Origin of the sequence: Streptomyces sp. NPDC050121 (genome assembly GCF_044460385.1) — a bacterium.
Lineage (GTDB): Bacteria > Actinomycetota > Actinomycetes > Streptomycetales > Streptomycetaceae > Streptomyces > Streptomyces soliscabiei.
In genome coordinates this window covers 170,986-397,778 of the sequence record NZ_JBITJV010000001.1, presented here as the reverse complement: position 1 = coordinate 397,778, position 226,793 = coordinate 170,986, and the positions used below count along the sequence as shown (strand labels likewise).

202 protein-coding genes, 8 tRNA genes and 4 pseudogenes (1 of these 214 running past the window's edge) are annotated in these 226,793 nt (G+C 71.0%); 62 read left to right on the top strand and 152 right to left on the bottom strand.

Going from position 1 to position 226,793, the window contains the following annotated elements; genetic code table 11:
- Positions 1-255: 255 nt before the first annotated feature.
- Both ACIBTS_RS01830 and ACIBTS_RS01825 read left to right on the top strand, forming a co-directional pair.
- Positions 256-1,215, top strand: a complete 960-nt coding sequence (locus ACIBTS_RS01830) for an ABC transporter substrate-binding protein (RefSeq protein ID WP_399315838.1) — start codon at positions 256-258, stop codon at positions 1,213-1,215.
- 50 nt (positions 1,216-1,265) lie between these two features.
- Positions 1,266-2,306 carry an aromatic amino acid lyase gene (locus tag ACIBTS_RS01825; protein ID WP_399315837.1) on the top strand — a complete coding sequence of 347 codons (1,041 nt, stop codon included), beginning with the start codon at positions 1,266-1,268 and terminating at the stop codon, positions 2,304-2,306.
- A gap of 13 nt (positions 2,307-2,319) precedes the next feature.
- Here ACIBTS_RS01825 and ACIBTS_RS01820 read toward each other — a convergent pair whose 3' ends face one another.
- The 19 genes from ACIBTS_RS01820 to ACIBTS_RS01730 all read right to left on the bottom strand — a co-directional run bounded on the left by ACIBTS_RS01820 (position 2,320) and on the right by ACIBTS_RS01730 (position 22,462).
- Entirely contained in the window at positions 2,320-3,690 is a 1,371-nt protein-coding gene (locus tag ACIBTS_RS01820) for a glycoside hydrolase family 43 protein (RefSeq protein WP_399315836.1), read from the bottom strand.
- Between the two features lie 417 nt (positions 3,691-4,107).
- On the bottom strand, positions 4,108-4,542 hold the full coding sequence (nusB, locus tag ACIBTS_RS01815) for a transcription antitermination factor NusB (protein WP_079663522.1): 435 nt from the start codon (positions 4,540-4,542) through the stop codon (positions 4,108-4,110).
- A gap of 2 nt (positions 4,543-4,544) precedes the next feature.
- Entirely contained in the window at positions 4,545-5,111 is a 567-nt protein-coding gene (gene efp / locus ACIBTS_RS01810; RefSeq protein ID WP_020117452.1) for an elongation factor P, read from the bottom strand.
- Between the two features lie 51 nt (positions 5,112-5,162).
- Positions 5,163-6,269 carry an aminopeptidase P family protein gene (locus ACIBTS_RS01805; RefSeq protein ID WP_319675062.1) on the bottom strand — a complete coding sequence of 369 codons (1,107 nt, stop codon included), beginning with the start codon at positions 6,267-6,269 and terminating at the stop codon, positions 5,163-5,165.
- A gap of 61 nt (positions 6,270-6,330) precedes the next feature.
- Positions 6,331-7,212 (bottom strand): Pro-rich N-terminal domain-containing protein, encoded by an 882-nt coding sequence (locus tag ACIBTS_RS01800; RefSeq protein WP_334583229.1) that lies wholly within the window; start codon positions 7,210-7,212, stop codon positions 6,331-6,333.
- A 208-nt stretch (positions 7,213-7,420) separates the two neighbouring features.
- Entirely contained in the window at positions 7,421-8,515 is a 1,095-nt protein-coding gene (aroB, locus tag ACIBTS_RS01795; protein WP_399315835.1) for a 3-dehydroquinate synthase, read from the bottom strand.
- The gene (locus ACIBTS_RS01790) at positions 8,512-9,027 is read right to left on the bottom strand and encodes a shikimate kinase (RefSeq protein ID WP_319334812.1); all 516 of its coding nucleotides are present in this window, start codon (positions 9,025-9,027) and stop codon (positions 8,512-8,514) included. The genes aroB and ACIBTS_RS01790 overlap by 4 nt, the downstream gene beginning before the upstream one ends.
- The gene (gene aroC / locus ACIBTS_RS01785; RefSeq protein ID WP_399315834.1) at positions 9,024-10,208 is read right to left on the bottom strand and encodes a chorismate synthase; all 1,185 of its coding nucleotides are present in this window, start codon (positions 10,206-10,208) and stop codon (positions 9,024-9,026) included. Before aroC ends, ACIBTS_RS01790 begins: the two co-directional genes overlap by 4 nt.
- A 171-nt stretch (positions 10,209-10,379) precedes the next feature.
- Positions 10,380-11,237: a shikimate dehydrogenase gene (locus ACIBTS_RS01780; protein ID WP_399315832.1), complete on the bottom strand. Its 858-nt coding sequence runs from the start codon at positions 11,235-11,237 to the stop codon at positions 10,380-10,382.
- Positions 11,218-13,002: an endolytic transglycosylase MltG gene (gene mltG / locus ACIBTS_RS01775; protein WP_399315831.1), complete on the bottom strand. Its 1,785-nt coding sequence runs from the start codon at positions 13,000-13,002 to the stop codon at positions 11,218-11,220. The genes ACIBTS_RS01780 and mltG overlap by 20 nt, the downstream gene beginning before the upstream one ends.
- Before the next feature lie 123 nt (positions 13,003-13,125).
- A complete protein-coding gene (ruvX, locus tag ACIBTS_RS01770) occupies positions 13,126-13,590 on the bottom strand; it encodes a Holliday junction resolvase RuvX (protein WP_079665190.1) in 465 nt (154 codons plus the stop codon).
- An 8-nt stretch (positions 13,591-13,598) separates the two neighbouring features.
- A complete protein-coding gene (alaS, locus tag ACIBTS_RS01765) occupies positions 13,599-16,271 on the bottom strand; it encodes an alanine--tRNA ligase (protein WP_399315830.1) in 2,673 nt (890 codons plus the stop codon).
- Complete coding sequence (locus tag ACIBTS_RS01760) at positions 16,271-16,624, bottom strand: hypothetical protein (RefSeq protein WP_319671195.1); 354 nt, start codon at positions 16,622-16,624, stop codon at positions 16,271-16,273. The genes alaS and ACIBTS_RS01760 overlap by 1 nt, the downstream gene beginning before the upstream one ends.
- A 9-nt stretch (positions 16,625-16,633) precedes the next feature.
- Entirely contained in the window at positions 16,634-17,074 is a 441-nt protein-coding gene (locus ACIBTS_RS01755) for a DUF948 domain-containing protein (protein ID WP_399315829.1), read from the bottom strand.
- Positions 17,075-17,255: 181 nt separating this feature from the next.
- Positions 17,256-17,870: a 30S ribosomal protein S4 gene (rpsD, locus tag ACIBTS_RS01750; protein WP_079663510.1), complete on the bottom strand. Its 615-nt coding sequence runs from the start codon at positions 17,868-17,870 to the stop codon at positions 17,256-17,258.
- A 311-nt stretch (positions 17,871-18,181) separates the two neighbouring features.
- Entirely contained in the window at positions 18,182-19,537 is a 1,356-nt protein-coding gene (locus tag ACIBTS_RS01745) for a replication-associated recombination protein A (protein WP_399315828.1), read from the bottom strand.
- 71 nt (positions 19,538-19,608) lie between these two features.
- The gene (locus ACIBTS_RS01740; RefSeq protein ID WP_319671193.1) at positions 19,609-20,268 is read right to left on the bottom strand and encodes a vitamin K epoxide reductase family protein; all 660 of its coding nucleotides are present in this window, start codon (positions 20,266-20,268) and stop codon (positions 19,609-19,611) included.
- A 202-nt stretch (positions 20,269-20,470) separates the two neighbouring features.
- The gene (gene hisS, locus ACIBTS_RS01735; RefSeq protein WP_399315827.1) at positions 20,471-21,733 is read right to left on the bottom strand and encodes a histidine--tRNA ligase; all 1,263 of its coding nucleotides are present in this window, start codon (positions 21,731-21,733) and stop codon (positions 20,471-20,473) included.
- A gap of 12 nt (positions 21,734-21,745) precedes the next feature.
- Positions 21,746-22,462 (bottom strand): MBL fold metallo-hydrolase, encoded by a 717-nt coding sequence (locus ACIBTS_RS01730; RefSeq protein ID WP_399315826.1) that lies wholly within the window; start codon positions 22,460-22,462, stop codon positions 21,746-21,748.
- A 179-nt stretch (positions 22,463-22,641) separates the two neighbouring features.
- On the opposite strand from ACIBTS_RS01730, the gene ACIBTS_RS01725 reads away from it, so the two are divergent.
- Both ACIBTS_RS01725 and ACIBTS_RS01720 read left to right on the top strand, forming a co-directional pair.
- Positions 22,642-23,457 carry a peptidylprolyl isomerase gene (locus tag ACIBTS_RS01725; RefSeq protein WP_399315825.1) on the top strand — a complete coding sequence of 272 codons (816 nt, stop codon included), beginning with the start codon at positions 22,642-22,644 and terminating at the stop codon, positions 23,455-23,457.
- Between the two features lie 179 nt (positions 23,458-23,636).
- Positions 23,637-24,866 (top strand): DUF349 domain-containing protein, encoded by a 1,230-nt coding sequence (locus ACIBTS_RS01720; protein ID WP_319671189.1) that lies wholly within the window; start codon positions 23,637-23,639, stop codon positions 24,864-24,866.
- A gap of 101 nt (positions 24,867-24,967) precedes the next feature.
- On the opposite strand, the gene ACIBTS_RS01715 is transcribed toward ACIBTS_RS01720, so the two are convergent.
- The 15 genes from ACIBTS_RS01715 to pgsA form a co-directional block, all read right to left on the bottom strand.
- Positions 24,968-27,484 carry a RelA/SpoT family protein gene (locus ACIBTS_RS01715; RefSeq protein WP_399315824.1) on the bottom strand — a complete coding sequence of 839 codons (2,517 nt, stop codon included), beginning with the start codon at positions 27,482-27,484 and terminating at the stop codon, positions 24,968-24,970.
- Positions 27,485-27,755: 271 nt separating this feature from the next.
- Complete coding sequence (locus ACIBTS_RS01710; RefSeq protein WP_319671187.1) at positions 27,756-28,304, bottom strand: adenine phosphoribosyltransferase; 549 nt, start codon at positions 28,302-28,304, stop codon at positions 27,756-27,758.
- On the bottom strand, positions 28,301-29,413 hold the full coding sequence (gene secF / locus ACIBTS_RS01705; RefSeq protein ID WP_319671202.1) for a protein translocase subunit SecF: 1,113 nt from the start codon (positions 29,411-29,413) through the stop codon (positions 28,301-28,303). The genes ACIBTS_RS01710 and secF overlap by 4 nt, the downstream gene beginning before the upstream one ends.
- Before the next feature lie 2 nt (positions 29,414-29,415).
- A complete protein-coding gene (gene secD, locus ACIBTS_RS01700; protein ID WP_399315823.1) occupies positions 29,416-31,218 on the bottom strand; it encodes a protein translocase subunit SecD in 1,803 nt (600 codons plus the stop codon).
- A gap of 137 nt (positions 31,219-31,355) precedes the next feature.
- The gene (gene yajC / locus ACIBTS_RS01695; RefSeq protein ID WP_399315822.1) at positions 31,356-31,850 is read right to left on the bottom strand and encodes a preprotein translocase subunit YajC; all 495 of its coding nucleotides are present in this window, start codon (positions 31,848-31,850) and stop codon (positions 31,356-31,358) included.
- Between the two features lie 177 nt (positions 31,851-32,027).
- Positions 32,028-33,122 (bottom strand): Holliday junction branch migration DNA helicase RuvB, encoded by a 1,095-nt coding sequence (ruvB, locus tag ACIBTS_RS01690; protein ID WP_399315821.1) that lies wholly within the window; start codon positions 33,120-33,122, stop codon positions 32,028-32,030.
- Positions 33,123-33,132: 10 nt separating this feature from the next.
- Entirely contained in the window at positions 33,133-33,738 is a 606-nt protein-coding gene (gene ruvA, locus ACIBTS_RS01685) for a Holliday junction branch migration protein RuvA (RefSeq protein ID WP_399315820.1), read from the bottom strand.
- The gene (gene ruvC / locus ACIBTS_RS01680; RefSeq protein ID WP_399315819.1) at positions 33,735-34,283 is read right to left on the bottom strand and encodes a crossover junction endodeoxyribonuclease RuvC; all 549 of its coding nucleotides are present in this window, start codon (positions 34,281-34,283) and stop codon (positions 33,735-33,737) included. Before ruvC ends, ruvA begins: the two co-directional genes overlap by 4 nt.
- Before the next feature lie 126 nt (positions 34,284-34,409).
- The gene (locus ACIBTS_RS01675) at positions 34,410-35,162 is read right to left on the bottom strand and encodes a YebC/PmpR family DNA-binding transcriptional regulator (protein ID WP_079663496.1); all 753 of its coding nucleotides are present in this window, start codon (positions 35,160-35,162) and stop codon (positions 34,410-34,412) included.
- Positions 35,163-35,210: 48 nt separating this feature from the next.
- Positions 35,211-35,822 (bottom strand): pyridoxal 5'-phosphate synthase glutaminase subunit PdxT, encoded by a 612-nt coding sequence (gene pdxT, locus ACIBTS_RS01670; RefSeq protein ID WP_399315818.1) that lies wholly within the window; start codon positions 35,820-35,822, stop codon positions 35,211-35,213.
- A gap of 8 nt (positions 35,823-35,830) precedes the next feature.
- Positions 35,831-36,742: a pyridoxal 5'-phosphate synthase lyase subunit PdxS gene (pdxS, locus tag ACIBTS_RS01665; RefSeq protein ID WP_079663494.1), complete on the bottom strand. Its 912-nt coding sequence runs from the start codon at positions 36,740-36,742 to the stop codon at positions 35,831-35,833.
- Between the two features lie 160 nt (positions 36,743-36,902).
- On the bottom strand, positions 36,903-37,445 hold the full coding sequence (locus ACIBTS_RS01660) for a hypothetical protein (protein ID WP_319671181.1): 543 nt from the start codon (positions 37,443-37,445) through the stop codon (positions 36,903-36,905).
- A gap of 44 nt (positions 37,446-37,489) precedes the next feature.
- A complete protein-coding gene (locus ACIBTS_RS01655) occupies positions 37,490-38,668 on the bottom strand; it encodes a glycosyltransferase family 4 protein (protein ID WP_399315817.1) in 1,179 nt (392 codons plus the stop codon).
- Positions 38,665-39,582 carry a phosphatidylinositol mannoside acyltransferase gene (locus ACIBTS_RS01650; RefSeq protein WP_399315816.1) on the bottom strand — a complete coding sequence of 306 codons (918 nt, stop codon included), beginning with the start codon at positions 39,580-39,582 and terminating at the stop codon, positions 38,665-38,667. Before ACIBTS_RS01650 ends, ACIBTS_RS01655 begins: the two co-directional genes overlap by 4 nt.
- A complete protein-coding gene (gene pgsA / locus ACIBTS_RS01645; RefSeq protein WP_399315814.1) occupies positions 39,579-40,310 on the bottom strand; it encodes a phosphatidylinositol phosphate synthase in 732 nt (243 codons plus the stop codon). The genes ACIBTS_RS01650 and pgsA overlap by 4 nt, the downstream gene beginning before the upstream one ends.
- Positions 40,311-40,600: 290 nt before the next feature.
- Between pgsA and ACIBTS_RS01640 the strand changes: the two genes are divergently transcribed.
- Together ACIBTS_RS01640 and ACIBTS_RS01635 are read left to right on the top strand one after the other, a co-directional pair.
- The gene (locus ACIBTS_RS01640) at positions 40,601-42,796 is read left to right on the top strand and encodes an elongation factor G-like protein EF-G2 (RefSeq protein WP_399315812.1); all 2,196 of its coding nucleotides are present in this window, start codon (positions 40,601-40,603) and stop codon (positions 42,794-42,796) included.
- Positions 42,797-42,982: 186 nt separating this feature from the next.
- Positions 42,983-44,635: a hypothetical protein gene (locus ACIBTS_RS01635; protein ID WP_399315811.1), complete on the top strand. Its 1,653-nt coding sequence runs from the start codon at positions 42,983-42,985 to the stop codon at positions 44,633-44,635.
- 152 nt (positions 44,636-44,787) lie between these two features.
- Here ACIBTS_RS01635 and ACIBTS_RS01630 read toward each other — a convergent pair whose 3' ends face one another.
- Positions 44,788-45,351, bottom strand: coding sequence for an HIT domain-containing protein (locus ACIBTS_RS01630; protein WP_319671177.1), 564 nt, complete (start codon positions 45,349-45,351; stop codon positions 44,788-44,790).
- Between the two features lie 67 nt (positions 45,352-45,418).
- Between ACIBTS_RS01630 and ACIBTS_RS01625 the strand changes: the two genes are divergently transcribed.
- Entirely contained in the window at positions 45,419-46,081 is a 663-nt protein-coding gene (locus tag ACIBTS_RS01625; RefSeq protein ID WP_399315810.1) for a potassium channel family protein, read from the top strand.
- Between the two features lie 29 nt (positions 46,082-46,110).
- On the opposite strand, the gene thrS is transcribed toward ACIBTS_RS01625, so the two are convergent.
- From thrS to ACIBTS_RS01610, 3 genes are all read right to left on the bottom strand, one after another.
- Complete coding sequence (gene thrS / locus ACIBTS_RS01620) at positions 46,111-48,090, bottom strand: threonine--tRNA ligase (RefSeq protein WP_319671175.1); 1,980 nt, start codon at positions 48,088-48,090, stop codon at positions 46,111-46,113.
- 99 nt (positions 48,091-48,189) lie between these two features.
- Entirely contained in the window at positions 48,190-49,407 is a 1,218-nt protein-coding gene (locus tag ACIBTS_RS01615; RefSeq protein WP_399315809.1) for a hypothetical protein, read from the bottom strand.
- Positions 49,404-49,970, bottom strand: coding sequence for a DUF4365 domain-containing protein (locus ACIBTS_RS01610; protein WP_319334893.1), 567 nt, complete (start codon positions 49,968-49,970; stop codon positions 49,404-49,406). Before ACIBTS_RS01610 ends, ACIBTS_RS01615 begins: the two co-directional genes overlap by 4 nt.
- A 168-nt stretch (positions 49,971-50,138) precedes the next feature.
- Here ACIBTS_RS01610 and ACIBTS_RS01605 point away from each other — a divergent pair, with 168 nt between their 5' ends.
- Complete coding sequence (locus ACIBTS_RS01605; protein ID WP_079663482.1) at positions 50,139-50,864, top strand: 3'-5' exonuclease; 726 nt, start codon at positions 50,139-50,141, stop codon at positions 50,862-50,864.
- Between the two features lie 55 nt (positions 50,865-50,919).
- On the opposite strand, the gene ACIBTS_RS01600 is transcribed toward ACIBTS_RS01605, so the two are convergent.
- Both ACIBTS_RS01600 and ACIBTS_RS01595 read right to left on the bottom strand, forming a co-directional pair.
- Positions 50,920-50,991: transfer RNA gene (locus ACIBTS_RS01600), tRNA-Val, on the bottom strand.
- A 39-nt stretch (positions 50,992-51,030) separates the two neighbouring features.
- Positions 51,031-51,477 carry an SRPBCC family protein gene (locus ACIBTS_RS01595; RefSeq protein WP_399315808.1) on the bottom strand — a complete coding sequence of 149 codons (447 nt, stop codon included), beginning with the start codon at positions 51,475-51,477 and terminating at the stop codon, positions 51,031-51,033.
- 66 nt (positions 51,478-51,543) lie between these two features.
- On the opposite strand from ACIBTS_RS01595, the gene ACIBTS_RS01590 reads away from it, so the two are divergent.
- On the top strand, positions 51,544-53,949 hold the full coding sequence (locus tag ACIBTS_RS01590; RefSeq protein WP_399315806.1) for an SCO7613 C-terminal domain-containing membrane protein: 2,406 nt from the start codon (positions 51,544-51,546) through the stop codon (positions 53,947-53,949).
- A gap of 7 nt (positions 53,950-53,956) precedes the next feature.
- Here the strand turns inward: ACIBTS_RS01590 and ACIBTS_RS01585 are convergent, their stop codons facing one another.
- The 7 genes from ACIBTS_RS01585 to ACIBTS_RS01555 all read right to left on the bottom strand — a co-directional run bounded on the left by ACIBTS_RS01585 (position 53,957) and on the right by ACIBTS_RS01555 (position 61,900).
- A complete protein-coding gene (locus ACIBTS_RS01585) occupies positions 53,957-56,692 on the bottom strand; it encodes a Tat pathway signal sequence domain protein (protein ID WP_399315805.1) in 2,736 nt (911 codons plus the stop codon).
- A gap of 105 nt (positions 56,693-56,797) precedes the next feature.
- On the bottom strand, positions 56,798-57,397 hold the full coding sequence (locus ACIBTS_RS01580) for a hypothetical protein (protein ID WP_399315804.1): 600 nt from the start codon (positions 57,395-57,397) through the stop codon (positions 56,798-56,800).
- A 10-nt stretch (positions 57,398-57,407) separates the two neighbouring features.
- Entirely contained in the window at positions 57,408-58,283 is an 876-nt protein-coding gene (locus ACIBTS_RS01575; protein ID WP_079663477.1) for a carbohydrate ABC transporter permease, read from the bottom strand.
- Positions 58,280-59,236 (bottom strand): sugar ABC transporter permease, encoded by a 957-nt coding sequence (locus ACIBTS_RS01570; RefSeq protein ID WP_334583265.1) that lies wholly within the window; start codon positions 59,234-59,236, stop codon positions 58,280-58,282. Before ACIBTS_RS01570 ends, ACIBTS_RS01575 begins: the two co-directional genes overlap by 4 nt.
- 14 nt (positions 59,237-59,250) lie before the next feature.
- Entirely contained in the window at positions 59,251-60,540 is a 1,290-nt protein-coding gene (locus ACIBTS_RS01565; RefSeq protein WP_399315803.1) for an ABC transporter substrate-binding protein, read from the bottom strand.
- Positions 60,541-61,230: 690 nt separating this feature from the next.
- Positions 61,231-61,302, bottom strand: a tRNA-Val gene (locus ACIBTS_RS01560).
- A 136-nt stretch (positions 61,303-61,438) separates the two neighbouring features.
- Positions 61,439-61,900 carry a TIGR02611 family protein gene (locus tag ACIBTS_RS01555; protein WP_399315801.1) on the bottom strand — a complete coding sequence of 154 codons (462 nt, stop codon included), beginning with the start codon at positions 61,898-61,900 and terminating at the stop codon, positions 61,439-61,441.
- A gap of 191 nt (positions 61,901-62,091) precedes the next feature.
- Here ACIBTS_RS01555 and ACIBTS_RS01550 point away from each other — a divergent pair, with 191 nt between their 5' ends.
- Both ACIBTS_RS01550 and ACIBTS_RS01545 read left to right on the top strand, forming a co-directional pair.
- Entirely contained in the window at positions 62,092-62,505 is a 414-nt protein-coding gene (locus tag ACIBTS_RS01550) for an SsgA family sporulation/cell division regulator (RefSeq protein ID WP_004002642.1), read from the top strand.
- Between the two features lie 332 nt (positions 62,506-62,837).
- On the top strand, positions 62,838-63,398 hold the full coding sequence (locus ACIBTS_RS01545; protein WP_319670813.1) for a CGNR zinc finger domain-containing protein: 561 nt from the start codon (positions 62,838-62,840) through the stop codon (positions 63,396-63,398).
- Positions 63,399-63,499: 101 nt separating this feature from the next.
- On the opposite strand, the gene ACIBTS_RS01540 is transcribed toward ACIBTS_RS01545, so the two are convergent.
- Together ACIBTS_RS01540 and ACIBTS_RS01535 are read right to left on the bottom strand one after the other, a co-directional pair.
- The gene (locus ACIBTS_RS01540) at positions 63,500-63,652 is read right to left on the bottom strand and encodes a hypothetical protein (RefSeq protein ID WP_173877776.1); all 153 of its coding nucleotides are present in this window, start codon (positions 63,650-63,652) and stop codon (positions 63,500-63,502) included.
- A 224-nt stretch (positions 63,653-63,876) separates the two neighbouring features.
- Complete coding sequence (locus ACIBTS_RS01535) at positions 63,877-64,323, bottom strand: hypothetical protein (RefSeq protein ID WP_399315800.1); 447 nt, start codon at positions 64,321-64,323, stop codon at positions 63,877-63,879.
- Positions 64,324-64,626: 303 nt separating this feature from the next.
- Between ACIBTS_RS01535 and ACIBTS_RS01530 the strand changes: the two genes are divergently transcribed.
- On the top strand, positions 64,627-65,154 hold the full coding sequence (locus tag ACIBTS_RS01530) for a DsbA family protein (protein ID WP_399315799.1): 528 nt from the start codon (positions 64,627-64,629) through the stop codon (positions 65,152-65,154).
- 67 nt (positions 65,155-65,221) lie between these two features.
- On the opposite strand, the gene ACIBTS_RS01525 is transcribed toward ACIBTS_RS01530, so the two are convergent.
- The 3 genes from ACIBTS_RS01525 to ACIBTS_RS01515 form a co-directional block, all read right to left on the bottom strand.
- On the bottom strand, positions 65,222-66,046 hold the full coding sequence (locus ACIBTS_RS01525) for a GNAT family N-acetyltransferase (RefSeq protein WP_399315798.1): 825 nt from the start codon (positions 66,044-66,046) through the stop codon (positions 65,222-65,224).
- 84 nt (positions 66,047-66,130) lie between these two features.
- Positions 66,131-66,952, bottom strand: a complete 822-nt coding sequence (locus ACIBTS_RS01520; protein WP_319670810.1) for an aminodeoxychorismate lyase — start codon at positions 66,950-66,952, stop codon at positions 66,131-66,133.
- On the bottom strand, positions 66,949-68,001 hold the full coding sequence (locus ACIBTS_RS01515) for a chorismate-binding protein (RefSeq protein ID WP_399315797.1): 1,053 nt from the start codon (positions 67,999-68,001) through the stop codon (positions 66,949-66,951). The genes ACIBTS_RS01520 and ACIBTS_RS01515 overlap by 4 nt, the downstream gene beginning before the upstream one ends.
- A 188-nt stretch (positions 68,002-68,189) precedes the next feature.
- Here ACIBTS_RS01515 and ACIBTS_RS01510 point away from each other — a divergent pair.
- The 5 genes from ACIBTS_RS01510 to ACIBTS_RS01490 all read left to right on the top strand — a co-directional run bounded on the left by ACIBTS_RS01510 (position 68,190) and on the right by ACIBTS_RS01490 (position 68,644).
- A tRNA-Gly gene (locus ACIBTS_RS01510) sits at positions 68,190-68,262 on the top strand.
- A gap of 38 nt (positions 68,263-68,300) precedes the next feature.
- Positions 68,301-68,374 (top strand) — tRNA-Cys (locus tag ACIBTS_RS01505).
- A gap of 1 nt (position 68,375) precedes the next feature.
- Positions 68,376-68,447: transfer RNA gene (locus tag ACIBTS_RS01500), tRNA-Val, on the top strand.
- 34 nt (positions 68,448-68,481) lie between these two features.
- Positions 68,482-68,553 (top strand) — tRNA-Val (locus ACIBTS_RS01495).
- A gap of 19 nt (positions 68,554-68,572) precedes the next feature.
- Positions 68,573-68,644, top strand: a tRNA-Val gene (locus ACIBTS_RS01490).
- 54 nt (positions 68,645-68,698) lie between these two features.
- Here ACIBTS_RS01490 and ACIBTS_RS01485 read toward each other — a convergent pair.
- From ACIBTS_RS01485 to ACIBTS_RS01475, 3 genes are all read right to left on the bottom strand, one after another.
- The gene (locus ACIBTS_RS01485) at positions 68,699-69,007 is read right to left on the bottom strand and encodes a zf-TFIIB domain-containing protein (RefSeq protein WP_079663466.1); all 309 of its coding nucleotides are present in this window, start codon (positions 69,005-69,007) and stop codon (positions 68,699-68,701) included.
- Positions 69,008-69,088: 81 nt separating this feature from the next.
- Positions 69,089-70,024, bottom strand: coding sequence for a phosphotransferase family protein (locus ACIBTS_RS01480; RefSeq protein ID WP_399315796.1), 936 nt, complete (start codon positions 70,022-70,024; stop codon positions 69,089-69,091).
- A 204-nt stretch (positions 70,025-70,228) separates the two neighbouring features.
- Entirely contained in the window at positions 70,229-70,423 is a 195-nt protein-coding gene (locus ACIBTS_RS01475) for a hypothetical protein (protein ID WP_079663464.1), read from the bottom strand.
- Between the two features lie 568 nt (positions 70,424-70,991).
- On the opposite strand from ACIBTS_RS01475, the gene ACIBTS_RS01470 reads away from it, so the two are divergent.
- Positions 70,992-72,395 (top strand): protein kinase, encoded by a 1,404-nt coding sequence (locus tag ACIBTS_RS01470; protein WP_399315939.1) that lies wholly within the window; start codon positions 70,992-70,994, stop codon positions 72,393-72,395.
- Between the two features lie 11 nt (positions 72,396-72,406).
- On the opposite strand, the gene ACIBTS_RS01465 is transcribed toward ACIBTS_RS01470, so the two are convergent.
- The 8 genes from ACIBTS_RS01465 to ACIBTS_RS01430 all read right to left on the bottom strand — a co-directional run bounded on the left by ACIBTS_RS01465 (position 72,407) and on the right by ACIBTS_RS01430 (position 84,045).
- Entirely contained in the window at positions 72,407-73,225 is an 819-nt protein-coding gene (locus tag ACIBTS_RS01465; RefSeq protein ID WP_079663462.1) for an RNA methyltransferase, read from the bottom strand.
- A gap of 63 nt (positions 73,226-73,288) precedes the next feature.
- Entirely contained in the window at positions 73,289-74,521 is a 1,233-nt protein-coding gene (gene cobA / locus ACIBTS_RS01460; protein WP_399315795.1) for a uroporphyrinogen-III C-methyltransferase, read from the bottom strand.
- Between the two features lie 168 nt (positions 74,522-74,689).
- Positions 74,690-78,766, bottom strand: a complete 4,077-nt coding sequence (gene cobT, locus ACIBTS_RS01455; protein WP_399315794.1) for a nicotinate-nucleotide--dimethylbenzimidazole phosphoribosyltransferase — start codon at positions 78,764-78,766, stop codon at positions 74,690-74,692.
- 415 nt (positions 78,767-79,181) lie between these two features.
- On the bottom strand, positions 79,182-80,405 hold the full coding sequence (cbiE, locus tag ACIBTS_RS01450; RefSeq protein WP_399315793.1) for a precorrin-6y C5,15-methyltransferase (decarboxylating) subunit CbiE: 1,224 nt from the start codon (positions 80,403-80,405) through the stop codon (positions 79,182-79,184).
- A gap of 96 nt (positions 80,406-80,501) precedes the next feature.
- Positions 80,502-81,140 carry a GNAT family N-acetyltransferase gene (locus tag ACIBTS_RS01445; protein WP_319670804.1) on the bottom strand — a complete coding sequence of 213 codons (639 nt, stop codon included), beginning with the start codon at positions 81,138-81,140 and terminating at the stop codon, positions 80,502-80,504.
- Between the two features lie 187 nt (positions 81,141-81,327).
- On the bottom strand, positions 81,328-82,170 hold the full coding sequence (locus tag ACIBTS_RS01440) for a MetQ/NlpA family ABC transporter substrate-binding protein (RefSeq protein WP_399315792.1): 843 nt from the start codon (positions 82,168-82,170) through the stop codon (positions 81,328-81,330).
- 79 nt (positions 82,171-82,249) lie between these two features.
- A complete protein-coding gene (locus ACIBTS_RS01435; RefSeq protein WP_319670802.1) occupies positions 82,250-83,008 on the bottom strand; it encodes a methionine ABC transporter permease in 759 nt (252 codons plus the stop codon).
- Positions 83,005-84,045 (bottom strand): methionine ABC transporter ATP-binding protein, encoded by a 1,041-nt coding sequence (locus ACIBTS_RS01430; protein ID WP_399315791.1) that lies wholly within the window; start codon positions 84,043-84,045, stop codon positions 83,005-83,007. The genes ACIBTS_RS01435 and ACIBTS_RS01430 overlap by 4 nt, the downstream gene beginning before the upstream one ends.
- Positions 84,046-84,532: 487 nt before the next feature.
- Between ACIBTS_RS01430 and ACIBTS_RS01425 the strand changes: the two genes are divergently transcribed.
- Together ACIBTS_RS01425 and ACIBTS_RS01420 are read left to right on the top strand one after the other, a co-directional pair.
- Complete coding sequence (locus ACIBTS_RS01425) at positions 84,533-84,892, top strand: hypothetical protein (protein ID WP_319670800.1); 360 nt, start codon at positions 84,533-84,535, stop codon at positions 84,890-84,892.
- 1 nt (position 84,893) lies between these two features.
- Entirely contained in the window at positions 84,894-85,334 is a 441-nt protein-coding gene (locus tag ACIBTS_RS01420) for a hypothetical protein (RefSeq protein ID WP_319670799.1), read from the top strand.
- Here the strand turns inward: ACIBTS_RS01420 and ACIBTS_RS01415 are convergent.
- The 4 genes from ACIBTS_RS01415 to ACIBTS_RS01400 all read right to left on the bottom strand — a co-directional run bounded on the left by ACIBTS_RS01415 (position 85,324) and on the right by ACIBTS_RS01400 (position 88,052).
- Entirely contained in the window at positions 85,324-85,821 is a 498-nt protein-coding gene (locus ACIBTS_RS01415; protein WP_319670798.1) for a GNAT family N-acetyltransferase, read from the bottom strand. The genes ACIBTS_RS01420 and ACIBTS_RS01415 overlap by 11 nt on opposite strands.
- 45 nt (positions 85,822-85,866) lie before the next feature.
- Positions 85,867-86,373 carry an RNA polymerase sigma factor gene (locus ACIBTS_RS01410; RefSeq protein ID WP_399315790.1) on the bottom strand — a complete coding sequence of 169 codons (507 nt, stop codon included), beginning with the start codon at positions 86,371-86,373 and terminating at the stop codon, positions 85,867-85,869.
- A 67-nt stretch (positions 86,374-86,440) separates the two neighbouring features.
- Entirely contained in the window at positions 86,441-87,631 is a 1,191-nt protein-coding gene (locus ACIBTS_RS01405) for a glycerophosphodiester phosphodiesterase (RefSeq protein WP_399315789.1), read from the bottom strand.
- A 184-nt stretch (positions 87,632-87,815) separates the two neighbouring features.
- The gene (locus ACIBTS_RS01400; protein WP_399315788.1) at positions 87,816-88,052 is read right to left on the bottom strand and encodes a hypothetical protein; all 237 of its coding nucleotides are present in this window, start codon (positions 88,050-88,052) and stop codon (positions 87,816-87,818) included.
- A gap of 193 nt (positions 88,053-88,245) precedes the next feature.
- On the opposite strand from ACIBTS_RS01400, the gene ACIBTS_RS01395 reads away from it, so the two are divergent.
- Positions 88,246-88,920 carry a 1-acyl-sn-glycerol-3-phosphate acyltransferase gene (locus tag ACIBTS_RS01395; protein WP_079663449.1) on the top strand — a complete coding sequence of 225 codons (675 nt, stop codon included), beginning with the start codon at positions 88,246-88,248 and terminating at the stop codon, positions 88,918-88,920.
- A gap of 54 nt (positions 88,921-88,974) precedes the next feature.
- On the opposite strand, the gene ACIBTS_RS01390 is transcribed toward ACIBTS_RS01395, so the two are convergent.
- From ACIBTS_RS01390 to argH, 4 genes are all read right to left on the bottom strand, one after another.
- The gene (locus ACIBTS_RS01390) at positions 88,975-90,522 is read right to left on the bottom strand and encodes an MFS transporter (RefSeq protein ID WP_399315787.1); all 1,548 of its coding nucleotides are present in this window, start codon (positions 90,520-90,522) and stop codon (positions 88,975-88,977) included.
- A complete protein-coding gene (locus ACIBTS_RS01385; protein WP_399315786.1) occupies positions 90,519-91,115 on the bottom strand; it encodes a TetR/AcrR family transcriptional regulator in 597 nt (198 codons plus the stop codon). The genes ACIBTS_RS01390 and ACIBTS_RS01385 overlap by 4 nt, the downstream gene beginning before the upstream one ends.
- A gap of 80 nt (positions 91,116-91,195) precedes the next feature.
- On the bottom strand, positions 91,196-92,167 hold the full coding sequence (locus tag ACIBTS_RS01380) for an aldo/keto reductase (protein ID WP_399315785.1): 972 nt from the start codon (positions 92,165-92,167) through the stop codon (positions 91,196-91,198).
- A 184-nt stretch (positions 92,168-92,351) separates the two neighbouring features.
- Positions 92,352-93,779 carry an argininosuccinate lyase gene (argH, locus tag ACIBTS_RS01375; protein WP_319670792.1) on the bottom strand — a complete coding sequence of 476 codons (1,428 nt, stop codon included), beginning with the start codon at positions 93,777-93,779 and terminating at the stop codon, positions 92,352-92,354.
- Between the two features lie 201 nt (positions 93,780-93,980).
- Here argH and ACIBTS_RS01370 point away from each other — a divergent pair, with 201 nt between their 5' ends.
- The 6 genes and pseudogenes from ACIBTS_RS01370 to ACIBTS_RS01345 all read left to right on the top strand — a co-directional run bounded on the left by ACIBTS_RS01370 (position 93,981) and on the right by ACIBTS_RS01345 (position 100,453).
- Entirely contained in the window at positions 93,981-94,910 is a 930-nt protein-coding gene (locus ACIBTS_RS01370; protein WP_399315784.1) for a hypothetical protein, read from the top strand.
- A 120-nt stretch (positions 94,911-95,030) separates the two neighbouring features.
- Positions 95,031-95,516, top strand: a pseudogene (locus tag ACIBTS_RS01365) (pyridoxamine 5'-phosphate oxidase family protein); the annotation flags it as partial.
- A gap of 699 nt (positions 95,517-96,215) precedes the next feature.
- Positions 96,216-96,920 carry a L,D-transpeptidase gene (locus tag ACIBTS_RS01360; protein ID WP_399315783.1) on the top strand — a complete coding sequence of 235 codons (705 nt, stop codon included), beginning with the start codon at positions 96,216-96,218 and terminating at the stop codon, positions 96,918-96,920.
- Positions 96,921-97,089: 169 nt separating this feature from the next.
- Positions 97,090-98,472 carry a ferredoxin reductase family protein gene (locus tag ACIBTS_RS01355; protein WP_319670785.1) on the top strand — a complete coding sequence of 461 codons (1,383 nt, stop codon included), beginning with the start codon at positions 97,090-97,092 and terminating at the stop codon, positions 98,470-98,472.
- A 56-nt stretch (positions 98,473-98,528) separates the two neighbouring features.
- Positions 98,529-99,656 carry an FMN-binding protein gene (locus tag ACIBTS_RS01350; protein ID WP_399315782.1) on the top strand — a complete coding sequence of 376 codons (1,128 nt, stop codon included), beginning with the start codon at positions 98,529-98,531 and terminating at the stop codon, positions 99,654-99,656.
- Entirely contained in the window at positions 99,653-100,453 is an 801-nt protein-coding gene (locus tag ACIBTS_RS01345) for an FAD:protein FMN transferase (RefSeq protein WP_399315781.1), read from the top strand. Before ACIBTS_RS01350 ends, ACIBTS_RS01345 begins: the two co-directional genes overlap by 4 nt.
- Before the next feature lie 233 nt (positions 100,454-100,686).
- Here the strand turns inward: ACIBTS_RS01345 and ACIBTS_RS01340 are convergent, their stop codons facing one another.
- The 5 genes from ACIBTS_RS01340 to argC are packed head-to-tail and all read right to left on the bottom strand — an operon-like array spanning position 100,687 to position 105,559.
- Positions 100,687-101,232: an arginine repressor gene (locus tag ACIBTS_RS01340; RefSeq protein WP_319334998.1), complete on the bottom strand. Its 546-nt coding sequence runs from the start codon at positions 101,230-101,232 to the stop codon at positions 100,687-100,689.
- Positions 101,233-101,239: 7 nt separating this feature from the next.
- Complete coding sequence (locus ACIBTS_RS01335) at positions 101,240-102,433, bottom strand: acetylornithine transaminase (RefSeq protein WP_399315780.1); 1,194 nt, start codon at positions 102,431-102,433, stop codon at positions 101,240-101,242.
- Positions 102,430-103,386 carry an acetylglutamate kinase gene (gene argB / locus ACIBTS_RS01330; RefSeq protein ID WP_399315779.1) on the bottom strand — a complete coding sequence of 319 codons (957 nt, stop codon included), beginning with the start codon at positions 103,384-103,386 and terminating at the stop codon, positions 102,430-102,432. Before argB ends, ACIBTS_RS01335 begins: the two co-directional genes overlap by 4 nt.
- Positions 103,383-104,534, bottom strand: a complete 1,152-nt coding sequence (gene argJ / locus ACIBTS_RS01325) for a bifunctional glutamate N-acetyltransferase/amino-acid acetyltransferase ArgJ (RefSeq protein WP_399315778.1) — start codon at positions 104,532-104,534, stop codon at positions 103,383-103,385. The genes argB and argJ overlap by 4 nt, the downstream gene beginning before the upstream one ends.
- Positions 104,531-105,559, bottom strand: coding sequence for an N-acetyl-gamma-glutamyl-phosphate reductase (gene argC / locus ACIBTS_RS01320; RefSeq protein ID WP_399315777.1), 1,029 nt, complete (start codon positions 105,557-105,559; stop codon positions 104,531-104,533). The genes argJ and argC overlap by 4 nt, the downstream gene beginning before the upstream one ends.
- A gap of 81 nt (positions 105,560-105,640) precedes the next feature.
- On the opposite strand from argC, the gene ACIBTS_RS01315 reads away from it, so the two are divergent.
- Positions 105,641-106,381 (top strand): VOC family protein, encoded by a 741-nt coding sequence (locus ACIBTS_RS01315; RefSeq protein ID WP_399315776.1) that lies wholly within the window; start codon positions 105,641-105,643, stop codon positions 106,379-106,381.
- 194 nt (positions 106,382-106,575) lie between these two features.
- On the opposite strand, the gene ACIBTS_RS01310 is transcribed toward ACIBTS_RS01315, so the two are convergent.
- From ACIBTS_RS01310 to ACIBTS_RS01300, 3 genes and pseudogenes are all read right to left on the bottom strand, one after another.
- Positions 106,576-106,929, bottom strand: a complete 354-nt coding sequence (locus ACIBTS_RS01310; RefSeq protein ID WP_399315775.1) for a hypothetical protein — start codon at positions 106,927-106,929, stop codon at positions 106,576-106,578.
- Positions 106,930-107,147: 218 nt separating this feature from the next.
- Positions 107,148-107,426 (bottom strand): annotated as a pseudogene (locus tag ACIBTS_RS01305) (YfhO family protein); the annotation flags it as partial.
- Between the two features lie 254 nt (positions 107,427-107,680).
- The gene (locus ACIBTS_RS01300; RefSeq protein ID WP_399315774.1) at positions 107,681-110,176 is read right to left on the bottom strand and encodes an alpha-L-arabinofuranosidase C-terminal domain-containing protein; all 2,496 of its coding nucleotides are present in this window, start codon (positions 110,174-110,176) and stop codon (positions 107,681-107,683) included.
- 148 nt (positions 110,177-110,324) lie between these two features.
- Here ACIBTS_RS01300 and ACIBTS_RS01295 point away from each other — a divergent pair, with 148 nt between their 5' ends.
- Positions 110,325-110,798, top strand: coding sequence for a DUF6314 family protein (locus tag ACIBTS_RS01295; protein WP_399315773.1), 474 nt, complete (start codon positions 110,325-110,327; stop codon positions 110,796-110,798).
- On the opposite strand, the gene ACIBTS_RS01290 is transcribed toward ACIBTS_RS01295, so the two are convergent.
- From ACIBTS_RS01290 to ACIBTS_RS01280, 3 genes are all read right to left on the bottom strand, one after another.
- On the bottom strand, positions 110,780-111,373 hold the full coding sequence (locus ACIBTS_RS01290; RefSeq protein WP_079663428.1) for a histidine phosphatase family protein: 594 nt from the start codon (positions 111,371-111,373) through the stop codon (positions 110,780-110,782). The two genes, ACIBTS_RS01295 and ACIBTS_RS01290, sit on opposite strands and share 19 nt — an antisense overlap.
- Before the next feature lie 94 nt (positions 111,374-111,467).
- Entirely contained in the window at positions 111,468-111,905 is a 438-nt protein-coding gene (locus tag ACIBTS_RS01285) for a GNAT family N-acetyltransferase (RefSeq protein WP_399315772.1), read from the bottom strand.
- An 18-nt stretch (positions 111,906-111,923) separates the two neighbouring features.
- Positions 111,924-113,387, bottom strand: coding sequence for a PLP-dependent aminotransferase family protein (locus tag ACIBTS_RS01280; RefSeq protein WP_399315771.1), 1,464 nt, complete (start codon positions 113,385-113,387; stop codon positions 111,924-111,926).
- On the opposite strand from ACIBTS_RS01280, the gene ACIBTS_RS01275 reads away from it, so the two are divergent.
- Both ACIBTS_RS01275 and ACIBTS_RS01270 read left to right on the top strand, forming a co-directional pair.
- Positions 113,386-114,333: a DMT family transporter gene (locus tag ACIBTS_RS01275; protein ID WP_399315770.1), complete on the top strand. Its 948-nt coding sequence runs from the start codon at positions 113,386-113,388 to the stop codon at positions 114,331-114,333. The two genes, ACIBTS_RS01280 and ACIBTS_RS01275, sit on opposite strands and share 2 nt — an antisense overlap.
- Before the next feature lie 73 nt (positions 114,334-114,406).
- Complete coding sequence (locus ACIBTS_RS01270) at positions 114,407-114,610, top strand: DUF1918 domain-containing protein (RefSeq protein WP_319335025.1); 204 nt, start codon at positions 114,407-114,409, stop codon at positions 114,608-114,610.
- A 26-nt stretch (positions 114,611-114,636) separates the two neighbouring features.
- Here ACIBTS_RS01270 and ACIBTS_RS01265 read toward each other — a convergent pair whose 3' ends face one another.
- Positions 114,637-115,875, bottom strand: a complete 1,239-nt coding sequence (locus ACIBTS_RS01265; RefSeq protein ID WP_399315769.1) for a glycoside hydrolase family 10 protein — start codon at positions 115,873-115,875, stop codon at positions 114,637-114,639.
- Positions 115,876-116,056: 181 nt separating this feature from the next.
- Here ACIBTS_RS01265 and ACIBTS_RS01260 point away from each other — a divergent pair, with 181 nt between their 5' ends.
- A complete protein-coding gene (locus ACIBTS_RS01260) occupies positions 116,057-116,929 on the top strand; it encodes a 3-hydroxybutyryl-CoA dehydrogenase (RefSeq protein ID WP_399315768.1) in 873 nt (290 codons plus the stop codon).
- 183 nt (positions 116,930-117,112) lie between these two features.
- Positions 117,113-117,370 carry a hypothetical protein gene (locus ACIBTS_RS01255; RefSeq protein ID WP_319670768.1) on the top strand — a complete coding sequence of 86 codons (258 nt, stop codon included), beginning with the start codon at positions 117,113-117,115 and terminating at the stop codon, positions 117,368-117,370.
- Between the two features lie 13 nt (positions 117,371-117,383).
- On the opposite strand, the gene ACIBTS_RS01250 is transcribed toward ACIBTS_RS01255, so the two are convergent.
- The 9 genes from ACIBTS_RS01250 to infC form a co-directional block, all read right to left on the bottom strand.
- The gene (locus ACIBTS_RS01250; protein WP_319676034.1) at positions 117,384-117,923 is read right to left on the bottom strand and encodes an NUDIX hydrolase; all 540 of its coding nucleotides are present in this window, start codon (positions 117,921-117,923) and stop codon (positions 117,384-117,386) included.
- 109 nt (positions 117,924-118,032) lie between these two features.
- Positions 118,033-119,373 carry a transcriptional regulator gene (locus tag ACIBTS_RS01245; RefSeq protein ID WP_399315767.1) on the bottom strand — a complete coding sequence of 447 codons (1,341 nt, stop codon included), beginning with the start codon at positions 119,371-119,373 and terminating at the stop codon, positions 118,033-118,035.
- Positions 119,374-119,675: 302 nt separating this feature from the next.
- On the bottom strand, positions 119,676-122,198 hold the full coding sequence (gene pheT / locus ACIBTS_RS01240; protein WP_399315766.1) for a phenylalanine--tRNA ligase subunit beta: 2,523 nt from the start codon (positions 122,196-122,198) through the stop codon (positions 119,676-119,678).
- Positions 122,198-123,319 carry a phenylalanine--tRNA ligase subunit alpha gene (gene pheS / locus ACIBTS_RS01235; protein ID WP_319676031.1) on the bottom strand — a complete coding sequence of 374 codons (1,122 nt, stop codon included), beginning with the start codon at positions 123,317-123,319 and terminating at the stop codon, positions 122,198-122,200. The genes pheT and pheS overlap by 1 nt, the downstream gene beginning before the upstream one ends.
- A gap of 151 nt (positions 123,320-123,470) precedes the next feature.
- Positions 123,471-124,604, bottom strand: a complete 1,134-nt coding sequence (locus tag ACIBTS_RS01230) for an ATP-binding protein (RefSeq protein ID WP_399315765.1) — start codon at positions 124,602-124,604, stop codon at positions 123,471-123,473.
- A 53-nt stretch (positions 124,605-124,657) separates the two neighbouring features.
- The gene (locus ACIBTS_RS01225; protein ID WP_399315764.1) at positions 124,658-125,518 is read right to left on the bottom strand and encodes a TrmH family RNA methyltransferase; all 861 of its coding nucleotides are present in this window, start codon (positions 125,516-125,518) and stop codon (positions 124,658-124,660) included.
- A gap of 250 nt (positions 125,519-125,768) precedes the next feature.
- Positions 125,769-126,152 carry a 50S ribosomal protein L20 gene (gene rplT / locus ACIBTS_RS01220; protein WP_057580434.1) on the bottom strand — a complete coding sequence of 128 codons (384 nt, stop codon included), beginning with the start codon at positions 126,150-126,152 and terminating at the stop codon, positions 125,769-125,771.
- Between the two features lie 112 nt (positions 126,153-126,264).
- A complete protein-coding gene (rpmI, locus tag ACIBTS_RS01215) occupies positions 126,265-126,459 on the bottom strand; it encodes a 50S ribosomal protein L35 (protein ID WP_003977225.1) in 195 nt (64 codons plus the stop codon).
- Positions 126,460-126,566: 107 nt separating this feature from the next.
- A complete protein-coding gene (gene infC, locus ACIBTS_RS01210; protein ID WP_079665186.1) occupies positions 126,567-127,238 on the bottom strand; it encodes a translation initiation factor IF-3 in 672 nt (223 codons plus the stop codon).
- A 396-nt stretch (positions 127,239-127,634) separates the two neighbouring features.
- Here infC and ACIBTS_RS01205 point away from each other — a divergent pair, with 396 nt between their 5' ends.
- Entirely contained in the window at positions 127,635-128,021 is a 387-nt protein-coding gene (locus ACIBTS_RS01205; protein ID WP_079663415.1) for a DUF1844 domain-containing protein, read from the top strand.
- Positions 128,022-128,081: 60 nt separating this feature from the next.
- Here the strand turns inward: ACIBTS_RS01205 and ACIBTS_RS01200 are convergent, their stop codons facing one another.
- Entirely contained in the window at positions 128,082-128,813 is a 732-nt protein-coding gene (locus ACIBTS_RS01200) for an SseB family protein (RefSeq protein WP_399315763.1), read from the bottom strand.
- Positions 128,814-128,963: 150 nt separating this feature from the next.
- Between ACIBTS_RS01200 and ACIBTS_RS01195 the strand changes: the two genes are divergently transcribed.
- Entirely contained in the window at positions 128,964-129,989 is a 1,026-nt protein-coding gene (locus ACIBTS_RS01195) for a serine hydrolase (RefSeq protein WP_399315762.1), read from the top strand.
- Positions 129,990-130,002: 13 nt separating this feature from the next.
- Here ACIBTS_RS01195 and mycP read toward each other — a convergent pair whose 3' ends face one another.
- Together mycP and ACIBTS_RS01185 are read right to left on the bottom strand one after the other, a co-directional pair.
- Positions 130,003-131,208: a type VII secretion-associated serine protease mycosin gene (gene mycP, locus ACIBTS_RS01190; protein ID WP_399315761.1), complete on the bottom strand. Its 1,206-nt coding sequence runs from the start codon at positions 131,206-131,208 to the stop codon at positions 130,003-130,005.
- Positions 131,205-132,485, bottom strand: coding sequence for a hypothetical protein (locus tag ACIBTS_RS01185; protein WP_399315760.1), 1,281 nt, complete (start codon positions 132,483-132,485; stop codon positions 131,205-131,207). Before ACIBTS_RS01185 ends, mycP begins: the two co-directional genes overlap by 4 nt.
- A 1,476-nt stretch (positions 132,486-133,961) precedes the next feature.
- Between ACIBTS_RS01185 and ACIBTS_RS01180 the strand changes: the two genes are divergently transcribed.
- Entirely contained in the window at positions 133,962-135,164 is a 1,203-nt protein-coding gene (locus tag ACIBTS_RS01180; RefSeq protein ID WP_399315759.1) for an amino acid deaminase/aldolase, read from the top strand.
- Positions 135,165-135,207: 43 nt separating this feature from the next.
- Here ACIBTS_RS01180 and ACIBTS_RS01175 read toward each other — a convergent pair whose 3' ends face one another.
- The 3 genes from ACIBTS_RS01175 to ACIBTS_RS01165 are packed head-to-tail and all read right to left on the bottom strand — an operon-like array spanning position 135,208 to position 138,765.
- The gene (locus ACIBTS_RS01175) at positions 135,208-135,978 is read right to left on the bottom strand and encodes a 3-oxoacyl-ACP reductase (protein ID WP_399315938.1); all 771 of its coding nucleotides are present in this window, start codon (positions 135,976-135,978) and stop codon (positions 135,208-135,210) included.
- A gap of 17 nt (positions 135,979-135,995) precedes the next feature.
- Entirely contained in the window at positions 135,996-137,375 is a 1,380-nt protein-coding gene (locus tag ACIBTS_RS01170) for an aldehyde dehydrogenase family protein (protein ID WP_399315758.1), read from the bottom strand.
- Between the two features lie 19 nt (positions 137,376-137,394).
- A complete protein-coding gene (locus ACIBTS_RS01165; RefSeq protein ID WP_399315757.1) occupies positions 137,395-138,765 on the bottom strand; it encodes a glutamine synthetase family protein in 1,371 nt (456 codons plus the stop codon).
- 75 nt (positions 138,766-138,840) lie between these two features.
- On the opposite strand from ACIBTS_RS01165, the gene ACIBTS_RS01160 reads away from it, so the two are divergent.
- Positions 138,841-139,575, top strand: a complete 735-nt coding sequence (locus tag ACIBTS_RS01160; protein ID WP_399315756.1) for a FadR/GntR family transcriptional regulator — start codon at positions 138,841-138,843, stop codon at positions 139,573-139,575.
- A 59-nt stretch (positions 139,576-139,634) separates the two neighbouring features.
- Positions 139,635-140,357 (top strand): gamma-glutamyl-gamma-aminobutyrate hydrolase family protein, encoded by a 723-nt coding sequence (locus tag ACIBTS_RS01155; protein WP_319677023.1) that lies wholly within the window; start codon positions 139,635-139,637, stop codon positions 140,355-140,357.
- Positions 140,358-140,462: 105 nt separating this feature from the next.
- On the opposite strand, the gene ACIBTS_RS01150 is transcribed toward ACIBTS_RS01155, so the two are convergent.
- Entirely contained in the window at positions 140,463-141,392 is a 930-nt protein-coding gene (locus tag ACIBTS_RS01150; protein WP_399315755.1) for a LysR family transcriptional regulator, read from the bottom strand.
- Positions 141,393-141,463: 71 nt separating this feature from the next.
- Here ACIBTS_RS01150 and ACIBTS_RS01145 point away from each other — a divergent pair, with 71 nt between their 5' ends.
- Positions 141,464-142,648, top strand: a complete 1,185-nt coding sequence (locus tag ACIBTS_RS01145) for a TDT family transporter (RefSeq protein WP_399315754.1) — start codon at positions 141,464-141,466, stop codon at positions 142,646-142,648.
- Here the strand turns inward: ACIBTS_RS01145 and ACIBTS_RS01140 are convergent.
- The 4 genes from ACIBTS_RS01140 to ACIBTS_RS01125 all read right to left on the bottom strand — a co-directional run bounded on the left by ACIBTS_RS01140 (position 142,560) and on the right by ACIBTS_RS01125 (position 147,266).
- Positions 142,560-143,282: a helical backbone metal receptor gene (locus ACIBTS_RS01140; protein ID WP_399315753.1), complete on the bottom strand. Its 723-nt coding sequence runs from the start codon at positions 143,280-143,282 to the stop codon at positions 142,560-142,562. The genes ACIBTS_RS01145 and ACIBTS_RS01140 overlap by 89 nt on opposite strands.
- Positions 143,282-143,923, bottom strand: a complete 642-nt coding sequence (locus ACIBTS_RS01135) for a helix-turn-helix domain-containing protein (protein ID WP_399315752.1) — start codon at positions 143,921-143,923, stop codon at positions 143,282-143,284. Before ACIBTS_RS01135 ends, ACIBTS_RS01140 begins: the two co-directional genes overlap by 1 nt.
- Positions 143,924-144,373: 450 nt before the next feature.
- On the bottom strand, positions 144,374-146,188 hold the full coding sequence (locus ACIBTS_RS01130) for an ABC transporter permease/substrate binding protein (RefSeq protein ID WP_399315751.1): 1,815 nt from the start codon (positions 146,186-146,188) through the stop codon (positions 144,374-144,376).
- Complete coding sequence (locus ACIBTS_RS01125) at positions 146,181-147,266, bottom strand: glycine betaine/L-proline ABC transporter ATP-binding protein (protein ID WP_399315750.1); 1,086 nt, start codon at positions 147,264-147,266, stop codon at positions 146,181-146,183. Before ACIBTS_RS01125 ends, ACIBTS_RS01130 begins: the two co-directional genes overlap by 8 nt.
- Before the next feature lie 229 nt (positions 147,267-147,495).
- Here ACIBTS_RS01125 and ACIBTS_RS01120 point away from each other — a divergent pair, with 229 nt between their 5' ends.
- Both ACIBTS_RS01120 and ACIBTS_RS01115 read left to right on the top strand, forming a co-directional pair.
- Positions 147,496-148,434 (top strand): 5'-3' exonuclease H3TH domain-containing protein, encoded by a 939-nt coding sequence (locus ACIBTS_RS01120; RefSeq protein WP_399315937.1) that lies wholly within the window; start codon positions 147,496-147,498, stop codon positions 148,432-148,434.
- Positions 148,435-148,519: 85 nt separating this feature from the next.
- A complete protein-coding gene (locus tag ACIBTS_RS01115) occupies positions 148,520-149,365 on the top strand; it encodes a siderophore-interacting protein (protein WP_399315749.1) in 846 nt (281 codons plus the stop codon).
- Between the two features lie 97 nt (positions 149,366-149,462).
- Here ACIBTS_RS01115 and ACIBTS_RS01110 read toward each other — a convergent pair whose 3' ends face one another.
- The 3 genes and pseudogenes from ACIBTS_RS01110 to ACIBTS_RS01100 form a co-directional block, all read right to left on the bottom strand.
- Positions 149,463-150,239 (bottom strand): ABC transporter permease, encoded by a 777-nt coding sequence (locus ACIBTS_RS01110; RefSeq protein ID WP_399315747.1) that lies wholly within the window; start codon positions 150,237-150,239, stop codon positions 149,463-149,465.
- Positions 150,236-151,257, bottom strand: a pseudogene (locus tag ACIBTS_RS01105) (ATP-binding cassette domain-containing protein). The gene ACIBTS_RS01110 and the pseudogene ACIBTS_RS01105 overlap by 4 nt, the downstream one beginning before the upstream one ends.
- Positions 151,258-151,495: 238 nt before the next feature.
- The gene (locus ACIBTS_RS01100) at positions 151,496-152,119 is read right to left on the bottom strand and encodes a PadR family transcriptional regulator (protein ID WP_319673931.1); all 624 of its coding nucleotides are present in this window, start codon (positions 152,117-152,119) and stop codon (positions 151,496-151,498) included.
- A 218-nt stretch (positions 152,120-152,337) separates the two neighbouring features.
- Between ACIBTS_RS01100 and ACIBTS_RS01095 the strand changes: the two genes are divergently transcribed.
- The gene (locus tag ACIBTS_RS01095) at positions 152,338-153,861 is read left to right on the top strand and encodes an amino acid permease (protein WP_399315746.1); all 1,524 of its coding nucleotides are present in this window, start codon (positions 152,338-152,340) and stop codon (positions 153,859-153,861) included.
- A gap of 39 nt (positions 153,862-153,900) precedes the next feature.
- Here the strand turns inward: ACIBTS_RS01095 and ACIBTS_RS01090 are convergent, their stop codons facing one another.
- On the bottom strand, positions 153,901-154,482 hold the full coding sequence (locus tag ACIBTS_RS01090; protein ID WP_319673933.1) for a GNAT family N-acetyltransferase: 582 nt from the start codon (positions 154,480-154,482) through the stop codon (positions 153,901-153,903).
- A gap of 66 nt (positions 154,483-154,548) precedes the next feature.
- On the opposite strand from ACIBTS_RS01090, the gene ACIBTS_RS01085 reads away from it, so the two are divergent.
- Positions 154,549-155,532: an RluA family pseudouridine synthase gene (locus tag ACIBTS_RS01085; protein WP_399315745.1), complete on the top strand. Its 984-nt coding sequence runs from the start codon at positions 154,549-154,551 to the stop codon at positions 155,530-155,532.
- On the opposite strand, the gene ACIBTS_RS01080 is transcribed toward ACIBTS_RS01085, so the two are convergent.
- The 6 genes from ACIBTS_RS01080 to ACIBTS_RS01055 form a co-directional block, all read right to left on the bottom strand.
- Positions 155,526-157,010 (bottom strand): cytochrome P450, encoded by a 1,485-nt coding sequence (locus ACIBTS_RS01080; protein WP_399315744.1) that lies wholly within the window; start codon positions 157,008-157,010, stop codon positions 155,526-155,528. The two genes, ACIBTS_RS01085 and ACIBTS_RS01080, sit on opposite strands and share 7 nt — an antisense overlap.
- A gap of 57 nt (positions 157,011-157,067) precedes the next feature.
- Complete coding sequence (locus ACIBTS_RS01075; RefSeq protein WP_399315743.1) at positions 157,068-157,688, bottom strand: GTP-binding protein; 621 nt, start codon at positions 157,686-157,688, stop codon at positions 157,068-157,070.
- A complete protein-coding gene (locus ACIBTS_RS01070; protein WP_399315742.1) occupies positions 157,669-158,097 on the bottom strand; it encodes a DUF742 domain-containing protein in 429 nt (142 codons plus the stop codon). The genes ACIBTS_RS01075 and ACIBTS_RS01070 overlap by 20 nt, the downstream gene beginning before the upstream one ends.
- Positions 158,094-158,501: a roadblock/LC7 domain-containing protein gene (locus ACIBTS_RS01065; protein ID WP_319673938.1), complete on the bottom strand. Its 408-nt coding sequence runs from the start codon at positions 158,499-158,501 to the stop codon at positions 158,094-158,096. Before ACIBTS_RS01065 ends, ACIBTS_RS01070 begins: the two co-directional genes overlap by 4 nt.
- On the bottom strand, positions 158,498-160,123 hold the full coding sequence (locus ACIBTS_RS01060; RefSeq protein WP_319673939.1) for an ATP-binding protein: 1,626 nt from the start codon (positions 160,121-160,123) through the stop codon (positions 158,498-158,500). Before ACIBTS_RS01060 ends, ACIBTS_RS01065 begins: the two co-directional genes overlap by 4 nt.
- 301 nt (positions 160,124-160,424) lie before the next feature.
- Positions 160,425-161,051: a TetR/AcrR family transcriptional regulator gene (locus ACIBTS_RS01055; RefSeq protein ID WP_399315741.1), complete on the bottom strand. Its 627-nt coding sequence runs from the start codon at positions 161,049-161,051 to the stop codon at positions 160,425-160,427.
- A gap of 153 nt (positions 161,052-161,204) precedes the next feature.
- Here ACIBTS_RS01055 and ACIBTS_RS01050 point away from each other — a divergent pair, with 153 nt between their 5' ends.
- The 4 genes from ACIBTS_RS01050 to atzF are packed head-to-tail and all read left to right on the top strand — an operon-like array spanning position 161,205 to position 167,817.
- Positions 161,205-162,029, top strand: a complete 825-nt coding sequence (locus ACIBTS_RS01050; protein WP_319673941.1) for an urea amidolyase associated protein UAAP1 — start codon at positions 161,205-161,207, stop codon at positions 162,027-162,029.
- Positions 162,026-162,628: an urea amidolyase associated protein UAAP2 gene (locus tag ACIBTS_RS01045; RefSeq protein WP_319673942.1), complete on the top strand. Its 603-nt coding sequence runs from the start codon at positions 162,026-162,028 to the stop codon at positions 162,626-162,628. Before ACIBTS_RS01050 ends, ACIBTS_RS01045 begins: the two co-directional genes overlap by 4 nt.
- Positions 162,625-166,143, top strand: coding sequence for a 5-oxoprolinase/urea amidolyase family protein (locus ACIBTS_RS01040; protein ID WP_399315740.1), 3,519 nt, complete (start codon positions 162,625-162,627; stop codon positions 166,141-166,143). Before ACIBTS_RS01045 ends, ACIBTS_RS01040 begins: the two co-directional genes overlap by 4 nt.
- A gap of 18 nt (positions 166,144-166,161) precedes the next feature.
- Complete coding sequence (gene atzF / locus ACIBTS_RS01035; protein WP_399315738.1) at positions 166,162-167,817, top strand: allophanate hydrolase; 1,656 nt, start codon at positions 166,162-166,164, stop codon at positions 167,815-167,817.
- A gap of 6 nt (positions 167,818-167,823) precedes the next feature.
- Here atzF and ACIBTS_RS01030 read toward each other — a convergent pair whose 3' ends face one another.
- The 11 genes from ACIBTS_RS01030 to ACIBTS_RS00980 all read right to left on the bottom strand — a co-directional run bounded on the left by ACIBTS_RS01030 (position 167,824) and on the right by ACIBTS_RS00980 (position 179,295).
- A complete protein-coding gene (locus ACIBTS_RS01030) occupies positions 167,824-170,676 on the bottom strand; it encodes a DEAD/DEAH box helicase (protein ID WP_319676271.1) in 2,853 nt (950 codons plus the stop codon).
- 145 nt (positions 170,677-170,821) lie between these two features.
- Positions 170,822-171,781: a twin-arginine translocase subunit TatC gene (tatC, locus tag ACIBTS_RS01025; RefSeq protein ID WP_319676270.1), complete on the bottom strand. Its 960-nt coding sequence runs from the start codon at positions 171,779-171,781 to the stop codon at positions 170,822-170,824.
- A 47-nt stretch (positions 171,782-171,828) separates the two neighbouring features.
- Positions 171,829-172,116: a Sec-independent protein translocase subunit TatA gene (gene tatA, locus ACIBTS_RS01020; protein ID WP_079663382.1), complete on the bottom strand. Its 288-nt coding sequence runs from the start codon at positions 172,114-172,116 to the stop codon at positions 171,829-171,831.
- Positions 172,117-172,399: 283 nt separating this feature from the next.
- On the bottom strand, positions 172,400-172,594 hold the full coding sequence (locus ACIBTS_RS01015; protein ID WP_079663381.1) for a hypothetical protein: 195 nt from the start codon (positions 172,592-172,594) through the stop codon (positions 172,400-172,402).
- 20 nt (positions 172,595-172,614) lie between these two features.
- On the bottom strand, positions 172,615-172,905 hold the full coding sequence (locus ACIBTS_RS01010) for a hypothetical protein (protein WP_399315737.1): 291 nt from the start codon (positions 172,903-172,905) through the stop codon (positions 172,615-172,617).
- A complete protein-coding gene (locus ACIBTS_RS01005; RefSeq protein ID WP_399315736.1) occupies positions 172,902-173,975 on the bottom strand; it encodes a helix-turn-helix transcriptional regulator in 1,074 nt (357 codons plus the stop codon). The genes ACIBTS_RS01010 and ACIBTS_RS01005 overlap by 4 nt, the downstream gene beginning before the upstream one ends.
- An 18-nt stretch (positions 173,976-173,993) precedes the next feature.
- The gene (locus ACIBTS_RS01000; protein ID WP_079663378.1) at positions 173,994-174,971 is read right to left on the bottom strand and encodes a YafY family protein; all 978 of its coding nucleotides are present in this window, start codon (positions 174,969-174,971) and stop codon (positions 173,994-173,996) included.
- Positions 174,972-175,101: 130 nt separating this feature from the next.
- Positions 175,102-175,473 carry an FKBP-type peptidyl-prolyl cis-trans isomerase gene (locus tag ACIBTS_RS00995; protein WP_399315735.1) on the bottom strand — a complete coding sequence of 124 codons (372 nt, stop codon included), beginning with the start codon at positions 175,471-175,473 and terminating at the stop codon, positions 175,102-175,104.
- A gap of 61 nt (positions 175,474-175,534) precedes the next feature.
- Positions 175,535-176,539: an FKBP-type peptidyl-prolyl cis-trans isomerase gene (locus tag ACIBTS_RS00990; RefSeq protein ID WP_399315936.1), complete on the bottom strand. Its 1,005-nt coding sequence runs from the start codon at positions 176,537-176,539 to the stop codon at positions 175,535-175,537.
- 125 nt (positions 176,540-176,664) lie between these two features.
- Entirely contained in the window at positions 176,665-178,026 is a 1,362-nt protein-coding gene (gene pafA / locus ACIBTS_RS00985) for a Pup--protein ligase (RefSeq protein WP_399315734.1), read from the bottom strand.
- 9 nt (positions 178,027-178,035) lie between these two features.
- Positions 178,036-179,295, bottom strand: coding sequence for an MFS transporter (locus ACIBTS_RS00980; RefSeq protein WP_399315733.1), 1,260 nt, complete (start codon positions 179,293-179,295; stop codon positions 178,036-178,038).
- Positions 179,296-179,415: 120 nt separating this feature from the next.
- Between ACIBTS_RS00980 and ACIBTS_RS00975 the strand changes: the two genes are divergently transcribed.
- On the top strand, positions 179,416-180,432 hold the full coding sequence (locus ACIBTS_RS00975; RefSeq protein ID WP_399315732.1) for a LacI family DNA-binding transcriptional regulator: 1,017 nt from the start codon (positions 179,416-179,418) through the stop codon (positions 180,430-180,432).
- An 80-nt stretch (positions 180,433-180,512) separates the two neighbouring features.
- On the opposite strand, the gene prcA is transcribed toward ACIBTS_RS00975, so the two are convergent.
- The 6 genes from prcA to arc form a co-directional block, all read right to left on the bottom strand.
- On the bottom strand, positions 180,513-181,256 hold the full coding sequence (gene prcA, locus ACIBTS_RS00970) for a proteasome subunit alpha (protein WP_079663372.1): 744 nt from the start codon (positions 181,254-181,256) through the stop codon (positions 180,513-180,515).
- Between the two features lie 62 nt (positions 181,257-181,318).
- Entirely contained in the window at positions 181,319-182,164 is an 846-nt protein-coding gene (prcB, locus tag ACIBTS_RS00965; protein WP_399315731.1) for a proteasome subunit beta, read from the bottom strand.
- Positions 182,116-182,709 (bottom strand): endonuclease VII domain-containing protein, encoded by a 594-nt coding sequence (locus ACIBTS_RS00960; protein WP_399315730.1) that lies wholly within the window; start codon positions 182,707-182,709, stop codon positions 182,116-182,118. Before ACIBTS_RS00960 ends, prcB begins: the two co-directional genes overlap by 49 nt.
- Positions 182,710-182,751: 42 nt before the next feature.
- Positions 182,752-182,967 (bottom strand): ubiquitin-like protein Pup, encoded by a 216-nt coding sequence (locus ACIBTS_RS00955; RefSeq protein ID WP_079663370.1) that lies wholly within the window; start codon positions 182,965-182,967, stop codon positions 182,752-182,754.
- 188 nt (positions 182,968-183,155) lie between these two features.
- A complete protein-coding gene (gene dop / locus ACIBTS_RS00950; RefSeq protein WP_399315729.1) occupies positions 183,156-184,667 on the bottom strand; it encodes a depupylase/deamidase Dop in 1,512 nt (503 codons plus the stop codon).
- 233 nt (positions 184,668-184,900) lie between these two features.
- Positions 184,901-186,667 carry a proteasome ATPase gene (gene arc / locus ACIBTS_RS00945; RefSeq protein WP_079663368.1) on the bottom strand — a complete coding sequence of 589 codons (1,767 nt, stop codon included), beginning with the start codon at positions 186,665-186,667 and terminating at the stop codon, positions 184,901-184,903.
- A 243-nt stretch (positions 186,668-186,910) separates the two neighbouring features.
- Between arc and ACIBTS_RS00940 the strand changes: the two genes are divergently transcribed.
- Positions 186,911-187,216 (top strand): ferredoxin, encoded by a 306-nt coding sequence (locus ACIBTS_RS00940; protein WP_399315728.1) that lies wholly within the window; start codon positions 186,911-186,913, stop codon positions 187,214-187,216.
- A gap of 57 nt (positions 187,217-187,273) precedes the next feature.
- Here ACIBTS_RS00940 and ACIBTS_RS00935 read toward each other — a convergent pair whose 3' ends face one another.
- From ACIBTS_RS00935 to ACIBTS_RS00925, 3 genes are all read right to left on the bottom strand, one after another.
- Complete coding sequence (locus ACIBTS_RS00935) at positions 187,274-187,846, bottom strand: hypothetical protein (protein WP_399315727.1); 573 nt, start codon at positions 187,844-187,846, stop codon at positions 187,274-187,276.
- Between the two features lie 218 nt (positions 187,847-188,064).
- On the bottom strand, positions 188,065-188,967 hold the full coding sequence (locus ACIBTS_RS00930) for a tRNA (adenine-N1)-methyltransferase (RefSeq protein ID WP_079663364.1): 903 nt from the start codon (positions 188,965-188,967) through the stop codon (positions 188,065-188,067).
- Between the two features lie 52 nt (positions 188,968-189,019).
- Positions 189,020-190,540: a site-2 protease family protein gene (locus ACIBTS_RS00925; RefSeq protein ID WP_399315726.1), complete on the bottom strand. Its 1,521-nt coding sequence runs from the start codon at positions 190,538-190,540 to the stop codon at positions 189,020-189,022.
- A gap of 186 nt (positions 190,541-190,726) precedes the next feature.
- On the opposite strand from ACIBTS_RS00925, the gene ACIBTS_RS00920 reads away from it, so the two are divergent.
- Together ACIBTS_RS00920 and ACIBTS_RS00915 are read left to right on the top strand one after the other, a co-directional pair.
- A complete protein-coding gene (locus tag ACIBTS_RS00920) occupies positions 190,727-191,710 on the top strand; it encodes a RecB family exonuclease (protein WP_399315725.1) in 984 nt (327 codons plus the stop codon).
- 14 nt (positions 191,711-191,724) lie between these two features.
- Positions 191,725-192,396 carry a response regulator transcription factor gene (locus ACIBTS_RS00915; RefSeq protein WP_208031337.1) on the top strand — a complete coding sequence of 224 codons (672 nt, stop codon included), beginning with the start codon at positions 191,725-191,727 and terminating at the stop codon, positions 192,394-192,396.
- Between the two features lie 96 nt (positions 192,397-192,492).
- Here ACIBTS_RS00915 and ACIBTS_RS00910 read toward each other — a convergent pair whose 3' ends face one another.
- From ACIBTS_RS00910 to metH, 4 genes are all read right to left on the bottom strand, one after another.
- Positions 192,493-194,076, bottom strand: a complete 1,584-nt coding sequence (locus ACIBTS_RS00910) for an ABC transporter substrate-binding protein (protein ID WP_319676591.1) — start codon at positions 194,074-194,076, stop codon at positions 192,493-192,495.
- Between the two features lie 72 nt (positions 194,077-194,148).
- Positions 194,149-195,756: an ABC transporter substrate-binding protein gene (locus ACIBTS_RS00905; protein ID WP_399315724.1), complete on the bottom strand. Its 1,608-nt coding sequence runs from the start codon at positions 195,754-195,756 to the stop codon at positions 194,149-194,151.
- Positions 195,757-196,234: 478 nt separating this feature from the next.
- Positions 196,235-196,933 (bottom strand): HAD family hydrolase, encoded by a 699-nt coding sequence (locus tag ACIBTS_RS00900; protein WP_399315723.1) that lies wholly within the window; start codon positions 196,931-196,933, stop codon positions 196,235-196,237.
- A gap of 112 nt (positions 196,934-197,045) precedes the next feature.
- Entirely contained in the window at positions 197,046-200,564 is a 3,519-nt protein-coding gene (gene metH, locus ACIBTS_RS00895; protein WP_399315722.1) for a methionine synthase, read from the bottom strand.
- 362 nt (positions 200,565-200,926) lie between these two features.
- Here metH and ACIBTS_RS00890 point away from each other — a divergent pair, with 362 nt between their 5' ends.
- The 4 genes from ACIBTS_RS00890 (at position 200,927) to ACIBTS_RS00875 (ending at position 206,136) form a co-directional block, all read left to right on the top strand.
- A complete protein-coding gene (locus tag ACIBTS_RS00890; RefSeq protein WP_319674011.1) occupies positions 200,927-201,691 on the top strand; it encodes an IclR family transcriptional regulator in 765 nt (254 codons plus the stop codon).
- Positions 201,692-202,093: 402 nt separating this feature from the next.
- Positions 202,094-202,888 (top strand): MIP/aquaporin family protein, encoded by a 795-nt coding sequence (locus ACIBTS_RS00885; RefSeq protein ID WP_079663356.1) that lies wholly within the window; start codon positions 202,094-202,096, stop codon positions 202,886-202,888.
- Positions 202,889-202,961: 73 nt separating this feature from the next.
- A complete protein-coding gene (gene glpK, locus ACIBTS_RS00880) occupies positions 202,962-204,500 on the top strand; it encodes a glycerol kinase GlpK (RefSeq protein ID WP_319335220.1) in 1,539 nt (512 codons plus the stop codon).
- Positions 204,501-204,519: 19 nt separating this feature from the next.
- Entirely contained in the window at positions 204,520-206,136 is a 1,617-nt protein-coding gene (locus ACIBTS_RS00875; protein WP_399315721.1) for an FAD-dependent oxidoreductase, read from the top strand.
- A gap of 144 nt (positions 206,137-206,280) precedes the next feature.
- On the opposite strand, the gene ACIBTS_RS00870 is transcribed toward ACIBTS_RS00875, so the two are convergent.
- Both ACIBTS_RS00870 and ACIBTS_RS00865 read right to left on the bottom strand, forming a co-directional pair.
- Positions 206,281-206,943, bottom strand: coding sequence for a hypothetical protein (locus ACIBTS_RS00870; RefSeq protein WP_399315720.1), 663 nt, complete (start codon positions 206,941-206,943; stop codon positions 206,281-206,283).
- 10 nt (positions 206,944-206,953) lie between these two features.
- Positions 206,954-207,193 (bottom strand): annotated as a pseudogene (locus tag ACIBTS_RS00865) (sugar ABC transporter ATP-binding protein); the annotation flags it as partial.
- 120 nt (positions 207,194-207,313) lie between these two features.
- On the opposite strand from ACIBTS_RS00865, the gene ACIBTS_RS00860 reads away from it, so the two are divergent.
- Positions 207,314-207,985, top strand: coding sequence for a FadR/GntR family transcriptional regulator (locus ACIBTS_RS00860; RefSeq protein ID WP_079663339.1), 672 nt, complete (start codon positions 207,314-207,316; stop codon positions 207,983-207,985).
- A 141-nt stretch (positions 207,986-208,126) separates the two neighbouring features.
- Positions 208,127-209,098 carry a PAC2 family protein gene (locus ACIBTS_RS00855; protein WP_399315719.1) on the top strand — a complete coding sequence of 324 codons (972 nt, stop codon included), beginning with the start codon at positions 208,127-208,129 and terminating at the stop codon, positions 209,096-209,098.
- A gap of 64 nt (positions 209,099-209,162) precedes the next feature.
- Here ACIBTS_RS00855 and mshC read toward each other — a convergent pair whose 3' ends face one another.
- The 4 genes from mshC to ACIBTS_RS00835 all read right to left on the bottom strand — a co-directional run bounded on the left by mshC (position 209,163) and on the right by ACIBTS_RS00835 (position 212,722).
- Positions 209,163-210,392 (bottom strand): cysteine--1-D-myo-inosityl 2-amino-2-deoxy-alpha-D-glucopyranoside ligase, encoded by a 1,230-nt coding sequence (gene mshC / locus ACIBTS_RS00850; protein WP_399315718.1) that lies wholly within the window; start codon positions 210,390-210,392, stop codon positions 209,163-209,165.
- A gap of 125 nt (positions 210,393-210,517) precedes the next feature.
- Positions 210,518-211,360, bottom strand: a complete 843-nt coding sequence (locus tag ACIBTS_RS00845) for an SCO1664 family protein (RefSeq protein ID WP_399315717.1) — start codon at positions 211,358-211,360, stop codon at positions 210,518-210,520.
- Positions 211,324-211,914, bottom strand: a complete 591-nt coding sequence (locus ACIBTS_RS00840) for a DUF3090 domain-containing protein (protein WP_079663335.1) — start codon at positions 211,912-211,914, stop codon at positions 211,324-211,326. Before ACIBTS_RS00840 ends, ACIBTS_RS00845 begins: the two co-directional genes overlap by 37 nt.
- Positions 211,915-212,035: 121 nt before the next feature.
- Positions 212,036-212,722: a histidine phosphatase family protein gene (locus tag ACIBTS_RS00835; RefSeq protein WP_319335235.1), complete on the bottom strand. Its 687-nt coding sequence runs from the start codon at positions 212,720-212,722 to the stop codon at positions 212,036-212,038.
- A gap of 62 nt (positions 212,723-212,784) precedes the next feature.
- On the opposite strand from ACIBTS_RS00835, the gene corA reads away from it, so the two are divergent.
- Positions 212,785-213,783, top strand: coding sequence for a magnesium/cobalt transporter CorA (corA, locus tag ACIBTS_RS00830; RefSeq protein ID WP_319674019.1), 999 nt, complete (start codon positions 212,785-212,787; stop codon positions 213,781-213,783).
- Between the two features lie 50 nt (positions 213,784-213,833).
- Here the strand turns inward: corA and ACIBTS_RS00825 are convergent, their stop codons facing one another.
- Positions 213,834-214,622, bottom strand: coding sequence for a ferritin-like domain-containing protein (locus ACIBTS_RS00825; RefSeq protein ID WP_399315716.1), 789 nt, complete (start codon positions 214,620-214,622; stop codon positions 213,834-213,836).
- Positions 214,623-214,806: 184 nt separating this feature from the next.
- Positions 214,807-215,862 carry an LLM class F420-dependent oxidoreductase gene (locus ACIBTS_RS00820; RefSeq protein ID WP_399315715.1) on the bottom strand — a complete coding sequence of 352 codons (1,056 nt, stop codon included), beginning with the start codon at positions 215,860-215,862 and terminating at the stop codon, positions 214,807-214,809.
- Positions 215,863-216,025: 163 nt separating this feature from the next.
- On the opposite strand from ACIBTS_RS00820, the gene ACIBTS_RS00815 reads away from it, so the two are divergent.
- Both ACIBTS_RS00815 and ACIBTS_RS00810 read left to right on the top strand, forming a co-directional pair.
- The gene (locus tag ACIBTS_RS00815) at positions 216,026-217,012 is read left to right on the top strand and encodes an aldo/keto reductase (protein ID WP_099937671.1); all 987 of its coding nucleotides are present in this window, start codon (positions 216,026-216,028) and stop codon (positions 217,010-217,012) included.
- Positions 217,009-219,264: a helix-hairpin-helix domain-containing protein gene (locus ACIBTS_RS00810; protein ID WP_399315714.1), complete on the top strand. Its 2,256-nt coding sequence runs from the start codon at positions 217,009-217,011 to the stop codon at positions 219,262-219,264. The genes ACIBTS_RS00815 and ACIBTS_RS00810 overlap by 4 nt, the downstream gene beginning before the upstream one ends.
- A 130-nt stretch (positions 219,265-219,394) precedes the next feature.
- Here ACIBTS_RS00810 and ACIBTS_RS00805 read toward each other — a convergent pair whose 3' ends face one another.
- On the bottom strand, positions 219,395-220,081 hold the full coding sequence (locus tag ACIBTS_RS00805; RefSeq protein WP_399315713.1) for a hypothetical protein: 687 nt from the start codon (positions 220,079-220,081) through the stop codon (positions 219,395-219,397).
- A 47-nt stretch (positions 220,082-220,128) separates the two neighbouring features.
- Between ACIBTS_RS00805 and ACIBTS_RS00800 the strand changes: the two genes are divergently transcribed.
- Entirely contained in the window at positions 220,129-220,317 is a 189-nt protein-coding gene (locus ACIBTS_RS00800) for a DUF5703 family protein (RefSeq protein ID WP_014671721.1), read from the top strand.
- A 72-nt stretch (positions 220,318-220,389) separates the two neighbouring features.
- On the opposite strand, the gene ACIBTS_RS00795 is transcribed toward ACIBTS_RS00800, so the two are convergent.
- The 3 genes from ACIBTS_RS00795 to ACIBTS_RS00785 form a co-directional block, all read right to left on the bottom strand.
- Positions 220,390-221,232, bottom strand: a complete 843-nt coding sequence (locus ACIBTS_RS00795) for a chaplin (protein WP_399315712.1) — start codon at positions 221,230-221,232, stop codon at positions 220,390-220,392.
- A 183-nt stretch (positions 221,233-221,415) separates the two neighbouring features.
- Entirely contained in the window at positions 221,416-221,649 is a 234-nt protein-coding gene (gene chpH / locus ACIBTS_RS00790; protein WP_319674025.1) for a chaplin ChpH, read from the bottom strand.
- Positions 221,650-221,816: 167 nt separating this feature from the next.
- Entirely contained in the window at positions 221,817-223,145 is a 1,329-nt protein-coding gene (locus ACIBTS_RS00785; RefSeq protein ID WP_319674026.1) for a M20/M25/M40 family metallo-hydrolase, read from the bottom strand.
- 207 nt (positions 223,146-223,352) lie between these two features.
- Between ACIBTS_RS00785 and ACIBTS_RS00780 the strand changes: the two genes are divergently transcribed.
- A tRNA-Leu gene (locus ACIBTS_RS00780) sits at positions 223,353-223,437 on the top strand.
- 72 nt (positions 223,438-223,509) lie between these two features.
- On the opposite strand, the gene ACIBTS_RS00775 is transcribed toward ACIBTS_RS00780, so the two are convergent.
- The 3 genes in view from ACIBTS_RS00775 to ACIBTS_RS00765 are tightly spaced (each overlapping or abutting the next) and all read right to left on the bottom strand, a layout consistent with a single transcriptional unit that may run on beyond the window.
- Entirely contained in the window at positions 223,510-225,525 is a 2,016-nt protein-coding gene (locus ACIBTS_RS00775; RefSeq protein ID WP_399315711.1) for a hypothetical protein, read from the bottom strand.
- Positions 225,522-226,616 (bottom strand): hypothetical protein, encoded by a 1,095-nt coding sequence (locus ACIBTS_RS00770; RefSeq protein ID WP_399315710.1) that lies wholly within the window; start codon positions 226,614-226,616, stop codon positions 225,522-225,524. Before ACIBTS_RS00770 ends, ACIBTS_RS00775 begins: the two co-directional genes overlap by 4 nt.
- On the bottom strand, positions 226,613-226,793 hold the 3' portion of the coding sequence (locus tag ACIBTS_RS00765) for a hypothetical protein (RefSeq protein ID WP_399315709.1). It continues 872 nt past the right edge of the window; only the last 181 of its 1,053 coding nucleotides appear in the window; the start codon falls outside the window, past its right edge; it ends in the stop codon at positions 226,613-226,615. Before ACIBTS_RS00765 ends, ACIBTS_RS00770 begins: the two co-directional genes overlap by 4 nt.

Below are 226,793 nucleotides of genomic sequence, written 5' to 3'. Positions count from 1 at the left end.
CCAACTTCGGCGACACTACCGCCTCTTCGAACGGTCGAGCGCGTGGCTCTACGTCAAGAATCCATTACGAAGCCGTGTGCAACAGCCTTTCCGGGGCCTCGGGAGGGGTAGACAGGTCTCCCGATCCGTACGCAAGTGATCACGGATCGAAGCCAATCGGTAACCCGGCTGCTCTTGACTGATCAAGAAGCCGGTGGATTGGATCAGGCCAGAGTGTTTGAGTTTTCATCAACCCCCCAGTTCGGAACGGGAACCGTGACTTCCAACGCCCACAGCAGCAGGTCCCTCAGGAACCACCCCGGTGCGGCGGCCGTCGCCCTCGCCGCCATGACGGCCCTGCTGGCGGGATGCTCCTCCTCCGACAACAGCTCCGACAACCCGCTCGCAGGCGACAAGGCGGCCGGCGACACGGTGGTCGTCGGATCCAACAACTTCGCCGAGAGCATCCTGATCGCCGACATCTACGGCGAGGCCCTGAAGGCCAAGGGCATCAAGGTGTCCTACAAGCCCAACATCGGCAGTCGTGAGACCACGTACGGCCTGCTCAAGAACGGTTCCATCACCGTCCTGCCGGAGTACAACGGCTCCCTGCTGGCCTACCTGGACGCGAAGGCCCCGCAGACCTCGCTCGCGACCGTGAACGCCGCGGCGAAGGCCAAGCTCGACTCCAAGCTGACGCTGCTGGAGTCGTCGCCGGCCGAGGACAAGGACTCCGTCACGGTCAACGCGGACACCGCGAAGAAGTACAACCTCACCGCGGCGTCCACCCTCGCCGACCTCAAGGACGTCGCACCCGACCTGGTTCTCGGCGGCTCGCCCGAGTTCCAGACCCGTCAGCAGGGCATGCTCGGTCTGGAGTCGGTGTACGGGCTGAAGTTCAAGTCCTTCAAGGCCCTCGACGCGGGCGGCCCGCTGACCCAGGCCGCGCTGAAGAAGAACACCGTGCAGGCCGCGGATATCTTCACCACGGACCCGACCATCACCAAGGAGAAGTTCGTCGTCCTCCAGGACCCGAAGAACCTCTTCGGATTCGCGAACGTGACGCCGCTGGTCTACAAGAGCGGACTCTCCCAGGAGGGCGTCGACGCGCTCAACGCCGTCTCCGCCAAGCTCGACACGAAGACCCTGCTCGACCTGGACTCCCAGGTGCAGCTGGAGAGCAAGGACCCGCTGGACGTCGCCAAGGCCTGGCTGAAGTCGGCCGGCCTGGGCTGACGTTCCCTCGCCACCCTGTTGAACCGTTGCATCGTTGAACGATTGAGTCGTTGGACACAACAGCAAACGGCGCCCGGGTCGTCCTGAACGGAACCACCCTCACCGTCGGCGAGCTGATCGCGCTCGCCGACGGTGAGGCGGTACCCACGGTGGCCCCCGAGGCGCGCGAACGGGCCGTGCGCTCCTGGCGGACCGCGCGACGGCTCGCCGCCACCGGCCGGCTGTACGGCCGCGGCACCGGCGTCGGCGCCCAGCGACTCGCCGCGGTGTCCGGATCGCCGGAGGCGTACGCCGCACCCGTGCACGCCCTACGGCCCTATCCCGGTGCCGCCCGCGCGGCCGGTGAGATGCGGCGGCTGCTCGGTTGGCCCGACCGGCCGACGCACCACCCGGGCGACCGTGTCCAGAACCCGTTCGGGTTCCGCGCCTTCCCCCAGGCGCACGGCTGTGCCCTGGACGCCTGTGAGCGGCTGCGCGAGATTCTGGAGGTGGAGGTCAACTGCCCCTCGGAGAACCCCCTCATGGATCCCGGAAGCACCGCCGCCTACCACCACGGCGGCTTCTTCGCCGCACCCCTGGGGCTCGCCCTGGACGCCGCCAACCTCGCGCTGTTGCAGACCGCGCAGCTCTCCGCCGCCCGTCTGGCCGCGTTCGGCGACCCCGGGCTCACCGGCCTGCCCGCGTTCCTCGGGGCGGGGCCCGCGAGCAGTTCGGGCACGATGATCCTGGAATACACGGCCAACTCCGCGCTGGCGGAACTGCGTTCCTGCACGACCCCCGCCTCGGCCGGCCACGCAGTCCTCTCGCGGGGCCTGGAGGAGGCCGCCAGCTTCGCCGGACAGGCCGCCCGTCAGACCCTGCGCGCCACGGACGCCTACACCACCGTCCTGGCCTGCGAACTCGTAGCCGCAGTAAGGGCGTTGAGGATGCACCCGCACCCGCCCCCGCATCCTCACGCGCCCTCGATGCCGCCGCCGACGGAGGTCTTCGCAGTGGCTGCGGCCGCCCTGCCCGCCGGCACGGAGGACCGCCCGCTGACCGGCGATGTGACGACAGCGGCCCGACTACTGCCGATCCTCGCCGAGTTGTGAGCGGGAGCGGAACTCAGTAGCCCACGTAGAACGTCGCGTCCTGCTTCTCCGTGGTCGTCGAGATCGGGTCGATGCGCAGCACGTAGTTCGAGTGCCGGATGTAGCGGGTCGGGTAGTTGTACGAGCGGAACGAAGACCACCCGGCGTCCGCCAGGCCGGCCGTACGGTAGAACGTCGCGTCCCCGGCGAACGTCGACGTGCCGTCGTTGACGTCGAGTTGGAGTTGGTAGTTGTAGTGCCGCAGGTAGCGGGTCGGGTAGTTCACCGACTGGAAGGAGACCCCGGAGCTGTCGGCCAGGCCGGGTACCAGCTTCCACAGCGAGTCGGTGTACGGAACGAACGGGTACGTGTCGATGCGGCCGACGTAGTCGGAGTGGCGGACGTAACGGTCGGGGAAGTTGTAGGACTTGAGCCGGTTCCACGTGGGCGCGCCCCACTTGGCGACCAGGTTGTTGTACTGGGTGCTGGTGATCGTCGTGATGCCGCAGTGCTTGGAGTTGAGCGGCTGGGTGTACGTTCTCTGGTCCAGCGCGGTCCAGGTGCCCGCCGAAAGGTCGGTGGACTGCCAGGCGTAGAAGACGCCGTTGGGGGTGTACGTGTCGCCCCAGAGCCACCAGGTGTTGGACGTCAGGGACTTGACCAGGGTCGGCGCCTCGGTTCCGCCGTGTGCGACCCCCGTGTTGAAGACCGTGAAGCTCCCCGGATCGAGGGAGGTGGACCGCGCGCCCACGAGCGTCTGGTCCTTCTTGAAGTAGAGGTAGTTCACGCCGTTCACGCCGACGGCCATGTCACCGTCGATCACGTCGTAGCCGGGGTCGAAGAAGACCTGGGGGGCTGAGGCCGTGACGAAGTCGGTCGTGTAGTTCACCATGATCACGTTGTGGCCGCTGGAGTTGACCGCGGAGTAGATGAGCGCGTACTGCCCCCGGCCCGCGTCCCAGAACGCCTCCGGCGCCCAGCTGTGGGTGTTCATGTCGTGCAGCTTCAGCCGGTGGTAGCCGGTGAAGGTGCGCAGGTCGGTCGAGTTCCACACGTGGACGTACTGGCTGACGTAATTCCAGTCGGTGCCCTTGAGGTCGGTGGCGAGCACCACGAAGGTGCCGTCCTGCTTGCGCAGGATGAACGGGTCGCGCAGCCCACCGGCGCCCTCGGTAGGTGTGACCACGGGGTTGTTCTGGTTCAGCGGCATCCAGCGCAACCCGTCGGTGCTGACGGCGAGATGGAGACCGTAGTCGGTGCCGGCCCCGAGGTCGTTCGCCTCGGTGAAGTAGCCCATCACGTACGCCGAGTCGGCCGCGTGGGCGGCGGGGACGCCCACGGTGAGGGCCAGGGGGACGGAGGCGGCCGCGCCGAGGAAGAGGCGGCGGGACGGGTTGGGGGTCATGTGCGCTCCAGGGGGTGCGGGGGTGCCCTTTGCTGCGGACTGACACCGATCCATCATTCGATATATCGAACCAAGTTCGGCGAGTCGGTCAGAAGGTAGGGGCGCGAGAGGAGCAGGTCAATCACTGGGACAGGCTTGGCGGTTTCCCGCCTTGTTTCTGTGTGCGGCCGATGGAAAATCCGACGATCCCACCGACGGCCAGGTCCTAGGTCGTGTTTCAAAAGTCCCGTCTGCCCGGCGACGCCTGGCACGCCCGCTCGCCGCGTTGTCGGATCGCCCCGATACAACCAGTATCGGGGCGACCCTCCGCCTTGCGATCGCACGCTCCCCCACTCTCGGCCTCGCTCGAGCGGGGGGACCCCCATGACGCCGCCGGGCCTGCCCTTCGGGCAGACGACGCTACTTTCGAAACACGCCCTAGGCGTCGTCCCTGCGCAGGGTCGGCTTGAGCTCCTTGAGGCGGCCGAGCAGGCCGTTCACGAACGAGGGCGACTCGTCCGTGGAGAACTCCTTCGCCAGCTGCACCATCTCGTCGAGGACGACCGCGTCCGGCGTCTCGTCGGCCCAGATCAGCTCGTAGGCGCCGAGACGAAGGATGTTGCGGTCGACGACCGGCATCCGGTCCAGCGTCCAGCCGACCGAGTACTGGGAGATCAGCTCGTCGATGCGCCGCGCGTGCTGCGCGTAGCCCTCCACCAGCTGCATCGTGTACTCGCTCACCGGCGGCTGCCGGGTGTCGGCTCTGGAGAGCCGGACCCAGTCCGCGAGGACGGTCAGGACGTCGGCTCCGCGCTGGTCGCCCTCGAAGAGGATCTGGAAGGCGCGCTTGCGGGCCGTGTTGCGGGCAGCCACGGTTAGCTGTTCACCCGGCCGAGGTAGTCGCTGGTGCGGGTGTCGACCTTGATCTTCTCACCGGTGGTGATGAAGAGCGGGACCTGGATCTGGTGGCCGGTCTCCAGGGTCGCGGGCTTGGTGCCACCGGTGGAGCGGTCGCCCTGCAGGCCCGGCTCGGTCTCCTGGACGACGAGCTCGACGGCGGCCGGCAGCTCGACGAAGAGCACCTCGCCCTCGTGCTGCGCGACGGTGGCGGTGAAGCCCTCGATCAGGAAGTTGGCGGCGTCGCCGACGGCCTTGCGGTCGACCATGAGCTGGTCGTAGGTCTCCATGTCCATGAAGACGAAGTACTCGCCGTCCATGTAGGAGAACTGCATGTCGCGCTTGTCGACAGTGGCCGTCTCGACCTTGACGCCGGCGTTGAACGTCTTGTCGACGACCTTGCCGGAAAGCACGTTCTTGAGCTTGGTGCGCACGAAGGCCGGGCCCTTGCCGGGCTTGACGTGCTGGAACTCGACGACGGACCAGAGCTGGCCGCCTTCGAGCTTGAGCACCAGGCCGTTCTTGAGGTCGTTCGTGGAAGCCACGGTTGCGGAATCTCCTGGACTGACGTGGACGACCCCGGGGCACGCACCTGCCTAGAGGGCGAGCAGCTCCTTGGTCGTGATGGTGAGTAGCTCGGGTCCGCCGTCCGCCTCGGGGCGCACGACGAGCGTGTCATCGATCCGGACACCGCCCCGGCCCGGGAGGTGGACCCCCGGTTCGACGGTGACCGGCACGCAAGCGTCCAGTTTACCCATGGCCGCGGGAGTCAACTGCGGGTCCTCTTCGTTTTCGAGTCCGACGCCGTGCCCGATGATCGCCGGGAGGCCCTCGGAGTACCCCGCGGAGTCCAGCACCTGGCGTGCCGCGCGGTCCACGTCACGGTAGGCGGCGCCGGGCGTCAGGGCCTCGCGTCCGGCCCGCTGAGCGGCGAAGACGAGGTCGTACAGCTCTACCTGCCAGTCCGCCGGGGACGTGCCGATCACGAAGGTTCGGCCGATCTCACAGCGGTAGCCGCGGTAGGCCGCGCCCAGGCAGACGGTGAGGAAGTCGCCCTCCTCGACGCGTCGGTCGGACGGCCGGTGTCCTCGCCGGCCGGAATTCGGTCCGGTGGCGACGGACGTGGCGAAGGCGGGGCCGTCGGCGCCGTGGTCGACGAGGCGCCGCTCCAGTTCGAGGGCGAGATGCCGTTCCGTCCGCCCGACCAGGATGGACTCCAGCAGCTCCCCAAGGGCCTGGTCGGCGATCTCGGCGCCGATGCGGAGACAGGAGATCTCCTCCTCGTCCTTCACGACGCGGAGCTGTTCCACCGCGCCGCCCAGGTCCGCCAGGCGCAGGCGCGGGGCGACCGAGCGGAGTTCCCGGTGCCGGGCCACCGTGAGGTGGTGTTCCTCGACCGCGAGGGAGTCTCCGCCCTGGGCCATGAGGAGGTCGGCGGCGGCGACCGCCGGATCGCCTCCGGCGTGGGAGAGGGAGTGGACCCGCAGGGCGTCGTCCGGTCGCCCCTCGCCCGGACGGTCGTCGAGCGGGCCGACGCACACGAGGAGGTCCTCGCGTCTGCCCAGCAACAGGACGGCGCCGTGCGGGGCCGCGCCCGCGAGGTATCTCACGTTGGCGGGGCGAGAGACCAGCGCTGCCACGCTGCCGGCCGCGTTGCAGCGCTCCCGTAGGCGGGATCGGCGAACCTCGTGCACCTCTGACATGAGACGAGCGTAGGAGGGGTGGCCGGATTGTGCTGGTTGGAGAAGCGTTCGGGGGACGCCGTTACCACTTCGGGGGGCTGGCGATGGCGCGGGCCAGTACGTCGTTCAGGACCCGTGCCGTTGTGGGGACGTCCAGTTGGGAGTTGTCGATGATGGGGAGGCCCGAGCCGTACCAGCCGGCCATGCGGCCGTGGATGCGGGCGACCTCCTCGTCGGTGAGGCGGCGGTTGCCGGAGCGTTCGGCGTTGCGTTCCAGGACGACTTCCAGGCCGGGGAGGAGGACGACGGGCAGGAGGCCCGGGCCCACATGCCGTTTCCAGCCACCCAGGCCCACGGCCGGGCGATCGGGGAAGATCGCGTCGTCCAGGATGCACGAGATGCCGTTGGCGAGGAAGTTGCGCGCGGCGAAGCCGCAGGTGCGGCGGGCGAGGCGGTACTGGGCCTCGGAGTGGTCGTTCCATCCGGACTGCGGGTCGGCGAAGCCCGAGCGGACCCATTCGCGTACGTCGTCGAGGCTGACGTGGGCGGTGGGCACCCGGCGGTGGTCGGCCCAGTACTTGGCGACGCTGGTCTTGCCGGCGCCCGCGGGACCGATCAGCAGGACCGCGAGCGTCGTGGCCGTCGGGTCCGGGACCGTCGGGGCGGGCGGCGCGCTGGGCATGGCGACGGGGCCGCCGGGCGGCAGTGGGACGTGCCCCGTCGCGTCGACGCCCTGCGGAACGGGGGCGTGCTGCGGGGCGGGGGGAGGCGGCACGGGCGGCACCGGCGGCTGGGGCGCGGGCGGGACCGGGCCCGAGGGGGCGCCGAGGTATCCGGGCTGCGGCTGGGGGGCGCTGCCGGGCTGGTGCGGGCCCGGGTGTCCCGCGCCCGGCGACCAGCCGGGGGCCGGACCGTGCCCCGGCTGGTGGGGCGGCGGCAGCGGAGAACCCACTGCGTGCTGCATCCGGTGCCACTCCGTCTCGTACAGGCAATGGGCGCTGGTTGTGGGGGTGCGGACCCCTCTTCGCCACTGAACGGTACCGCCCCCGGCCGTCGATTGGTGAACGGCCGGGGGCGGTCCGAAGTGCCCGGTGTGGAAGGCGAATCGGGCGGAAGGGGAGCGGGCGGACTTACTCGGCCATCCTGCGGTCCGCCTGGCTCGTCCCGCGGTCCTACTCGCCCACCTCGCCGTACGCGGCGAGCAGGACGGCCGGGTCCGGGCCTTCCAGCACGGTGGGCTTGGCCAGACCGTCCAGGACGATGAAGCGCAGCAGGTCGCCGCGGGACTTCTTGTCGACCTTCATCGTCTCCAGCAGCTTGGGCCACTGGTCGTACCGGTAGTGCAGCGGCAGGCCCACCGACTCCAGAACCGTGCGGTGGCGGTCGGCCGTGGCGTCGTCCAACCGGCCCGCAAGGCGGCCCAGTTCGGCGGCGAAGTGCATGCCCACAGACACGGCCGCGCCATGCCGCCACTTGTAGCGCTCGTTCTTCTCGATGGCGTGCGCGAGGGTGTGACCGTAGTTGAGGATCTCCCGCAGCCCCGACTCCTTCAGGTCGGACGACACCACGTCCGCCTTGACCCTGATGGAGCGCTCGATCAGCTCGGCGGTGTGCGGGCCCGCCGGGGTGCGGGCGGACTCGGGGTCGGACTCGATCAGGTCCAGGATCACCGGGTCGGCGATGAAACCGGCCTTGATGATCTCCGCCAGACCCGACACGTAGTCGTTGACCGGGAGGGAGTCCAGCGCCGCCAGGTCGCACAGCACGCCGGCCGGCGGGTGGAAGGAACCGACGAGGTTCTTGCCCTCGGCGGTGTTGATGCCGGTCTTGCCGCCGACGGCCGCGTCGACCATGGCCAGCACGGTGGTCGGCACGGCGATCCAGCGCACGCCGCGCAGCCAGGTCGCCGCGACGAACCCCGCGAGGTCGGTGGTCGCACCGCCGCCCACGCCCACCACGACGTCCGTGCGCGTGAACCCGGACTGGCCCAGCGCCTTCCAGCAGTAGGCGGCGACCTCCGCGGTCTTGGCCTCCTCCGCGTTGGGCACCTGGATGGCGACGGCCTCGAAGCCCTGCCCGGCCAGGTCGGCGCGGAGCGCGTCCCCGGTCTCCGCCAGCGCCTCGGGATGGATCACCGCGACCCGCTTGACGCGGTCACCGATCAGCCCGCCGAGCTCCCCCAACAGCTGACGGCCGACCAGAACCTCGTAGGGTTCGGATCCCGCGCTGCCGCCGACCCGGATCCGCGTCACGGACTCGCTGCTCATGCTTCCTTCAACTCCAAAGCGTCCAGGGCTGCTTGGGCGACCTCTTCAGGCGTGCGACCGTCCGTCGCGACCACCGCCGTGGCAACACCCTCGTACAGGTGACGGCGGGCCTCCATCAGCTCCCGCCACTGCTTGCGCGGGTTGACGGCGAGCAGCGGGCGGGCCGCGTTGAGGCCGGTGCGCTTGACGGCTTCCTCGACGTCCATCGCGAGGTAGACCACGCGCTGCCCGGCCAGCAGGCCGCGCGTGTCGGCGTCCAGGATCGAGCCGCCGCCGAGCGCGAGGATGCCGTCGTGCTCGGCGAGCGCGCGGTGCACTGCCTGCTTCTCGATGGCGCGGAAGGCCTCCTCGCCTTCGTCGACGAAGATCTCCGCGATGCTGCGGCCCTGCTCGGCGACGATGTCGTCGTCGGTGTCCCGGTAGCCGGCGCCCAGCCGTTCGGCCAGCAGCTGTCCGACGGTGGACTTGCCGACGCCCATCGGCCCGACCAGGACGACCAGCGGCCCGCTCATCGGATGTGCAGGTGGTCGAGGTACGACCGGACGTTGCGGCGGGTCTCGGGCACCGAGTCGCCGCCGAACTTCTCGGCCACCGCGTCCGCCAGGACGAGGGCGACCATCGCCTCGGCCACGATCCCGGCCGCCGGCACCGCGCACACGTCCGAGCGCTGGTGGTGCGCCTGCGTCGCCTCACCCGTGACCACGTCCACCGTGCGCAGCGCCCGCGGCACGGTCGCGATCGGCTTCATCGCCGCCCGCACCCGCAGCACCTCACCCGTGGTCAGACCGCCCTCGGTGCCGCCGGAGCGGCCGGTGGAGCGGCGGATGCCCTCGGGCGTGGTGACGATCTCGTCGTGCGCCTTCGAACCCGGCACGCGCGCGAGGCCGAAGCCGTCGCCGACCTCGACGCCCTTGATCGCCTGGATGCCCATCAGGGCCGCGGCCAGCCTGGCGTCCAGGCGGCGGTCCCAGTGCACGTGCGAGCCCAGCCCGACCGGGACGTCGTAGGCCAGCACCTCGACGACGCCGCCGAGGGTGTCGCCGTCCTTGTGGGCCTGGTCGATCTCCGCGACCATCGCCTTCGACGCGTCCGCGTCCAGGCAGCGCACCGGGTCGGCGTCCAGCTTCTCGACGTCGGCCGGGGTCGGCACGACGCCGTAGGGCGCCTTGGCCGCGGCCAGCTCCACGACGTGGGAGACGATCTCGATGCCGGCCGTCTCCTTCAGGTACGACCGGGCCACCGCGCCGAGCGCGACCCGGGCGGCCGTCTCCCGCGCGGAGGCGCGTTCCAGGATCGGCCGGGCCTCGTCGAAGCCGTACTTCTGCATCCCGGCGAGGTCCGCGTGGCCGGGCCGCGGGCGGGTCAGCGGGGCGTTGCGGGCGAGGCCCGCGAGGATCTCCGGGTCGACCGGGTCGGCCGCCATGACCTGCTCCCACTTCGGCCACTCGGTGTTGCCCACCATGACCGCCACCGGGGAACCCAGGGTGAGACCGTGCCGGACGCCGCCGAGGAAGGTGACCTCGTCGCGCTCGAACTTCATCCGCGCGCCACGCCCGTAGCCGAGCCGCCGTCGCACCAGGTGGTCGGCCACCATGTCCGTGGTGATCGGCACGCCGGCGGGAAGTCCCTCCAGCGTGGCGACAAGTGCGGGACCGTGGGACTCCCCCGCGGTCAGCCAACGCAGCCTGCTCAACGATGCTCCTCAAGTCTCGCGCCCCGTTATGCCGTGCCGCACGCGCGTCCTTGCGTACGTCGTCGGCGTGACCGGGTGCGCGGCCCGGGCCCGCCACCTCCGATCCTCCCACGTCCGGGCCCCGGACACGGTCGCCGGTCCATCCAGCGGACGGAGCGGCGGACGGGCGGGTCAGCGATCGTGCGATGCCCGACGTGCGGCGAGAGCGTGTTCGCCCGCCTTGCGCATGGCCTCCACGGGAGCCGGGGCGCGGCCGGTCATCTGCTCCACCTGGAACACCGCCTGGTGCACGAGCAGGTCGAGGCCGCTGACGACGGCGCCGCCGAACATGGACCACCGGGCGGCCAGTTCCGTCGGCCAGGGGTCGTAGAGCACGTCGAAGAGGGTGGCGGGGCGCTCCGGCACCGAGACGGCGAGGGCGTCCGTGGCACCGGCCGGGGTGGTCGCGACGACCAGCGGGAAGTGCAGGGCGTCGGCGGCGTCCGCCCAGTCGGCGATCCGGACCCCGACGTCGAGCCGCTCGCCCCACTGCCGCATCTCTGCGGCGCGGGCCGGCTTGCGGACGTAGGCGACGATCTCGCCGGTGCAGACCCGGGCCAGGGCCGCCAGCGCGGAGGACGCGGTGGCGCCGGCGCCGAGGATCGCGGCCGAGTCGACCTGTTCGACGCCGTGCTCGCGCAGGGCGGCGACCATGCCGGGGATGTCGGTGTTGTCGCCGACACGGCGGCCGTCCTCGGTGAACACCAGGGTGTTGACCGCGTCGACGGAGGCCGCCGTCTCGCTGATCTCGTCGAGCAACGGGATGACCGCACGCTTCAGCGGCATGGTCAGCGACAGCCCGGCCCACTCGGCGCCGAGCCCGTCGACGAAAGCGGGCAGGGCCGCCTCGTCGACCTCGAAGCGGTCGTACGTCCAGCCGGTGAGCTCCAGCGCCTCGTACGCGGCGCGGTGCAGCGCCGGGGAGAGGGAGTGGGCGATCGGGCTGCCGAGTACCGCGGCCCGGCGGGCGTCAGTTGCCCGTGCTGGCATCGAACTTGTCCTTGAGTTTCTGGAATTCCGCGAAGGTCTTGGCGAATTCGGTGTTGCTCTCACCGTCGGTGGCCACGAAATAGATCCAGCCGTCGACGGTCGGATTCAGCGTGGCCTTCAGCGCGTCGTCGCCGGGATTGCCGATCGGACCGGGCGGCAGACCCTTGTTGGTGTAGGTGTTGTAGGGGTCCTTGTTGCTGTTGATCTCGGACGCGCTGATATGGATCTTGCTCTCGCCCTTCAGGTAATTGAAGGTCGAGTCGAACTGGAGCAGTCGGTTGGTCTGGTCGTTCGTGGGCTTGAGCCGGTTGTAGACGACCTCCGCCATCTTGCGGTAGTCCTCGTGCGTCTTGCCCTCGGCCTGGACGAGACTGGCGACCGTGATGACCTGCAGCGGACTCTCCAGCTTGAGCGCCTTGGCCTTGGCGTCGAGGTTGTAGCCGCCGTACACCTCATTGGCGTGGGCGACCATCGCCTTCAGGATGGCCTCCGGCTTCATGCCCTTGGCCGCGGGATAGGTACCCGGGAAAAGGAAGCCTTCCAGCGGGTCCTTGATGTTGCTGTTGTCGTTCGCCCAGCTGGGCAGCCCGAGCTTCTTGTACTGGGTTTCCGCCACCTTCCGGGTGGCTCCGGAGGCAAGACCGAGCTTTGTGTCGATGCTCTTGTAAACGCCCACGTTCCGCTGGCCCGGCGCGACCACCACATTGGCCTGGCTCTTCGGATCGAGCATCATCGCGACGGCGCTTTTCGCGGACATCTCCTTCTTGAGGATGTACGCGCCCGCCTGGATGCTGTCCGCCTGGGGATTGCTCGTGAACGCGGAGACGAACGCGTCCACGCTCTTGACGACGCCGGCTTCCTTCAGCAGTCGGCCGATGGCCGCTCCGCCGGATCCCCTGGGAACCTCGACGCTCACACTCTGGGCGGTGCCGGCGCCCGTGTAGTCCGGAGCCGCGCCGTAACGATTCTTGTAGTAGTGGTAGCCGAAGTAGCCGACGCCGCCGATGCCACCGGCGAACACCAATACGACGACCAGGCAGGCGCAGCCGTTGCGGCTCTTCTTGCTCTTCGCCCCCTTGGCGCCCTTGCCGCCTCGGCCCCGGCGATTCCCGCGGCCCTCGGGCTCGTCGTCGTCCTCGTCGTCCTCGGCACCGCCCCCTGCGAAGAAGGCGTGCTCGCCCTGGTCGGGGCCGGGATCCCAGTCGGGGTTCTGGTCGGGCTCCGGTTCCGGCTCCGTCTGGGCCGGTTCGGGCTCGGGGCGTCGCCGGGCGGGCGGCTCCGGCGGCGGATACGCGTCCGGAGTGCCGTAGAAGTCGGGCTGCTCCGCGCCGTAGGCCGCGGCCTGCTGGCCGTAGGGGTCACCGGGGTCGGCCGCGTACGGGACATGGGCATGCGTGCCCGTGCCGTCCCAGCCGCCCTCCTGATAACCCTCTTGGTAGCCCTGCTGGTTCTGATGGTTCTGGTGGTTCTGGTGGTTCTGGTGGTTCTGGTGGGCGTACTGCTGCGGGCCCTGTTCGGCGTACTGCTGCTGGTCGTAGCCCTGGTACTGCGGGTCGTACTGCTGCTGGTCGTACTGCTGCGCCTGTCCTTGGCCCCAGTCGCCGTACTCCTGCTGCGGCTGCTGCGGGTAGTGGTGCTGCTGCTGGCCGCCGTAGACAGGCTGATGACCCACGTGGGCCTGCTGCCCTTCCCATCCGCCGTCCCCGTACAACGGGTCCTCCGGATGCCACGGTTCGGAGCCTGGGCCCCGGCCATACTCAGTCATCGATCCCCTAGAGCCGCGAGGCGGCGATCACGCGGCTTTTGCAGGCCCGTCACCGTTCCGCCTCTCTCTGTGCGGCAGCTGTTCGAACACCGCCGCATCGCGCGGAACGTTACCGTATCGCGATCAGATGACCACTTCGACGCCCTCGCCCGGTGCTTTACCTGACACCCGTTCGGATTCCAGCGCCTGCTGAAGGATGATCACAGCGGCTGCCTGGTCGATCACCGACCGGCCTTTCTTCGACTTCACCCCTGAGGCGCGCAGTCCCTGACTGGCCGTCACCGTCGTCATCCGCTCGTCGACGAGCCGGACCGGGACGGGGGCGATGCCCTTGGCCAGCTCCTGGGCGAAGCCGCGAACCTTTACCGCGGCCGGGCCCTCGCCCCCCTTGAGGGAGCGAGGGAGACCGACGACGACCTCGATCGGCTCGTACTCCTCGACCAGCTGTCCGAGGCGGCGGTGAGCCGCCGGGAGGTCCCGGCCGGGGACCGTCTCGACCGGGGTGGCGAGGATCCCGTCGGGGTCGCACGAGGCGACCCCGATCCGGGCGTCCCCGACGTCGATCGCGAGTCGACGGCCCTTCCGCATCGGATGGCTCACTTGGACGTTTCCACCACGAGCCGCTCGACGGCGTCGACGGCCTCGCCGATCGCGGCCGGGTTCTGGCCGCCGCCCTGGGCGACGTCCGGCTTGCCGCCACCGCCCCCGCCGAGCGTCCCCGCGGCCGTACGGACCAGCTCGCCGGCCTTGAGGCCGCGCTCGCGGGCGGCCTCGTTGGTGGCGATGACCGTCAGCGGCTTGCCGTTGTTGACCGTGAACAGGGCGACCACGGCGGCGCGTCCGCCCTGGATCCGGCCGCGCACGTCGAGGACCAGCTTGCGCAGGTCGTCCGGGGTCGTGCCGTCCGGCACCTGACCGGTGACGACGGCGACACCGCGCACGTCCTTGGCCGACTCGACGAGACCGGCGGCGGCCTGGAGCACCTTCTCCGCACGGAACTTCTCGATCTCCTTCTCGGCGTCCTTCAGCTTGCCGAGCATGGCGGAGACCTTCTCCGGGAGCTCCTCCGGACGGCCCTTGATCAGCTCCTGGAGCTGGGCGACGACCGTGTGCTCGCGGGCCAGGAAGTTGTAGGCGTCGACGCCTACAAGGGCCTCGATCCGGCGCACACCCGAGCCGATCGACGACTCGCCGAGCAGCTTCACCAGGCCCAGCTGGGAGGTGTTGTGCACATGGGTGCCACCGCACAGCTCCTTGGAGAAGTCGCCGATGGTCACGACGCGGACCCGCTCGCCGTACTTCTCGCCGAACTCGGCGATGGCACCCTGCTTCTTGGCCTCGTCGATGCCCATGATGTCGGCGCGCACGTCGAGGTCACGGGCGAGCACCTCGTTGATCTGCTGCTCGACGTCGGTCATCACGGCCGTGGGGACGGCGGACGGGGAGCCGAAGTCGAAGCGGAACCGGCCGGGCTGGTTCTCGGAACCGGCCTGGGCGGCCGTCGGGCCGAGGGCGTCGCGCAGCGCCTGGTGGGTGAGGTGGGTGGCCGAGTGGGCGCGGGCGATGGCCGTACGACGACGGTTGTCGATGGCGGCGTGGGCCTTGGCGCCGACCGTCACCTCGCCGAACTGGACCACGCCCTTGTGGACGTAGACGCCCGGAACCGGCTTCTGGCAGTCGCGGATCTCGATGACGGCGCCGGTGTCGACCTTGATCCGGCCGGTGTCGCCGATCTGGCCGCCGCCCTCGGCGTAGAACGGGGTTCGATCCAGGACGATCTCGACCTCGTCGCCCTCGGTGGCGGCCGGGGAGGAGGCGCCGTCGACGAGGATGCCGACGATCGTGGACTCGCCCTCGGTGTCGGAGTAGCCGATGAACTCGGTCTCGCCGGCCTGGTCGGCGATCTCGCGGTAGGCGCCGGCGCCGGCGTGACCGGTCTTCTTGGCCTGGGCGTCGGCCTTGGCGCGCTCCCGCTGTTCCTTCATCAGACGGCGGAAGCCGTCCTCGTCCACGGAGAGGCCCTGTTCGGCGGCCATCTCCAGGGTGAGGTCGATCGGGAAGCCCCAGGTGTCGTGGAGCAGGAACGCCTTGTCGCCGGCGAGGACCGTGCCGCCGGACTGCTTGGTCTCGGTGACGGCCGTGTCGAGGATGTTGGTGCCGGCCTTCAGCGTCTTGAGGAAGGCGTTCTCCTCGGCGAGGGCGACCTTCTCGATGCGCTCGCGGTCGGTGACGAGCTCCGGGTACTGCTGTCCCATCATCTCGATGACCGTGTCGATGAGGTCCTTGACGACCGGACCCGTGGCGCCGAGCAGGCGCATGTTGCGGATGGCGCGGCGCATGATGCGGCGCAGCACGTAACCGCGGCCCTCGTTGCCGGGGGTCACGCCGTCGCCGATGAGCATCACCGAGGTGCGCATGTGGTCGGTGACCACGCGCAGGGAGACGTCCGAGTCGTGGGCGTCGCCGTACTGGACGCCGGTCAGCTCGGTGGCCTTCTTGATGACGGCCATGGAGGTGTCGATCTCGTACATGTTCTGCACGCCCTGCAGAATCATGGCGAGGCGCTCCATGCCGAGGCCCGTGTCGATGTTCTTGCTCGGCAGGTCGCCGAGGATCTCGAAGTTGTCCTTGCCGATGCCCTCGCCGCGCTCGTACTGCATGAAGACGAGGTTCCAGATCTCCACGTACCGCTCGTCGTTGACGGCGGGGCCGCCCTCGACGCCGAACTCGGGGCCACGGTCGTAGTTGATCTCGGAACACGGTCCGCAGGGGCCGGGGACGCCCATGGACCAGTAGTTGTCCTTCATGCCGAGGCGCTGGATGCGCTCCTTGGGCACGCCGACGACCTCGTGCCAGATGCGCTCGGCCTCGTCGTCGTCCTTGTAGACGGTGATCCAGAGCTTCTCCGGCTCCAGGCCGTAACCGCCCTTGTCCTGGGGCGTGGTGAGCAGCTCCCAGGCGTAGCTGATGGCGCCTTCCTTGAAGTAGTCGCCGAAGGAGAAGTTGCCGCACATCTGGAAGAAAGTGCCGTGGCGGGTGGTCTTGCCGACCTCTTCGATGTCGGGCGTGCGCACGCACTTCTGCACGCTGGTGGCGCGCGCGAAGGGCGGCTTGACCTCACCCAGGAAGTAGGGCTTGAAGGGCACCATGCCGGCCGGGACGAGGAGCAGAGTCGGGTCGTCCGCGATGAGCGACGCCGAAGGGACGACGGTGTGCCCGCGCTCCTCGAAGAAGCTCAGCCAGCGGCGGCGAATCTCGGCCGACTCCATCAGTGGTCCTCATTCCGGTTGTACGAGTACGTCGTGTTCTCGATGTACTTGGCGTTCTTCGGTGTGCTGCTGTTCTCGATGGCGGCGTACCGCCTGGGTGCGGGGAGTTCGGGGTCCTCGTGGATCCCCAGCGCCTCCCCCAGCTCGGCCTCCCGCTGGGCCATGTTGTCGCGGACGTCGAGGGCGAAGCCCACCGCGCGGTCCTTCAGGCGCGCTCCCGTCTCGAGCGCCTTGTTGGCCGCGGTCGCGGCGAGGCTCTCGGGGGTCAGCTGCCTCAGCTTGCGGTTGACCTTGGTGGTGGCCCAGACACCGGCGGCTACGCCCGTGGTGAACCAGAAGGTACGGCGGAACATGGCTGGCTCTCAGTCCCTCTTTCCACGGGCGTTCCGCTTCTCCCGCCGGGAGACCGTGCGGCCCGCGATCACGGTACGCCGGGGCTTGCCGGCGGGCGCGGCTTCCTTGCGGCCGCCGAGGGCCCGGCGCACCCCGTACCCGAAGGCGGCGACCTTGACCAGGGGGCCGCCGAAGGTGGAGGCGACGGTCGTCGAGAGCGCGGAGGCATTCGACGTGACTTCCTGGACGTCGGTGGCGATCGCGTCGACCCGGTCGATCTGGGTCTGCGCGGAGCGCACCGCCGCGGAGGCGTCGGCCAGCAGCGGGACGGCCTGTTCGGTCACGTCCGCGACCAGCCGGGTGGTCGCCCTGAGCGTCTGGGCCAGCCTTGCCAGCGCGACGGCGAGGAAGGAGACCAGGATCGCCCAGAAGACGGCCACCAGGATTCCGGCCACCTCACCACCGGACACCGTGCACCTGCTTCCCGCTCTTCGGCGAAATCGATTGGGTTCCGAGCCTATCGCGCCGTCGCTGCCGTTCCGTACCGGATTAGGGGTGTGCGAAGGCCCGCCGCCCCGCCTGCCGGGGAGGCAGGGAGACGACGGGCCTGGGCGCAGAAGTCCTACGACCGCAGCACGATCCGGGAAAGGATCAGCGGGCGTAGTACTCGACGACGAGCTGCTCGTCGCAGATCACCGGGATCTCCTTGCGGTTCGGCTCACGGTCCAGGCGGAACGCCAGGGAGCGGAGGTTCACCTGGAGGTAGCGCGGGGTCTCGCCGTCGGGGGCGAAGCCGCCCTCACGGGCGATCGCGAAGAGGGTCTTCTCGCGGCTGCGCTCGCGGACCATCACGACGTCGTCGGGACGGACGCGGAAGGACGGCTTGTCGACCTTCTGGCCGTTGACCTCGATGTGGCCGTGGACGACCATCTGGCGGGCCTGGTAGATCGTGCGGGCGATGCCCGAACGCAGGACCAGCGCGTCGAGGCGGCGCTCGAGCTCGATGATCAGGGCCTCACCGGTCTTGCCCTGGACCTTGGAGGCACGCTCGTAGGCGCGGACGAGCTGACGCTCGGACACGTCGTACTGCGCGCGCAGACGCTGCTTCTCGAGCAGACGGACCTTGTAGTCCGAGTTCTGCTTGCGGCCACGGCCGTGCTCGCCCGGCGGGTAGGGGCGGGCCTCGAAGTACTTGACGGCCTTCGGGGTCAGCGCGATGCCGAGGGCACGCGACTTCTTGACCTTGGGGCGGGACTGATTCGCCACTGTCTGTGTCTCTTTCCTAGTTTTCCGGCTTGTCAGAGTTGAGGGAGGTCGCATCCGCAGCCGGGGAAACCCGCCGGGTCCGCTCGGAACCTGCCGGGCAGCCGCTCCCCTGGTCTGGGCACATACGTGCAGCACGCGAGTGGCCCACCGACCGTTCCCGGAACTTCGGGTGGTGGTGGGCTGCCCGCGACACCGTTCAACGGTGCGCGACGCTCCTGGAGCCGATCCGATCCCAGAAGGACCGGGGCTCCGGCTGACTGTCCCGTTCTGACTGCACGGGACGCAGCACTTCGGGCGAGTCTACAGGGTGCTCACGACCCCTTGCGACCGAGGTGCTGTCTGGTCCACTCGACCGCGTCCGCGTAGCGGGCCTCGGCGCCGTGCCGGGTGGGCGCGTAGTACTCCCGGCCGTGGATCGCGTCCGGGGCGTACTGCTGGGCGGCGATGCCCTCCGGCAGGTCGTGCGGATACACGTACCCCTGCGCGTGCCCCAGCTTGGCCGCGCCCTTGTAGTGCCCGTCACGCAGATGCGGCGGGACCGGTCCCGCCAGTCCCTTGCGTACGTCCTCCAGGGCGGCGCCGATCGCTGTCGTCGCGGCGTTGGACTTGGGAGCCAGGGCCAGGGCGATGGTGGCGTGACTGAGGGTGAGGGCGGCCTCGGGGAAGCCGATCATGGCGACGGCCTGGGCGGCGGCGACCGCGATCGGCAGCGCGCCCGGATCGGCGAGGCCGATGTCCTCGCTGGCGGAGATCATCAGGCGGCGGGCGATGAAGCGGGGGTCCTCGCCGGCCTCGATCATGCGGGCCAGGTAGTGCAGGGCGGCGTCGACGTCCGAGCCCCGGATGGACTTGATCAGCGCACTGGCGACGTCGTAGTGCTGGTCGCCGTCGCGGTCGTACTTCACGGCCGCGCGGTCGACCGTCTGCTCCAGGGTCTGCAGGCTGATCTCGGTCTCGTCCTGGTCGAGGGCGGCGCCGGCGGCGGCCTCCAGCGCGGTCAGGGCGCGGCGGGCGTCGCCGCCGGCGATGCGCAGGAGATGGGCCTTGGTGTCCTCGGGGAGGGTGACGGCGCCCTTGAGGCCGCGGTCGTCGGCCAGTGCGCGCTTGACGAGATCGCGGAGGTCGTCGTCGGTGAGGGGTTCGAGGGTCAGCAGCAGGGAGCGGGACAGGAGCGGGGAGATGACCGAGAAGTACGGGTTCTCCGTCGTCGCCGCGATCAGCGTCACCCAGCGGTTCTCGACGGCCGGGAGGAGGGAGTCCTGCTGGGCCTTGCTGAAGCGGTGGATCTCGTCGAGGAAGAGGACGGTCTCCTTGCCGTAGCCGCCGATGGCGCGGCGGGCGCCGTCGATGACCGAGCGGACCTCCTTGACGCCCGCGGTGATGGCCGACAGCTCCACGAACCGCTTGTTGGTGGCCTTGGAGACGACGTACGCCAGAGTCGTCTTCCCCGTGCCGGGCGGTCCCCAGAGGATCACGGACGACGGGCCCGCCGGGCCCTTGGCGCCGTCGCCGACCAGGCGGCGCAGGGGTGAGCCCGGCTTCAGCAGGTGCTGCTGGCCCACCACCTCGTCGAGCGTGCGCGGACGCATCCGGACCGCCAGGGGGCTCCCTGCGGGGTCCTTCTCCTGGCGGTCTTCTGCTGCGGCGGTGAACAGGTCGGGCTCCACACATCGGAGCCTACGTCAGGGGTCCGACAGTCCTGTCCGGGGCCGGGTCCGGGGCCGGTCCGCGGCCGGGCTCAGGCCCAGAGGTCGGTGCCCCAGCGGGTCAGGATCAGCATGGCGATGATGCCGACATGAGTGGCCGGCAGGACCCAGGTGAACTCGCCGAAGAACCGCTTCAGCCAGCCCGGTGCGGGCAGCAGGCCGTTGCGCACGTTGAACGAGGTGACGTACCAGAACATGGTGATCGTCGCGACCCAGGCCAGTGAGCACCACAGGCACAGGGCGTTGATCTCGTACAGGGACTGGTACTGCAGCCAGGTGCAGAAGGACACGCCGAAGAGCGTGCCGAAGTTGAAGGTCAGCCAGTACCAGCGGGGGAAGCTCGCCCGGGCCAGCAGGCTCATGCCGACACAGATGACGATGCCGTAGGCGACGAGGCCGAGCATCGGGTTGGGGAAGCCGAAGACGGCGGCCTGCTTGCTCTCCATGACGCTGCCGCAGGACACGATCGGGTTGATGCTGCAGCTGGGGGTGAACGTCTTGCCGTCCACCTTGCCTTCGAGGATCTTGAACTTGTCGATCGTGATGACCCACGCGGCGAGCAGACCGGCCGCGCCGGTGATCAGCAGCAGGATCGCGAACGCACGGCTGCCGCCCACCGTCCGGGGCTCGGTCGCGGCGACGCGCTCGGGCTCGGACTCCGTGGAGACGTCTTTGACTGTCGTCTTGCTCATCACGCCGATCCGTCACTTGAGAGTTGGACCATCTTCGGGCAGAGGCCATTGTGCCGCACGGGGCCGTGTGTCCACCGTTCAGTGGGCATAAGGAAGTACGCGCGGGCGCCTCCGGGCGTTCGGTTTCGGCCGATGGGCGAGCCGGGGCAGCACACCCGAGCGAAGGGTGCCGGACCGGACGATCCGGCACCCTCGTGGGGCCCTAACCGAGCCTCGACTCCAGTTCCGCCACGATCTCGTTCACGCCGACCGCCGCCTGCTCACCGGTCTCCATGTCCTTGAGCTGGACGACTCCCTCGGCGAGGTCGCGTTCACCGGCGACGATCGCGTAGCGCGCCCCGCTGCGGTTGGCGTTCTTCATGGCGCCCTTGAGCCCCTTGCCGCCGTAGGAGAAGTCGGCCGCGATGCCGACCTTGCGGAGCTCGGTGACCTTGGCGAACAGGACCCGGCGGGCCTCCTCGCCCAGCGGCACCGCGAACACGCTGGTCGTGGAGGGGAGTTCGAGCTCGACGCCCTCCGCCTCCAGGGCGAGGACCGTGCGGTCGACGCCCAGTGCCCAGCCCACCGACGGCAGTGCGGGGCCGCCGAGCATCTCGGAGAGGCCGTCGTAGCGGCCGCCGCCGCCCACCGCGGACTGGGAGCCCAGCCCGTCGTGGACGAACTCGAACGTCGTACGCGTGTAGTAGTCCAGGCCGCGGACCAGCTTCGGGTCGTCCTCGAAGGCGACGCCCGCCGCCGTGATCAGCTCGCGGACCTCCTCGTGGTACGCCTTGCAGGCGTCGCAGAGGTAGTCGCGCAGCAGCGGGGCTTCCCTGAGCTGCTTCTGGACCGACTCGCGCTTGTCGTCCAGGACGCGCAGCGGGTTGATCTCCGCGCGGCGCAGGGTGTCCTCGTCCAGGTCCAGGCCGCGCAGGAAGTCCTGCAGCGCGGCGCGGTACACCGGACGGCACTCCTTGTCGCCCAGGCTGTTCAGCAGGATGCGGAAGTCGCGCAGCCCCAGGGAGCGGTACGCCTGGTCCGCGAGGATGATCAGCTCGGCGTCCAGCGCCGGGTCCTCCGCGCCGATCGCCTCGGCGCCGACCTGGGAGAAGTGGCGGTAACGGCCCTTCTGGGGGCGCTCGTAGCGGTAGTACGAGCCGGAGTACCAGAGCTTGACCGGGAGGTTGCCGGCCTTGTGCAGGTTGGCCTCCAGCGCCGCGCGCAGCACGGAGGCGGTTCCCTCGGGGCGCAGGGCCAGCTTGTCGCCGCCCTTGGTCTCGAAGGCGTACATCTCCTTGGTCACGATGTCGGTGGACTCACCGACACCACGCGCGAACAGCTCGACGCTCTCGAAGCCGGGCGTCTCGATGTAGCCGTACCCGGAGTTGCGCAGTGGCGCGGCGATCGCCTCGCGGACGGCCAGGTACTTGGCCGAGTCGGGGGGCAGAAGGTCGTACGTGCCCTTGGGGGCCTGAAAGGTGCTCACGGAAGTCTCTCGTCACATTCCTCGTCGGGGAGGAGCCGAAGGGCCCTCTCCCTGGCCGGCGGCCGCCACCTGCCGCAGATACTGGTTGGTGGCGCGCTCCTGGCCGATGGTCGTCTGGGGGCCGTGGCCGGACAGCACCACGGTCGAGTCGTCGAGCGGCAGGCACACGCGGGCCAGCGAGTCGAGCATCTCGGCCATGTCGCCGCCGGGCATGTCGGTGCGTCCGATGGAGCCGGCGAACAGCAGATCCCCGGAGAAGAAGACCGACGGGATCTCGGTTGTCTCGGGCATCCGGAAGGTCACCGACCCCTTGGTATGGCCCGGCGCGTGCGCGACGGAGAACTCCAGACCCGCCAGGTCCAGCCGCACGCCGTCGGTCAACTCCCGGACGTCGTCCGGCTCCCCGACGGTCAGCTCGCCCATCAGCGGCATCCCGAGGGACCGGCCGAGCGCCTTCTCGGGGTCGCTCATCATGAACCGGTCCTCGGGGTGGATCCAGGCCGGTATGTCATGCGCGCCGCACACCGGGACGACCGAGGCCACATGGTCGATGTGGCCGTGGGTGAGGACGACGGCGACGGGCTTGAGCCGATGCTTCCTGAGCGCTTCCTCGACTCCGGGGGCCGCCTGGTGGCCCGGGTCGATGATCACGCACTCCTCACCGGCGGCGGGGGCGACGAGATAACAGTTCGTCCCCCAGGCCCCGGCGGGGAACCCGGCAATGAGCACGATCGTCCTTCGTTTGTGTCGATACGCGTGGGCTTCTGACGGCTGCGCCAGTGGTCAGAGCCTACCGGCGCTGCCGTTTCCTCAGCGAACCCATATACGGTACGGGGCACACGCAGGCGGTCGGCTCACAAGACGCACGCGCCCCAGTCGACGTACGAGACGCACGAGGAGAGAACGCGGTGGTCACCCAGGAACAGCGGAAGCGTCAGCTCGCCCGGGAGAAGTTCTTGCGGCAGCAGCAGCGGCGCACCTCCGCCCGGCGCAAGGCGCGCATGCGCAACTCGGTGATCGCGTCGGTGCTCGGCGTGATCATCATCGGCAGCCTGGCGCTGTACACGACCGGCGTCCTGAAGGACGACGACAAGACGAACGCGAGCTCCGAGACCACGCCCTCCGCGTCGCCCAGCGCCGCGAAGGACCCGTGCGAGAAGCCGGCCGCGGGCTCGATCAAGACGCAGACCTGGAAGAAGGAGCCGGCGGTCACGATCGACACGTCGGCGAAGTACACGATGACGCTCGCGACGACCTGCGGTGACATCGGCATAGCGCTGAAGGCCAAGGCCGCGCCGCACACGGTGAACTCGTTCGACTTCCTCGCCGGCAAGGGCTACTTCGACCACACCAAGTGCCACCGGCTCACCACCAAAGGCATCTACGTGCTGCAGTGCGGCGACCCGACGGGCCAGGGCAGCGGCGGCCCCGGCTACACCATTCCGGACGAGAACCTGAAGGACGCCAGCCTCAAGAGCAACACCTACCCCGCGGGCACGATCGCGATGGCCAACACCGGGCAGCCGCACACCGGCGGCAGCCAGTTCTTCCTCGTCTACCAGGACAGTCAGCTGCCGCCCAGCTACACGCCGTTCGGTACGGTGTCGGCCGACGGCATGAAGGTTCTGCGGAAGATCGCCGCCGCGGGCGAGAACACGGGCGGCGGTGACGGGGCCCCGAACGCGACGGTCGTGATCAACAAGGCGACGGTCACGAAAACCTGACGACGAACTGACGACAACCCGACGACAACCCGACGACTAAGGCGCGGTCAACTGCGCAATTTCGGTCGCGCTGGATGCGGACAGGCGGCCCGCCGGTCGCCTATGTTGGCCGTGACGAAACTGTGGACGATGCCCAGGGGCGCTGAAGCCCCTCGGAGGCATCATGTGGAGGAGGCGCTGTGAGCAGCGACCCGTGGGGCCGCGTCGACGAGACGGGCACCGTGTACGTGCGTACGGCCGACGGCGAGCAGGTGGTCGGTTCCTGGCAGGCAGGCTCCCCCGAGGAAGCCCTGGCCTACTTCGAGCGCAAGTACGAGGGCCTGGTTGTCGAGATCGGCCTCCTCGAGAAGCGAGTGCAGACCACGGATCTGTCGGCGAAGGACGCGCAGGTCGCCATCGACCACATCCGCGAGCAGGTGGACGCGCACCACGCGGTCGGCGATCTCCAGGCCCTGCGGGACCGGCTGGACAAGCTGGTGGCGACCGTCGAGTCGCGGCGCGAGGAGCGCAAGCAGCAGCGCGCGAAGCAGTCCGACGAGGCCCGCAAGGCCAAGGAGGACCTGGTCATCGAGGCGGAGCAGCTCGCGCAGTCCGACCAGTGGCGGGCCGCCGGTGAGCGGCTGCGCTCCCTGGTGGACACCTGGAAGGGTCTGCCGCGGCTGGACCGCAAGTCGGACGACGAGTTGTGGCACCGGTTCTCGCACGCGCGTTCGGCGTTCTCCAAGCGCCGCAAGGCGCACTTCGCGCAGTTGGACGCGCAGCGCGAGGACGCCCGCCGGATCAAGGAGCGACTGGTCTCCGAGGCCGAGGGGCTGTCCGGTTCGACGGACTGGGGTCCGACGGCCGCGCGCTACCGCGAGCTGATGGCGGAGTGGAAGGCGGCGGGCCGCGCCCAGCGCGAGCACGAAGACGACCTGTGGAACCGCTTCCGCGGCGCCCAGGACGTCTTCTTCGCCGCCCGCAGCTCGGTCTTCGCCGAGCGGGACGCGGAGCAGACGGAGAACCTGAAGCTCAAGGAGGAGCTGGCCGAGGAGGCCGAGAAGCTCCTGCCGATCGGTGACCTGAAGGCGACGCGGGCCGCGTTCCGCTCGATCAACGAACGCTGGGAGGCCATCGGCCACGTCCCGCGTGACGCACGGCCGAAGGTCGAGGGCCGGATGCACGCGGTGGAGCGGGCGATCCAGGAGTCCGAGGAGGCCGAGTGGCGCCGGACGAACCCGGAGGCACGCGCGCGTGCCGAGGGTCTGACCGGTCAGCTCCAGGCCGCCGTGGACAAGCTGCGGACGCAGATCGAGCAGGCTCGCGCCCAGGGCAACTCGGCGAAGGCCGACAAGCTGGAGCGGGAGCTGGAGGGTCGCCAGGCGCTGCTGGACCAGGCGCTGAAGGGCCTGCACGAGTTCGGCGGCTAGCACCTCGGCCGAGTTCACTTCGACGCGAAACGGCCCGGCGGTGGGAGACCACCGCCGGGCCGTTTCGCGTCGCCTTCTCCTGGGATGCTCCCGGGCTCGCGTCAGGGCCTGCGTGCCGACGTCACCCGGTACACGTCGTAGACGCCCTCGACCCCGCGGACGGCCTTCAGGACATGCCCCAGGTGCTTGGGGTCGCCCATCTCGAACGTGAAGCGGGAGGTGGCCACCCGGTCACGGGAGGTCTGGACGGCCGCGGACAGGATGTTGACGTGCTGGTCGGACAGGACCCGCGTGACGTCCGACAGCAGACGGGAGCGGTCCAGAGCCTCGACCTGGATGGCGACCAGGAAAACCGAGGACTGCGTCGGCGCCCACTCGACGTCGAGGATCCGTTCCGGCTCGCGGGACAGTGACTCCACGTTGACGCAGTCGCTGCGATGAACCGATACGCCACTACCGCGTGTGACGAATCCGATGATCGGGTCGCCGGGCACGGGCGTACAACACCGGGCCAGCTTGACCCACACGTCGTCGACGCCCTTGACGACCACACCCGGGTCCTGGTTGCTGCGCCGCTTGCGGCCACGGGTACGGGACGGCGGAACCGCCTCGTCGATCTCCTCGGTAGCCGCCTCCTCGCCGCCGAGGGCCTGCACCAGCTTCTGCACGACGTTCTGCGCGGCCACATGGCCCTCGCCGATCGCCGCGTACAGCGAGGAGATGTCCGGGTAGCGCATCTCGTGGGCCAGCGTGACCAGCGAGTCCCCGGTGAGGATGCGCTGGATCGGCAGGTTCTGCTTGCGCATCGCGCGCGCGATGGCGTCCTTGCCCTGCTCGATGGCCTCGTCGCGGCGCTCCTTGGAGAACCAGGCCCGGATCTTGTTGCGGGCGCGCGGCGACTTCACGAAGTTCAGCCAGTCCCGGGACGGCCCGGCCCCCGCCGCCTTGGAGGTGAAGACCTCCACCAGGTCGCCGTTGTCCAGGGTCGACTCCAGCGGCACGAGGCGGCCGTTGACCCGGGCTCCTATGGTGCGGTGGCCCACCTCGGTGTGCACCGCGTAGGAGAAGTCCACGGGCGTGGCACCGGCCGGCAGCGCTATCACGTCACCCTTCGGGGTGAAGACGAAGACCTCGTTGCGTGACAGGTCGAAGCGCAGGGACTCCAGGAACTCGCCGGGGTCCTCCGTCTCCTTCTGCCAGTCCAGGAGCTGGCGCAGCCACGCCATGTCGTTGAGGTGGTCGTCCTTGCCGGTGGTCCGCGGCTGGTCCGAGCGCACCTTGGAGGCGCCGGCGACGGCCTCCTGCTTGTACTTCCAGTGCGCGGCGATGCCGTACTCGGCGCGGCGGTGCATGTCGAACGTGCGGATCTGGAGTTCGACCGGCTTGCCGTTGGGGCCGATGACCGTCGTGTGCAGCGACTGGTACATGTTGAACTTGGGCATCGCGATGTAGTCCTTGAACCGGCCGGGGACCGGGTTCCATCGCGCGTGCACGGTGCCGAGGGCCGCGTAGCAGTCGCGGACGGTGTCGACGAGGACACGGATGCCCACCAGGTCGTAGATCTCCGCGAAGTCACGGCCGCGGACGATCATCTTCTGGTAGACGCTGTAGTAGTGCTTCGGGCGGCCGGTGACGGTCGCCTTGATGCGGGCGGCGCGCAGGTCGGCCTGGACCTCGTCGGTCACTATGGCCAGATACTCGTCACGCTTCGGTGCCCTCTCGGCCACCAGCCGTACGATCTCGTCGTACATCTTGGGGTAGAGGATCGCGAAGGCGAGGTCCTCCAGTTCCCACTTGATGGTGTTCATGCCGAGGCGGTGGGCGAGCGGCGCGTAGATCTCCAGGGTCTCGCGCGCCTTCTTCTCCTGCTTCTCGCGCTTGAGGTAGCGCATGGTGCGCATGTTGTGCAGGCGGTCGGCGAGCTTGATGACCAGGACGCGCGGGTCCTTGGCCATGGCGACGACCATCTTGCGCACCGTCTCGGCCTGCGCGGCCTCGCCGAACTTGACCTTGTCCAGCTTGGTGACGCCGTCGACGAGCAGCGCTACCTGGTCGCCGAAGTCGCGGCGCAGGTCCTCCAGGCCGTACTCGGTGTCCTCGACGGTGTCGTGCAGCAGGCCCGCCATGAGGGTGGCCGGGTCCATGCCGAGTTCGGCGAGGATCGTGGTGACCGCGAGCGGGTGCGTGATGTACGGGTCGCCGCTCTTGCGCTTCTGACCGCGGTGCCAGCGCTCGGCGACCTGGTAGGACTTCTCGATCTGGCGCAGGGTGGCGGTCTCGATCTTGGGGTCGTTGCTGCGCACTATCCGCAGCAGCGGTTCCAGGACCGGGTTGTAGGGGTTCGCGCGCTGGACGCCGAGCCGGGCGAGGCGGGCGCGGACGCGGTTGGAGGAGCCGGAGCGCGCGGTCGGCTGGGCGGCGGCCGGGCGGCTGACGGGCGTGGCCGAGGGGCGCTCGGCCGGGGCCGGCTTGGGGCGGGGCTGCTCGGCCGGCTTGTCGACGGGCGCGGAACGGTCGTGCTCGACCGGCCCGCGCGCGTCGCTCTTCGCGGGCATGGCCGCGGGCGCCGAGGCGGACTCGGGCTTGGCGGCGGTCAGGTGCTGGGCCTCGTCTGGCAAGAGGACTCCTCGTGCGCGATCCGGGTCCCCGGTCAGGCTCCGGAGCACCCATCGTAGCGATCCTGGGCTCCGGGATCGCCTTCAGGCCGATGTGAGGGCCGTCTACCGGAGAAACGCGTGGGGCTGTCGCCGGCATTCCGGAGGCGGTACTGGGGGCAAGGCCCATTGCTGACTGTTGCGCCGTGGTGGCTGATCGCGCAGTTCCCCGCGCCCCTATGGGGCGCGAAACGGCCGCCCCAGTTGTACTGGGACGGCCGTTTTCATATCGCGCTCAGATCACCAGAAGGGACTCCAGCGGGGCTCCGGCCAGGGCCGGTTCCAGGCGGGTGCGGCCGCCCAGGAAGCTGAGTTCCATCAGAACCGCCAGGCTCGCAACCTCGGCGCCCGCGCGATGGATGAGCTGGATCGACGCCTCGGCGGTGCCGCCGGTGGCGAGCACGTCGTCGACGATCAGGATCCGGTCCTCGGGCGTCAGATCCTCGGCGTGCACCTCGATCTCGGCCGAGCCGTACTCCAGGTCGTAGGCCTGGGCGAGGGTCGCTCCGGGGAGCTTGCCCGCCTTGCGTACGGGGATGAAGCCGAGGCCGGCCCGGACCGCGACCGGGGCGCCCAGGATGAAGCCCCGGGCCTCCAGGCCGACGACCTTGGTGGCGCCGGTGCGCTCGGCGATCTCGGCGAACGCGTCGGTGAGCGCGGTGAACGCAGCCGGGTCCGCCAGGAGCGGGGTGATGTCCTTGAACATCACGCCCGGCTCCGGGTGATCGGCCACATCACGGATGCGGCTGAGCAGCAGGGTCGTGATGTCGGTGACCTCGGTCATCGGCGCTTCCCCGACGGACGGCCCCGGCCCCGGCCACGGGACGCGGGCTGACTGCGCGGGCCGACGACCGCGGGAGCGGCGTCCTCCCGGTCGTCGTCGTAGGCGTCGTCGCCCCGGGCGTCGGCGAGCTGCTCCTCCGCGGTCGCCTGGGCGCGCTTGGCGAGGATCCGCTTCTTCAGCGCCTTGACCTGCGGCTCGCGCTCCTTGAGGTCGGCGACGAGCGGCGTGGCGATGAAGATCGAGGAGTAGGCACCGGCCGCGAGGCCGACGAACAGCGACAGCGAGATGTCGTTGAGCGTGCCCGCTCCGAGGAAGCCGCCGCCGATGAACAGCAGGCCCGCGACCGGCAGCAGCGCCACGACCGTGGTGTTGATGGACCGGACCAGGGTGCCGTTGATCGAGCGGTTGGCGATCTCGCTGTAGGTGAAGCGGGTCTGCTTGGTGAGGTCCTTCGTCTGTTCCTTGAGGGAGTCGAAGACGACGACCGTGTCGTACAGCGAGTAACCGAGGATCGTCAGCAGACCGATCACCGTGCCGGGCGTGACCTCGAAGCCGACGAGGGCGTAGATGCCCACGGTGATGGTGATGTCGTGGATCAGGGCGACGAGCGCCGCGATGGCCATGCGCCACTCGAAGGCGATCGCCAAGTAGATCACGACGAGGACCATGAAGATCGCCAGGCCCTGCCAGGCCTTGTTGGCGATCTGGTCGCCCCAGCTGGGACCGACCAGCTCGGCGGTGATCGTCTCCGGGTCGGCCTTGAAGTCCTTGGCCAGGTCGTTCTTGATCGCGGTGGACTGCTTGATGTCCATGCCGGCGATCTGGATGCGCAGCGTGCCGTTGCCGAGCTTCTGCACGACCGCGTCATGGCCGGACGCCGACTTCGCGTAGTCCTCCGCCTGGGAGACGGAGACGCTGGTCTTCTCGGTGGTGAAGACGGCGCCGCCCTGGAAGTCGATGCCCATGTTCAGGCCGCGCACCGCCAGGCCGAGGATGGCCGTGATGGTGATCAGGATCGAGATGCCGTACCAGAGCTTGCGGTGGCCGATGAAGTCGTAGCTGACCTCGCCACGGTGCAGTCGGGCGCCGAGGTTGCCGAGTTTCGACACGCTCACGCCTCCTTCGTCTCGACGGGGCCGGCGGCAGGACCGGCGGGACGGCGGGTGCGGCGAATCGGCGGCTGGGCGCCGAGGCTCTTCGGGTCGAGCCCGGACCACTTGTGGCCGTTCGCGAAGAACTTGCGGCGGGCGATGAGCGTCATCAGCGGCTTGGTGAAGAAGAAGACCACGACCACGTCGAGGACGGTGGTCAGACCCAGCGTGAACGCGAAGCCCTGGACCTTGCCGACGGTGACGATGAACAGCACGGCGGCGGCGAGGAACGACACGAAGTCGGAGACCAGGATGGTGCGCCGGGCGCGCGGCCAGGCCCGCTCCACGGCGGGACGCAGGGTGCGGCCCTCGCGGATCTCGTCCCGGACGCGTTCGAAGTACACGATGAACGAGTCCGCTGTGATGCCGATGGCGACGATGGCACCACAGACGGCCGGGAGGTTCAGCGCGAAGCCGATCGCCGGGCCGAGCAGGGCCATGAGGACGTAGGTGAGAGCTGCGGAGACCAGCAGCGAGGCGAGCGCGACGAGCGCGAGACCCCGGTAGTACGCCACCAGGTAGATGACGACCAGGGCGAGGCCGATGGCGCCGGCGAGCAGACCGGCGTGCAGCTGGTCACCGCCGAGCGCCGCGGTCACCGTGGTCACGCTCTGCTCCTTGAAGGAGAGCGGAAGCGCGCCGTAGGACAGCATGTTGGCGAGGCCCTGGGCCTCCTGCTGCTGGAAGCTGCCGGAGATCTGGGCCTGGCCGCCGGTGATCGCGTTCTGCACGTACGGGCTGGAGACGACGTCGCCGTCGAGCACGATGGCGAACTCGTTCTGCGGCTGGGTGTTCTTTGCGAGCTGCCCCGTGATGGTGGCGAACTTCTTGGAACCCTTGGACGTGAAGTCCATGGTGACCTGCCAGCCGGAGGCGCCCTGCGTGTCGAAGACGGCCTGGGCCTTCTTGACGTCGGTGCCGTCGACGGCGGCCGGGCCGAGGAGGTACTTGTACCAGACCTTGTCGATCTCACCGCAGGCCACGGTCGAGTCGCCGGGCTTGACGCCTTCGCCGGTCTTGGTGCGGACCGCCTCGTTGGAGCAGTCCAGGGCCGCGTACTTGGCCTGGAGCGCGGCGTCCTGGGGCGTGGTGGCGCCGCCGCTCGCGGGAGCCGACGGGCTGGGGGAGGCGCTCGCCTTGGTGCCGGCGGAGGCCGACGGGGTGGCGTCCGCCTTCAGCGCGTCGGTGACGGCGCGGCCCTGCGAGGTGGCCGTGGCCGACGGGGACGTCGAGGAGGTCGCCTTCTCACCGGTGCCGGAGGCGGTCGCCGAAGGGCTCGCCGACGAGCTCGGCGAAGCGCCTGCCGCGCCGCTCGCGGAGGCGCTCGGGGACGCGCTCGGTGCGGGGGTGGCGGCGGAGCCGGTGGCCTCCTGGGCCAGGACCGGACGGAAGTACAGCTTGGCGGTGGTGCCGACCTGCTGGCGGGCTTCCTCGGAGTTGGTGCCCTTGGGGATGTTCACGATGATGTTGCGGTCGCCCTGGGTCTGCACCTCCGCCTCGGAGACGCCCAGCCCGTTGACACGGCGGTTCATGATCTCGACCGCGGTGTTCATGTTGGCCTTGTTGATCGCGGATCCCGGTTCGGGCTTCGCCTCCAGCGTGATGCTGGTACCGCCGGCAAGGTCGATGCCGAGACGCGGAGTGGTGTTTCCGGAGATGAACATGCCTCCGGTGAGCCCCACGATGGCGATCAGGATCAGGGCCAGCGAGCGCCCTGGCTTGCTCTGGGCGCTCGCGCTCCGGCCCTTCTTAGGTGCTGCCACCTTCTCGTACTCCCTCTCGGGCCGCCTCGCGCCGGGTCAGCGCGGCGGGCGGCCATGACATGGTGTCGGGATCCCCTGGCGAGATGCGCGCGCCCCGGCACGGACGGGTGCGACCCGTGTACGCGCCGGGGACGTGGCTACTTCTTCGCGTCGGAGTCGCCGTCGGTCTTCTTCGGCTCTTCGTCGGCCTCGGCGGCCTTCTCCTCGGCCGCTTCGGGCTCGTCCTTCTTACCGAGGTCGACGGGCTTGTCGTCGGAGGCGGCGGCAGCTTCGTCGGCGGACTCGTCGGTCTCGGTGAGGGAGGAGGCGTCGTCCGGGACGATGTCGGAGTCGGACTTCAGGTCGTGCTCGACGCCGTGGACGATGCGGTTGTACTCGTCGTCGGTCAGGACGGCGCCGATCGCGTTCTTCGCGAAGAGCAGCTCCACGCCCGGTCCCGCATCGAGGAGGATCGTGTCGTCGTTGACCTCCTTGACCGTCGCGTACATGCCCCCGATGGTGCGGACACCACTGCCGGGCTGCAATTCGTTACGCATGTTGGCGGCCTGTTGCTGCTTCTTCTTGGCCGACCGGGTCATCAGGAACATGGCCCCGATGAGCACGATGAACGGGAGGAGGGTCACAGGACTCACGGGACGGAACTTCCTTCAAACGACCGCGATGGTTTGAGCGGCCTGATGGATGGGGGTTGTGTGCTGCCGACAACGGCGGCATCGGCGGAGTCTAAGCGAGTCCGCGTGCATGGAACAACGCTCAGCATCGCACCTGGGTTCCTGACCCGGCCAATGCCCCGCCCGTAACTCTGCGTCTCACGGACCGAACAGGTCCTGTTGTCCACTTCCCTGGGCCGGGGTGCGGGGCGGGGTGAGGCCGAGGTGCGTCCACGCGGCCGGGGTCGCCACCCGCCCGCGCGGTGTACGCGCCAGTAGCCCCTCCCGCACGAGGAACGGTTCGGCGACCTCCTCGACGGTCTCGCGCTCCTCCCCCACCGCGACGGCGAGGGTGGACAGGCCGACCGGGCCGCCGCCGAACAGCTTGAGCAGGGCCTGGAGGACCGCGCGGTCCAGCCGGTCCAGACCGCGGCCGTCCACCTCGTAGACCTTCAGGGCGGCCTCCGCGATCTCGCGGGTGATGATCCCGTCGGCCTTGACCTGCGCGTAGTCGCGGACGCGGCGCAGCAGACGGTTGGCGATCCGGGGGGTGCCGCGGGAGCGGCCGGCGATCTCGGCGGCGCCGTCGGTGTCGATCTCGACGTCGAGGAGGTTCGCGGAGCGGTGGACGACGCGCTCCAGCTCGGCCGGCTCGTAGAACTCCATGTGCGCGGTGAAGCCGAAGCGGTCGCGCAGCGGGGGCGGCAGCAGGCCCGCGCGCGTGGTGGCGCCGACCAGGGTGAAGGGGGGCAGTTCGAGGGGGATGGCGGTGGCGCCGGGGCCCTTGCCGACGATGACGTCGACGCGGAAGTCCTCCATCGCCATGTAGAGCATCTCCTCGGCGGGCCGCGACATGCGGTGGATCTCGTCGAGGAAGAGGACCTCGCCCTCCTGGAGGGAGGAGAGGATCGCGGCAAGGTCGCCGGCGTGCTGGATGGCGGGGCCGGAGGTGATGCGGATCGGGGCGCCCATCTCGGCGGCGATGATCATCGAGAGGGTGGTCTTGCCGAGGCCGGGGGCGCCGGAGAGCAGCACGTGGTCGGCGGTCGCGCCCCGCGCGCGTGCGGCGCGCAGGACCAGGTCGAGCTGTTCGCGGACCTTCTCCTGGCCGATGAACTCGCCCAGGTCCTTGGGGCGCAGGGCGGCCTCGACGGCCTGGTCCTCGCCGTCGGCGACAGAGCCCACCAGCCGGTCCGCGGCGGGGCCGACGAGCCGCTCGGGGGCACTCTCGTCGGTCGTGTCGTCCCAGTTCACTGGTGTTCTCCTAGCGGGCGCGGTTCAGGGTCTGCAGGGCGGCCCTCAGCAGCTGGCCCACCTGGGGCGCGCCGGCGGCGGCCTCGGCCTGCGGGGTCACGGCGGCGACCGCCTCGTCGGCCTCGCGGGTGGCGTACCCGAGGCCGATCAGGGCGGCGTGCAGTTGGTCGCGCCAGCCGCTGGTGACCGGGGCGCCGACCGCGGGGGCGCCCACCGGCGCGCCCAGCCGGTCCTTGAACTCCAGCAGCAGCTTCTGCGCGCCCTTCTTGCCGATACCGGGGACGGCCATGAGCGCCTTCTCGTCCCCCGCGGCCACCGCTCGGCGCAGGGCGTCCGGGGTGTGCACCGCCAGCATGGCCTGGGCCAGCCTGGGGCCGACCCCGCTCGCGGTCTGCAGCAGCTCGAAGACCTGGCGTTCGTCGTCGTCCACGAAGCCGTACAGGGTCAGCGAGTCCTCCCGTACGACGAGGGAGGTGGCGAGCTTGGCCGGCCGGCCGAGCCGGAGGGTGGACAGCGTGTTCGGGGTGCACTGGACGGCCATGCCCACGCCGCCCACCTCGACCACCGCGAGATCGGGAGCGAGTGCGGCGACCGTGCCGCTGACGAAGGCGATCATGCCGTACGGCCTTTCGATGTCATCGGTGCTTTGGCTGCGTGCAGGGCGACGGCCTGCTGGAGTCGGTTCTGCGCGGGGGCGCGCCAGATGTGGCAGATGGCGAGCGCGAGGGCGTCGGCGGCGTCGGCCGGCTTGGGCGGGGCGTCGAGCCGGAGCAGACGCGTGACCATGGTGCCGACCTGTGCCTTGTCCGCGCGCCCGCTGCCGGTGACGGCGGCCTTGACCTCGCTGGGGGTGTGCAGGGCGACGGGGATGCCGCGGCGGGCGGCGCACAGCATGGCGACGGCGCTGGCCTGGGCGGTGCCCATGACCGTGCGCACGTTGTGCTGGCTGAACACGCGCTCCACGGCGACGAATTCGGGCCGGTACTCGTCCAGCCAGCTCTCTATGCCCTGCTCCACGGCGACCAGGCGCTGCCCCAACTCGGCGTCCGCGGGCGTGCGTACGACACCGACGCCGAGCATGGTGAGCGGCCGGCCCGCGACCCCCTCGACGACGCCGACACCGCACCGCGTCAGTCCGGGGTCCACCCCGAGTACGCGCACGCCCCCACCCTTTCGCAGCTGAAGATCTCCGATGGTCGCCAGGCTATCCGCTGGCACTGACAACGACGTCGGGCCGGTAGGACGTGTCCCCACCGGCCCGACGGATCCGCTCAGTTCGCGGCAGCGCTACGCGTCGACCTTCTCCATGACCTCGTCGCTGACGTCGAAGTTGGCGAAGACGTTCTGCACGTCGTCGCTGTCCTCGAGTGCGTCGATCAGCTTGAAGATCTTCTTCGCGCCCTCCTCGTCCAGCTCGACCTGCATGGTCGGGACGAAGTTGGCCTCGGCGGAGTCGTAGTCGACGCCGGCCTCCTGGAGGGCGGTGCGGACCGCGACCATGTCGGTGGCCTCGCTGATGACCTCGAAGGACTCACCGAGGTCGTTGACCTCCTCGGCGCCCGCGTCGAGGACCGCGCCGAGCACGTCGTCCTCGGTCAGCTCGCCCTTGGGGACGATGACGACGCCCTTGCGGTTGAAGAGGTAGGACACCGAGCCCGGGTCGGCCATGGAGCCGCCGTTGCGGGTCATGGCGACGCGGACGTCGGAGGCGGCGCGGTTGCGGTTGTCGGTGAGGCACTCGATGAGCACCGCGACGCCGTTGGGGCCGTAGCCCTCGTACATGATCGTCTCGTAGTCGGCGCCGCCGGCCTCGAGACCGCCGCCGCGCTTGACCGCGGAGTCGATGTTCTTGTTCGGAACCGACTGCTTCTTCGCCTTCTGGATGGCGTCGTAGAGCGTCGGGTTGCCCTCGATGTCGACGCCGCCCATCCGGGCCGCGACCTCGATGTTCTTGATCAGCTTCGCGAAGAGCTTGCCGCGTTTGGCGTCGATCACGGCCTTCTTGTGCTTCGTCGTAGCCCATTTAGAGTGGCCGGACATCTGCCTGTCTCCTTCGCGTAACCCATCGATGAACGAACCCCAGAGATCCTACAAGGACTCCGCCGCCCGGTTCGCGCGCACCATGTCGACGAACAGGGCGTGCACGCGGTGGTCGCCGGTCAGCTCCGGGTGGAACGACGTGGCGAGCGCGTTGCCCTGACGGACCGCGACGATGTGACCGTCGTGCTCGGCGAGCACCTCGGTCCCGGCGCCCACGGACTCGACCCAGGGGGCGCGGATGAAGACGCCCTCCACAGGATCGCCCGTGATGCCGCGCACGTCGAGTGCGGCCTCGAAGGACTCGTTCTGGCGGCCGAAGGCGTTGCGCCGCACGATCATGTCGATGCCGCCGATGGTCTCCTGGCCCGAGCGCGGGTCGAGGATCTTGTCGGCGAGCATGATCATGCCGGCGCAGGTGCCGTAGACGGGCATGCCGTTGCGCACACGCGCGCGTAGCGGCTCCATCACGCCGAAGAGGACGGCCAGCTTGGAGATGGTGGTGGACTCCCCGCCGGGGATGACGAGACCGTCGACCTCGGCGAGTTCCTCGGGGCGCCTGACCGGCCTGGCCACGGCGTCGGCCGCGGCCAGGGCGATGAGGTGCTCCCGTACGTCGCCCTGGAGGGCCAGGACGCCTATGACAGGGGCTTCGTTGCTCATGGGGGCGATTACCAGCCGCGGTTGGCGTAGCGCTCGGCCTCGGGCAGGGTGTCGCAGTTGATGCCGACCATGGCCTCGCCCAGGTTGCGGGAGGCGTCCGCGATGATCTTCGGGTCGTCGTAGAAGGTGGTGGCCTTCACGATGGCGGCGGCGCGCTTGGCCGGGTCGCCGGACTTGAAGATGCCGGAGCCGACGAAGACGCCCTCGGCGCCGAGCTGGCGCATCAGCGCGGCGTCGGCCGGGGTGGCGACGCCTCCGGCGGAGAACAGCACCACCGGGAGCTTGCCGAGCTCGGCGACCTCCTTGACCAGCTCGTAGGGGGCGCGCAGGTCCTTGGCGGCGGCGTACAGCTCGTTGTTGTCGTAGCCGCGCAGGCGGGCGATCTCGTTCTTGATCTGGCGCAGGTGACGGACGGCCTCGACGACGTTGCCGGTGCCGGCCTCGCCCTTGGAGCGGATCATCGCGGCGCCCTCGGCGATGCGGCGCAGGGCCTCGCCCAGGTTGGTGGCGCCACAGACGAAGGGGGTCGTGAAGGCCCACTTGTCGGAGTGGTTGACCTCGTCGGCCGGGGTGAGGACCTCGGACTCGTCGATGTAGTCGACGCCGAGGGACTGCAGCACCTGCGCCTCGACGAAGTGGCCGATGCGGGACTTGGCCATCACCGGGATGGACACGGCCTCGATGATGCCCTCGATCATGTCCGGGTCGGACATCCGGGCCACGCCGCCGTCCTTGCGGATGTCGGCCGGGACCCGCTCCAGCGCCATGACGGCGACGGCGCCCGCGTCCTCGGCGATCTTCGCCTGCTCCGGCGTGACGACGTCCATGATCACGCCGCCCTTGAGCTGCTCGGCCATCCCGCGCTTCACGCGCGCGGTGCCGGTCTCGGGGGTCTGGTTTTCGGAGATCGTGCTGGACACGGGGTGACCTCACTCGTTGAAAAGAGGATTTCTGCACCACCGAGGAAACGCGAATGGACCAGTCCACAGCAAGGGCCAATGAACAGCCGGTGGATCCTTTTCGCTGCTCTCGCCGAACCCGGCGCTCACCTGGCCGGTGTTCTCCCGGTCCCGGTCCTGGTCAGCTCGCGCGCTCGGACAGGGCGGGCGGGGGTTCGTCGTCCATTTCGAAGGCCATCGGGAACGGGGCGTGGCCGGCCAGGCGGAACCAGCGGACCTTGCGGTGTTCGCGCAGGCGGCGGGCCGCGCCCACCGCGTCGTTGTGGAAGCGGCGGGCCATGGGGACCCGGCGGACGGCCTCCGCGAGCTCGCGGGCCGCCGCGTCTCCCCCGGGCGCCTCGCGTACGACGTCCAGTTGCCGCGCGTCCGCGAAGACGGCCCGCAGGGCCTGGCTGAGCTCGCTCTCGGCGACCTCCCGCTGCTCCTCCTCGGCCTGCCGGGCGGCATGCGCGGCCTCGTACAGGACGATCGAGGCGGCCGGGTCCAGGACCTTGGAGGTGGCCAGTTCCTGGGCCACGGACGCCCGGCGCAGCAGTTGCGCGTCCAGCGCGGCGCGGGCTGCATCGATACGAGCGTGCAGCCGGTCCAGCCGCCCCGCCGTCCAGCTCAGGTAGAGGCCGACGGCGACGAGGACGACCAGGGTCCAGATCAGGGTTGCGGTCACGGGCGGCAAGGCTACCGGGGCGTCCTACGGCGCCGGGGCAGCGGTCAGTCCCGCGCCAGCCCGAGCCGGGCCCGCAGGCCGGCTGTTCCCGCCGCTCCCCGGTCGTCGTCGGCCGCCACCGCCGCCGCGCCGGCCGTCACCGTCTCGTACACGGACAGGATGTCCGCGCCGACGGTCGACCAGTCGAAGCGCCGGACATGGGAGCTGCCCCGTTCCCGCAGTTCGGCCCGCCGGGCGGGGTCGCCCAGCAGCCGTACCGCCGCCTCGGCCAGCGCGTCCGCGTCCTCGTTGGGGAACAGCTCGCCCGCCGCCCCCTGGTCGAGGACCTGGGCGAAGGCGTCGAGGTCGGAGGCGAGCACGGGAGCGCCCGCCGACATGGCCTCGACGAGGATGATGCCGAAGCTCTCGCCGCCGGTGTTGGGCGCCACGTACAGATCGACGCTGCGCAGGAACCGTGCCTTGTCCTCGTCGCTGACCATGCCGAGGAACTCCACGCGCGCATGCAGCTCCTCGGGGAGGTCGGCCACCGCCTCCTCCTCGTCGCCGCGGCCCGCGACCAGCAGTCGGGCGGCCGGCCGCTCGGCGAAGATCCGCGGCAGGGCCTTCATCAGCACCGGCAGGCCCTTGCGGGGCTCGTCGATGCGCCCCACGAAGCCGATCGTGTCGCCCTGCCAGGCGGGGTTGGGCTCGGCCCGGGCGAAGAAGTCGACGTCGACGCCGTTGGGGATGACCACGGCGTCCCCGCCGAGGTGCTCCACCAGCGTGCGCCGGGCGTACTCGCTGACCGCGATCCGCGCGCTGATCTTCTCCAGGGCGGCCTGGAGGATCGAGTACGCGGCGATCATGGCGCGCGAGCGCGGGTTGGACGTGTGGAAGGTGGCCACGATCGGCCCCGACGCCGCCCAGCAGGTCAGCAGGCCGAGCGACGGTGAGGTCGGCTCATGGATGTGCACGACGTCGAACCCGCCGTCGTGCAGCCAGCGCCGCACGCGCGCGGCGGACAGGAAGCCGAAGTTGAGCCGGGCCACCGAGCCGTTGTACGGCACCGGGACCGCGCGGCCTGCCGAGACGACGTACGGGGGCAGCGGGGTGTCGTCGTCGGCGGGGGCCAGGACGGACACCTCGTGACCGAGCCGGATGAAGTACTCGGCGAGGTCGCGGATGTGGAACTGGACGCCGCCCGGGACGTCCCAGGAGTACGGGCAGACGATGCCGATTCTCAACGCAGGTCCCCGTCCGACGGGCGGGGTTCCAGGTCCGCGAGCCACAAACGCTGGAGCATGTGCCAGTCCTCCGGGTGGTCGGCGATGCCGGTGGCGAAGGCGTCTGCCAGCGCCTGTGTCATGACAGACGTCTTCTCGGCCCGCGTACCTGTCTCGGGTACCTCGATCGGGGGATGCACGCGCCCCTTCATGACGGGCGAGTCGTCGTACCAGAGGGTGACGGGCAGCAGCAGCGCGCCGGTCTGCTGGGCGAGCAGGGCCGGTCCGGCGGGCATCCGGGTCCGGTCCCCGAAGAAGTCCACCTCGACGCCGGAGGCGGACAGGTCGCGCTCGGCGACCAGGCAGACCAGGCCGCCGTCGCGCAGCCGCCGGGCCAGCGTGCCGAAGGCGGTGCCGCCGGTGTGCGGCAGCACCTCCATGCCGAGGCCCTCCCGGTAGGCGACGAACCGGTCGTACAGCGTCTCCGGCTTGAGGCGTTCGGCGACCGTGGTGAACGGCGTCTCCAACTTGGTGGTGACCCAGGCGCCGGCCAGGTCCCAGTTGCCCATGTGCGGCAGCGCGAGGATGACGCCCCGGTCGGAGGCGATGCCGTCGGTCAGGTAGTGGACGTCCTTGGGGTCGAAGCCGCCACGGACGCGCTCCGCGCTCCAGGCCGGCAGCCGGAAGGACTCCATCCAGTAGCGCAGATAGGAGCGCATGCCCGCGCGCGAGAGCTCGGCGAGGCGCTCCGGGCTCGCGTCCGGCACCACGCGCGCGTAGTTGCTCTCCAGCCGCTGCACGCCCTTGCCGCGCCGCTTCCACGCGACGTCGGCGACGGTGCGCCCGAGACGCACGGCGACGGGCTCGGGGAGCTTCTTGACGGTGCTCCAGCCGAGGCCGTACAGCGCGTCGGTCAGGCGCTCCTGGGCGCTCACTTCGCGGCCTCGCTCCCCTGGGCCTCGTGTCCCTGAACCTCGTGTCCCTGGGCCTCGTGTCCCTGAACCTCGTGTCCCTGGCCCTCCTGCGCCGCGGCGGCCTCCGCCTCGGCCGACTCCCGCCGCACCGTGACCACCCGCTGGATCAGCGTGACCAGGCTGCCCGCGGCGACGATCCACAGCGCGATCGGCAGCAGCGCCTGGATGCCGGGCACGCCGAACGTGTGCAGCCCCGCCAGACCGGCCGCGACCAGGGAGATCACGAGCCGCTCCGCGCGCTCCACGAGCCCGTTGACGGCGACCGGCAGCCCGATCGACTCGCCGCGCGCCTTCGTGTACGACACCACCTGGCCGCTGGTCAGACAGAAGATCGACACGGCGCACAGGACGTTGTCGTCGCCGTTGCCCGCGTACCAGAGCGCGAAGCCGCCGAAGATCGCGCCGTCGGCGACCCGGTCCAGCGTGGAGTCCAGGAAGGCCCCCCAGCGGCTGGTGCGGCCCAGCTGGCGGGCCATGTTGCCGTCGACGAGGTCGGAGAACACGAAGAGCGTGATGACGATCGTGCCCCAGAAGAACTCCCCTCTCGGGAAGAAGACCAGCGCGCCCGCCATCACTCCGGCGGTACCGAGGAGTGTGACCGTGTCCGGGCTCACGCCCCGGCGGATGAGAAACGCGGCGAACGGTGTGAGGACACGCGTGAAGAATGCACGCGCGTACTTGTTCAGCATGGCCTTCCCGAGGGTTCGGTGTGGCCGTGCGGCCCCTGCTGGCCACCGGCTGGCCCATCGTAGCCACGCGCGCGTGTGTGCGACGGTCGGGCACCCGGACCCCCGTGTCACGGACCCCCGCGGCACGGGCCGACGGCATCCGGGTCACGGACGGGTCGCGTCCGCCGTATGGACGCGGGGTGACGGGAGTGGAAAGCTCGAAGGACCGCGGGCGTCGCCGGAGCCGCCATCGCACGCGGGGCCGTGGTGCCCGCGCCCCAGTGACCTCACCGTGCACGGGAGGCAAGGAAATGGGCGACAAGGCGAACGCACACCCCGGAGCCGCCGGCAGGGCTACAGCGGCCGACCACCCCGCGTCCGTACGGAATGTGGTGCTGGTCGGCCACTCCGGATCCGGCAAGACGACCTTGGTGGAGGCTCTCGCGCTCACGGCGGGAGCGGTCAACCGCGCGGGCCGCGTGGAGGACGGCACCGCCGTCTCCGACTACGACGAGATCGAGCACCGGCAGCAGCGCTCGGTGCAGCTCTCCCTGGTGCCCGTCGAATGGGACGGCATCAAGATCAACCTTCTCGACACCCCCGGATACGCCGACTTCGTCGGGGAACTCAGGGCCGGTCTGCGTGCAGCGGACGCGGCCCTCTTCGTCGTCTCGGCGTCGGACGGCGTGGACGGCTCGACCCGCATGGTGTGGGACGAGTGCGCGGCCGTCGGCATGCCCCGCGCGATCGTGGTCACGCACCTGGAGGCCGCCCGCGCGGACTTCGAGGAGATGACCCGCACCTGCGCGGAGGCCTTCGGCGGCGACGATCCGGACGCGGTCCTTCCGCTGTATCTGCCGCTGCGCGGACCCGAGGGCCCGGACGGGCACGCCTCCGTGACCGGGCTGACCGGGCTGCTGTCCCAGAAACTGTTCGACTACTCCTCCGGCGAACGCAAGGAGGCCGAGCCGGGCGAGGACCAGCTGCCGGACCTCGAGGAGGCCCGCAACCGGCTGATCGAGGGGATCATCGCCGAGAGCGAGGACGAGACCCTCATGGACCGCTACCTCGGCGGCGAGCAGATCGACGTCAGGACGCTCATCGAGGACCTGGAGCGGGCCGTCGCACGCGGCACGTTCTTTCCCGTCCTGGCGGCCGCCCCCGCCGCCGACGGCGCCCGCCAGGGTCTCGGCACCGTCGAGCTGCTGGAGCTGGTCACCAGGGGCTTCCCGACGCCCCTGGAGCGCGAGGCGCCGCGCGTGACGACCGTCGACGGCGCCCCGCGCGAGCTGAAGCGCTGCGATCCGGACGGTCCGCTGGTCGCGGAGGTCGTGAAGACCTCCTCCGACCCCTACGTCGGCCGCGTCTCCCTCGTGCGCGTCTTCTCCGGCACCCTGCACCCCGACGAGACCGTCCACGTCTCCGGGCACGGCCTGGCCGACCGCGGGCACGAGGACCACGACGTGGACGAACGCATCGGCGCGCTGTCCGCGCCGTTCGGAAAGCAGCAGCGGGTCCTGACGCACGCCATCGCGGGCGACCTCGCGTGCGTGGCGAAACTCGGCCGCGCGGAGACCGGCGACACGCTCTCCGCCAAGGACGACCCACTCCTCATGGAGCCCTGGCAGATGCCCGACCCGCTGCTTCCGCTCGCCATCCAGGCGCACAGCAAGGCCGACGAGGACAAGCTCTCGCAGGGTCTGGGCCGGCTGGTCGCGGAGGACCCGACGATGCGCCTGGAGCAGAACCAGCACACCCACCAGGTGGTCCTGTGGTGCCTCGGCGAGGCCCACTCGGACGTCGCCCTGGAGCGACTGCGCTCCCGCTACGGCGTCCAGGTCGACGTCGTCCCGCACAAGGTCTCCCTGCGGGAGACGTTCGCGGCGAAGTCCGCCGGGCGCGGACGGCATGTGAAGCAGTCCGGCGGGCACGGCCAGTACGCGATCTGCGAGATCGAGGTGGAACCGCTGCCGGGCGGCTCGGGCATCGAGTTCGTGGACAAGGTCGTCGGCGGCGCGGTGCCGCGCCAGTTCATCCCGTCCGTCGAGAAGGGCGTACGGGCCCAGGCTGCGAAGGGGCTGGCGGCCGGGCATCCGCTGGTCGACGTCCGGATCACGCTGCTCGACGGCAAGGCGCACTCGGTGGACTCCTCCGACGCCGCGTTCCAGACGGCCGGCGCGCTCGCCCTGCGGGAGGCGGCCGCCGACGCCCGGATCCATCTCCTCGAGCCGGTGGCCGAGGTGACCGTCCTGGTCGGTGACGCCTACGTGGGCGCCGTGATGAGCGACCTGTCGGGGCGGCGCGGCCGGGTGCTGGGCACGGAACAGACCAGCGGCGGGCGCACGCTCGTACGGGCCGAGGTCCCCGAGATCGAGATCGGCCGGTACGCCGTCGATCTGCGTTCCCTCTCGCACGGCACGGCCCGCTTCCACCGCGCCTATGCCCGGCACGAGCCGATGCCGCCGCAGGTGGCCGAGAAGCTCCGCCAACAGGCTCAGGACAGCTGACGGTTGGGGCTGGTCCCCACTCAAGTGACGCGTGTGGAAGATGATCCTCCGCATCGGCGGGCGGCTTCGGTCGTCCGCCGACGCATGTCAGTGGCTGGGGCTACCCTGATGACCTGATCAACAGGTGTGCGGAGCACGGAAGTCGGGAAAGCCGCAGGAGCGGGACGGCGGCGAGTGGGGGCGGGAATGACCGTGGAGGACTTCTTCGGGCCACAGGTGCCCCGGGCGGGCGGCGCGGGCGGTGCCCCGACGTTCGCACTGGCTTCGGCGGCCTACCGGGACACCCCGATGGAGGAGATCAAGAAGGCCGACAACGAGTGGCACCAGTCGACGGTCAAGGACGGCCGGAAGTGGGCGAAGATCTTCCGCCCCAACTTCGGTGAGGCGTACTCGCAGGCGGTCATCGACCGCATGCTGGGCGTCGGCCGCGCGCCGCTCATCCAGTCCTTCGGCAGCGAGCCCCAGGTCGTCGTCGAGCACTGTCTCGCGGCCAACCGCATCCGCCGGGAGCGGGACACCAAGCTGACCGCCCTGATGCTGCTGTGCGGCGTGCTCTTCCTGCCCGGCCTGCTGGTCTGGCTGCTCGTCTTCCAGCTCCGCGCCACCATGGGCAAGACGGACAACAAGCGGATATCCGGCCTCGGCACCGGCCTGCTGGTCGCCGTCGGCGCCCTCGCCGTGATCTTCCTGGTCCGGATGCCGTTCACCGGCTTGGCCGGGTGGTACGCGCGCGGGTGCATCGTGGCCCCCGTGGCCGGCTGGTTCCTGGCCAAGCGGGTCTGCGAGAGCACCGCGAAGGACCTGCGCGAGGCCTGGGACGGCCTGCTCTCCGGCGGCACCGTCGGGGCGAAGGTCCCCGAGGCCGTGCCGACCAGTCCCGACCAGGCCGCGGCCGAGCAGCTGCGTCAGTCCCTGGCCAGGCTCAGCGCCGAGCAGCAGTCCAACTCGGTCTTCTACGCCGGTCCCAAGGGCATCCTCGGCATGGGCACCCGCTGGGGCTCCTGGCACCTCGCGGAGGAGTTGGCGCCGCTCGACCCCGTCAAGGGCATCCACGAGTTCCGCAGCTGGACCGTGGTCCGGGCGATCCACGACGAGCTGAGTGTGCTGCACCGGCAGAGCCTGAAGACCGGCGGCTTCCCGGAGCCTCAGGTACGGCACTGGATCGTCACGCATGTGGGCGAGGGCGCCAAGGAGGTGTCCAGGCCCGAGGGGACCGACGTCGAGGCCTACCAGGTCAAGCCCAGGGCCGTGGAGGACATCTGCAACAACCAGCAGTTCGACAGCGGCGACCGCCACTACCTGGGCGTGCAGTGGCCGCACCTGTGGAACGGCAATCTGATCCTGACCCTGATGATCACCGTGACGGTGCTCAAGGAGACCCTGCGCATCGAGGTCACCGGGCATGCCCTGGGGCCGGTCAACGGACTGTTCAGCGCCAAGCCGACGGCGCCCACCAAGGAGGTCGCCAAGACCGTCCGCTTCTGGGAGACCCGGAAGGTCAAGCTGCCGCTGGTCACCACCGACGAGGTCGTCCGGCTCGCCGCGCGCGCCACGATCAGCTGGTATCCGCCGGTGCTGAAGTGGCTCGGCGGCTCGATAGGCCTGCCCGAGCCCTTCGGCCTGCGGCACGCCTGGGCGGACCAGCCCTGGAGGCACCGCTTCATGGCCGACGACGCGCTGCGCGCCGCCACGCCGGTGCTGCGCGCGGTGCACAGGGCGACGCTGAGGGTGCTCCGCGAGCATGACGTCGACGTGGACAAGTTCAGCTCGCGGGCGGCGGCCCTGAGCGGGGCGGTCCAGGAGGTGTCTCCGAAGAAGGCGGACACCTACGACGCGTAGGCCTCCGGCGGTTGGGCCGCTTTTTGCGCGGGTGGGATGGGTGACCGGCCCTGGGGGCTGTGCCCCCAGACCCCCCTACGGCCCTTAAAGGGGCCTCGTCCTCAAGCGCCGGACGGGCTGCTGAGTTGGCCTCGGCCGCAAAGGCACCGCCGTCAGGAAGCCGTCGGCCAGGCTTCTGCCAGCATCTTCCTTGTGTCCGCGAGGAGTTGGGGCAGCACGCGGGTGTGACCGACCACCGGCATGAAGTTCGTGTCGCCGCCCCAGCGGGGCACGATGTGCTGGTGGAGGTGAGCGGCGATGCCGGCGCCCGCGACGGTCCCCTGGTTCATGCCGATGTTGAAACCGTGCGCGCCGGACGCGGTGCGCAGGGCCGTCATCGCCTGTTTGGTCAGCTCGGCGAGCTCCGCGGTCTCGGGCACCGTCAGATCGGTGTAGTCGGCCACGTGCCGGTAGGGGACGGTCATCAGGTGGCCGCCGTTGTACGGGTAGAGGTTCAGCACCGCGTACACATGCTCACCGCGCCGGACGATCAGCCCGTCCTCGTCGGACTTCGCCGGGATCGAGCAGAACGGGCAGCCGTCCTCGGCCCCCGGGCCGGTCGGCTTGTTCTCGCCCTGGATGTATGCCATCCGGTGGGGCGTCCACAGGCGCTGGAACGCGTCCTGCGTCCCCACTCCGATCTGCTGCTCCGGCTCACTCGTCATGCAAGGCAGCATATGGCTTCGCCCGTTCGCGGCGTGTCGCCGGGGCTGCGTGCAAGAGCGCCTCGGCCAAGCTTGGCCGATGGACGACGACAACCCGACGGCACGCTGGGAGCGGCGGGCAGGGCCTCCGCTCGCGGTCGCCTCCCTGCTCTTTCTGGCCTCGTACGCCGTGCGGGTTCTGGATGAGGGCCTGCCCGGGCCGGTGCTCGATCTGTGTCTGGCCGTCCTGTACGGGTGCTGGGCGCTGTTCATCGTGGATTACGCGGTGCGCTGGCGGCTGAGCGGCGAGGGGCCGGGCTTCGTCCGCCGGCACTGGCTGGACTCGCTGGTGGTCGTGCTGCCTCTGCTGCGGCCCGTGCGCATCGTGCGGGTCTACGACGCCATGCAGGACCGTCGCGCGGCGGAACCCCGGCTGTCCCTTCAGGGACGGGTGATGCTGTACGCAAGCATGGCGTCCACACTGCTCGGTGTGTCCGCCGCCCTGGCCGTGTACCACTACGAGCACCACGCCCCGGACGCGTCGATCCGCACGTTCGGCGACGCGCTGTGGTGGGCGGCCTCCACACTGGCGACCGTGGGTTACGGCGACGTCGTTCCCGTCACCTTGATGGGACGGCTGGTCGCGGTGGTCCTGATGGGCTGCGGTCTGGCCCTGCTGGGTGCGGTGGCCGGGTCGTTCTCGTCGTATCTGATGCGGCGCTTCGCGCGTTCCGGGGACGACGTGGGGCCCCTGGGCGGCTGACGTCACCCGGGGCCCCACACGCGTACACGTCAGACCTGCGTCCGCTCCTCGACGACCTTCGCGATCTTCGCGATGGCCTCGTCGAAGGGGATGCCGTTCTCCTGCGAGCCGTCGCGGTAGCGGAAGGACACCGAACCGGCCGACATGTCCTCGTCGCCCGCGATGACCATGAAGGGCACCTTCTGCTTCTGGGCGTTGCGGATCTTCTTCTGCATACGGTCGGAGGAGGAGTCGACCTCCACCCGCAGCCCCTGCTTCTTCGCGGCCGCGGCGAACTTCTCCAGGTACTCCACGTGCCCGTCGCCGATCGGGATGCCGATCGCCTGGACCGGGGCCAGCCATGCCGGGAAGGCGCCCGCGTAGTGCTCCAGGAGGACCGCGAAGAACCGCTCGATGGAGCCGAACAGGGCGCGGTGGATCATGACCGGCTGCTGCTTGGAGCCGTCCGCGGCCGTGTACTCGAGTTGGAACCGCTTGGGCTGCTGAAAGTCGACCTGGATGGTGGACATCTGCCAGGAGCGGCCGATGGCGTCCTTGGCCTGCACGGAGATCTTCGGGCCGTAGTACGCGGCACCGCCGGGATCGGGAACCAGCGGGAGGCCCTGCTTCTCGGCTGCCTGCCGCAGCGCGTCGGTCGCCTCCTCCCACTCCGCGTCCTCGCCGATGAACTTCGGGGAGTCGTCGCGGGTGGACAGCTCCAGCTCGAAGTCGTCCAGGCCGTAGTCGCGCAGCAGATCCAGCACGAAGGTGAGCAGCGAGTCCAGCTCGCCCGGCATCTGCTCCTTGGTGCAGTAGATGTGCGAGTCGTCCTGCGTGAAGCCTCGGGCGCGGGTCAGGCCGTGCACGACGCCCGACTTCTCGTAGCGGTAAACCGTGCCGAACTCGAAGAGCCGCAGCGGCAGCTCGCGGTAGGAGCGGCCGCGTGCCTTGAAGATCAGGTTGTGCATGGGACAGTTCATCGCCTTGAGGCGGTAGTTCTGCCCATCGAACTCCAGCGGCGGGAACATCGCGTCCGCGTAGTTCGGCAGGTGCCCCGAGGTCACGAAGAGGTTTTCCTTCGAGATGTGCGGGGTGTTGACGAACTCGTAGTCCGCGTCCTCGTGGCGTCGGCGCGAGTAGGTCTCCATCTCGCGCCGGATGATGCCGCCCTTGGGGTGGAAGACGGCCAGGCCGGATCCCAGCTCCTCCGGGATGGAGAAGAGGTCCAGCTCGGCGCCGAGCTTGCGGTGGTCGCGCTTCTCGGCCTCGATGAGGAAGTCGAGGTACGCCTTCAGCTCGTCCTTGGTCGGCCAGGCGGTGCCGTAGATGCGCTGGAGCTGCGGGTTCTTCTCGCTCCCACGCCAATACGCGGCGGCCGAGCGCATCAGCTTGAACGCCGGGATGTTGCGGGTGGTGGGCAGGTGCGGACCGCGGCAGAGGTCCTTCCAGCACAGCTCGCCGGTCTTGGCGTCGAGGTTGTCGTAGATCGTCAGCTCGCCGGCGCCGACCTCGGCGTCAGCGCCCTCGGCGGCCTGCGCGGCGTTGCCCTTGAGGCCGATGAGCTCCAGCTTGTAGGGCTCGTCGGCCAATTCCTCTCGGGCTGCGTCGTCAGAGGTGACCCGACGCGCGAACCTCTGCCCGCGCTTCTGGATCTCCTGCATCTTCTTCTCGACGGCCTTGAGGTCCTCGGGCGTGAACGGCTTCTCGACGTCGAAGTCGTAGTAGAAGCCGTCCTTGACCGGCGGGCCGATGCCCAGCTTGGCCTCGGGGAAGAGCTCCTGCACGGCCTGGGCCATCACATGCGCGGTGGAGTGGCGCAGGATGTTGAGCCCGTCGGCGGAGGAGATCTCGACGCCCTCGACCTCCTCGCCGTCGGCGAGCACGTACGACAGGTCCCTGAGCTCGCCGGCCACGCGCGCGGCGATGATCGAGCGCTCGCCGGCGAAGAGGTCGGCGGCCGTGGTGCCCGTCGTCACCGTGCGCTCTTCCCGCTCGGAATCGCGTTGGATGATCACACGGACGTCTGACACCGGTCTCTCCTGACTGAAGGTGGGTGCGGCGCCATACCGTGAGCGCGCGCAATAGGGGATCGTACCGACCCGCACCCGCCGACCGCTAAACGGTTACCCTCAGTCCTCGCCCCCGCACGCCTCCTCGAAAAAGTCCAGGTTCTCCTGCAAGGACTTCATCAGCCGGTCGCGCTCGGCCTCCTCCACCTGCACGGGGACGACTCCGCTCGCGCCGGTGAGCCTGCGGAACCCGCCCCTGCTCTCCAGCCGGCCCTGCACCCGTACCGGCAGTCCGACCAGGTGGGCCTGTCCGGCGATGCGGTAGTCCTCCTCGTCGAGGGTGAGGCGGACGTGCGGGATCTCGGCGCCGGCCAGCACCCGCAGCCGGATGCTGCCCTCGCCGCGCGGTCCCGACCTGCGCATCCGGACCACGGTGCCGGTGACCCGCACGGGCACGGAGGGCTCCTCGCGCAGATAGCGGGCGCCGGCCTCGCGCAGCACGGGCAGGTCGCCGGGCGAGAACTCGACCGGCTCGTCATTCGCGGCGCAGTCCTCGGGGACTCCGGCGGCGGGCGACCACTCGACGGCGATCCGGGCGCCCTCGGCGCCCCGCACGAGGGCGATGAGCGCCTCGGTGAGCTCGCGGCTGGCGCCGGCCTCCACGGCGCCGTCGAAGGCGTCCATGCCACCGGTGGCCCGTTGGTAGTCGATGGCCTCGCGGACGGCGTACAGGGCCTGGTGGAGGCGGACGGCGAGCGGGCGGGCGCCCGCGACGGGCGCGAAGGCCGTCAGGCTGCGTCCACCGGCCGCGGAGCCGACGAGGACGCTCTCCAGGGTGGCGAGGGCCGCGCGCCGGTGTCGGGCGCCGTAGTAGCCCGCACGCGCGCGGGTGGCGAGCGCGCCGGCGAGCAGCAGCTGGCGGGCCGCCCCGCGCAGTTCCTCCTCGACGGTCCAGGAGGCGGCCCCGGCGGGTCCGCTCGGCGCGTCCCGCCACCAGCGGATCTCGTCGCTCGGCACGGCGAGCCCGACGAGCACCTCGCGCGCGGAGGGCGTGCCGCTGCGGGAGAGCGCGAGGAGCGCCTCGCCGAGCAGGTCGTCGCTGTCGGGGAAGGCGCGGCTCTCGGGCACGAGCAGGCTGGTCCCGCCGCCGCCCGGGCCGGGCGGGGTCCAGCGGCCGTAGCGTCCGGCGGCGCCGCCGCGCCGCTGCCACCCGTGCCGGCGCAGCAGGGCGCCCAGGACGGCCGGGTCGACCTCGCCGGGCTGCGGGGACTGGTCCCAGTGGGGCTCGGGGTGCGGTCGTACGGGCCGAAGTGGCTCGTCGAGGGGGCGGTGGATCATGGTCTGCCTCCCGTCCCGGCCCGCGTCATGATCTCGCACAGCGCCCGGTCGTCGAAGATGCGTGTGGTCGGTATCCGCACGGTGGTCCGGGTCCGGCCGGTGATCGGGTGGCCGGCGAGATTGACCCAGTAGCAGCAGTGCCGCAGGTCGAGTCGGTCGTGGCTGGCGCGCAGCCAGTCGTCCTGGGATCTGGGCACGAGCATCACGACGAGGATCTTGTGCACCGAGACCGGGCTGCGGGCGAGCTTGCGCAGGTGGTCGTTGTCGAGGGTGAAGGAGAAGAAGCGGCCCGGCGGGTTGGGCCGCACCTGGTAGGTGGCCTTGAGCTGCACCTTGATGGTGACCTCGTCGTCGACGGTGTGGCCGGGCGCGCTGTGGCTGACATGCCAGTCGATGCCGTTGTCCGGGAACGGCTGGGACAGCGAGCACCCCGCGGCCGCCGCGACCGCGTGCAGATAGCCCACCTGCAGTGTCTCCATGCAGGCGGTGGTGGCGAGGGTGCCGCGATGAAGCCCCGCGTGTTCGGGCAGCAGCCCGCCCCGCTCGGGCTGCGCTATCGCCATGACCAACAGCCTTCCACGCAAAGCCAGTCCCCGTGACGGGCCGCTGAACTGCAAAGACCCGTACCCGTGTTGTGTCCTTCCGGCGTACGGCGCAAACAGCCCGGGTATCACCAAACAGGCAGAAGACGGTGCGTCAGCTGCCGTGGGTGAACGAGGGGTTGGGTAGGTATGACGTACTGGTACGAGGGGCCGCTGGCCGCATTTGACACGGAGACGACGGGCGTCGACGTGGAGACCGACCGGATCGTGTCGGCCGCCCTCGTCGTCCAGGACGCGCCGGGGGTGCGGCCGCGGGTGAGCCGCTGGCTGGTGAACCCGGGCGTGCCGGTGCCGGCCGGGGCGACGGAGGTACACGGGCTGACGGACGAACATCTGCAGCGCAACGGCCGATGGCCGTCGCCGGTGATGTTCGAGATAGCCGAGCTGCTCGCGGAACAGGCCGCCGCGGCACGCCCGTTGGTGGTGATGAACGCGCCGTTCGACCTGACGCTGCTCGACCGTGAGCTGCGCAGGCACCGCGCCTCGGCGCTGGAGCACTGGCTGGAGGCGGCGCCGCTGCGGGTGCTGGACCCCCGGGTCCTGGACAAGCACCTGGACCGCTACCGCAAGGGTCGGCGCACGCTCACCGACCTGTGCGCGCACTACGGCGTGACGCTGTCCGAGGCGCACGACGCGGCGGCGGACGCGCTGGCCGCGCTGGAGGTCGTCCGGGCGCTCGGCCGACGGTTCGCGACGCGTCTGGAGCGGCTGACCCCGGCCGATCTGCACGCCCTGCAGACGGCCTGGCACGCGGCTCAGGCGCGGGGGCTCCAGGCCTGGTTCGCGCGCAGCGGCACTCCGGAGACGGTGGACACCTCGTGGCCCCTGCGCCCGGAACTGCCGGCGGCGGCCTGAGGCGTGCGCCGACACGAAAAAGCCGGTCCGCGTGGAACGGACCGGCTTCTCCCGGTGGGCGATACTGGGTTCGAACCAGTGACCTCTTCGGTGTGAACGAAGCGCTCTCCCACTGAGCTAATCGCCCGGGAACGCACTGAACCATACAGGCCCCCCCGCGCTTCCTTCAAACCGCTTGCAGGTGGGCCATGAGGCCGCGCCGTCCGGACCGCATCATCAACCGGTGGTTCAGGCGGAACACCGGCCGTCCGGGGACGGCGAACCGGCGCAGCAGCGGCTTGTTCACCTGGACCACCTGGTCGTAGCGGGCGAGGGTGCCGGAGCCGTGGGCGGTGAGGGTCCAGCGCGCCCAGCCGTCGAGGTCGCCCGCCATCGCGATCTCCAGCACGCCGGCGGCCGGATCGCGCCGCACCTCACGTGCGGTGAAGGTCAGGTCGTACGGGAGGAGGGAGCGGATGCGGACGACACCGCTCGTGTCGTCGACCCGGTTCACCTCGCGTACCTGGGGCCACCAGCGCGGGTAGTCCTCGGCCTGCTCCAGGGTGTCGTACACGCGGGCGGTGGGTGCGGGCAGGTCCCACAGGGTGCGGAAGCGGTACCGGGTCCAGTCCATGGGCCGAGTGTGCCCGCACGGGCGTCCGGGCGGCGGCATTTGAGTACGTTCTGAGTATGTGCGCCCATGTCGTCGCACGTGACGCGGACCACACTCCGGAACATGACGCATTTTCCGCCCCCGGCCGAGGAGCTACGCCTCCTCGACACCGAGCTACAGCAACTGGACGCCCGTCGGGCCCAGTTGCTGGCCCGCCGCGCCTGGCTGGTCGCCGCCCTTCAGCAGGCGGTACGGCAGGCCCCGCCGGTGTGGCCGAGCCGGCCGACGCCGACGCCTTCGGCGCCGTCCCCTCGTCCCGAGGCGACCGCGCCCGGCGTGCAGAACGTCCTTCTCCTGCTCGGTGGCCTCCTGCTCACCATCGCGGCGATGGTGTTCACGCTGGTCAGCTGGGGTCATCTGGGCATCGTCGGCCGGTCCCTGGTGCTGGGCGCGGTCACGCTGGCGGTGCTCGGGGCGCCGGTGGCGCTGCTGCGGCGGGGGCTGCGGTCGACGGCCGAGTCGGTCGCCGGTCTCGGTCTCGCGCTGACGGTGCTGGACGCGTACGCCTTGTACGAGGTGGCGTTCACGGCGGCGGACGGTACGACGTACGCGGCGGCCGTGTCGACGGCGTTGGCGGTGTTGTGGGCCGCGTACGGCACGGCGCTCGCCGCGCTGCCGGGCTCGGCCACGGTACGGCTCCCCCGCCCGGCCGCCCTTGCGGTCGCTCAACTCCCGTTGCTGCTCTGGACGATCGCCGTCGGCGGCGGGGCGTACACGGTCACGGCCGCGGTGCTGTCGACGGCGGCGTTCGACGCGGCGGTCGCGCTGCGGGCGGCCGACCGGCCGGTGCGGCTCGTCGCCGTGGTGTGCGCGTTCGGCACGGGCGGCTGGGGTGTGCTGGCGGCCGACCTGCTCTCCGTGAGCGCGGCCGGTCCGGGCGCCGCCGCCCGTGCGGCGGCGCTCCTCGCCCTCGCGGCGGCGATCGCCCTGGGCGCGGCCCGGTTCCGCCCGGAGCTCGCGACGGGGACGGCCGCGGCCGGCGCCCTGTGCATGGTCGTCGGCATCGGCGGCGTCCTGCGGGTCCTGGTGCCCGGCGACTGGGCGGTACCGGCGTATCTGGCGTGCGGGGTCGCCCTGTTGGCCGCCGTGCGGGGTCAGGAGGCGGCGCGCCGGGGTGTCGTCTGGGCGTCCGGCGCCGTCCAGGCGGGTGCGGTGCTGTGGGCGGTGCCGGCCGTCGGTGTCACGCTGCTGGGTCCGGCGGCATGGCTCCGGCATCCGTGGTCCGGGGTTCCGGCCGACGCCCGCGCGGCGGCGACGATGGACGCCTTCTGGCCGCCGTACGCCGTCACGGCTCCCCTGATCCTCGTCGCCGTGGCGGCGGTGCTGGCGACGACGGTGCGAAACGAGGAGTGGCGCCCGCAGGCGCTGACCGCCGCGCTGACATTGACCTGGGCCGGGGTCCTCGTCACCCCGACGGCACTGCAACTCCCCTACACGGTCGGCCTGTTGGTGCAGGGGCTGGCAACGGTGGCGCTCCTGGTGCCGGTGTCGCGGGCGGCCACCGGGCTCGCCCTGGCCACCTCCCTCGGCCTCGCCTTCCTCTCCATGGCCACCGAACCGGCCACCCTGACCGTTCTCGCCGCGCTGACCGTGGTGTGCGCGGTGGCGGCCCTGCGTGAGCGCCTGGCACCGGTGTCGGCGGCCGCCGCTCTCGGCTACGCCACGGCCCTGGCCTGCGCCATCGGTGCCTCTGCCGGCTGGCGACCGGAGCACATCGCGCTTGTGGTGCTGGTGGTTCCGGTGGCGGCGGCCCTGGTCGCACCCCGGGTCGGCGACCCCGCGACGACGATCGCGGTGGAGGCGACCGGGGCCGCGGCGGGTCTGGTCGCCATCGGCCTGGCGGTCTTCGACCTGCCGCTGCTCGCCCTGGTGCTGTCCCTGTGCGCGGTGATCGCCGCGGGCACGGCGCTGCGCCCCGATCGCCGCACTGTCGGCTACGCGGCCGTCGCCCTCTTCGTGCTGGCCGCGTGGGTGCGCCTGGCGGACTGGCGCGTCGGGGTCCCGGAGGCGTACACCCTGCCGGTGACGGTGCCGGCGCTGCTCGTCGGAGCCCTGCGCCGGCGCCGGGACCCGGCCGCATCGTCCTGGACGGCGTACGGTCCCGGGCTCACCGCCACGCTCCTGCCGAGCCTCGCCGCGGCCTGGGGCGACCCCGAGTGGATCCGCCCCCTGCTGCTGGGCACGGCCGCACTGCTGCTCACCCTGGTGGGAGCCCGGCGCCGGCTACAGGCGCCGCTCGTGCTCGGCGGCTCGGTGCTCACCCTGGACACGCTGCACGAGCTCGCCCCGTATCTCGTCCAGGTGACCGACGCGCTCCCCCGCTGGGTGCCTCCCGCTCTCGCCGGACTGCTGCTGCTCGCACTCGGGGCGACGTACGAGCAGCGGCTGCGGAACGTCCGCAAGGCACGGGAGGTCCTGGGGAGGATGAAGTGACGGACGGCTACGGCATCTTGTCGCCGAGGAGGGCGAGGTTCTCGATGGCGGCGAGGCCGTAGAGCGCGGTGTCGTTGCTGGACACCCAGGCGGCCTCGCTGCCCGCGACCAGGGTGGCGGGGCCGCTCAGTTTCTCCGTCTTCCACGGCGAGGACTCCGTGTAGCCGTCGGAGCTGTAGAACTTCGTCCACGCCCGCTTGGCGAGCGTCGCGTCGCCGGTCTGGACGGCGGCGTACGCGTCGAGGCGCGAGTGGCCCTGGAAGAGCAGCAGGGTGCCGAAGTTGGTGCCGTAGCGGGCCGCCTGTTCCGCCTTGGTGGCGTTGAAGTAGCGGCAGTAGTCGAGGTAGGCCTCCTTGAACTTCGGCATGTCGACCAGGTGGATGAGCTCGGCGCACAGCTCGTTGAGGCCGAAGACGGCGGACAGGTGCGAGACGCCGACGACAGGGGCGGAAGCCACCGCGAACCTGCCGGTGTCCAGGTCGTACAGGCCACTGCCCTGTACGAAACCGTTGGGCTGGGCGCCGATGGTCTCCATGGTGGACAGGACGCGGGCCTTGGCCTTCTCCCACTTGGGGCCCTTGCGCTCCCACTCGGTCAGCCACGCCGACACCAGACCGCTCCAGTCGGTGCCGAAGCCGATCGACAGGGCGTGCCGGTCGGGTGTGTAGGGCTCGGTGCGGATCTTGCGCAGCGGGTCCAGGGCGAGGAACGTCTCGTCGGAGTCGACGTTGGCGTGCATGAGGTCGCCGACCCGCTCGTCGCCGGTGAGGAAGTAGTAGTAGCGGCGGTAGGTGGTGTTGGCGATGCGCTGCTGCTTGGCGCTGTCGGCGTAGTGCTGGACGCCGTGCCGGGTGCCCAGGCCCGCCCACTGGCCGAGGTGGTAGACGTCGACCTCGCCGGTGTGCCGGGTCATCGCCTCGGCGAAGCGGAAGATGTCCGCGCGGCCGGAGCGCAGGTACGCGAACCAGAGCCAGAGGTCCGGGGACAGCTCGGAGTTGTCCCAGGCGTAGCCGCCGATGTCGTAGCGCCACTGGTGCCGGACGGTGTCGTAGGTGTGCATGATGTCGCCGTAGTCCCAGAAGCCGTACCAGCGGCGCTGCTCCACCTGGTCCTTGTAGTAGGTGAAGAGGAAGTCGAGGTGGTCCTCGATCTTGGCCTTGGCCGGGGTGGAGCGGTCGGGCTCGGAGTACAGGCCGGGGCCGAAGACCTTGGCCTTGATGAGCTGCCCCGGCGGGGCGGCGAGCTGCGGCAGCACCCGGACGGCCTCGACCTGTTCGGCGAGCTTTTCCGGGGCGGGCGTCGACTCGTTGGCCCAGAAGAGGAGTTCGGAGGTACGGGCGATCCCGTAGGGGGTGCCGAAGCCGGGCTCGTAGTCCTCGTAGGTGATGTTGAGGCCTTCGAGCTGCTCGGGGAAGGTGTCCTGGCCCATGCCGTCGTGGTAGAAGCGCAGGTCCATGGGCTGTGCCTCGGGCGACCAGAGCCAGAGGGTGACCTCGGCCTCGTCGGTGTGGGCGTCACGGATGTCGAGCTGGCTCGGGTGCTTCTCCCAGAAGTCCCGCAGGCCGAAGGAGAATCCGCCGCTGACCCCGCCGACGTAGCCGAAGCCCGACGCCCGCTTGCCGCCGCCCGCGCCGATCCAGCCGTAGCCCTTCTTGGTGCGCTTGCGCAGGGTGAAGCCGTCGGCGGAGAGCTGGGAGAGGGTGTAGTCGCCCCACTCGGGGATGTGCTGGAGGCGGGTGGTGACCCGCTGGTCCCAGGTGGCCGGGTCGGGCAGCTTCTGGCCGGCGTACTGGGCGGCCTGCACCGCCGCGCCGGGGTCGCGGCGCAGTCCTGTGATGCCCTTGACGGCCTCGCGCAGCAGGCCGGTGCCCTCGCCGCCGATGCGGATGTGACGGTCGTAGGACTCGTCGCGCATCGGGACGGTGAAGCGGACGCCGAGGCCCCGGATGAAGTCGCCGCTCGCCTTGCCGGGCTCCTGCTTTCCGTCGTACGTGATGGTGTGCACCATGCGGAAGGAGTCGGCGCCCGCGTAGAAGTACAGGCGGATGGAGAACGGGAGCCAGCTGCGGCTGCCCTTGCGGTGCTTGCCGTCGATGCGGACGACCGCGCGGACCGGGCCCGACTGCTCGACGCTCACCCCGTCGATGGCGCCCTCGAAGCGCTCGGTCTTGACGGTGCCCTGGTCCTCGTCCTCGATCTCGGGCTGGCGGATCAGGACCAGACGGCCGTTCTTGGCGATCTCGGTGGAGCCACGGGTGACGGACTTGATGAGGGTCGCCCCGGACTTGCCGATCTTCGCGGTGATGACCCCCGTCGACACGTCGATGGTGCCGCCGCTCCTGTCGACGGTGACCTTCTTGGCGGGCGTGGCCGGCGCACCGGCGGCGAGGGTGAGCTTGCCGGAGCCCGAACCGACCGCGTGGGCCGTCCACTTGAGGGAGCCGTCCGGCCAGTACGCGAGCGGCCAGGACTGTACGGGGACGTCACGGCCGTCGGCGTCGGTCAGCGCGAAGGACTGGTCCTCCTGGTAGGCGCCCATGGGCCAGGGCACGCCGAGCGTGGAGCCGGGGGCGGCGCCGAGGCCGCCGTCCTCCAGCCAGTCCAGGGTCACCGGATCGGCGTCCGCCGCCGCGTCTCTCGGCGCGGCCTCGGCGTCCTTCGCCCCTAGCGCCCAGCTGAACTGTGCGGCGGCGCCGGCGACGGCCGCCGCCTTGAGGAGGGACCTGCGGGGGATGGGAGACATGAGATGCAGCCTTTCCTTCCGTGCGGGATGCAGGGGGGTGGTCAGGGGCATGACAGAGGGAGGTGCGGCGCTCGGGGCGCCGACCTGGTGTGCGGGCGTCGCCCGTCAGCGGCGCCGGTGGCGCTCCTCCACGGCGACCGCCGCAGCGGCGACGGCACCGAGGACCGGGACCGCCAGCGGCGCGACGAACCAGGCGGAACACGCCACCACCGCCAGTCCGCCGACGAGCAGGAAGGACCCGGCGGGGTCGAGCACGGTACGGCGGCCGGCCTGCCCGAGCAGGGCGCGCCAGGAGTCGCCCGGGGTCCAGACCGCCGCCGCGCGCAGCCCGGCCACCATGAGGCCGATCAGCGCGAACACCCCGACGGCCCCGACGAACGGCCCGCCGGGAAGCCCGGCCCGCGCGGCCCGGATGTCCACCCAGACCGCGGCCAGCGCCGCCCACCCGACGATCCCCGCCATCCAGCCGCCGCGCACGGCGGCCCGGAGGTCGGCGACGAACTCCCGCCAGCCGCCGTCCTCATGGGTCGTACGGCGCCGCAGATGCCGTGCGCCGGCGGCGAAGGCCGCGGGGTAGGTGACGACCCCGAGGCAGGCCACGGCGATCCACACGCCGGTGAGCAGGCACTCGGCGAAGAGCGCGAAGCGCTCGCCGAACACGGACTCCCTGCGCGCCGAGCGTGCCTTCACGCGTGCTTGCGCCATGGTGACCGCCTCAGCCCTTCAGTCCGGAGGTCGCCATACCGTCGATGAGATAGCGCTGGAAGGCCATGAAGAAGGCGATGACCGGCACCAGCGCCACCAGCGACATCGCGATCATGCTGCCGTAGTTGGAGATGCCCTCCTGGTCGCGGAACATCATCAGGCCGAGCGACACGGTGTACTTGGACGGGGTGTTGAGGTAGATCAACGGCCCCATGAAGTCGTTCCACGCGTTGATGAAGGTGAAGATGGCGCTGGTGATGATGGCGGGGCGGGACAGCGGAAGCACGATGGACCAGTAGGTCCTCAGATGCCCGCAGCCGTCGAGCTTGGCGGCCTCGTCCAGCTCGCGCGGCAGCCCGCGCATGAACTGCACCATCAGAAAGACGAAGAACGCCTCCGTGGCCAGGAACTTCCCCGCGACGAGCGGCACGAGCGTGTCGATGTAGCCGAGGTTGCGGAACAGCACGTACTGCGGGATGAGCAGCACGTGGTACGGCAGCAGCAGTGTGCCGATCATCAACGTGAACAGCAGGTTCCGCCCGGCGAAGCGGATCTTGGCGAAGGCGTACGCCGTCAGCGAGCTGGAGAGCACCACACCGATCACGGCCAGGACCGCGTACATCAGCGAGTTGGTGAAGAAGCTGGTGATGGAGAGGCCGGAGATGCCGTCGGCGAGCCCGGAGAAGTTCGCCCAGACCGGTTTGGTGGGCAGCAGGTCGAGGCTGGCGATGATGTCCTTGCTCGGCTTGAACGAGGCGCCGAGCACCCAGATCACCGGATAGAGGACGACCGCGAGCACAAGGAGCGCGCCCACGTGCCAGGCGAGGGATCCGATGCGCCGCCGCTCGTGCGCGGGGCGCGTGACGGGGCTGGTGGCACTGCTCACTTGGCGGCCTCCTCGTAGTGCACCCACTTCTTCTGCGACCAGAACAAGACCGCCGTGACGAGCGCCACCGCGACCACCAACGTCCAGGCCATCGCGGAGGCGAAGCCCATCTGGGCCTCCTTGAAGCCCTTCTGGTAGAGGTAACAGGTGTAGACGAGCGTGGCGTCGGCGGGCCCGCACCGGGTGTCGGAGACGACGTACGCCGAGCCGAACACCTGGAACGCGTGGATGGACTCCAGCAGCACGTTGAAGAAGAGGACAGGGGAAATCATCGGCAGCGTGATGTTCCAGAACCGCCGAAACGGACCGGCCCCGTCCATCTCGGCTGCCTCGTACAGCTCCTGCGGGACCTGCTTGAGGCCGGCCAGGAAGATGACCATGGGCGCGCCGAACTGCCAGATGCTCAGCGCCACCAGGGCGTACAGGACGTAGTCCGGGTTGCCGATCCAGCCGCCGACGTTGAGCCCGAAGATCTTCTGCGTACGGTCCACGACGGCGTCGTCGGAGAACAGCGCCCGCCACACGAAGCCCACGGAGACGCTGGCGCCGATGAGCGACGGCATGTAGAACGCGGCCCGGTACAGGGCCTGTCCCCGCCGCTTCTGTGCCAGCAGCAGCGCCACTCCGAGCGCGAGGAGCAGCTTCAGCGGGGTGGCCACGACGACGTACTTCAGCGTGACCTCGACCGACTTCTGCCAGCGCGGGTCCTGGAACATCGTCGTGAAGTTGTCGAGCCCCACCCACTTGGGCGGCGTGAACAGGTTGTAGCTGGTGAACGCGTAGTAGAGCGACGCGATCATCGGCCCCGCCGTGAGCAGCAGGAACCCCGCGATCCACGGCGACATGAACAGGTAGCCGGCGAGGTTCTCGCGGCGCCGCCCGCGCCGCCCGGCGGCAGGAGCGGCGGACCGCTTCTTCGCCGGGCGCGCGGGCGCTTCCTTGACGAGCGTCATGGTGGTACGTCCCCTCAGCCCGCGAACGCGGCCTTGGCCTCGCTGAACAGCGCCTTCGCGGCGTCGGCCGGCTTGGTCTTGCCCTGGGTGACCTCACCGCCGAGCCGCAGGAAGGCCGCCTCGATGACGTCCGCGCCGGACGGATGCGGGGTGATCTTGCCGAGGACTCCCGCCTTGGCGACTTCGTCCTCGTAGGCCGCGACGCCCTTGTTGTTGGGGTCGGTCGGCTTGAAGGCGTCGTACTGCTCGGTGGTGGCGAGGATGCCCCGGTCGTAGCCCATGATCTTGCCGACCTCGGGGTCGTGGACCATGAAGTCGATGAACTGGGCGACTTCCTTGGGGTGCTTGGTCCCGGAGAAGGCACTGAGCATCAGCGAGCCGAGGTACTGGCCGGTGTGCTTGCCGTCCATGGTGGGGATCGGCGCGAGGCCGTAGTCCGAATCGCCCTCGCCCTGGTAGCGGATGGAGAAGTTGTCCCAGGTGAACTCGGACGCGGCGAGGCCCGCCGACAGACCGGACTTCGGCTTGACCTGCTCGATCTTCTTCGGATCGGCGACCAGCCCGGACTTCACACGCTTGTAGCCGTCCTCCCACCACTGCGTCAGATCGGCCTCGGTGAAGCCGAGATCGGTGTCGGTGTAGAAGGCCTTGCCGTTCTGCCGCAGGTACAGGTCGTAGAGGTACATGATGGCGCAGTAGCCGGTGTCACCGGCGATCTTCGCCTTGTCCTGGATCGTCTGCAGCGCGGCGAAGTACTCGTCCCAGGTCCAGCCGAACTTCGCCTCCACGCCGGCCTTCTTGAAGGCCTTGAGGTCGATGACGAGCGACATGGTGTTGGCGCCGACGGGTATGCCGATCTGCTTGCCGTCGACCTGACCGTTCGCCAGAACGCCGTTGCGGAAGTTATCCAGGCTCAGATTCCCCGCGTCCGCCTGCGACTTGAGATCCATCAGAACGCCGCGCTTGTCGTACTTGCGCAGAAAGCCGACCGCATTCTGGAAAACATCCGGCGGATTCCCGCCGGAGGCCTGGGTCTGGAACTTCTCCCAGAACGCCTCGTAGTCGGTGAATTCGGGCTTGATCTTGATCTTCGGGTACTTCTTCTCGAAGAGCGCGATCGTCTTCTTGATGGCGATGGTGCGCGGCTCGCCACCCCACCACGCGTAACGGATCGTCACCGTCCCGTCCGCGGAAGTCCCGCTGTCCCCCCCGCACCCCGTGGTCGCGGCCAGGCCCAGAGTGGCCGCCGTCGCCCCCGCGGCCTTCAGGATCGTTCGCCTCTCAACATTCCTGCTGGTTCCCACAGTCGGGCCCTCCCCGCAGCGTCGTTGCCGCTTGCATGAATCGTTTCAAGAAAGCGCTTGCTGGCACAAGGTACGAGGGGGTTGAGAGAGCGTCAATGATTCGGACAGGAATTTCTTGCGCGAGGGCCCCGCGGAGCGCGGGGGGAGACCGGAGGCTGCGGCTCTTCCGGAGGGACGAACTCGCAGGTGGGGGGCTTCTGTTCGGCGATCCGAACCAGTGATCACCCGTCAGGGGGACGAAGCGGCAGGCCCAAATCCGCCTGGCGGGTTGGGGGTTGCGGGGGTGGTGAGGTGGATGTTGTGAGTCAGGAAAGAAGTTGACGGTGTGAAGGCGGGGGGCGGTGGGGCACGATGGGGCGAGGCGGGAATGCCCCGCGGCGGGTGAGGAAGAGGTGCGCGACGAGGTAACGACGAGGGCTCGCAAGGGGCGCGAAGGGGGTGATCGGGGGCGCAATGACTGCGTACCGTTGCCCCGCCGTTGCCGCTCGCCGTCGGCCGCGACATCGCCAACCGCCCTCGCAGTCGCCGAAGGGGGCGCGGTGACCGGGTCGGTAGCTGCATCAGAGGCGGTATCGGCAGCGTCGGCGTCGGTAGCAGCGTCGGCACCGGCACGAGCGGACGCCGGAAGGGTGCTGTGGCGCGAACGACGGCGGCCCGTCTGCACTCTCGCAGACGGGCCGCCGGTCCGGGTGGGCGATACTGGGTTCGAACCAGTGACCTCTTCGGTGTGAACGAAGCGCTCTCCCACTGAGCTAATCGCCCGGACGCAGGAAGAACATTACCCCATGTCAGGGGGTGGCCGTGACCACGACCGACCGGCCTTCAGGCTCGCGCCGAAGATCGCCGGAGGCCCGGCCGAAGGTCAACCGAAGATCACTGGTCCGCGGTCTTCCGAAGATCACTGGTCCTTGATCTTCCAGGGCATCTCCAGACCGAACTTCCACAGGTAGACACCCATGAGCACGCCGATGATCACCAGACCGACGACGGTGAGGATGATGTTGCGGCGCCGCACCTTCGGGTCGAGGGCTCGCTGTGCCGCCTCGGTGACTTTGCGCTTGGTCCAGCGCAGTACCAGCTGGGCCCAGACGAACTCGGTCGCCCAGATCGCCATGCCACCGAAGATCACGACCCAGCCGGGACCGGGCAGCGGCAGCATGACGATGCCGGCGGCCACCACGGCGAGGCCGATCACGAAGACGCCGACCTGCCAGCTCAGATGCAGCATGCGGCGCGCCTTGACGAACTCGGGCGCCCGGGAGCCGAGCCCCTGAGTGTGCGACCCCTCCGCCGTCCCGTCCGGCTTCGCCCCGTCCAGTGCCACGACCGCCTCACCCGGCTCGTTACTCCCCGTATTCATACACCCAGACCCTACCCGAGAGATTCCGGTCACCGGAATGGTGGTACTTCGCGAACGAGCCCTCGGCCGGAAGAGTTACGTAAAGGCACGCAAAACACGCAGAGGGGTTTACAACGGCACCGTAGGTGGCATGTCGATTTCGCCGACGTGCGAATCCCCGAGCGCACACTGAGCGAAAGGCCCTGGCGCTTATGAACACCACGGTCAGCTGCGAGCTGCACCTGCGCCTCGTTGTGTCGAGCGAGTCCTCCCTGCCTGTCCCCGCAGGCCTGCGGTACGACACGGCCGACCCCTACGCCGTGCACGCCACCTTCCACACCGGAGCCGAGGAGACCGTCGAGTGGGTGTTCGCCCGCGACCTCCTCGCCGAGGGCCTGCACCGGCCCACGGGAACCGGCGACGTCCGTGTCTGGCCGTCGCGCAGCCACGGTCAGGGCGTCGTCTGCATCGCCCTGAGCTCTCCTGAGGGCGAGGCCCTGCTCGAAGCCCCGGCGCGGGCCCTGGAGTCCTTCCTGAAGCGGACGGACGCGGCCGTGCCCCCGGGCACGGAACACCGGCACTTCGATCTCGATCAGGAGCTCTCGCACATCCTGGCGGAAAGCTAGGGCGAGGCTCACACCATGCCGCCCGGCGCCGTCCACTCGGGGAGACGGCTCGGGCCCATACAACCGCATAGGGCATGCGCCGACGCCGCGCCACGGGCTTCCCGTGGGGCGGCGTCGGCGTGCGTGCGGCACGCCCGGACGGCGCTCCCCGCAATCGTGGGGGCTGCCGGAACCCGGTGCTCCGGCCTTCCGTCAGGCGGCGCCCAACCCCTCCGGCACCGGACGGCCACGGGATCCGGGCCGCGATCGGCCGTGGTTCGGCGGCCCGGTGCGGCTACCATCGGCCAGCATCGGCGGGCGCCCGCCCGACCCTCCAGGCCAGGGAGCGAAATGTGCTGATCACCCACGACACCCGGTGTGCGCTCGATGCCGTGGTGGATCTGGTGAACACCGCACCGGAGGACGACACGGCACCGGACGCGCTGCCGGATGTCGCCGCCCTCGAGAATTTCGTACGAACGCACGATTTCAGTGACGTCGGCGTGCTCTCCGAGTTCGACCTGTCGGCGGTGCGCAAGGTCCGCGGGCGGTTCGCCGCGATCTTCTCGGCCTCGGATCCCCGCACTGCCGCCGGTCTGATCAACGAGCTGGTCGCCGCCGCGGGCACCACGCCGCGCCTCACCGATCACGACGGCTACGACTGGCATGTGCACTACTTCGCACCGGGCGCCTCGGTCGCCGACCATCTGGCGGCCGACTGCGGGATGGCGCTGGCGTTCTTCGTGGTGGCCGGGGAGCAGGAGCGGCTGCGGCGCTGCGAGGCCCCGGACTGTCGACGTGCGTTCGTCGACCTCTCCCGCAACCGGTCCCGCCGGTACTGCGACAGTCGAACCTGCGGCAACCGCCTCCATGTGGCCGCCTACCGGGCACGCCGCAAGGAGGCCGCGGGCTGAGGAGTCCCAGGCGCAGGGGCCGTCGAGGCTCCTGGGGGTCCTCCGGGTCGGTCGATGCCGACGCGGCCCCGGCGGGTGACGCCGGGGACCGCGGGTACGGCTCAGAGCAGCAGCAGGTCGTGCAGCGAAGCCATGAGCAGCAGACACCCGATCACCGCTAGGAAGATCATCAGCGGTGGCTGGGAAAGGGCGAAGAGGCACCCGCGCGGCTCGTCCTTGGGCGGCGCGGCGTCGCTCTGTGTCGTGTCCAGCATCTCGCGGGCGATGATGACGCAGGTGACACCCCCTGTGCGATCAACACGCACAGATTGAGCGGGAGTTCGCCGGATTCCGTGACGTCGGTTTCAGGCCGTGATCATTTCCGCGCGCGGTCAGGCCGACTGTGTCGTTTCCACACGAGCCCGCGTCACGGCCGCATCCCCTGGCCGGGGTCTCATCCGGGGCCGCGACGGGTGCGGCCCCGGCTTCTGCGCGTGCCTCATATGCCGTGCTTCTTGAGGATGGCCTCGATGTCGCTGAAGTCGTCGGAACCGCCGGTCGCCCGGGGTGCGGCTGCGGGACGGGACGCCGGGCGGGAGGCCTGGCCCAGCGAGGGCGCCGAGGCGGTGGGGGCCACTGCCTCGGACTGTGCGGAGCGGGCCGCCGCCTTGCGCTCCTTGCGGGTGCCGCCGCGGCGGCGCTCCACGGCACGGGTGGTGGCGAACAGGGCCCAGGCGCCGCCGAGCACGGCGAAGCCCGCCCAGGCCGTGGGGCTGAAGGCGGTGTCGGCGACCCATCCGACGACGCCGGTCATCACCAGGCCCAGCGGCACCAGGGAGTAGGCCGCGATGCGGGCGGCCGACAGGAAGCGCTTGCGGTAGGCCGTGACGACCGCGATGCCCAGGCCGGCCGCGGCGACGGCGGAACAGACTGTCTCGGCGATCATCCGGTCCTCCAGGCGTGGCTCACTCGGGCAAGATTCAGAGCGACTCGGCGCCATGCCGGCAGGCCGACGCTTCGTCCCTTCCATCCTGCACCTGCGCACCGCTCGCGGGCCACGCTCCGGCCGGACATCAGGGACATCTCCGGGTCGGCTCCTCCGCAGGTGCCGCACATCCTCCTCCGTCGGGGTTCCCCATGGGACGCTGCCCGGGGGCGAGCGGGTCTGCGTGGGCAGCGAGCGGGTCCGTGTGAAGTGCGGCGGTGATCCGGATTGGGGCGGTCGGGCCGGGGCTGGGAGACTGGCGTCATGAGCGACTCGTCCCCGACCTCCTCCCCCACCCGTGCCGTCGTCCTCGACGTCTGGTGCGAGCTGCAGTGCCCGGACTGCCGTGGCGCCCTCGACGATCTGCGCGCCCTGCGCGAGCGCTACGGCGACCGGCTGGAGCTGCGGTTGCGGCACTTCCCGCTGGAGAAGCACCAGCACGCCTTCGCCGCCGCGCAGGCCGCTGAGGAGGCCCTGGAACAGGGGCAGGGGTGGCCGTACGTCGAGGCCGTGCTGGGCCGGGTGGCGGAGCTGGACCGTGAGGGGGAGCCCTTCCTGGTCGAGGTCGCCGGTGAACTCGGGCTCGACGCCGAGGAGTTCGACACCGCGCTGATCGACGGCCGGCACATCCTGATCGTGGACGCCGACCAGGCCGAGGGCAAGGCGATCGGCGTCACCGGGACCCCGACGTACGTCATCGGCGGTGAGCGTCTCGACGGCGGCAAGCGCCAGGAGGGGCTGCGGGAGCGGATCGAGGAGATCGCCGACCGGCTGCTGGCCGAACAGGCGTGAGGCCGGCTCCGCGCAGGCCGGCTCCGCGCAGACGGGTTCAGAGCAGACGGGTTCAGAGCAGATCGGTTCAGAGCAGGTTCTTGTACATCGAGTAGCTCACCGGCACATAGCCCAGCGACTCGTACAGCCGCTCGGCCGGGGTGTTGTCGGCGAAGACGTTGAGACCCAGGAGCCGCTTGCCGGCCGCTATCGCCTGGGCCTCGGCCAGCAGCATCAGGGAACGCCCGTGGCCCCGGCCACGGAAGGCCGCGTCGGCCTCGACGTCGAACACGAACGCCCTGTCGTCGGCGAGCGACACCCAGAGGGTGCCGACCCGGGTGCCCTCGTGCTCCAGAACGCTGAACAGCATGTTCTCCGTCGCCAGACCTTGCGGCAGCAGTAGTTCATGATCCCGTCGCGACTTGGCCCACGCCTCGTCCTCGGGCACCCCGCGCTCCTGCCAGTCCCGGGCGTACTCCGCGAGGCCGCGCTCGAACCAGGCGCCGTACTCGGATTCCGTCATCGGCCTCGCCCGGCTGCCCTCGGGCAGCCCGGGGGCGGTGGCGCCGAGGGGCTTCTCCATGCCGCGGTTGCGATGAACGTAGCCGAGCGCCGTCGCCAGGCGCAGCGCGGCCTGCGCGTCGGCGGGCACCCTGACGTCGATCCGCTTGCAGCCCCAGCCGCGGGCCACCTCCTCGGCGGCCAGCGCGGCCACCGTGCCCCGGCCGCGCCCGCGGTCCGGTTCCTCGATGTGCAGGTCTTCGATCCGGGCGACGCCGGGCCCGAAGCCCGGGGACGTCAGGACGCGGAGCGCCCCGACGGGACGGCTGTTCACACACACCCGGTAGTGGCGTGACAGTGCCCCGTCGGCGGTGCGCTGAAGCGGCTCGGTCGGCCGCAGAGTCGTGGTCATCAGGGGCTTTCTACCCGCCGTGGAGCGAAACGTCAGCCTGATTTCCGGGGTCTTGCTGATTCGACGCCGTGGACCCCCTGGCCTCTACGGGTCGAGGTCGTCCCCGGCCCGCTCGGCGAAGATCCGCATCGCCTTGGCGGTCACCGGCCCCGGCGTGCCCGGCAGTTCGCGGTCGTCGACGCGGTGGACGGCCTGGACGTCGCGCAGGGTGGAGGTGAGGAACACCTCGTCCGCCCGCTCCAGGACGTCCAGCGGAAGGTCGGTCTCCTTGGCGCCGGTCCACTCGACGGTCAGCTCACGGGTGATGCCCGCGAGGCAGCCCGAGGCGAGCGGCGGGGTGTGGATCTCGCCGTCCAGGACGACGAAGACATTGGACCCGGTGCCCTCGCAGAGCCGTCCGACCGTGTTGGCGAACAGCGCCTCGGTGGCGCCGTGCTGGTGGGCACGGGCCAGGGCGACGACGTTCTCGGCGTACGAGGTCGTCTTCAGGCCGGTGAGCGCGCCGCGTTCGTTGCGGGTCCAGGGCACCGTGACCACCGCCGTGGAGTCGGCGCGCCGCACGGTCTCGCCGAGGGCGACGACGAGGGTGGGCCCGTGGTCGCCGCGGTCGGAGCCGAGGGGGCCGTGGCCTCCGGTGTAGGTGATGCGCAGCCGGCCCAGCGGCATCGGGTTGGCCTCCAGGACGGCGGCGCAGGCGCGACGGACCTCGTCGTGGTCGGGGTCGGGCAGGCCGAGGCCGCGTGCGGAGCGGGTCAGCCGGTCGAGGTGGCGGGTGAGCGCGAACGTCGTGCCGTCCACCGCCTTGACCGTCTCGAAGATGCCGTCGCCCACGGTCAGCCCGTGGTCGAAGACGGAGACACGGGCGGACTCGGAGTCCTGCAGCCCGCCGTCGAGCCAGATCTTCACGTAAGCGTCCCTTCACTCACCTCGTACGCTCCCGACGCTACCGCGAGCAGTCGCGACGCCTTCAGCTCGGTCTCCTCCCACTCGGCCTCGGGGTCGGAACCCCAGGTGATGCCGGCGCCGGTGCCGAAGCGCAGCACGGCCGCGCCGTCGGCGGCGCGGTCGATCCAGAAGGTGCGGATGCCGACGGCCAGCTCGCCCGTCCCCTGGTCGGCGTCGACCCAGCCGATGCCGCCGCAGTAGGGGCCGCGGGGGGCCGTCTCCAGGGCGTCGATGATGCCGAGGGCGCTGGACTTGGGGGCGCCGGTGACCGATCCGGGCGGGAAGGCGGCGTCGAGCAGGTGCGGCCAGCCGGCGCCGTCGCGCAGCTCGCCGCGGACCGTGGACACGAGGTGGACCAGGCCCGGATGCTTCTCGACGGTGCACAGGTCGGGAACGCTCACGCTGCCGGTGGCGCAGACGCGCCCGATGTCGTTGCGGACGAGGTCCACGATCATCACGTTCTCGGCGTAGTCCTTGTCGAGGAGGTCCGCCTCGGTGCGCCCGGTGCCCTTGATGGGCCCGGACTCGACGACCCTCCCGGCACGGCGCAGGAAGAGCTCGGGGGAGGCGGTGGCCGTCTCTATGCCGTGGGCAGGCAGCCGAATCGTTCCTGCATATGGTGCCGGGTTGCCCCGGGCCAACAGGGCGGTGAGCGCGTCCACGTCGGCGTCGGCCGCCACGGGAGCGGTCAGGACGCGGCAGAGGTTGGCCTGGTACACCTCACCGGCGGCGATGTGCTCGCGGATGCGGCGCACCCCGGCCGTGTACCCGGCGCGGTCGAGGGAGGACGTCCAGTCACCGGCCGCGGGCCCCCGCCACGCCCCCGGGACCGGAGCGGGCACCGGCTCCTCGCGTACATCGGCGAACCGTGCGCAGGTCAAACGGCCCTCGAAGTCGGCGCAAACGGCCCAGAAACCGGCGGAGTCGAGGGCCGCGGGATCGCTGGTGACGTCAAGGAGGCCGGTGGCCACGCGGCCGCCGAAACGGGCGAGAGGAGGGAGATCGAGCACGTTGTCGAGTCTATGGCGACTCCGTCGGGGCCGGGTCGGGCATGTCCCGCTTGTCCCGCCCGAGCGGCCTGACCAGGTCCGCGAGTGGGCGCAGCGCAGCACGCTGCACAAACGCGTTTTTGTACTGGCCCGGGAATCCGCTAGAGTTCAACACGTCGCCGGGACGCGAGAGCCGACCGAAACGACAAGCGGACGTAGCTCAGTTGGTAGAGCGCAACCTTGCCAAGGTTGAGGTCGCGAGTTCGAGCCTCGTCGTCCGCTCGAAGGAAGAAGGGGTCTTCCAGGTCCCCTACACTCCTGGTGGAGTGGCCGAGAGGCGAGGCAACGGCCTGCAAAGCCGTCTACACGGGTTCAAATCCCGTCTCCACCTCCAAGGACGATTAGCTCAGCGGGAGAGCGCTTCCCTGACACGGAAGAGGTCACTGGTTCAATCCCAGTATCGTCCACTGGATCTTGGCCGGAAGGTCTGAGATCTGCCCCGCGCGATTAGCTCAGCGGGAGAGCGCTTCCCTGACACGGAAGAGGTCACTGGTTCAATCCCAGTATCGCGCACGCAGCACCACCCCCTCCCGGACGATTAGCTCAGCGGGAGAGCGCTTCCCTGACACGGAAGAGGTCACTGGTTCAATCCCAGTATCGTCCACACGCCGAGAGCCCCCGGCCGCCTTCGCGGTCGGGGGCTCTTCCGTGTGCCGGGTCAGCTGGAGAACAGCATGTGGCCGAAGCTCTTGTGCCGGTTGTGGCCGCCGTGGTGACCGCCGTAGTGCCCACCGCCGTGACCGCCGCCGTGCGGGGCGCCCCAGGCGGGCGCGACCGGGGCCGACGGGTACGCCTGCGGGGCGGCCGGGGGCGGCGGCGCCGGCTGGGACCACTGGGCCTCCACCCGGGTCAGCGCCTCCAGCTCGCCGTAGTCGAGGAAGATCCCGCGGCAGTTGCTGCACTGTTCGATCTGGACGCCGTTGCGGTTGTACGTGTGCATCTGAGCGTGACACTTCGGGCACTGCATGGTTCGGCTCAACTCCTCGCCGGTCGGTCCTGTTTCGCGTACCGCCAGGACAGACACTGTCCGGCCGCGGTCGGTTGCACCCTACTTCGCGAAGCCTGTCGCCAACTGCGGGGGTTCACAGCCCATTCGGGCACAGGCGTCGATCAGACACCGCTCCACCTCGTCCAGCGGCCGCCCCTGCGCCACCGACTTGGTGACAGCGCGTGCGGCGGCCTGGACGGTGAGTGCGCGGGCCGGGACGTCGAGGGCGGGCCAGGGGTCGCCCGTCCCGGGGACGGCCGGCCCGGATCCGGCGCGGTACGCGGTCAGGAAGCGGGTCCACTCGTCGGGCGGCAGCAACCCGCAGGCGTACCACGCGGCGGGGCGGGCGAGGTCCCAGGCCGGGACGCCGACGCCGAGGTCGTCGACGTCGATCAGGCGCCAGGGGCCGTCGGGAGCGGGATGGCGGACGAGCTGGCCGAGGTGGAGATCGCCGTGGCAGAGCGTCGTCGCGTCGGGCATGGGGGCCTCGGCGCGGGCCCAGGCGGGCAGCGCACGCCAGGCGTTCAGGACGGGGACGACGGCGGGATGGGATCCGGCGGCCCGCAGCCGGGCCACGGCCTGCGCGGCCTTGACGGGGCCGCGCATCGGAGGGAGGGCGACGGGGGCCGGTGCGCGGTGGAGGCGGGCGAGCAGGGCGCCCGCGGCTTCCCAGGGGGCCGCGTCCGGGTCGTCCGGGTCCACCGGGGCGCCGTACGGCCAGAACGTGACGAGTCTGCCGTGGAGTAGGGCCGGGGTCGGCGCCAGCGGAGGGAGGAGGACGTCGGGGCGGCGGGCCGCCGTGGCGAGGCGGGGGGCGAGGTCGGCCGGCTCGGTGCCGGGGGCGTGCGCCTTCGCGACCGTGCCGGCGTGCCGGACGACGGTGGCGTCGGGACGGTCGGCGAGGGTGGCCGCGCCGCACGGACAGGCCGCGTCGGTTTCGTGAGCCTGCGCTCCGGCTCGGAACGTGAGCTCGGTGAGCAGGGGGTGGGCGGTCACGGGGCTCCCTGGGCGACGGCGTGCGGTCTCCTCGCGAGGGTACGCAGGTGGGACCGTCGGCGATCGCGCGTCCGGGAAAAGCAATGCAGGCGCAGCTCCCCAGCTGCGCCTGCATTATTTGCCGTCCGCCGCACCCCCGTCCCCACGGGGTTTCATGGGTGGATGTCCCCGCCCGGACCGCTCTTCCGGGCCTGGGGTCGCCGCTCAGCGCCCCAGCATCACTCCCACGGACGACGCCTGTGTGGCCACTGTCTCCCAGCCGTCGAAGACGACGAGGAGCAGGACCGCCAGGGGAAGGGCCATCAGCGTCGCCACCAGGGGGTGGCGGCGACCCGTGCGGCGGGGGCGCGTGGTGCGTCCCTGCGTGCGAATCATCGTCCGCGGTGCCGTGTGGGCCATGGTCCCTCTCCTGACCTGATCAGTTGTCGTTGGCAGCGGCGGGTGTCTGACCTCGGGGGACGAGTGCTGCACCCGCCGCTTGACCTCAAATCTAGGCGGGTGGCGGCTGCTGGTCGTCATGCCTTCGTACCGATTGCCGGGCCTCCCGGAGGATGAGCCGTGACCTGCGGAGTACTCCCCTGGGTGGAGACCAGGTCCTAGGTCTCGGGGTCTTCCCGGAAGGGTGCCCGATCACGGAGTGACTTCGCTCACTTCCACCGCCCTTCGCCGTGCCGGCATGGCCCCCCGGCAGCCCGCTCCGCCGACCTTCCCCCCGTAGGTCCGCATCGTGTCACCGGCGTCGGCTCCCCTCTCGGCACGGTCACCCTTCATGGGTTCAACCGGCCTTCTGTCACACGTGGTTGACGCCGCTGAGCAGCCGAAGTGGGCCTGCCGGCAGGCCCCCTGACCGCCTTTCACGTCCCCCGCCGGGGACGGACAATCGGTCGGGACGAGAGGGCGCGGCCTCTGCGCGCCGACGGCCGTGGAAACGTAAGCTGTGCCACGTCAAACGGACCGGGCAGCGGGGATGAACATGGCGATGATGCGCCTGAGGCGCGAGGACCCGCGCGTCGTCGGCTCGTTCAGGCTTCACCGGCGGCTCGGGGCGGGCGGGATGGGCGTCGTCTACCTGGGCTCCGACAAGAAGGGGCAGCGGGTCGCGCTGAAGGTGATCCGGCCCGATCTGGCTGAGGACCAGGAGTTCCGGTCGCGGTTCGCGCGCGAGGTCTCGGCGGCGCGGCGGATCCGGGGCGGGTGCACGGCACGGCTGGTCGCGGCGGATCTGGACGCCGACCGGCCGTGGTTCGCCACGCAGTACGTGCCCGGGCCCTCCCTCCACGACAAGGTCAACGACGAGGGGCCGCTCGGGGCCGCCGAGCTCGCCTCCATCGGGGCCGCGCTGTCGGAGGGCCTCGTCGCCGTGCACGAGGCCGGGGTCGTGCACCGGGACCTGAAGCCCTCCAACATCCTGCTCTCCCCCAAGGGCCCGCGGATCATCGACTTCGGCATCGCCTGGGCGACGGGCGCCTCCACGCTGACGCACGTCGGCACGGCGGTCGGCTCCCCAGGGTTCCTCGCGCCGGAGCAGGTGCGCGGGGCCCTGGTCACCCCGGCCACCGACGTGTTCTCGCTCGGCGCGACGCTCGCGTACGCCTCGACGGCCGACTCGCCCTTCGGGCACGGCAGTTCCGAGGTCATGCTGTACCGCGTGGTGCACGAGGAGCCGCAGCTGCACGGCGTTCCGGACGCGCTGGCCCCGCTGGTGCGGGCCTGTCTGGCGAAGGATCCCGAGGAGCGGCCAAGCACCCTCGATCTCTCCCTGCGGCTCAAGGAGATCGCGACCCGGGAGTCGCAGGGTCTGTCGGACGCGCGGCCGGCGGTGCCGCGGGCCGCCGAGGCGGACCGTCCCACCGGACGGCTCTTTGACCCCGGTCACCCGGAGCGCACGCTGCGCCAGCCGAGCGGGCCGCGCACTCCCCCGCCGCGGAACGGAGTGCCGTCCTCGCGCAGTGCGGTTCCTTCCCGGGGCGGGGCTCCCGCTCGCGGGACCGGCGGCCCGCGCGGTGGCGGCGGTGAGCGCGGCTCGTCGTCACGGTCCGGAGCGCGGCCCGCTCCCGGCTCCCGGCCCACCCGTCCCGGCAGCGGCAGCCGGCCGGTGCCCCGCGGCGGGGCCGGCCGGCAGGGGCCGAGGACCACGGGCACCGGACGGCGGCCCGCCAACCCGCGTCTGCTGCGTCAGCGGCTGTTCGTCTTCGTCGTGGTGACCCTGCTCGTCGCGCTCGGCATCGCCCTCGTCCAGGGCTGCGAGGGACCGGCGCGCGGGCTCGGCGGGGACAACGACGTCGTACGGCAGGAACAGGGCCAGGAACTGGGGCACGAGCAGCAGCATGTCCGCCCGGAGTCGGGGGTCGGCGGTCCGCTGGGGGACTGAGAGCCTGTGGGCTATGTCTGCGGGCGGCCCGTCGCCACCGCGTAGAACGCGACCGCTGCCGCCGCGCCCACGTTGAGGGAGTCGACGCCGTGGGACATCGGGATGCGGACCCATTCGTCGGCGGCGACCAGGGCCTGGGTGGAGAGACCGTCGCCCTCCGCGCCCAGCATGAGGGCGACCCTGTCCATCGTGTGCGGGGCGGCCTCGTCGAGGCTGCGGGCCTTCTCGTCCGGGGTGAGGGCCAAAAGCGCGAAGCCGGCCTCGCGGACCGAGTCCAGGCCCTTGGGCCAGGTGTCCAGCCGGGCGTACGGGACGGAGAAGACCGCGCCCATCGAGACCTTCACACTGCGGCGGTACAGGGGGTCGGCGCAGTCCGGTGAGAGCAGGACGGCGTCCATGCCGAGGGCGGCGGCCGAGCGGAAGATCGCGCCGATGTTGGTGTGGTCGTTGACCGACTCCATGACGACTACCCGGCGGGCGCTCTGCAGGAGTTCGGCGGCGGTGGGCAGCGGTTTGCGCTGCATGGAGGCCAGCGCGCCGCGGTGGACGTGATAGCCGGTGACGCGTTCGGCGAGCTCCGGGCTGACGGCGTACACCGGCGCCGGGAGCTCGTCGATGACGTCACGCATGACGTCGACCCACTTCGCGGAGAGCAGCATCGAGCGCATCTCGTACCCGGCGTCCTTGGCCCGGCGGATGACCTTCTCGCCCTCGGCGATGAACAGGCCCTCGGCGGGCTCGCGCTTGCGGCGCAGCTCGACGTCGGTCAGGCCGGTGTAGTCGCGCAGGCGCGGGTCGTCGGGGTCCTCAACGGTGATGAGATCGGCCACAGGGTGATACTGCCTTGTCCTGGGTGTGGTGCCAACGGCTCGGAACGGTTGTGTTACCCGCGGTTACTCGGATGTCCGGGGGCCGACGGTCACGACCGCGCCGATGACGATGACCGCCGGCGGCTTGACCTCCTGGGCGCGGACCGTCTCCGCGACCGTCGCGAGCGTCGCGTCGACGCGGCGCTGGGCGGCCGTCGTGCCCTCCTGGACCAGGGCGACCGGGGTGTCGGGCGACTTGCCGTGCGCGACGAGCGTCTCGGCGATCTTCCCGATCTTGTCGACGCCCATGAGGATCACCAGGGTGCCCGTGAGCTTCGCCAGGGACGGCCAGTCCACCAGGGAACGCTCGTCGTCGGGGGCGACATGCCCGCTGACCACGGTGAACTCATGGGCGACGCCCCGGTGGGTGACGGGGATGCCGGCCGCGCCCGGCACGGAGATCGAGCTGGAGATGCCGGGCACGACCGTGCAGGCGATCCCGGCCTCGGCGAGGGCCTGGAGCTCCTCCATGCCACGGCCGAAGACATACGGGTCGCCGCCCTTGAGCCGGACGACCGACTTGCCCTGCTTGGCGTGCTCGATCAGCGCGTTGTTGATGGCCTCCTGGGCCATGTAGCGGCCGTAGGGGATCTTCGCCGCGTCGATCACCTCGACGTGCGGCGGGAGTTCGGCGAGCAGGTCGCGCGGGCCGAGCCGGTCGGCGATGACGACGTCCGCCTCGGCGAGCAGTCGGCGGCCGCGGACCGTGATCAGGTCCGGGTCGCCCGGGCCGCCGCCGACCAGGGCGACGCCGGGGGTGCGGGTGCGGTGGTGGGGGGCGACGAGGGTGCCGTCGCGCAGGCCCTCGACGACCGCGTCGCGGATGGCCGCGGTGTGGCGGGGGTCGCGGCCACGGGCGTCGGTGGTGAGGACGGCGACCGTGACGCCCTCGCTGTGTCCGGTCGCCGGAGTCCAGGCGGTGGCCCGGTCGGCGTCGTCCGAGCGGACGCACCAGACGCGGCTTCGCTCCGCTTCGGCGGAGGCCCGGGTGTTCGCCTCCTGGTCGCTGGTGGCGATGAGGGCGTACCAGGCGTCCGCCAAGTCGCCTTCGGCGTAGGGGCGCTTGTGCCAGGTGATCTCCGCCGCGTCGGCCATCGCCTCGACGGAGGGGGTCGCCTGCGGGGATACGAGGTGGATGTCGGCGCCTGCCGCGATCAGTGCGGGGAGGCGGCGCTGGGCCACCTGGCCGCCGCCGAGGACGACGACCCTGCGGCCGGTGAGGCGGAGGCCTACGGGGTAGGCGGGGTGTTCGGCCATGAGGTGCGGCTCCTCGTACGAGCAAGGGCGGGGGGCGCTGCGGCTCTGGAGCGGCCCTGACGTGCGGATTTTAGAGGTGGGCTCAGGGTACGGCGGGGCCGGGGGCCGCGCAGGGGCGCGGACCCGCCGGCGCAGGCCCGCCAACCGCCGCCGGGGCCCCGGCGGGTCCTACTTCTCGGTCACCCCCGCCGAGTCGAACGTCGCCACCTCGTGCATGGCGCGGGCCGTGCTCTGGACCAGGGGCAGGGCCAGCAGGGCGCCGGTGCCCTCGCCGAGGCGGAGGTCGAGGTCGACCAGGGGGCGCAGGCCCAGCTTGTTCAGGGCGGCCACATGGCCGGGCTCGGCGCTGCGGTGGCCGGCGATGCAGGCCGCCAGCACCTCGGGGGCGATGGCGCGCGCGACCAGCGCGGCGGCGCCGGCGCTGACGCCGTCCAGGATCACCGGCGTACGCAGGGACGCGCCGCCGAGGAGGAGGCCGACCATCGCCGCGTGTTCGAAGCCGCCGATCGCGGCCAGGACGCCGATCGGGTCGGCCGGGTCCGGCTGGTGGAAGTCCAGGGCGCGGCGGACGACCTCGGTCTTACGGGCGAGGGTCTCGTCGTTGATTCCGGTGCCGCGGCCGGTGACCTCGGCCGGGTCGGCACCCGTGAAGACCGAGATGAGGGCCGCGGACGCCGTGGTGTTCGCGATGCCCATCTCGCCCGTGAGGAGCGCCTTGTTGCCGGCCGCCACCAGGTCGCGGGCCGTCTCGATGCCGACCTCGATGGCCTGCTTGGCCTCCTCGCGGGTCATCGCGGGGCCGGTGGTCATGTCGGACGTGCCCGCGCGGACCTTGCGGGGCAGCAGGCCGGGGGTCGCCGGGAGGTCGGCGGCCACGCCCACGTCCACGACGCAGACCTCGGCGCCCACCTGGGAGGCGAACGCGTTGCAGACCGCGCCGCCGCCGAGGAAGTTGGCGACCATCTGGGCCGTCACCTCCTGCGGCCAGGGGGTGACCCCCTGGGCGTGCACCCCGTGGTCGCCGGCGAAGATCGCGACGGCCGCGGGCTCCGGGATCGGCGGCGGGCACTGCCGGGACAGGCCGGACAGCTGCGCGGAGATGATCTCCAGCATGCCGAGCGCCCCGGCCGGCTTCGTCATGCGCTTCTGCCGCTCCCAGGCCTCGCCGAGCGCCTTGGCGTCCAGCGGGCGGACACTGGCGACGGTCTCGGCGAGCAGGTCGTGCGGGTCCTCGCCGGGCAGTGCGCGACGGCCGTACGTCTCCTCGTGGACGACCCACGACAGCGGGCGACGCTTCGCCCAGCCCGCCTGCATCAGCTCGGGCTCGTCCGGGAACTCGTCGACGTAGCCGACGCACAGGTAGGCGACCACTTCGAGGTGCTCGGGCAGGCCCAGCGCCCGGACCATCTCCCGCTCGTCGAAGAAGCTGACCCAGCCGACGCCCAGACCCTCGGCGCGGGCGGCGAGCCACAGGTTCTCGACCGCGAGCGCGGAGGAGTACGGCGCCATCTGCGGCTGCGTGTGCCGACCCAGGGTGTGGCGGCCGCCACGGGTCGGGTCGGCGGTGACGACGATGTTCACCGGCGTCTCGAGGATGGCCTCGATCTTGAGTTCCTTGAACTGCTTGGCCCGGCCCTTGGGCAGGGACAGCGCGTACGCGTCGCGCTGACGCGTCGCCAGTTCGTGCATCGCGCGCCGGGTGTCGGCCGAGCGGATCACGACGAAGTCCCAGGGCTGCGAGTGGCCGACCGAGGGCGCGGTGTGGGCGGCCTCCAGGACGCGCAACAGCACCTCGTGCGGGATCGGGTCACTGCGGAAGCCGTTGCGGATGTCCCGGCGCTCCCGCATGACCTTCAGGACGGCCTCGCGCTCGGCGTCGTCGTACGCGGGCGCGGCGGGGCCGGTGGACTCTCGAGCTTCTTCCACTGCAGCGGCCGGGCTCTCTTCCTGGTCGGCGGCCCTGGTGTCCAGGTCCTCCGGGCTCTGTGCGACATCGGGGTCGATGATGGCGGTCGCGCGCTCCGTGTCCGGGGTCGCCGGGGCAAAAGCGTGGTCGGCGCCGCGCGGGGCGGGGACCGTGACGGTGGGGCCCGTGACGGTGGGGGGCACAGCGACCGGTTCGGCGGCCTGTTGCTGTTCCGCGATCGCCTCGGGGGCCGGCGTCATCTCGGGGGCCGGCTGTTCCTGCGTGGGGAACTGCGCGCCCTCGACCGGCACGAACTGACCCAAGGGCTGGCCCGGTTGGGTCGGCTGGTCGGTCGGGGGCTGCTTCTCAGGTTGGACGTCCTGGGGAGCGGCAACCGGCGAGGCGGGAGTCGCGTCCACGGGGAGTCTCTCGACGGGCGGCACCGCCGTCTCCGTCACGGCCTGCTGCTCCGGCTGCGGTTCCGGCTGTGGTTCCGGTTCCGCATCGGTTGCGGCGAGGACGGGCTCGGGCTGGGCAACGGGGGGCGCGGTCTCGGGTGCGGGCTCCGCCGGGGGGGCCGTCCCCGGGGCGACGGCGTCCGGGATGTGGGACACGGGGTCCGTGGTTTGGACGGGCTCGGCGGGAGGCTCGCTGACGGCCTCCGCTTCCGGCTCCGGTCCGGGCTGCGGCTCCGGCGTCGGCTCGGGCGCCACCTGTTGGGCGGCCGGCTCGGCGGGGGCGACGGGCGCGTCGATGAACTGCACGCCCGCGGGGGCGGTGGAGACCTCCGGTCCGGGCGCGGGTGCCTCCGCCTCGGCGGCGGGCGCTTCCGCCACGGGGGCCGCCGGTTCCGCCGTCTCAGGCGTCACGATCGCCACGGGCTCGGAAGCCTGAACGGCTTCGGGCGTGGGCTCGGGGGCGGGATCGGTCTCGGGGGCCACGACCGGGTCGGGAACGGGGGCCTCGGAAACGACCTGCGGTGCGACGACGGCGTCGGCGGCCGGATCCGGCACCGGAATCGGCTCTGCCACGGGCGCCTCCGGGGCCGGCGCGGCGCCGGCGCTCGCATCGGCGGTCGCGTCGGGCTCCTGCGGCTGCGGCTGAGCTGCCTCGGCCTCGGCAGGCATCGCCCCCGCGGCCTCGGCCGCAGCGGCGACGGGCGCCTCCACGGGGTTCGTCACAGCGACCACTACCGGCTCTGCCGCCTCCACCGCTTCGGCCGACTCAGCCACTTCGGCCGTTTCTGCCACCTCGGCCGACTGGGTCACCGCCGCCTCGACCGCGACCGGCTCGACCGCTTCGACCGCCTCGTCCGCGACCGGCTCAGCTGTCTGCGCGGTTTCGGGGGCGACGGCCGGGGCCTCCACGGCCTCCGGTGCCTCCGGTACCGCCTGCGCCGCGTCCACCGGCTGTTCTTCAGCGACAGAGGGGACGGCGGGCTCGTCCGCCGGCGCGACGGGGGCGTCCGGCGTTCGGTCGTCGCCCGAGACGGGGACGTCGGCAGCGCCCTGCCCGGCCTCGACGACCGCACCGACGTCCGCGCCGACGGGAACCTGCTCGGCCTCCGCCATCATCGCGGCTCCGAACACCTGACCGGGGTCGACGACTCCGTACGTCTCGGCGGCGGGCGCGGCCTGGGCGCCGTCGGCGTCGGCGTCGCTCCCCTCCGAGGCGGTCGCGGCGACCGCCTCGATCGCCTCGGTCGCCACGCGGGCCACGACCGCCTGCGCCACGCCCACCGGCTCGGCCTGCTGCGGTTCCGTGACCGCCACTGCCGGAGCAACCGTTTCCGCAGTCCTCACCCCGGGAGCGACCTGGGCCTGGGCGGGCGCCTGGGCCGTGGCCTGGACGGCTCCCCAAGGGGCCGCGCCCTGCGGCATCTCACGCACGGGCGGGACGTCGAGGTACTCGGGACCGGACGCGGCCGGGCCGGGCTGTCGCACCGGCGCGCCCGCGGGGCCGCGATCGGCGAGGGAGCGGACCGGGCTGGCGGAGGCGTCGGGGATCGGCGGGCCGAGGTGCAGGGGGCGGCGCGGGGCCGACTGGGGCGTCGACGGGCCGGGGAGGCGGACGGCGCTGAGGTCGACCGACCCGCTGTCGCGGCCGGAGGTCTCGTGCGGACCCGGCTCGTGCACCGCCTCGACCACCGGCTCAGGGGCCGGCGGCGCCACCTCGTTGCCCCACGCGCTCTGGGCACCCGGCAGCAGCAACAGGTCTTCGTCCTCGGCGGTGCTCTCGGAGAGGTAGGTGTACGCACCGTGCGCGGAGGCGCCCGGCTGCTCCACCATGCCTGCGTTCTCCGGCAGCCCCTCGCCCGGGACCTGGCCGGTGTCGGTCATGCGTACCCCTCGCCCATCGGTTAGTGCTTCTGCGGCCGGCTCACCCGGAGCGGCGCACCGCCCGCCCCGTAGTGAAGAACGAGCGTCCGTGCCCAGCGGCACGTACGACCCGCCCGAAAAAGCGACAAAGCCATTCAGTGGCATTGTCCCGGCCGTCGACGCGTCGCGACAGCTTGATCCGCGACGCTCCGCTGTGGACTGCGCCACGTTGCGCGCCCTCCGGTGCTGCCGTACCACACGCCCCCCAAAAGGGATGTGTTTTCCGGACATTGACCGACGAAGCGCCGGGCGAACGGAAGGGGTACGACGATCGTCCAGCCTACCGCGCGCGGTACGACAACAGGATCACGGGGAGGGCGCAGCGGGTCATGTGCGACGGTCCGGCAGTGCCCACCCGTCGCCCGACCACCACCCCTCAGCGAGGCGCTTCGCGCCGCAGAATTTCTCCGGTGAGCAGGAACGCGACGCTCCGCTCTGTTTCCGTCCAGGCCCGTGTGTCGAGTTCGACCGACTGGACGAGGGCGCATTCGACGCGGTAGCCGTGCTCGGACAGGTCGCGGCCCACGCGTTCGGCCGCGTCGCGGGTCGCCGCATGGGTGACGATGCGCTGCGGGCGGCGGTCGGCGACCGCGGAGACCACGGCCGCTCCCCCGCCGCCGACCCGGACGACGTCCGGCTCTGGCAGGTTCTCCAGGACGTGCGGGGCGGTGCCGTGGACGATCTGCAGTTGGACGCCGTGGCGGCGCGCGGAGGCGTCGGTGCGGCCGCACGCGTCCAGGGCACGGTCGACGGCGATGACGGCGGCGCCCGCCCGCGCCGCCTCGGTCGCGAAGGCGCCGCTGCCGCAGCCGATGTCCCATACGAGGTCACCGACCCGCGGGCCGAGCCGGGCGAGTTGGCCCGCGCGCAGCAGCTCCGCCTCCCCCTCGCCGAGTCCGCCGCCGTACGCCTCGCCCGGCAGGGCCCAGCCGCGCGGGCCGGCGCCCGGGTCGCGGCCGGCGATCCAGCCGCTGTCGCCGGAGACGACCGGTCCGGTGGGGCCGCCGATCACGATGACGACGTTGGGGTCGCGCCAGGTGTGGTCGGCGGCCTTGTCGGAGGTGACGACGCTGACCTGTTCGCGGGTGGTGCCGAGTTCCTCGCAGACCACGAAGGTGCGGTGCACGCCCTCCATGAGCAGGCCGAGCTCGGCGGGGCCGGCGCCCGGGGAGGTGAGGACGGCGACCTTGGTGTGGGCGCGGCACACGTTCACCGCGCGGCGCAGGGTGCGCCGGTGGGCGACGACGACCTGGGCGTCGTCCCAGGGCATGCCGGCCCGGGCGAAGGCGGCGGCGACGGCGGAGACGGCCGGGACGACCTCCACCTCCAGGCCGAACTCGGGTGCGCGCAGGGTGCGTACGACGCCGAAGAAGCCCGGGTCGCCGTCGGCGAGGACGACCGCGGTGCCGCGGTGGCCGGCGATGCGGCGGGCGGCGAGGGCGACGCTGCCGAGCCGGATGCGTTCCGCCGCGGGCGGCACCTCGGGCAGCGCCAGATGGTGGGCGGCGCCGGCCACCAGTGTGGCGGCGCCCAGGGCCGATCGGGCCGCGGCGGTCAGTGGCGAGCCGTCCCAGCCGATCACCGTGACGCGGTCGGCCATCGTCGTCAGTCTCCCCGGGGGTTCACGCTGGTAGCGGGCTCCGTGAGGGTACCTGGTCGGCGGGGCCGGACGGGGGCGCCCGCGCGGGGCCCGGGTTCAGTTCCAGTCGCTGTAGGAGGGGTAGCCGCCGCTCTCCGCGAAGTGCTCGCCGGGTCCCTCCAGGTCCTCCGGAAGCAGGCTCCACACGATGTAGTCGGTGCGCACCTCGGTCCAGGTGCCGTCCTCGGCGCGGGCGCGGGCTATACAGGCGCCGCGCAGCACACCCTCGCTGATGCAGCCGATCTTCTGGGCTACCTGCTGGGAGGCGGTGTTGTCGGCGGCGGTGCGCAGCTCGATGCGCTCGAACTTCTGGTCGGTGAGCAGCCATTGCGCGGTGGCCAGCGCCGCCTCGGAGGCGTAGCCCTCGCCGCGCGCCCAGGGGGCGATGATGTACGACAGCTCGGTGGAGCGGACATGCCAGTTGGTCTTGGCGAGTTGGACTATGCCGACCAGGCGCTGGGTGAGGAACTCGGTGACGGCGAGGTCGAGGCCGCGGCCCGCGCCGCGTTCGGTGGGCGCGTACTCGGTGATCCAACGGCGGGCAGCGGCCTCGCTGTAGGGCTGGGGCACGGCGGTCCACGCCCCCACCTGTTCGTCGTTCATCATGTCGGCCAGGGCGGGCACGTCGTCCTCGTCGAGGGGACGCAGCACCAACCGCTCCGTGCTGATGGAGATGGTGGGGAAGGTGCTCGTCATGAAGCCGCTCCGTAGCCTTCGAAACCGTCAGGGCCCGACCTGCTGGGCCGTCAGGGCCTGCTGAACTGCCCAGCATGCAGCATGTGAGCACCGCACCGCACCACGGGGTCCACCCCGAGTGATGGAGTGGACCCCGTGGGTGCGCAGGTCAGCCGGAGGTGACCGGCAGACCGCCTGCGTGGACGCCTCAGAAGGACGCGATGACCGAGCCTGCGTACTTGTCCGCGATGAACTTCTTGACCTCGGGGGACGTGAGGAGCGCGGCGAGCTTCTTGACGCGCGGGTCGCTCTCGTCGCCCTTCTTCACGGCGAGGAAGTTGCCGTAGGGGTTGTCCTTGGCGGACTCCAGGACGAGGGCGTCCGAGGCGGGCTTGAGGTCGGCCTCGATGGCGTAGTTGCCGTTGATGACGGCCGCGTCCACGTCGTCGAGGGAGCGCGGGGTCTGGGCCGCCTCCAGCTCCTTGAACTTGAGCTTCTTCGGGTTCGCGGTGATGTCCGCGGGCGTCGCGTCGTTGCCCACGCCGTCCTTGAGGGCGATGAGTTTGTTCGCGGCGAGCAGCTTCAGGGCGCGGGCCTCGTTGACGCTGTCGTTCGGGACGGCGATCGTCGCACCGCTCTTGAGGGCGTCGGCGCTCTTGACCTTGTGCGAGTAGAGGCCGAGCGGCTCCAGGTGGACCGTGACGACGGGCACGATGTGGGTGCCGTTCTTCTTGTTGAAATCGTCGAGGTACGGCTGGTTCTGGAAGTAGTTGGCGTCGACCGAGCCGTCCTCCGTCGCCGTGTTCGGCGTGACGTAGTCGGTGAACTCCTTGACCTCCAGGTCGAGGCCCGCCTTCTTCGCCAGGTTGTCCTTGACGAAGTTCAGGATCTCGGCGTGCGGGGTGGGGCTGGCGGCGACGACCAGCGGGCCGCCGGCGTCGGAGGAAGCGGAGGAGGAGTCGGAGCCCTTGTCCGAGCCGCAGGCGCCGAGTCCGAGGGTGAGGGCTCCGGCGGCGAGGACTGCGGTGGTGATCTTGGCGGTGTTACGCACGAAAAGTGCCTTTCCTGAGGTGTTGCGGCCCCGCGTGGGGTGAGCGGGGGGACTGTGGGGCGGGGTGCCTCTTGGGCGCTTATGCGACCTTGCCGACGTCCGTGGCCGCCTTGCCGACGTCCGCGGCCGCGGGCTCCTTCGCCTTCAGCAGGCGGAGCTTGGGCACGGGGCCCGAGCGGCCGCCGCGGCGGTGCAGGGAGCGGGCCGCGTAGTCGCCGGCGAACTGGATGAGGGAGATGACGACGGCGAGGATCGCCACCGTGATCCACATCAGCTCGGTCTCGAAGCGCTGGTAGCCGTAGCGGATGGCGATGTCTCCGAGGCCGCCGGCGCCGACCGTGCCCGCCATGGCGGAGTAGCCGATGAGGGCGACGATCGTGGTGGTGGTGCCGGCGATGAGGGAGGGCAGGGACTCCGGGACGAGGACCTTGCGCACGATCGTCCAGGTGTTGCCGCCCATCGCCTGCACGGCCTCGACGAGCCCGCCGTCCACTTCGCGGACAGCCGTCTCGACGAGGCGCGCGAAGAACGGGATGGCGCCGACGGCGAGCGGCACGATCGCGGCCTCCCGGCCGATGGTCGTCCCGGTGATCGTGCGGGTGAAGTTCATCAGCGCGACCATCAGGATGATGAACGGCAGCGAGCGGGCGACGTTCACGACCTGCCCGAGCACCCTGTTGGCGAGGACGTTCTGCAGCAGGCCGCCCCGGTCGGTCAGGACCAGCAGGACGCCGAGCGGGAGGCCGCCGACGACGGCGATGAGCGTGGACCAGCCGACCATGTAGAGGGTGTCCCAACACGCCTGGGACAGCAGGGGCTGCATCTCCGACCAGGTCACTTGACACCTTCCTTCACCAGCACGGATGCGGGCTCCCGGCCCACGACGTCGATCTGGAGGCCCTGTTCGCGCAGGAAGCCGATCGGCACGACGTTGTCCTCGTAGCGGCCGGGCAGTTCGATGCGCATGCGGCCGACCTGGAGGCCGCCGACGGTGTCGATGGCGGCACCGAGGATCGATATGTCGATGTTGTAGGTGCGTGACAGCTGGGAGACGACGGGCTGAGTGGCGCTCTCGCCATGGAAGGTGACGTCGACGACGGTGCGGTCCTCGCCGGTGGCTTCGCCGCCCACCGGGAAGAGCGCGGCGGCCAGTTCGGATCCGGGGGTGGCGAGCAGTTCGCTGACCGTGCCGGACTCGACGACTCGGCCGTTCTCCATGAGCGCGGCGGAATCGCAGATCGACTTCACCACGTCCATCTCGTGGGTGATGAGCAGGACGGTCAGGCCCAGCCGGCGGTTCAGGTCGCGCAGCAGTTGGAGGATGGAGCGGGTGGTCTCCGGGTCGAGGGCGCTGGTGGCCTCGTCGGAGAGCAGCACCTTCGGGTCGCCGGCGAGGGCGCGGGCGATGCCGACGCGCTGCTTCTGGCCGCCGGAGAGCTGGGCGGGGTAGGACTTGGCCTTGTCGGCGAGACCGACCAGGTCGAGCAGCTCCAGCGCCTTGCGGGAACGTTCCTTCCCTGAGATGCCGAGGATCTCCAGGGGGAGTTCGACGTTGTCCTGCACGGTGCGCGAGGACAGCAGGTTGAAGTGCTGGAAGACCATGCCGATCCGGCTGCGCGCCTGCCGCAGCTCCTTGCCGGCGCGGGGTCCGCGCCCGGCGAGCGCGGTGAGGTCCTGTCCGGCGACGGTGACCGTGCCGGCGGTGGGGCGCTCCAGGAGGTTGATGCAGCGGATCAGCGAGGACTTGCCGGCGCCGGACTGGCCGATGACGCCGTACACCTCGCCTTCACGAACGTGCAGGTCGACGCCGTCGAGGGCGGTGACCTCACGGCCGCGCGAGCGGTAGACCTTGGTGAGGTCCATGGTGGTGATCACGTGGATTTCCGTCACTGTCGAGTGCGCGGACATGGGTGTGCCAGAGCGCACGGATGCAGGCTGTCAGGGACGCGACACGGTTCTCGCTGTGGCGGGGAACCGGGGAGAAACATGTGCGCGGGGCGCGGCTGGTGTCCTGTACGGCGGACATGCGGCGTACGGACGTGCCACGGCGGCTCGCTTCGGGGCGCGAGCTCGGGGGGTGGTGCGGGGGCCCTCTAGAAGGCGCACATTCGACACATACAACGAGCACCGGGCGTCATGGTCGCCTCGGTCGCAAGGGTGCGGCTGCTCGTCGTGGTCATGAGCATCAGTAAACCAGACGTACGGTCCTGACCGAGACCCCGCTGTCCGGATGCTGGACAGCCGTGGACGGTCCGCACGTGAGCGCCTGGCGGGCCGGGCGGACTGTGGTCGACGCCACCGTCGACCGGCGGGCCTCGGGGCCGACCGCGGGGTGTCGATTACGCCGTAATAAGGTCACTGCATGCTTGATGCCCTGACGCTGGTGACCGGCGTCGCCGCGTTGCTGCTCGCCGCCTGGTGCGGCTGGGCCGCCTACCGTGACCAGCCCACGAAGGACTGGCACTTCATCGGGATGGCCGTGGTCTCGGCTCTGGCCACGGTTCAACTGGTGGTCGGGATCGTGCAGTTGGCGCGGGGCCAGAAGCCGGAGCAGGGCACGACGATCTTCGTGGCGTATCTGCTGGGCGCCTTCGCATGTGTGCCGACCGCGGGATTCATGTCGCTGGCCGAGCGGACCCGCTGGGGTTCGGTGACGGTCGCCGCGGGCGGTGTGGTGCTCGCCGTGCTGGAGGTGCGGCTCTATGACATCTGGGGAGGCTGAGATGGCGGCGGTACAGGAGAAGAAGCCGGCCCGGCTCATCGGCGGGCCCGGGATGCTGCTGGTGTGGTTCTACGGCGTGATGGTGGTCGGGGCCGTGTCGCGGTCGGTGTACCAGATCGCGACGGAGTTCGACCGGGCGCCGCTGTCGTACACGCTGTCCGCGGTGGCGGGTCTCGTGTACGGGTTCATCACGTACTCGCTGGTGCGCGGCGGGGAGACCGCGCGCAGGGCGGCGCAGGTGTGCTGCGCCGCCGAACTCGCGGGCGTGCTGATCGTCGGTACCTGGACCGTGATCGAGCCGTCGGCCTTCCACGACGCGACCGTGTGGTCGGACTACGGCATGGGATACGTGTTCATCCCCGTGCTGCTGCCGCTGTCCGCCCTGTACTGGCTGCGGAAATCCCGGACCGCCGCCACCGCCGCCACCGCCGCTACGCGGTAGCCGCGTACTCCCCCGCCTGCTTCTCCAGGACGATCATCAGTACACCGTCCGTGCCCTCGGAGGTGCCGACCGTCTCGTAGCCGACGCGGCGGTAGAGGCGGAGGTTGCCCTCGCTGCGGTGGCCGGTGAAGAGGCGGAACTTCTTGGCGCCGCGCTCCTCGGCGAGCGCCGACTCGGCCGCGCGCAGCAGTCTCGCGCCGATGCCGTGCCCCTGGAGGCGGGGGTGGACGCAGAGCTTGCCGATGGCGGCGGCGCCGTCCTCGGTGAGGCGGCCGCGTACGGAGCCGACCACCTCGTCGCCCAGGCGGGCCACGAAGACGCAGTCGGTGGCGAGTTCCTGCCGGACGGAGTCGAGGCTCTGCACGAGCGGGTCGATGCGGTAGTTGCCGTACAGCGCGGCTTCACTCTGGAAGCACAGGTACTGCAGCCTGAAGATCTGCTCGACATCCTGCTCGGTCGCCCCCGAGATGGTCACGCTCATGCCCATGTGCGCACGCCTCCCGCTCACCTGATCGCCTGTGGTCCTTCACTCCTATCCCCGCACTTCGTGAGCCGCAACCTCCGGCGTCAGCAAACGCCGCAGACATCCCAGACATCTGGAACGTTCCGGGCCGAGACTGCCCTGTGAGATACCCAACTCCCCCGCGATCTCGCGGTAGGTGAGGTCCTCGGGTGAGAGAAGCGCCTGGAGGAGACGGGAGCAGCGGCCGGGGAGCCGGTGCACGGCCTCGCGCAGGGCGCGATGGCGGGCGGCGGTGAGGGCGATCTGCTCGGGACCGCGGGAGGCGTCGTCGGCGGGGTCGCTCTCGTAGGGCTGCTCGCGGCGGGTCGTACGGCGGGTGCGGCGGACCTCGGCGCGGACGGCCCTGCGCAGCCAGCCCTGCGGGTCGGGGGGCGGGCCGTCGGAGGCGAGGTGCTCCAGGAGGCGGAGCCAGACCGCCTGTTCCAGGTCGCCGGGTTCCGTGCCGGTGGCGTGGGCCTCGGCGGAGGCCTCCGCGGCGAGGAGGGGGCGCAGGGCGGTGAGCAGGTCGTGCGTCATATGCCAAACGATGCGGCCGCCCGGGCTGCTGGTTGCCGGGGCGGCCGACTGTCACTCCAACGGGGACTCAGCCGTTGACGAAGTCCGCGCGGGCGAGGACGCCCGTGTCGGCGTTGTCGGTGAAGACGCCGTCGATGCCGGTCGCGAAGTAGGTGCGGAACGCGCCGAAGGGGTCGCCGTATCCGTCCGCGTCCGTGCCCTTGCGGAAGTTCGTGGGCAGGAAGGGGTTCTCGTTGCGCATGGTGTAGGGGTGCAGGATCAGGCCGACCGCGTGGGCGTCCTTCACCAGGGAGGTCGGGGTGGTGAGGTTGCCGGCCGCGTCCTTCGGGATGACGAGGTCGAGGGTGGGGCCGATGCCCTGGGCGTAGCCGGCGATCTCCCTGAGGCCGGCCCGGGTGATCAGGTCGGCGACGGTACGCGGGTCGCCCGTCTCGACGAAGTCCCAGGGGCGGGTGTTCGCCGCCGACAGCAGGACCACGAGGGGGTTGTCGACCAGCTTGTTCAGGCGCTGGATGCTGGTCGGCTCGAAGGACTGCAGGATGACCGGCGAGTTCTTCCTGTCCTTGCCGTACTTGTGCAGCAGCTTGGCGACCCGCTCCTCCAGGCCCAGGCCCAGCTTGCGGAAGTAGGTGGGGTGCTTGGTCTCGGGGTAGATCCAGACCTGCTTGCCGCGCTTACGGCTCTGCTCGTCCTGCCACTTCAGGACCTCCTCGAAGGTGGGGATCTCCCAGCGGCCGTTGTAGAGCGTGTTGTGCGGGCGGTTGGCCGGGATGCGCTCGATCGCGCGCAGGGTCTTCAGCTCCGCAAGGGTGAAGTCCTCGGTGAACCAGCCGGTCGTGGAGACGCCGTCGAGGACCTTGGTGGTCTTGCGGCCGGCGAACTCGGGGTGGTCGGCGACGTCCGTCGTGCCGCCGATCTCCGGCTCGTGCCGGCAGACCAGGTGGCCGTCCTTGGTGGGGACGAGGTCGCCGGCCTCGACGATGTCGGCGCCCAGGTCGAGGGCCAGCTGGTAGGAGCCGAAGGTGTGCTCGGGGCGGTAGCCGCTGGCACCGCGGTGACCGATGATCGTCGGCACGGGCAGGCTCTTCAGGCCCCCGCCATGACCGCTGCCGGTCCGCGCCTCGGTGGCTCTCGCGGTGCCCGACAGGCCGAGGACGCCTCCGGTGGCGCCGAGCACGGCCGCGCCGAGAAGCGCCCGCCGTCCGCTTCCGCTCACGCTCGCCTGCTGGTTCGACTCCTGCGTGTCCTGTGTTCCCATGAGGGGCCTCCTGACCGTCGCCTCGTTCGTGCGGGCCGATCGTAGGGGCGTGGACATGACCGTCGGGAGACCTCGGTCCTAACACGCGGGTGACGGTGGATGGCGTGTGCCGTACGTCAAGCTGACGGACCGTCGGACAGGAGGATCGACGGGAGGAATGGGCGGGGGCCGCCGGGGAAGGCGGTCAGTACCGGCTGCGGTCGTCCCGGTCGCGCAGTGCGTCGAGCGTCCCGGGGGCGGCAAGGCGGTTCGCCATGCGCACCCTGCCACGGGCCTCACGCAGGTCGCGATTCGCCTTCGCCTCGACGCGGGCAGGGTCGGGGCCCGCCGAGAAGCGGCGGCGCTCCCTGCGCACCAGGACCGTCACGGAGGCGGCGAGTACGAGCAACAGCAGTACGGCGAAAGCAACAACGATACCCATGACCCCCGGTTTCACGGCGTTGTTCCCAGCATGCCACCCAGGTGACGGGCGGGCGGCGATTGCGCCGTCCAGGTAAACGTACGTCAACAGTGCGTAAGACCTGGGTGACCCGATGTGCGCCGAAGCCGGGGCCGCGAGTATCGTCCTCACCTGCACAGACTCATACCGTTTTCCCTTGACATCGGAGGGCTCGTTGTCCCGCTTCGCGCTCATCAAGGCAGTGCTCGGACCGGTCATGCGCCTGATGTTCCGCCCTCGGGTCGAGGGCGCGGAGCACATTCCCGGCGACGGCCCCGTCATCCTGGCGGGCAATCACCTCACGTTCATCGACTCGATGATCCTGCCGCTCGTGTGCGACCGGCAGGTCTTCTTCATCGGCAAGGACGAGTACGTCACCGGCAAGTCCTTCAAGGGCCGGCTCATGGCCTGGTTCTTCACCGGCGTCGGCATGATCCCGGTCGACCGGGACGGCGGCCGCGGGGGCGTGGCCGCGCTGATGACCGGGCGGCGGGTGCTGGAGGAGGGGAAGGTCTTCGGGATCTACCCCGAGGGGACGCGGTCGCCCGACGGCCGCCTGTACCGGGGGCGTACCGGTATCGCCCGTCTGACGTTGATGACGGGTGCGCCCGTCGTCCCCTTCGCGATGATCGGCACGGACAAGCTGCAGCCGGGCGGGGCGGGGATGCCCCGGCCCGGCCGGGTCACCGTTCGGTTCGGCGAGGCGATGGAGTTCTCGCGGTACGACGGGATGGACCGCGACCGGTATGTACTGCGCGCCGTGACGGACTCCGTGATGACGGAGGTCATGCGGTTGTCCGGGCAGGAGTACGTGGACATGTACGCGACCAAGGCGAAGGAAGCTGCGTAGCGGCTTTGTCGTCGTGCGGCTGCGGATGCGGGTGGGTCCGCGGGGGCGTGGGGGTCAGTCGTGCGCTTCCGCGCGCCCCTCACGTCCGCTCTCCAACCGTTGCCCGCGCAGCATGAACCACGCTGCCGCCGCCGTCGCGAGCAGCACGATCGCGCCCGCGCCCGCCGCCAGCGTCAGGCCGTCCACGAAGGCCTCACGCGCCGAGGACAGCAGTTCCTGGGCCGTTTGCGCAGGCAGCCGATCCGCCGCTTCCACCGCGCCGCCCAGTGATTCATGGGCGCCCTCCGGTGTGCCCGCCGGGGCGGGGAAACCCCGGTAGACGCCCGTCACGATCGAGCCGAGGACGGCGATGCCCAGGGCCGCGCCCAGTTCGTAGGCCGTTTCGGAGACCGCGGAGGCCGCGCCCGCCTGGTCCTTCGGTACCGAGCTCAGGATGACGTCGGCCGTCACCGTGAAGGAGAAGCCGGCGCCCACGCCGACCACCAGCAGCGCGGCTCCCAGCAGGGGGTAGCCGGTGGACTGGGTGATCGTCGTCAGGGCGGCCAGCGCCAGACCGATCGCCGCGAGGCCGCCGCAGACCACGGCCCGTACCGAGAAGCGGCGGGCCGCGCGGCCCGCGATCAGGCCGGCCGCCACCGCGCCGATCGCGGCGGGCAGTTCGACCAGACCGGCCTCCAGCGGGCGCCTGCCCTGGACGAGTTGCAGATACTGGGAGAGGAAGAACACCAGGCCGGACAGGCCCAGGATGGTCAGCAGGTCGGCCAGGACCGCGCCGCTGAAGCCGCGGTTGCGGAACAGGCGCATGTCCAGCAGGGGCGCCTCAAGGGTCAGCTGGCGGCGGACGAAGCCGTGGAGCGCCGCCGCGCCCAGCAGGCCCGTGCCCACCGAGACCCAGGTGAGGCCGTGGGTCGCGGCCTCCTTGACGGCGTAGACGATGCCGATCATGCCGACCAGGGACAGGACCACGCTCACCAGGTCCCACGGGCCGGGGTTCGGGGTGCGGGACTCGGGGAGCGTCCTGATGCCGACGAGGACCAGGACGACCATCACGGGCAGGTTGATGAGGAAGACCGAGCCCCACCAGAAGTGCTGGAGGAGGAAGCCGCCCACAATGGGGCCGACGGCGGTGCCCGCGGAGGCCGTCGCGCCCCAGATGCCCACGGCCAGGCTGCGTTCGCGCGGGTCGTGGAAGAGGTTGCGGATCAGGGCGAGGGTGGCGGGCATGAGGGTCGCGCCGGCCACGCCGAGCAGCGCGCGGGCCGCGATCATCGTCTCCGGGGTCGTCGCGTAGGCGTTGAGGACCGATATCAGGCCGAAGGCCGTGGCGCCGGCGAGCAGGATGCGCTTGCGGCCGATGCGGTCGCCGAGGCTGCCCATCGAGACGAGCAGGCCGGCGATGACGAAGGAGTAGACGTCGCCGATCCAGAGGAGCTGGGTGCCCGAGGGCTTGAGATCCTCGCTGATGAAGGGGGTCGCGAGACCGAGGACGGTCGCGTCGACGGCCACCAGCAGCACGGCGAGCACGAGGACACAGAGCGCCAGCCAACGGTCCGGACGCTTCACCGCCTCGGTCGTGCTCGCCGGCCGCAGGGTGCTGGTCATGGTTCCTCTCTCTGTTGTGCGGGGTCCTGTGGTGCTGGGTCCTGTGGTGCGGGATGCCGTAGTGCGCCGCCGAGGAGCAGCTCGGCGATCATGTGCTGGAAGTCCTTGGGCGCACCCTTGCCGCTCTGCACCAGCCACGCGCCGGAGGCCAGCAGGCCGAACAGCGCCTCGGTGAGCCAGGCGGGCGTGAGGTCGATGCGGAACTCGCCGTTCAGCTGGCCGCGTCGGAACAGGGCGGAGATACGGTCGTCGATCCGGGTCCAGCCCTGGTTCTGTTCCTCGCCCTCGAACAGCTGGTTCTCGGTGTAGAGGAAGGCGAGCAGACCGGCGGCCGACTCGATCTCGGCCACCAGACGGCGTACGGCGTCGCCGGCCGGGCCCTCGTCCAGCCGGGCCGCGTCCAGGGCGTGGTCGCACTCCGTGATGCCGAGGGCCTCCAGGGCGCGGACCAGGGCGTCGCGCCCGGCGAAGTGCCGGTGCAGCGTGGCGCGGCTGATCCCGGCCGCCTTGGCGACCTCGTCCATCGTCGCGGTGGATTTGCGGGTCAGCAGGGCGGCAGCGCTGCGGAGTACGTGGTCACGGTCGACGGCCATGAGACAACCATAACCCATATGAGACATTCATGTCTCACAACGGGCATGTGTGACTCACCGACATCGGTCGAGCGGGGTTGTCAGTGCCAGGGCAGGCCGCCGCGCCGCTCCCAGTACGTCTGCGGGGTCTCCGCCAGCGCGGACAGCCGGTCGAGCTGGTCGTCGTCGAGGTCCACGACCGCCGCGTGCAGGTTGGAGGCGAGCTGGGTGACCGTCGCGGCGCCGGAGAGGACGACACCGGCCCAGGGCCGGCGCAGGATCAGGGCGAGGGCGACCGCGTCGCAGCCGAGAGACGTCTGACCCGCGACGGTCTTCAGGGCGTCCGGCGCGTACGGCTCCGCGAGGCGGCCGTTGGCCATGCCCTCCTTCACGATCACCGTGAGTCCGGCGTCGTGGGCCTCGGCGAGGGCGGGGCCGGCCGAGGTCTCCAGGGCGTTGTACGTCGACTGGACCGTACGGAAGAGGGGCTCGCCGTCGACCGTCACGGCGAGGGCGGCGCGGATGGCGTCGGCCTGGGCGGGGCCGCTGGTGGAGAAGCCCACGGTGAGGCCCTCGGCGGCGGCTTCGGCGAGCCTGGCGTGAAGCTCCTTGTCGGTGAGGGCCGGGCTGTCCGGGGTCACCGAGTGGATCTGGTAGAGGTCGAGCCGGTCGCCGAGGAGCTCGTCCGTCTCGACGCGCTGACGTTCGTAGGCGGCGAGGCTGTGGTCCTTGACCTCGTGCCGCTCCGCGTCCGTCGTCCAGTCGGCGGTGTAGGTGTAGCCCCACTTGCTGCCTACGACGATGTCGTCGACGTCGGGCCTGACCTTCAGCCAGTCGGCCAGGAACTCCTCGGCGCGGCCGTAGGAGCGGGCCGCGTCGAAGTAGCGGACGCCCTGGGCGTAGGCGGCGTCCAGGAGTTCGTGGGTGCGGGTGCGCAGGGCGTTGACACTGCGGTCGGCGCCGAGGTCCCGGTCGCGTCCGACGTTGATGTAGCCGGGGCGGCCGACGGCGGCGAGACCCAGGCCGATGTGGCAGGTGGGGGTCGTCGCTGAGGCGAGGCGGGCGAAGGGCATCGCGGGCTCCGTTCGGTGGCTCCTTGCGGCTGCCACCAACCTAACCCGCATGCCGCTGACAAAACGTGAGCCCACCCGTGAGGTGCGGCAACGGTCCGTTTCCGCGCCGGGCTCGACGAGCGACTTCGAGCAGGCGGGCGGCCTGCCGGTGCGGTGTCCGCCACCGACTCCCCCCGCCTCCCCGTCACTTCTTGGCGTCCGCCCAGCTGTGCTGCGACGCCACGTCGGCCTTGACCTCGGCGAGCTGGACGGCGACCGCGCTGGGCGCCGTACCGCCGCGGCCGTCGCGGGAGGCGAGGGCGCCCGGGACGTTGAGGACGGTGCGGACCTCGGGGGTCAGGTGGGAGGAGATCTTCGCGAACTGTTCGTCCGTCAGCTCGTCCAGTTCCTTGCCCTCGGCCTCGGCGGCCTTGACGCACTCGCCGGCCACCTCGTGCGCCACGCGGAACGGCACGCCCTGCTTGACCAGCCACTCGGCGATGTCGGTGGCGAGGGAGAACCCGGCCGGGGCAAGCTCCTCCATGCGCTCGCGGTGGACGGTGAGGGTGGCGACCATGCCGGTGAAGGCGGGGAGCAGGACCTCCAGCTGGTCGCAGGAGTCGAAGACCGGCTCCTTGTCCTCCTGGAGGTCGCGGTTGTAGGCGAGCGGGAGGGCCTTGAGGGTGGCCATGAGGCCGGTCAGGTTGCCGATCAGGCGGCCCGACTTGCCGCGCGCCAGCTCCGCGATGTCGGGGTTCTTCTTCTGCGGCATGATCGACGAGCCCGTGGAGAACGCGTCGTGCAGCGTCACGAAGGAGAACTCCTTCGTGTTCCAGATGATGATCTCCTCGGAGATCCGGGAGAGGTTGACCCCGATCATCGCGGTGATGAAGGCGAACTCGGCGACGAAATCGCGCGAGGCCGTGCCGTCGATGGAGTTGCCGACGCTGCCGTGCTCGAAGCCGAGGTCCTTCGCGACCGCCTCCGGATCCAGGCCGAGGCTGCTGCCCGCGAGGGCGCCCGAGCCGTACGGCGAGACGGCCGTGCGCTCGTCCCACTGGCGCAGCCGCTCGGCGTCCCGGGACAGGGACTGCACGTGCGCGAGGACATGGTGGGCGAAGAGCACCGGCTGGGCGTGCTGCAGATGGGTGCGGCCGGGCATCGCCACGTCCGGGTGGGCCTCCGCCAGGCCGATCAGGGCGTCCTGGAGCTCGGCCACGAGGCCGCCGATGATCCGGGCGTGGTCACGCAGGTACATCCGGAAGAGGGTGGCCACCTGGTCGTTGCGGGAGCGGCCCGCGCGCAGCTTGCCGCCGAGGTCGGGGCCGAGGCGCTCCAGGAGGCCACGCTCCAGGGCGGTGTGGACGTCCTCGTCGGCGATGGTGCCCACGAAGGAGCCGTCGGCGACGTCCGCCTCCAGCTGGTCGAGCCCGGCGATCATCCGGGTCAGCTCGTCCTCGGTGAGCAGGCCCGCCTTGTGCAGCACGCGCGCGTGGGCGCGCGAACCGGCGATGTCGTAGGGCGCGAGCCGCCAGTCGAAGTGGACGGACGCGGACAGCTTCGCCAGGGCCTCGGCGGGACCGTCGGCGAAACGGCCGCCCCAGAGCCGTACGTCACCGCTGTTGCTGCTCACTTGCGTTGCTCCTCATCGCCGCACCGAACGTCCTGCATGATTATGCATTGCTCTGCATGATTCGTCAATTCTGGGAGTTCCGGCGAAGTTCGGCAAGGGAATTTGAAGCCGCCTTGAACAACGACAACCGCTTACCCGTACTTCACACCGACGCTGGCGCCGCGTTTGTAAACCCACTCCTGACCCAAGTGAGGCATCCCCATGTCCAGGGCTCTTCCGAAGTACAACAAGCGTCGCGTGGCGATCATCGGCGGCGCCGCCGCTCTGGCCCTGACCGGTGCGGTGGTCGTGAACCAGGCCCTCGCCGGGGAGTCGTCCAACAGCGGCAGCACGACCAACGCCAAGACCCTCGCCAGCCCCGGCACCATCACATGCCCGGACGTGGCCTCCCAGCTGCCCGCGATCCCCGCGACCGCGAAGGCGGAGGTGGACCGCAACCTGGCACTGCTCCAGACGCAGATCAACGAGGCCAACAAGCGGCTCGTCGACACCGTGGGCCAGGGCGGCGCCAACTTCGTGCAGAACGCGATCCTCGGCCCCCTGAAGGACAAGCGGATCTCGACCGTCAACCGCATCGCCACGGCCATCGGCCGCACCGCCGAGAAGCCGCAGGGCCTCGAGGCGCTCGCCCCGTGCGCCCTCAACGCCGGCGGCGGCGCCGGGGCGGGAGCAGGCGCCGGTGCCGGTGCCGGCGGGCAGGCGGGCGCGGGCGGCGCGGCCGCCGGGAACAACGCGGGCGGCAACAACGCGGGCGGCAACAACGCGGGCGGCAAGGCCGCGGGCGGCGCGGCCGGCGGAAACAACGCGGGCGGCAACGCCGCGGGCGGCGCGGCCGGCGTCGGCACCATCAGCTGCCCCGACGTCGCCTCGCAGCTGCCCGCGATCCCCGCGACCGCGAAGGCGGAGGTGGACCGCAACCTGGCACTGCTCCAGACGCAGATCAACGAGGCCAACACCCGGCTCCAGAACACGGTCGGCCAGGGCGGCGCCAACTTCGTGCAGAACGCGATTCTCGGCCCGCTGAAGGACAAGCGCGTGTCCACGATCGACCGCATCGCCATCTCGATCGGCCGCAAGGGCACCAAGCCGCAGGGTCTCGACGCGCTGGCCGCCTGCACGTTGAACAAGTGACGTGACAGGCCCAGCGGCCGCCCCGAGAAGCGCCGGCCGGGGCGGCCGCTGCGGTGTTCCACCGAGGCAATCGCACATCTCCTTAGACAACCAAAAGGATTTCCCGGATAATCGTTAGACATGGGAAAGACCTATGAGCGCATCGACGGGCGGCTCCGTAGGTTCATCGAGGAGCAGCCCCTGTTCTTCACCGCGACCGCGCCCCTGTCCGGCGACGGCACGGTCAACCTCTCCCCCAAGGGCCTCAAGGGCTCGTTCGCCGTACTCGACGAACACACCGTGGCCTACCTCGACTTCGCCGGCTCCAACGCGGAGACCGTCGCGCACCTGAGGGAGAACGGCCGGATCACGCTGATGTGGTGCGCCTTCCAGGGGCCGCCGAACATCGTGCGGGTGCACGGCCGCGGCGAACCCGTCTTCCGCGACGACCCCCGCTTCCGGGAGCTCCTCACGCATTTCGCCGGCATCGACCCGACCCCGCACGGGCTGCGCGCGATCATCGTCGTGCACGCCGAACTGGTCCGGGACACGTGCGGGTTCGCGGTGCCCTTCATGACGTACGACGAGGACCGCGCGCTGCACGCGAAGCGGTTCGCGGCCGACGAAGTCCACCGGCTCGTAGACCTCGGGATCGGGCACCTCGCAGGTGGCGATCAGATACCACCTGCCGCCCCGGCAGATGAGATCGCTCTCGCCGCGCCGGTACTGCACCAGTGTCTTGAGCTGGTCGACATGGCCGGTGTAGCGCAGGTTCTTCAGCCGCCCCTGAACCGTCCAGATCGACACCGTGCGCGCGTCGTGCTGCCACGACAGACACCGGTCGTCGAACGGCTGGGCCGCCTCGGGCCGGAAGGCGATCAGGGTGCCCCAGGCGTACAGGGTCACCTCAAGTACCGACGCCTGCTCGGGCGTCGGCAGCAGCGTAGGGTAGGCCGCCGCCCCCACCGAAATGGAAGACAACGGCCCCCCTCCGAACGGTACGTGCGGCTTTCACCGCATACCGCTCTCCAGTAATGGCGGGACTACTCCATCAGCCCGCAGGGATTGCCAGGTCCTCCAGCTTGAGGCCGTCGTATTCCCCAGCGGGAGGCGATTCCTCCCCGGCGTGAACGCCGAGGCCTCCTCGCCAGAATCAGGATGACCGATCTGCTGCTGTACGCATTCGAGGGCCGGGCGGACCAGCTCAACCCGCTGGGTCCGGTGACCTGACCGGCCGGCAGGGACAGGCCCCGGGGGAGGCGGCGCCGCGCACGGTCGGCCCACTCCGGCCTGCCGGCGTCGCCGCTCCCCTCTAGCGTCTGGATCATGCGCCCTCTCGTCGCCGCCGCTGTCGTCTGTGCGTCGCTTCTGCTGCTCGGTGCGGCTCCGGGCACCGACGCTCACCAGCCGTTGCCCGCGCGGATGGCGGACACCGGCGGCGGCACCCAGTTGATCACCGCCGTGGCCCCGGAGGCGGGCGCCACGGCGGGCACGCTCACCTGGTGGGACCTGCGTCACGGGCGATGGGTGCCGGCCGGTTCCACACCGGCCCGGTTCGGTGCGAAGGGCCTGGTCGAGGGAGCCTCACGCAGACAGGGCACCAACACCACACCCACCGGCCTGTACGGCCTCCCGTTCGCCTTTGGCATCCGTGGGGCGCCGCGCGGGACGTCGTATCCGTACCGTCCCGTGCGGCAGGGCTCCTGGTGGTGTCAGGACAACGACTCCCGTGCCTACAACCGGTGGACCGAGCCCCGGCCGGCCGACTGCCGTGCCGCCGAGTCCGAACACCTCGGCACGTACCGCACCCAGTACGCGTACGCGCTGCTCATCGGGTTCAACTACCGTACGCCGGTGCGGGGCCGCGGAGCCGGAATCTTCCTGCATGTCAACGGCCGTGGCGCGACGGCCGGTTGTGTGTCGGTGCCGGTGGGGGCGATGCGGCAGATGCTGGCCTGGCTCCGGTCGTGGGAGCGGCCGCACATCGCGATCGGCACGGCCGGCGGCCCGACGGCGATCAGCCGGTATTGAGCCACCGCGGGGTGGTTGACGGTGCGCGGTGCCATCAACGGTTGTGCCCGGCCGTACGGTGGCGTCGGTGGTCCCGGTGTCCGCGTGCACGTCCTCCGGGTGATCGGCTGAACACTCCGCGGCTTGCGCCCGTATCTGTGGGCCAAGGGTCAAGTCCCACGGAGGAACCGTGACCACCACGATTGCAGGCGGACGCGCCGCCCGCCGCCAGACGATGCGCCGCATCCGCCCGCGCCGATCCCCGGCCGTCCCGCTGTTGCTCGCCGTATGGGCGGGCGCGGCAGGCGTGCTGTGGCTGTGGTGGGCCAACACGCCGAACATCGCGGACACCAACAGCAAGATCCTCAACGCGGGACGGATCACCGGTCTGCTCGCCGGGTACCTGATGGCGCTCGTCGTGCTGCAGATGGCGCGGGTGCCGGCGCTGGAGCGGCGGGTGGGCTCCGACCGGGTCGCTCGCTGGCACGCGATGAGCGGCCGGTACACGCTCTGTCTGGTCTTCGCGCACGTGTTCCTCATCATGTGGGGGTACGCGCTGCAGGCCGGCAAGTCGCTCGGCGACATCGTCCAGCAGACGATCGACTCCGTGAACCAGCTGCCGGACATGGGCAAGGCCGCCATCGGCACCGGCTTGTTCCTGCTCATCGGCCTGGTGTCGATCGGCCCGGTGCGGCGCAGGATGCCGTACGACACCTGGTACCACATCCACCTGTTGACGTACGGGGCCGTGTTCCTGACGTTCTGGCACCAGATCACCACCGGCAACGACTTCGCGATCGAGCCGACCGCGAAGACCGTCTGGTACGCGCTGTACGGGTCGGTCACCGCGCTGGTCGTCTGGTACCGCGTCATCACCCCGCTCCGGCTGAACCTGCGTCACCGCATGTACGTCGAGGCGGTCATCGAGGAGACGCCCGGCATCGTGTCCGTGCTGATCGGCGGCCGCAAGCTGCACCGCATCGGCGCGGAGGCCGGGCAGTTCTTCCGCTGGCGGTTCCTCGCGCCGGGGATGCGGTTCAGCTCCCACCCGTACTCGCTGTCGGCGAACCCTCGCCCCGAACTGCTGCGGATCACGGTCAAGGCGATCGGCGACCACACCGCGGCGCTGCGCGAGCTGCGGCCCGGCACTAAGGTGTGGGCCGAGGGCCCGTACGGCGCGATGACCGCCTCCCGGCGCAGCCAGGGCAAGGTGCTGCTGGTCGCCGGCGGTGTGGGCATCACCCCGATGCGGACGCTGTTCGAGACGCTGCCGGGCGCGCCCGGTGACATCACCCTTCTCTACCGGGCCAACAGCACCCAGGACCTGGCCCTGTGGGACGAGCTGGCGAAGATCGCCGACGAGCGCGGGGCACGGCTGATGTACGCCGTCAACAGCCCCGACGGGGAGCGCCCCGACATCTCGGCGGAGTCCCTGCAGCGGAAGATCCCCGACATCGACAGCCACGACGTCTTCATGTGCGGACCGAACGGCTTCGCCCAAGGGGTGTTCGAGGCACTGCGCGGCGCCGGGGTCCCCGCCCGCCGTATCCATCACGAGTCGTTCGAGATGTGAGCGACCCGCACTTACGGGAACCTCGCCACCAACGGGAATCAGGAGCTCAGGAAGAGATGAGGAAGAGCCACCCTCTTCGGCGCGTCGTGCTGGCCACCGCCGCCACCGTGTCCGGGATCGTGCTGCTGCTGTCGCTGAAGCCGTCCTCCGACCCGGCCTCCGCGCAGGCGGCGGGCTCGGGCTCGGGCACGGCGCAGGAGGCGGCCCAGGGCGGGGCCGGGGCGCCCGTGACGGGGACGATGACCGGGGACGCCGTCAAGACGCAGTACGGGAACGTGCAGGTCCGCATCACCGTCGTCAACAACAAGATCATGAAGGCGGAGGCCGTCCAGGCGCCCAAGGGGGGCACCAGCGACGAGAAGACCAAGCTGGCGGTTCCCCAGCTGAACGCGGCCGTGGTCGCCAAGCAGAGCCCGAACATCGACACGGTGTCGGGCGCGACCTACACCAGCGAGGGCTACAAGAAGTCCCTGCAGTCGGCGATCGACAAGGCGAACGCGAGCGCGGGCTCCTCCCAGGGTTCCGGTTCTGGTTCCGGTTCCGGCAGCGCGCAGGCCGCCGGCACCTTCACCGGGGACGCGGTCCAGACGCAGTACGGCAACGTGCAGGTCCGCATCACCGTCGCCGGCGGGAAGATCACCAAGGCGGACGCCGTCCAGGCGCCCAAGGGCGGCACCAGCGACCAGAAGACCGCACTGTCCGTCCCCAAGCTCAACCAGGAAGCCGTGGCCGCCGGCAGCGCGGACATCGACTCGGTGTCCAGCGCGACCTACACCAGCGAGGGCTACAAGAAGTCCCTGCAGTCGGCGCTGGACAAGGCGAAGGCGAGCGCGGGATCGGCGTCGGGTTCGGCGGCCGGCTCGGGCTCGGGCTCGGGGTCGTCCGGCTCGGGGTCCGCTTCGGGTGCCGCGCAGGCCAAGACCGTCACCGGCAGCGTCCAGCAGACGCAGTACGGTCCCGTCCAGGTACGGATCACCGTCGTCGGCGGGAAGATCACCAAGGCGGACGCCGTCCAGGCGCCCAAGGGCGGCACCAGCGACCAGAAGACCGCACTGTCCGTCCCCAAGCTCAACCAGGAAGCCGTGGCCGCCGGCAGCGCGGACATCGACTCGGTGTCCGGCGCGACCTACACCAGCGAGGGCTACAAGAAGTCCCTGCAGTCGGCGCTGGACCAGGCCCGGTGACGGACACCGTGGCCGAGTCGGCGCAGGCTCCCGCCGTGGTCCGTCACGCGGAAGAGGTCATGGGGACCGTCTTCTCGTTCGACGTCCGCGGCGGGGAGCCCGGGGCGGTGCAGGCGGCGCTGGAGGAGGCGATCGCCTCGCTGCACCGGGTGAACGAGGTGTTCAGCACCTACCGCGAGGACAGCCAGGTCTCCCGGCTGGTGCGCGGTGAGCTGACCGTCGGGAGTTGCGATCCCGAGGTGGCCGAGGTGCTGGAACTGGGCGCCGAGGCGGAGCGGATCAGCGACGGCTGGTTCAGCATGCGTTACGAGGGCCGGCTCGACCCGACCGGCATCGTGAAGGGCTGGGCCGCCGAGCGTGCGGCCCGGCTGGTCGCGGCGGCGGGCGTGAGCGGGGTGAGCGTCAACGGCGGCGGCGATGTGCAGCTGCTGGGCGTTCCCGGGCCCGAGCGGCCGTGGCGGGTCGGGGTGTCCGATCCGCTAAGGCCGGGCGGACTGGCCGCGGTCGTCTCGGCGGCCGGCGCGGACGAACTGGCGGTGGCCACGTCGGGTACGGCGGAGCGGGGCGCGCATATCGTCGACCCGCGCACGGGGCGCTCCGCGGTGACGGATCTTGTGGCCGTCACGGTGGTGGCACCCAAGCTGACCTGGGCGGACTGCTGGGCCACGGCGGCCTTTGCGATGGGGTCGCGGGAGGCGTTGGGGTGGCTCGAGTCGCTGCCCGACGTGGAGGCGCTGCTCATCACCGCGGGCGACGAGGTCCGGTGCACCGGGGGGTTGGCCGGGCGGCTCGGGTGAGCTGAGGCTGGGCGCAGGCGGGCTCACTCACCGCGTTGGCGGGTGCAGCTGCGCCCACCCGTGCCGCCCGGGGGTACCTCCCAGGGCCTTAAGGCACTGGGGGAGGCAACACGCCCGCAGGATAAGAGCGGTGGCTGGACAGCGCGCCAGGCCGCAACTCCTTAGGGGCGCGGGGAACTGCGCGACCGGCCCCCACTACCCGCACCCTCGAGACTGGCCGGCCGGCGCAGCGCTCAGTGGCCGTTCTGAGCCAGCCGCAGCAAGTGATCCGCCAGCGCCTGGCCGCCGGTCGGCTCCCGGCTGATCAGCAGCAACGTGTCGTCGCCCGCGATCGTGCCGAGGATGTCGTGCAGCTCGGCCTGGTCGATCGCCGAGGCAAGGAACTGGGCCGCCCCCGGCGGGGTACGCAGGACCACGAGGTTGGCGGAGGCCTCCGCGGAGATCAGCAGCTCCTGCGACAGCCGCCGCATCCGCTCCTCCTTCGCCGACTCCCCCAGCGGTGCCCGGGGGGTCCGGAAGCCCCCCTCACTGGGCACCGCGTAGATGAGGTCGCCGTCGGTGTTGCGGATCTTCACCGCGTTCAGCTCGTCCAGGTCCCGCGACAGCGTCGCCTGGGTGACGCTCAACCCGTCGTCGGCCAGCAGCTTCGCCAACTGGCTCTGCGACCGTACCGGTTGCCGGTTGAGGATGTCCACGATCCGGCGGTGACGCGCGGTGCGGGTCTGTGGCACGGCGGGCCCGTTGACCCCGGCCTGCTCATGGTCCTGCGCCTGACTCATCGTCGTCTCATTCTCCGGATCGGTCCCCGTTCACTGCGTCGAGGATGCCGGGCAGGGCCCCGAGGAACGCCTCCACCTCGTCGTCGCCGAGGTTCAGCGGCGGCATCAGCCGGACGACGTCGGGAGCGGGCGCGTTCACCAGGAAGCCGGCCTCCTGAGCCGCCGCGCGCACCTGGGGCGCGAGGGGCTCGGTGAGCACGATACCCAGCAGGAGGCCCGCGCCCCGGACATAATCGATCAACGGGTGGCCCGTACCCTCGATTCCGTCCCGCAACCTCTCGCTCTGCTGCTTGACGTTCTCCAGCAACCCCTCGTTCTCGATGGTGTCGAGGACGGCGAGTCCGGCGGCGCAGGCGACCGGGTTGCCGCCGAAGGTCGTGCCGTGGTGCCCGGGCTGCAGCAGTTCGGCGGCCCGCCCGAAGGCGACGGTCGCGCCCAGCGGCAGCCCGCCGCCGAGGCCCTTCGCCAGCGTCACGACGTCGGGCAGCACACCTTCGTGGGCCTGGTACTCGAACCAGTGCCCGGTCCGGCCGATGCCGGTCTGCACCTCGTCCAGGACCAGCAGTGCGCCGGTCGCGGCGGTGATCGCGCGGGCGGCCTTGAGGTAGCCGACGGGCGGCACGACGACGCCCAGTTCGCCCTGGATGGGCTCGAGGACGACGAGCGCCGTGTCCTCGGTGACCGCGGCGGCCAGCGCCTGCGCGTCGCCGAACGGCACATGGGTGACGTTGCCGGGCAGCGGCAGGAACGGGTCCCGCTTGCCGGGCTGGCCGGTGAGCGCGAGGGCGCCCATGGTGCGGCCGTGGAAGGCGCCCTCGGTGGCGACGACGTGGGTGCGCCCGGTCAGCCGGCCGATCTTGAAGGCGGTCTCGTTGGCCTCGGCACCCGAGTTGCAGAAGAACACCCGGCCGTCCCGGCCGAAGTGCGCCAGGAGCCGTTCGGCGAGCGTGACGGTCGGCTCGGCCATGAAGAAGTTGGAGATGTGGCCGAGGGAGCCGATCTGCCGGCTCACGGCGTCGACGACGGCCGGGTGGGCGTGCCCGAGCGCGTTGACGGCGATGCCTCCGACGAAGTCGAGGTACTCCTTGCCGTCGGCGTCCCACACCTTGGCGCCCGCGCCGCGCACCAGGGGCAGCAGCGGGGTGCCGTAGTTGTTCATGAGCGCGGTCTGCCACCGCGCGGTCAGTTCCTCGTTGCTCATGACGGCTCCCCCTGTGCGTCCGGCTGTGCGTCCGGCTGTGCGTGCGGCTGTGCGTCGGGCTTCTCGTCGGCCACGACCATCGTGCCGATGCCCTCGTCGGTGAAGATCTCCAGCAGGATCGAGTGCTGGACCCGCCCGTCGATGACCCGGGCCGTGTTCACACCGCCGCGCACCGCGTGCAGGCAGCCCTCCATCTTCGGGACCATGCCGGAGCTCAACTCCGGCAGCAGCTTCTCCAGTTGGGAGGCGGTGAGCCGGCTGATCACCTCGTCGGAGTTGGGCCAGTCCTCGTAGAGGCCCTCGACGTCCGTGAGGACCATGAGGGTTTCGGCGCCCAGCGCAGCAGCGAGTGCCGCAGCCGCCGTATCAGCATTGACGTTGTAGACATGTCCGTCGTCCTGGCTACGGGCGATCGAGGAGACGACCGGGATGCGGCCGTCGGCGAGCAGTGCCTCGATGGCGCCCGTGTCGATCGCGGTGATCTCGCCCACCCGCCCGATGTCGACCAACTCGCCGTCGATCTCGGGCCGGTGCTTGGTGGCGGTGATGGTGTGCGCGTCCTCGCCGGTGAGACCCACGGCAAGCGGTCCGTGCTGGTTGAGCAGGCCGACCAGCTCGCGCTGGACCTGCCCGGCCAGCACCATCCGTACGACGTCCATGGCGTCCTCGGTGGTGACGCGCAGGCCGGCCTTGAACTCGCTGACAATGCCGTGCTTGTCGAGGGCGGCGCTGATCTGCGGGCCGCCGCCGTGCACGACGACGACGTTGAGGCCGGCGTGTCGCAGGAAGACGACGTCCTGCGCGAAGGCGGCCTTCAGCTCCTCGTCGATCATGGCGTTGCCGCCGAACTTGATGACGACGGTCTTGCCGTTGTGGCGGGTCAGCCAGGGCAGCGCCTCGATGAGGATCTGGGCCTTGGGGAGCGCGGTGTGCTTCCGCGTGACGTTGCTCATGAGGCGTACGCGCTGTTCTCGTGGACGTATTCGGCGGTGAGGTCGTTGGTCCAGATGGTGGCGGTCTCGGAGCCGGCGGCGAGGTCGGCGACGATGTGCACCTCGCGGTAGCGCATGTCGACCTTCTCGCGGTCCTCGCCGACGCTGCCGTTCTTGCACACCCAGACGCCGTTGATGGCGACGTTGAGCCGGTCCGGCTCGAAGGCGGCCTTCGTGGTGCCGATCGCGGAGAGCACGCGGCCCCAGTTGGGGTCCTCGCCGTGGATGGCGCACTTGAGGAGGTTGTTGCGGGCGATGGAGCGGCCCACCTCCACGGCGTCGTCCTCGCTCGCCGCGCCCACGACCTCGACCTTGATGTCCTTGCCGGCGCCCTCGGCGTCCCGGATCAGCTGCCGGCCGAGATCGTCGCAGACGGTCCGGACGGCCGCAGCGAACTCCTCGTACTCCGGGGTGACTTCGGAGGAGCCGGAGGCGAGCAGCAGCACGGTGTCGTTGGTGGACATGCAGCCGTCGGAGTCGACCCTGTCGAAGGTGACCCTGGTGGCGGCGCGCAGCGCCCGGTCCAGGGTCGCGCTGTCGAGGTCGGCGTCGGTGGTGAGGACGACCAGCATGGTGGCGAGGCCGGGGGCGAGCATGCCCGCGCCCTTGGCCATGCCGCCGACGGTCCAGCCGTCCTGGGTGACGACGGACGTCTTGTGGACGGTGTCGGTGGTCTTGATGGCGATGGCGGCCTTCTCGCCGCCGTGCTCGGAGAGCTGCGCCGCGGCGGTCCCGACTCCCGGGAGCAGCTTGTCCATCGGGAGCAGGACGCCGATGAGGCCGGTGGACGCGACGGCGACCTCGGCCGCGTTGTGCCCCAGCACCTCGGCGACCTCCTCGGCGGTCGCGTGGGTGTCCTGGAAGCCCTTCGACCCCGTGCAGGCGTTGGCGCCGCCGGAGTTGAGGATCACCGCGGACACCTGGCCGCCCTTGAGGACCTGCTCGGACCACAGGACCGGCGCGGCCTTCACACGGTTGGAGGTGAAGACGCCCGCGGCGGACAGACGGGGCCCGGTGTTGACCACGAGGGCCAGGTCCGGGTTGCCGTTCTCCTTGATTCCGGCGGCGATGCCCGCAGCCTGGAATCCCTTGGCTGCCGTGACGCTCACGGTGCGACTCCGATCGTGGAAAGCCCGGTGGTCTCGTCGAGTCCGAGGGCGATGTTCATGCTCTGCAGGGCGCCGCCCGCGGTGCCCTTGGTCAGGTTGTCGATGGCGCTGATCGCGATGATGCGGCCCGCCGCCTCGTCGTGGGCGACCTGTACCTGAACGGCGTTGGAACCGTGGACGGACGCCGTGGCCGGCCACTGGCCCTCGGGAAGCAGGTGGACGAAGGGCTCGTCGGCGAAGGCCTTCTCGTAGGCGGCGCGGACGGACTCGGCGGTGACGCCGGGCTTCGCCTTGGCGGTGCATGTGGCGAGGATCCCGCGGGACATCGGCGCGAGGGTCGGGGTGAAGGAGACCGTGACCGGCTCCCCGGCCGCCGCGCTGAGGTTCTGGATCATCTCGGGGGTGTGCCGGTGGCCGCCGCCCACGCCGTACGGCGACATGGAGCCCATGACCTCGGAGCCCAGCAGGTGCGGCTTGGGCGCCTTGCCGGCGCCGGAGGTGCCGGAGGCGGCGACGATCACGGCCTCCTGCTCGGCCAGCCCCGCCGCGTACGCGGGGAACAGGGCCAGCGAGACGGCCGTGGGGTAGCAACCGGGGACCGCGATGCGCTTGGACCCCTCCAGCGCCGCGCGGCCGCCCGGCAGTTCGGGGAGGCCGTACGGCCAGGTCCCGGCGTGCGCGGAGCCGTAGAACCGCTCCCAGTCGGCCGGGTTCCTCAGTCGGAAGTCGGCGCCCATGTCGACGACGAGCACATCCGGGCCGAGCTGCTCGGCGACCGCGGCGGACTGGCCGTGCGGGAGGGCGAGGAAGACGACGTCGTGTCCGGCGAGGACCTCGGGGGTGGTCTCGTCGAGCACCCGGCCGGCCAGCGGCAGCAGGTGCGGCTGGAGCGCGCCCAGTTTCTGGCCCGCGTTGGAATTGCCGGTCAGGGCGCCGATCTCGATCTCGGGGTGCGCGAGGAGCAGACGCAGCACCTCTCCGCCCGCGTATCCGCTCGCTCCGGCCACCGCCGCACGTACCGCCATGTCCACCCTCCTCTTGGATGGCATGACTATACGTCGCTATGCACGTTTATACAATCTGGTGCGGCGCATAAGATCACGTGCATGGCACTGAGACCCGTCATGGTGAACATCAAGGCTCTTGATCACGCGGCGGTGGGCCGGTTCTGGGCGCAGGCGCTCGGCTGGAGTGCCTACAGCCCCGGCGTGACCACCTACGTCGGACCCTTGGGCGGCCTCGTCTGGCCGGACCCGGTCGTCCTCGGCATCGACTTCGTTCCCATGCCGGAAGCCAAGGCCGCGACGAAGAACCGTGTGCACCTCGATCTCGCCACCGCCTCGGCGGCCCATCAGGCGGAGCTGGTCGCGCGGCTGAAGGCGCTCGGTGCGACACCCGTCGACGTGGGTCAGGGCGACGTGCCGTGGACGGTCCTCGCCGACCCCGAGGGCAACGAGTTCTGCGTGCTGGAGCCTCGGGACGTCTACCGGGACACCGGGCCGATCGCCGCGGTGGTCGTCGACTGCATGGATCCGCGGGCCATGGCCCGGTTCTGGGGCGGGGCGACGGACTGGACGCTGCACGAGGTGACCGACGATCAGGCGGTGTTGCGCAACGCCAAGGGCGTGGGCCCGTATCTCGAGTTTCTCCGCACGCCCGGCGTGAAGACCGTGCCGGACCGCGTCCATCTCGACCTGCTGCCCCGCCCCGGTGACGACAAGGCGGCGGAGGTGGCCCGGCTGCGGGCCCTCGGCGCCACCGACCTCGACGTCGGCCAGGGCGACGTCCCCTGGACGTGCCTGGCCGACCCGGAAGGCCACGAGTTCTGCGTCCTCGCCCCGTCCTGAGGCGGAGCGACCGCGCGCCGGCCGGAGCGCTACGTCACGGCTGCCCGTCGGCGGACCACGGTGAACGTGCCGAGCGCGATCGCGGCCCGCAGCGACATGCCCCCGATCACCCCGCCCAGCCGCAGACCCCGCGGGTGGAACGTGCAGGTGACACTGGTCGCGGAGCCGTCGAGGAAGACCGCGATCAGCCCGTACTACTCGCCGACGAACACGGCGATGTCGTCGTCCACCGCGCAGCGCCAGCCGGCGATCCGGGGGGCCGAGAGGACGGCGGTGCCCAGGGCGCCGGCCGGGAGCTCGGCGCGGACGGTGTCGTCGTCCACCGTCACCTGGGTGGCGCCGGTGGTCCTGAGGCGGTCGGTGGCGGCGCGCAGCTTGACGGTGTCCAGGCAGCCGACCGCGCCGTGCGGGACGGTGCTCGGCCGGTTGGGGGGACAGCTCGATCCGCAGCCGCCCGGAAGCCGGAACCGTGCCGAGCGGCTCCATGGCGGCGATCTTGGAGACGGGGTCGGACCAAAACCGGCCGGTCGGACCGGCGGCACTGTCACCGGTGAGCCGCGCGGTGCCCGCGGAGTGCGGCGCCCACAGATACACCTCGCTGCCCGCCGCGCACTCGGCGGTGACCGTCGGCCGGGGCTCGGCGCCCCCCGGGGAAGGGCGTCGAGGCGCACGCCTGGCGGGTCGCCCTTGCTGCGCCGGGGCGCCGTCCCGGCTGCGGTACGCACGGTCAGCGGGGGCGCCGTGTGGACGCGGGCGCCCAGCAGCAGAACTGGCTGGTGAGATAGCTGCCGAGGTCGGGCAGGAAACCGGCGCCGTAGCCGGACTGCCAGTTGACGAGGAGACCGCCGTCGGCCCGTCCGTGCAGCAAGTCCCACGGGTGTGCGTGGAACGGCACGTACTGGTTGCCCAGGTCGTTGACGCTCCGGGTGCGGGGGCCGAAGGGGTAGCTGCGGGCGACGGCGTCGGCGGCGCGGAAGGCGGTGACGGTGATCACCGCGGCCAGCAGGGCGGCGGCCTGTCGCGGCTCGGCCGTCGGGCGGGGCAGCCGGAGCCGCTGCGCGCGGCGGGGCGCCCGCCCCCAGGGGCCTTCCCCTGCGATGCCGGGGCCGGGTCCGACGGGACGTGCTTGTTCAGGGTCGAGCGATCCACGTCGGACAGGCCCCCGGAGAAGCGGCAGAGGCCGGCGTTCTCCCGGGGACGCCTCCCCGCACCGGCGTTGATTCGCCGACTTGGACGGCCGGCGTTCGCGGTGGGCTGGGTGTCCCCGGGAGAACAGCTGTGGTCAGGCAGGTGAGCCGGCTACCGCTGCTTGATCCGCAGGAAGGTGATCGAGTTCGCCGGGAAGGTGTAGGTGAACCTGCCGGAGACTCCGGTGAAGGTGGAGGTCACCGGTGCGACCGGGGTCGCGGTCTCGGTGTTGACCGCGTCCGGTGCGGCGGCCAGCGTGGTCACCCCGGCCTTGGAGGCGACCTTGGCGCCACCGAGGTCGATCGCCGTACGGGCGTCCGTGGACTGGGCGTTGACGACCTTGACGATCAGGTCACCGGTCTTCTTGTCCTTCGTGACGACCTGGCGGAAGGGCTCGGCCGGCTTGTCGTCGGTGAAGCTGCCCCACTCCTGGCCGTCGAGGTAGAGGGTGACCTGGCGGCCGCGCACCTTCACGTCGACGTCGTAGGCGCGGCCCGTCTCCACGCTTCCCGCCTTGGAGATCAGCGTCGACTTGCCGCCGTCCACGGCCTGTTCGACGGCGGACTGGGTGTTGTTCCAGCCGCCCAGGTTCCACCAGTAGTAGTTGCCGGTGTCCTTGACGCCGAAGGCGACGAGGAAGCCCTCCTTGCCGGACTTCTTGGTGGCCTTCACATGCAGGTCGTAGTCGTGCCAGCTCGGGTCACCGGCGGAGACCATGGTGTTCTCGGCGGCGGTGTCGGTCTGCACGTACTGCCCGTCCTGGAGCGACCAGCTGCCGCCGCCGGTGTGCGTCCACTTCGAGGCGTCGCCGGAGAAGTCGTCGCTCAGCAGCGGGGTGCCGTCCGCGGCGGCCACCTCGACGTCGTCGTAGGCCGCGCTGGTCGCCCAGGTCGACAGGCCGACGGCGCCCGTGATCGGGCCCTGCAGGGACGGGGTTCCGGTGGCCGTCGACGGCACGACGCGGTCGCCGACGTTGGTCATGAACAGCTTCTGGACCTCGTAGTTGGACGAGTTCCAGGAGGCGTGGTTGTTGAACCACACCAGGTCCGGGCGCCACTGGACGTAGTCCTCGTTGGCGAACAGCGGAGCGTAGGAGGCCAGTTTGACGACGTCCGCGTTGCGTTCGAGGCCGGTCATGAAGGCGGCTTCGGAGAGGCCGTTCTTGAAGGCGTTGCCCTGGGAGGCGTACTCGCCGAGGAAGACCTTGGGGCCGCTGCGGTCGTAGGAGTCGTAGCGGTCGTTGTTCTGCAGGAACCACTGCGGGCTGTTGTAGTAGTGCTCGTCGACCATGTCGACCTTGGCGTCCTTGTTGAGCTGCCAGGCCGTGTCGAAGGTCGAACCGGAGTCGTCCGGGCCGGAGTTGGAGATGACGGTGACGTTCGGGTACTTGGCCGCGATGGCGGCGCGGAACTCCTTGAAGCGGGCGAAGAACTCGTTCGGGAGGTTCTCCTCGTTGCCGACCTCGAGGTGCGTGAGGTGGAAGGGCTTGGGGTGGCCCATCCGGGCGCGCTTCTTGCCCCAGGTGGAGGTGACCGGCCCGTTGGCGAACTCGATCAGATCGAGCGTGTCCTGGATGTGCCGCTTGAGCAGCGCGTCGTCGACGACGGCCTTGTTCTGGCCGCAGCCGGTCACCAGGGCGGGGACCACGGGCAGCGGCATCGCGCCGATGTCCTCGGCGAAGCGGAAGTACTCGTAGTAGCCGAGGCCGTAACTCTGGTTGTAGCCCCAGAAGTTGGAGTTGGTGGCGCGCTGCTCGACCGGACCGATGGTGTCCTTCCACTGGTAGGAGCGGGCGCGCTGGTAGCCGGAGGCCTCGCTGTAGTCCTGCATGGAGCCGGTGTTGACCAGGCAGCCGCCGGGGAAGCGCACGAAACCCGGGTGCAGGGCGGCGACCTTCTGGGCGAGGTCCTTGCGCAGGCCGCCCGGCTCGCCCCGGTAGGTGTCACGGGGGAACAGGGACACCATGTCCAGGGCGGTCGCCGCCGAGGAGGCCACGCCCAGCCGGCCGTTGCCGCTGGTCCGGGTGGCGGTGAAGACGGCCTTGTACCGCGCCCAGCCGCCGGCCTTCACGGCCACCTTGCGGGCGGTGGCCAGGGCGCCGTCGGCGTCCTGCAACGACACCGTCAGGGTGGTGCCGCTCTCGGCGCGGGCCCACACCGAGAAGTCGTACGTCTTGCCCTGCTCGACCCGGACACCGGTGTTGTAGCCGGCGTTGGTCACGGATGAACCGGCACCCAGGGAGAGGTAGTTGCGGTTGCGCTCGTTGAGGCGGCCCGAGTCGTCCAGGACCTGTGCGGTGCCGTCGACCGTCCAGGAGGTCAGCGGGGTGTATGACCGGTTGTCGACGGTGGAGTACTCGAAGGATCGGTTCTGCACGAGCTCGGCGTAGAGGCCGCCGTCGGCCGCCCGGTTGATGTCCTCGAAGAAGACGCCGTACATCGTGTCGTCGATCTTCGCGCCCTTGGCGGTGGGGTCGACGGTGATGGCGTAGTCGGTCACGGCCTCGGCGTGCGCGGGGGCGGGGGCGGGGACGAGGGCGGTGGCCGTCAGAAGCGCGGTCGAGGTGAGACCGATTCTCCAGCGGGTGCGGGTGGTGCTGCGTGACATGAGTGACTCCGCGGCTCAGTGGTGCGCGTTGTATGTCAGTTGTTCGAAACGTCGGACGATGGTCAGCACTTCGAACGGCAAGATAGGGAGGGGGCCGAGAGGCGTCAATGGGGCGTGCAGCAACGGATGTGACGGAGGACGGCGGGAGATGGGCGGGTTCCAGCCAGTTCCGGACGCACTGGCGTACCTCGCGGGGAGTTGGCGGGTGCGGCGGTCGGTGCGGGACCTGGCGAGCGGCGACGAGGGCCGCTTCGACGGGATCACCGTGTTCAGCGCTCTGGAGGAGGGCGGCCCGGGGCACGACGCTCTGCTGCACGACGGTCTGCTGCATGAGGAGTCCGGCACGTTCGTGTGGCTCGGCGTCGCCCGGCCCGCGGAGCGCACCCTGCGCTTCCTGCCGGGGCCGACGCCCGGCACGGCCGACGTGCGGTTCGCCGACGGCCGTCCCTTCCACGGCCTGGACCTGAGGAACGGCCGGCACATCGCCGACCACCCCTGCTCCGCGGATCTCTACCGGGGCGAGTTCACCGTGCTGGGCATGGACCGCTGGCGGACGCTCTGGCGGGTGACCGGACCGGCCAAGGACCTGCTGCTCATCACCGACTACATGCGGGTGGGCTGAACCGAGGCCCCTTCGAGCCGCAGGTTCCAGCGACCGCCCCGGCCGGTGACCGTGGTCGTCGACAGGGGGCGCACGTCGATGTTCCAGTACGTCGACGGAGGCGCCTTGAGCGCGTACACCACCGCGGCCCGGATCACGCCGGGCTCGGCGACCGCCACGATCCGGTCGCCGTCCCCGAGCGGGCGGGTGTCGAGCCAGTCGCCCACCCGGGTGATGAAGTCCAGCAGGGACTCGCCGCCGTGCGGGGTGGCCAGCGGGTCGGCCAGCCAGGCGTCCACGGCCGCCGGCTCACGGGCCATCGCCTCGCCCAGGGTGAGCCCCCGCCAGCGGCCCATGGCGCAGTCCCGCAGGGCGAGTTGCACGAGTGGGGCGTAGCCGAGGGCGTCGCCGGTGGTGCGGCTGCGCGGGGTGGGCGAGCAGTAGCGCAGCTCGGCGGCGGCGAGGGGCAGGAGGTCGGGGACCACCCGCTGCACCTCGTCCCAGCCCGCCTGGTCCAGCGGCTGGTCGTCCTCGAAGCGTTCCGCGAGCAGCGAGGAGCTGCGAGCGGCGGCGACGAACGTGACCCGAAGTGGCATGCGGTGATGGTGAGCCGCACAACTGCGCAGGTCAAGGGATGTCGGCCGATGGGTTCGGGAATTCTTACCGGTGAGTCAGGCCGGGTCGGACAAGTCACTGGAAAACGTGCGCCATCCATTGGTCGGGCTTCTCCAGCGCCGCGAAGCCGACCTGTTCGTACACCCCGTGCGCGTCGTGCGTGGCCAGCAGTATGCGGCGCAGCCCGTGCGGCCGCAGGTGGTCGCGTACGGCGGCGACGAGGGCGGTGCCGAGGCCCTTGCCCCGGACCGCCGGGTCCACGTACACGTCGCACAGCCATGCGAAGGTCGCGAGGTCCGTGACGACCCGCGCATAGGCGACCTGCTCCCCCGACGAGGTGTCGTAGACGCCGAAGTTCAGCGAACCGGCGATCGCCCGGTCCTGTTTCGCCCGCTCGCGCCCGATCGCCCAGTACGCGTCCGTGGACAGCCAGCGGTGCACGCGTCCGGCGTCGATGCGGGCGGGGTCGGTGGACATCTCATAGCCCTCGGCGAGGGACAGGGTGGCGTACATACGGGGATCCTCACCGCATCACGGGCGCCGTGTCGAACCATTTCGGGGGAGCGCCTCGTCGGACGCCGCCCGCAGCCGCCGTACCCCCTCCGCGATCTCCTCGGTCCCGGCGACGGCCGCGAAGCTCACCCGCGCGTGGGCGGCCGGGGGTTCGGCGCTGAAGTAGGGACGGCCGGGGGTGAGGGCGACGCCCGCGCGCAGGGCGGCGGACGTGAACGCGACCTCGTCCGTGCCCTCGGGCAGCCGCAGCCACAGGTGGTAGCCGCCGGACGGGACGTGCGGGAGGACGAGTTCGGGCAGCCGCAGCCGCAGCGCGGAGGTCATCGCGTCCCGCCGAACCCGCAACTCGGCGGCGACGGCCCGCAGATGACGTGGCCAGGCGGGCGAGCCGACGAGTTCGAGGGCGGCCTCCTGGAGCGGGCGGGGCACGAAGAAGGTGTCGACGACCTGGATGGCGCGCAGGCGCTGAAGGACCGGGCCGCGGGCGGCCAGCGCGCAGACCCGGAAGCTCGGCGAGGTCGCCTTGGTGAGCGAGCCGACGTGGACGACGACGCCGTCGGGGTCGTCGGCGGCGAGCGGACGCGGCAGCGGTCCGGCGTCCTCGTGCGCGAGCCGCCGCACGAAGTCGTCCTCGACGACGAACGCGCCCGCCTCGCGCGCGATGCGCAGCACCTGCGCGCGCCGGTCGGCCGCGAGGACGGCGCCGGTCGGGTTCTGGAACAGCGGCTGGCAGACGAAGACCCGAGCGCCGGTGGCCCGGAACGCGTCGGCGAGCAGCTCCGGCTTCACACCGTCCGGGTCGACCGGGACCGGTACCGGGCGCAGTCCCGCCGAGCGGGCGATCGCGAGCATGCCGGGGTAGGTGGGCGACTCGACGAGCACCGGCGCGCCGGGCGGAGCGAGGGCGCGCAGGGCGGTGGTGAGGGCCGCCTGGCCGCCGGCGCTGACCAGTACCTCGGCCGCGGTGACGGAGCCGCCGATGGTCCGCGCGAACCACTCGCGCAGCTCGGGCAGCCCTTCCATGGGCGGCCGCCCCCACGCTCCGGGCCGCCGTCCGGCGCGCGCCAGCGCCGCGGCCATCGCCCGCTCCGGCTGCAGCGAGGGGTGCAGATAGCCGCCGTTGAACTCGACGACGCCGGGCGGCGGGGCGGCCAGCGACACCGTGACCCCGGAGGCGTCCACGGAGCGCGGCACGAGGTCGGCGGCGCCGTCCGCGCTGAGCGCGACCTCCTGCCAGGACGTGTCGCCGGCCGGCGTGCCCGTCGTCCCCGCCGGCCGTGCCCGGAAGGCGCCCGCGCCGGGCCGGGTGACCACCAGCCCCTCGGCGGCGAGCTGCGCCAGCGCCCGCGAGACCGTCACGGGGCTCACCCGGAACCGTTCGACCAGGGCTCGGCTCGACGGGAGCTTTCCACCGGGAGAGTAGCGGTCGAACTCCCGACGCAGTCGATCCGCCAGCTCACCCACGCTGCTACGCTCTTGCATGGAGACACAGAGTAGCGCTACTACCCGGCCCGCGATAGCGGTCAGCACCCCGGACGCCGGGCCACGCACGGCGGACGCCCCGCCCCGGTCGAGCGGTCTCGGCACCCTGCTAGCCGTCCTCGGTGTCGTCGCGTTCTCCCTCACCTTCCCCGCGACCGCCTGGGGTCTTGAGGGCTTCGGCCCCTGGTCGCTGGTGGCCGCGCGCAGCGTCCTGGCCGCGCTGATCGCGGGCACCTGTCTGCTCGCGCTCAGGGTCCCGCCGCCCGCCCGGCGGCACTGGGCGGGCCTCGCGGTCGTGGCCGCCGGGGTCGTCGTCGGCTTCCCGCTGCTCACCACGCTCGCGCTGCGGACGTCCACCACCTCGCACGCCGCCGTCGTGGTCGGCCTGCTGCCGCTGACGACCGCGCTGCTGTCCGCCCTGCGCATGGGCACCCGCCCCTCCCGCACCTTCTGGGCGGCGGCCCTGGCCGGCGCGGGCGCGGTGGCTGCGTTCACCGTGCAGCAGAGCGGCGGCGCGCTGACCACCGCCGACCTGTACCTGTTCGGGGCGCTGCTGGTGTGCGCGGCCGGCTACACCGAGGGCGGCCGACTGGCCCGGATCATGCCGGGCTGGCAGGTCATCGGCTGGGCCCTGGTGTGCTGTCTGCCGCTGAGCGTGCCCGCCGCCGCGCTCGCCCTCGCCCACGAGCCCGTCCGGCTGACCGCGCACAGCGTGGCCGGGCTGCTGTGGGTCGCGGCCGGCTCGCAGTTCCTCGGCCTGGTCGTCTGGTACCGGGGCATGGCGACCATCGGCATCCCCAAGGCCAGCCAGTTGCAGTTGGCCCAACCCCTGCTCACACTGGTGTGGTCGGTGCTGCTGTTGGGCGAGCACCTCACGCCCGCCGCTCCGCTGACGGCCGCGGCCGTGCTCATCTGCATCGCGGTCACGCAGCGGGCGCGCGGCTAGTGCCTTTCCGGTCACGGCACTGGCCTCGGCAGAACGTGCCACCGCTTCCGCATCCGGTGAGGAGGCCCCACAGATGCGCGCAACCAAGGGCGACCAGCTTGTCCAGCACGGCAGGGTGGTCGGCCAACACGACAAGGTCGGCGAGATCGTCGAAGTACTGGGCCAGGGAGGCAACCCTCCGTACCGCGTCCGCTTCGAGGACGGCCACGTGGGCCTGTGCTCACCCGGCCCCGACACGGAGATCCGGCACAGGACGGCCGAGGAACGACGGCGGTAGACCGCCGTCGGTAGCTCGACCGCGGATCAGCGCGGGGGTTGCGCCGGCTGCTGGTAGTGGTCGGCGACCACCCGCGCCATCGCCCCGATCGGGTCCGTCCTGACGTCCTTGGCGGCGAAGAAGACATGCCCGCGCACCTGCGGGTGCGCGGCGGCCAGGTCGAGGTGGTCGGACAGTTCGGCCGGGTCCTGCCAGGCGGCGGGCTGCGTCGGGTCGCCCGCCCGGTACAGGGCCTCGCCGATGTAGAGCCGTGTGCGGCTGCCCTTCGCCACCTCCGCCCACCAGGGCACGAGTTTGGCGTAGTCGGCGGCCGACTGGCCGATGTTCCAGTACAGCTGCGGGACGACGTAGTCGATCCAGCCCTCCCGCACCCACTTGCGGGTGTCGGCGTGGATGTCGTCGTACGACTGCAGCGCCCGCGTGTCGGAGCCGCGTGAGTCGGTGGAGGCGTTGCGCCACACGCCGAAGGGGCTGATGCCGAACTGGGTGCCGGGCCGTACGGCCTTGATCCGGGCCGCCGTCTCCAGCACCAGCTTGTCGATGTTGTCGCGCCGCCAGGCGGCCCGGCTCGTGAAGGCGCCGCCGTAGGCGTCGTACGCGGCGTCGTCGTCGAAGCTCTGGCCGGCCACCGGGTACGGGTAGAAGTAGTCGTCGAAGTGCACCGCGTCCAGGGGGTACTTCTCCACCGCGTCGAGGATCGCGTCCTCGACGAACGCGCGGACCTCGGGCAGCCCCGGGTTGTAGTAGAGCTTCCCGCCGAACGGCACCGCCCAGTCCGGATGCCTGCGGGCTGGGTGGGAGGCGATGAGCTTCGTGGGGTCGTCGTGGGTCGCGACCCGGTACGGGTTGAACCAGGCGTGCAGCTGCAGGCCCCGCGCATGGGCCTCCGTGACGGCCGTGCCCAGCGGGTCCCAGCCCGGCGCCTTGCCCTGGGTGCCGGTGAGGACCTGCGACCACGGCTCGTACGGCGAGGGCCACAGGGCGTCGGCCGTCGGCCGCACCTGCAGGACGACGGTGTTGAGGCGTCTGCGGACCGCCAGGTCGAGCCAGGCGATCAGCTCGCTGCGCTGCGCGGCGGCGGTCAGTCCGGTGCGGGACGGCCAGTCGCGGTTGGTGACCGTCGCCACCCACATCCCCCGCATCTCGGTCGTCGCCCGCCGCTCCCCTGTCGCCCGTCGCTCCCCCACGGGAGCGGCCGCCGCACCCGTCGTGGTGAACGCCGACAGCGCTGCCAGCGCGAACGCCCGCCGGGTCAGTCGCCCCATCGCACACATCCCCACATACTCCGCGGATCCGCTCGGTCACGGATCGTATCGGGGCCCAGCATGCCCCCACCCCGGCGATCGATCATCGATACTTGCTAGTAACGTGCACGATCGGAGCAGGCCGGCCGGAATCCGGCGGACCTGTCACAGCCATCAGAGTCAGCGCGGCGAAAGGGACGATGTGACGGGCACCCCAGCGGGAGACATCTCACGGGTCGGCGTGGTCGGCTGCGGCCAGATGGGGGCGGGCATCGCCGAGGTCTGCGCCCGCGCCGGACTCGACGTCAAGGTCGCCGAGACCACCGGCGAAGCCCTGGAGATCGGCCGTACACGGCTGTTCAACTCCCTCGCCAAGGCCGCCGAACGCGGCAAGATCTCCGAGGAGGAGCGGGACGCGACGCTGGCGCGCCTCAGCTTCACCACGGACCTCGGCGAGTTCGCCGACCGCGACCTGGTCATCGAGGCCGTGGTCGAGAGCGAGCAGGTCAAGACCGAGATCTTCCAGGTCCTCGACCAGGTCGTGACCCGCCCGGACGCGATCCTCGCCTCCAACACCTCCTCCATCCCGCTGGTGAAGCTGGCGGTCGCCACCTCGCGGCCCGACCAGGTCGTCGGCATCCACTTCTTCAACCCGGCCCCCGTGCAGAAGCTCGTCGAGCTGATCCCGGCGCTGACCACCTCCGAGGGCACGCTCGGCCGGGCGCAGCTGTTCGCCGAGAAGCTGCTCGGCAAGCACGCGATCCGCGCCCAGGACCGCTCCGGCTTCGTCGTCAACGCGCTGCTGATCCCCTACCTGCTCTCCGCGATCCGGATGTTCGAGACGGGCATCGCCAGCCGCGAGGACATCGACAACGGCATGGAGATGGGCTGCGCCCACCCGATGGGCCCGCTGAAGCTGTCCGACCTGATCGGCCTGGACACCGTCGCCTCGGTCGCGCAGTCGATGTACGACGAGTACAAGGAGCCGCTGTACGCCGCTCCCCCGCTGCTCCAGCGCATGGTGGACGCGGGCCGGCTGGGCCGCAAGACCGGCTCGGGCTTCTACACGTACTGATGACCCACCGTGTTCGCCACGGGCCCGGCGCTCCTCGGAGTGCCGGGCCCGTTCGCTTCACACACCGTGTGCGCACCGGGCCCGCATATGCCCCGCGCACACGCTCCCCGTGGGCCCACCAGGCGAGTTGACTCATCATGCCCATGCAAGGGGTGTGAGACGACTACGGAAAGGAGCGGACACGTGACCGCCGATCCCGAGCATCCCGTCGTCCATGGAGAACTCGCAGAGTTACGGCGCCGACTCGACGTGGCGTACGCCCGCGTCGAGGGCGGGCTGGCTCTGCTGACGCACCGCACCGAGGAGTCCGCCAAAGAGATCGACGAACTGAGCACCCGCATCGTGACATTGGAACACGCACGCTGGCCGCTGCCGGCCGTGGCCGCGCTCACCGCCGTCGGCGCACTGGTCGTGACGGTGTGGCAGGCACTGGCCCACTAGGGCGCGTTCCCCCCTAGGGCCCGACAGCGGGCCTCAGGTGGTGCAGCAGCATCAGCGCGGCCGCCATGTTGGCGGCCGGGACCTCCCCCCGGGCGACCAGGTCGGGAACGAGCTTGAGGGGGACCCACTCCCGGCGGTCCGACTCGAAGTCGTCGACCGGGTGTCCCACGTACTCGCCCCTGTCCGACCAGTAGATGTGGTGGACGGCGTCGGTGAGCCCGTTGGACGGCTCCACGCTCATCAGGTGGTGCAGCGGCCCCGGTCGCCAGCCGGTCTCCTCCTCGAGTTCCCTGGCGGCCGCGCGGGCGATGTCCTCGCCGTCCTCGACCACGCCCGCCGCGAGTTCCCACCCCCAACTGTCGGTGATGAAGCGGTGGCGCCACAACAGCAGGACCTCGTTGGCCTCGTTCACGACCGTCGCCACCGCGACGGGCCTCAGCCGTATGAGGAAATGATCGAGATGCCGGCCGTCCGGCAACTCCACATCTGCCAGGTTGACGCTGAACCAGCGGTTTTCATACACAGTTTGTTCGTTCTGTTTCGTCCACTGCACGGTTCTGCCACCTTCCGTCGAGTAAGTGGCAATATCGCAGCAGGAACTATGCAGCGTCGGCGTCGCTACCGGTGTTGATGTCTGTCGCCGGACACCCCGTGACACCCCGCTACAGCGGTACGCGCAGCGCCCCGTCGATGAGTTCGGCGGCCTCGGCCGTGCCCGCGCAGTCGCTGCGGACCAGGTGCTCGCGCACCGCCCGAAGTCTGTCGCGCACGCGCTGGGACTCCATTCCCCGCGCCTGCTCGGCCATCCGCACGGCGGTGACCACCGCCTTGTCGGTGTTGCCCTGCCGCAGTTCGATCGTGCTGAGCATGGCCAGCCGGTGCACCCGCCCCCGGTCGTGCGACGGGTTGTCGACGGCCGCCGCGGCATGCTCGGCGGCGGCCGCGAGGTCGCCGAGGCTGAGCAGCGCCTCCGCCACCTGGACGTTGACCAGGCCCGGCTGGACATAGCCGGTCTCGTCGGGCTCGTGTCCTGGCCGGATCCGTTCGGCGGCCGTCTCCGCGCGCCGGATGCACGACAGGGCGCTCGTGCCGTCGCCGAGGTGGGCGTACGCCTTGGCCTGCATCGCGTACAGGTCGGAGGCGAGCGCGGGCGTGATGTGCCGGCCCGCCGCCCGCAGCGCGGCCTCCGCAAAGGCGACGGCCTGCCGGTACTCCCGCATGAACAGCGACTGGTTGACGAGGAGAGCTATGACGTACGCCCCAAGTCCCCGGTCGCCGCTGGCCTTTGCCAGCCGCAGCGCCTGATGGAAGTAGCGCTGGGCGAGGCCGTGCGCGTCGGAGTCGTACGCACAGATTCCGGCGACGGCGACCAACCCGCCGGTGGCCCGGTGCAGTTGACGACCCGTCTCGTCGGTGTAGCTGCCCCTCAGTAACGGTGCGGCCTCCGCGTTCAGGAAGCCGACGATCCGGCTGCGGGTCGCGATGCCGCCGGCCTTGCGGTACATCTGCTCGTAGTGGGCGCGGGCGGCGCGCAGCATCTCGAGGTCGGCGAAGGTGACGCGATGCCGACCGCCGCGGGAGACGTCCACGTCCTCCGGCGGGTTCTCCCACTCCCACACCGGCATCACGGCCGGAGTGCCGGTGACGGCGGGCGCGCCCAGGATGTGCGGGCGCTGCTGCTCGTCGGAGCGCCACAGGGCGGTGGCCCGCTCGACGAACCCGGAGAGCGAGGTGCCGTGCGGGCTGGACGGCTCCCCCGGCACGCCGAGACCGATGTCGTCGAGGGTGACCGGGCGGTGCAGGCGGGTGGCGAGCACTTCGCAGATCAGGTCGGGCACCTGGCCCCGCGGCCGCTGGCCCTTCAGCCACCGGGCCACCGCCGTGTGCTCGTACCGCAGGGCGAGTCCGCGGGCCCGTCCGGCCTGGTTGACGTGGGCGGCGAGGCCCGCGTGCGAGATGCCCGCCTCGTCCAGGATCGCGTCGAGCAGAGTGTTGGGCTGCATGGATGGCCCCCCCGGTACCTCGATGCCGTCAGCGTAGTGGGTCCGCCCTCACACGGGGTGTGAACGGAGTGCGCGCATTCGCAGGGTGCGCGCGCTGTCGCGCAGCGTTTCCGGGCCGCTTGACTTAAATGCCTCGCAAGAGGTCCGCCGGGCCGTCGGCTCCCCCTCAAGAACGACGGCCCGGCGATGCGCTCCGCGGGTCCGGCGCAATTGCGGTGCGGGTGGTCGAAGCCACCACGGACACGGACCCGGGGTCGACACTGCCCCCGCACCCTGGGGGTGCGGGGGCAGTGCGACCGGCGTCAGCCGCGCAGTACCGCTCCCGTGCGCTCGCCGGCAAGAGCGACAGCGGCATCCCGGGCGGCCGAGGCCTCGTCGACGGTCAGGGTCCGATCGCCCGCACGGAAACGCAGCGCGTACGCCAGCGACTTGCGCCCCTCACCGAGCTGATCGGCGTTCTCGTAGACGTCGAACAGCCGGATCCCCTCCAGCAGTTCACCCGCGCCCTCCCGCAGCGCGGCCTCGACCTCGGCGTGCGGCACGAACCTGTCCACGACGAGGGCGACGTCCTGCGTGGCCACCGGGAACGTGGAGATGCTCGGCGCCTGGGGCGTGTCGTCGCCGACCTGCTCCAGGACATCGAGGTTCAGCTCCATCGCGCAGGTCCGCGCGGGCAGCCCCAGCGCCTTCAGCACCCGCGGATGCAGCTCACCGGCGTGGCCGACGACCCGCTCGGAGCCGTCGACGACCACGACGAGCTCGGCGCAGCGACCGGGGTGCCACGGCCCGTACTGACCGCTGCGGACGATCAGTTCGGCCCCGGCCTCTCGGGCGACGGTCCGCGCCGACTCGATCGCGTCGGCCCAGTCCGACGGACGGCCCTTGCCCCACCAGCCGGCCTGCTCGCGGGCGCCCGCGAGGACGGCGGCGACATGGCGCGGCTGCTCGGGCAGCACGGCGTCGAGCGAGGCCAGCTCCTCGTCGGTGGGCCGGCGGTCGACCGGGAGGTGACCGGCGACGCCGACGTCCTCGCGCGGGAGGAAGACCAGACCGGTCTCGAACAGGGCCAGGTCGTGGCTGCCCCGCCCGTCGTTGCGCCGCAGGGCGCCGAGCAGGCCCGGCAGCAGCGACGTGCGCAGCGCGGGCTCCTCGTCGCTCAGCGGGTTGGTGAGCCTGACGACGCGGCGGGCCGGGTCGTCGGCGTCCAGTCCGAGCTGGTCGAAGACCTGCTCGCCGATGAACGGGTAGTTCGGCGCCTCGACGTAGCCGGCCCCGGCCAGGGCGCGGCCGACGCGGCGGTGCAGCCGCTGGCGGTGGGTGAGGCCGCGGCCCGAGGGGAGGTTGGGCAGCGTGGAGGGCAGGTTCTCGTAGCCCTCCAGCCGGATGACCTCCTCGGCGAGGTCGTTGGCCTCGACGAGGTCGGGCCGCCAGGACGGGACGGTGACGATGAGCTCGTCCTGTCCGTAGACGTCGCAGCCGATCTCCTGGAGGCGGCGTACGACGGTCTCCCGGCCGTAGACGACGCCCGCGACCTTGTCCGGGTGGTCCGCCGGGACGCTGATCGTGTGCGGGGCGGACGGGGCGATGATCTCGGTGACGCCCGCGTCGGCCGTACCGCCGGCGAGCAGCACCAGCAGGTCGACCGTGCGCTGGGCGGCGGCCGCGGCGGCGGCCGGGTCGACGCCGCGCTCGAAGCGGCGCGACGCCTCGGAGGACAGCTTGTGGCGGCGGGCCGTGCGCGCGATCGACACCGCGTTGAAGTGGGCGGCCTCGATGACGACGTCGGTCGTGGCGCTCCCACCGTTCTCGGGGGCATCGTGGTCTGCGATCTCGGTGTCGGCGCCGCCCATGACCCCGGCGAGGCCGATGGGACCGCGGTCGTCGGTGATGACGAGGTCCTCGGCGTGCAGCTTGCGGGTCACTCCGTCGAGGGTGACGATTCTCTCGCCCTCACCGGCCCGGCGGACACCGATGGCGCCCTGGACCAGCGAACGGTCGTAGGCGTGCAGCGGCTGGCCGAGCTCCATCATCACGTAGTTGGTGATGTCGACGGCGAGCGAGATCGGGCGCATGCCGACCTTCTGCAGCCGGCGCTGCAGCCAGATCGGGGAGCGCGCCTCGGGGCTCAGACCGGTGACGGTGCGGGCGGTGAAGCGGTCGCAGCCCATCGGCTCGGAGACCTGCACCGGGTAGCCGAAGGCGTTCGGCGCCGGTACGTCGAGCAGGGCGGGGTCGCGCAGCGGCAGCCCGTAGGCGATGGCGGTCTCGCGGGCGACGCCGCGGATGGACAGGCAGTCGCCGCGGTTGGCGGTGACGGCGATGTCCAGGACCTCGTCGACCAGCTCCAGGAGCTCGATGGCGTCCTTGCCGACCTCGGTCTCCGGCGGCAGCACGACGATGCCGTGGCTGCCGTCGTCGCCCATGCCCAGCTCGTCGCCGGAGCAGATCATGCCGTGGGACGTCCTGCCGTACGTCTTGCGCGCGGCGATGGCGAAGTTGCCGGGGAGGACGGCGCCCGGGAGGACGACGACGACCTTGTCGCCGACGGCGAAGTTGCGGGCGCCGCAGACGATCTCCTGCGGCTCACCGGTGCCGTTGGCCGTGCCCACGTTCACCGTGCAGAAGCGGATGGGCTTCTTGAAGCCCTCCAGCTCCTCGATGGTGAGCACCTGGCCCACGACGAGCGGGCCCTTGAGGTCGGCGCCGAGCTGCTCGACGGTCTCGACCTCGAGGCCTGCGGAAACGAGCTTGGCCTGCACGTCACGGCCGGTCTCGGTGGCCGGCAGGTCGACGTACTCCCGCAGCCAGGAAAGCGGGACCCGCATCAGATCTCCATCCCGAACGGCCGAGTGAACCGGATGTCACCCTCGACCATGTCTCGCATGTCTTCGACGTTGTGGCGGAACATCAGCATCCGCTCGATGCCGAACCCGAAGGCGAACCCGCTGTACTTCTCCGGGTCGACGCCGCAGGCGGTCAGCACCTTGGGGTTGACCATGCCGCAGCCGCCCAGCTCGATCCAGCCCTCGCTGGAGCAGGTGCGGCAGGGGCGGTCGGGGTTGCCGACGGACTCGCCGCGGCAGACGTAGCACACCATGTCCATCTCGGCGGACGGCTCGGTGAAGGGGAAGAAGTTCGGCCGCAGCCGCGTCTTCATGCCCTCGCCGAACAGCGACTGGACCATGTGGTCCAGGGTGCCCTTGAGGTCGGCCATGGTCAGGCCCTCGTCGACGGCGAGCAGCTCGACCTGGTGGAAGACCGGGGTGTGCGTGGCGTCCAGCTCGTCCGTGCGGTAGACGCGACCGGGGCAGATCACGTACACCGGCAGTTCGCGCTGCATCAGCGAGCGGATCTGGACGGGCGAGGTGTGGGTGCGCAGCACGACACCGGACTCGGTGCCGCCCTGGGGGCCCTCGACGAAGAAGGTGTCCTGCTCGCCGCGGGCCGGGTGGTCCGGGCCGATGTTCAGGGCGTCGAAGTTGAACCACTCGGCCTCGACCTGGGGGCCCTCGGCGACCTCGTAGCCCATGGCCACGAAGACGTCCTCGATGCGCTCCGACAGCGTGGTGAGCGGGTGGCGGGCGCCGGCGGGCACCCGGTCGTGGGGCAGCGTGACGTCCACCGCCTCCTCGACCAGCACCCGCTGGTCCCGCTCGGCCTCCAGCTCCTCCTGGCGCGCGGCGAGACCCTTGTTCACGGCGCCGCGGGCCTGGCCGACGAGCTTGCCGGCGGCGGCCTTGGCGTGCGGGGGCAGGGCGCCGATCTCGCGGTTGGCGAGGGCCAGCGGGGAGGAGCCGCCGGTGTGGGCGACCTTCGCCTCCTGGAGCGCTTCGAGGGAGTCCGCGGCGGCGAAGGCGGCGAGCGCCTCGTCCCGCATGCGCTCGATCTCTTCCGGTTTCAAGGCCTCGACCTCTACAGGGTCGTACGACTTATTCGGTGCCGACATCTCTTCCCGTGCTTCCGGTTGGCTGGCTGAAGGTCCCCGTCACCGACTCACGCAGAGGTCAGAGGGCCGTCCATGGGACACAAAGGTGCCAAAGGCCGAGTCTAACGGGGTGGAGGTACGCGCATGCGCCCGCGGGCGGCCGGGCCGGTTCTCAGGTGAGATACGCGGGGGCGCCCACGGGCAACGTAAATCGGAACTCGGCGCCGCCGCCGGGGGCGCGGCCGACCGTGATGGTGCCGCCGTGGGCTTCGACGATGCCCTTGACGATGTACAGCCCAAGGCCCGTGCCGCCGCGCTTGCTGCCCCGCCAGAAGCGGGTGAAAACGCGGTTCATGGACTCCTCCGGGATGCCTGCACCCTCGTCGCTCACGGTAACCGACGTACCGGTGTCCTCCCCTTCCCGGGGGGACGCGGTGGGCGTGATGTCGATCGTGACGGTTCCCTCGCCGTGACGCACCGCATTTTCGATGAGGTTGCTCAGCACCTGGTCGACCTTGTCGGGGTCGGCCCACAGGTCGGGCAGCGGCTGTACGAGACGCAGCAGGAACCGGTCGGCGGGCTGTCCGGCGGCGACGTAGGCCTGGATGTGCCGTCCTACGGCCGCGCCTATGTCGACGGGCTGGCGGCGCACCTCCAGTCGTCCGGAGTCGATGCGCGAGATGTCGAGCAGTTCGGCGATGAGCCGGGTGACCCGGTCGGCGTCGGCGTCGACGGTCTCCAGCATCAGCCGTTTCTGGTCGTCGGTGAACCGCGACCACTTGGCGAGCAGGGTGGCGGTGAAGCCCTTGACGGAGGTGAGGGGCGAGCGCAGCTCGTGGGCGACGGTGGCGATGAGCTCGGCGTGGCTGCGCTCGGTGCGGCGGCGGGCCTCGGTGTCGCGGATCGAGACGACGACCCGGCGGACGGGGCCGGTGGGTTCGGTCCGCAGGTACCGGGCGGTGACGAGTACCTCGCGTCCGCCCGGCAGCAGCAGGTTGCGCTCGGGCTGGCCGACGCGGATGGCGAGGCCGCCGTAGGGGTCGGTCAGCTGCCACCAGCGGCGGCCTTCGAGGTCCTCTAATGGCAGGGCCTTGTCGAGGCGCTGTCCGAGGGCGTCCGCGGCGGGGACCGCGGTGATGCGCTGGGCGGCGGCGTTGAAGCAGATCACGTGCCCGTGCTCGTCGGCGACGACGAGTCCGTCGGGCAGGTCGTCGGGGTCGATGCCGAGTCCGGCGAGGTCACCGGCCGGCCGTGGCGTGGGCGGCACAGCCTGTGCATCCCGTGTACTGCTCATGCCGACGCTCATTCCCCGTACCCCACCTCTCAGACGACTGAGGGGCCCCCGAACTGGTCACCCTACTAGCTCTCGGTGACGGAGCGGCACCCTCCGGAGGCGCGCTGTGCACGGGCCGATGCATAGAGACATACGGCGGCGGCGGTCGCCAGGTTCAGGCTTTCGGCCTTGCCGTGGATCGGAACCCGTACGACGGCGTCGGCGAGGTCGCGCGTCTCCTGCGGGAGCCCCCAGGCCTCGTTGCCGAACACCCAGGCGGTGGGCCCGCCCATGGTGCCCTTGTCGAGTTCGTCGTCGAGGTCGTCCTCCCCCGCGCCGTCGGCGGCGAGGATCCGCACCCCGGCCTCCTTCAGCCCGGCCACGGCCCGCTCGACGGGCACCCCGACGGCGACGGGCAGATGGAACAGCGACCCGACGGAGGCGCGGACGGCCTTGGGGTTGTACAGGTCGACGGAGGCGTCGGTGAGGACCACGGCGTCCGCCCCGGCGGCGTCGGCGCAGCGCAGGACGGTGCCGGCGTTGCCGGGGTCGCGCACATGGGCCAGCACGGCGACCAGCTTCGGCCGGGCGGCGACGATCTCCTCGAAGGGCGTGTCCAGGAACCGGCAGATCCCGACGAGACCCTGCGGGGTGACGGTGGTGGAGATGTCCTCGATGACCTGCTCGTCGGCGAGGTGCACCCGGGCGCCGGCGCCTCGCGCCTCCCCGATGATGTCCGCGTACCGCTCCGCGGCCTCGACCGTGGCGAACAGTTCCACGAGCGTCGCGTCGCCGTCGGCCCGGTGCGCGGCCGCCTCCCGCACGGCCTGCGGCCCCTCCGCGAGAAACAGCCGCTCCTTCCCCCGGAAGTTCCGCCGGGCGAGCCGCCGCGCGGCGGACACCCGGGGTGAGCGGGGGGAGATCAGCTCGGGGCTGGCGGAGGACATGTACTGGTTCACCTTCGGTGTCTGTGCTGCCGGGGGACGCTTACCGGCGCCGGCGGGGTGCCGCTGGCGCCTGGGCAGTGCGGGCGACTGCGACGCCCAGGGGCGCGGGGCTGCATCGACGTGCGGCTCCGCCGCGTGGACGCGACCAGCCACGGGCGGCCCGCAAGCCGACGGCACAACGCGCGGACCCGCAGGCCGTCTGCAGCCTGCGGGTCCTTCAATCACGTCGGCTCACAAAGCCAGCGCAGCGTCACGCGGCCTTGGGCGCGTTCACGTCCGCCGGGAGGGCCTTCTGCGCGACCTCGACCAGCGCGGCGAACGCGGTGGCGTCGTTCACGGCCAGCTCGGCCAGGATCTTGCGGTCGACCTCGATGTTCGCGGCCTTCAGACCCTGGATGAGGCGGTTGTACGTCATGCCGTTCTGGCGGGCCGCAGCGTTGATGCGCTGGATCCACAGCTGACGGAAGTCGCCCTTGCGCTTCTTGCGGTCGTTGTAGTTGTAGACCAGCGAGTGGGTGACCTGCTCCTTGGCCTTGCGGTACAGGCGCGAACGCTGACCGCGGTAGCCGGAGGCCGCCTCGAGGATCGCCCGGCGCTTCTTGTGGGCGTTGACTGCCCGCTTGACGCGTGCCACTTGTTTAACTCCTTGTAGCGGGGCCGTGGTTCGTGGTCACACGGCCCGGAATCGATTGGGTCCCGGTCCAGACGTACGGCGCGCGGTGATCAAGGGATCAGGCGCCGCCGCGTCACTTGCCGAGAAGCTTCTTGATCTTCGCGGCGTCGCCCGGGGCCATCTCGGCGTTGCCGGTGAGGCGACGCGTCACGCGGGACGACTTGTGCTCGAGCAGGTGGCGCTTGCCGGCGCGCTCGCGGAGCACCTTGCCGGAGCCGGTGATCTTGAAGCGCTTGCTGGCACCGCTGTGCGACTTGTTCTTCGGCATAGCGCCGTTCTCTCCTCGTCGGTGGCGTTCCGGTGCCCGGTCGTGAAACCGGGCACGGTGGAACGTCGCTTGTATCGGTTGGGTCCGTGGGACTGACGTCCCTCGGGTCACGCGTCGGCGGAAGCCTCGGCAGGAGCCTCGACGTCGGCCTCGGCCTCGGAGTGCACGGCGTCGGGGTCCGCGGCGTTCTGCGAACGGCCCGGGTTGGCCTTCGCCTCGGCCTTGCGGGCCTCCTGCGCCTGACGGGCCTCGGCCATCGCCTCGGTCTTCTTCTTGTGCGGACCGAGAACCATGATCATGTTTCGGCCGTCCTGCTTCGGGTTCGACTCGATGAACCCGAGGTCCTGGACGTCCTCCGCGAGACGCTGCAGCAGTCGGTAGCCCAGCTCGGGCCGGGACTGCTCACGACCGCGGAACATGATCGTGATCTTGACCTTGTCGCCCTGCTTGAGGAACCGAACGACGTGACCCTTCTTGGTGTCATAGTCGTGCGGGTCGATCTTCGGCCGGAGCTTCATCTCCTTGATGACCGTGTGCGCCTGGTTCTTGCGCGCCTCACGGGCCTTCATGGCCGACTCGTACTTGAACTTCCCGTAGTCCATGAGCTTGCAGACCGGCGGGCGGGCGTTCGCCGCGACCTCGACCAGGTCCAGGTCGTACTCCTGCGCAAGCTCCAGTGCCTTGGCCAGGGGGACGATGCCCACCTGCTCGCCACTGGGACCGACAAGTCGCACCTCGGGAACGCGAATCCGGTCGTTGATGCGGGGCTCGGCGCTGATGGATCCTCCTCGGTAGCACCACGCGGCGGTCTGGCGGACGGCCGCGTAACGTCTGTGTTCGTTAGACCTATAACCACGCCGAAGCACAAAAAATGCCCCGAACGATCACATGCGGGGCTCCAAGCACTACCGGAGCACCGCCGCAAGGATCGCGGGGCGCACTACCGGGCGACTCCATCGTCCGTACGGAACGATGGTGGCCGCCTGACCGGGGTGACCCGCCGTCCTGGAGGACAGTCGGGTGGGAGCTCGGAGTCTCCACTTGTGGGCCGGGCCCGCCTGCTGGGACGCACGCGTGTCCGACCGGTCGTTACACGAGATTAGCAGCCCGCGCCAGGAACGGCGAATCGAGCCTCGGTACGGGACCCGTCCTGCCCTGCGCCTATCGTGTCCTGCATGAGTGAGACCTCCCCCGCCGGCTCCGCCGAGACCCCCGGCTCAGCCGGCTCCCCCGACTTCGACGAGATGACCCGCGACATCGCCGAGGTCCCCGCCGTCGAGGTGATCGTGACGGTCGCCGTGAACCTGATGAGCGCCGCCGCGGTGAAGCTCGGACTGACCGAGGAGGGCGACAAGTACAAGGACCTGGACGAGGCCCGCAAGCTGGTGACCGCGCTGGCCGGGCTGCTGGACGCGAGCGCGACCGAGATCAGCTCCTTCCACGCGGCCCCCCTGCGCGACGGCCTGAAGTCGCTCCAGCTCGCGTTCCGCGAGGCCTCGCTCGTCCCGGACGAGCCGGGCCAGGGTCCGGGCGAGAAGTACACGGGCCCGATCTACGGCTGACCCGGCTCTCGAGCCCTTCGGCTCCCGTCGGCTCCCGTCAGCCATAGACTTTTCGGATTTTCAGCTTTTTACGTACAGGGGCTCGCCCGGAGGCGTCGTCCCGGCCGGCAGCAGTGCCAGGTCGAGACCGCGCACCAGGCGGGCCCTCAGTGTTTCGTCGGCGGCGAGACGCCGGGCCACCGCACGGGCGGCCTCGGCGGGGGCGGCGGCCGGGTCGAGGACGAGAGCGAGGGTGCCGTCGGCCTGCCCGGGCCCGAGGTGGGCGCGGAGGACCTCCGGTTCGGCGGCCACGGCGGCCCGCACCGCCGCGACCACCGCGGGGTCGGCGAGCGGGTCGGTCGTCGTACGGCCCTCGGCGAGCGCCAGCAGCGCCGGCCCCGTCAGTTCGAAGGCGACCGGTCCGGCCAGGTCGAGGACGACCGTGTCCGCCTTCTCGTGCGCGGCGGCCTGCAGCGCCTGGTGCAGGGGGACGGCGACCGGGCGGGCCTCGGGGTCCCAGCGGGCGAGGGAGTCGGTGGACGTGAAGGCGGGCAGCGCGGTGCGGCCCGCGGCCTTCAGGGTCGGGACGGCCATGTCGCTGGTCTTCTCACGCCGCACTCCGTTCTCGCCCTCCTCCACCTCACCCAGCACCGCCACCACGGGGACCAGGAGCCGGGCGCCCTTGAGGGCCGCCAGGACCGGGCCGACGGCGGTGCGGTCCTCGGCCCACGCGGCGAGCGCCTCGCTGAGCCGGGGGTCGGCCGAGCCGTCGTCGTCGGAGAAGCCGGAGTCGGGAATGTTCTTGTTCGCCACGGTCGTCGACCCTATCGGGGGGATGCTGCTGGGCTTGTGCGGGGCCCGAAACGCGCTGGTGACGGCTTTCACGGGATTCTCAGTCTCCGCTGACACACCTTTAACGGCCGTCTAACGCCGTGCACAGTCGCCGCCCCGAGCATCTCGGGCATGGAGTCTTCCAGAGCACGTCGCAGCCGCCGCGCTCGCCCCTCGCGGCGCCGTCCGCTCCTCCACCTCGCACTCGCCACGGTCGCCGTCCTGGGGGCGACGGCGGGCGGCACCGTTTACGTGAAGGCACAGGCGCGTTCGGGCGCGGGGGCCGTATCGTCGTCCTCTCCCGCGCCGTCGGCCTCGGCCCCGGCGCCCGGGTCACAAGGCGGGGAGGTGTCCGTGGAGACCGTGGCAGCGTCCGGGACGGACCGCGACGCGCTGCTGGCGTCGGCGATGAGGTCGGTGACCGTGCCGGGTACGGCGGCCGTGTCGGTGGCGGTGCTGGACATGCACTCCGGGGCCGGCGCCGCGTACGGCGCGGGCCTCTTCGACACGGCGAGCATCGTCAAGGTGGACATCCTGGCGGCACTGCTGCTCCAGGCCCAGGACGCGGACCGTGGTCTCACGGCGGCCGAGAGGTCGTACGCCACCGCGATGATCGAGAACAGTGACAACGACTCGGCGTCGGCGCTGTGGCGGACCATCGGGAAGGCGGCGGGTCTGGACGCCGCGAACGAGCGCTTCGGGCTGACGGACACCGAGGGCGGCGACGACATGCTGTGGGGGCTGACCCAGACCACGGCCGCCGACCAACTCGCCCTGCTCCAGCAGGTGTTCGGGGGCGAATCGGAGCTGAGCGAGGCCTCGCGGACGTACCTCCAAGGGCTGATGGGGCAGATAGCCGTCGATCAGCGCTGGGGTGTCTCCGCCGCAGCCGACGGGTCCTCGTGGGCGCTGAAGAACGGCTGGCTGCCGCGCAGCACGACCGGGTTGTGGGACGTCAACAGCATCGGGCGGGTCACCGTCGACGGCCACGACTACCTGGTGGCCGTGCTGTCGAACGGCAACGCGACGCAGTCGGCGGGGATCGCGCTGGTCGAGGCGGTGGCCGAGGCAGCGGTGTCGGCGTTCACGGACGGCGACGGCTCGACGTCCGTCACCGCGTCGGCGTCCATGTCGGCCACGTCGTCCGCCGCCGACTAGCGGCGCGCCGGCCCTAGAAGGCCTCGTACGCCTCGCGGGAGTCGTGCGGGTCGCGTTCGCGGCGGCCGCGCCACAGGAAGACCGCCGTCACCAGCAGCACTCCCCCGGCGCCGCCCGCGAGCAGGCCCGCCCAGCTCGACGTGTCCTCGTCCGTCTTCTCCTGGTCCGGGCCGGGGCCGAAGTACCGCTCGCCGGAGGCCGCGGACTGCAGGCCCTCCGGCTTGAGGGCGGCGGCGGCCTTGAGCGCGGCGGCCGGGTCGACGAAGCCGTAGCCGCGGGAGTCGTCGCGGCCGCCGGAGGGGGCGTTGCGGGCGGTGTCCTCCAGGAGCTTCTTGATCTGCGCGGGCGTCAGACCGGGGTGGGCGGCCTTGACGAGCGCCACGGCTCCCGAGACGAACGCGGAGGCGGCGGACGTTCCCCAGCCCTGGTAGTACCTGTGGTCCGGCTCGGCGATGACGACGTCGACGCCGGGCGCGCTGACCGTGGCGTACCAGCGGCGGGTGGAGAACGAGGCGCGGATGCCGTAGCGGTCGACGGCGGTCGCGGCGATGACGCCCGGGTAGGCGGCCGGGTAGGAGATGTGGTCGCCCTTGTCGCCGCCGTTGCCGGCCGAGGCGACGACGACCGAGCCCTTCTTGAGCGCGTACTGGACGGCCTCGTCCTCGGCGGGCTCGGGGTGGGCGGAGGCGGAGTCGTCGCCGAGGGAGAGGTTGATGACGTCGGCGCCCTGGTCGGCCGCCCAGCGGATGCCTTCGGCGAGGGCGTTGCCGCGGGTGTTGCGGGCCTTGGTGCGCTGCGGGTCGTCGTCCTCCAGGATCACGCGGACGGGGAGGATCTTCGCCTCCGGGGCGATCCCGAGGACGCCGTCGGCGTTTCCGGAGCCGTGTCCGTGACCGGCGATGATGCCGGCCATCGCGGTGCCGTGGACGGCCCAGGCAGGCTGGCCCTCGACCGCGCCGAAGCCGACCATGTCCTTGCCGGCGAGTACGTTCCCGGCGAGGTCGGGGTGGTCGGCCTCGACGCCGGTGTCCAGGACGGCGACGGTGATGCCCTTGCCCTTGGTGGTCCGCCAGGCCTGCTGCGTGTGCAGGGCGTCCAGGGCCCACTGCTGGCCGCGGATGCTGTCGGCGTAGGCGGTGGCGGGCGGCACGAGAGCAACCGCGGCGGCGAGGAGACCGCACAGGATCCCGGCCCTGCGGGTGGTCGTGCGACGGATCATGAGGGCTGCTCCGTGGGCGTGACGGCGGTCTTGCGCAGGCCGCGCTCGATGCGGTCGGCGAGGCCTTGGGCCTCGTTGCCGAGGCCGGCCTGGGCGGGGGCCGTGGTGGCGCCGGTCGCGGTGGCCTCCGGGGCGGGCTGAGGGGTGTCGACGGTACGGCCGTCGGCCCAGCCGGAGACGGCGTAGACGACGACGGGTGCGTCGGTCAGGACGGAGACCGTCCACGCGGCGCGCTGTTTGTCGCCGAACGCGGCGGCGACGGTGCCCTTCGCGGCGTACGGGCGGGGCATCAGGTCCGTCCGCCGTGTCAGGCCTTCCTTCGCGAAGCGGCTGCCGAGCGAGCGCATGGCCGCGGCGTCGGCCTTGGTGAACAGCAGGCCGACGGTGGTCACGTAGCTCTGGGTGGCGTCGGTGTAGGTGGCGCGCAGGAGGCGGGCGCAGCCGACGGGGGCTAGGACCTGCTGCAGCAGCGGGTCGAAGGCGTCGGCGCAGGTGCTGTCCGGGGCGACGGCGATCCGCGTCCAGGTGCGGTCGGCGCCGCCCGGGCCGGCTCCCTGTCCGTCGACGGTGGGCGGGAACAGCTGGTCAACGGGCACGTTGTGCCACAGGCCGCCGGCGGTGACGTAGGTGCCGCGGTCGGCGCCGTCGTCCGAGTCCCCGACGAGCCAACTGCCGGTGACGGCACCGCCGATGAGTCCCAGTCCGAGGACGACACAGGCGGCGGCCGCGGCGGTGCGGCCTCGTCGGCCGAGGATCCGGGGCGTGTCGCCGTACCCCTCGGGCCGCGCGAACGTCACCACGGGGCGCGTGGCGCCGGGGGTGGCGCCCGGGGTCATGGGGGCGCTCCAGGAGAGGGCCGGATCGGGGCCGCTCGGCACGTCCGGGGCGACATCGGGCCGCGGCGGGGCCTCCGGCACGGGTGACGCCGTCGGCATGGCCGCAGGGGTCGGCACGGTCGGCACGGGCGGCACGAGGAAGTCGGGCTGCCGCACGGAAGCCCCAGGACTCCAGGCCGGCGGGTCGTCCAGCCCCGGGGCCACCTGGAAGTCGCCACGGTCGCCCGCCGCCTCGGTCTCCTGCCGAGTCCGCCCGGGTGCGGGCACCCAACCGCGCGGCAGGGGCGACCAGCCACGGTCGGGAGCGGCGGCCGGGGCGCTCTGCGGGCGGGCGGGGGCCGCGGTACCGCCGGTGCGGACGTCGTCCGCGTCGGCGGGGCGTGAGCGCTCCCACTCCTCGGAACGTCCGGCGCGCGCAGACCCGTCACCGGCCCGTCCCAAGCCGACGTGACCGACCCCCTCGCCCCCGACAGGCCGCCCCGAACCGTCCCGGTCGCCGGGACGAGTCGCAGACGCCCCCGCACGGGAGACGCCGTCACTCCCGCCCCCAGGACGCGAGGCATCCGGACCCGCAGGGCGCGAGCCCTCGCGGTCGGCGAGGGCGGACGCACCCGAGCCCGCGCGGAACGCACCGTCGCTCCCGCCCCCAGGACCCGGGACCTCAGGACCGACAGGACGTGAGCCCTCGCGGTCGGCGAGGGCGGGCGTGGACGCGTCGGCGCGTGGGGTGTCGCTCTCGGCGCTCGCGGTGTCCCAAGCGGTGTGCTTGAGGGGGCCGTTCGAGGCGGTGGGGCGGGAAGTGGCCGGGGCCGAAGCGGCGCTGCGGGAGGGCGGCACGTCGAAGAACCCGGAACCCGTCGGGGTAGTCGGGCCGGCCGCGGCGGCTGGGCGCGAAGAAGTCGGAGCGGCGGAGTCCTGACCCACCCCGGACGCCGGCCGTGACGAAGCCGGGCCAGTGGAACCCTGACCCACCCCGGACGCCGGCCGTGACGAAGCCGGGGCAGTGGGTACCTGGGCCGCCGCGGACGCCGGCCGTGACGAAGCTGGGCCAGTGGAACCCTGACCCACCCCGGACGCCGGGCGTGAGGAAGCCGGGGCAGTGGGTACCTGGGCCGCCGCGGACGCCGGGCGTGAAGTTGGAGGCTGGGCGGGGGTGCGGCGGGGGGCGCGGCGGAAGTCGTGGGGTGGGGCGGGGCGGGGGGCGGGCGGGCGCTCTTCTGCTGGCGCGGGCGTCCCCGTGTCGTCGCTTCGGGCCGGCTGCGGCGGGGTGTCGGGGAAGCGGGCCGACGCGGGCGGCGGGGGCGGGGTCATGGCGTCCGTGTGCTGGGCCCGCAGGTCGGTGAAGCGGGGGGCGGTGCGGGGAATGGGGGGCGCGGCGGAGGAGAAGGGCGAGCCTTCCCGGGCCGGGTCCGTGCCGCCGGCGGCCGGCGCGTTCGCCGGACGCGGGTCCTTCTGCTCGGCGGGGGCCGTGCCGGCCCGGCGCGCGGGCTCCGGCTCCCGCTCCCGCTGGTCGTCCTGGCCCGTCGTGGGGGGATGGGCGGGGCGGGGCGGCGTCGTGGGGCGCGGGGGGACGGTGGGGTGGGGCGGAACGTCCGGGTGCGGGGGGACCGAGGCGCGGCGTGCTTCCGTGCTCATGCACCCCCCGTTTCCCTCGTGCCCGGGCCGTCGTTCTCGTACGCGGGCCGACGTGCGCTTGCCCGGCGGCCCGGCGCGGACACGGTGGTCCCTCCAGGGCTCGCATACCCGCACGAGCGGACCGGCATCCCGACGCGGGTGCCCGGCCGGCGCCGTTCCGCCGTACGTGCGCGTCACTCTACGGCTTGTTGCTGGGCAAACGGGAACCAGTCCACGCCCCCCGGGGCATCTGCCCGGAACGTCCCCCTACCCTGCGGTAATCCTGTCTGGCAGGCTTCGTTCATGACTGCGCGCGCCGCCGACCGGGCCCGATACGACCGGGCCACCGAGCATCTCGACGCCCCTCTCGCGATCGTCGACCTGGAGGCCTTCGACGCCAACGCGGAGGATCTCGTCCGCCGGGCCGGCGGGAAGCCGATCCGGGTGGCCAGCAAGTCCGTGCGCTGCCGGACGCTGCTGGAGCGCGTCCTGGCGAAGGACGGCTTCGCCGGCATCATGTCGTTCACCCTCGCCGAGTCGCTGTGGCTGGCCCGGTCGGGATTCGAGGACATCCTCCTGGCGTACCCGTCGGCCGACCGCACCGCCTTCGCGGAGCTCGCCGCCGACCCCAAGCTCGCCGCCGCCGTCACCGTCATGGTCGACGACGTCGCCCAGCTCGACCTCATCGACTCCGCGCGCGCCGGCGGCAGCGAAGTCGTCCGGGTCTGCCTGGAGTTGGACACCTCGCTGAAGATGCTCGGCGGACGGTTCCGGGTCGGCGCCCTGCGCTCCCCCCTCCACTCCCCCGCCCAGGTCGCCGAGGTGGCGCGGGCGGTGGCCCGGCGCCCCGGTTTCAAGCTGGTGGGGATCATGGCCTACGAGGGTCACATCGCCGGGGTCGGCGACGCGGTCGCCGGGCGGCCCTTCCGGTCCCGGGCGATCCGGCTGATGCAGGCCACCGCCCGCCGTGAACTCGCCGAGCGGCGCGCCGCCGTGGTGCGCGCGGTGCGGGCCGTCGTACCGGATCTGGAGTACGTCAACGGTGGCGGCACCGGCAGTGTGCAGCACACCGCCGCCGAGGACGCGGTCACGGAGATCGCGGCCGGGTCGGGGCTGTACGTGCCGCGTCTGTTCGACAACTACACGTCCTTCAGCGGGCGTCCGGCCGCCCTGTTCGCCCAGCCCGTCGTGCGCAGGCCGGGTGTCGGGATCGTGACCGTCCTCGGCGGCGGCTACCCCGCCTCCGGCGCCGCCGGGCCCGACCGGCTGCCCGTGCCGTACCTCCCGGAGGGGCTGCGGTACGACCCCCAGGAGGGCCCCGGCGAGGTGCAGACGCCGCTCATCGGCTCCCCCGCCGACGATCTGCTGATCGGCGACAAGGTGTGGTTCCGGCATGCGAAGGCCGGTGAGCTGTGCGAGCGGTTCGATGTGCTGCACCTGGTGGAGGGGGACACGGTCACGGCGACCGTGCCCACCTACCGGGGCGAGGGGCACACGTTCCTCTGAGTCCTGTTGCTTGTGAGTCCTGTTCTTCCGAGTCCTTGGACGGCTACAGCGGAGTGACGTACGCGCCGGAGATCCCGCCGTCCACCAGGAAGTCGGTGGCGTTGACGAAGGAGGAGTCGTCGCTGGCCAGGAAGGCGACGGCGGCGGCGATCTCGTCGGCCTCGGCGAACCGGCCCACCGGGATGTGCACCAGGCGGCGGGCGGCCCGCTCCGGGTCCGTGGCGAACAGCTCCTGAAGGAGCGGCGTGTTCACCGGGCCGGGGCAGAGCGCGTTCACGCGGATGCCCTCCCGCGCGAACTGCACGCCCAGCTCACGGGACATGGCGAGCACACCGCCCTTGGAAGCCGTGTACGAGATCTGGGACGTGGCCGCGCCCATCCTCGCCACGAACGACGCCGTGTTGATGATGGACCCCTTGCCCTGGCGCCGCATGTAGGGGATGGCGGCCTTGCAGCACAGGTAGACGGAGGTGAGGTTGACCTCCTGGACGCGCTTCCAGGCCTCCAGGCCGGTCTCCAGGATGGAGTCGTCGTCGGGCGGTGAGATGCCCGCGTTGTTGAAGGCGATGTCGACGCTGCCGTAGGTGTCGTAGGCAGTCTTGAACAGCGCCTCGACCTGCTCGGGGTCGGTGACGTCGACCTTCACGAAAGTCCCGCCGATCTCCTCGGCGACCGCCTTGCCGCGGGCCTCGTCGACGTCGCCGCAGACGACGTGTGCGCCCTCGGAGGCGAGCCGGCGCGCGGTGGCGAGGCCGATGCCGCTGCCGGCGCCGGTGATGACGGCCGTCCGGCCGACGAGCCGGCGGCAGACCATGTCAAGGTTCTGAGCGGTCACTGTGCGGAGCCCTCCGTGCTGATGAAGACGTTCTTGGTTTCGGTGAAGGCGGTCAGCGCGTCCGGGCCCAGCTCACGGCCGACGCCGGACTGCTTGAAGCCGCCGAAGGGCGTCCAGTAGCGGACGCTGGAGTGGGAGTTGACGGACAGGTTTCCGGCGCGCACGGCCTGCGAGACGCGCAGGGCGCGGCCGACGTCCCGGGTCCAGATGGAGCCGGAGAGGCCGTAGGGGGTGTCGTTGGCGAGCCGGATCGCGTCCGCCTCGTCGGTGAAGGGGAGCAGGACGGCCACGGGTCCGAAGATCTCCTCGCGGGCCGCGTCTGAGTCGGGCGCGGCACCGGTGAGGACCGTCGGCGGGAACCAGAAGCCGGGGCCTTCGGGGGCGGTGCCGCGCAGCGCCTGGGCGTCGTCCGGCACGAACGACCGTACGCGGTCCACCTGTTGACGGGAGATCAGCGGACCCATCTGGGTCGCCTCGTCGGCGGGATCGCCCACGACCACTGCCGACAGTTCCCGCGCGAGATGGTCGGCCACCTCGTCGTAGACCGACTCCTGGACGAGGATGCGGGTGCGGGCGCAGCAGTCCTGGCCGGAGTTGTCGAGGAAGGAGAACGGGTCGACGGCCCGCTTCAGGTCGGCGTCCGCGAAGACGACGTTGGGGCTCTTGCCGCCGAGTTCCAGGGTGACCGACTTGACGTGCCGGGCGCAGCGCTCCATGACCTCGCGGCCGGTGCGGGTGGAGCCGGTGAACACGATCTTCGCGACGCCCGGGTGGTCGACCAGGGCGCGGCCCGCGACCGCGCCGTAGCCGGGAAGGACTTGGAACAATCCCTCCGGCAGGCCTGCCTCCAGGGCGAGTTCGGCCAGGCGCAGGGCGGTGAGGGGGGTGGTCTCGGCGGGCTTGAGGACGACCGCGTTGCCTGCGGCGAGGGCCGGGAAGGAGCCCCAGGCCGCGATGGGCATGGGGAAGTTCCAGGGGGCGATCACGCCGACCACGCCGAGGGGTTCGTGGAAGGTGACGTCCCAGCCGCCGGGGGCGGGGATCTGCCTGCCGAGGAGCCGTTCGACGCCGCCGGCCGCGTAGAGCAGCAGGTCGCGGGCGTTGCCTGCCTCCCAGCGGGCGTTGCCGAGGAGGTGGCCGGACCCGCGGACCTCCAGCTGGGCCAGTTCTTCCAGATGGGCGTCGACGACGTCGGCGAAGCGGCGCAGCAGGCGGGCGCGGTCGGCCGGGGCGGCGGCCGCCCAGCCGGTCTGGGCGGCGCTCGCGCGGGCGACCGCGCGGTCCACGTCGGCCGCGTCGGCGGCGGGGACGGTGGCGAGAACCTCCTCGGTGGCGGGGTTGAGGACGATCAGCTCGTGCGGGTGCTGGTCGGACACGACAGGGACCTGTGACCTTTCAGAGGCGTTCGAAGGAGCGGCGCAGCTCCCAGTCGGTGACCGCGGCGTCGAAGGCTTCCAGCTCGACGCGGGCCATGTTGCTGTAGTGCGCGACGACCTCCTCGCCGAAGGCGGCCAGCGCTATGGGGCTGTTCGCCCAGAGCTCGGCGGCCTCGCGGAGCGTGGTGGGGACGTGCGCGTAGTCGCCGGCGTAGGCGTTGCCGGGGCAGGCGTCGGGCAGCTGGAGTTTCTGCTCGATGCCGTACAGTCCCGCCGCCACCAGGCCGGCGACCGCGAGGTGCGGGTTGACGTCGCCGCCGGGCAGTCGGTTCTCGAAGCGCATCGAACGGCCGTGGCCGACGATCCGCAGCGCGCAGGTGCGGTTGTCGTGTCCCCAGGCGACGGCCGTCGGGGCGAAGGAGCCGGGCTGGAACCGCTTGTAGGAGTTGATGTTGGGGGCGTAGAGGAGGGAGAAGTCGCGCAGGGCGGCGAGCTGTCCGGCGAGGAAGTGCCGCATGACGTCGGACATGCCGCCCGGGTCGTCGGCCGTGCCGGCCATGACGTTACGGCCGTCCGCGTCCGTCAGCGACAGGTGGATGTGACAGGAGTTGCCCTCGCGCTCGTTGTACTTCGCCATGAAGGTCAGCGAGACGCCTTCCTGGGCGGCGATCTCCTTGGCGCCGGTCTTGTAGATCGCGTGCTGGTCACAGGTGACCAGGGCCTCGTCGTAGCGGAAGGCGATCTCGTGCTGGCCGGGGTTGCACTCGCCCTTGGCGGACTCGACGGTGAGGCCGGCGCCGGCCATCTCGTTGCGGATGCGGCGCAGCAGCGGTTCGACCCGTCCGGTCCCGAGGACGGAGTAGTCGACGTTGTACTGGTTGACGGGGGTGAGTCCGCGGTAGTTCGCGTCCCAGGCGGCCTCGTAGCTGTCCTTGAAGACGATGAACTCCAGCTCGGTGCCGACCTGGGCGGTGAAGCCGTGCTCGGCGAGGCGCTGCAGCTGGCGGCGCAGGATCTGGCGCGGGGCGGCGACCACGGGCGAGCCGTCGTTCCAGGCGAGGTCGGCGATCAGCATGGCCGTGCCGGCGTTCCAGGGCACGCGGCGCAGGGTGGACAGGTCGGGGTGCATGGCGAAGTCGCCGTAGCCGCGCTCCCAGGAGGACATGGCGTACCCGTCGACGGTGTTCATCTCCGTGTCGACGGCGAGGAGGTAGTTGCAGCCCTCGGTGCCGTGCCGGAGGACCTCGTCGAGGAAGAATCCGGCGGCGAACCGTTTGCCCTGGAGCCGCCCTTGCATGTCGGGGAAGGCCAGGACGACAGTGTCGATCTCACCGCTCGCGACGAGAGCATGCAACTCCTCGACACTGAGCGGGGGTGTGCGGTCTGCCACTGGAGGGCCTCCTCAGGCTTCCGGGGACCATAAGGTATTGCGGAGAACCATTGCTTGGGAAGGGGGCACGACCAGATGTCGGTGAACGCTGACGGCGGACCGGACGACCGGCTGACGCCGATCCTGCGGCCGGTGCGGGCCGGGAACGGTTTCGAGGAGGCGCTGGAGCAGATCCTGCAGGTCGTGCGGCTGGGCCTGGTGCCGGGGGGCGAACGGCTGCCGGCCGAGCGGGATCTGGCGGAGCGGCTGGGGATCAGCCGGGTGACGCTGCGCGAGGTGCTGAAGGTCCTCCAGGACCAGGGGCTGGTCGAGTCCCGCCGGGGTCGGTACGGCGGAACGTTCGTGCTGCCGCGCGCGGACGCCGGCGGCGAGGACGAGCTGCGGCGGCGGGTCGCCGAGGTCGACATCGAGGACGTCCTGCGTTTCCGCGAGGTGCTGGAGGTGGGCGCGGCGGGCCTGTGCGCGACGCACGGGCTGACGGACGAGCAGGCGGAGCGCCTGCGCGACGCCCTGGCCCGCACGGCGGACGCGCCGCTGGCCGACTACCGCCGCCTGGACACCATGCTCCATCTCACCCTGGCCGAGCTGTGCGGCTCGCCGTCGCTGACCGCGCGGTACGCGGCGGTGCGGGCCACGGTGAACGACCTGCTCGACTGCATCCCGCTGCTCGTGCGCAACCTGGAGCACTCGCAGCGGCAGCACACCGCGCTGGTGGAGGCGGTGCTGGACGGCGACGCGGACGGCGCGCGGGAGATGATGCGGGAACACTGCGCGGGGACGGCGGCCCTGCTCAGGGGCTTCCTGGCATGAAGAGGACAGAAAACAGGTAAAGGTATGCACGAAGTCCATTGCAGCGCCGGGGAGGGACCATGACGGGCAGGCCACTGATCGGGATCAGCACGTATCTGGAGGCCGGGACGCGCTGGCACGTGTGGGAGCTGGAGGCCGCGCTGCTGCCCGCCGGGTACCCGCGGCTCGTGCAGCGGGCCGGCGGGCTGGCCGCGATGCTCCCGCCGGACGCGCCCGAGCAGGCGGCGGCGACCGTGGCCCGCCTGGACGGCCTGGTGATCGCGGGCGGCCCCGACGTCGAGCCGGTCCGCTACGGCGCCGAGCCCGACCCGCGCACCGGGCCGCCGGCACGGGAGCGCGACGCGTGGGAGCTGGCGCTGATCGAGGCGGCGCTGGCGGCCGGCGTTCCGCTGCTGGGCGTCTGCCGGGGCATGCAGCTGCTGAACATCGCGCTCGGCGGCACCATGACGCAGCACATCGACGGGCACGCCGAGGTCGTCGGCGTCTTCGGACACCACCCGGTGAAGCCGGTCCCGGGCACGCTGTACGCCGGGATCGTCGAGGAGGAGACGTCGGTGCCGACCTATCACCACCAGGCGGTGGACCGCCTCGGCGCGGGTCTGATCCCGTCGGCGTACGCGTCGGACGGCACCGTGGAGGCCGTCGAACTCCCGTCGGCCGGCGGCTGGGTGCTCGGCGTGCAGTGGCACCCGGAGATGGCCGAGGACGTACGGGTCATGCAGGCCCTGGTGACGGCGGCGCAATCCAGCCCGTCCGGGCGCACCCCCTCCGGGGGAGTGTGAGCACGAGGCCGTTCAGGCCGAAGGGGGTCCGAGGGCGCCACCCCCGGGGACGGGAAGGGGAAGGGGAAGGGGAAGGGGCGGCAACGGGGGCGGGGGCCGAAGAACCTACCCCCGCGTCAGCGACAGCAGCTCCCGCGCCGGCCCGGCAGGGCGATGCCCCGTCGGCCACACCGCCCGCAGGTCGCGGGCCAGCGCGACCCCCTCGACGGGTATCGAGACCAACCGCCGCAGCGCCAGCTCCTCCCCCACCGCAAGCTCGCTCAGCACCGCCGGCCCCGCCCCGCTGACCGCCGCCGCCTTCACCGCCGTCGTCGAGGACAGTTCGATCAGGGGGCGGGCCAGTCCGCCCAGGGCCGTGTCGAGTACCTGACGGGTCCCCGAGCCCTTCTCCCGCAGGATCAACGGCGTCGACGCCAGCTCGGCCGCGGGCAACGGGCGTCGGCGACGGGCCCAGGGATGACCGGGCGCGACGACGACAATGAGGTGATCGTGGGCTATCACGGCGGAGTCGAGGCCGGCCGGCATCGTGAGCCCCTCCACGAAGCCGAGGTCCGCCTCCCCCGCCAGCACCCGCTCCGCGACCGCCGCCGAGTTGCCGGCGAGCAGCGACACCGCCGTGTCCGGCCGCCCGGCGCGCAGCGCGAGCAGCCAGCCCGGCAGCAAATACTCGGCGATCGTCATGCTGGCCGCCACCCGCAGCCGCGAGTCCCGCCGGTCCCGCAGCGCCTGCGCCCCAGCGTCGAACGCCTGCGCCGCCTCCACGATCCGCCGCGCCCAGTCCGTCACCAGCGCACCGGCGTCCGTGAGCCGCGAGCCGCGCGGTGAACGGTCCACCAGCGCCACGCCCAACTGGCGTTCCATGGACCGGAGCCGGCTGCTCGCGGCCGGCTGCGTGATACCGAGCTCGCGCGCGGCCGCGCCCAGGCTGCCCAGCCGGGCCACGCCCAGCAGCAGCTCCAGCGCGCCCAGGTCCGGGACACGGTGCGCGATCGAACCCGTCGCGGTGTCCGCGGGCTGTTCCTCCACACTCCCCATAAGCCCAGTTTATGTCCCCATAGAGGCATACTCCCTGGTCGCGGGCGGACACCCGGTCGACCGTGGACACCATGGTCACCGCCGCCCGGCCCCGCTACGCCCCTCCCCGCCCGCGCGCCCACGCCGTCCGTCACGTCCGCCACGTCCGTCACCTCGGACCGAACTGGTACGCGACGGTCATGGGCACCGCCATCGTCGCCACGGCCGGAGCGACGCTCCCGGTGCGGGTACCTGGGCTGCGACCGCTGTGCGCCGCGTTCTGGATGCTGTCCCTGGTCCTCCTGCTGACCCTGCTCGCCGCCCGCGCCCTGCACTGGCGCCACCACCGCGACCAGGCCCACGCCCATCTCCTCGACCCGGCGACGGCCCCCTTCTACGGCTGCCTGGCGATGGCGCTGCTCGCCGTCGGGGGCGGCTCCCTGACCGTCGGCCGGGACTGGATCGGCACCCGTCCAGCGGTCGCGCTCGACGCCGTACTGTTCGGCGCCGGGACGCTCGTGGGACTCACGGCCGCCGTCGCCGTCCCGTATCTGATGGCCGTACGCCACCGGGTGGAGCACTCGCAGGCCACTCCGGTGTGGCTGCTGCCGCTGGTGGCGCCCATGGTGTCCGCCGCGCTCGGGCCGCTGCTGGTGCCGTATCTGCCGGCCGGGCAGCCACGGCAGACCCTGCTCCTGGCGTGCTTCGCGCTGTTCGGGCTGAGTCTGCTCGCCACGTTCGCCATGCTGCCGGTGGTGTTCGGACGGCTGGTGACCGGCGGGCCGCTGCCGCTCGCCCTCACCCCGACCGTGTTCCTCGTCCTGGGCCCGCTCGGGCAGTCCACCACCGCCGTCGGGAAGTTCGCGGAGGTCGCACCCGGGGTCCTGCCGGGCCCGGACGGTCGCGCCCTCGCCGTCCTCGCCGTCCTGTACGGGGTGCCCGTCATGGGGTTCGCGCTGCTCTGGCTGTGCCTGGCCACGGCGCACGTGCTGCGCGCCCGGCGGCACGGGATGGGCTTCGCGATGACGTGGTGGGCGTTCACCTTCCCGGTCGGCACCTGTGTGACCGGCGCGGGGGCCCTGGCCCGGCACACCGGGCTGGCCGTCTACGCGGTGCTCTGCTGCGCCCTGTACGCCGTTCTCGTCGCCGCCTGGGCGGTCGTCGCGACGCACACCGTCCGCGGGCTGCTCAGCGGCGAGCTGCTCGCAGCGCCTCGCCCAGCACCTTCGGAGCCTCGGCGAGCGACGGCCCGTACCACGTCAGGTGCCGTCCGCTGACGAGCGCGCAGGGCAGGCCAGGGAAGGCCTCCGGGCCGTCGTCGGCGGTGAAGCGGTAGGGCTCGTCCGGGAGGACGACCAGGTCCGGGCCGGTCGCCCGCAGCGCGTCGAGCGGGATCCGCGGATAGCGCTCGGGGTGCTCGGCGTACAGGTGGTCGACGCCCAGCCGGGCCAGCACGTCCCCGGCGAAGGTGTCGCGGCCCAGCACCATCCACGGGCGGCGCCAGATCGGCACGACGGCGGTCCGGCGCGCCCCGGCGGCCGACGGCGGCGCCGCCCACGCCTGCTCCGCCGCCACCAGCCAGGCCGGCCGCTGCGGCGCTCCGCACGCCGCCAGCACCCGCGCCAGCTCCCGGAAGGCCTGCGGGACGTCCCGGACCTCCGTCACCAGCACCTCGACGCCGGCCGCGCGCAGGGCGGCCAGGACCGGTTCCCGGTTCTCCTCCTCGTTGGCGATCACCAGATCGGGGGCGAGGCGGACGATCCGCTCGACGTCGGGGTTCTTGGTTCCGCCGATCCGGGCGACGTCGAGGTCCGCCGGGTGGGCGCACCACTCGGTGGCGCCGACGAGGACGCCGGGCGCGGACGAGGCGACCGCCTCCGTGAGCGAGGGGACGAGGGAGACGACCCGCACTACCGCTTCCGGCCCCGGTGGTCCCGGTCGCGTACCGCCTCGATGTGCTCGGCCACGGCGACGACGACCACCCGGGTGTCCGGCACGGTCGCCCGCCAGCGGTGGCGGACCCCGCCGGTGAGGTACAGGGTGTCGCCGCGGCCCAGTCGGTAGGCGCGACCCTCCGCCTCGATCTCCACGGCGCCGTCGGCGACATACATCAACTGGTCGTTGCGGTACTGGAATTCACGACCTGCGTCGTGGTCGCCGGTGAACTCGGAGGCGTGCATCTGGTGGTGCCCGCGCACCAGGGAACGAGAACGCGGCTCCGGGTCCTGGCGCGGCGCCGAGTCCTGGCCCTGTCCCGCGCCCCGGCCCTGTCCCGCGCCCTGGCCCGGGTCGGTGTCCTCGGCGCGGACGACGTCCACGCTGCACGCCGGGTCGGCGGCGGCGAGGAGTTCGACGGCCGTGGTGCGCAGGGCGTCGGCGACCTTCTCCAGGGAGCCGGTGCTGGGCCGCGCGCGGTCGTTCTCGATCTGGCTCAGGAACGGGACCGACAGGCCGCTGCGCTCGGCCACGACGGCGAGGGTGAGCTCCAGGGAGCGGCGCCGGCGCCGCACGGCCGCGCCCACCCGCAGGGGCTGTTCTTTGTGGTCGCCCATCGCTCCGGCTCCCTCCTTCGCTCGTCACTGCCGTGGTGTCCGCCGACACGTCCTCTGCTGAGTTGTCTGCACCCTACGCATGTTCGGCAAACCGTTTCATGCGCCCGTCACATCGAGGACACATGGGGTGACACTCGACCCCACAGTTCGCGCCAGATGATCAGGCCCCCGACCCGCGGGGCGACGGCCGGTCCTCCGGCTTTCCGGTTCAATGCGCGAGCGGCCTCGCGTGTTCCCGCTCGTCCCGGCTCTCCCGGGACCTCGGCCCCAGGATGGGCCTAGCTCTCTGTGGTTGGCCGGATCCTTACCGTGGGCGGGCGCGTGGCGGGAGAGGGGGAACGGGACGAGTGGCAGGCGAGGGTGAATGGGACGAGGGGCGGGCCCCGGCGCAGGCCGTGGAAGCCGTACGTCGGTGCCCGCCCCTGGTCGGACGGCCGCGGTGCTGTCAGGTCACCGGGCCGCCCGGCTCTTCTGCCCCGAATCGGCGACCGGTACCCACTTCTCGACCAGAGTGGGATTCTCCTTCAGCCAGGTCCGGACCGCGTCCTGCTCCTTGCCCTTGCCCGCCTTCTGGATCCGCGCCTCCAGACCGGTGAGCTGGGCCTCGGTCATCCTGAAGTTCTTCAGCCACGTGCCGACCTCGGGGTTGTCGTCGGCGAAGCCCTGGCGGGCGATCGTGTGCACGCCGTCCCCCTTGCCCCAGGCGCCCTTGGGATCGTCGAGCTTCTTGAGGTCGTAGTCGCTGTACGCCCAGTGCGGCGACCAGAGCGTGACGACGATCGGCTTCTTCGCGGCGTAGGCCCGCTTGAGTTCGGCGAGCATCGCCGGGGTGGAGCCGTCGACGACCGTGTAGGCGCCGTCGAGGCCGTACTCGCCGAGGACCTTGTCCTTGAGCAGGCCCATCATTCCGGCGCTGGGCTCGATGCCGGTGATTTTGCCGCCGAACTCGGAGGCGTGGGCCTTCAGGTCCGCCAGGGAGTTCACGTCCTTCATGTACGAGGGGACGGAGAGCTCCAGCGAGGTGGGGCCGTACCAGGAGCCGAGGTCGTCGAGGCGGTCGCCGTACTTCTTCCAGTACTCGGCGTGGGTGGTGGGCAGCCAGGCGTCGGTCTGGAAGTCGATCTGGCCGGTGGCGACGCCGGTGTAGAGGGGTCCGGCCGCGTACTGGGTGGTGTCCACCTTGAAGCCGCGTTCCTCCAGGAGTTCCTTCCAGAGATAGGTGGAGGCGATGCCCTCGTCCCACGGGATGTAGCCGATCTTGATCTCCTTGCCCTTGCCGACGTCCGAGGCGGAGGCCTCGGCGGTGCCGGAGGAGGAGCCGAAGACGCCCATGCCACCGGCGACCAGGGCGAGGACGACCACCCCGACCACGGCCACGGCCGGGCGCGGACGGTACGTCCACACCGTGCTGCGTGCCTTGGCGGCGGCGCGGCGGCCGAGCGGGGAGATCCGGGTGCCGAGCGCGCCGGTCATCCGGTCCAGATAGATGGCGAGGACGACGATGCCGAGGCCCGCCTCGAAACCGAGCCCGATGTCGAGCTGGCCGATGGCCTCGTTGACGGCGCCGCCGAGGCCGCCGGTGCCGACCATGCCGGCGATGACGACCATCGACAGACCCAGCATGATGACCTGGTTGACGCCCGCCATGATCGTCGGCAGCGCGAGCGGCAGCTGGACGCGCAGCAGCGTGTCGCGGGGGGTCGTGCCGAACGCCTCGGCGGCCTCGACGAGTTCGGCGTCGACCTGGCGGATGCCGAGCTCGGTCATGCGCACGCCCGGGGCGAGCGCGAAGATCAGGGTGGCGATGACGCCCGCGGGGACGCCCATGCCGAAGAACAGGATCGCGGGGATGAGCAGAACCATCGACGGCATCGTCTGGAGCAGGTCCAGGACGGGCCGCAGGGTGGCGCTGACGGCCTTGGAGCGGGCGGCCCAGATACCCAGCGGGACGGAGATCACCAGGGCGATCACCGTGGCGACGAGCACCAGGGACAGCGTCGACATCGCCTCATCCCACAGGGCGAGGGAGTCGATGAGGGCGAACCCGGCGAAGGCGAGGACGCCCGCGACGAGGCCCCGCAACCACCAGGCGAGCACCGCGAGGATGCCCGCGAGGAGCAGCGGCGCGGGGGCGGTGAGGACGGCGTCGAGGCCGTCGTACATGCCTTCGACGACGGTCTTGATCGCGTCGAAGAGCCAGGACATGTGGGTGACGAGCCAGTCGACGCCGGAGTCGACCCAGTCGCCGAGGTGCAGCCTAGGCACGGGCGGTCACCTGCTTCCGGCCGTCGTCCGGGCTGTCGCAGACGATCGGCGCGCCCTGCTCGTCGCCGAGGAAGCGCACGAGGCGCTGTCTCGGCACGACGCCCACGAGCGTGCGTTGTCCGTCGAGGACGGCGACCGGGTGGGTCAGCCGGGCGCTGAGCGCGCAGAGCGCGGTGAACGGGGTGTCGGGGGTGGCGGTCTCGCAGCGGCAGTCGGCCTCGTCGCCGCGCACGGCGGTGTCCATGACGGCGGAGGCGGTCAGCACGCGGGAGCGGTCGACGTCCTGGATGAAGGAGGCGACGTAGTCGCCCGTGGGTCGGATCAGGATGTCCTGCGCCGTGCCGGTCTGCACGATGCGGCCGTCGCGCATGACGGCGATGCGGTCGCCCAGGCGCATGGCCTCGTTGAGGTCGTGGGTGATGAAGACGATCGTCTTCTTCAGGGTCTGCTGGAGCGTGAGGAGCTGGTCCTGCATGTCGCGGCGGATCAGCGGGTCCAGCGCGCTGAAGGACTCGTCCATCAGGAGCAGGTCGGCGTCGGTGGCGAGGGCGCGGGCCAAGCCCACGCGCTGCTGCATGCCGCCGGACAGCTCGTCCGGCCAGGACTTCTCCCAGCCCTCCAGACCGCACAGCCGCAACGCCTCGGCGGCCCGCTGCTCGCGCTCGCGGCGGGGGACGCCCTGGACTGCGAGGCCGTAGGCGGCGTTGTCCAGGACGCTGCGGTGCGGGAAGAGCGCGAAGTGCTGGAAAACCATGCTGATCTTCCTCGCCCGCACCGCGCGCAGGTCGCGGTCGGTGAGCGCGGTGAGGTCCTGGCCGTCGAAGAGGACGCGTCCGGCGGTCGGTTCCAGCAGTCCGTTGAGCATGCGCAGCAGGGTGGACTTCCCGGAGCCGGACAGGCCCATGACGACGAAGATCTGGCCGGGTTCCACGGTGAAGGAGGCGTCGACGACGGCGGCCGTGGCGCCGTCGGCGCGCAGCTCCTCCCGGTCTGCTCCGGCGCGCAGCCGTTCGACTGCCTGTTCCGGTCGTCTGCCGAACACCTTGTACAGCTGCTCGGCTTCAAGCCTGGATGACACGCGTACCTCTCGATGGGGGACAGAAACGGGAGTACTCGGCAACAGCAAACCGTTGAAGGCGCAACCGACACCGCTCCGAGGCCGCGCCTGCCCGGGCCCGACATGCGCAAACGTGCGAGTGGTTCAGTTCACAGGCGGCGCGGCCGGGGTCACGGCCGGGTCCGGCGGGAGGTTCGCGCCTGCCACGGGAGCGAATACCCGCCGGTCACCGGGGCACCGGTGCGGCATGATGCGAGGCGTGACCGGACGACTGATGCTCCTCGACACCGCCTCGCTCTACTTCCGCGCCTACTTCGGCGTCCCCGACTCCGTGAGGGCACCGGACGGCACCCCGGTGAACGCCGTGCGGGGACTGCTGGACTTCATCGACCGGCTGGTGAAGGACCACCGGCCGGAAGAGCTGGTGGCCTGCATGGACGCCGACTGGCGCCCTCAGTGGCGGGTCGAGCTGATCCCCACCTACAAGGCGCACCGTGTCGCCGAGGAGCACGAGGTCGGACCGGACGAGGAGGAGGTGCCGGACACGCTCTCGCCGCAGGTGCCGATCATCGAGGCGGTCCTGGACGCGCTGGGCATCGCGCGCGTGGGCGTCGCGGGCTACGAGGCGGACGACGTGATCGGCACGTTCACCGGCCGCGCGAAGGGCCCGGTCGACATCGTCACCGGCGACCGTGACCTGTTCCAGTTGGTGGACGACGCGCGCGGGGTGCGCGTGCTGTACCCGCTGAAGGGCGTCGGCACGCTGCAGCTGACGGACGAGGCGTTGCTGCGCGAGAAGTACGGCGTCGATGGGCGTGGGTACGCGGATCTGGCGCTGCTGCGCGGCGACCCGAGCGACGGTCTGCCGGGTGTGGCGGGCATCGGGGAGAAGACCGCGGCCAAGCTGCTGGCCGAGTTCGGCGACCTGGCGGGGATCATGGCGGCGGTGGACGACCCGAGGGCGAAGCTGACGCCCTCGCAGCGCAAGCGGCTGGACGAGGCGCGGCCGTACGTCGCCGTCGCGCCGAAGGTCGTCAAGGTGGCCGACGACGTGCCGCTTCCGGACGTGGACACGGCGCTGCCGCATACGCCTGGGGACGGCGCGACACTGGAGGCACTGGCAGGGCGCTGGGGGCTCGGGGGTTCACTGCAGCGGCTGTTGACGACATTGAACACCCGGCACGCATAGGCATTCTGGGGACATCGCCCGGGAAGAGATGCTAACTTAGGTAAACCTAACCATGGTGTCATGGGCAGAGACATGGGAGGCCGTCATGGCAGAACGTCCGGCACGCAAGCCGCGGAAGCCCCACTCCGCGCAGGTCGTCCGTACCGAACGGCTCACCCCGCACATGCAGCGCGTCGTGCTCGGCGGGGCGGGTCTGGCCGGGTTCGCAGCGGGCGACTGCACCGATCACTACGTCAAACTGCTCTTCGGCCCTGACGGCGTGACCTACCCGGAGCCCTTCGACCTGGAGCGCATCCGGGCCGAGTTCCCCCGTGAGCAGTGGCCCGTGACCCGGACGTACACGGTGCGCGACTGGGACGCCGAACACCGCGAGCTGACGCTGGACTTCGTGCTGCACGGTGTCGAGGGTCTGGCCGGACCCTGGGCGGCCCGCGTCCAGCCGGGCGAGACCGTCCGCTTCATGGGCCCCGGTGGCGCCTACGCGCCGGACGCCGCCGCCGACTGGCATCTGCTGGCCGGCGACGAGAGCGCCCTGCCCGCCGTCGCGGCCGCCCTGGAATCGCTGTCGGCCGGGGCCCTCGCTCACGCCTTCATCGAGGTGGCCGGGCCCGAGGAGGAGCAGAAGATCGACTCCGACGTGGAGGTCGTCTGGCTGCACCGCGGCGACCGGCCGGTCGGCGAACGGCTCGTCGAGGCCGTACGGGCGCTGGAGTTCCCCGAGGGCCGTATGCACGCGTTCGTGCACGGCGAGGCCGCCTTCGTGAAGGACCTGCGCAAACTGCTGCGCGTGGAGCTGCAGATCCCGCGCGAGGACCTGTCGATCTCCGGCTACTGGCGGCTCGGCCACGACGAGGACGGCTGGCAGGCCTCGAAGCGGGAGTGGAACGCGCGCGTGGAGGCGGAGCAGGAGGGCGAGACCCCGGCCGCCTGATCTGATGCCCGGCGCCGAGGCGCGGCGGAACCGGCCCGTACTCGTGGGGCGGGCCGCCCGGCCCTTCAGCGCCGCCCCACGACCGCTACACCACCCGCTACACCGACCGCTGGTAGGACCGGAACGTCCGGATCGACAGCCACACCGCCGCCACCGCCAGCGCGAGCAGCGCCCCGCCGCGGCTGAGCACGTCCCCCCGGTCGGGGTCGGCGGACAGCGCCGAACGGCCCGCGACCATCGCCCAGTTGACCGGGTTGAAGTCGGCTATGTGCCGCATCCAGGAGGGCATCCCCTCCGGCACCATGAAGGCGGAGGACAGAAACGTCAGCGGCAGCAGCAGGAAGGTGTTGATGCCGATGATCGACTCCCGCTCACGCACCAGCATGCCCAGGGAGTTGGACAGCGCCCCGAACACGGTGCCCAGCAGCACGGCCGCCACGATCAGAACCGCGATCCCGGTGAGCCCGCCCGGGTAGTCCGCGCCGCCCGCCAGACCCAGCAGCACGATGACACCCGACTGCAGGGCGGTGACGATGCCGTTGTGCACGACGTTGCCGTTCATCAGCGCGGCCCGGCTGGCCGGGGTGGTCAGGAAGCGGTTCAGGGTGCCGCGCTGGATCTCCTCCAACGTGCCCATGCCCGCCCACAGGTTGGCGCTCAGCGCACTCATCACGACCACGCCCGGCACCAGGTAGTCGAGGTAGGAGGCGGTGCCGAAGCCGCCCAGCTCGACGACGTTCTTGAACAGGCTGCCGAAGAGGAACAGCCAGATCACCGGCTGGATCAGGGTGATCACCGCGTAGGCGGGCTGCCGGGCGAACACCATGAGCTGACGCTGCGTCATGTACCAGGTCTGGGCGACGGCAGTGCTCATCGCACACCTCCGGCGAGGACGGGAGCGGCGGCGGCGTCCGCGTCCGCGTACCGGCGGCCCGCGTACCTGAGATAGACGTCGTCGAGGGAGGGCCGGGCCACGGTCGCGGTGGCCACCCCGACCCCGGCCCGCTCCAACGCGCCCAGCAGCACGGGCACGGCGGCTGCACCGTCGTCGGCGCGGACGCTGATCCGGCGGCCTTCGCACAGCACCTCGTGCACGCCCGGCAGCCCACCGAGGGCGCTGTCCAGCAGGGTGCGCCCCGTCTCGCCGAGGGGTGTGCGCACCTCCACGTGCACGGCGTCGCCGCGGAGTTCGCCCTTGAGGGAGTCGGGCGCGCCCGTGACGACGATCCGGCCGCGGTCGACGATGGCGACGCGCTCGGCGAGCCGGTCGGCCTCCTCCAGGTAGTGCGTGGTGAGCAGGATGGTGAGGCCCTCCTCGCCGGCCAGGCGGCCGATCTCGTCCCACATCGCGGTGCGGGCCTCGGGGTCCAGGCCGGTGGTGGGCTCGTCGAGGAAGAGCACCTCGGGCCGGTGCACCAGCCCCAGGGCGACGTCGAGGCGGCGCCGCATTCCGCCGGAGTAGCCCTTGACCGGGCGCCGGGCGGCCTCGGTGAGCGTGAAGCGTTCGAGCAGCTCGTCGACCCGGCGCTCGAGGGCGGCGCCCTTCACCCCGTAGAGCCGGCCCTGGAGGCGGAGGTTGTCCCGGCCGGTGGCGACCGGGTCCGCCCCGGAGTTCTGTGCGACCACGCCGATCGCGCGGCGCACCCGGTCCGGGTGGCGCAGCACGTCGTGCCCGGCGACGGTGGCCGTCCCGGAGTCGGGGCGGGCGAGAGTGGTGAGGATCTTGACGGTGGTGGACTTGAAACGGCGCCGTTGGGGCCGAGGAGCCCGAAGACGGTGCCGGGCTCGACGGTGACGTCGAGTCCGTTCAGAGCGGTGACACCGCCGGGATAGGTCTTGACGAGGTCACGTGCCTCGACCGCGGGCCCGCGAGTGACGCCGGCACTGCTCATGCTGCTCGCACTGCCCGGACTGCTCATATTGCCCGGACTGCTCATATTGCCCGGACTGCTCTTACTGCTCATGACGACAGCTCTCCTGAGTGAGCGGACTGGTGATCGATCCGCGTGAAGAGCGCCGGGCTATCCTGGGTGTGCCGCACCTCGATGGCCCGGTTCTGCCGCACGGCGGATCCGTTTCGGGGTTCGAGACCCCGGCGGGACTGCTGCAACAGACCTGCCGGGGTCTATCTCATGATCTGAGTTCTTGCGGCAGCTCCCCCGTCTCGTGGAAGTGCCGCCACTGCTCGATGCCGGGCAGCGATCCCTTCCTGATCTCGTCGAGGAAACCGCCGACCCACTCCGCCTGCGCCTCGACCATGTGCAGCTGGTACTCGACCTCGACGAGGAACAGCCTCGGCAGCGTCTCGTAGAGCTTGTCGAGCGCTCCCCGGCCGCTGGCCAGCTGCACCTCCAGCGAGCTCAGCCGCGTCTGAAGCAGGCGCACCACCTCGTCCGGCGGCAGCGCCGCCATCAGTGAGAGCGCCGTCTCGAAGATCGGGTACTCCTTCGCGGGAATGGCGATCAGGTCCGAGAGCCACTCGGTCGTCTCCTCGCGCCCGGCCTCGGTGAGGCCGTAGACCGTGCGCTCGGGGCGGTTGCCCTGGCGTTCCACACCGGTCACCTCGACGAAGCCGTACTTCTCGAGGTTCTGCACGACCGTGTAGAGCGAGCCGTAGTTCGTCTTCGTGCTCGTGTCCTTGCCCTGGCTGCGCAGGGTCTGGGCGATCTCGTACGGGTGCATCGGCTTCTGCCAGAGCGTCGTCATCACGGCGAGCGCCAACGGATTGCTGAGCTTGCGGCGCTTCCTCGCCACGATAACCACCTCGCTTTCGAATATCCGTAGCCGAACATATCGCGAGTTGCCAACCGGAGGCAATAGACGCGATGTAACGCGTTCGAGTGACGTTCTGGGCCGTGAGGACTTGGGCCCGCCCTCGACATGACGGCGTGATGCGGACGAAACAGCCCGTCCCTAATTTCTGTCGCCCGACAGGAATTCCCGTCCCCTCTGGTGCCAAGGCAGGTTCCGCCGTGACGACAACGACACCCTCCGACGTACGCCCCGACCCGCCGCACTCCCCCGGCGCCGACGACGGCTCCCTCGCCGAGTTCGGCTACCGCCAGGAGCTGCACCGCAGCCTGGGCCGGTACGCCTCGTTCGCCGCCGGGTTCTCCTTCATCTCCGTCCTGACGACCGTCTTCCAGTTCTTCGCCTTCGGGTACGCCTTTGGCGGCCCGGTCTTCTTCTGGGCCTGGCCGGCGGTGCTGGCCGGGCAGTTGCTGGTGGCCGCGTGCTTCGCGGAGCTGGCGGCGCGCTACCCGATCTCGGGCGCGATCTACCAGTGGTCGACGAGGCTGTCGACGCCCTCCTTCGGCTGGTTCGCCGGCTGGATCATGGTGATCGGCCAGATCGTCGTGGTCGCCGCGGCCGCACTGGCCCTGCAGATGGTGCTGCCCGCGATCTGGTCGGGCTTCCAGCTGATCGGCACCGACCCGGCGCCCACCTCACCGGACGGCGCGGCCAACGCGGCGCTGCTCGGCGTGGTCCTGCTGGTGCTGACGACGCTGGTCAACGTCATCGACAACCGCGTGCTGTCCGTGATCAACCGGGTCGGCGTCACCGCCGAGATCATCGGCGCGGTGCTCATCGTCGTGCTGCTGCTCACCCACTCCGAGCGCGGCCCCGGCATCACCTTCCACACCGAAGGGGCCGCGCAGGACGGCCTGTTCGGGGCGCTGCTCGTCGGCTCGTTCACGGCCGCCTACGTGATGATCGGCTTCGACAGCGCGGGCGAGATGAGCGAGGAGACGCGCGATCCGCGCCGCACCGCGCCCCGCACCATCCTGACGGCGCTCGGCGCGGCCGGCCTGCTCGGCGGGCTGATCGTGCTGGCCGGGCTGCTGGCCGCGCCCAGCCTCACCGACGGGCGGCTCGGGGTCGACGGGCTCAGCTACGTCCTCACCAGCAGCCTCGGCGACGGCGTCGGCAAGGCGCTGCTGGCGGACGTGGTCGTCGCGATCGCGGTGGCGACGCTCGCCATCCAGACGGCGGCCTGCCGGATGCTGTTCTCCATGGCCCGCGACGGACAGCTCCCGTTCTCCGCCCGCCTCGCGCGCGTGAACCCCCGCACCGGCATGCCGAGCGCCCCGGCGCTGGTCGTCGGCGTCCTCGCGGCGGCCCTGCTGCTGCTGAACTTCGCCTCCCCGGACGCCTTCCTGGCCATCGGCACCACCTGCATCGTGATGCTGTACCTGGCCTACGCGATGGTCACCGGACCGCTGCTGGTGCGCCGGCTGCGCGGACGGTTCTCCTCGACGGGTACGGACGAGACGGGCGCCCGGCTGTTCTCCCTGGGCCGCTGGGGCGTCCCGGTGAACGCCCTCGCCCTCCTCTACGGCCTGCTGATGACCGTCAACCTGGCCTGGCCGCGCGCCGCGGTGTACGACCCGGCGGGCGGGCACTGGTACTTCCAGTGGTTCACGGTGCTGTTCCTCGGTGCGACGGTCGCGGTGGGCGTGGCCTTCCGGGCGTACCGGCGGCAGACGACGGCCTGACGCGGGTACGCGCGGCCGACGGGCGTGTGCCGCGCGGGCTCAGTCGCCCTGCACGCGCGCGTGCAGGTGCATGTCGTGCCAGCCGTCCTGGTGGAGGGCGGCGCTGCGCTTGGTGCCCTCCAGGGTGAAACCGGCCTTGGCTGCGACGCGGCAGGAGGCCTCGTTGGCGGTGGCGTGCGCCAGCTCCAGCCGGTGGAAGCCGATCTCGTCGAGAGCCCAGCGCGCCAGGGCGGTCGTGGCCCGGGGGGCGACTCCCCGGCCACGGGCCGCCCGGGTCGTCCAGTACGCGACCTGGGCGATGCCGTCGCCGAGCCGGATGTCGCGCAGCGCCACCCGCCCCAGCACTTCGTCCGAGTCGGCGTCGACGACGGCCCACTGGACGTTCTGCTCCGCCGCCCAGCTCGTCTGCCACTCCTCGATCCAGCCGGCGACCTCCTCCTCGGAGTCGGCGGCCCTGATGTGCCACTGGTGCATCACCGGGTCCTGGAAGGTCGCGTACACGACGGGCGCGTCCGCGGCCCGCCACGGGCGCAGAAGGAGCCCGTCGTCGGCGCGCAGGACGGGCTGAGGGGCGCCGGAGAGGGTTCCGACGGGCAGAACGAAGTCAGCGGTGTAGGGCATGAGGCGCATCCTGCCAACGGGCCGCGAGGAGTCAACGGGGTTTCCGTCGCCGTAGGCTTGACCCCGATGAGACGCCGCACCCCTCCCCCGCCCTCCCCGCTTCCGCAGCGCGACGGGATCGACGCGGTGCGGGTGCGGCTGCCGGGCGAGGGCACCTGGGCCACCGTCCGGGCGCACCTGGTGGAGCGGCTCGGCGGGGCCGGCCCCGGGGTGGTGGACGGGATGCTGGCGGCCGGGCTCGTCGTCGGCGCCGACGGTGCGGCAGTGGCGCCGGACGCGGCGTACGTGCCGGGGATGTTCGTGTGGTTCCACCGTGAGCTGCCCGCCGAGGCGCCGGTGCCGTTCCCGCTGGAGATCGTGTACCGCGACGAGCACATCGTGGTCGTCGACAAGCCGCACTTCCTGGCCACCACTCCGCGCGGCAGCCATGTCACCCAGACCGCGCTGGCCCGGCTGCGGCGGGAGCTGGGCGTCCCCGCGCTGGGCGCCGCGCACCGCCTCGACCGGCTCACCGCCGGGCTTGTGCTGTTCACCGTGCGCCCCGAGGAGCGCGGCGCCTACCAGGCGCTGTTCCGCGACCGCCGGGTGCGCAAGGTGTACGAGGCCGTGGCGCCCCACGACGCCTCGCGCGAGTGGCCGGTGACGGTGCGCAGCCGGATCGTGAAGGAGCGCGGCGTCCTGGCCGCCCGGGAGGTGCCGGGAGAGCCGAACGCGGTCAGTCATGTCGCGCCGGTCGAGCACCGTGCGGACGGTCTCGCCCGTTACCGGCTGGTCCCGGACACCGGGCAGACCCACCAACTCCGGGTGCACATGGCCGCGTTGGGCGTTCCGCTCCTCGGCGATCCGCTCTATCCGGAGGTGGCCGCCCCGGTGCCGGCCGACGACTTCCGGCGCCCGCTGCAACTGCTGGCGCGGGAGCTGGAGTTCATCGATCCTGTCACCGGGACGGAACACCGGCTGCGCAGTGGCCGGGTGCTCGAGGCCTGGGCGTCGTACGGCAGTTGGCTCGACGGCCCGGCCGCCACCGCGTCACCGGGCGTCGCTCAGTAGCCGCGCCACCAGGACAGAAGGCGCCGCCAGGCGTTCGCCCTGCGGGCCGGGCCCGCCGGCGTCGGGGCGGTCGGCTCGGGCTGCGGCGCGGCCGCCTGCGCCGGGGCGGGCTGCGGTTCCGTGCTCACCGGTCGCGTCATGCGCTGCGGCGGGATCGGGGCGTGGCTCGGGGCGTGGCTCGGCTTGCGCTTGACGTCCTGCTGGTCCTTCGGGCCGAACCGGACCGGCAGTTCCACCAGGTGCCGTGAGGCGATGGACATCGTCCACCGCAACTCGTCCTCGTCGCAGTCGAGTTGCAGGTCGGGCAGCCGCATCAGCAGCGCGTCCACGCCGACGTCGGCGATGGCGCGGCCGATGTCCTGGCCGGGGCATTCGTGTGGGCCGCTGCCGAAGGCGAGGTGGGAGCGGTTGCCCTGCATGTTGGCGGACAGGTCGGGGCGCACCCGGGGGTCCACGTTGCCGGGGGCGGGCGCGAAGAACAGGCCGTCGCCCCGCCGGATGCGCTGACCGCCCAACTCCGTGTCCTGCTTGGCGAAGTAGGCGAAGATGGTGCTGAACGGGGGCTCGTCCCACAGGGACTGCTCGACCGCCTCCGCCACCGTCATCTGGCCGCCGTTGAGCCGGGCGAGGAACCGGGGGTCGGTGAGGACCATGCGCAGCACGTTGGAGAGCAGGTTGACGGTGGCCTCGTAGGCGGCGAAGAGGACCAGGCGCAGGTGCTCGCGGACCTCCTCGTCGGTGAGGTTCGCCGGGTCGCTGATGAGGTGGCTGGCGAAGTCCTCCTCGGGCCGGGCGCGGCGGCGCGCGGTGAGCCGGGTCAACGCCCCCATGACGTACTCGTGGCTGGCGATGGCGGTCTCGGAGCCCTTGAGCGCGTCGCGGGCGCACTGGACCATCCGGTCGTTGTACTCGTCGGGCATGCCGAGGACATGGCACATGACGGCCATCGGCAGGTGCTCGACGAACTGGCCCACCAGTTCGGCCCGGCCCTCCTCGCAGAAGCGGTTGACCAGGCGCTGGCTGGAGCGGTTGATGTAGCGGCGCACGCTGCGGTCGTCGATGGTCGCCATGGCCGCGGTGACCGCGCCCCGCAGCCGCTTGTGCTCGTCGCCCTCGGCGTGGGCGGCCATGGGCTGCCAGGCGATGTGCGGCATGAGCGGGTGGTCGGGCCTGACCTTGCCCTGCACCAGCGGCAACCAGATGCGGCTGTCCTTGGAGAACTGCGAGGGCGAGCGCACCATGTGCAGGTTCTCGGCGTGACCGAGGACCATCCACATCGGCAGGTCGTCGTGGATGAGGACCGGCGCCACGGGACCGTGCTCGTCGCGCAGGCGCTCGAACAGTTCGTTGAGGTCCTCCGCGCCGGCGCCGTAGAGGCGGGCCAGCCCGCCGGGGCCCCGGTTGTGCGCGGGACAGCCGGGCGGCGGGTCCAGCGCGAGATCGCGCGGACCGGTGGGGACAGGGTGTTCGGGAGTCACAGGGTCGCTCCGAAACTGTGGTGGATCCGGTGTCGGGGGATGTGGTGCGGTGGGGTGTCAGGTGAGGCTGCGGCTCAGGGCCAGGTTGTGCAGGAAGCGCATGAGGGTCATCAGGACGTCGCGGCTCGAGGCGCGGCGGCGGACGTCGCACTCCACGATCGGGATCTCGGGCGGCAGGTCGAGGGCCCCGCGCAGTTCCTCGACGGGGTAGCGGGGCCCGTCGGGGAAGGTGTTGACGGCGACGACGAAGGGCACGCCGCCCTCCTCCAGCCGGCCCATGACCTCGAAGCTGACCTCGAGGCGGCGGGTGTCGACGAGGACGACCGCGCCGAGCGCGCCCTCGAACAGCCCGTTCCACAGGAACCAGAAGCGCTCCTGGCCGGGCGTGCCGAAGAGGTAGAGCACGACCTGTTCCGTGATGCGGATCCGGCCGAAGTCCATGGCCACGGTGGTGGCGGTCTTGGTCTCGGAGCCGTAGTTGTCGTCGACGCCGATGCCCGCCTGCGTCATGGTCTCCTCGGTGGTCAGCGGCCTGATCTCGCTGACGGAGCCGACCATGGTGGTCTTGCCGACGCCGAAGCCGCCCACGATGACGATCTTCGCCGCGGCCGTGGTGGTGTGCGGCAGATAGTCCTCGGCCCGTGGGCCGGGAATGGTGTCAGAGCCGTTGAAGTCCATTCATCACCGCTTCGAGAAGGGAACGGTCAGGGAGCTGCTGCCGGACGATCGGGGCGCGCGCCTGCACGAGTTCGGCCGCCAGCATCTCGGTCAGCAGCACCGTCACCACGCTGAACGGGAGACCGAGATACGCCGACACCTCGGCCACCGACAGCGGGGCGCCGCACATCCGCAGCACCGCCGTCTGCTCCGGCGTGGCCGAGGAGGGCGGTTCGGCACACGCCACGATTAACGTGACCAGGTCGACGGGAGCGCGCTCGCCGTCGGGGCCCGTGATGATGTACAGCCGTTCGGGGTTCTTGCCCTCGCCCTCCCCCTCCTGGGGAGGCTGCACGGCCGGTGCGGGCGGCGGGGGCGGCGGGAGCAGTTCCGGCAGGGGTTGTCGCCGCCTGCGTTGCGGAGGCGTCATACGCTCTGCCCGTTGCGCCGGGGCGGACTGGTGAGGTGGGCGCCGATGCGAACGACGAGGTCGCGCATGCTGGCGCTCATCCGGCCGGCCTCGCAGCGCACGTCGGCGAGGACCGCGAGGTAGGCGTTGTCGCCGGCCGCCATCAGGTAGAAGTAGCCGCCGCTCAGGTCGATGACGACCATGTTCATCTCGCCGTCGCTGGCCTGGATCTCCTGGGCGACGGCGGCGGCCAGGCTCTGCACGCCCGCGCAGGCGGCGGCGACCCGGTCGGCGGCGTCGGGGTCACCGGCGTAGCGGGCGATGCGCAGGCCGTCGGCCGAGAGCACCACGATCATCTCGATGCCCGGAACGCCGTCGTAGAGTTCCTTGAGCAGCCAGTCGAAGTTTTGGCGCTGCTGGATCACGTGAGGTCCCCTTCGTCGTCGGCCTCGGGCTTGGCCTTGTCTTCGATCAGGTGCAGGTATGCGGTGGGATTACGGGTGAAGTCGGTGGGGTGGTGGCCGGGCGGAGCCACCTTCTTCAGGCCGTCCCAGAAGGCCTCGAACGCCACTCCGGGCTCATGCTTCTTCTTCGCGGGCTGGGCCTCCGGGCGGGGCTGCGCGAACAGGTCCGGCTTGCCCTGGCGCGCGGCTTCCTGGGCGGCGTACGCCTCCTGGTAGCGCTGCACGATGGAGATCGTGGTCTTGCTGCGCCGCTGCGGCAGGCCCTGCTCGGTCCACTCGGTGACCTCGGGCACCTCGTCGTCGGTCAGGGAGACCCCGGCCGGGATGCGCGGGTTGGTGGGACGGCGCTTCTTGGGCGGGCGCTTGGGGCCCTCACCGACCTGGCTCAGGTCGATCTGCGGTACGGCGGTGGCGCCGATGCCGTGCGCGAAGCCGGGGGCGGGGTCGAGGGTCTGCATCTCGCTGGGCACGATGAGGACGACCCGGACGCCGCCGTACGCCGACTTGCGCAGTGAGACCTCCAGGTTGAAGGAGGTGCACAGTCGGCCGACGACCGCGAGGCCCAGGCGCGGGGTGCCGCCGACGTCCTGGATGTCGACGCCCCTCTTGGCCATTTCCAGCATGCGTTCCGCCTTGGCGCGTGTCTCCTCGCTGAGGCTGACGCCGGCGTCCTCGATCTCGATGGCGATGCCGGTCTGCACCTCGGTGGCGTTGACGTGCACCTTCGCCTGCGGGGGCGAGTAGCGGGTGGCGTTGTCGAGGAGTTCCGCGAGCGCGTGGATGAGCGGTTCGACGGAGAGGCCGCGGATGTTGACCTTGGCGATGGAGTCCAGCTGGATGCGCCGGTACTCCAGGATCCGGGACATGGCGCCGCGCAGCACGCTGTACAGCGGGACGGGCTGGGGCCAGTTGCGGCTGGGCCGGCCGCCGCCGAGCACACCGATGGAGTCGGCGAGCCGGCCGATCAGCGAGGTGCCGTGGTCGATCCGCAGCAGGTCGTCGAAGACCTCGGGGTTGCGGCCGTGGTCCTCCTCCATCTCCCGCAGTTCCGCGGCCTGTTGGTGGACGATGGCCTGCATGCGGCGGGCGATGCTGACGAAGGAGCGCTGGGCGGAGTCGCGCAGGGACTCCTCGTGGTCGACGATGTCGAGGATCTTCCGGATCACCGCGCGCTGTGCGTCGTCGAGCGCACGGAACGAGGGATCGTCCTCGCTGAGGTCGCGCATCACCTCCCTGGGGGAATTTCCGGCCCGCAGCCACTCCACCGCGTTGGGCACGAACACCTCGGCGAGGAGGCGGTTCTCCTCCGCGTGACCGGCGACGCAGTCGTCCAGGTACGCGATGCGCCGGTCCTTGTCCGCGCGCAGCTCACGCAGCAGCCGGCCGCGGCGCACCGACTCGGCTCCCGCCGCGATCACCAGGAGGGTGGCGACGGTTCCGCAGACGCCGACGGCGAGCCGGGCCGGCGTCGCCACCAGGGCGACGGCGGCTCCGGTCGCCGCGGCCATCAGTATCGCCGGCAGCAACAGCACCCGCGCGTAGGGAAGTTCTCGGCGACCGGGTGGGGACTGAACACTCACCATGTGGGCACCCTCTGTAGGGATCTGTCGGCATCTTCGGAACATTTGGGAACAGACGCACGAATACACCTCAACTCGGTGCGCCGCGGGCGAGCTTAGTCTCACCGGATCACCGCTGCGTCATATTCAGCAACCCTCTGAAACCGGCTCCGCGCATGGAGTAGCCTCAAACCCATTTATACGCTGGGGATTTGTTCGAGCACGGTGCGTGATGGCGTACGGGCGTGCGAAACAGTTCACCGGGATGGATGAGGCCACCATCCTTGAGGACCCTCAGGTGTCCTCAAGTTCCGTCGGAGGGTGGTCAGTTGCCCGCGATACGCAGGGCCGCGTCGGCGGTGGCCCGGGCGAACTCCGAGACGGGCCGGTCCGGTTCCGAGCGGTGGACGAGGATGACGCCCTCGATGAGTCCGAAGACGAGGTCGGTGCGCAGATCGAGGTCGCTCTTCGCGAGCGCGCCGCCCACGGCCGTCGCGGCGATCAACTGGCGGTAGGCGTCCTTGAGTTCGCCGCGCACGGCATGGAACCCGGCGAACCGCTCGGTGCGCACCTCGGGCAGCAGATAGAGGCCGCCGAGGTTGTGCGAGCCGCCGCACAGCACCTCCACGTCGGCGCGGCACAGCTCCCACAGCCGGTCCTCGGCCGCCCGCGCATCATCCGCGAGCAGCTCACGGGCGTACGCCAGCGAGGGCGTGACCGTCGACTCCAGCAGCTCGGCGAGCAGTTCCTCCTTGCCGGAGACGTAGTGGTACATGGACGCCTGGCGCATGCCCGCACGCTCGGCGACGGCCCGGGTGGTGGTGGCGGCGTAGCCGCGCGTGACGAACAGCTCCGCGGCGGCCGTGAGCAGTTCGGCGCGGGGCGAGAGCCCGCTGTCCGGGCGCTGCGCGGCCCGGGGCCGGCCCACTCGACGTCCGCCGCTCGTCTCCATGCCTTCGATCCTCGCACACGACCCCGGACGGCGATCTTCGTGAGCGGCCGGTAACGCGCAGGCAACGCGGCGGCAATCGCGGCGACCCGACCCGCCCCTAATTTCTGTCGGGCGACAGAAATCATCCCTCAGTCCCTCAGTCGGAGGTCCCCGATGGCGACAGAGACGACCTACGGAGCCCGCGCGCATGCCCGGGCCCAGGAGGGCGCCCGCGCCGACGCCATGCCCGTCGTCCCGGCGGCCGACTGGCCGGACCCGCCCTGTGCGGCGGACCGCCTGGTGTGGGCCGAGACGGTCGCGGGCGGCAACTACACCCACCGGGTCCTCGCCCGCGGCACCGAGCTGCGCCTGACCGACCTGCGCGGCGACGCCTGCGCCCACCTCCTGCTGTACGTGGACGGCCGTCCCTGGGAGCGGCTGAACGTCGCCGACACGGTCAAGGTCCAGTGGAACGCCTACCTCGGCGAGGGCGTGCTGCTCCTGTCCGACCAGGGGCGGGTCCTCGCGTCGGTGGTCGCCGACACCTCCGGCCGGCACGACGCGCTGTGCGGCGCCTCCACCCTCGTACGCAACACCGAGCGCTACGGCGACGGCGCCCCGCACTCTCCTTCCCCGGCCGGCCGGGAGCTGTTCAAGCTGGCCGCCGCGAAGAACGGCCTCGAACCGCGCGACCTGCCGCCCTCCCTCTCCTTCTTCCAGGGCGTGGCGGTCCGCGGCGACGGCACCCTCGACTTCACCGGTTCGGCGGGTCCCGGCGGCAGTGTCACCCTGCGCACCGAGCAGGACGTGACGGTCCTGATCGCCAACGTGCCGCACCCGGCCGACCCCCGCCCGCAGTACGTCAGCACCCCGCTGGAGGTCCTCGCCTGGCGTGCGGAGCCCACCCGGCCGGGCGACCCGCTGTGGGACGCCACGCCCGAGGGCCGCCGCGCCTTCCTCAACACCGCCGAATTCCTCACCGCGAGGGGGCTCGCATGAAGACCGTCGTCCCGGCCCGCGCCGCCTGGTCCTGCGTCATCCGGTCCGGCGAGACGCTGACCATCACCGACCTGCACGGCAACCAGGCCGTCGACTTCCTCGTGTACGACGCCCAGGACACCGCCGTGCGCTACAGCGCGCCGGACACGATCCACGCGCAGGGCGGCATCTTCCTCACCACGGGCAGTGTGCTGATGTCCAACGAGCACACCCCGCTGATGACGGTGACCGCCGACGCCGTGGGCCGCCACGACACCGTCGGCGGCGCCTGCTCCAAGGAGTCCAACACCCTGCGCTACGGCCACCACACGTTCGCGCAGCACGCGTGTGTGGACAACTTCCTCGCCGAGGGCGCGAAGTACGGCCTCGGCAAGCGGGACCTGGTCTCCAACGTCAACTGGTACATGAACGTGCCCGTCGAGCGGGACGGCACCCTCGGCATCGTCGACGGCCTGTCCGCTCCGGGCCTCGCCCTCACGCTCCGCGCCGAACGGGACGTCCTCGTGCTGGTCTCCAACTGCCCCCAGATCAACAACCCGTGCAACGGCTTCGAGCCGACGGCGGTGGAGATGACGATCACCGAGGCGGCGCGCGCATGACCTTCGACACGCTGCTGATCGCCAACCGGGGCGAGATAGCCGTCCGGATCATCCGTACCGCCCGCGAGCTCGGCCTGCGCACGGTTGCCGTGTACTCCGACGCCGACCGCTCCGCGCCCCACGTCCGGCTCGCCGACGAGGCGGTACGGCTCGGCCCGGCCCCCGCGAAGGAGTCCTACCTCGACGCCGACCTGGTCCTGAAGGCGGCCAAGGACACCGGCGCGGGCGCGATCCACCCCGGCTACGGCTTTCTCTCCGAGGACGCGGCCTTCGCGCGCCGCTGCGCCGACGCCGGGATCGTGTTCGTCGGACCGACCCCCGCTCAGCTGGAGCTGTTCGGCGCCAAGCACACGGCGCGGGCGGCGGCCGAAGCCGCCGGGGTGCCGCTGGCGCCGGGCACCGGCCTGCTGTCGGGACTCATCGAGGCACTGGAGAAAGCGCGGCTCATCGGCTATCCGGTGATGCTCAAGGCGACGGGCGGGGGCGGCGGTATCGGCATGTCCGCCTGCCGCTCCCCCGGCGAACTCGCCGACGCCTGGGAACGTGTCCAGCGCGTCGCCGCCGCCTCCTTCTCCTCCGCCGGCGTCTTCCTGGAACGGCTCGTCGAGCGCGCCCGCCACATCGAGGTCCAGGTCTTCGGCGACGGCGAGGGCAGGGTCGTCACCTTCGGCGACCGCGACTGCTCGCTCCAGCGCCGCCACCAGAAGGTCCTGGAGGAGGCCCCGGCCCCCGGACTCCCGGACCACCTCCGACAACAACTGGCCACCTCCGCCCGTGACCTGTGCGCCTCGGTCGACTACCGCTCCGCCGGGACCGTCGAGTTCGTCTACGACGCGGCCCGCGAGGAGGCCTACTTCCTGGAGGTCAACACCCGGCTGCAGGTGGAGCATCCGGTCACCGAGGAGATCTACGGCGTCGACCTGGTCGCCTGGATGCTGCGGCTGGCGAGGGGCGAACGGGACGTCGTGACCGACCCCGGCCCGCCCCGCGGCCACGCCGTCGAGGCACGCCTCTACGCGGAGGACCCGAGCCGCGAACACCGGCCCGGCGCGGGCCTGTTGACGCGGGTCGAGTTCCCGGCCGGGGTGCGCGTCGACGGCTGGGTGGAGACGGGCACCGAGGTGACCGCCTCCTACGATCCGATGCTCGCGAAGGTGATCGCCCACGGCGCCGACCGGGAGCATGCCCTGCGCCGCCTCGACGAGGCGCTGGCCCGCACCCGGGTCGACGGCGTCGAGACGAACCTGGGGCTGGTGCGCGCGGCGCTCGCGGACCCCCGTTTCGTGACGGCGGCCCACTCGACGGCGACCCTCGCGCAGGTGCGCGACCCGACCCCGCGCATCGAGGTCGTCTCCGGCGGCACCCTCACCACCGTGCAGGACTGGCCCGGCCGCACCGGCCACTGGCAGGTCGGCGTGCCGCCGTCCGGCCCGATGGACGACCGTTCCTTCCGCCTCGGCAACCGCGTGCTGGGCAACCCCGAGGGCGCCCCGGGCCTGGAGTGCACCCTGCAGGGCCCGGCCCTGCGCTTCACCCACGCCACGACGGTGTGTGTGACGGGCGCGCCGGCGCCGGTGACCGTGGACGGCACGGCGGTGGCGCAGTGGGAGCCGGTGACCGTGCCGGCCGGCGCCCTGCTGGAGATCGGCGCCCCCGGCGAGCACGGCCTGCGCACCTACGTCCTGTGCGCGGGCGGCCTCGACGTCCCCGCCTTCCTGGGCAGCGCGAGCACGTTCACGCTGGGCCGGTTCGGCGGGCACGGCGGCCGGGCGCTGCGGACGGGGGATGTGCTGCACAGCGGGACGATCTCCGGGCGGCCCGCCGAGGACGCCGGTGCGCAGGACCGCCCGGCCTTCGCCTCCGTCTGGCACCTCGGCGCGGTCGAAGGCCCGCACGCGGCACCGGAGTTCTTCACCGAGGACGACATCCGCGACTTCTACGCCGCCGACTGGAAGGTCCACTTCAACTCGGCCCGCACCGGTGTGCGCCTGGTGGGTCCGAAGCCGCGCTGGGCGCGCACCGACGGCGGCGAGGCGGGCCTGCACCCGTCCAACATCCATGACACCCCCTACTCCGTCGGCGCCGTCGACTACACGGGCGACATGCCGGTGCTGCTCGGCCCGGACGGCCCCTCGCTCGGCGGGTTCGTGTGCCCGGCGACCGTGCTCAGCTCCGAGCGCTGGAAGCTCGGCCAGCTGCGCCCGGGCGACACGGTCCGCTTCCGGCCGGTGGACGTGACCGGCGCACCCCGCCCCGAGATCGTCGACGGAGGCGTCCTGGCATGCGACGGCGACGTGACGTACCGGCGCAGCGGCGACGACAACCTGCTGGTCGAGTTCGGGCCGATGCAGCTGGACCTGGCCCTGCGGATGCGGGTCCACGCGCTGATGGAGGCGGTGTCGCAGGCCGACCTGGCGGGGGTCACCGACCTGACCCCCGGCATCCGCTCCCTGCAGATCCGGACGGACCCCCGCCGCCTCCCACAGCGCGAACTCTTGCCGCTTGTCCGGGAGTTGACGGCGGCCCTGCCGCCCTCGGACGAGCTGGTCGTGCCCTCCCGCACCGTGCACCTGCCGCTCTCCTGGGACGACCCGGCGACCCGCGAGGCCATCGCCCGCTATATGGCGGGCGTCCGCGACGACGCCCCCTGGTGCCCGTGGAACATCGAGTTCATCCGCCGGGTCAACGGCCTGGAGTCGGTGGCCGACGTCTATGACACGGTCTTCGAGGCGGAGTACCTGGTCCTGGGCCTCGGGGACGTCTACCTGGGCGCGCCGGTCGCCACCCCCCTCGACCCGCGCCACCGCCTGGTGACGACGAAGTACAACCCCGCGCGCACCTGGACGGCCGAGAACTCGGTGGGCATCGGGGGAGCGTATCTGTGCGTCTACGGCATGGAGGGCCCCGGCGGCTACCAGTTCGTGGGCCGGACGACCCAGGTGTGGTCGCCCTGGCAGCAGCGCGGCGCGTTCGAGCCGGGCTCGCCCTGGCTACTGCGCTTCTTCGACCGGATCCGCTGGTATCCGGTCGACGCGGACGAACTCCTCGCGCTGCGGGCCGACATCCTCTCGGGCCGCTTCGTGCCGCGCATCGAGGAGGGCACCTTCTCGCTCGCCGAGTACCGAACCTTCCTCGCCGAACACACGGACTCCATCGCGCAGTTCAGGGCCCGTCAGCGGACCGCGTTCGCGGCGGAGCGGGACGCGTGGGAGGCGGCGGGCGAGTTCACCCGGGCGGAGGCCGCGGCAGCGCCGCCCGCTGCCCCCGCCGAGGTGGCCCTCCCGCCGGGCGGCCGCCTGATCGAGGCCGAATTCGCCGCGTCCGTCTGGCAGTTGAACGTATCCCCCGGAGACGAGGTGGCGGCGGGACAGCCGCTGCTCGCCCTGGAGGCGATGAAGATGGAGTCCAGGGTGCACGCGCCGGTCGACGGCGTGGTGACGCAGATCCTGGCCCGACCCGGCGACCAGGTCGAGGCGGGGACGGCACTGCTCGTCCTGGCCCCGGCCACGACCTGAACCCCGAGGAGCACGAGCATGTCGCGCATTCTGTCCCGCGTCCACGCCGCCTACGCCCGCATCGAGGCCGTCGACCGCCCGGAGATCTGGATCGGCCTGCGGCCGCGGGAGGACGTCGAGGCGGAGGCCCGCACGCTCGACGAGCGGCTGACGCGGGGCGAGCGCCTCCCGCTCGCCGGCCGGCTGCTCGCCGTCAAGGGCAACATCGACGTGGCCGGCCTGCCCACCACGGCGGGCTGCCCGGCCTACGCCTACGAGCCCGCCGCCGACGCCCCCGTCGTGGCCCGCCTGCGTGCGGCCGGCGCGCTGGTGCTGGGCACGACGAACCTGGACCAGTTCGCGACCGGCCTGGTGGGCACCCGCTCCCCGCACGGCGCGGTCCGCAACGCCCACGACCCCGGGCGGGTGAGCGGCGGTTCGAGTTCCGGCTCGGCCGTCGCGGTGGCCCTCGGCGTCGTCGACCTCGCCCTCGGCACCGACACCGCCGGTTCGGGCCGGGTGCCGGCCGCCTTCAACGGCATCGTCGGCCTCAAGCCCACCCGCGGCCTGGTCCCCACGGAGGGAGTCGTCCCGGCCTGCGCCTCGATCGACTGCGTCACGGTGTTCGCCCGCACGCTCCCCGAGGCCGAGCGCGCCCTGGCCCACATGGCGTCGCCGTCCGCCCGCCCCCTCCCCGCACTGCCCGCCCGAGCCCCTGGGCCGTGGCGCATCGCGGTGCCGCCCCTCGCCCAGCTGGGCGAGCTGGACGAGGGCTGGGCCGAGGCCTACGAGGCTGCGGTGTCCCGGGTCAGAACGGCCGGAGCGGAGATCCGCACCCTCGACCTCGCCCCGTTCACCGAGGCCGCCGCGATGCTCTACGAGGGCGCGTTCGTCGCCGAGCGCTACACCGCCGTGGGCGCCTTTGTCGACAAGTTGCTCGCCGAGGGCGGCGAGGGCCTGGACCCGACCGTCGCCGGCATCATCACCCGCGCCCGCGACATCCCGGCCCACCGGCTCTACACGGACACCGAGCGCCTGACGGCCCTGCGCACCCGCGCCCTGGCCGAACTCGCCGACGCCGACGCCCTGCTCCTGCCCACCGCCCCCGGCCATCCCACCCTCGCCGAGGTCGCCGCCGACCCGCTGGGCGCCAACGCCCGCCTGGGCCGCTTCACCAACTCCACGAACCTGTTCGACCTGGCGGCGGCCGCGGTCCCGGCCGGCGAGGTGAACGGCCTCCCCTTCGGGGTCATGCTGATCGGCCCGGCCTTCACGGACGAACGCCTGGCGAACATCGCGTCCCTGCTGCAACCGCAGGCCCGCGTCGCCGTGGTCGGCGCCCACCTCACGGGCCAGCCCCTGAACCCCCAACTCCTGTCCCTGGGCGCGGTGTTCGACCGCATGACGACGACGGCCCCGCTCTACCGCCTGCACGCCCTGCGCACGACCCCGGCGAAGCCGGGCCTGGTGCACGTGGGCGAGGGCGGCGCGCAGATCGAGGCAGAGATCTGGAGTCTCCCGGCGGAGGGCCTGGGCCGCCTGTTGACGGCACTTCCCCGCCCCATGACGCTGGGCAGCGTGGAGTTGTCGGACGGCAGCCGCGTCCCCGGCTTCCTGTGCGAGCCGGGCGCGCTGAAGGAGGCGCAGGACATCACGGAGTACGGCGGCTGGCGCTCCTATCTGAACGGGCGCTGAGGCGCGTCACCCCACCGACGAGTAGGCGACGACCCCACGCAGCAGCTGATCGACCGCCTTGCGAGCGGCCTTCGCCACCGTCGAGCCCTCCGCGGCGGAAGCCGCCGAGATCTGCCCCAGCACATCGATCACCTGCTTGCACCACCGCACGAAGTCACCGGCCGGCATCTCCGCCTCCCGGAGCACCTCGTCGAGCCCCTTCCCCGAGGCCCACATATAGGCCGACCACGCGAAGCCGAGATCGGGCTCCCGCTGCCCCACGCCCTCCGTCTGACTGATCCGGAAGTCCTCCTCCAGCGCGTCCAGCCGGCCCCAGATCCGCACCATCTCGCCGAGCGCGGCCTTCGCCTTGCCCGAGGGCAGCTTGGGCGCCATCGCGTCGTCGCCGACCCGTGCCTCGTACACGAGCGCCGAGACACAGGCGGCGAGTTCTGCGGGGGCCAGTCCCTCCCAGACGCCCGCGCGCAGGCATTCGCTCGCGAGCAGGTCCAGCTCGCCGTAGAGCCGGGCGAGCCGCTTGCCGTGCTCGGTGACCTCGTTGCCGCGCAGATAGTCGAGCTCGGTCAGCAGCGCCACGATCCGGTCGAACGTACGGGCGATCGTGTTGGTGCGCCCTTCGATGCGGCGCTCCAGCTGCGAGGTGTCCCGCAGCAGCCGGTGGTAGCGCTCGGCCCAGCGTGCGTGGTCCTCCCGGTCGGAGCAGCCGTGGCAGGGGTGCGCGCGAATGGCGGTGCGCAGCCGGGCGATCTCCCGGTCGTCGGCCGCCTGGGAACGCTGCTTGCGGGCCCGCTCCGGCGGGATGTGCCCGGCCTTGGTGCGCAGCGCGGAGGCGAGATCGCGGCGGGACTGCGGCGAGCGCGGGTTGAACGTCTTCGGGATCCGCATCCGCTCCAGTGCCTCGACCGGCACCGGGAAGTCCATCGAGGCCAGCCGCTTGACCTGCCGCTCGGCGGTGAGGACCAGCGGGCGCGGCCCGTCGTGATGGTCGAAGCCGCGGTGGCCGTTGGCGCGCCCGGCGGGCAGGCCCGGGTCGAGCACCAGCGCCAGCCCGGCGTACTTGCCGGTGGGCACGTGGATGACGTCCCCCGGCTTCAGCTTCTCCAGCGCCACGGCGGCCTCGGCGCGCCGCTGGGCCGCGCCCTGCTTGGCCAGTTCGGTCTCGCGGTCCTTGAGGTCGCGGCGCAGTCGCGCATACTCCTCGAAGTCGCCGAGGTGGCAGGTCATGGAGGCCTTGTAGCCCTCCAGCCCCTCCTCGTTGCGCTGCACCTGCCGGGAGATCCCGACCACCGACCGGTCGGCCTGGAACTGCGCGAACGACGTCTCCAGGAGCTCGCGCGAGCGGTGCCGCCCGAACTGCTCGACCAGGTTGACCGCCATGTTGTACGACGGCTTGAAGCTGGAGCGCAACGGGTAGGTGCGCGTGCCGGCGAGCCCGGCGAGGTGATCGGGGTTCATCGCGCGCTGCCACAGCACGACGGCATGCCCCTCGATGTCGATGCCACGCCGCCCGGCGCGCCCGGTGAGCTGGGTGTACTCGCCGGGGGTGATGTCGGCGTGCTGCTCGCCGTTCCACTTGACGAGCTTCTCCAGGACCACGGACCGCGCGGGCATGTTGATGCCCAGCGCCAGTGTCTCGGTGGCGAACACGGCCTTGACCAGGCCGCGCACGAACAGCTCCTCGACGACCTCCTTGAACGTCGGCAGCATGCCCGCGTGGTGGGCTGCGATGCCGCGCTCCAGGCCCTCCAGCCACTCGTAGTAGCCGAGGACGTGCAGATCCTCGTGCGGGATCGCGGCCGTGCGTTCCTCCACGAGCGCGCGGACCTCGGCGCGCGACTCCTCGTCGTTCAGCCGCAGCCCGGCGTACAGGCACTGCTGGACGGCGGCCTCGCAGGCGGCACGGCTGAAGATGAAGGTGATGGCGGGCAGCAGTCCCTCGGCGTCGAGCCGCTCGATGACCTCCGGCCGGCCCGGCGTCCACACCCTCGAGCGCTGCCTGCGCTCCCGCTCACGGTCGGCCTCGCGCAGGTTGCGGCCGCGTCTGCGGTCCTGGTAGGACGGCTTGCTCGCCTCCATGCGGGCCAGCCGCGCGAGGTCGGGGTTGACGGCCCTGCGGTGGCCCTCGCCCTCCTCGAACAGGTCGTACATGCGCCGCCCGGCGAGGACGTGCTGGAACAGCGGGACGGGCCGGTGCTCGGAGACGATCACCTCGGTGTCGCCGCGGACGGTGTCGAGCCAGTCGCCGAACTCCTCGGCGTTGGACACGGTCGCGGAGAGGGAGACCAGGGTGACCGACTCCGGAAGGTGGATGATCACCTCTTCCCAGACGGCGCCCCGGAAGCGGTCGGAGAGGTAGTGCACCTCGTCCATCACCACGTGCCCCAGGCCGAGGAGGGTCTGCGAGCCCGCGTACAGCATGTTCCGCAGCACCTCGGTGGTCATCACCACCACCGGGGCGTCGGAGTTGACGCTGTTGTCGCCGGTGAGCAGGCCGACCTTGTCGCTGCCGTAGCGGCGGCACAGGTCGGAGTACTTCTGGTTCGACAGCGCCTTGATGGGCGTCGTGTAGAAGCACTTCTTGCCCTGCTGGAGGGCGAGATGGACGGCGAACTCGCCCACGATCGTCTTGCCCGAGCCGGTGGGGGCGGCCACCAGGACGCCCTTGCCCGATTCGAGTGCCTGGCAGGCCTCGATCTGGAAGGGGTCGAGACCGAAGTCGTACATCTCGCGGAAGGACGCGAGCGCGGTGGCCTGCTCGACAGCGCGCTTACGTGCTGCCGTGTACCGCTCGGCCGGTGAGAGATCCTCTGTCATCGTGCTTTCGAGCGTACCGGGCCGCACTGACAACAGGACGATCATTATCCGGATCCGGTGAACCGACAGCCGGGCCGCACATGCGGAAGCGGCCGGTCGCGCTGCTGGAGCGCCCCGGCCGCGGCCCGTCGGGGGTGAGAAGAGAGCGTCTCGTCGCCCACCGGGCGACCCGGTGAGCTCTGAGAGATCGTCAGGTCACGTCGTCGTATCCGTTGACGCGGTCGGTGCTCGACTGCTCCGGCACCGCACGGCTGGCGGTGACCGTCTCGACCTCGCCGATGTCCTCGGGGGTGAGGTCCAGGTCGGAGGCCTCGTCGTCGGCCGGACCCAAGGCGTCGCGGCGACGCTTGCGGCGGTCGTTCAGCAGGGCGAAGGCGGTCGCGCCGAAGTACAGGACCCAGATCGGTCCGGCGAGGGCCAGCATCGAGATGGGGTCGGTGCTGGGGGTGGCGACGGCGGCGAACACCGTGATGCCGATGATCATGCCCCGCCACCAGCCGAGCATCCGCGTGCCGGTGACCATGCCGGTCAGGTTGAGGAAGATCAGCAGCAGCGGCAGCTCGAAGGAGAGACCGAAGACCACGACCATGCGGGTGACCAGCTGCAGCAGGTCGTCCAGCGGCAGCAGGTTGGTGATTTTGCCCGGGGTGAAGCCGATCAGCACCTTGGCGGTGGTCGGCAGTACCCGGTAGGCGAAGTAGGCGCCGCCCAGGAACAGCGGCACGCCCATGCCGACGAACGCGTAGGCGTACTTGCGCTCGTGCTTGTGCAGGCCGGGCGCGATGAAGGCCCACAGTTGGTAGAGCCAGACCGGCGAGGCGACGACGACGCCGGCCATCAGGGAGACCTGGAGGGCCAGCGTGAAGGGCGTGAGCAGACCGTTGATCGTGATGCTCGCGCACTTGTTGGTGGAGTCGCCGGACTTGAGCTGGCCCTGGATCTCCTCGAAAGTCTTCCCGCAGCCGACCGAGTCGAGGATCGGCTTGGTGAGGAAGTTGATGATGTCGTTGTAGAAGAAGGCGGCCACGACCGTCACGAGGACGATGGCCAGCATCGCCTTCGCGAGCCGGTTGCGGAGCTCACGAAGGTGATCCGCGAGGGGCATCCGCCCCTCGGGGTCCTTCTCCTGTTTGCGGGCAGACTTCAGCAACCCACGTTCCCATCTCGTACGGCGGGCCGGAGGTCACCGGCCCTGCGTCAGCGCTTGGTCGTGTCCGTCGGCTCGGTGACCGGACGGGAGCTGGTCACGTCGCCGGGGGCGGCCTGGATGGTGCGCTGCGCCGGGGGCTGCTCGTCGTTGTGGGGCGGGCCGGCCGGGGTGGCCGTGCTGCTGCCCTCTTCCTTCATCGCCTTGGCCTCGCTCTTGAGGATGCGAGCGGACTTGCCGAGCGAGCGCGCCATGTCGGGAAGCTTCTTGGCGCCGAACAGCAGGATGACGACGACGAGGATGAGAATGATCTCGGGGGCGCCGAGCCTTCCGAACATAAGTCTTTACCTTCTCACCGAGGCTGCGGGGGCGGGATGCCGTCCGACCGGTCGGACACCTGTCCGAACGATCGTGTTGACAGCGATCGTAACGCTCAGGGGTAAACGTGAGGCAATCCCCGTGCGTACTCCCGGTCAGCGGTCCGGGCCTCGTTCTCCGAGCCGCGACCAGCAGCGTACCTGCCCCCACCACCGGCGTGGGAGGGCGAAGCGGCCCAAAACGCATTCGCCGCGGGACTCACCGGACGGCGACAGCGCTCCACGCGGCACCCCACGGCAGCCGTCACAGGGTGTCGACAGCGCGGGCCGCGCTCACGGCCGCCCGTTCCAGGTCCTGTGCCGCCCGGTCGATACGCCGCGCGGACTCCGCGACCTGCCGGCCCAGCCGCTGCGCCTCCAGGAAGACCCGCACGGCGAACACCGCGAGAACGGCGAGACCCACAAAACCCACGGCAACCGCGAACATCGGCCAGAACATGAGGCCGAGCCTAATCCCCGCTACGGGGTGTGCAGCCGCAGGGTCCGCACGCCACCGCCCGTGAGCAGTTCGACGATCCGCTCCCCGGCCGGCTTGCGCACGACCGCCCCGCAGTCCGGGCAGGTGAAGGAGTAGAACGTGGTGCGGCTGGAGCCGCCGATCGCCAGGAGCAGGGCGCTCGCGGCGAGCTCGAAATGGCTTCGGCAGTCGGGACAGCCCGCCCTGAACCGCACCGGGGTCACACTGCGCATCCCCGCGAACGCGGACGCCACCGAGATGCCCCGCACATCGGACGCCACCGACTCGCTCACAGCCCCTGCTCCCGCCCTTCGAACCGACTGTCACCCCGCGGCCGCTCGCCGTGCACCGCGGGCGGCCCGCCCGCCGCCCCCTGTGCCTCGATCCCGTCGTAGGCCGCCAGCGCCTCGCGGGCGGCCCGGCGGGCGCTGTCGGCGAGGTCAGGCGGCGAGACGATCCGGCCGTCCCGGCCCAGCCGCAGGGCCAGCCTCCTGAGCGAGGCCGGTTCGGGCGTGCGCAAAGTGATACGCAGCCCGCCGTCCGAAAGCTCATCGGCGCTGTCGTGCGGGTAGTACTCGGCGACCCAGCGGCCGCCCGGCCCGACCTCGACGACGACCTCCGGATCCTCCGCGGCCGGCTGCACCAGCCCCTCCGACAGGTCCCGCAGCTCGATCTCGGGCGGCGCGGACGGCTCGTCGAGGATCCTGATCTCCGCGACCCGGTCCAGCCGGAACGTGCGCCGGGCCTCCGAGCGGCGGCACCAGGCCTCCACATACGTGTGTCCGACGCTGACCAGCCGGATCGGGTCGATCTCACGCTCGGTGACCTCGTCACGCGCGGGCGAGTAGTAGCGGATCCACAGCCGACGCCGCTCCGAGATCGCCCGGTCGACGTCCGCGAAGACCCCGCCCTCCGATTCGAACGTCACCGACAGACGCGCGCTCGCGCCCGCCGCCTCACCGGCCGCGGCCTCCACCTTCGCCGTCGCCCGCAGCAGCGCCTGCCGGTCGCCCTCCCGCAGCCCCGGCAGCGTGGACACCGCCCGGGCCGCCACCAGCAACGCCGTCGCCTCGTCCGCGGCCAGCCGCAGCGGCTCCGCGGCCTCCGCGCCGAGCGCGGCCGGGTTGTGCCACCAGATGCGCTCACCGTCGGTGTCGATGTCCAGGAGATCGCCGCCCCGGAAACTGGTGCCGCACATGGGCAGCACATCGAGGTCCGAGACCAGCTCGTCCTCCGTGATCCCGAACGCGCGCGCCACGTCCTCGATCCGCGCGCCGGGACGCTCCCTGAGATACGTCACCAGGGAGAGCATCCGCCGGGTCTGGTCGATCGCGTTCGCCGGCCTGACCGGTTTGCCTGCCACTGTGTTGCTCGCTCCCCCTCAGCCCTTGGCCACGGCCCGCAGCCGGTCCACGACGTCCGCCCGCAGCTCGGCCGGGTCCAGGACCACCACGTCCGGCCCGAACTCCACCAGCCAGGCGTCCAGACCGTGCCCGTACGGAATCTCCAACTCGTCCCAGCCGTCCCCGAGTTCCCGCACCGCACTGGCCTTCGCCCGCAACGGGTACCCGGCGCCCGCGCGCAGCCGGATCAGCGCACTGCGGTCGGCGGTCTCCCCCGCCCAGCTCGCGACCGTCTCGCGCACCGTGACGACATCCGGGACCGGCACGGTGAAACCCGCCCCGCGCGAACGCACCCGCCCGGTGATCCGCGACAGCCGGAACACCCGCTCGGCGCCCCGGTCACGGTCGAAACCCGCCAGATACCAGTGACCGCGCCAGCACTCCAGCGCCCACGGCTCGACATGCCGCGGCTCCGGATGCGCGGCGGTCGCCTTGCGATAGTCGAACACGACCGGCCGACGGTCCCGGCAGGCCAGCATCAACGGCTCGAACGCGGCCTCGTGCACCGGAATCCGGGGCTCCAGCGCGCCATGCGCCTCGTAGGGGTCGACGTCCTCGGGCAGCCCCGCCGCGCGCAGCTTCTGCAGAGCACCGCTCGCGGCACCCGCCAGCCGGGCCTGCTGCCACACCTTGGCCGCCAGGCCCAGCGCCGCGGCCTCCTCGGCGTCGAGCGTGATGGCCGGCAGCCGGTTGCTGTCACGGCGCGCGAGGTAGCCGATCTCGCCGTCCAGGCTCTCCACGGTCTCGATGACCAGGCCGAGCTCCCGCAGATCGTCCTTGTCCCGCTCGAACATCCGATTGAAGGAGTCGTCCGACCCCGCCGCACCCCGCCCCGGCCCGAACGCCTCGACGTAAGCCTCGATGGAGTCGCGCAGCTCGCGCTTGCTGAGCGGCCGCCGCGTCCCGAGCAGACACAGCGCCAGGTTCATCAGCCGCTCGGCCTTGGCAATGGCCATCGACGCCCTTCGCCTCCCCTATGGTGCTTACGATCGACGACCGTACCGCTCAGCGGCGTCGGGACAAAAGCCGAGGGCCCACACCCGGGCAGGCATGGACCCCAGCCGATCAACACTGCTCCTACGACGATCAGACCCCGAGCAGGTCCACCACGAAGATCAGCGTCTCCCCGGGCTTGATCGCCGGCGTCGGGCTCGCGTCGCCGTAGGCGAGGTGCGCGGGAATGGTCAGCTGGCGACGACCGCCGACCTTCATGCCCTGCACACCCTGGTCCCAGCCCTTGATGACCCGGCCGCCACCGAGCGGGAAGCGGAACGGCGCCCCACGGTTCCAGCTGGCGTCGAACTCCTCGCCCGTACTGAAAGAGACACCCACATAGTGGACGGTGACGGTCTGACCGGCCTGCGCAACCTCGCCGTCGCCCTCCCAGATGTCCTTGATCTCGAGGTCCGCCGGGGGCTCGCCGCCGGGGAAGTCGATCTCGGGCTTGTCAATGCTCACGTCACTGCTCCTGCATGTCTCACGGAAAGGCAACACGCACAGTCTTACACCTTCGCCGGCCTCACACCTTGGCGAGGATGTCCACCGCGAACACCATCGTGTCGTCCTTCCCGATGCCGCTGCCCTGCGGCGGGTTGTCGCCGTAACCCAGCGCCGGCGGAACCACGATGACGACCCGGCTGCCCACCTTCCGCCCGATCAGCCCCTGCGCCCAGCCCTTGACCACCTGCTGCAACGAGAACGACGTCAGCTCCTTGCGGCTGTACGTCGAGTCGAACTCCTTGCCCGTGTCCCAGATGACGCCCTTGTACTGCACCAACACGGTGTCGTCCGCCGCGAGCACGGCGCCGTCGCCCTCGATCACGTACTCCGCCACCAGCTTGGTCGGCGCCTTCGACTTGGGAACCTCCACCGAGGGAGCCTTGCCGTCGGTGTTCGTGCCGACCTTCGGCACACCGGCGCCGTCCTGCGCCACCACCTTGCCCTTGGCCGAGCTCTTCGCACCGAACGCGTCCTGGATGTCGAACACGAACACCAGCGTGTCGGTGCCCTTGATGCCCGCCTGCGCATCGCCGTCCTTACCGAAACCCCAGGTCGGCGGCACGGAGAACTGCACCCGGCTGCCCGCCTTCCTCCCCGTCAGGGCATACCGCCAGCCGTCGATGGTGGCACCCGGCGCAAGCCGGGTGAGCAGCGGCTTCTTGGTTTCGTAGGTGTTGACGAGAACCTTCGCGGTGTCCCAGATCTGACCGACGCAGTTGGCCTGGATGTAGTCACCCTCCGCGATCGTCTTCCCACTGCCCGCGATCACCGTCTTCACCGCAAGCTGGTCCGAAGGCTCACCGCTGCCCTTGGCGATCGTCGGCTTCTCACCGAACTTCACCCCCGCCGTGATGGCCGGCAACGGACCGTCGACGATCTTCGGCGGCGGCGCGGCCGACGTGCCCGAGGCCGAGGGCGACGTGCCGTCGCTCGCCTTGCTCGAGTCGGACTTGTCGTCACCGCACGCGGAGAGAGTGACCAGTCCCGCGGGTACGGCGGCAAGGATGAGTGAGCGTCGGCGCACGATGAAGCCTCGTAATCGGTCGATCTTCTGATGGCGTGCGCGCAACTCTACGACGTGCGAAGGGCGCCGTACGGGAAACGTACGGCGCCCGTGTTGCGTTCCGCACCACGTGCGGAACACCTCGCTCACATGCCGGCGATCAGCTTCTCCACCCGGTCGTCCACCGACCGGAACGGGTCCTTGCACAACACGGTGCGCTGTGCCTGGTCGTTGAGCTTCAGGTGCACCCAGTCCACCGTGAAGTCCCGCCGCTGCTCCTGCGCACGACGGATGAAATCGCCGCGCAACCGCGCCCGAGTGGTCTGCGGCGGCACCGACTTGCCCTCGAAGATCTTCAAGTCGTTGCAGATCCGAGCCGCTTGCTCCTTGCGCTCCAGCAAGTAGTACAGACCACGACGACGGTGGATGTCGTGGTAGGCGAGGTCTATCTGCGCCACCCGCGGATGCGACATCGTCATATTGTGCTTGGCCCGGTACCGCTCGATGAGCTTGTACTTCATCACCCAGTCGATCTCGGTGCCGATCCGGTCGAGGTCCTCCGCCTCGATCGAGTCCAGCGTGCGGCCCCACAGCTCCAGGACCTGGTCGACGGTGCCGGTACGGATACCACGACGCTCGACGAAGTCCACGGCCTTCTCGTAGTACTCGCGCTGCACCTCCAGCGCGGAGGCCTCACGCCCGCTGGCCAGCCGCACCTTGCGCCGGCCCGTGATGTCGTGACTGACCTCACGGATCGCCCGGATCGGGTTCTCCAGCGTCAGATCCCGCATCACCGTGCCCGCCTCGATCATGCGCAGCACCAGATCGGTCGCACCGACCTTCAGCAGCATGGTCGTCTCGGACATGTTCGAGTCGCCCACGATCACATGCAGCCGGCGATACCGCTCGGCGTCCGCGTGCGGCTCGTCACGCGTGTTGATGATGGGCCGCGAGCGCGTCGTCGCCGAGGAGACGCCCTCCCAGATGTGCTCGGCCCGCTGACTGACGCAGTAGACCGCCCCACGGGGCGTCTGCAGCACCTTGCCCGCGCCGCACAGCAGCTGCCGGGTCACCAGGAACGGGATCAGGATGTCCGCGAGCCGGGAGAACTCCCCGTGCCGGGCCACCAGGTAGTTCTCGTGGCAACCATAAGAGTTGCCCGCCGAGTCCGTGTTGTTCTTGAAGAGGTAGACGTCGCCCGCGATTCCTTCCTCGTGCAGGCGTCGCTCCGCGTCCACCAGGAGTCCTTCGAGAATGCGTTCGCCCGCTTTGTCGTGGGTGACCAACTCGGTCACGTTGTCACATTCCGGTGTCGCGTATTCCGGATGCGAACCCACGTCGAGATAGAGGCGGGCGCCGTTCCGCAGAAAGACATTGCTGCTTCGGCCCCATGACACGACACGGCGGAAGAGGTACCGCGCCACCTCGTCGGGAGACAGCCGACGCTGTCCCCTGAACGTACATGTGACGCCGTACTCGTTCTCCAGCCCGAAAATGCGGCGGTCCATGACTGAACATTACGCCCGATCCCCTGAACTGAAACGGGGTTCGGCAGCACGGTTTGGATCATTTTCCGACGAAGCCGCAACAACCCCACTTCCGGCGGGAGCTGCGAGTACCCGCCCCGTCACCAGCAAAACCGACAACGACACGGCCCCCGCGACCCCCGACACCGCGAACCCCCACAGCGCGCCCCCCGCCTCCACCACCGGACCCGCCAGACCCGTACCCACCGACGCCCCCACCGTGAACGTCGTCACCAACCACGAGAACGCCTCCGTCACCGTCCCCCGCGGCGCATGCCGGTCCACGATGACGAACGCACACGCGAGCGCGGGCGCCAGAAACACCCCCGCCAACGCCGTCAACCCCACCATGGCCACCGCACCAGGCATCAACATCAACGGCAGATAACACACCGCCAGAAACGCCACCAGCACCCTCAGTCGCCGCTCCGGCGCCCCCGCCCACCGCCGCGCCCCGTACGCCATACCGCCGATGAGAGCCCCCAGACCCAGCGCCGCCATCAACCAGCCGTACACCGCGTCACCGCCGTGGTCGTCCGCATACGGCACCGACGCCACCGTGATGGAACCGAGCGCCAGACCGACGAACAGGAACGCCCCCAGCAACGCCAGCAGACCGGGCGAGCGCAGCGCACCCAGCCAGTGCGCCTCACGCGGCGCCGACCGCCACGCGCGCGAGGGCGGCGACACCACCACCCACAGCGCCCCCAGCACCCCCACCGCGTTCAGCACCAGCAGCGCCACCTGCTCCGACCACAGCGACACGCACAGCGTCACCAGCAGCGGGCCGACCGTGAACATCACCTCCTGCGCCACCGCGTCCATCGCATACGCCGTGTGCACCTGGTCCTCCCGCCGCAGCACCGCCGGCCACAGCGCCCGCAGACCGCCCTCCAGAGGCGGGGTGAACAGCCCCGCGGCCGCCACCGCCCCGTACGCCAGCGGCAACGGGTCCGTACCGGCGAACGCGAAGACCGCCATCGCCAGCGCCGAGGCCAGCGCCGCCGGCAACTGCACCCGCGGCTGACCGTGCAGATCCACCAGCCGCCCCAACAACGGCTGCCCGACCGCGTTCGCCACGCCGTACACCGCCGCCAGCGCCCCCGCCAGGCTGTACGTACCGCCCTGCGCGCGCACGAACAGCACGATCGCGATCGCGGCGGTGGCGTTGGGCAGCCGGCCCACAAGCGTGCCCGTCAGCAGCCGGGCGGCGTGCTTCGCCCTGAGGATCTCCAGGTATCCCGCGGCCAATGTCCCGCCTCCGTCGGCTCGCCCGAGGCGGTGAGCCACCTCGAAGTTTTACGTATAACGCCTCTTGTCATACGTACCATGTGCGCTGTTCACCAGTCCAGACGAAGGAGCAGGCCCACAGTGGCACGAGGTAGCACGCGCCCCACGAGCCGCGACGTCGCCCAAGCCGCAGGAGTCTCCCAAGCCGCCGTCTCCCTCGTACTCGGCGACAAATGGCGCGGCCGCGTCTCCGAGACCACCGCCGAACGCGTACGCCACGCCGCCCGCGAACTCGGCTACCGCCCCAACCTCGCCGCCCGCAACCTCCGCCTCGGCCACACCCGCACCGTCCTCCTCGTGGTCCCGGCCCTCACCACCGAATTCTTCGCAGGCGTCTACACCGGCGCAGCACGCGTAGCCGCCGAACACGGCTTCGGCGTCGTCCTCTACCCCTCCCCCGAAGGCGTCGGCCCCGCCCGCGACCCCTTCGCCTCCGCCCAGGCCGCCCTCGACGGCGTCCTCGCCTCCTCCATGGCCGCCGACGCCCTCACCGCCATCCGCGGCGACCAACTCCCCCTCGTCATGCTCGACAGCGACCCCACCGGCAGCCTCGGCGCCGCCACCGTCAACCTCGACATCGCCGACGGCGTACGCCAGGTCGCCGACCACCTCCTCCACCTCGGCCACCGCCACTTCCTCCACCTCGCCGCCGACGTACCCTCCTGGACCTTCGACATACGCGCCCGCGAACTCACCACACGCATCGGCGCCGTCACCGGAACATCACTGCGCACCGCACCCGCCCCCATCACCATCGACGCGGCCCGCACCGCCGCCGAAACAGCACTCACCACCCCCGGACCCCGCCCCACCGCCATCATCTGCGACGACGACAAACTCGCCGCCGGCGTCTACAAAGCCCTACGCCGCCTCGGCCTGCGCGTACCCGACGACATGTCCGTCACCGGCCTCGACGACCTCGCCCTCGCCACCGCCCTCGACCCCGAACTCACCACCGTCCGCCTCGACGCCGAACTCTTCGGCGAACGCGGCATGAAAGCCCTCCTCGCCGTCCTGGACGGCCGCGCACCCGACGCCGGAGACATCCCCGTCCACCTCGTCGTACGAGCCTCCACAGCCCCGCCAAGCCCCTCCTGAAACGCCCTGCGCCCCGGCCGGGACAACCGACCGGGGCGCACAAAGGGCGGGGCGGGAGGCAGGCTCACACCGAGACGGAACTACTTCTCCTCCTCATCGGAGCTCTCCGCCTCCGTCGACGCACCGTCCGTCTCCAGCAACCGACCCAACTGCCGGCCCACGATCCGCTTGAACTTACGCTTCTGCGGCCGCGTACGATCCAGCACCGCCACCTCCAGCCGCTCCGCCGGAATCTCCCGCTGCGTGCCATTGGTGTCACGCGACAACGCCTGAACAGCCAACTTCAACGCCTCGGCCAGGCTCATCCCGTCCTGATGACGCTGATCCAGATAACTGCTGATCTGCTCCGCATTACCACCGACCGCCACCGAACCGTGCTCGTCCACGATCGACCCGTCATGCGGCAACCGATAGATCTGGTCACCGTCCGGAGTCTCACCGACCTCCGCCACCACAAGCTCCACCTCGTACGGCTTCTCACCGGCCGAAGAGAAGATCGTGCCCAACGTCTGCGCGTACACATTCGCCAGACCACGCGCGGTCACGTCATCACGGTCATAGGTGTAACCACGAAGATCGGCATACCGCACACCACCGATCCGCAGATTCTCGTACTCGTTGTACTTGCCGGCGGCCGCGAAACCGATCCGGTCATAGATCTCGCTGAACTTGTGCAGCGCACGGGACGGATTCTCACCGACGAACACAATGCCGTCGGCATACTGGATCACAACGAGGCTGCGCCCACGCGCGATGCCCTTGCGGGCGTACTCCGCGCGGTCGGCCATCGCCTGCTGGGGTGACACATAGAACGGCGTCGACACCGGTTATCCATCCCTTTCTGTCGAAGTCACTGGACCACCTGGGACAAGCACGAAGCCGCCGACTACAGCAGAGCGGCGCGCGGGCCGTCCGGCTGTTCCAGACGACGCTCCAGGACCGAAGCGGCGATCCCCGACGACTCCGTGTCGGTCAGCCGACGGAAACCGTCCTCGGTGATCACGGTGACGATCGGATAGATCCGGCGCGCGACATCGGGACCACCGGTCGCCGAGTCGTCGTCAGCCGCGTCATAGAGGGCCTGCACCACGAGCGTCGTGGCCTCCTCCTCCGACAGATCACTGCGGAAGAGCTTCTTCATCGCCCCACGCGCGAAGATCGAGCCCGAACCGGTGGCAGCGAAGTTGTGCTCCTCCGAACGACCACCCGTGACGTCGTACGAGAAGATCCGACCCCGGTCCCGGTCCACATCGAACCCCGCGAACAACGGCACCACCGCCAGACCCTGCATGGCCATGCCCAGATTGGAACGGATCATGGTCGACAACCGGTTCGCCTTGCCCTCCAACGAGAGCTGCGCCCCCTCAACCTTCTCGAAGTGCTCCAGCTCCAACTGGAACAGCTTCACCATCTCCACGGCCAGACCGGCCGTACCTGCGATACCGACGGCCGAGTACTCGTCCGCCGGGAACACCTTCTCGATGTCCCGCTGCGCGATGACGTTGCCCATCGTCGCGCGACGGTCACCGGCGAGCACCACGCCACCGGGGAACGTGACGGCCACGATCGTCGTCCCGTGCGGCGCCTCGATCACACCCTGCGTCGGGGGCAGCTGCCGCTTGCCGGGCAGCAGCTCCGGCTGGTGGTCGGAGAGAAAGTCCATGAAGGACGAGGACCCAGGCGTCAGGAAGGCAGCTGGTAGACGCCCGGTGCTACGAGTGTTGGCTTCCACGCGTTTCCTTCCAGGTAATCGGCAGCTCGGTTCACAGCTGCGGGGTCGTCCCCCAACAGGCCGAGGCCGGAATTACAGTTGAAGCACAGTACGCCACGGACCCTACCCGTCTTGTGGCAGTGATCCACATGAACGGCGGGAGCCTTCAGACAGATCGCACACAGCCCCATCTGAGAGGCGATCATCCCGTCACGCTCAGCTTCGGTGATGCCGTAGTGACGCCTCAGATGGTCCGCCCGGGCTTTCGCCGCACGGCAGGCTTTGCAGCTGGTTGCGAAGCCGTCGGAGGCCTTCGAGCTCCGATGCCATTCGGTGTGCGGCTTGATCTCAGCACAGCTCCGGCAGAACTTGTGGCCCTCGGGCGTCTCCACACGCGGCCGGATGTTCTTACCTTTGGCCAGTTGCCGGGCTTGGTGGTACGCCGTCCAGCACTCCCGGCAGTAGGCCTGCAACCCGTCCCGGGCCGACTTGTTGCTGGCGAAGGCTGCCCGCGGCTTGTGCTCCTTACACCGCGAGCAGCGCTTCAGGCCATCAGTGTCGTGCAATCCCGTCTCCCCGTCGACCTTCGAATCGAAGGGAAAAGCGGCCTACTGGCCACCCTTCTGAACGAAGCTCCGCACGAAATCCTCGGCATTCTCCTCGAGGACATCGTCAATTTCGTCAAGAACCGAGTCCACGTCGTCGCTCAGTTTCTCGTGGCGCTCCTTGAGGTCTTCCGAGGCCTGCGCCTCGGGCGCCTCCTCGACCTCTTCCGTGGAGCGTGTCGCCTTCTGCTGGCCGCCGCCGGTGTCCTTGGTCGCCATAACCCTCACCCCGCTCTTTCGCCCGACATGGTCGACAGGTCGGCATTCCTGCCGATCGGTGATGATCAGACCCTACAAGCCGGGTCCGACATCGGCCCCGCAGTTGCTACAACGTACGGGGGCCACCTCGATGATTCCCGGACGAGGGGGTTTCCACCCCGTCCGGCAGGTTCCGTCCGGATAACCGTTCAGCCACCCGAGAGGACCCTGACCAGGTCTTCTGCCGTGCGGCAGCGGTCCAGGAGCTCCTTGACGTGATTTCGCGTTCCGCGAAGCGGTTCGAGGGTTGGGACGCGCTGGAGCGAGTCCCGGCCCGGCAGGTCGAAGATCACCGAGTCCCAGGAGGCGGCGGCGACGTCGTCGGCGTACTGCTCCAGGCAGCGGCCCCGGAAGTACGCGCGCGTGTCCTCCGGAGGCTTGGTGACGGCCCGCTCGACCTCGGTGTCGTCCAGGAGGCGCTTCATGCGGCCGCGGGCCGCGAGACGGTTGTAGAGGCCCTTCTCGGCCCGTACGTCGGCGTACTGGAGGTCGAGGAGGTGAAGCTTGGCGGCGTCCCAGTCGAGGCCGTCTCGGCGGCGGTAGCCCTCCATGAGTTCGCGTTTGGCGACCCAGTCGAGTTCGCCGGCGAGGCTCATGGGGTTGTTCTCCAGGCGGTTCAGGGTGTCCTCCCAGCGGGTGAGGACGTCCTTGGTCTGGTCGTCGGCGTCCGCGCCGTACCGCTCCTCCACGTATTTGCGGGAGAGCTCGTAGTACTCCATCTGGAGTTGGACGGCGGTGAGTGTGCGGCCGCTGCGGAGGGTGACTAGGCGCTGGAGGGTGGGGTCGTGGGAGACCTGGTGGAGGGTGCGGACGGGCTGGTCGACCGCCAGGTCCACCGCGATGAAGCCGTCTTCGATCATGGACAGGACGAGCGCGGTCGTGCCCAGTTTCAGGTACGTCGAGATCTCGGAGAGATTCGCGTCGCCGATGATCACGTGCAGGCGGCGGTACTTTTCCGCATCCGCGTGCGGCTCGTCGCGGGTGTTGATGATCGGGCGTTTGAGGGTGGTTTCGAGGCCGACCTCGACTTCGAAGTAGTCGGCGCGCTGGCTGAGCTGGAAGCCGTGTTCGTGGCCGTCCTGGCCGATGCCGACGCGGCCGGCGCCGGTGACGACCTGGCGGGAGACGAAGAAGGGCGTGAGGTGGCGCACGATGTCGGAGAAGGCGGTTTCCCGCTTCATCAGGTAGTTCTCGTGCGTGCCGTAGGAGGCGCCCTTGTTGTCGGTGTTGTTCTTGTAGAGGTGGATGGGCTGGGCGCCGGGGAGTGCTGCGGCGCGTTCGGCGGCTTCGGCCATGATGCGTTCGCCGGCCTTGTCCCAGAGGACGGCGTCGCGGGGGTTGGTGACCTCGGGGGCGCTGTATTCGGGGTGTGCGTGGTCGACGTAGAGGCGGGCGCCGTTGGTGAGGATGACGTTGGCCAGGCCGATGTCCTCGTCGGTGAGCTGGCTGGAGTCGGCGGCCTCGCGGGCGAGGTCGAAGCCTCGCGCGTCGCGCAGCGGGTTCTCCTCCTCGAAGTCCCAGCGGGCCCGGCGGGCCCGGTGCATCGCCGCCGCGTAGGCGTTGACGATCTGGGACGAGGTGAGCATGGCATTGGCGTTGGGGTGGCCGGGGACGGAGATGCCGTACTCCGTCTCGATGCCCATTACTCGCCGTACGGTCATGCGGCCCTCCTTGCCCGGCGGCACCCTCGGTCGTGGGCGCCGCTCAGATACCGGTGGTGCTCCGGTGCGTGTGCGGTGCCCGTCCCCGCACTGCGCGACTCGTCGGTAGGGAAGAGCCTAGAACGCCTCTGCGCTGGCGGGGAGATCATTTGCGTCATTGCCTTGCTCCAGCCGTGGCCTGGAAAACAGTCGGCTGCGGGTACCCGTGGTGGGCACCCGCAGCCGCCCTGTTTTTACAGGTACTGCCCGGTGTTTGCCACCGTGTCGATGGAGCGTCCGGTGTCTGCGCCTTGCTTTCCGGTGATGAGGGTGCGGATGTAGACGATCCGTTCGCCCTTCTTTCCGGAGATGCGGGCCCAGTCGTCGGGGTTGGTGGTGTTGGGGAGGTCCTCGTTCTCCTTGAACTCGTCCACGCATGCCTGGAGGAGGTGGGAGACGCGCAGGCCCTTCTGGTTGTGGTCGAGGAAGTCCTTGATGGCCATTTTCTTGGCGCGGCCGACGATGTTTTCGATCATTGCGCCGGAGTTGAAGTCCTTGAAGTAGAGGACTTCCTTGTCGCCGTTGGCGTAGGTGACTTCCAGGAAGCGGTTTTCCTCGGATTCGGCGTACATGTGTTCCACTGCCGTCTGGATCATGCTCTGGACGGTGGTGGTCTTGTCGCCGCCGTGTTCGCCGACGTCCTCGGAGTGCAGGGGGAGGCGTTCGGTGAGGTACTTCTGGAAGATGTCCTTGGCGGCTTCGGCGTCCGGGCGCTCGATCTTGATCTTCACGTCCAGGCGGCCGGGGCGCAGGATGGCGGGGTCGATCATGTCCTCGCGGTTGGAGGCGCCGATGACGACCACGTTCTGCAGGCCTTCGACGCCGTCGATCTCGGCGAGGAGCTGCGGGACGATGGTGTTCTCCACGTCCGAGCTGACGCCGGAGCCGCGGGTGCGGAAGAGGGATTCCATTTCGTCGAAGAAGACGATGACGGGGGTGCCCTCGGAGGCTTTTTCCCTGGCGCGCTGGAAGACGAGGCGGATCTGGCGTTCGGTTTCGCCGACGTACTTGTTGAGGAGCTCGGGGCCCTTGATGTTGAGGAAGAAGCTCTTGCCGGTGGCCTGTCCGGTGACTTCGGCGACCTTTTTGGCCAGCGAGTTCGCGACGGCCTTGGCGATGAGTGTCTTGCCGCATCCGGGGGGTCCGTAGAGCAGGACGCCCTTGGGTGGGCGCAGCTCGTGCTCTTTGAAGAGGTCGGGGTAGAGGTAGGGGAGCTCGACGGCGTCCCTGATCATCTCGATCTGTCCGCCGAGGCCGCCGATCTGCTCGTAGCCGATGTCGGGGACCTCTTCGAGGACGAGTTCTTCGACCTCGCTCTTGGGGACGATCTCGTAGACGTAGCCGGAGCGGGGTTCGAGCAGGAGGGCGTCGCCGGGGCGGATGGTGACGTCCAGCAGCGGCTCGGCGAGCCTGACCACCCGTTCCTCGTCGGTGTGCCCGAGCACCAGGGCTCGTTCGCCGTCCTCGAGGATCTCCTTGAGGGTGACGATGTCCCCGACGCGCTCGTACTCCATGGCTTCGACCACGTTGAGCGCTTCGTTGAGCATGACTTCCTGGCCGCGTCGGAGCTCATCGAGCTCGACGCTGGGGCTGACGTTCACGCGGAGTTTGCGGCCTCCGGTGAAGATGTCGGCCGTGCCGTCCTCGTTCGCCGTGAGGAAGACGCCGAAGCCGGCGGGCGGCTGGGCGAGCCGGTCGACTTCTTCCTTGAGGGCCACGATCTGGTCGCGGGCCTCACGGAGTGTGCTCGCGAGTCGCTCGTTCTGGGCGGACACGCCGGCCAGGTTGGTCTGTAGCTCGACGATCCGCTCTTCGAGAATCCTCGTGTGTCGCGGAGAGTCGGCGAGCTTGCGTCGCAGGACGGCGATCTCCTGCTCAAGGTAGGCAATCTGCCCGGACGGGTCGTCGGACCCTCGTCCCGGGCGGATGCCGCGGTTCATGTCGTCGTCGTGGGCTGCCACGGTCCTCACCTCCTCCAAGGGGAGCTGGACGCTTCCAGACCCTACCTGGGTGGGTGTCGATTGAAACCCCTAGATCACAAAGACTGTCGGGGTGTGTCCGATCTTCACCCTTGCGCTCTCCCTCACGCCAGGGGAATACCCACCGAACATGATTGGAAAGCGGCCGAGGGTAGGGTCGAAGTGTTCAACACCCGTCAGAGCCTGCATCGTTCCCTTGCGGCTCGACAGTAAACGGCAGGAGTCATGGGCGTGCAGCAGGAGACCGGTGTCGGCGGCGAGGTACTGGAGGTTTGGATCGATCAGGATCTCTGTACCGGTGACGGGATCTGCGCTCAGTATGCGCCTGAGGTGTTCGAGCTGGACATCGATGGTCTGGCGTATGTCAAGGGCGCGGACGAGGAGCTTCTGCAGGCCAAGGGGGCGGCGGTGCCGGTGCCGTTGCCGCTGTTGACGGATGTGGTGGACTCGGCGCGGGAGTGTCCGGGTGACTGTATTCATGTGCGGCGAGTTTCGGACAGGGTCGAGGTCTACGGTCCGGACGCGGAGTGAGTGTCCGGGTGCGTTGGGTGACGTCTGTCTGATTTCTCACAGGGCCGGTGGCCGGTTTCAGACGCTGTGGGCGCCGGCGGGTGTCGAGCGGATGAACGTGTTGTCCTTCCACTGCCACTTGGCGCTGTCCTTCAGGTCGGGGCAGCAACTGGGTACGTCGGGCGTGGAGTAGCCGAGGAGGGTGGCGAGGACGGCTCCGTCGGTGATGGCGATGCTGGTGACGGTGGTTCGGTCCTTGGGGTCGACGAGGGTGGCGACCACGCGCGCGTGGGTGGGGTCGGTGCTGTGGGTGAGGACGTAGACGCCGTCGGGCGGGGTGCCCATGGCGGCGTCGCAGTGGACGACTGCGACGGTTTCGGGGGCGCCGTCGCCGTCGAGGTCGCCGGTGGCTTTCTTGACCACGAGGGCTTGTACGGGGCCGCATTCGAGGGGGAAGTCGACGCCGGTGGTGGCGGGGGCCGTGGTGGTGGCGGGTCTGGCGTCGGGGGCGGTGGCCTGGGCGGCGGTCGCGGGTTTGGGTTGCAGGAGTGAGGAGAGTGCGATGACGCCGGCGAGGGCGGTGGCGGTCGCGACCCAGTGGATGGGCCGGGTGTGGGTGTGTGCCAGTTCCGGGAGGGCGGAGTGCTGCACTAGGAGTGTCTCCTGCGATGGCTGTGCTGGTGGGGGTGGGGGATTGGCCAGCATCGTGCCACACGTCACAGGGTGGGGGAACGGCGGGGTGCGGGATTTCGGACGTGGGGTGGGGTGAAGGGGGTGGGTGTCAACGGGAAGGCGCCGTGGTCGAGTTCCGGGTGTGGTGCGGGAACTCGGTCACGGCGCCTTGTCGTTGGCTGTGGTGCGGGGGCCGGTCAGCGGCCGGTGCCTCCGTCGGCGTTGGGGCCGGCGTAGTCCTCGCCGTAGGCGCCCTTGGCTGGGCGGCGGCGGCGCATGGGGGGCTCGACGCCGTCGGCGAGGCGGCGGGCGGTGAGCAGGAAGCCGGTGTGGCCGATCATGCGGTGGTCGGGGCGGACGGCGAGGCCTTCGATGTGCCAGTTGCGGATCATCGTCTCCCAGGCGGTCGGCTCGTTGAAGGAGCCGATCTCGCGGATGGACTCGACGGTCCGGGCGAGCTGGGTGGTGGTGGCGACGTAGCAGCAGAGGATGCCGCCGGGGACGAGTGCCTTGGAGACGGCTTCGAGGCATTCCCAGGGGGCGAGCATGTCGAGGATGACGCGGTCGACGTCGGTGTCGCTCAGGTTGTCCTGGAGGTCGCCGACGGTGAGCTGCCAGGCGGGGTGGGGGCCGCCGAAGTACCGCTCGACGTTCTGCTGGGCGATCTCGGCGAAGTCCTCGCGGCGCTCGTAGCTGTGCAGCATGCCCTGGTCGCCGATGGCGCGCAGCAGGAAGCTGCTGAGCGAGCCGGAGCCGACGCCGGCTTCGACGACGCGGGCGCCGGGGAAGATGTCGGCGAAGGCGAGGATCTGCCCCGCGTCCTTGGGGTAGACCACGGCGGCGCCGCGGGGCATGGACAGGACGTAGTCGGGGAGCAGGGGGCGCAGCGCGAGGTAGGCGACGTTCCCGGTGGTGCGGACAACGCTGCCCTCGGGTGCGCCGATCAGTTCGTCGTGCGGGAAGGAACCCTTGTGGGTGTGGAAGTTCTTCCCGGCTTCGAGCGTGAACGTGTAGTGGCGGCCCTTGGGGTCGGTCAGCTGAACCTGGTCCCCGACCTTGAAGGGCCCGCGCCTGCGGGCGGCACCGGTCGGTTCGGACATGTGAACAGCCTACCGGGGTTTGCCGGGGCCGCCGACCACGGTGGGGGTCCGGTCAGGACGGTCTGGCCATGGCTTTGACGAAGGCGCGCTCGACGTCGGCGGCGGACAGGACGCCGAAGATCTCGCCGGTCTCCTCGACGACGAGGTATTCGGTGGCGGGGGTGGCGCGCAGGACGTCGAGGAGGTCTTCGCCGGCGAGTTCGGCGGAGACGCGCATGCCGTCGGTGAGGTCCTGGGCGAGGCCGCTGACAACAACCCAGGGGCGGCGGTGTTCGGGTACGCCGACGATGGCGGCCTCGCGGACGAGGGAGAGGGGTTCGCCGTGGGCGTCGACGACGACGAGGGCGCGGGCGCCGGCGTCGTTGGCGCGGCGGAGGGCTTCGGAGAGGGGGGTGTTGGTTTCGACGGGGACGGCGCGGCGGGTGAGGGTGCGGGCGCGCAGTTCGGGGAGGTGTTCGCGCAGGCGGGCCATGCGCAGGCTGTTGCCGGCGCCGGTCCAGATGATCGCGGCGAGGATGGCGGCGAGGAGGGCGTCGGTGACGGTGTCCATGCCGACGCTGTCTTCGGCGCTGGAGCCGAGGGCGCCGGACTGGGTGAGCAGTGGCAGGCCGATGAGGACGGAGACGGCAAGGGCGCGGCCGACCCAGGCGGCGGCGATGGTGCCGCTCATGGGCTTGCCGGTGATCTTCCAGACGACGGCGCGGAGCATTCGGCCGCCGTCGAGGGGAAGGCCGGGCAGGAGGTTGAAGATCGCCACGATGAGGTTGGAGATCATCAGGCCGGCCAGGAGGACGCCGGGGACGGTGCCGGGCTCGACGGGTTGCATGGCGAGGTAGAAGAGGCCGGACAGGACGAGGGAGAGGAGCGGGCCGACGAAGGCCAGCCAGAACTCGCGGCCGGGGGTCTCGGCTTCCTTCTCGATCTCGGAGACGCCGCCGAAGAACTGGAGCTGGATGCGGCGGACGGGGAGTTTGAAGCGGAGCGCGGCGACGGTGTGGGCGAGTTCGTGGATGAGTACGGAGGCGTAGAAGGCGACGGCGAAGAAGAGGGAGACGAGGTAGCGGGCGGCGCCGAGTTCGGGCAGGACGCGGTCGAGCTGGCCGCCGAAGACCCAGGTGATGAGGGCGGCTACGAGGAACCAGCTGGGGGCGACGTAGACGGGGACGCCGAAGGGGCGGCCCATGAGGAGGCCGCCGCGGGGCTGCTCCGGGGGGCGTGGGGGTGGGGGGCCTTTGGGGAGGGTCGGGGGCGTCGGCCGCCCGGTCTCGGCTTCGGCTTCGTCGGCTTCGGCTCCGTCGGCTTTGCCTTCGGCCGGGTTTCTGTTCCCACCCGTGTCGCGCGTGCCGCTGGTGTCACCGGTGCCGCCGTTGCCGCTTTCGGCGTCGGGGGGAGGGGGTCCTTGTGGGGTGTCCGCGCCGTCGGCGGCGGGCTCGCTCGGCTTCGCCGTGGCCGCGGGCTGCGGTGCGGCCGGGGTCTGGGCGAGGTCGGTGGCCGGAGACGCAGGTGTGGCGGGGTGCTCGGCCGACTGTTCGTTGTCCGGCCGCGGCCGCCCGCTCCCGCCGCTTTCCACCACGGTTTCCCCTCGATCGAAGCGTCTCCCGCTCGTGCCGGGCGGGAGGGTCTGGGACCGATGGTATGCGGCGGTCGGGACGCGTTCCGCCCCGGCACCCCCCGTGTTTCCCCGCTCGTCGCCGCTGTTGGGGGTGCGGTGGGTGCGCGGGCTGGGTGACTGTCAGTGGTGGGCCGTATGGTCTGGGGCATGGAGAGCAGTGGCGAGGGCGTCGTCCCGGCGGGTGACGGAGATGTGGTGGCCAAGTCGGCGGAGGCTGCCGTGCCCGAGGCGGGGGCTGCCGCGCCCGAGGCGGAGGCGGCGGTCGTCGCGACGGCGCCTGCCTCGCTGTCGCCCTCGCGGGCCGGTGATTTCATGCAGTGTCCGCTGTTGTACCGGTTCCGGGTGATCGACCGGCTTCCGGAGAAGCCCAGCCCGGCGGCGACGAAGGGGACGTTGGTGCATGCGGTGCTTGAGCGGTTGTTCGACGCTCCGGCGGCGGAGCGGACCGCGCCGCGGGCCAAGTCGCTGATTCCGGGCCAGTGGGACCGGCTGCGGGAGACGCGGCCGGAGGTCGGGGAGCTGTTCGCCGACGATCCGGAGGGTGAGCGGCTGGCGGGCTGGCTGGCGGAGGCGGAGGGGCTGGTCGAGCGCTGGTTCACGCTGGAGGATCCGACGCGGCTGGAGCCGGCCGAGCGGGAGCTGTTCGTCGAGGCGGAGCTGGAGTCGGGGCTGCGGTTGCGCGGGATCATCGACCGGGTCGATGTGGCGGCGACGGGTGAGGTGCGGATCGTCGACTACAAGACGGGCAAGGCGCCGCGCGCGGAGTACGCCGACGGTGCGCTGTTCCAGATGAAGTTCTACGCCCTGGTGGTGTGGCGGCTGAAGAACGTGGTTCCGCGGCGGCTGCAGCTGGTGTATCTCGGCAGTGGGGATGTGCTGACCTACGATCCCGTCCTGGCAGATCTGGAGCGGGTCGAGCGCAAGTTGCTCGCGCTGTGGGAGGCGATCCGGCTGGCGACGCAGACGGGTGAGTGGCGGCCGCGGCCCACGAAGTTGTGCGGCTGGTGCGATCACCAGGCGCACTGTCCGGAGTTCGGTGGCACTCCCCCGCCGTATCCGCTGCCTGTGACGCTGCCGGTGAGGGCGGCAGAGTCCGAGTCAGGGGCGCAGGGCAGAATGGGGCCGGGCTAGAGAAGGAGACTTACGTGGCCATCCGCGTCCTACTGGTCGATGACCAGCCGCTGCTGCGCACGGGCTTCCGGATGATTCTGGAGGCCGAGCAGGACATCGCGGTCGTCGGCGAGGCCGGAGACGGCCTGCAGGCTCTCGACCAGGTGCGGGCGTTGCAGCCCGATGTGGTGCTGATGGACATCCGGATGCCGCGGATGGACGGGGTGGAGGCGACCCGGCAGATCACCGGGCCGGGGCGGGACGGTCCGGCGAAGGTGCTGGTGCTGACCACGTTCGATCTCGACGAGTACGTGGTGGAGGCGCTGCGGGCCGGGGCGAGCGGGTTTCTGCTGAAGGACGCGCCCGCCGACGAACTGGTGCAGGCGATCCGGGTGGTGGCGGCCGGTGAGGCGATGCTGGCGCCGAGTATCACGCGTCGGCTGCTGGACAAGTACGCCACGCATCTGCCGTCGGGCGAAGAGCCGGTGCCGGACACGCTGCACACGCTCACCGACCGTGAGGTGGAGGTGCTGAAGCTGGTGGCGCGGGGGCTGTCGAACGCGGAGATCGCGGCCGATCTGTTCGTCAGTGAGACGACGGTGAAGACTCATGTGGGTCATGTGCTGACGAAGCTGGGGCTGCGCGACCGGGTGCAGGCCGCGGTGTACGCGTACGAGAGCGGTCTGGTGCGCCCCGGCGCGCAGTAGGAGACCGCGGGTTCGAGTGGGTTCGAACGCAGGGCGCCTCTCCGGGCTGGAGGGGCGCCCTGTCGCGTTGGGCTGTCAGCTCTTGCTGAGGAGCTGTCAGCCCTTGCTGAGTTCCCAGAAGCGGAACACCGTCGAGGCGTCGAGGCAGTTCTCGAGGCCGTAGACGTGGTCGCCGACGACGGCGTACTGCTTGGCCTGCCAGATGGGCAGGACGGGCAGTTGTTCGGCGACGAGGTTCTGGATGTCGGCGAAGTCGGTGCCGGTGGCGGTGCGGTCGCTCTGGGCGGCGGTGCGCGGGATGAGGGTGCCGGTGATGGCTTCGTTGGTGTAGTTGTTGCCGAGCACGTTGCCCTTGCCGAAGAAGGGCGAGGTGAAGTTGTCGGCGTCGGGGTAGTCGGGGACCCAGCCCTTGACGTAGACGCCGTACTTGCCGGCGGCGATGTCCTTCTCGTACTGGTCGTAGGCGACGGACTTGACGTCGGCGTCGAACAGGCCGCTGGCGTTGAGCTGGGCGGCGATGGCCTTGAGCTCCTGGTCGGTGGCGGGGCCGTAGCGGGACGGGGTGGACCAGAGGGTGAGTTTCACCTTGTCGGTGATGCCCTCGTCGGCGAGTGCGGCGGCGGCCTTGGCCGGGGAGGGGCGGGCACCGTAGCGGTCGAAGAAGGCGGTGTTGTGGCCCGTGATGCCGGCCGGGACGATCGAGTAGAGGGGGTCGGCGGTGCCCTGGTAGACGTCCTTGATGAGGGCTTCGCGGTCGATCAGGTGGGCGATGGCGCGGCGGACGCCGAGCTTTCCGGCGACGGGGTCGGCCGTGTTGAAGACGAGGTGCTGTACCTCGGCGCTGCTGCCCTCGACGACCTCGGCGCCGGCGTTGTCGGTGCTCTGCTCGATGTCGGAGATGTCGGTGGCGGTGAGGCCGCGGTAGGCGATGTCGACGTCGCCGGCGAGCAGGGCCTTTTTGAGGGCCTTCTGGTCGCCGCTGAAGAACTTCAGGGTGACGCCGGTGTTCTGGGCGTCGTCGGCGGTGCCCCGGTAGTTCTCGTTGACGGAGAAGACGGCTTCGTCGTCGCCGAAGGAGTCCAGTTTGTAGGGGCCGGAGCCGACGGCGCCGCCGTCCTTGCGCAGGCTGTCGGCGTCGTATTCCTTGTGGTCGACGATGGAGCCGGCGCCTGAGGCGATCTTGCTGGGGAAGGTGGCGTCGGGGACCTTCAGTGTGAAGACGACGGTCTTGGCGTCGGGCGTCTCGACCGTGTCGAGCATGGGGAACATGATGGCCGGGCCGGCGTCGTCGTTGATCTTCAGCATGCGGTCGAAGGAGAACTTGACGTCCTCGGAGGTGAGGGCGTCGCCGTTGCTGAACTTCAGGCCGTCCTTCAGGGTGCACGTGTAGACCTGGGTCTTGGTGTCGCTGAAGGAGCACTCCTTGGCCGCGTCCGGTTCGGGTTCGGTGCCGCCCTTGGGGAAGCTCAGCAGCGACTGGAAGACGTTGTTGAACAACAGCCAGGAGCCGGGGTCGTAGCCGGAGGCGGGGTCGGTGGCGAGGACGTCGTCGGACATCCCCAGGACCACGGCGGAGGTGTCGCCTCCGGAGCCGCCGCTCTGGGTGCCGCAGCCGGTTAACAGGCCGGAGGCCAGCCCCGCCACGATGGGCAGGACCGGCCACTGGTTGCGCATGTTCACGAAGTGCCTTTGTCGTCGGTTTTCGTCACACCGGGGCCGCTGTTCCGGGCCCCGGACCGTCAGGGGCCCGCGTCAGTTGCTGGTGCCTCGGCCGAGTTCCCACAGCTGGAGGGTGGCGGAGGAGTTCAGCGCGTAGGCCGTGCCCGTGACGTCGTTGTTGGCGGCGACGTACTGCTTGCCCTGCCACAGCGGGAGGATCGGTACGTCCTTGGCGACGGTGTCCTGGATCTCCTTCAGGTTCGCCGCGGCGCTCAGGCGGTCGGCCTCGCGGCGGGAGGCCGGGATCAGGTTGTTGATGATGTCGCTGTTGGCGTACGGGGACTTGAGGAAGTTGTCCTTGTCGAGGAACGGGGCGACGAAGTTGTCGGCGTCGGGGAAGTCGGGGAACCAGCCCATGCCCCAGACGGCGTACTCGCCCTTGCGCTCGGCGGGGACGAACGAGTCCCAGGGGGTGCCCTGGATGGTGACGTCGAACAGGCCGCTGTCGTTGAGCTGCTTCTGCAGCGTCTCGAACTCCTGCTTGGTGGCCGGGCCGTAGTGGTCGGTCGTGTAGTTCAGCGTCAGCTTCACCGGGGTGGTGACGTCCGCGTCGTTCAGCAGGTTCTTGGCCTTGGAGACGCTCGGGTCGCCGTAGGCGTTGAAGAACGAGTTGGAGTGGCCGGTGAGGGTGGCCGGGACGAGCGAGTAGAGCGGCTCGGCCTGGGAGCCGTACACCTTGGATACCAGCTCGGCGCGGTTGATGACCTGGGCCATCGCCTGGCGCACGGCCTTGGACTTGACGGTGGGGGCGGTGGTGTTGAACGCGAGGTAGCGGATCTCGAGGCCGTTGAGTTCGACCATGTCGATGTCGCCGTCGGCGGAGCCCTCGGAGAGCTTCTTGATCTGCTCCGGCGACATGGTGCGGGTCATGAGGTCGATGTCGCCCTTTTGCAGGGCGGTGCCCATGGCCTCGGCGTCCTTGTAGGAGACCATGTCGACCTCGTCGTTGTTCACGTCGAGCGTCCCCTTGTAGTTGGGGTTCTTCGTGAACACGGCCTTGGTCATCTCGTCGCCGTCGGTCTCGGCCTTGAGGGTGTAGGGGCCGGAGCCGTCGACCGCGAAGCCGTCGCGCAGCTTGCCCTTGTCGTAGTCGGCGGGGTTGACGATGCCGGCGACCGGAGTCGACAGCTTGAAGGGGAAAGTGGCGTCGGCGGTCTTGAGGTGGAAGATGACTTCGTTGTCGCCCTGCGTTTCGATGGTGTCGATGGTGGACAGCAGGGCGAAGACGCCGGAGTCGGCCTTGATGGTGCGGGCGCGCTCGATGGAGAACTTGACGTCCTTGGCGGTGATGGCGTCGCCATTGGCGAACTTCAGGCCGCTGCGCAGCTTGCAGGCGTAGCGCTCATTGCCGCTGTCGGTGAAGCTGCAGCTCTCGGCCGCCTCCGGGACGGGTTCGCCCTCGCCCTTGGGCTGGATCATCAGGGTCTGCACGGTCTGGCGCAGGATGTTCCAGGTGCCGACGTCGTAGGAGTACGCCGGGTCGAGCGGCGCCGGTGCGTCCTTGGTGGCGGTGAACCGGTCGGTGGTGCCGACGACGATGGCGTCGCCGCTGCCGCTGCCGCTGTCGGACCCGCCGCAGGCGGCGAGAACGGGCGCGAGCAGACCGACCACGGCCGGCAGCACCAAAGTCTTGCGGTTCATGCTCGAGTTTCTCCAGAGCTGTCGGTCCGTGTATCCGGCATGCAGGGGTGTCGCGGCGGATCACGGGGTTACGGCGATGTTCTCGCGACGAGATTAGTCCGCACCAGCACGACCGTTCGCGGCCACCGGAGTTGAAAGCCCATCACGCTGTGAAACCGGCTGTGGACGCACTGAACAACCGTCAGCGGAAGGATTCGTACAGCGAATCACCAATCGGGACACAAAGACGCGCCCGAGCCCCTCCGACGAGGGCGTACAGCACACGGAGAGTCATCTGTCGACCCTCGGTCGGGTGGGGAACGTCACATGCTCAAAAGGGTTCGAGTGGGGCGGAATTCGGCCGTCCAGAAGGCGTCGAGGAAGATCCGAATTCCCCCGCGCACACGTCCGCCGAATTCCTGGTTATCGGCGGTGCACGCTGGGTGAACGCTCTCTCGCATTTCCGTTGCCGGTCGCTCTCCAATGATCGTGGTGGCGATCATCGGAGCGGCATCAGGCCACGCAGAAAGGGCAGGTCGACCTGTTCCAGGGAGGGTACGACGGTGCGGCGCGCGGACGGTGCGATGGGGGCCACGGAGGGCACCGCGACGACGTGACAGCCCGCCGCCTCCGCCGAGGCGACGCCGGTCGCGGTGTCCTCGACGACGGCGCATCTGGTCGGGTCCACGCCGAGGCCGACGGCGGCGAACAGATAGGGGTCGGGGTACGGCTTGGTGCGCGGGACCTCGTCGCCGGCGACGCTCAGCCGGAAGTTCTCGGCGCCGAGTGAGACGAGGACACGGTCGATGATGCGCCGGTGGGAGGCGGAGACGAGGGCCGTGGGGACCTCGTGCTCGGCCAGCTCGGCGAGCAGTCGGGCGGCTCCCGGCATCAGGGGCAGGGCGCGGGTGATGCGGTCCTCGAACCCCTCGTTGAGCAGGACGGTCAGGTCGGCAAGGGTGATGTCGGCCCCGGTCGCCTCGATCAGGAACCCGGCACTGCGGCTCATCGGGCCGCCGACCACCACATGGCGCCAGGAGTCGTCGAGGATGTGGCCGAGTCCGGCGAAGATCTCGACCTCGACGTCCCACCAGAAGCCCTCGCTGTCCACCAGAGTGCCGTCCATGTCGAGCAGCACGGCCTGCAGGGCTGAGCCCTCGGCCGTGCGGGTTACTGGCGCGGGAACCGTGCTGGTCATCCACGTACCTCCTTGAGGGACGAGCAGGCCGGTTCCCGCTGGGGAACCGGCCTGCAGTGGACCGACCAGTGTACGACTTATCGGATCAGTGTGCTCGGTGGCACGCCTGGGGTCACCGTGCGTTGAAGTACTTCGCCTCGGGGTGGTGGATCACGATGGCGTCCGTGGACTGCTCGGGGTGGAGTTGGAACTCCTCGGACAGGTGGACGCCGATCCGCTCGGGCCGCAGCAGTTGGGCGATCTTGGCGCGGTCCTCCAGGTCGGGGCAGGCGCCGTAGCCGAGGGAGAAGCGGGCGCCGCGGTACTTCAGGGCGAACATGTCCTCGATGTCGGCCGGGTCCTCGCCGGCGAAGCCGAGTTCAAAACGCACGCGCGCGTGCCAGTACTCGGCGAGGGCCTCCGCCAACTGCACGGACAGGCCGTGCAGTTCGAGGTAGTCGCGGTAGGAGTTGGACTCGAAGAGCTTGGCGGTCTCCTCGCCGATGCGGGAGCCGACGGTGACGACCTGGAGGCCGACGACGTCCGTCTCGCCCGACTCCTCCGGGCGGAAGAAGTCGGCCAGGCACAGGCGGCGGCCGCGGCGCTGGCGGGGGAAGGTGAAGCGGGTGCGTTCGTTGCCCTGTTCGTCCAGGATGATCAGGTCGTCGTCCTTGGACACGCAGGGGAAGTAGCCGTAGACGACGGCGGCTTCGAGGAGGTTGTCGGTCTGGAGCCTGTCCAGGAGGCCGCGCAGCCGGGGCCGGCCCTCGGTCTCGACGAGTTCCTCGTAGGTGGGTCCGTCACCGGCGCGGGCCTGCTTCAGGCCCCACTGGCCCTTGAACAGGGCGCCCTCGTCGAGCCAGGAGGCATACTCCTTGAGCTGGATGCCCTTGATGACGCGGGTGCCGTCGAAGGGCGCCTTGGGGACGGGGTTGTCGGTGGCCACGTCGGAGCGGACATGGCCTTCCTCCGGGCGTTCCTCGACCTCGACGGCGGTCGTGCTCGCGCGGACCCGGCGCTGCTTCAGGTCGGGCAGCTTCGCGCCGGGCACGCCCCGCTTGACGCCGATGAGGGCGTCCATGAGGCGCAGGCCCTCGAAGGCGTCGCGGGCGTAGCGGACCTCGCCCTCGTAGATCCCGTGCAGGTCCTGCTCGACGTAGGCCCTGGTCAGGGCGGCGCCGCCGAGGATGACGGGGTAGTTCGCCGCGAGGCCGCGCTGGTTGAGCTCCTCGAGGTTCTCCTTCATGATCACGGTGGACTTGACCAGGAGGCCGGACATGCCGATGACGTCGGCGCGGTGCTCGGCGGCGGCGTCCAGGATCGCGGAGACGGGCTGCTTGATGCCGAGGTTGACGACGGTGTAGCCGTTGTTGGACAGGATGATGTCGACGAGGTTCTTGCCGATGTCGTGGACGTCGCCGCGGACGGTGGCCAGCACGATCGTGCCCTTGCCGTCGTCGTCGGTCTTCTCCATGTGCGGTTCGAGGTGGGCGACGGCGGCCTTCATCACCTCGGCGGACTGGAGCACGAACGGCAACTGCATCTGGCCGGAGCCGAAGAGTTCGCCGACGACCTTCATGCCGTCCAGGAGGGTCTCGTTGACGATGTCCAGCGCCGGGCGGCTCTGCAGGGCCTCGTCGAGGTCCCTCTCCAGGCCGTTGCGCTCGCCGTCGATGATGCGGCGCTTGAGGCGCTCCTGAAGGGGCAGCGCGGCCAGTTCCTCGGCCTTGCCCGCCTTCAGGGACTTCGCCGTGGCGCCCTCGAAGAGCTGCATGAGCTTCTGGAGCGGGTCGTATCCCTCGGCGCGGCGGTCGTGGATGAGGTCGAGGGCCGTCTGCACCTCCTCCTCGGTGAAGCGGGCGATGGGCAGGATCTTCGAGGCGTGCACGATCGCCGAGTCCAGGCCCGCCTTGACGCATTCGTCGAGGAAGACGGAGTTGAGCAGGATGCGGGCGGCCGGGTTGAGGCCGAAGGAGATGTTCGACAGGCCCAGGGTGGTCTGGACGTCGGGGTGGCGGCGCTTGAGCTCGCGGATCGCCTCGATGGTGGCGACGCCGTCGCCGCGGGACTCCTCCTGACCGGTGCAGATGGTGAAGGTCAGGGTGTCGATGAGGATGTCCTCCTCGCGGATGCCCCAGTTCCCGGTGAGGTCGTCGATGAGCCGTTCGGCGATCTCGACCTTCTTCTCGGGGGTGCGGGCCTGGCCCTCCTCGTCGATGGTCAGCGCGATCAGCGCGGCGCCGTGCTCCTGGGCCAGCTTGGTGACCTTGGCGAAGCGGGACTCGGGGCCGTCGCCGTCCTCGTAGTTGACGGAGTTGATGACCGCGCGGCCGCCGAGCTTCTCCAGGCCCGCCCGGATGACGTCGACCTCGGTGGAGTCCAGGACGATCGGCAGGGTGGAGGCGGTGGCGAAGCGGCCGGCGAGTTCCTCCATGTCGGCGACGCCGTCGCGGCCGACGTAGTCCACGCACAGGTCGAGCAGGTGCGCGCCCTCGCGGATCTGCTCGCGGGCCATCTCGACGCAGTCGTCCCAGCGGCCGGCGAGCATGGCCTCGCGGAACTTCTTGGAGCCGTTGGCGTTGGTGCGCTCGCCGATGGCGAGGTAGGAGGTGTCCTGGCGGAAGGGGACGCTCTGGTAGAGGGAGGCGGCGCCGGCCTCGGGGCGCGGGGTGCGCGGGGCGGGGGTCAGGTCGCGTACGCGTTCGACGACCTGGCGCAGGTGCTCGGGGGTGGTGCCGCAGCAGCCGCCGACCAGGGACAGGCCGTAGTCGCGGACGAAGTTCTCCTGGGCGTCGGCGAGCTCCGGGGCGCTCAGCGGGTAGGACGCCCCGTTCTTGCCCAGCACGGGCAGTCCCGCGTTCGGCATACAGGCCAGTGGGATGCGCGCGTTGCGGGCCAGGTAGCGCAGGTGCTCGCTCATCTCGGCCGGGCCGGTGGCGCAGTTCATGCCGATCATGTCGATGCCGAGCGGCTCCAGCGCCGTCAGAGCGGCGCCGATCTCCGAGCCGAGCAGCATCGTGCCGGTCGTCTCGACGGTCACGGAGACGATCAGCGGCACGTCCAGGCCGGCCAGCTCCCGGGCGCGGTGGGCGCCCAGGACGGCGGCCTTGGTCTGCAGCAGGTCCTGGGTGGTCTCGACGACGAGCGCGTCGGCACCACCGGTGATGAGGCCCTCGGCGTTCTGCTGGTAGGCGTCGCGCAGCGTGGTGAAGCCGATGTGGCCGAGGGTCGGCAGCTTGGTGCCGGGGCCGATCGACCCGAGGACCCAGCGCTGGCGCCCGTCGCGGGCGGCGAAGGCGTCGGCCGTCTCGCGGGCGATGCGGGCGCCCGCCTCGGACAGCTCGTACACCCGTTCGGGGATGTCGTACTCGGCCATGGCGGAGTGGTTTGCGCCGAACGTGTTGGTCTCGACGCAGTCCACGCCTGCGGCGAAGTACTCCTCGTGCACGGAGCGGACGATGTCCGGCCGGGTGAGGTTGAGGATCTCGTTGCAGCCCTCGAGGTTCTCGAAGTCCTCGAGGGTGGGCTCCTGGGCCTGGAGCATGGTGCCCATGGCTCCGTCGGCCACCACCACTCGGGTGGCCAGGGCCTCTCGGAGCGCGGACACACGGGTCCGGCTGTCGGCGGAAGGGGTCGGCGGCACAGAGGCCATGAAAGGGCTCCCTCAGATGCGACGGCTGTCGGCTTTGCGTTACCTCAGGATGCGTGCCGAACGGCTTCCCGAGGAGAGCGCACGCCGTCAGGGTAGCCGGGACGGAGGCCTTATGGTCAGGGGCGTCCACGGGGCGGACGGGCGGGACGGCCGGGCCGCGACCCGATCACGAGCGGGGCACGACCGTCCCACAACCGGGGCACGACCGTGCGACGGGCGCGCCACTCCGGGGAGACGAATGACGTAACACGTATCGACCGACCATTGGCGGGAGGTCGGCATGGACCGGTAGTGTTCGACATTGCCGAACGGCGGAGCAGCTACCGCGCGTGGTCGGTCGAGGGGACGGAGGCAGGACGGCGATGGCACGGAACATCCAGTCGGTCGAACGTGCGGCCGCGATGCTGCGGCTGCTCGCGGGCGGCGAGCGGCGCCTGGGCCTGTCGGACATCGCCTCGTCCACGGGCCTGGCCAAGGGCACCGCCCACGGCATCCTGCGCACCCTCCAGCAGGAGGGCTTCGTGGAGCAGGACGACGCCTCCGGGCGCTACCAGCTGGGCGCGGAGCTGCTGCGCCTGGGCACCACCTACCTGGACGTGCACGAGCTACGCGCGCGTGCCCTGGTGTGGACGGACGACCTGGCCCGTTCCAGCGGCGAGAGCGTGCACCTGGGGGTGCTGCACCAGCATGGCGTGCTGATCGTGCACCACGTCTTCCGGCCCGACGACAGCCGGCAGGTGCTGGAGATCGGCGCCATGCAGCCGTTGCACTCCACGGCCCTGGGCAAGGTGCTGTCGGCCTACGATCCCGTCGCGCACAGCGAGGCCCTGGAGGCCGAGCGCAAGCCGTTCACGGACCGTACGGTGTGCGAGCCGGAGGCCTTCGAGCACATCCTCGACCTCACCCGCGCGCGCGGGTACGCGGCCGACGTGGAGGAGACCTGGGAGGGCGTGGCCTCCATCGCGGCGCCGATCCACGACCGGCGGCGCATGCCCGTCGGCGCGGTCGGCATCACGGGCGCCGTGGAACGCCTGGGCCGGGACGGCGAGCTGCGCCCCGAGCTGATCGCGGCGGTGCGCGACTGCGCCCGCGCGGTGTCGCGGGACCTGGGCGCCGGGCGCTTCTGAGCGACCCGCAGCACCCGGAAAGCACCTGAGCAGGCACCCCCACAGGCACCTGAGAAGTCCGTGAGAGCAGGCCGGGACGGCAGGACGCCGCTCCGGCTCCTGGCATACGCTGAAACGCCCTCGTACATGAACAAAAAGGGCGAGAGTGTGCGCACCAGCCCGAAGATCGATAACTCGCATCGATCAATAACGATCGAGTTTTCGACAACAGCACTCTTGACGCACACGTAACGCCGGAGCAAGACTCCCGTCCATCGGTCGGCATTGTCGAACACCTAACGGCAATACACGCTAGAGTGTGACAACGCCAGAGGCCGGCATCGCTCTCACCCCCGAGGGCGCTCGAACCCCCGGCGGGACCCGGGGTTCGGCTTCCCTGGACGAAGGACAAAGGAGTCGCGGGTGTCCAGCTCCGACATCTTCATCGGCGAGACCATCGGTACCGCCATACTCATCCTGCTCGGCGGCGGCGTCTGCGCCGCCGTGACGCTGAAGGCCTCCAAGGCCCGCAACGCCGGCTGGCTCGCCATCACCTTCGGGTGGGGTTTCGCCGTTCTGACGGCCGTCTACACCTCGGCGCCCCTCTCCGGCGCCCACCTCAACCCGGCGGTCACCCTCGCACTCGCGATCAAGGACGACGACTGGAGCAACGTTCCGGTCTACTGGGGCGGACAGCTGCTCGGCGCCGCCATCGGCGCCACCCTGGTCTGGGTCGCCTACTACGGCCAGTTCCACGCGCACCTCACCGACAAGGAGATCGTCGGCGGTCCGGGCGCGCAGTCCACGAAGGTCAAGGCCGTCGAGGCGCAGGAACAGGGCGCCGGCCCGGTCCTCGGCATCTTCTCCACCGGTCCGGAGATCCGCGTCGTCTGGCAGAACCTGGCCACGGAGATCATCGGCACCATCGTGCTGGTGCTGGCCGTCCTCACCCAGGGACTCAACGACAAGGGCAACGGCCTCGGCAACCTGGGCGCCCTGATCACCGCGCTCGTCGTCGTCTCGATCGGTCTGTCCCTCGGCGGCCCGACCGGCTACGCGATCAACCCGGCCCGTGACCTCGGTCCGCGCATCGTGCACGCCCTCCTGCCCCTGCCCAACAAGGGCGGCTCCGACTGGAGCTACGCCTGGATCCCGGTGGTCGGCCCGCTGATCGGCGGCGCGATCGCTGCAGGCATCTACAACGTCGCTTTTGCTTAAGAGCACCAGCCGCACCCTGTAGTCAGCAGCGCCGCAAGACAGCCCCTCAACCACGGAACTTCAGGAGCACACAGTGACCGACGCGCACACCGCCGGCCCGTTCATCGCCGCCATCGACCAGGGCACCACCTCCTCCCGCTGCATCGTCTTCGACCGGGACGGCCGGATCGTCTCCGTCGACCAGAAGGAGCACGAGCAGATCTTCCCGAAGCCGGGCTGGGTCGAGCACAACGCCAACGAGATCTGGACCAACGTCCAGGAAGTCGTCGCCGGAGCCATCGAGAAGGCCGGCATCACCCGTGCCGACATCAAGGCCATCGGCATCACCAACCAGCGTGAGACCACGCTGCTGTGGGACAAGAACACCGGCGAGCCCGTCCACAACGCCATCGTCTGGCAGGACACCCGCACCGACGCGCTCTGCAAGGAGCTCGGCCGCAACGTCGGCCAGGACCGCTTCCGCCGCGAGACGGGCCTGCCGCTGGCCTCCTACTTCGCCGGGCCCAAGGCCCGCTGGCTGCTGGACAACGTCGAGGGCCTGCGCGAGCGCGCCGAGGCCGGCGACATCCTCTTCGGCACCATGGACAGCTGGGTCATCTGGAACCTGACCGGCGGTGTCAACGGCGGCCGCCACGTCACCGACGTCACCAACGCCTCCCGCACCCTGCTCATGAACCTCCACACGCTGGAGTGGGACGAGAAGATCGCCGAGTCCATCGGCGTCCCGCTGTCGATGCTCCCCGAGATCCGCTCCTCCGCCGAGGTCTACGGCGAGGTCACCGGCGGCAAGCTGGGCGACCTGCTCGGCGGCATCCCGGTCGCGTCCGCGCTCGGCGACCAGCAGGCGGCCCTGTTCGGCCAGACCTGTTTCGCGGAGGGCGAGGCCAAGTCGACGTACGGCACCGGCACGTTCATGCTCATGAACACCGGTGAGAAGATCATCAACTCCTACTCCGGCCTGCTCACCACCGTCGGCTACCGCATCGGCGAGGACGCCCCGGTCTACGCCCTCGAGGGCTCGATCGCCGTCACCGGTTCGCTGGTGCAGTGGATGCGCGACCAGATGGGCCTGATCTCCACCGCCGCCGAGATCGAGACGCTCGCGCTCTCCGTCGAGGACAACGGCGGCGCCTACTTCGTGCCGGCCTTCTCCGGTCTGTTCGCCCCGTACTGGCGCTCCGACGCCCGCGGTGTGATCGCCGGCCTCACCCGGTACGTCACCAAGGCGCACCTCGCGCGCGCCGTCCTGGAGGCCACCGCCTGGCAGACCCGTGAGATCACCGACGCCATGACGAAGGACTCCGGCGTCGAGCTCGCGGCCCTCAAGGTCGACGGCGGCATGACCTCCAACAACCTGCTGATGCAGACGCTCTCGGACTTCCTGGACGCCCCCGTGGTGCGCCCGATGGTCGCCGAGACCACCTGCCTCGGCGCCGCCTACGCCGCCGGTCTCGCCGTCGGCTTCTGGACCAGCACCGACGACCTGCGCGCCAACTGGCGCCGGGCCGCCGAGTGGACCCCCCGCATGGACGCGGACGCCCGCGACCGTGAGTACAAGAGCTGGCTCAAGGCCGTGGAGCGGACCATGGGCTGGATCGAAGACGAAAACTGACGAGGAGTAAGAACCCCACATGACCAGTCAGTCCTCCCTGCAGTCCGTGCCTGCCCTGGGGACGCGCCCGGCGTCCGGCTCGAACCCGAGCCGTGCCGAGACCCGGGAGCAGCTCTCCAAGGCGTCGTACGACCTCCTCGTCATCGGCGGCGGCATCCTGGGCATCTCCACCGCCTGGCACGCCGCGCAGTCCGGCCTCAGGGTGGCCCTGGTCGACGCCGGCGACTTCGCCGGCGCCACCTCCTCCGCCTCCTCCAAGCTGCTCCACGGCGGTCTGCGCTACCTGCAGACCGGCGCGGTGAAGCTGGTGGCGGAGAACCACTTCGAGCGCCGTGCGGTCTCCCGTCAGGTGGCCCCCCATCTGGCGAACCCGCTCACGTTCTACCTCCCCGTGTACAAGGGCGGGCCGCACGGCGCGGCGAAGCTCGGGGCGGGCGTCTTCGCCTACTCCGCGCTGTCGGCGTTCGGCGACGGCGTCGGCCACCTGCTGTCCCCGGCCAAGGCCGCGCAGGACGTGCCCGAGCTGCGCACCGACAACCTCAAGGCCGTCGCCGTGTACGGCGACGACCAGATGAACGACGCGCGCATGGCGCTGATGACGGTCCGCGCGGCCGTCGAGGCGGGCGCGGTGGTCCTCAACCACGCCGAGGTGACCGGGCTGCGGTTCACCAAGGGCCGGGTGACCGGCGCCGAGCTGCGCGACCGCACCTCCGGCGACGAGTTCGGCGTCGGCGCCCGTCTGGTCCTCAACGCGACCGGCCCGTGGGTCGACCACCTGCGCAAGATGGAGGACCCGAACGCGACTCCGTCCATCCGCCTCTCCAAGGGCGCGCACCTGGTCCTGAAGCGGACCGCCCCCTGGAAGGCCGCGCTCGCGACCCCCATCGACAAGTACCGCATCACGTTCGCCCTCCCCTGGGAGGACATGCTGCTGCTCGGCACCACCGACGAGGAGTTCGAGGGCGATCCTGCGGATGTCTCGGTCACCGAGAAGGACACCGCCCAGATACTCGACGAGGCCGCGTTCTCCATCCGCGACCAGCAGCTGTCCCGGGACCTCATCGCCTACTCGTTCGCGGGTCTGCGGGTACTGCCGGGCGGCCCCGGCGACACGGCGAAGGCCAAGCGCGAGACCGTGGTCACGGAAGGCCGTGGCGGCATGCTGTCCGTCGCGGGCGGCAAGTGGACGACGTTCCGGCACATCGGCCGTACGGTGATGAAGAAGCTGGAGGCGCTGCCGGGCGCTCCGCTGGGCGACGACTTCGAGCCGATCTCCTCGCTGCCGAAGAAGCTGCCGCTGCCGGGGGTCGCGAACCCGCGTGCGGTCGCGCATCGGCTGCTGGTCGACAATCCGGCGCCCGGGCCGCGGATGGCCGCCGACACGGCGAAGCACCTGGCGACGCACTACGGCTCGCTGGCCTTCGACATCGCGCGGCTGGCGAACGAGAACCCGGAGCTGGGCCGGCGGGTTCACCCCGACGCTCCGGAGATCTGGGCGCAGGTCGTGTACGCGCGGGACAACGAGTGGGCGCAGACGCCGGATGACGTGCTGCGGCGGCGTACGACGCTGACGATCCGGGGGCTTGCCACGGACGAGGTCCGCAGCCAGGTTCAGGATCTGCTCGACAAGAAGTAGGGGTTGTATGTCGCCTGAAGGGGCGTGGGGGCCTGCTCCCGCCCACGCGGCGGAGCCGCAGATCGATACAGGCCCGCGCCCCTTCAGGACGTCGCAGCCACCGCCCTCACCTCGTGCGGGGTCTCAACTCCTCGCGGCTTACGATCAGTTCGCGGCCGAGCAGGAGGGCGCTGCGGGATGCCGGGGCCGGGTCCGGCAAGGTCGCTCAGGTCGCTCAGGTCGCTCAGGTGGGCGAAGCCGAAGATTCTGCGGATGATTTCCGTGCCGGCGTAGCCGATCGACTCCGTCCAGACCTTGCGCAGGAAGCGGTCCAGGTAGGCGTCGTCGAAGAACGTGTCGACGCGGGTCGGCCAACGGCTCGGACAGCGCGACGTCTTCGGTGATCTTGCAGATTTCGGGGCTGACGGAGGCCGCGACCAGCGCCTCGCGCTCGACGGACGGCATGCCGAAGTCGCTGGTGGCGAAGGAGAACTGGGCGAGGAACTCGCCGATCCTCGCCGAGGTGTGCGGGCCGTAGGGCTCGCCCTCGTTCAGGAGTGTGCGCAGCACCTCCAGGTCGGACATGTCCTCCATGACGAGCGCGTGGTTCTCGGGGTCGTAGCCGTGGATCGCCGGGACGGCGAGGCTGCGGGCGCCGTCGGCGGAGGAGACCAGGAACACGCGGTTCATGTTGCCGTCCGACACCTCGCGGACGTGGATGTCCGTCAGGTCGGCCATGGTGAGGGTGACGCCGAGCGCGAAGTGCAGGAACAGCGCGACCGTCGCGAAGATGAAGCCGTACTTGATCACGGTGTTCTGGACGCGCACCGCGCTGGAGGTCGGCGACCTCCAGGACCTCGTCGACGTCGGCGGACAGCACGAGGACGGCCGAGCCGTCGGCGGCCAGGGCGCGGGCGCGGCGGCCGATGTCGCGCCGGGCGCCGATGTCCACGCCTCGAAACGGCTCGGTGTCCTCCTTGGTCCGGTTCACGAGATCGGCCCGGGAGAAGGACCTCAGGAACGGCAGCGAGATGTTCCGCGCGACCGACCGGCCGGGGACGAGGGCGTCCGCAGAGCGGCAATCGCGAATCTGGCGGCGCCGCTCCGATCTGCCCCCATAATGGCCACTGAGACATCCGATGTCTGGATCCGATGTCTGGATCCGATGTCTGGGCGATGAGCGAAAGGGAGGCCGGTCATGGCAGTCACCGACGAGGCGATCGAGAAGATCAAGGGCATGATCGTCTCGGGTGCGCTGCGCCCCGGGGAGCGGCTGCCCAAGGAGAGTGAGCTGGCCGCCGAGCTGGGCCTGTCCCGCAACTCCCTGCGCGAGGCGGTGCGCGCCCTGTCGCTGATCCGGATCCTGGACGTGCGCCAGGGCGACGGCACGTACGTCACCAGCCTCGACCCGCAACTGCTCCTGGAGGCGCTGAGTTTCGTCGTCGACTTCCACCGCGACGACACCGTCCTGGAGTTCCTGGCGGTGCGCCGCATCCTGGAGCCGGCCGCGACGGCGATGGCCTCGCTGCGCATCAGCGAGCAGCAACTGGACGCACTGGACTCCCAGTTGGACAAGCTCGGCGCGAATCCGTCGGTGGAGGAACTGGTCGCCTGCGACCTGGAGTTCCACCGGGGCATCGTGCAGAGCGCCGGCAACTCGGTGCTGTGCTCGCTGCTCGACGGGCTGTCCGGGCCCACCACCCGGGCCCGGATCTGGCGCGGTCTGACGCAGGAGGACGCCGTCTCCGGCACACTGCGCGAGCACCGGGCGATCCTGGCGGCGCTGCGCGACCGGGACGCGGAGGCGGCACGCTCGTGGGCGACGGTGCACATCGCGAGCGTGGAGCAGTGGTTGCGGTCCTCGCTCTGACAGGCGCCCGGTGGGGGTGTTCGGGGGTGGCGAACGGGGCAGTGATCCGTTCACTCCCCCGTGCAAGGGGGCTGCGGGCGCCCCCGCAGAACGCCGTAAGGTTGGGTGGTCAAGCGAGGGCACGTCGGAAGGAGGCACTGGGTGATCGAGCTCGAGGGGGTTCCCGAGCTGATCGACCCGGTCATGGTGGCCGCGTTCGAGGGCTGGAACGATGCCGGCGACGCCGCCTCCACCGCGGTCGGGCACCTGGAGCGGGAGTGGAAGGGCGAGGTGTTCGCGGCGCTGGACGCCGAGGACTACTACGACTTCCAGGTGAACCGTCCCACAGTGTGGATGGACGCCGGCGTGCGCAAGATCACGTGGCCGACCACGAGGTTGTCGGTCGTCCGGGTCGGCGGGGAGAAACCCCGCGACCTGGTGCTGGTGCGCGGTATCGAGCCGTCCATGCGCTGGCGTTCGTTCTGCAACGAGCTGCTGGGTTTTGCGCACGAGTTGGGCGTGGAGCTGGTCGTCATCCTGGGCGCCCTGCTCGGTGACACCCCGCACACGCGTCCGGTGCCGATCAGCGGGACGACGTCGGACGCGGACCTGGCACAGCGGATGGACCTGGAGGAGACCAAGTACGAGGGCCCCACGGGCATCGTCGGCGTCCTGCAGGAGGCGTGCACGCACGCGGGAGTGCCCGCGGTCAGCCTCTGGGCGGCCGTGCCGCACTACGTCTCGCAGCCGCCGAACCCGAAGGCGACGCTGGCCCTCCTCAACCGTCTGGAGGACCTGATCGACGTGCGCATCCCGCTGGGCGAGCTGCCCGAGGACGCGCGCGCCTGGCAGGTGGGCGTGGACCAGCTGGCCGCCGAGGACACCGAGGTCGCCGAGTACGTGCAGACGCTGGAGGAGGCCCGGGACACCGCGGAGCTGCCGGAGGCGTCGGGCGAGGCGATCGCCCGCGAGTTCGAGCGGTATCTGCGGCGGCGGGACGGCGGCGGACCGCTCGACCCGGGTGAGCGCACCCGGCCCCCGAAGCCGCCGAAGCCGATCGGCGAAGTCGGGGAGATCGGGGAGATCGGGGAGATCGGCGACTCCGCCGACGAGGACGATTCGTCGGAGGACTGAACGGGCCGAAATGCCTGGCAGACCTGGCAGGGGCGGTGCGCCGACGCGCACCGCCCCTGCTGCGTCAGAGCGCCACGCCCAGCAGTGCGTCCACGGCCCGGGACACGACGCCGGGGGCGCCGATGTCCGTGCCGCCCTGCTCCTGCTGGAGCGCGGCCCAGCGGTCGACGGCGGCCAGCGCGGCCGGGGCGTCGAGGTCGTGGGCGAGGGCTTCGCGGATCTCGTCGACGAGTGCCTCGGCGGGCGGCCCGTCGGGCCGGGAGACGGCGGCCCGCCAGCGCTCGAGGCGGGCCTCGGCGTCGACGAGGACCTGGTCGGTCCACTCCCAGTCGGCCCGGTAGTGGTGGGCGAGGAGGGTGAGGCGGATGGCGGCGGGGTCGACGCCGTCCCGGCGCAGCTGCGAGACGAAGACGAGGTTGCCCTTGGACTTGGACATCTTCTCGCCGTCGAGGGCGACCATGCCGGCGTGGACGTACGCCTTGGCCATGGGGAACTCGCCGGTCAGCACCTGGGCGTGGGACGCGCCCATCTCGTGGTGCGGGAAGGCGAGGTCGGAGCCGCCGCCCTGGACGTCGAAGCCCATCCCGAGGTGGTCGAGGGCGATGGCCACGCACTCGATGTGCCAGCCGGGTCGGCCACGGCCGAGCGAGCCGCCGTCCCAGCTGGGCTCGCCCTCGCGGGCGGCCATCCACAGCATCGGGTCGAGCGGGTTCTTCTTGCCCGGGCGTTCCGGGTCGCCGCCGCGCTCGGCGGACAGCAGCCGCATGGCCGCGGCGTCGAGGTTCGAGACCTTGCCGAAGTTCGGGTCGGACTCGACGGAGAAGTAGATGTCGCCTTCGAGGTCGTAGGCGGCGCCTGCGTCCCGCAGCCGCTCGACGAGCGGGACGATGCCGGGTATCGCCTCGACGGCGCCTATGTAGTGCTGCGGCGGGAGCATCCGCAGGGCCGTCATGTCCTCGCGGAAGAGGGTCGTCTCCTTCTCGGCGAGGGCGACCCAGTCGACGCCGTCGCGTTCGGCCCGCTCCAGCAGTGGGTCGTCGACGTCGGTGACGTTCTGGACGTAGTGGACCTGCCGCTTGGTGTCGAGCCACACGCGCTGAACGAGGTCGAACGCGTTGTAGGTCGCCGCGTGACCCATGTGGGTCGCGTCGTACGGCGTGATGCCGCATACGTAGATACGGGCGACGGGACCGGGGTCGAGGGAGACCAGACCGCCGGTCGCGGTGTCGTGGATCCTCAGGTCGCGGCCCTGACCAGGCAGGGCGGGGACCTCGGAAGCGGGCCAGGCATGCATGTCATGAGCCTAACCGGACGGAAGTTGCGTATACGAACCGGAGCAGGCCGGATGGCCGGGAAGGCGCTCTTGCGCGGTTCCGGCCGATGTGAGTGACGTCTCTGCACCGGCGGCTGCACCCGGGGCTACACCGGCGGCCAGGGGATCGCCGGCCACTCTCCGCTCGGCTCCGGATGCTTCCCGGAGGCGAGCAGCGCCCCGGCACGCGCGCGCGTGGCGTCGAGTTCGGCGGGGGTGATGAGCGCGGCCAGGGTGACGGCCAGCCGCCCGCCCGGCTCCAGGACGTTGGTGAGGGCTTTGAGGGCCGCGACGGCCTCAGCGGTCAGGGGCTCCCCCGCCCAGCCCCACAGGAGCGTGCGCAGCTTGTTCTCGGCGTTGAAGGTGACGCCGTGGTCGATGCCGTAGAGCCGGCCGTCGGCGGTGGGCAGCAGGTGGCCGCCCTTGCGGTCGGCGTTGTTGATCACCGCGTCGAGGACGGCGAGCCGGCGCAGCCGTTCGTCGTCGGCGTGCACCAGCAGCGCGGTACGGCCCTCGCCGACCTCGGCGAAGCCGATCGCCTTCCAGCCGGGCTCGGGCTCCTCCCCGTCCACGAGGGCGAGCAGTTCCGCTTCGGGGGCCGTCTCGATCCACAACTGGCACATGCCCTCGCCGTACGGCCCCTCGCGCAGCACGGTGGGCGGGACGAGGCCCCAGCCGGTCGCCTCGGAGACCTCGTAGGCGGCGACCTCGCGCTGGGCGAGGGTGCCGTCGGGGAAGTCCCACAGGGGTCTCTCCCCGGCGACCGGCTTGTAGACGCAGGCGGCCTCGCGGCCCTCGCGCGTGACAGTGCAGTACAGGGCCGCGTTGGAGGCGTCGCGGATGCGTCCGCGGACGGTGAGCTCGCCGTGCGCGAGGAGTTCGTACGATGCGGCAAAGGCGGGGTCGGTGGCCGTCACGCCCCCCGGCGGTATCCGTTCTGGCGCGGACATACGTGTCCTTCCGGGTCGAGCGGGAGGCTGCACAGCGGGCACGGCGGCCGGCCGGCGTTGACGACATCGAGGGCTCGCTTGGCGAAGGCTCTCGCCTGCGCGCCGGTGAGCCGGACCCGCAGCATCGGGGGCCCGTTCTCCTCGTCCTGGAGGAGCCTTTCCTCGGCCTCGGCGAGATCCTCCTCGGAGTCCGCGTCGAGCTCCACCAGGGCCTGCGCCTCGACGATCATGCGCTGCTCCTCGCCGTCCCAGGCGAGGGCCATGGTGCCGACCCGGAACTCCTCCTCGATCGGGGTGTCGAGGGGCGCCGTGTCGGTGTTCTCGGCGGGCGACACGGCGGGCACCGGGGCGCTGCCGCCGCTACGGCGTACGACCTCGTCCAGCAGCTCGTCCATGCGCTCGGCGAGCGCGGCGACCTGGGTCTTCTCCAGGGCCACGCTGGTCACGCGGGCGCCGGCGGTGGCCTGGAGGAAGAAGGTACGGCGCCCGGGCAGTCCGACCGTACCGGCCACGAAGCGGTCCGGAGGGTCGTAGAGGAACACCTGACGGGACACGTCCTGTCTCCATGGGAATCGTGGGTCATCGTGGGTCATCGTGGGGCGGGAAAGCGGTGGGGGAACGTCCGTGCCTGTACGCGCGCGTACATGGACCGCTTCACCCTACTGCGGCCGACGATCACGGTGCGCCCGCACCGCCCCCGACCTCGGCCTCCCCTGCGGGGGGTTCCTCGCGCGGCGCGAGCGAGGCGAAGTCGCCGGTGTCGCCGAGGCGCACGAGAAAGGGGCGCAGCCGGGTGTAACGGATCGCGGTGATGGAACACGGTTCGACAGAGATCCGCTGGAAGAGGTCGAGATGAAGTCCGAGCGCGTCCGCGACGAGCGACTTGATGACGTCGCCGTGCGAGCACATCACATAGACGGCGTCGGCGCCGTGGTCGCGCTCCACGCGCGCGTTCCACTCGCGTACCGCCTCGGCGGCACGGGTCTGCATGGCCCTCATGGACTCGCCGCCGGGGAAGGCCGCCGCGGAGGGGTGCGCCTGCACGACCTCCATCAGCGGCTCGTCCATCAGCTCCGCGAGCTTGCGGCCGGACCAGTCGCCGTAGTGGCACTCCCCGATCCGCTCGTCGCTGTGCGCGCGCAGGCCGGGGCGGGCGTCGAGGAGTGGCTGAATCGTCTCCTGGCAGCGTTGCAGGGGGCTGGCGACGACCTCGGCGATCGGCAGCCCCTCCAGCCTGCCGGGCAGCGCGGCGGCCTGCGCGGCCCCGCGCTCGTCGAGGGCGACGCCGGGCGTCCAGCCGGCGAGCACTCCGGAGGTGTTGGCGGTGGACCGGCCGTGCCGGACGAGGATCAACGTGGGCATGCGGCCCAGCGTAGGCGCACCACGGGGTGCGGCTGCCGGCGTACGGCGGGAGAATGCGCTCCGTGATCGTCGACTGTGCCATCTACCGCGACGGGCGCCGCACGGAGGGACCCGCGGACTTCTCCGACGCCCTGGCGCAGTGCCGGGGCGGGGGCGACGCGTTCGTCTGGATCGGGCTGTACGAGCCCACGGAGCCGGAGTTCGACCAGGTCGCGGAGGAGTTCGGGCTGCACCCGCTGGCCGTCGAGGACGCCCTCAACGCGCATCAGCGCCCCAAGCTGGAGGTGTACGACGACTCGCTGTTCGTGGTCCTCAAGCCCGTGGGGTACGAGCCGAAGAGCGACATCGTCTCCTCCGGCGAGGTCATGGTCTTCGTGGGCGACTCGTTCGTGGTGACCGTGCGACACGGCGAGGAGGCGCCCCTGGGGGCCGTACGACACCGTCTGGAGGAGGAGCCCGAGATGCTCCGGCACGGCCCTACGGCGGTGCTCTACTCGATCGCCGACGCCGTGGTCGACCACTACGTCGACGTGGCGGGCGAGTTGGGGACCGACCTGGAGGAGCTGGAGGCGGAGGTGTTCTCGCCGACCGGCGGGGGCTCGCGGCACACGGCGTCGCGGATCTACTCCTTCAAGCGGCAGGTCCTGGAGTTCCGCCGGGCGACGGGCCCGCTGGCGCAGCCGCTGGACCGGCTCGCGGGCGGGGGCCTGTTCGGCGTGCGCGTTCCGTTCGTCCACGAGAAGGCGCAGCCGTTCTTCCGCGACGTCAGCGACCACCTCACGCGCGTGAACGAGGCCGTCGAGGGACTCGACCGGCTGGTGTCGGACGTCCTCTCGGCGCATCTGGCGCAGATGAGCGTCCGGCAGAACGACGACATGCGGAAGATCTCCGCGTGGGCGGCGATGGCCGCGGTCCCCACGATGATCGCGGGGATCTACGGCATGAACTTCAGGCACATGCCCGAGCTGCACTGGGGATGGTCGTATCCGGCGGTGATCCTGCTGATGGCCGGCCTCGAGGTGGTGCTGTACCGGCTGTTCAAGCGGCGCGGCTGGCTCTAGCGGCGCGGCCGACTTCAGGGGCAGGAAGGCGCCGGGGGTGCTCGGCCGGTTCAGGCGAACTCGGGCGCCTTGGTGGCCGGGCCGCCGAGCGCGTCACGGCGCTCGGGCATCGTCAGGGAGACCATCCGCCGCCAGCCGGCGAACCGCTCCCACGCGTACCGGGCGTGGATGCCGGTCGCGAGGACGGCCGACCTGGCCCTGGGCCAGCCGAGGATGCGGCCCATACGGGCCATGACGGCCAGGCTGACGTCCCGGTGGATCCGGATCTCGGCGAGCGCGCACGCGCGCAGCGTCCGCTGGATGTCGCGGCCGTGTCCCGCGCGCGCGAAGCGCAGCAGTTCCTCGTGGCAGTAGGCGAGGTGGTTGTCCTCGTCGTGGGAGATCATCTTCACGGCGCGCCCGAGGTCGGGGTGGTCGGCGAAGTGCCTGCGCAGCAGCTCCATCTGTTCGGAGGCACGCTGTTCGGTGACCCGGCTGTGGGCGAGGTAGACGACGACGTCCTGCACGCTCAGCGGCCGGTCGATGCTGAGCCGGTCGTGGGCGAGGCCGATGCCGTCCCGCTCCAGGAGCATCGTGTAGTCGGTGTCCGGCGGGACGGGCACCGGTTCGAGGCCGCGCTTCCTCATCAGCGCGTGGAAGATCCGCCCGTGTTTGTCCTCGTCGGCGCCGTGGCGGGCGATCTTGGGGGCGAGGTCGCGTTCGCTGTGCGGGACGAGCGCGGCGATCCGGGCGTTCTCCCAGCCGCCCTGCGACTCACCGCCGGCGGCGATGGAGCAGAAGAGCGCGAAGGACTCGTCGTTGTCGATGATCTCCTGGAACAGACTCTTCGCCGAAAGCATGCAAATGAGTCAAATGCGGCCCGGCGGACGCCGCAACACCTGTGTCCGGCAACTCCGCCAAAAGGCGGACGTCCCGAAGCACGACGAGGGCGTAACCGCGCGCGTCCCGGCGCGTTGTTCCCCGTGAACGGCCGTGGCGGGGAAGACCCCCGAGCCCCCACCACGGCCGCTGAAACTCCCCCTCCTACGCCAGGCCGGCGAGGTCCAGGGCCTGCGCGCCCGCCCGCAGCGAGGCGAGCCGCTCGTCGAGGGTGAAGCCCGCCGGGGCGAGGGTGAGGGTGGTGACGCCGGCCGCCGCGTAGGCCTTCATCCGGTCGGCGATCCGCTCCACCGAACCCAGCAGCGTCGTCCGGTCGATCAGCTCGTGCGGGATCGCGGCCGCGGCGCCCTGCTTGTCGCCGGACAGGTACTTGTCCTGGATCTCGGCGGCCGCCGCCTCGTACCCCATCCGCTGCGCGAGCTGGTTGTAGAAGTTCTGCTTACGGCTGCCCATGCCGCCGACGTACAGCGCGGTGTAGGGACGGAAGGTGTCGGCGAGCCGCTCGACGTCCTTGTCGTCGCCGACGGCCAGCGGCAGCGTCGGGCAGATGTCGAAGCCCTCCAGCGTCTTGCCGGCCTTCTCGCGCCCGGCCCGCAGGTGCTTGACCGCGGTGTCCTCCAGGTGGTCGGCGGACGGGAAGATGAGCAGCGCGCCGTCGGCGATCTCGCCGGTCTGCTCCAGGTTCTTCGGCCCGATCGCGGCGATGTACAGCGGGATGTGCTCGCGCTCGGGGTGCACGGTCAGCTTGATCGGCTTGCCCGGGCCGCCCGGCAGCGGCAGCGTCCAGTGCTCGCCGTCGTACGACAGGCGCTCCCGCGTCATCGCCTTGCGGACGATCTCGACGTACTCGCGTGTGCGGGAGAGCGGCTTGTCGAACTTGACGCCGTACCAGCCCTCGGAGACCTGTGGGCCGGAGACGCCGAGGCCGAGGCGGAAGCGGCCGCCGGAGAGGGAGTCGAGGGTGGCGGCGGTCATCGCGGTCATCGCGGGCTGGCGCGCAGGGATCTGGAAGATGGCCGAGCCGACGTCGATCCGCTCGGTCTGCGCGGCGACCCAGGTGAGGACGGTGGCCGCGTCGGACCCGTAGGCCTCGGCGGCCCAGCAGACGGCGTATCCGAGGCGGTCGGCCTCCTGAGCCACGGCGAGGTTGTCGCCGTCCATTCCGGCACCCCAGTAGCCGAGGTTGATCCCGAGCTGCATGGCCGATTCCCCTTACTGATCAGTAACGACGCTGTTGCGGAGACAGTAGCGCGCGGGCGGCCGCCGGGTCAGGCCGCGGTCCCGCCGCGCGGGGCCCGCACCCGAGGATTCGGTTATCCACAGGCAACCCACTGCCCAGTTCTGGCCAGTAATCTCGGCGTTCATGGAGCAGAGGCATCTCGGCCGCACCGGCCTGCGTGTGTCCCGCATCGGGCTCGGCACCCTGACCTGGGGCCGTGACACCGACGAGCACGACGCCGCGGACGTCATGAAGACGTTCTGGGAGGCGGGCGGGACCCTCGTCGACACGGCCGACGTGTATGGCGACGGGGACGCCGAATACCTGCTCGGGCGGCTCATAGACGGCCTGGTGCCGCGCCGGGACCTGATCATCTCGACGAAGGCGGGCAGCGTGCCCGACCCGGATCGCCGCTTCGACGGCTCGCGGGGCCATCTCCTCGCCGCCCTCGACGCCTCGCTGGCCCGGCTCGGCACGGACTACGTCGATGTGTGGCAGGTGCACGCCTTCGACCCGGACACCCCGCTGGAGGAGACCCTGCAGGCCCTCGACATCGCTGTCGGCAGCGGCCGCGCCCGCTATGCCGGGGTCTCCAACTTCTGCGGCTGGCAGCTCGCCAAGGCGGCGACCTGGCAGCTCGCCGCCCCCGCCTCCCGGACGCGGCTGGCGGCGACGCAGATGGAGTACTCGCTGCTGCAACGCGGCATCGAGCGCGAGGTGCTGCCGGCCGCGCTGGATCTGGGCATCGGCCTGCTGCCCTCCTCGCCGCTGGGCCGCGGCGTCCTCACCGGCAAGTACCGGGGCGACGCCCTGCCGCCCGACTCACGCGGCGCCTCGGACCACTTCGGGCTCTTCGTCGAGCCCTACCTCGACGACACCGCGAGCCGCATCGTGGACGCCGTGGCGACCGCCGCGGACGGGCTCGCGGTGACCCCGCTCCAGGTCGCCCTCGCCTGGGTCCGCGACCGACCCGGCGTGGCCGCCCCGATCGTCGGCGCACGCAACGCGCAGCAGCTCACGGCGGCATTGTCAGTGGAGGCCCTTAGTCTTCCTGACGAGATCTGCCGGGCGCTCGACGATGTGTCGGCGCCCCTGCACCGCTATCCCGATCACGACTGGAGCACGCTGTGAGCACGGAGCCGGTTCCCCCGGAGAACACGGAGAACGCCGGACCGGCGACGCCGGGGGCGACCGCCGAGAGCGGCGCGGCCGGCGCGCCGCCTGCCACGGAGGCAGAGCCGGAGAGCACGGACCGGACCGACGGCGATGCCGCCGACAGCGACGACAGTGGCGAGGGCGGTGGCGACGCAACGGCTTCGGCGAACGGCGAGGGCGGTGACGGGGAAGCCGCCGCCCAGCTCTCCGAGGCACAGGCCGAGCTCGCCGCGCAGAAGCTCGAGCGGGAGCGGATCGAGCGGCGCAAGGCCGAGAAGGCGGCGCCCATCGCCGCCGGGGCGGGGCTCACCGGGAAGGCCGCCGACCTGCTGGCCGCCGTCCGCGCCGTGGAGGGGGGCGCGAAGCCTTTGGCCACCGTATTCGACGCACCGCAGCCCGCCCCGCGCCGCCCGGCCCCGGAGCCGGTACGGCGTCCGCAGCCGGTGACCGCCGAGCCCGACGCCGGGCCGGCGCCCGTGGCGGCGGACACCGTCGAGGGCGTGCGGCGCGTGCTCGCCGACGGCGGCGCGCCCGAGGCGCTCACGCCGCAGGCCGCCGCCACGCTCGGCGAGGGCGCCGGCGACGTGCTGCGCGAGGACCCGTGGCAGCTGTTGCGCGTCCCCGGTGTGCGGCCCGAGCAGGCCGACGGTTTCGCGCGGGCGCTGCTCGGCCCGCAGAGCGCGCCCGACGACGAACGACGCGGCCGCGCGGTGACGGTCTGGCTGCTGGAGCAGGCCGCCCTGGCCGGGCACACCGCCCTGGAGCTGCCGACGCTCACCGCGGCCCTCGGCCGCCAGGCCGTGCCGGACGCGGACGCGGCCGTGCAGAGCACGCTGGCCGAGGGCGAGGCCCTCGTCTTCCAGGACGCTCTGGACGCGCCCGGAGCCGGGCAGCCGACGGCGGACACCGAGGAGGGCGGCGACGAGGGCGAGGAGGCCCGGCCGGTCCGGGTCCTGGTGGGTCTGGAGCGGTACGCGCTCGCGGAGGAGAGCCTCGCCGACGCGCTGGCCCGCGTGGTCAACTCCCTGGCCAAGGAGGCCTCGGCAGCGTGGGAGTCGGCGACGGCCGAGGCGTCCGGCAGCGCGGCCGAGCTGATCCGCGCCGTCGCCGGGCACGGTCTGGTGCTGCACACCGGCGGCGAGGCCGCCCGCGCCGAACCGGCGGCCCTGCTCACCGCGGCCCGGGCGCTGGGCCTGCGCACCGTCGCGGCCTGCCACACACCGGACGGACGGCGCCGGTTCGCGGCCCTGCTGGGCGAGGCGGGCGGCACCGTCGTGACCGTCCCCGGTCTGCTGGCCGGCGCCGAAGGGCCCGGGCGGGACGCCGACGGCGCCTTCGCCCTCGATCTGCTGGTCGTGCTGGACGCGCCGCAGCTGGACGTGGAGAGCGCCGCGATGCTGGCGGAGTCGCTGCCGGACGGCGCGCGGCTGGTGCTCAGCGGGGATCCGGCGGTGCTGTGGTCGGCCGGTCCCGGCCGGGTCTTCGCCGACCTGCTCGCGGCCCGCGTGTGCCCCCAGGTCGCCTCGCGCACGCCCGATCCGGGGCCGCTCGGCGAGCTGGTCTCCGGCGTCGGCATCGGCGAGCTGAACCAGGTCGACGCGCCCGGCAAGGAGATCGTGATCGTGCCGGTGCGGGACGCGGGCGAGGCTGTGCACCGCACCGTGCAGCTGGTCGCCGACTCGGTGCCGCGCGCCTTCGGGATCGCGCCCGAGGAGACGGTGGTGATCACCCCGGGGCACGGCGGCGCGGCCGGCACGCGCGCGCTGAACGCCGCCCTCAAGGAACGGCTCAATCCGGGCCCCGGCCGCTTCGGCGGCTTCGACCCCGGCGACCGGATCGCCTACTCCCCCGCGCCGGGCCGTACGGTGCCGGGCCTGGTGGTGACGGCCGACGCGGAGGGGCTGCACCTGACGTGCGCGGGCGCCTCCGTCGTCGTACCGAGGGAGCGGGTGGAGCAGGCCGTGCGGCACGGGTGGGCGCTGACCGCGCACCAGGCGGTGGGCAGCCGGTGGCCCGCGGCGGTCGCGGTGCTGCCCGGGGACGCGGCGCAGGCCCTCTCCCGCCCCTGGGTGTACACGGCCTTCGGCCGGGCGGAGCGTCATCTGTCCGTGGTGCACGGCGTGGAACAAGCCCTCCCGAGAGCCGTCGCCGAGGTTCCGGCGAAACCCCGCACGACCCGCCTGCCGATACTGCTGCGCACCCAGGTCCCGGCGGCGGGCCCGGCCTAGGCCGGGCCCAGCACATTCCCAGCACATTCCCAGGACGGTCCTGGCACGAACGGCGGCGGCCGCGAAGGGTCTTCCCCTCGCGGCCGCCGCCGTCACGACCTCTCGGAACCTGCCGGCTCCCCGCTGACTGCTAGCGGTCCGCGTCCAGTGGCTCCAGATCCTCGTCCTCGATGTCCTCGATGTCCACGAGGTCGTCGCCGTCGTCGCCGTCCTCGAGTTCGTCGAACACCGCGCTCACGTCGAAGCGGCACACCACCCGGCCGGGATCGGCCTGGTCGAACGGTGTCTCCAGCCACTCGCCCGGCTCGGCCGGTTCCTCGGCGGCCAGCACCCACAGGGTGGAGTCGCCCTCCTCCAGGCCGAACTCCTTGTGGCGGGAGGCGATCTCGTCCGGTTCGAACTCGCCGAACAGAATGCCCAGCGCCCCGTGCACGGTGCCCGCGACCTCCGCTCCCACTCCCTCGTCGTCCGCCGCCTCGACCCGCTGGGCCTGCGCCAGCAGCCGCTGTGGCTCCGCGACGGCGTAGTCGCGGCGGATCAGCACGCTCAGCGCGTTCGGCTCCTCGGGGCCCTCGTACGGCGGCAGGGACTCCTCCGCGCCGGGGATCTCGAAGGGCGTGACCTCGTCATAGCGGTCGTAGAGCAGTTCGTCATAGACCTCGGCGGCCGCGGCCAACTCGTTGAACGCCTCGTAGACGGCCGGGTCGTCCTCACCCGACCTGCGCTCGACCGCCGCCAGGTGGCGGTCGAGCGCGGTCTTGACCGCCTCGGCGGCGGCACGTACCTCGGCAGCGGTGGGCTGCGCAGCATCAGACATAGTGCAGACGCTATCCGTACCGGGCCCCAGCCCGCACAATAGATGCGATGCCGGAATACGAATTTGTCGACGTGTACGTACCGCGCGGGGTCTCCCGCAAGGAGGCGACACGACTGCTGACCGACCATGCCGAGTACGGACACTGGGAGTTGGACCGCCTGAGCCTGCTGCGTGACGGCAGCCGCAGGGTGCGGTTGCGCAGGCGCATCATCCGCCAGGTGCGGGCCACGTGGTGAGGTGAGACGACGGAAACGGAGCGGGCCCCGCCGAGGCGGGGCCCGCTCCGTCGTGTGCTGCGCCCGGGAGGGTCACACGATGGCGCGCGCCTTGCGGTAGAGCACCGCGCCCGCGAGCAGTGCGCCCGCGCCGGCCGGCAGGACGAGGCCCATCGGCAGGTCGCTGCCGGTGTGCGCGAGTTGCGCGGCGACGGGCTGGGCGGCGGGCCGGTGGGCGGAGGCGGCCGGCGTCACGTGGCCCGAGGTGGACGGCACGGTCCCGGGTCCGGACGGGTTGGACTGGCCGTGCTCGCCCGGCTTGCCGGGGCCCTGGTCACCGGGCTTGCCCGGCGTCTCGTGGCCACGGGACGGAGGCGTGTGGACGCCGGAACCGCCGCCGTTGGCACAGTCGTTGCCCATCGACGGGTTGAGGAGCCCGACGGCGTCGACGCTGTTGCCGCACACGTTCACCGGCACGTCGATCGGCGCCTGGACGTGGTTGCCGGAGCCGACACCGGGCGATCCGTCGGTGTACCCGCCCGCGTGCGCGCCCCCGGAGCCGTCCTGCGCGCCGGAGCCGTCACGGCCTCCACCGTTCTGGCTTCCGCCCTGGTCGTTCCCGCCGTAGTTCCCGGCCTGGCTGCCGCCGTCTCCCCGGTGGTCTCCGTACCCGCCGCCCGACGACGCACCGCCGCTCTTGTTGGCACAGGAGTTGCCGAAGGACGGGTTGAGTGCCCCGACGACGTCGACGGTGTTGCCGCAGACGTTCACGGGGACGTTGATCGGCGCCTGCACCGAGTTGCCCGACAGGACGCCGGGCGAGTCCGTGGCGACGCCGTTCGCGGCGGAGTCGGCGTGGGCGTAGCCGCCGGCGGCGGCGATGACCCCCGTTGCCGCCGCCATGGTCATGAGGCTTTTGCGGGTGACCTGTCGCATTGCTGAATCCCTGCTTTCGATCTCATGCTCGTCCCGAATTCCTCGCATCATTCCAGCTGTTCGAATTCTTCGGGCACTTCGAAGTTCTTCGGCCTTTTCTTCGGAAAACGACCGGTCGGCCCCGGAGCGCATGGCGCGCGCCCCGGGGCCGACGGCGACGGACGACCCCTCAGCGGGTCGACGTCACTTGTTGATGCAGACGTTGCCGAAGGCGGGGTTCAGCAGCCCGATCGCCGAGATCGTGTTGCCGCAGACGTTCACCGGGGTGTGCACGGGCACCTGGACCACATTGCCGGACAGGACACCCGGGGAGTGCACCGCGGCACCCTGCGCACCGGCGTCGGCGACGGCCAGGCCCGCACCCGCGAGAACCAGACCGCCAGTGGCAGCCGCAGCAGCAACGACCTTCTTGATCATTATTCCTCCTAGTTGGTAAAGCGATCCCAATGCATCGGATCGCATCACCTGTAACGAGGGGGAATTAATGAGGCTACGAGCTTATCGTCGCATTCACTCTTCCCAGTCACGTCCGCACAAGCGGCCGATTTACCTCGACCGGTGAGATCTCATGTCACCGGGACAAGTCAGGACGCGTCGATGAAGCGGTCGAGCACGCGCACCCCGAACTGCAGCCCGTCCACCGGCACCCGCTCGTCGACGCCGTGGAACATCCCGGCGAAGTCGAGCTCCGGGGGCAGCTTGAGGGGGGCGAAGCCGAAGCCGCGGATGCCGAGGTCGTCGAAGGACTTGGCGTCGGTCCCGCCGGAGAGCATGTAGGGGATGGCCTTCGCGGTCGGGTCCTCGGCGAGCAGCGCGGACTGCATGGCCTCCACGAGCGGCCCGTCGAAGGAGGTCTCCAGGGCCTTGTCCGAGTGCACGTCCTCGCGGCGCACCTTCGGGCCGAGGAGCCGGTCGAGGTCGGCGAGGAACTCCTCCTCGTGCCCGGGCAGGAACCGCCCGTCGACATGCGCGGTGGCCTCGCCCGGGATGACGTTGACCTTGTAGCCGGCGCCGAGCTGGGTCGGGTTGGCCGTGTTGCTGAGGGTCGCGCCGATCAGCTTGGCGATGCCGCCGAGCCGGGCGAGCGTCGACTGCATGTCCTCGGGGTCCAGCTCGGTCCCGAGGGCGTCGCCGAGCTCGTCGAGGAAGGCCCGGGTCGTCTTGGTGACCCGCACCGGGAAGGTGTGCCGGCCGAGCCTGGCGACCGCCTCGGACAGCTCGGTGATCGCGTTGTCCCGGTGGATCATCGAGCCGTGTCCGGCGGTCCCGGCGACGGTGAGCTTCATCCAGTGCATGCCCTTCTCGGCCGTCTGGATCAGATAGAGCCGGCGCTCCTCGCTCACGGTGAACGAGAACCCGCCGACCTCGCTGATCGCCTCGGTGACGCCCTCGAAGAGGTCGGGGTGGTGGTCGACGAGGTGGCGGGCGCCGTACAGCCCGCCGGCCTCCTCGTCGGCGAGGAAGGCGAGGACGATGTCACGGGGCGGCCTGCGGCCGGAGCGCAGCCGGTCGCGGACGACCGCCAGCGTCATCGCGTCCATGTCCTTCATGTCGACCGCGCCCCGGCCCCACACGCACCCGTCGGCGACCTCGCCGGAGAACGGGTGGTGGGTCCAGTCGACCGCGTTGGCCGGGACGACGTCGAGGTGGCCGTGGATGAGCAGCGCGGGCCGGGACGGGTCCTCGCCCTCGATGCGGGCCACGGTGGAGGCCCGGCCCGGGTGCGACTCGAAGATCTTCGCTTCGAGGCCCACCTCGGCGAGCTTCTCGGCGACCCACTCGGCCGCCTTGCGCTCGCCGGGACCCGAGTGGTCGCCGTAGTTGCTGGTGTCGATCCGGATCAGCTCGCGGCAGAGGTCCACGACCTCGTCCTCGCCGGTGACGCTCCTGGCCGTGTCGTCCGTCGCGTTCACGCTGCTTCCTCCCGCTGTCACTGCTGCTGGTCCCCCTCATCCTCCCTCTCCCCCGCGCCCCCGCCCAAGAGCGGTCCCGGCCCGTCACACGCCGTTCACGCCGGACGCGGCCGGGGGCCGGTGGGCCGACCGTGATCGGGGCACCCCGGAAAGCCTGGTAATGTTTACGTCGTCGCCGCGAGGGAAACCCCGCACGACAGACACCTTGTCCGGGTGGCGGAATGGCAGACGCGCTAGCTTGAGGTGCTAGTGCCCTTTATCGGGCGTGGGGGTTCAAGTCCCCCCTCGGACACAGAACCAGAGAGGGCGGTTCCGGCCAGTCGGCCGGGCCGCCCTCTCTGGCGTGTCACACCTCCCAGGCAGGTCAGACGAGCCGCTCGGGGCCGAGGACCCACAGCTCGTGCCGCTCGTACAGGTGCCGTGCGGCGACGCGCAGCGCGCAGGCCGGCAGGTCGGGCACTCCGCGAGGCCACTCACGGGTGAGGATCTCCTCCACGAGCTGGCGGTGCACGAACTCGTCCGACGCCGCCAGGTGAGCGAGGAAGTTCTCCACCGACGTCAGGTACCGCTGGGCCCGGGGCGCGACCAGCCAGTGCAGCAGCCAGGCGGCCACGTGCAGGGCCCGGGCCTCCAGATGGACCTCGACGTCGGGGTCCGCGTCCGTCGGCCGGGAACGCAGCAGCAGCCGCTCGTACAGCAGCGCCCGGCACAGCTCGCCCAGTTCCGCGTCCGTGTACTCGCGCTCCCCCAGCGTGCCGAGGACGAGGTTCTGCGCCTGGCAGTTCAGCGGCCGGCCCAGGATGTCGACGAGGTCGGCCACCGACGCCTCGGTCAGGAGCCGGTGGCGCAGGGTCAGGCGCAGGTCGTGGGCGTGCGGGCCGTGCGGATCGCACAGCTGCCGGACCAGCTCGTCGCGGACCCGCTGCTCCATCGGCTGTCTCGCCCTGGGGCGCTTCCTGATCCTCGGGGTGGGGAGCTCGTGCAGGAAGGGGGTGTCATGCGCCTCCCTCAGGACGGCCTCGTGCTCCCGTGCCGACCGCCGCGGGGCTTCCTGTCGGTAGGGGTCGGGAGCGGTCTGCGTGCCGACGGCGGGCGGGCGGTCGGGCCTGGGCGGGACCGGCGAGGGGTGCGGCCCGTTCGTCGGCGGGGCGGGCACGGGCGGGAGCGGCTCCGTGGACGCCGTTCGCCGCTCCAGCGTGAGCCAGGCCTCCGGGTCGATCCAGGGATGCTGGTCGGCCCAGGGGTCCGGCTCGTCCTCCCAGGGATTCGGGGCCGGACGGGCGGACGGGCACGGGTCGTCCGGCCGGCGCGTCCGTTGCCGCACGGGGGCGGGCTGTGGGGCGGGGATGTGGTTGCGGGTCCGCTGGTGGTGGTCGGGCGGGATCGGGGTGGTCGGCGTGCGGGGGCGGAGCGGGGCGGGGGGCTGGAGGCGGGGGCGGCGCAGTCGTCCCGTCAGTGCGCCTTCGATGACGTCGTAGCGGTCCTCCTCCGGCAGGGACACGGCGTCAGGGACGCGCTTGAGGGGGCGCGGGTACTCGTCCTGGGAGGCCGTGGCGAGCCAGTTGCGGTAGTGGGTGACCAGCATCTCCGCGAGGTCGGCCGCGCGGTCGCGGCCGGAGTCGGTGAGCTTGATGCGGCGCAGGTCGTTGTCCTGGGCATGGGAGCGGCGCCAGTCGGGGACGAAGACCACGCGGTGCGGATGGGCGTCCGAGGTGTCGTAGGTGGCGTAGGTCCAGCCGTCGTTGCCGAGCCACTCGCCGAAGATGTCGCACAGCGCCCACAGGGCCGACAGTGCCGGGTCCGGGAAGGGTCCCCCCGCATCGCCGCGGGCGGCGAGCGCCGCCGACTCCAGTTCGCCGATGCGGGCCGACACCCTGCCGTCCGGGGCGCGCAGGAGCTCGGCGACCAGCCGGACCAGCGGCTCCCGGACCAGGGGGACGCCCTCCTTCAAGGGGCCCTGTCGTTCGTCCGCCCAGTCCTGGATGGTCTTGAGTCCGAAGGCCGGGATCTCTCCCCGGGCATCGTCCAGCCAGCCCGTCTCGGCCCAGGGACCGGAGCCCAGGGCCAGACAGCGGCGGGCGGTGAGGGTGCCGGCCGGGGCCATGAGGGCGTGGCACACGTTGCTCTCCCGGCTGCTGCCGTCCGTGTCCGGCATCCTGCGCAGCAGGACCGCCCGGTCGCCGTGGATGAGGCGCACCACGCTGGTGCGCCCTTTGCCGCCTGTCACCCGCAGCACCGAGCCGCGTTGCTCGGCGAGGTCGCGTGCGGTGCGTTCGTCGCAGGAGTAGGCCACCGCGGTGATGCCGGCGCCCCGGGCGGCACCCCGGCTGCCCGCCCACCGGAACACCATCTGGTCGACCACGCCGCTCGCGTCGCTCACATCCCCACCTCGGCGGGGCCGTCGGCGCCCGTGTCGCCGATCATTCCGCACATGGACAGCACGGAGACCAGCGGTTCGAGGACGCGGCGCGGCCGTACGCCGTGCACGAAACGGTCGTCGCGGTACTGGCTGCCGGTCGCGGAGGCGAAGTGCAGGGTGCAGCGCAGCACGCTGTCGAAGGGCCGTACCCAGGCCGGTCCCGCGTAGTGGCGCAGGAAGGCGTAGGCGTCGCAGCTCTCGGCGCGGAACCGGGCGGCGGAGACCTGCGGCATCGGCGGCTGCGACAGCCAGCGGTCGACCGGCGGCTCGAAGCGCAGGAGGTCGCACTTGTTGATGACGACGGCCGCGGCGACCCCGAGATACGTCCCACTGCGGGGCAGCCGGTCCAGGACGGTCTGGAAGGCCGGGTCGCCGCCGCGGGTGTAGTGGAACGCGCCGCGCAGGGGGTCGAGCTGGGCGTGCGGCAGGGCGCGCAGGGGGTCCACGACGAAGATCAGCGCGTCCACGCCGAGCATGAAGCGCAGCAGGGCGTCGGTGCGCCGCAGGTCCTCGCCGGCGAGGTCGAAGAAGGCGAGCGGGCGGGTTCTGCCGTCGGCGCCGGTGAGCAGCAGGGCCTCCTCGAAGGTGGCGGAGGTCTCCAGCGAGCGGGTGTGCTCCAGCATCCGGCCGGAGCGCAGCACGTCGACCTGCTCCTCCATGAACTCGCGGTGGTCCTGCGGGTTCACGGACTGCCAGGTGATGCCGTACGGCTCCAGACCGCCGTCGGTGATCTCGCCGATCATCTGGGTGAGCAGGTGGGTCTTGCCGGTCGCGGAGTCGCCGACCATGGCCACGGTGAGCGGGCTGCCGTGGGTGAGGTAGGGGACGGGGATGTAGTGCGGGGTCACGCCGTCGGTGTTGCGGCAGCGCTGGTAGGCCGAGCGCAGGGTGTCGGCGCGGCGCAGCGGGCTGGTCTGGCCGCTGAGGTCCAGGGTCTGGTACTGCTGCCGCTCGTCGCGGACGTAGAGGTGGCGTTCGTCGTAGGAGACGACCTCCAGGCAGTAGGGGCAGAGCATGTCGGGGCCGGTGCCGGCCGTGGTGAAGAGGCTCATCGGTAGCGGCTCCTCTCGGTGCCGGCGGTCTCGGGGTCCTGGGCGGTGGTACCGCCGTAGAGCCAGGTGCTCTCCTCGCCGGTGTCGGCGGACGGGCGGCCCGGCGAGGTGTCGGCGGGGTGCGGACCGGCCCGCCAGGGGGGTGTCGTCGGTGGCGGCGGGGGGGCGGACGGGGGC

What these genes read in the sequence shown, in the direction of transcription:
- ACIBTS_RS00805 (WP_399315713.1), bottom strand. Translation starts at nt 220,081, where the DNA reads ATGTCTGATGCTGCGCAGCCCACCGCTGCCGAGGTACGTGCCGCCGCC.
- ACIBTS_RS01145 (WP_399315754.1), top strand. Translation starts at nt 141,464, where the DNA reads ATGGTCACCGCCGCCCGGCCCCGCTACGCCCCTCCCCGCCCGCGCGCC.
- ACIBTS_RS00845 (WP_399315717.1), bottom strand. Translation starts at nt 211,360, where the DNA reads ATGTCCGCGCCAGAACGGATACCGCCGGGGGGCGTGACGGCCACCGAC.
- ACIBTS_RS01410 (WP_399315790.1), bottom strand. Translation starts at nt 86,373, where the DNA reads ATGACGCACGACCTGCTCACCGCCCTGCGCCCCCTCCTCGCCGCGGAG.
- metH (WP_399315722.1), bottom strand. Translation starts at nt 200,564, where the DNA reads ATGGCCTCTGTGCCGCCGACCCCTTCCGCCGACAGCCGGACCCGTGTG.
- ACIBTS_RS01445 (WP_319670804.1), bottom strand. Translation starts at nt 81,140, where the DNA reads ATGACGAGCACCTTCCCCACCATCTCCATCAGCACGGAGCGGTTGGTG.
- ACIBTS_RS01205 (WP_079663415.1), top strand. Translation starts at nt 127,635, where the DNA reads ATGAGTGAGACCTCCCCCGCCGGCTCCGCCGAGACCCCCGGCTCAGCC.
- mltG (WP_399315831.1), bottom strand. Translation starts at nt 13,002, where the DNA reads ATGACTGAGTATGGCCGGGGCCCAGGCTCCGAACCGTGGCATCCGGAG.
- ACIBTS_RS01485 (WP_079663466.1), bottom strand. Translation starts at nt 69,007, where the DNA reads ATGCAGTGCCCGAAGTGTCACGCTCAGATGCACACGTACAACCGCAAC.
- pdxT (WP_399315818.1), bottom strand. Translation starts at nt 35,822, where the DNA reads ATGAGCAACGAAGCCCCTGTCATAGGCGTCCTGGCCCTCCAGGGCGAC.
- ACIBTS_RS01195 (WP_399315762.1), top strand. Translation starts at nt 128,964, where the DNA reads ATGGAGTCTTCCAGAGCACGTCGCAGCCGCCGCGCTCGCCCCTCGCGG.
- pgsA (WP_399315814.1), bottom strand. Translation starts at nt 40,310, where the DNA reads ATGCTGAACAAGTACGCGCGTGCATTCTTCACGCGTGTCCTCACACCG.
- ACIBTS_RS00835 (WP_319335235.1), bottom strand. Translation starts at nt 212,722, where the DNA reads ATGCCCACGTTGATCCTCGTCCGGCACGGCCGGTCCACCGCCAACACC.
- ACIBTS_RS00940 (WP_399315728.1), top strand. Translation starts at nt 186,911, where the DNA reads ATGGGCGTGCAGCAGGAGACCGGTGTCGGCGGCGAGGTACTGGAGGTT.
- ACIBTS_RS01295 (WP_399315773.1), top strand. Translation starts at nt 110,325, where the DNA reads ATGGGCGGGTTCCAGCCAGTTCCGGACGCACTGGCGTACCTCGCGGGG.
- ACIBTS_RS00920 (WP_399315725.1), top strand. Translation starts at nt 190,727, where the DNA reads ATGGAGAGCAGTGGCGAGGGCGTCGTCCCGGCGGGTGACGGAGATGTG.
- tatA (WP_079663382.1), bottom strand. Translation starts at nt 172,116, where the DNA reads ATGTTCGGAAGGCTCGGCGCCCCCGAGATCATTCTCATCCTCGTCGTC.
- ruvA (WP_399315820.1), bottom strand. Translation starts at nt 33,738, where the DNA reads ATGATCGCCTTCGTCAGCGGCACGGTCGCCGCACTCGCTCCCGATCTC.
- ACIBTS_RS01800 (WP_334583229.1), bottom strand. Translation starts at nt 7,212, where the DNA reads ATGCAGCACGCAGTGGGTTCTCCGCTGCCGCCGCCCCACCAGCCGGGG.
- ACIBTS_RS01115 (WP_399315749.1), top strand. Translation starts at nt 148,520, where the DNA reads ATGGCAGAACGTCCGGCACGCAAGCCGCGGAAGCCCCACTCCGCGCAG.
- ACIBTS_RS01380 (WP_399315785.1), bottom strand. Translation starts at nt 92,167, where the DNA reads ATGCCCTTCGCCCGCCTCGCCTCAGCGACGACCCCCACCTGCCACATC.
- ACIBTS_RS01555 (WP_399315801.1), bottom strand. Translation starts at nt 61,900, where the DNA reads ATGAATACGGGGAGTAACGAGCCGGGTGAGGCGGTCGTGGCACTGGAC.
- ACIBTS_RS01630 (WP_319671177.1), bottom strand. Translation starts at nt 45,351, where the DNA reads ATGCTGCCTTGCATGACGAGTGAGCCGGAGCAGCAGATCGGAGTGGGG.
- argB (WP_399315779.1), bottom strand. Translation starts at nt 103,386, where the DNA reads ATGAGCAACGTCACGCGGAAGCACACCGCGCTCCCCAAGGCCCAGATC.
- argC (WP_399315777.1), bottom strand. Translation starts at nt 105,559, where the DNA reads ATGGCGGTACGTGCGGCGGTGGCCGGAGCGAGCGGATACGCGGGCGGA.
- ACIBTS_RS01350 (WP_399315782.1), top strand. Translation starts at nt 98,529, where the DNA reads ATGAGGAAGAGCCACCCTCTTCGGCGCGTCGTGCTGGCCACCGCCGCC.
- ACIBTS_RS01740 (WP_319671193.1), bottom strand. Translation starts at nt 20,268, where the DNA reads ATGAGCAAGACGACAGTCAAAGACGTCTCCACGGAGTCCGAGCCCGAG.
- ACIBTS_RS00815 (WP_099937671.1), top strand. Translation starts at nt 216,026, where the DNA reads ATGGAGCAGAGGCATCTCGGCCGCACCGGCCTGCGTGTGTCCCGCATC.
- ACIBTS_RS01000 (WP_079663378.1), bottom strand. Translation starts at nt 174,971, where the DNA reads ATGGCCATTGCCAAGGCCGAGCGGCTGATGAACCTGGCGCTGTGTCTG.
- ACIBTS_RS01340 (WP_319334998.1), bottom strand. Translation starts at nt 101,232, where the DNA reads ATGAGTCAGGCGCAGGACCATGAGCAGGCCGGGGTCAACGGGCCCGCC.
- ACIBTS_RS01405 (WP_399315789.1), bottom strand. Translation starts at nt 87,631, where the DNA reads ATGGGAACACAGGACACGCAGGAGTCGAACCAGCAGGCGAGCGTGAGC.
- ACIBTS_RS01475 (WP_079663464.1), bottom strand. Translation starts at nt 70,423, where the DNA reads ATGGCCCACACGGCACCGCGGACGATGATTCGCACGCAGGGACGCACC.
- ACIBTS_RS01285 (WP_399315772.1), bottom strand. Translation starts at nt 111,905, where the DNA reads ATGTACGCCACCCTGTCCCTCGCCGAGGGCTATGAGATGTCCACCGAC.
- ACIBTS_RS01540 (WP_173877776.1), bottom strand. Translation starts at nt 63,652, where the DNA reads ATGCTGGACACGACACAGAGCGACGCCGCGCCGCCCAAGGACGAGCCG.
- ACIBTS_RS01530 (WP_399315799.1), top strand. Translation starts at nt 64,627, where the DNA reads ATGAGCGACTCGTCCCCGACCTCCTCCCCCACCCGTGCCGTCGTCCTC.
- aroB (WP_399315835.1), bottom strand. Translation starts at nt 8,515, where the DNA reads ATGAGCAGCGAGTCCGTGACGCGGATCCGGGTCGGCGGCAGCGCGGGA.
- rpmI (WP_003977225.1), bottom strand. Translation starts at nt 126,459, where the DNA reads ATGCCGAAGAACAAGTCGCACAGCGGTGCCAGCAAGCGCTTCAAGATC.
- ACIBTS_RS01635 (WP_399315811.1), top strand. Translation starts at nt 42,983, where the DNA reads ATGACCGTGGAGGACTTCTTCGGGCCACAGGTGCCCCGGGCGGGCGGC.
- cbiE (WP_399315793.1), bottom strand. Translation starts at nt 80,405, where the DNA reads ATGGCCGACCGCGTCACGGTGATCGGCTGGGACGGCTCGCCACTGACC.
- ACIBTS_RS01045 (WP_319673942.1), top strand. Translation starts at nt 162,026, where the DNA reads ATGAAGACCGTCGTCCCGGCCCGCGCCGCCTGGTCCTGCGTCATCCGG.
- mycP (WP_399315761.1), bottom strand. Translation starts at nt 131,208, where the DNA reads ATGATCCGTCGCACGACCACCCGCAGGGCCGGGATCCTGTGCGGTCTC.
- ACIBTS_RS01180 (WP_399315759.1), top strand. Translation starts at nt 133,962, where the DNA reads ATGACTGCGCGCGCCGCCGACCGGGCCCGATACGACCGGGCCACCGAG.
- ACIBTS_RS01290 (WP_079663428.1), bottom strand. Translation starts at nt 111,373, where the DNA reads ATGCCACTTCGGGTCACGTTCGTCGCCGCCGCTCGCAGCTCCTCGCTG.
- ACIBTS_RS01595 (WP_399315808.1), bottom strand. Translation starts at nt 51,477, where the DNA reads ATGGACTGGACCCGGTACCGCTTCCGCACCCTGTGGGACCTGCCCGCA.
- ACIBTS_RS01535 (WP_399315800.1), bottom strand. Translation starts at nt 64,323, where the DNA reads ATGATCGCCGAGACAGTCTGTTCCGCCGTCGCCGCGGCCGGCCTGGGC.
- ACIBTS_RS00890 (WP_319674011.1), top strand. Translation starts at nt 200,927, where the DNA reads ATGGCACGGAACATCCAGTCGGTCGAACGTGCGGCCGCGATGCTGCGG.
- ACIBTS_RS01120 (WP_399315937.1), top strand. Translation starts at nt 147,496, where the DNA reads ATGCGAGGCGTGACCGGACGACTGATGCTCCTCGACACCGCCTCGCTC.
- ACIBTS_RS01265 (WP_399315769.1), bottom strand. Translation starts at nt 115,875, where the DNA reads ATGGGGCGACTGACCCGGCGGGCGTTCGCGCTGGCAGCGCTGTCGGCG.
- ACIBTS_RS00800 (WP_014671721.1), top strand. Translation starts at nt 220,129, where the DNA reads ATGCCGGAATACGAATTTGTCGACGTGTACGTACCGCGCGGGGTCTCC.
- ACIBTS_RS01055 (WP_399315741.1), bottom strand. Translation starts at nt 161,051, where the DNA reads ATGGAGACGAGCGGCGGACGTCGAGTGGGCCGGCCCCGGGCCGCGCAG.
- dop (WP_399315729.1), bottom strand. Translation starts at nt 184,667, where the DNA reads ATGACCGTACGGCGAGTAATGGGCATCGAGACGGAGTACGGCATCTCC.
- ACIBTS_RS01245 (WP_399315767.1), bottom strand. Translation starts at nt 119,373, where the DNA reads ATGCAGCCCAACACTCTGCTCGACGCGATCCTGGACGAGGCGGGCATC.
- ACIBTS_RS00860 (WP_079663339.1), top strand. Translation starts at nt 207,314, where the DNA reads ATGGCAGTCACCGACGAGGCGATCGAGAAGATCAAGGGCATGATCGTC.
- ACIBTS_RS01610 (WP_319334893.1), bottom strand. Translation starts at nt 49,970, where the DNA reads ATGGCGATAGCGCAGCCCGAGCGGGGCGGGCTGCTGCCCGAACACGCG.
- ACIBTS_RS00770 (WP_399315710.1), bottom strand. Translation starts at nt 226,616, where the DNA reads ATGAGCCTCTTCACCACGGCCGGCACCGGCCCCGACATGCTCTGCCCC.
- ACIBTS_RS01415 (WP_319670798.1), bottom strand. Translation starts at nt 85,821, where the DNA reads ATGGGCATGAGCGTGACCATCTCGGGGGCGACCGAGCAGGATGTCGAG.
- atzF (WP_399315738.1), top strand. Translation starts at nt 166,162, where the DNA reads ATGTCGCGCATTCTGTCCCGCGTCCACGCCGCCTACGCCCGCATCGAG.
- ACIBTS_RS01050 (WP_319673941.1), top strand. Translation starts at nt 161,205, where the DNA reads ATGGCGACAGAGACGACCTACGGAGCCCGCGCGCATGCCCGGGCCCAG.
- ACIBTS_RS01425 (WP_319670800.1), top strand. Translation starts at nt 84,533, where the DNA reads ATGCTTGATGCCCTGACGCTGGTGACCGGCGTCGCCGCGTTGCTGCTC.
- pheT (WP_399315766.1), bottom strand. Translation starts at nt 122,198, where the DNA reads ATGCGGGTCCCGCTTTCCTGGCTGCGGGAGTACGTCGACCTGCCGGCC.
- ACIBTS_RS01710 (WP_319671187.1), bottom strand. Translation starts at nt 28,304, where the DNA reads ATGACCGAGGTCACCGACATCACGACCCTGCTGCTCAGCCGCATCCGT.
- ACIBTS_RS01110 (WP_399315747.1), bottom strand. Translation starts at nt 150,239, where the DNA reads ATGAGCACTGCCGTCGCCCAGACCTGGTACATGACGCAGCGTCAGCTC.
- ACIBTS_RS01580 (WP_399315804.1), bottom strand. Translation starts at nt 57,397, where the DNA reads ATGGCGCAAGCACGCGTGAAGGCACGCTCGGCGCGCAGGGAGTCCGTG.
- alaS (WP_399315830.1), bottom strand. Translation starts at nt 16,271, where the DNA reads ATGGAGTCGGCCGAGATTCGCCGCCGCTGGCTGAGCTTCTTCGAGGAG.
- ACIBTS_RS01420 (WP_319670799.1), top strand. Translation starts at nt 84,894, where the DNA reads ATGGCGGCGGTACAGGAGAAGAAGCCGGCCCGGCTCATCGGCGGGCCC.
- ACIBTS_RS01280 (WP_399315771.1), bottom strand. Translation starts at nt 113,387, where the DNA reads ATGCAAGAGCGTAGCAGCGTGGGTGAGCTGGCGGATCGACTGCGTCGG.
- ACIBTS_RS01070 (WP_399315742.1), bottom strand. Translation starts at nt 158,097, where the DNA reads ATGACGCCTCCGCAACGCAGGCGGCGACAACCCCTGCCGGAACTGCTC.
- ACIBTS_RS00825 (WP_399315716.1), bottom strand. Translation starts at nt 214,622, where the DNA reads ATGCTTTCGGCGAAGAGTCTGTTCCAGGAGATCATCGACAACGACGAG.
- ACIBTS_RS01640 (WP_399315812.1), top strand. Translation starts at nt 40,601, where the DNA reads ATGGGCGACAAGGCGAACGCACACCCCGGAGCCGCCGGCAGGGCTACA.
- ACIBTS_RS01225 (WP_399315764.1), bottom strand. Translation starts at nt 125,518, where the DNA reads ATGTCCTCCGCCAGCCCCGAGCTGATCTCCCCCCGCTCACCCCGGGTG.
- ACIBTS_RS01085 (WP_399315745.1), top strand. Translation starts at nt 154,549, where the DNA reads ATGAGACGCCGCACCCCTCCCCCGCCCTCCCCGCTTCCGCAGCGCGAC.
- ruvX (WP_079665190.1), bottom strand. Translation starts at nt 13,590, where the DNA reads ATGCGGAAGGGCCGTCGACTCGCGATCGACGTCGGGGACGCCCGGATC.
- ACIBTS_RS01060 (WP_319673939.1), bottom strand. Translation starts at nt 160,123, where the DNA reads ATGGTGAGTGTTCAGTCCCCACCCGGTCGCCGAGAACTTCCCTACGCG.
- ACIBTS_RS01335 (WP_399315780.1), bottom strand. Translation starts at nt 102,433, where the DNA reads ATGAGCAACGAGGAACTGACCGCGCGGTGGCAGACCGCGCTCATGAAC.
- ACIBTS_RS01270 (WP_319335025.1), top strand. Translation starts at nt 114,407, where the DNA reads ATGCGCGCAACCAAGGGCGACCAGCTTGTCCAGCACGGCAGGGTGGTC.
- ACIBTS_RS01150 (WP_399315755.1), bottom strand. Translation starts at nt 141,392, where the DNA reads ATGGGGAGTGTGGAGGAACAGCCCGCGGACACCGCGACGGGTTCGATC.
- ACIBTS_RS00795 (WP_399315712.1), bottom strand. Translation starts at nt 221,232, where the DNA reads ATGCGACAGGTCACCCGCAAAAGCCTCATGACCATGGCGGCGGCAACG.
- ACIBTS_RS00820 (WP_399315715.1), bottom strand. Translation starts at nt 215,862, where the DNA reads ATGCAGCTCGGGATCAACCTCGGCTACTGGGGTGCCGGAATGGACGGC.
- ACIBTS_RS01625 (WP_399315810.1), top strand. Translation starts at nt 45,419, where the DNA reads ATGGACGACGACAACCCGACGGCACGCTGGGAGCGGCGGGCAGGGCCT.
- ACIBTS_RS01230 (WP_399315765.1), bottom strand. Translation starts at nt 124,604, where the DNA reads ATGAGCGTCGGCATGAGCAGTACACGGGATGCACAGGCTGTGCCGCCC.
- ACIBTS_RS01040 (WP_399315740.1), top strand. Translation starts at nt 162,625, where the DNA reads ATGACCTTCGACACGCTGCTGATCGCCAACCGGGGCGAGATAGCCGTC.
- ACIBTS_RS01160 (WP_399315756.1), top strand. Translation starts at nt 138,841, where the DNA reads ATGTCGGTGAACGCTGACGGCGGACCGGACGACCGGCTGACGCCGATC.
- ACIBTS_RS01370 (WP_399315784.1), top strand. Translation starts at nt 93,981, where the DNA reads ATGTCCAGGGCTCTTCCGAAGTACAACAAGCGTCGCGTGGCGATCATC.
- ACIBTS_RS01550 (WP_004002642.1), top strand. Translation starts at nt 62,092, where the DNA reads ATGAACACCACGGTCAGCTGCGAGCTGCACCTGCGCCTCGTTGTGTCG.
- ACIBTS_RS01590 (WP_399315806.1), top strand. Translation starts at nt 51,544, where the DNA reads ATGTCGTCGCACGTGACGCGGACCACACTCCGGAACATGACGCATTTT.
- chpH (WP_319674025.1), bottom strand. Translation starts at nt 221,649, where the DNA reads ATGATCAAGAAGGTCGTTGCTGCTGCGGCTGCCACTGGCGGTCTGGTT.
- ACIBTS_RS01805 (WP_319675062.1), bottom strand. Translation starts at nt 6,269, where the DNA reads ATGTCAGAGGTGCACGAGGTTCGCCGATCCCGCCTACGGGAGCGCTGC.
- mshC (WP_399315718.1), bottom strand. Translation starts at nt 210,392, where the DNA reads ATGCATGCCTGGCCCGCTTCCGAGGTCCCCGCCCTGCCTGGTCAGGGC.
- ACIBTS_RS00955 (WP_079663370.1), bottom strand. Translation starts at nt 182,967, where the DNA reads ATGGCGACCAAGGACACCGGCGGCGGCCAGCAGAAGGCGACACGCTCC.
- ACIBTS_RS01015 (WP_079663381.1), bottom strand. Translation starts at nt 172,594, where the DNA reads ATGTTCTGGCCGATGTTCGCGGTTGCCGTGGGTTTTGTGGGTCTCGCC.
- pheS (WP_319676031.1), bottom strand. Translation starts at nt 123,319, where the DNA reads ATGTCGGCACCGAATAAGTCGTACGACCCTGTAGAGGTCGAGGCCTTG.
- ACIBTS_RS01820 (WP_399315836.1), bottom strand. Translation starts at nt 3,690, where the DNA reads ATGACCCCCAACCCGTCCCGCCGCCTCTTCCTCGGCGCGGCCGCCTCC.
- ACIBTS_RS00900 (WP_399315723.1), bottom strand. Translation starts at nt 196,933, where the DNA reads ATGACCAGCACGGTTCCCGCGCCAGTAACCCGCACGGCCGAGGGCTCA.
- ACIBTS_RS01275 (WP_399315770.1), top strand. Translation starts at nt 113,386, where the DNA reads ATGGAGACACAGAGTAGCGCTACTACCCGGCCCGCGATAGCGGTCAGC.
- ACIBTS_RS01300 (WP_399315774.1), bottom strand. Translation starts at nt 110,176, where the DNA reads ATGTCACGCAGCACCACCCGCACCCGCTGGAGAATCGGTCTCACCTCG.
- ACIBTS_RS01585 (WP_399315805.1), bottom strand. Translation starts at nt 56,692, where the DNA reads ATGTCTCCCATCCCCCGCAGGTCCCTCCTCAAGGCGGCGGCCGTCGCC.
- ACIBTS_RS01360 (WP_399315783.1), top strand. Translation starts at nt 96,216, where the DNA reads ATGCGCCCTCTCGTCGCCGCCGCTGTCGTCTGTGCGTCGCTTCTGCTG.
- ACIBTS_RS01030 (WP_319676271.1), bottom strand. Translation starts at nt 170,676, where the DNA reads ATGATCGTCCTGTTGTCAGTGCGGCCCGGTACGCTCGAAAGCACGATG.
- ACIBTS_RS01470 (WP_399315939.1), top strand. Translation starts at nt 70,992, where the DNA reads ATGAACATGGCGATGATGCGCCTGAGGCGCGAGGACCCGCGCGTCGTC.
- ACIBTS_RS01760 (WP_319671195.1), bottom strand. Translation starts at nt 16,624, where the DNA reads ATGTTCCGCCGTACCTTCTGGTTCACCACGGGCGTAGCCGCCGGTGTC.
- ACIBTS_RS01570 (WP_334583265.1), bottom strand. Translation starts at nt 59,236, where the DNA reads ATGACGCTCGTCAAGGAAGCGCCCGCGCGCCCGGCGAAGAAGCGGTCC.
- ACIBTS_RS01135 (WP_399315752.1), bottom strand. Translation starts at nt 143,923, where the DNA reads ATGGGCGACCACAAAGAACAGCCCCTGCGGGTGGGCGCGGCCGTGCGG.
- ACIBTS_RS01385 (WP_399315786.1), bottom strand. Translation starts at nt 91,115, where the DNA reads ATGGCCGTCGACCGTGACCACGTACTCCGCAGCGCTGCCGCCCTGCTG.
- ACIBTS_RS01075 (WP_399315743.1), bottom strand. Translation starts at nt 157,688, where the DNA reads ATGGACTTCAACGGCTCTGACACCATTCCCGGCCCACGGGCCGAGGAC.
- ACIBTS_RS01615 (WP_399315809.1), bottom strand. Translation starts at nt 49,407, where the DNA reads ATGATCCACCGCCCCCTCGACGAGCCACTTCGGCCCGTACGACCGCAC.
- ACIBTS_RS01525 (WP_399315798.1), bottom strand. Translation starts at nt 66,046, where the DNA reads ATGACCACGACTCTGCGGCCGACCGAGCCGCTTCAGCGCACCGCCGAC.
- ACIBTS_RS00875 (WP_399315721.1), top strand. Translation starts at nt 204,520, where the DNA reads ATGACCAGTCAGTCCTCCCTGCAGTCCGTGCCTGCCCTGGGGACGCGC.
- cobA (WP_399315795.1), bottom strand. Translation starts at nt 74,521, where the DNA reads ATGGCCGAACACCCCGCCTACCCCGTAGGCCTCCGCCTCACCGGCCGC.
- ACIBTS_RS01605 (WP_079663482.1), top strand. Translation starts at nt 50,139, where the DNA reads ATGACGTACTGGTACGAGGGGCCGCTGGCCGCATTTGACACGGAGACG.
- ACIBTS_RS01780 (WP_399315832.1), bottom strand. Translation starts at nt 11,237, where the DNA reads ATGCCAGCACGGGCAACTGACGCCCGCCGGGCCGCGGTACTCGGCAGC.
- ACIBTS_RS00905 (WP_399315724.1), bottom strand. Translation starts at nt 195,756, where the DNA reads ATGAACCGCAAGACTTTGGTGCTGCCGGCCGTGGTCGGTCTGCTCGCG.
- ACIBTS_RS01315 (WP_399315776.1), top strand. Translation starts at nt 105,641, where the DNA reads ATGGCACTGAGACCCGTCATGGTGAACATCAAGGCTCTTGATCACGCG.
- ACIBTS_RS01175 (WP_399315938.1), bottom strand. Translation starts at nt 135,978, where the DNA reads ATGGTCTGCCGCCGGCTCGTCGGCCGGACGGCCGTCATCACCGGCGCC.
- ACIBTS_RS01390 (WP_399315787.1), bottom strand. Translation starts at nt 90,522, where the DNA reads ATGACCAGCACCCTGCGGCCGGCGAGCACGACCGAGGCGGTGAAGCGT.
- ACIBTS_RS01790 (WP_319334812.1), bottom strand. Translation starts at nt 9,027, where the DNA reads ATGAGCGGGCCGCTGGTCGTCCTGGTCGGGCCGATGGGCGTCGGCAAG.
- ACIBTS_RS01675 (WP_079663496.1), bottom strand. Translation starts at nt 35,162, where the DNA reads ATGTCCGGCCACTCTAAATGGGCTACGACGAAGCACAAGAAGGCCGTG.
- pafA (WP_399315734.1), bottom strand. Translation starts at nt 178,026, where the DNA reads ATGGACCGCCGCATTTTCGGGCTGGAGAACGAGTACGGCGTCACATGT.
- ACIBTS_RS01155 (WP_319677023.1), top strand. Translation starts at nt 139,635, where the DNA reads ATGACGGGCAGGCCACTGATCGGGATCAGCACGTATCTGGAGGCCGGG.
- ACIBTS_RS01090 (WP_319673933.1), bottom strand. Translation starts at nt 154,482, where the DNA reads ATGCCCTACACCGCTGACTTCGTTCTGCCCGTCGGAACCCTCTCCGGC.
- ACIBTS_RS01400 (WP_399315788.1), bottom strand. Translation starts at nt 88,052, where the DNA reads ATGGGTATCGTTGTTGCTTTCGCCGTACTGCTGTTGCTCGTACTCGCC.
- ACIBTS_RS00930 (WP_079663364.1), bottom strand. Translation starts at nt 188,967, where the DNA reads ATGTCCGAACCGACCGGTGCCGCCCGCAGGCGCGGGCCCTTCAAGGTC.
- cobT (WP_399315794.1), bottom strand. Translation starts at nt 78,766, where the DNA reads ATGACCGACACCGGCCAGGTCCCGGGCGAGGGGCTGCCGGAGAACGCA.